At 70.4% G+C, this 227,112-nt stretch carries 198 protein-coding genes, 3 tRNA genes and 7 pseudogenes (1 of these 208 only partly in view); 111 read left to right on the forward strand and 97 right to left on the reverse strand.

Features of this window, described 5'->3' with window-relative positions; all coding sequences use genetic code 11:
• Positions 1-114: 114 nt before the first annotated feature.
• Positions 115-432, reverse strand: coding sequence for a cupin domain-containing protein (locus tag ACYVMZ_RS17530; RefSeq protein ID WP_461080561.1), 318 nt, complete (start codon positions 430-432; stop codon positions 115-117).
• Positions 433-490: 58 nt separating this feature from the next.
• Between ACYVMZ_RS17530 and ACYVMZ_RS17535 the strand changes: the two genes are divergently transcribed.
• The 5 genes from ACYVMZ_RS17535 (at position 491) to ACYVMZ_RS17555 (ending at position 4,299) form a co-directional block, all read left to right on the forward strand.
• Positions 491-868 (forward strand): phage holin family protein, encoded by a 378-nt coding sequence (locus ACYVMZ_RS17535; protein WP_461080563.1) that lies wholly within the window; start codon positions 491-493, stop codon positions 866-868.
• Positions 869-873: 5 nt separating this feature from the next.
• Positions 874-1,365, forward strand: coding sequence for a low molecular weight protein-tyrosine-phosphatase (locus ACYVMZ_RS17540; RefSeq protein ID WP_461080564.1), 492 nt, complete (start codon positions 874-876; stop codon positions 1,363-1,365).
• Positions 1,362-2,558, forward strand: coding sequence for a cystathionine gamma-lyase (locus tag ACYVMZ_RS17545; RefSeq protein ID WP_461080566.1), 1,197 nt, complete (start codon positions 1,362-1,364; stop codon positions 2,556-2,558). The genes ACYVMZ_RS17540 and ACYVMZ_RS17545 overlap by 4 nt, the downstream gene beginning before the upstream one ends.
• A gap of 275 nt (positions 2,559-2,833) precedes the next feature.
• Positions 2,834-3,739: a LysR family transcriptional regulator gene (locus ACYVMZ_RS17550; protein WP_461080568.1), complete on the forward strand. Its 906-nt coding sequence runs from the start codon at positions 2,834-2,836 to the stop codon at positions 3,737-3,739.
• 77 nt (positions 3,740-3,816) lie between these two features.
• Positions 3,817-4,299, forward strand: a complete 483-nt coding sequence (locus ACYVMZ_RS17555) for an NUDIX domain-containing protein (RefSeq protein ID WP_225099949.1) — start codon at positions 3,817-3,819, stop codon at positions 4,297-4,299.
• A 12-nt stretch (positions 4,300-4,311) separates the two neighbouring features.
• Here the strand turns inward: ACYVMZ_RS17555 and ACYVMZ_RS17560 are convergent, their stop codons facing one another.
• Positions 4,312-5,988: a globin domain-containing protein gene (locus tag ACYVMZ_RS17560; RefSeq protein ID WP_461080571.1), complete on the reverse strand. Its 1,677-nt coding sequence runs from the start codon at positions 5,986-5,988 to the stop codon at positions 4,312-4,314.
• A 414-nt stretch (positions 5,989-6,402) separates the two neighbouring features.
• On the reverse strand, positions 6,403-7,035 hold the full coding sequence (locus ACYVMZ_RS17565; protein WP_461080573.1) for an HAD family hydrolase: 633 nt from the start codon (positions 7,033-7,035) through the stop codon (positions 6,403-6,405).
• Positions 7,036-7,231: 196 nt separating this feature from the next.
• Between ACYVMZ_RS17565 and ACYVMZ_RS17570 the strand changes: the two genes are divergently transcribed.
• On the forward strand, positions 7,232-8,098 hold the full coding sequence (locus tag ACYVMZ_RS17570) for a GNAT family N-acetyltransferase (RefSeq protein WP_461080575.1): 867 nt from the start codon (positions 7,232-7,234) through the stop codon (positions 8,096-8,098).
• Positions 8,099-8,232: 134 nt separating this feature from the next.
• Here ACYVMZ_RS17570 and ACYVMZ_RS17575 read toward each other — a convergent pair whose 3' ends face one another.
• Both ACYVMZ_RS17575 and ACYVMZ_RS17580 read right to left on the reverse strand, forming a co-directional pair.
• Entirely contained in the window at positions 8,233-8,655 is a 423-nt protein-coding gene (locus tag ACYVMZ_RS17575; RefSeq protein WP_461080577.1) for a GlcG/HbpS family heme-binding protein, read from the reverse strand.
• Positions 8,656-8,786: 131 nt separating this feature from the next.
• Entirely contained in the window at positions 8,787-9,995 is a 1,209-nt protein-coding gene (locus tag ACYVMZ_RS17580; protein ID WP_461080579.1) for an MFS transporter, read from the reverse strand.
• Between the two features lie 141 nt (positions 9,996-10,136).
• Between ACYVMZ_RS17580 and ACYVMZ_RS17585 the strand changes: the two genes are divergently transcribed.
• Together ACYVMZ_RS17585 and ACYVMZ_RS17590 are read left to right on the forward strand one after the other, a co-directional pair.
• The gene (locus ACYVMZ_RS17585; protein WP_461080581.1) at positions 10,137-10,601 is read left to right on the forward strand and encodes a MarR family winged helix-turn-helix transcriptional regulator; all 465 of its coding nucleotides are present in this window, start codon (positions 10,137-10,139) and stop codon (positions 10,599-10,601) included.
• Positions 10,602-10,630: 29 nt separating this feature from the next.
• Complete coding sequence (locus ACYVMZ_RS17590; RefSeq protein ID WP_461080583.1) at positions 10,631-11,083, forward strand: GNAT family N-acetyltransferase; 453 nt, start codon at positions 10,631-10,633, stop codon at positions 11,081-11,083.
• A 53-nt stretch (positions 11,084-11,136) separates the two neighbouring features.
• Here ACYVMZ_RS17590 and ACYVMZ_RS17595 read toward each other — a convergent pair whose 3' ends face one another.
• Positions 11,137-12,522: a serine hydrolase domain-containing protein gene (locus ACYVMZ_RS17595; protein WP_461080585.1), complete on the reverse strand. Its 1,386-nt coding sequence runs from the start codon at positions 12,520-12,522 to the stop codon at positions 11,137-11,139.
• A gap of 59 nt (positions 12,523-12,581) precedes the next feature.
• The gene (dnaB, locus tag ACYVMZ_RS17600; RefSeq protein ID WP_461080587.1) at positions 12,582-14,060 is read right to left on the reverse strand and encodes a replicative DNA helicase; all 1,479 of its coding nucleotides are present in this window, start codon (positions 14,058-14,060) and stop codon (positions 12,582-12,584) included.
• Positions 14,061-14,519: 459 nt separating this feature from the next.
• On the opposite strand from dnaB, the gene ACYVMZ_RS17605 reads away from it, so the two are divergent.
• Positions 14,520-15,857 (forward strand): MATE family efflux transporter, encoded by a 1,338-nt coding sequence (locus ACYVMZ_RS17605; RefSeq protein ID WP_461080589.1) that lies wholly within the window; start codon positions 14,520-14,522, stop codon positions 15,855-15,857.
• A gap of 121 nt (positions 15,858-15,978) precedes the next feature.
• Here ACYVMZ_RS17605 and rplI read toward each other — a convergent pair whose 3' ends face one another.
• From rplI to rpsF, 4 genes are all read right to left on the reverse strand, one after another.
• On the reverse strand, positions 15,979-16,425 hold the full coding sequence (gene rplI / locus ACYVMZ_RS17610) for a 50S ribosomal protein L9 (protein WP_461080591.1): 447 nt from the start codon (positions 16,423-16,425) through the stop codon (positions 15,979-15,981).
• An 18-nt stretch (positions 16,426-16,443) separates the two neighbouring features.
• Positions 16,444-16,680 (reverse strand): 30S ribosomal protein S18, encoded by a 237-nt coding sequence (gene rpsR / locus ACYVMZ_RS17615; RefSeq protein ID WP_003949403.1) that lies wholly within the window; start codon positions 16,678-16,680, stop codon positions 16,444-16,446.
• A 45-nt stretch (positions 16,681-16,725) separates the two neighbouring features.
• Positions 16,726-17,304, reverse strand: coding sequence for a single-stranded DNA-binding protein (locus tag ACYVMZ_RS17620; RefSeq protein WP_461080593.1), 579 nt, complete (start codon positions 17,302-17,304; stop codon positions 16,726-16,728).
• Between the two features lie 78 nt (positions 17,305-17,382).
• On the reverse strand, positions 17,383-17,673 hold the full coding sequence (gene rpsF / locus ACYVMZ_RS17625) for a 30S ribosomal protein S6 (RefSeq protein WP_003991486.1): 291 nt from the start codon (positions 17,671-17,673) through the stop codon (positions 17,383-17,385).
• A 303-nt stretch (positions 17,674-17,976) separates the two neighbouring features.
• On the opposite strand from rpsF, the gene ACYVMZ_RS17630 reads away from it, so the two are divergent.
• From ACYVMZ_RS17630 to ACYVMZ_RS17640, 3 genes are all read left to right on the forward strand, one after another.
• Entirely contained in the window at positions 17,977-18,294 is a 318-nt protein-coding gene (locus ACYVMZ_RS17630) for a hypothetical protein (protein WP_461080595.1), read from the forward strand.
• Positions 18,295-18,470: 176 nt separating this feature from the next.
• Positions 18,471-19,592 (forward strand): peptidoglycan bridge formation glycyltransferase FemX, encoded by a 1,122-nt coding sequence (gene femX, locus ACYVMZ_RS17635; RefSeq protein ID WP_461080597.1) that lies wholly within the window; start codon positions 18,471-18,473, stop codon positions 19,590-19,592.
• Positions 19,593-19,687: 95 nt separating this feature from the next.
• Positions 19,688-20,719 carry an alanine racemase gene (locus tag ACYVMZ_RS17640; protein WP_461080599.1) on the forward strand — a complete coding sequence of 344 codons (1,032 nt, stop codon included), beginning with the start codon at positions 19,688-19,690 and terminating at the stop codon, positions 20,717-20,719.
• A gap of 110 nt (positions 20,720-20,829) precedes the next feature.
• On the opposite strand, the gene ACYVMZ_RS17645 is transcribed toward ACYVMZ_RS17640, so the two are convergent.
• Positions 20,830-22,338: a glycosyltransferase family 87 protein gene (locus tag ACYVMZ_RS17645; protein WP_461080601.1), complete on the reverse strand. Its 1,509-nt coding sequence runs from the start codon at positions 22,336-22,338 to the stop codon at positions 20,830-20,832.
• 129 nt (positions 22,339-22,467) lie between these two features.
• Positions 22,468-25,110, reverse strand: coding sequence for a transglycosylase domain-containing protein (locus ACYVMZ_RS17650; protein ID WP_461080603.1), 2,643 nt, complete (start codon positions 25,108-25,110; stop codon positions 22,468-22,470).
• Between the two features lie 412 nt (positions 25,111-25,522).
• On the opposite strand from ACYVMZ_RS17650, the gene ACYVMZ_RS17655 reads away from it, so the two are divergent.
• From ACYVMZ_RS17655 to ACYVMZ_RS17670, 4 genes are all read left to right on the forward strand, one after another.
• The gene (locus ACYVMZ_RS17655) at positions 25,523-26,197 is read left to right on the forward strand and encodes a PadR family transcriptional regulator (protein WP_461080605.1); all 675 of its coding nucleotides are present in this window, start codon (positions 25,523-25,525) and stop codon (positions 26,195-26,197) included.
• A gap of 44 nt (positions 26,198-26,241) precedes the next feature.
• Positions 26,242-27,324, forward strand: coding sequence for an inositol-3-phosphate synthase (locus tag ACYVMZ_RS17660; protein ID WP_461080607.1), 1,083 nt, complete (start codon positions 26,242-26,244; stop codon positions 27,322-27,324).
• A gap of 79 nt (positions 27,325-27,403) precedes the next feature.
• Positions 27,404-28,666, forward strand: coding sequence for an MFS transporter (locus ACYVMZ_RS17665; protein ID WP_461080609.1), 1,263 nt, complete (start codon positions 27,404-27,406; stop codon positions 28,664-28,666).
• A 342-nt stretch (positions 28,667-29,008) separates the two neighbouring features.
• Entirely contained in the window at positions 29,009-29,284 is a 276-nt protein-coding gene (locus ACYVMZ_RS17670; protein ID WP_461080611.1) for an LppU/SCO3897 family protein, read from the forward strand.
• Positions 29,285-29,417: 133 nt separating this feature from the next.
• Here the strand turns inward: ACYVMZ_RS17670 and ACYVMZ_RS17675 are convergent, their stop codons facing one another.
• A complete protein-coding gene (locus tag ACYVMZ_RS17675; protein WP_461080613.1) occupies positions 29,418-30,884 on the reverse strand; it encodes a CCA tRNA nucleotidyltransferase in 1,467 nt (488 codons plus the stop codon).
• 223 nt (positions 30,885-31,107) lie between these two features.
• Here ACYVMZ_RS17675 and ACYVMZ_RS17680 point away from each other — a divergent pair, with 223 nt between their 5' ends.
• The 7 genes from ACYVMZ_RS17680 to trxA all read left to right on the forward strand — a co-directional run bounded on the left by ACYVMZ_RS17680 (position 31,108) and on the right by trxA (position 40,811).
• On the forward strand, positions 31,108-33,498 hold the full coding sequence (locus ACYVMZ_RS17680) for a DUF6049 family protein (protein ID WP_461080615.1): 2,391 nt from the start codon (positions 31,108-31,110) through the stop codon (positions 33,496-33,498).
• 44 nt (positions 33,499-33,542) lie between these two features.
• Entirely contained in the window at positions 33,543-35,834 is a 2,292-nt protein-coding gene (gene murJ / locus ACYVMZ_RS17685) for a murein biosynthesis integral membrane protein MurJ (protein ID WP_461080617.1), read from the forward strand.
• Between the two features lie 139 nt (positions 35,835-35,973).
• Positions 35,974-37,668 carry a protein kinase family protein gene (locus ACYVMZ_RS17690; protein WP_461080619.1) on the forward strand — a complete coding sequence of 565 codons (1,695 nt, stop codon included), beginning with the start codon at positions 35,974-35,976 and terminating at the stop codon, positions 37,666-37,668.
• A gap of 27 nt (positions 37,669-37,695) precedes the next feature.
• Positions 37,696-38,421 carry an RNA polymerase sigma factor SigM gene (gene sigM / locus ACYVMZ_RS17695; RefSeq protein ID WP_461080621.1) on the forward strand — a complete coding sequence of 242 codons (726 nt, stop codon included), beginning with the start codon at positions 37,696-37,698 and terminating at the stop codon, positions 38,419-38,421.
• Positions 38,418-39,335 (forward strand): anti-sigma factor family protein, encoded by a 918-nt coding sequence (locus ACYVMZ_RS17700; protein WP_461080623.1) that lies wholly within the window; start codon positions 38,418-38,420, stop codon positions 39,333-39,335. Before sigM ends, ACYVMZ_RS17700 begins: the two co-directional genes overlap by 4 nt.
• A 134-nt stretch (positions 39,336-39,469) precedes the next feature.
• Positions 39,470-40,438 carry a thioredoxin-disulfide reductase gene (trxB, locus tag ACYVMZ_RS17705; RefSeq protein ID WP_461080625.1) on the forward strand — a complete coding sequence of 323 codons (969 nt, stop codon included), beginning with the start codon at positions 39,470-39,472 and terminating at the stop codon, positions 40,436-40,438.
• Between the two features lie 40 nt (positions 40,439-40,478).
• On the forward strand, positions 40,479-40,811 hold the full coding sequence (gene trxA / locus ACYVMZ_RS17710) for a thioredoxin (RefSeq protein WP_381019405.1): 333 nt from the start codon (positions 40,479-40,481) through the stop codon (positions 40,809-40,811).
• Positions 40,812-40,925: 114 nt separating this feature from the next.
• Here the strand turns inward: trxA and ACYVMZ_RS17715 are convergent, their stop codons facing one another.
• The 9 genes from ACYVMZ_RS17715 to rpmH all read right to left on the reverse strand — a co-directional run bounded on the left by ACYVMZ_RS17715 (position 40,926) and on the right by rpmH (position 47,902).
• On the reverse strand, positions 40,926-41,543 hold the full coding sequence (locus ACYVMZ_RS17715; RefSeq protein ID WP_461080627.1) for a GNAT family N-acetyltransferase: 618 nt from the start codon (positions 41,541-41,543) through the stop codon (positions 40,926-40,928).
• Between the two features lie 327 nt (positions 41,544-41,870).
• Positions 41,871-42,971, reverse strand: a complete 1,101-nt coding sequence (locus tag ACYVMZ_RS17720) for a ParB/RepB/Spo0J family partition protein (protein ID WP_461080629.1) — start codon at positions 42,969-42,971, stop codon at positions 41,871-41,873.
• Positions 42,968-44,044 (reverse strand): ParA family protein, encoded by a 1,077-nt coding sequence (locus tag ACYVMZ_RS17725; RefSeq protein ID WP_461080631.1) that lies wholly within the window; start codon positions 44,042-44,044, stop codon positions 42,968-42,970. Before ACYVMZ_RS17725 ends, ACYVMZ_RS17720 begins: the two co-directional genes overlap by 4 nt.
• 317 nt (positions 44,045-44,361) lie before the next feature.
• Positions 44,362-45,078, reverse strand: a complete 717-nt coding sequence (gene rsmG, locus ACYVMZ_RS17730; RefSeq protein ID WP_461080633.1) for a 16S rRNA (guanine(527)-N(7))-methyltransferase RsmG — start codon at positions 45,076-45,078, stop codon at positions 44,362-44,364.
• A 122-nt stretch (positions 45,079-45,200) separates the two neighbouring features.
• Positions 45,201-45,713: a Jag family protein gene (locus ACYVMZ_RS17735; protein ID WP_461080635.1), complete on the reverse strand. Its 513-nt coding sequence runs from the start codon at positions 45,711-45,713 to the stop codon at positions 45,201-45,203.
• 15 nt (positions 45,714-45,728) lie between these two features.
• The gene (gene yidC / locus ACYVMZ_RS17740) at positions 45,729-46,997 is read right to left on the reverse strand and encodes a membrane protein insertase YidC (RefSeq protein ID WP_461080637.1); all 1,269 of its coding nucleotides are present in this window, start codon (positions 46,995-46,997) and stop codon (positions 45,729-45,731) included.
• A 3-nt stretch (positions 46,998-47,000) separates the two neighbouring features.
• On the reverse strand, positions 47,001-47,375 hold the full coding sequence (gene yidD, locus ACYVMZ_RS17745) for a membrane protein insertion efficiency factor YidD (protein ID WP_461080639.1): 375 nt from the start codon (positions 47,373-47,375) through the stop codon (positions 47,001-47,003).
• A complete protein-coding gene (gene rnpA, locus ACYVMZ_RS17750; RefSeq protein ID WP_461080641.1) occupies positions 47,372-47,743 on the reverse strand; it encodes a ribonuclease P protein component in 372 nt (123 codons plus the stop codon). Before rnpA ends, yidD begins: the two co-directional genes overlap by 4 nt.
• Positions 47,744-47,764: 21 nt before the next feature.
• On the reverse strand, positions 47,765-47,902 hold the full coding sequence (rpmH, locus tag ACYVMZ_RS17755) for a 50S ribosomal protein L34 (protein ID WP_003956500.1): 138 nt from the start codon (positions 47,900-47,902) through the stop codon (positions 47,765-47,767).
• 376 nt (positions 47,903-48,278) lie between these two features.
• Between rpmH and dnaA the strand changes: the two genes are divergently transcribed.
• From dnaA to ACYVMZ_RS17800, 9 genes are all read left to right on the forward strand, one after another.
• Positions 48,279-50,267: a chromosomal replication initiator protein DnaA gene (dnaA, locus tag ACYVMZ_RS17760; protein ID WP_461080643.1), complete on the forward strand. Its 1,989-nt coding sequence runs from the start codon at positions 48,279-48,281 to the stop codon at positions 50,265-50,267.
• 906 nt (positions 50,268-51,173) lie between these two features.
• A complete protein-coding gene (gene dnaN / locus ACYVMZ_RS17765) occupies positions 51,174-52,304 on the forward strand; it encodes a DNA polymerase III subunit beta (protein WP_461080645.1) in 1,131 nt (376 codons plus the stop codon).
• Positions 52,305-52,503: 199 nt separating this feature from the next.
• Positions 52,504-53,379 carry a phosphogluconate dehydrogenase (NAD(+)-dependent, decarboxylating) gene (gene gnd / locus ACYVMZ_RS17770; RefSeq protein WP_461080647.1) on the forward strand — a complete coding sequence of 292 codons (876 nt, stop codon included), beginning with the start codon at positions 52,504-52,506 and terminating at the stop codon, positions 53,377-53,379.
• 30 nt (positions 53,380-53,409) lie between these two features.
• Entirely contained in the window at positions 53,410-54,531 is a 1,122-nt protein-coding gene (gene recF / locus ACYVMZ_RS17775; protein ID WP_461080649.1) for a DNA replication/repair protein RecF, read from the forward strand.
• Complete coding sequence (locus ACYVMZ_RS17780) at positions 54,528-55,172, forward strand: DciA family protein (protein WP_461080651.1); 645 nt, start codon at positions 54,528-54,530, stop codon at positions 55,170-55,172. Before recF ends, ACYVMZ_RS17780 begins: the two co-directional genes overlap by 4 nt.
• A 495-nt stretch (positions 55,173-55,667) precedes the next feature.
• A complete protein-coding gene (gene gyrB, locus ACYVMZ_RS17785) occupies positions 55,668-57,728 on the forward strand; it encodes a DNA topoisomerase (ATP-hydrolyzing) subunit B (protein ID WP_461080653.1) in 2,061 nt (686 codons plus the stop codon).
• A gap of 42 nt (positions 57,729-57,770) precedes the next feature.
• Positions 57,771-60,362, forward strand: coding sequence for a DNA gyrase subunit A (gene gyrA / locus ACYVMZ_RS17790; protein WP_461080655.1), 2,592 nt, complete (start codon positions 57,771-57,773; stop codon positions 60,360-60,362).
• A gap of 18 nt (positions 60,363-60,380) precedes the next feature.
• Positions 60,381-61,196: a DUF3566 domain-containing protein gene (locus tag ACYVMZ_RS17795; RefSeq protein ID WP_461080657.1), complete on the forward strand. Its 816-nt coding sequence runs from the start codon at positions 60,381-60,383 to the stop codon at positions 61,194-61,196.
• A gap of 123 nt (positions 61,197-61,319) precedes the next feature.
• A tRNA-Ile gene (locus tag ACYVMZ_RS17800) sits at positions 61,320-61,396 on the forward strand.
• Between the two features lie 49 nt (positions 61,397-61,445).
• Here ACYVMZ_RS17800 and ACYVMZ_RS17805 read toward each other — a convergent pair.
• Positions 61,446-61,572: pseudogene (locus ACYVMZ_RS17805) on the reverse strand (site-specific integrase); the annotation flags it as partial.
• Between the two features lie 297 nt (positions 61,573-61,869).
• Between ACYVMZ_RS17805 and ACYVMZ_RS17810 the strand changes: the two are divergent.
• The gene (locus tag ACYVMZ_RS17810) at positions 61,870-62,349 is read left to right on the forward strand and encodes a hypothetical protein (RefSeq protein ID WP_461080659.1); all 480 of its coding nucleotides are present in this window, start codon (positions 61,870-61,872) and stop codon (positions 62,347-62,349) included.
• Between the two features lie 322 nt (positions 62,350-62,671).
• The gene (locus tag ACYVMZ_RS17815) at positions 62,672-64,102 is read left to right on the forward strand and encodes a PA14 domain-containing protein (protein ID WP_461080661.1); all 1,431 of its coding nucleotides are present in this window, start codon (positions 62,672-62,674) and stop codon (positions 64,100-64,102) included.
• Between the two features lie 232 nt (positions 64,103-64,334).
• Here the strand turns inward: ACYVMZ_RS17815 and ACYVMZ_RS17820 are convergent, their stop codons facing one another.
• A complete protein-coding gene (locus ACYVMZ_RS17820) occupies positions 64,335-64,727 on the reverse strand; it encodes a DUF6344 domain-containing protein (protein WP_461080663.1) in 393 nt (130 codons plus the stop codon).
• A 338-nt stretch (positions 64,728-65,065) separates the two neighbouring features.
• On the opposite strand from ACYVMZ_RS17820, the gene ACYVMZ_RS17825 reads away from it, so the two are divergent.
• Together ACYVMZ_RS17825 and ACYVMZ_RS17830 are read left to right on the forward strand one after the other, a co-directional pair.
• Positions 65,066-65,194: a DLW-39 family protein gene (locus tag ACYVMZ_RS17825; protein WP_003999697.1), complete on the forward strand. Its 129-nt coding sequence runs from the start codon at positions 65,066-65,068 to the stop codon at positions 65,192-65,194.
• 247 nt (positions 65,195-65,441) lie between these two features.
• Positions 65,442-66,839: a hypothetical protein gene (locus ACYVMZ_RS17830; protein WP_461080665.1), complete on the forward strand. Its 1,398-nt coding sequence runs from the start codon at positions 65,442-65,444 to the stop codon at positions 66,837-66,839.
• 83 nt (positions 66,840-66,922) lie between these two features.
• Here the strand turns inward: ACYVMZ_RS17830 and ACYVMZ_RS17835 are convergent, their stop codons facing one another.
• Positions 66,923-68,809, reverse strand: a complete 1,887-nt coding sequence (locus tag ACYVMZ_RS17835) for a serine/threonine-protein kinase (protein ID WP_461080667.1) — start codon at positions 68,807-68,809, stop codon at positions 66,923-66,925.
• A gap of 204 nt (positions 68,810-69,013) precedes the next feature.
• Positions 69,014-69,562, reverse strand: a complete 549-nt coding sequence (locus tag ACYVMZ_RS17840; RefSeq protein WP_461080669.1) for a helix-turn-helix domain-containing protein — start codon at positions 69,560-69,562, stop codon at positions 69,014-69,016.
• 182 nt (positions 69,563-69,744) lie between these two features.
• Between ACYVMZ_RS17840 and ACYVMZ_RS17845 the strand changes: the two genes are divergently transcribed.
• Both ACYVMZ_RS17845 and ACYVMZ_RS17850 read left to right on the forward strand, forming a co-directional pair.
• A tRNA-Ala gene (locus tag ACYVMZ_RS17845) sits at positions 69,745-69,817 on the forward strand.
• A 740-nt stretch (positions 69,818-70,557) separates the two neighbouring features.
• Positions 70,558-70,711: pseudogene (locus ACYVMZ_RS17850) on the forward strand (FAD-dependent thymidylate synthase); the annotation flags it as partial.
• 133 nt (positions 70,712-70,844) lie between these two features.
• On the opposite strand, the gene ACYVMZ_RS17855 reads toward ACYVMZ_RS17850, so the two are convergent.
• Positions 70,845-72,749 carry an NAD-binding protein gene (locus tag ACYVMZ_RS17855; protein ID WP_461080931.1) on the reverse strand — a complete coding sequence of 635 codons (1,905 nt, stop codon included), beginning with the start codon at positions 72,747-72,749 and terminating at the stop codon, positions 70,845-70,847.
• Between the two features lie 416 nt (positions 72,750-73,165).
• On the opposite strand from ACYVMZ_RS17855, the gene ACYVMZ_RS17860 reads away from it, so the two are divergent.
• The 3 genes from ACYVMZ_RS17860 (at position 73,166) to ACYVMZ_RS17870 (ending at position 76,721) form a co-directional block, all read left to right on the forward strand.
• Positions 73,166-73,681 carry a hypothetical protein gene (locus tag ACYVMZ_RS17860; protein ID WP_461080671.1) on the forward strand — a complete coding sequence of 172 codons (516 nt, stop codon included), beginning with the start codon at positions 73,166-73,168 and terminating at the stop codon, positions 73,679-73,681.
• Positions 73,682-73,786: 105 nt separating this feature from the next.
• Positions 73,787-75,316 carry an SPFH domain-containing protein gene (locus tag ACYVMZ_RS17865; RefSeq protein WP_461080673.1) on the forward strand — a complete coding sequence of 510 codons (1,530 nt, stop codon included), beginning with the start codon at positions 73,787-73,789 and terminating at the stop codon, positions 75,314-75,316.
• 358 nt (positions 75,317-75,674) lie between these two features.
• On the forward strand, positions 75,675-76,721 hold the full coding sequence (locus ACYVMZ_RS17870; RefSeq protein ID WP_461080933.1) for a PucR family transcriptional regulator: 1,047 nt from the start codon (positions 75,675-75,677) through the stop codon (positions 76,719-76,721).
• A 635-nt stretch (positions 76,722-77,356) separates the two neighbouring features.
• Here the strand turns inward: ACYVMZ_RS17870 and ACYVMZ_RS17875 are convergent.
• A complete protein-coding gene (locus tag ACYVMZ_RS17875; RefSeq protein WP_461080675.1) occupies positions 77,357-79,645 on the reverse strand; it encodes a peptidoglycan recognition protein family protein in 2,289 nt (762 codons plus the stop codon).
• Between the two features lie 285 nt (positions 79,646-79,930).
• Between ACYVMZ_RS17875 and ACYVMZ_RS17880 the strand changes: the two genes are divergently transcribed.
• The gene (locus tag ACYVMZ_RS17880) at positions 79,931-80,269 is read left to right on the forward strand and encodes a hypothetical protein (protein ID WP_461080677.1); all 339 of its coding nucleotides are present in this window, start codon (positions 79,931-79,933) and stop codon (positions 80,267-80,269) included.
• Positions 80,270-80,402: 133 nt separating this feature from the next.
• Here ACYVMZ_RS17880 and ACYVMZ_RS17885 read toward each other — a convergent pair whose 3' ends face one another.
• The 7 genes and pseudogenes from ACYVMZ_RS17885 to ACYVMZ_RS17915 form a co-directional block, all read right to left on the reverse strand.
• Entirely contained in the window at positions 80,403-80,672 is a 270-nt protein-coding gene (locus tag ACYVMZ_RS17885; protein ID WP_461080935.1) for a hypothetical protein, read from the reverse strand.
• Positions 80,672-80,941 (reverse strand): annotated as a pseudogene (locus ACYVMZ_RS17890) (Na+/H+ antiporter NhaA); the annotation flags it as partial. The pseudogene ACYVMZ_RS17890 and the gene ACYVMZ_RS17885, both read right to left, overlap by 1 nt.
• A 207-nt stretch (positions 80,942-81,148) precedes the next feature.
• The gene (locus tag ACYVMZ_RS17895; protein ID WP_461080679.1) at positions 81,149-82,186 is read right to left on the reverse strand and encodes an SPFH domain-containing protein; all 1,038 of its coding nucleotides are present in this window, start codon (positions 82,184-82,186) and stop codon (positions 81,149-81,151) included.
• Between the two features lie 4 nt (positions 82,187-82,190).
• Positions 82,191-82,622 (reverse strand): NfeD family protein, encoded by a 432-nt coding sequence (locus ACYVMZ_RS17900; RefSeq protein WP_461080681.1) that lies wholly within the window; start codon positions 82,620-82,622, stop codon positions 82,191-82,193.
• Positions 82,623-83,268: 646 nt separating this feature from the next.
• Positions 83,269-84,807: an alanine/glycine:cation symporter family protein gene (locus tag ACYVMZ_RS17905; RefSeq protein WP_461080683.1), complete on the reverse strand. Its 1,539-nt coding sequence runs from the start codon at positions 84,805-84,807 to the stop codon at positions 83,269-83,271.
• Between the two features lie 368 nt (positions 84,808-85,175).
• Positions 85,176-87,017 carry a glycoside hydrolase family 15 protein gene (locus tag ACYVMZ_RS17910; RefSeq protein WP_461080685.1) on the reverse strand — a complete coding sequence of 614 codons (1,842 nt, stop codon included), beginning with the start codon at positions 87,015-87,017 and terminating at the stop codon, positions 85,176-85,178.
• A gap of 33 nt (positions 87,018-87,050) precedes the next feature.
• A complete protein-coding gene (locus ACYVMZ_RS17915) occupies positions 87,051-88,160 on the reverse strand; it encodes a PucR family transcriptional regulator (protein WP_461080687.1) in 1,110 nt (369 codons plus the stop codon).
• Positions 88,161-88,384: 224 nt separating this feature from the next.
• Here ACYVMZ_RS17915 and ACYVMZ_RS17920 point away from each other — a divergent pair, with 224 nt between their 5' ends.
• The 5 genes from ACYVMZ_RS17920 (at position 88,385) to ACYVMZ_RS17940 (ending at position 93,663) form a co-directional block, all read left to right on the forward strand.
• A complete protein-coding gene (locus tag ACYVMZ_RS17920; RefSeq protein ID WP_461080689.1) occupies positions 88,385-89,734 on the forward strand; it encodes an NfeD family protein in 1,350 nt (449 codons plus the stop codon).
• Complete coding sequence (locus ACYVMZ_RS17925; protein WP_461080691.1) at positions 89,731-90,519, forward strand: slipin family protein; 789 nt, start codon at positions 89,731-89,733, stop codon at positions 90,517-90,519. Before ACYVMZ_RS17920 ends, ACYVMZ_RS17925 begins: the two co-directional genes overlap by 4 nt.
• Positions 90,520-90,572: 53 nt before the next feature.
• Positions 90,573-90,998: a DUF3040 domain-containing protein gene (locus ACYVMZ_RS17930; protein ID WP_461080693.1), complete on the forward strand. Its 426-nt coding sequence runs from the start codon at positions 90,573-90,575 to the stop codon at positions 90,996-90,998.
• 67 nt (positions 90,999-91,065) lie between these two features.
• Positions 91,066-92,439, forward strand: a complete 1,374-nt coding sequence (gene nhaA / locus ACYVMZ_RS17935; protein ID WP_461080695.1) for a Na+/H+ antiporter NhaA — start codon at positions 91,066-91,068, stop codon at positions 92,437-92,439.
• Positions 92,440-92,532: 93 nt separating this feature from the next.
• Positions 92,533-93,663, forward strand: coding sequence for a site-2 protease family protein (locus ACYVMZ_RS17940; protein WP_461080697.1), 1,131 nt, complete (start codon positions 92,533-92,535; stop codon positions 93,661-93,663).
• Between the two features lie 113 nt (positions 93,664-93,776).
• On the opposite strand, the gene ACYVMZ_RS17945 is transcribed toward ACYVMZ_RS17940, so the two are convergent.
• The gene (locus ACYVMZ_RS17945; RefSeq protein ID WP_461080699.1) at positions 93,777-94,169 is read right to left on the reverse strand and encodes a DUF3662 domain-containing protein; all 393 of its coding nucleotides are present in this window, start codon (positions 94,167-94,169) and stop codon (positions 93,777-93,779) included.
• Positions 94,170-94,302: 133 nt separating this feature from the next.
• Between ACYVMZ_RS17945 and ACYVMZ_RS17950 the strand changes: the two genes are divergently transcribed.
• The 3 genes from ACYVMZ_RS17950 to ACYVMZ_RS17960 all read left to right on the forward strand — a co-directional run bounded on the left by ACYVMZ_RS17950 (position 94,303) and on the right by ACYVMZ_RS17960 (position 95,974).
• A complete protein-coding gene (locus tag ACYVMZ_RS17950) occupies positions 94,303-94,743 on the forward strand; it encodes an STAS domain-containing protein (protein ID WP_461080701.1) in 441 nt (146 codons plus the stop codon).
• A 123-nt stretch (positions 94,744-94,866) separates the two neighbouring features.
• Positions 94,867-95,286 (forward strand): ATP-binding protein, encoded by a 420-nt coding sequence (locus ACYVMZ_RS17955; RefSeq protein ID WP_461080703.1) that lies wholly within the window; start codon positions 94,867-94,869, stop codon positions 95,284-95,286.
• A 136-nt stretch (positions 95,287-95,422) separates the two neighbouring features.
• Entirely contained in the window at positions 95,423-95,974 is a 552-nt protein-coding gene (locus tag ACYVMZ_RS17960; RefSeq protein WP_461080705.1) for a VanZ family protein, read from the forward strand.
• Here the strand turns inward: ACYVMZ_RS17960 and ACYVMZ_RS17965 are convergent.
• The 6 genes from ACYVMZ_RS17965 to ACYVMZ_RS17990 form a co-directional block, all read right to left on the reverse strand.
• Positions 95,898-97,751, reverse strand: a complete 1,854-nt coding sequence (locus ACYVMZ_RS17965; RefSeq protein ID WP_461080707.1) for a PP2C family protein-serine/threonine phosphatase — start codon at positions 97,749-97,751, stop codon at positions 95,898-95,900. The two genes, ACYVMZ_RS17960 and ACYVMZ_RS17965, sit on opposite strands and share 77 nt — an antisense overlap.
• Positions 97,752-97,755: 4 nt before the next feature.
• Positions 97,756-98,817 carry a SpoIIE family protein phosphatase gene (locus ACYVMZ_RS17970; protein ID WP_461080709.1) on the reverse strand — a complete coding sequence of 354 codons (1,062 nt, stop codon included), beginning with the start codon at positions 98,815-98,817 and terminating at the stop codon, positions 97,756-97,758.
• Entirely contained in the window at positions 98,814-99,263 is a 450-nt protein-coding gene (locus tag ACYVMZ_RS17975; protein WP_461080710.1) for an ATP-binding protein, read from the reverse strand. Before ACYVMZ_RS17975 ends, ACYVMZ_RS17970 begins: the two co-directional genes overlap by 4 nt.
• Positions 99,260-99,673 (reverse strand): STAS domain-containing protein, encoded by a 414-nt coding sequence (locus ACYVMZ_RS17980; protein ID WP_461080712.1) that lies wholly within the window; start codon positions 99,671-99,673, stop codon positions 99,260-99,262. The genes ACYVMZ_RS17975 and ACYVMZ_RS17980 overlap by 4 nt, the downstream gene beginning before the upstream one ends.
• Positions 99,670-100,569: an STAS domain-containing protein gene (locus ACYVMZ_RS17985; RefSeq protein ID WP_461080714.1), complete on the reverse strand. Its 900-nt coding sequence runs from the start codon at positions 100,567-100,569 to the stop codon at positions 99,670-99,672. Before ACYVMZ_RS17985 ends, ACYVMZ_RS17980 begins: the two co-directional genes overlap by 4 nt.
• A 147-nt stretch (positions 100,570-100,716) precedes the next feature.
• Positions 100,717-101,877 (reverse strand): PP2C family protein-serine/threonine phosphatase, encoded by a 1,161-nt coding sequence (locus ACYVMZ_RS17990; RefSeq protein WP_461080716.1) that lies wholly within the window; start codon positions 101,875-101,877, stop codon positions 100,717-100,719.
• A 197-nt stretch (positions 101,878-102,074) separates the two neighbouring features.
• Here ACYVMZ_RS17990 and ACYVMZ_RS17995 point away from each other — a divergent pair, with 197 nt between their 5' ends.
• On the forward strand, positions 102,075-102,512 hold the full coding sequence (locus tag ACYVMZ_RS17995) for a MarR family winged helix-turn-helix transcriptional regulator (RefSeq protein WP_461080718.1): 438 nt from the start codon (positions 102,075-102,077) through the stop codon (positions 102,510-102,512).
• Between the two features lie 431 nt (positions 102,513-102,943).
• Here ACYVMZ_RS17995 and ACYVMZ_RS18000 read toward each other — a convergent pair whose 3' ends face one another.
• Complete coding sequence (locus tag ACYVMZ_RS18000; protein WP_461080720.1) at positions 102,944-103,363, reverse strand: CBS domain-containing protein; 420 nt, start codon at positions 103,361-103,363, stop codon at positions 102,944-102,946.
• Positions 103,364-103,521: 158 nt separating this feature from the next.
• Positions 103,522-106,539: a glycine--tRNA ligase gene (locus ACYVMZ_RS18005; RefSeq protein WP_461080721.1), complete on the reverse strand. Its 3,018-nt coding sequence runs from the start codon at positions 106,537-106,539 to the stop codon at positions 103,522-103,524.
• Between the two features lie 189 nt (positions 106,540-106,728).
• Here ACYVMZ_RS18005 and ACYVMZ_RS18010 point away from each other — a divergent pair.
• A pseudogene (locus ACYVMZ_RS18010) lies at positions 106,729-106,902 on the forward strand (esterase); the annotation flags it as partial.
• Between the two features lie 10 nt (positions 106,903-106,912).
• Here the strand turns inward: ACYVMZ_RS18010 and ACYVMZ_RS18015 are convergent.
• Both ACYVMZ_RS18015 and ACYVMZ_RS18020 read right to left on the reverse strand, forming a co-directional pair.
• Positions 106,913-107,284, reverse strand: coding sequence for an ArsR/SmtB family transcription factor (locus ACYVMZ_RS18015; protein WP_461080723.1), 372 nt, complete (start codon positions 107,282-107,284; stop codon positions 106,913-106,915).
• A gap of 239 nt (positions 107,285-107,523) precedes the next feature.
• Positions 107,524-108,222 carry a DUF5324 family protein gene (locus ACYVMZ_RS18020; protein ID WP_461080725.1) on the reverse strand — a complete coding sequence of 233 codons (699 nt, stop codon included), beginning with the start codon at positions 108,220-108,222 and terminating at the stop codon, positions 107,524-107,526.
• 364 nt (positions 108,223-108,586) lie between these two features.
• On the opposite strand from ACYVMZ_RS18020, the gene ACYVMZ_RS18025 reads away from it, so the two are divergent.
• Entirely contained in the window at positions 108,587-109,120 is a 534-nt protein-coding gene (locus ACYVMZ_RS18025; RefSeq protein ID WP_461080727.1) for a peptidylprolyl isomerase, read from the forward strand.
• Between the two features lie 146 nt (positions 109,121-109,266).
• A complete protein-coding gene (locus tag ACYVMZ_RS18030; protein ID WP_461080729.1) occupies positions 109,267-110,154 on the forward strand; it encodes a rhomboid family intramembrane serine protease in 888 nt (295 codons plus the stop codon).
• A gap of 259 nt (positions 110,155-110,413) precedes the next feature.
• Here the strand turns inward: ACYVMZ_RS18030 and crgA are convergent, their stop codons facing one another.
• Positions 110,414-110,668: a cell division protein CrgA gene (crgA, locus tag ACYVMZ_RS18035; RefSeq protein ID WP_461080731.1), complete on the reverse strand. Its 255-nt coding sequence runs from the start codon at positions 110,666-110,668 to the stop codon at positions 110,414-110,416.
• A 141-nt stretch (positions 110,669-110,809) separates the two neighbouring features.
• Between crgA and ACYVMZ_RS18040 the strand changes: the two genes are divergently transcribed.
• From ACYVMZ_RS18040 to ACYVMZ_RS18065, 6 genes are read left to right on the forward strand one after another with little or no spacing between them, the layout of a single operon-like run.
• The gene (locus tag ACYVMZ_RS18040) at positions 110,810-111,589 is read left to right on the forward strand and encodes a DUF881 domain-containing protein (protein ID WP_461080733.1); all 780 of its coding nucleotides are present in this window, start codon (positions 110,810-110,812) and stop codon (positions 111,587-111,589) included.
• Positions 111,590-111,613: 24 nt separating this feature from the next.
• Positions 111,614-112,300, forward strand: a complete 687-nt coding sequence (locus ACYVMZ_RS18045; RefSeq protein ID WP_461080937.1) for a class E sortase — start codon at positions 111,614-111,616, stop codon at positions 112,298-112,300.
• A 52-nt stretch (positions 112,301-112,352) separates the two neighbouring features.
• Positions 112,353-112,514, forward strand: a complete 162-nt coding sequence (locus ACYVMZ_RS18050) for a hypothetical protein (protein ID WP_461080735.1) — start codon at positions 112,353-112,355, stop codon at positions 112,512-112,514.
• Positions 112,511-113,149 carry an aminodeoxychorismate/anthranilate synthase component II gene (locus ACYVMZ_RS18055; protein WP_461080737.1) on the forward strand — a complete coding sequence of 213 codons (639 nt, stop codon included), beginning with the start codon at positions 112,511-112,513 and terminating at the stop codon, positions 113,147-113,149. Before ACYVMZ_RS18050 ends, ACYVMZ_RS18055 begins: the two co-directional genes overlap by 4 nt.
• Positions 113,146-114,225 (forward strand): class E sortase, encoded by a 1,080-nt coding sequence (locus ACYVMZ_RS18060; RefSeq protein WP_461080739.1) that lies wholly within the window; start codon positions 113,146-113,148, stop codon positions 114,223-114,225. The genes ACYVMZ_RS18055 and ACYVMZ_RS18060 overlap by 4 nt, the downstream gene beginning before the upstream one ends.
• A 13-nt stretch (positions 114,226-114,238) precedes the next feature.
• On the forward strand, positions 114,239-114,997 hold the full coding sequence (locus ACYVMZ_RS18065) for a class E sortase (RefSeq protein ID WP_461080741.1): 759 nt from the start codon (positions 114,239-114,241) through the stop codon (positions 114,995-114,997).
• Positions 114,998-115,077: 80 nt separating this feature from the next.
• Here the strand turns inward: ACYVMZ_RS18065 and pknB are convergent, their stop codons facing one another.
• The 6 genes from pknB to ACYVMZ_RS18095 form a co-directional block, all read right to left on the reverse strand.
• Positions 115,078-117,093: a Stk1 family PASTA domain-containing Ser/Thr kinase gene (pknB, locus tag ACYVMZ_RS18070; protein ID WP_461080743.1), complete on the reverse strand. Its 2,016-nt coding sequence runs from the start codon at positions 117,091-117,093 to the stop codon at positions 115,078-115,080.
• 169 nt (positions 117,094-117,262) lie between these two features.
• Positions 117,263-118,732 (reverse strand): peptidoglycan D,D-transpeptidase FtsI family protein, encoded by a 1,470-nt coding sequence (locus ACYVMZ_RS18075; RefSeq protein ID WP_461080745.1) that lies wholly within the window; start codon positions 118,730-118,732, stop codon positions 117,263-117,265.
• Positions 118,729-120,165 (reverse strand): FtsW/RodA/SpoVE family cell cycle protein, encoded by a 1,437-nt coding sequence (locus ACYVMZ_RS18080; protein ID WP_461080747.1) that lies wholly within the window; start codon positions 120,163-120,165, stop codon positions 118,729-118,731. The genes ACYVMZ_RS18075 and ACYVMZ_RS18080 overlap by 4 nt, the downstream gene beginning before the upstream one ends.
• 27 nt (positions 120,166-120,192) lie before the next feature.
• A complete protein-coding gene (locus ACYVMZ_RS18085; RefSeq protein WP_461080939.1) occupies positions 120,193-121,740 on the reverse strand; it encodes a Stp1/IreP family PP2C-type Ser/Thr phosphatase in 1,548 nt (515 codons plus the stop codon).
• Positions 121,741-121,880: 140 nt separating this feature from the next.
• Complete coding sequence (locus ACYVMZ_RS18090; RefSeq protein WP_461080749.1) at positions 121,881-122,390, reverse strand: FHA domain-containing protein FhaB/FipA; 510 nt, start codon at positions 122,388-122,390, stop codon at positions 121,881-121,883.
• A gap of 10 nt (positions 122,391-122,400) precedes the next feature.
• Positions 122,401-123,252 (reverse strand): FhaA domain-containing protein, encoded by an 852-nt coding sequence (locus ACYVMZ_RS18095; RefSeq protein ID WP_461080751.1) that lies wholly within the window; start codon positions 123,250-123,252, stop codon positions 122,401-122,403.
• Positions 123,253-123,670: 418 nt separating this feature from the next.
• Here ACYVMZ_RS18095 and ACYVMZ_RS18100 point away from each other — a divergent pair.
• Positions 123,671-123,754: transfer RNA gene (locus ACYVMZ_RS18100), tRNA-Leu, on the forward strand.
• Positions 123,755-124,450: 696 nt separating this feature from the next.
• Here the strand turns inward: ACYVMZ_RS18100 and ACYVMZ_RS18105 are convergent.
• Entirely contained in the window at positions 124,451-124,735 is a 285-nt protein-coding gene (locus tag ACYVMZ_RS18105; RefSeq protein ID WP_461080753.1) for a hypothetical protein, read from the reverse strand.
• A 200-nt stretch (positions 124,736-124,935) separates the two neighbouring features.
• On the opposite strand from ACYVMZ_RS18105, the gene ACYVMZ_RS18110 reads away from it, so the two are divergent.
• From ACYVMZ_RS18110 to ACYVMZ_RS18120, 3 genes are all read left to right on the forward strand, one after another.
• Entirely contained in the window at positions 124,936-126,123 is a 1,188-nt protein-coding gene (locus tag ACYVMZ_RS18110; protein WP_461080755.1) for an amidase domain-containing protein, read from the forward strand.
• A gap of 43 nt (positions 126,124-126,166) precedes the next feature.
• Complete coding sequence (locus tag ACYVMZ_RS18115; RefSeq protein WP_461080757.1) at positions 126,167-126,580, forward strand: hypothetical protein; 414 nt, start codon at positions 126,167-126,169, stop codon at positions 126,578-126,580.
• A gap of 627 nt (positions 126,581-127,207) precedes the next feature.
• Positions 127,208-128,788, forward strand: a complete 1,581-nt coding sequence (locus tag ACYVMZ_RS18120) for an alpha/beta hydrolase (RefSeq protein ID WP_461080759.1) — start codon at positions 127,208-127,210, stop codon at positions 128,786-128,788.
• A 129-nt stretch (positions 128,789-128,917) separates the two neighbouring features.
• On the opposite strand, the gene ACYVMZ_RS18125 is transcribed toward ACYVMZ_RS18120, so the two are convergent.
• Together ACYVMZ_RS18125 and ACYVMZ_RS18130 are read right to left on the reverse strand one after the other, a co-directional pair.
• The gene (locus ACYVMZ_RS18125) at positions 128,918-131,368 is read right to left on the reverse strand and encodes an FtsX-like permease family protein (RefSeq protein WP_461080761.1); all 2,451 of its coding nucleotides are present in this window, start codon (positions 131,366-131,368) and stop codon (positions 128,918-128,920) included.
• Positions 131,362-132,096, reverse strand: a complete 735-nt coding sequence (locus tag ACYVMZ_RS18130) for an ABC transporter ATP-binding protein (RefSeq protein WP_461080763.1) — start codon at positions 132,094-132,096, stop codon at positions 131,362-131,364. The genes ACYVMZ_RS18125 and ACYVMZ_RS18130 overlap by 7 nt, the downstream gene beginning before the upstream one ends.
• Positions 132,097-132,319: 223 nt before the next feature.
• On the opposite strand from ACYVMZ_RS18130, the gene ACYVMZ_RS18135 reads away from it, so the two are divergent.
• Both ACYVMZ_RS18135 and ACYVMZ_RS18140 read left to right on the forward strand, forming a co-directional pair.
• The gene (locus tag ACYVMZ_RS18135) at positions 132,320-133,606 is read left to right on the forward strand and encodes a sensor histidine kinase (RefSeq protein ID WP_461080941.1); all 1,287 of its coding nucleotides are present in this window, start codon (positions 132,320-132,322) and stop codon (positions 133,604-133,606) included.
• Positions 133,579-134,238 carry a response regulator transcription factor gene (locus tag ACYVMZ_RS18140; protein WP_461080943.1) on the forward strand — a complete coding sequence of 220 codons (660 nt, stop codon included), beginning with the start codon at positions 133,579-133,581 and terminating at the stop codon, positions 134,236-134,238. The genes ACYVMZ_RS18135 and ACYVMZ_RS18140 overlap by 28 nt, the downstream gene beginning before the upstream one ends.
• A 262-nt stretch (positions 134,239-134,500) precedes the next feature.
• Here ACYVMZ_RS18140 and ACYVMZ_RS18145 read toward each other — a convergent pair whose 3' ends face one another.
• Complete coding sequence (locus ACYVMZ_RS18145; protein WP_461080765.1) at positions 134,501-135,430, reverse strand: NAD-dependent epimerase/dehydratase family protein; 930 nt, start codon at positions 135,428-135,430, stop codon at positions 134,501-134,503.
• Entirely contained in the window at positions 135,427-136,527 is a 1,101-nt protein-coding gene (locus tag ACYVMZ_RS18150; protein ID WP_461080767.1) for a ScbA/BarX family gamma-butyrolactone biosynthesis protein, read from the reverse strand. Before ACYVMZ_RS18150 ends, ACYVMZ_RS18145 begins: the two co-directional genes overlap by 4 nt.
• Before the next feature lie 167 nt (positions 136,528-136,694).
• Between ACYVMZ_RS18150 and ACYVMZ_RS18155 the strand changes: the two genes are divergently transcribed.
• From ACYVMZ_RS18155 to ACYVMZ_RS18170, 4 genes are all read left to right on the forward strand, one after another.
• Positions 136,695-137,342, forward strand: a complete 648-nt coding sequence (locus ACYVMZ_RS18155; RefSeq protein WP_461080769.1) for a ScbR family autoregulator-binding transcription factor — start codon at positions 136,695-136,697, stop codon at positions 137,340-137,342.
• A gap of 74 nt (positions 137,343-137,416) precedes the next feature.
• Entirely contained in the window at positions 137,417-138,949 is a 1,533-nt protein-coding gene (locus tag ACYVMZ_RS18160) for a DUF2252 domain-containing protein (protein WP_461080945.1), read from the forward strand.
• 211 nt (positions 138,950-139,160) lie between these two features.
• Complete coding sequence (locus ACYVMZ_RS18165) at positions 139,161-139,955, forward strand: hypothetical protein (RefSeq protein WP_461080771.1); 795 nt, start codon at positions 139,161-139,163, stop codon at positions 139,953-139,955.
• A gap of 28 nt (positions 139,956-139,983) precedes the next feature.
• Positions 139,984-140,313: a rhodanese-like domain-containing protein gene (locus ACYVMZ_RS18170; RefSeq protein WP_461080947.1), complete on the forward strand. Its 330-nt coding sequence runs from the start codon at positions 139,984-139,986 to the stop codon at positions 140,311-140,313.
• A 27-nt stretch (positions 140,314-140,340) separates the two neighbouring features.
• Here ACYVMZ_RS18170 and ACYVMZ_RS18175 read toward each other — a convergent pair whose 3' ends face one another.
• From ACYVMZ_RS18175 to paaA, 6 genes are all read right to left on the reverse strand, one after another.
• Positions 140,341-141,480, reverse strand: coding sequence for an acyl-CoA dehydrogenase family protein (locus ACYVMZ_RS18175; protein ID WP_461080773.1), 1,140 nt, complete (start codon positions 141,478-141,480; stop codon positions 140,341-140,343).
• A gap of 202 nt (positions 141,481-141,682) precedes the next feature.
• A complete protein-coding gene (gene paaE / locus ACYVMZ_RS18180; RefSeq protein WP_461080774.1) occupies positions 141,683-142,741 on the reverse strand; it encodes a 1,2-phenylacetyl-CoA epoxidase subunit PaaE in 1,059 nt (352 codons plus the stop codon).
• Complete coding sequence (gene paaD / locus ACYVMZ_RS18185; RefSeq protein ID WP_461080775.1) at positions 142,741-143,277, reverse strand: 1,2-phenylacetyl-CoA epoxidase subunit PaaD; 537 nt, start codon at positions 143,275-143,277, stop codon at positions 142,741-142,743. Before paaD ends, paaE begins: the two co-directional genes overlap by 1 nt.
• Positions 143,271-144,002 carry a 1,2-phenylacetyl-CoA epoxidase subunit PaaC gene (gene paaC / locus ACYVMZ_RS18190; RefSeq protein WP_461080776.1) on the reverse strand — a complete coding sequence of 244 codons (732 nt, stop codon included), beginning with the start codon at positions 144,000-144,002 and terminating at the stop codon, positions 143,271-143,273. The genes paaD and paaC overlap by 7 nt, the downstream gene beginning before the upstream one ends.
• Entirely contained in the window at positions 143,999-144,286 is a 288-nt protein-coding gene (gene paaB, locus ACYVMZ_RS18195; protein WP_461080777.1) for a 1,2-phenylacetyl-CoA epoxidase subunit PaaB, read from the reverse strand. Before paaB ends, paaC begins: the two co-directional genes overlap by 4 nt.
• Positions 144,283-145,365 carry a 1,2-phenylacetyl-CoA epoxidase subunit PaaA gene (paaA, locus tag ACYVMZ_RS18200; RefSeq protein ID WP_461080778.1) on the reverse strand — a complete coding sequence of 361 codons (1,083 nt, stop codon included), beginning with the start codon at positions 145,363-145,365 and terminating at the stop codon, positions 144,283-144,285. Before paaA ends, paaB begins: the two co-directional genes overlap by 4 nt.
• 341 nt (positions 145,366-145,706) lie before the next feature.
• Between paaA and ACYVMZ_RS18205 the strand changes: the two genes are divergently transcribed.
• The 3 genes from ACYVMZ_RS18205 (at position 145,707) to ACYVMZ_RS18215 (ending at position 148,733) form a co-directional block, all read left to right on the forward strand.
• Positions 145,707-146,657, forward strand: coding sequence for a DUF5819 family protein (locus tag ACYVMZ_RS18205; RefSeq protein ID WP_461080779.1), 951 nt, complete (start codon positions 145,707-145,709; stop codon positions 146,655-146,657).
• A gap of 112 nt (positions 146,658-146,769) precedes the next feature.
• Positions 146,770-147,981, forward strand: coding sequence for an HTTM domain-containing protein (locus ACYVMZ_RS18210; protein WP_461080780.1), 1,212 nt, complete (start codon positions 146,770-146,772; stop codon positions 147,979-147,981).
• A complete protein-coding gene (locus ACYVMZ_RS18215; protein WP_461080781.1) occupies positions 147,978-148,733 on the forward strand; it encodes a TrmH family RNA methyltransferase in 756 nt (251 codons plus the stop codon). The genes ACYVMZ_RS18210 and ACYVMZ_RS18215 overlap by 4 nt, the downstream gene beginning before the upstream one ends.
• Here the strand turns inward: ACYVMZ_RS18215 and paaN are convergent.
• Complete coding sequence (gene paaN / locus ACYVMZ_RS18220) at positions 148,730-150,421, reverse strand: phenylacetic acid degradation protein PaaN (protein WP_461080782.1); 1,692 nt, start codon at positions 150,419-150,421, stop codon at positions 148,730-148,732. The two genes, ACYVMZ_RS18215 and paaN, sit on opposite strands and share 4 nt — an antisense overlap.
• A 160-nt stretch (positions 150,422-150,581) precedes the next feature.
• Here paaN and ACYVMZ_RS18225 point away from each other — a divergent pair, with 160 nt between their 5' ends.
• Together ACYVMZ_RS18225 and ACYVMZ_RS18230 are read left to right on the forward strand one after the other, a co-directional pair.
• Complete coding sequence (locus ACYVMZ_RS18225; protein WP_461080783.1) at positions 150,582-152,099, forward strand: 3-hydroxyacyl-CoA dehydrogenase; 1,518 nt, start codon at positions 150,582-150,584, stop codon at positions 152,097-152,099.
• A complete protein-coding gene (locus ACYVMZ_RS18230; RefSeq protein WP_461080784.1) occupies positions 152,096-152,686 on the forward strand; it encodes a TetR/AcrR family transcriptional regulator in 591 nt (196 codons plus the stop codon). The genes ACYVMZ_RS18225 and ACYVMZ_RS18230 overlap by 4 nt, the downstream gene beginning before the upstream one ends.
• Before the next feature lie 47 nt (positions 152,687-152,733).
• Here the strand turns inward: ACYVMZ_RS18230 and ACYVMZ_RS18235 are convergent, their stop codons facing one another.
• Entirely contained in the window at positions 152,734-153,219 is a 486-nt protein-coding gene (locus ACYVMZ_RS18235) for an Lrp/AsnC family transcriptional regulator (protein WP_461080786.1), read from the reverse strand.
• A 190-nt stretch (positions 153,220-153,409) separates the two neighbouring features.
• Here ACYVMZ_RS18235 and pdhA (ACYVMZ_RS18240) point away from each other — a divergent pair, with 190 nt between their 5' ends.
• From pdhA (ACYVMZ_RS18240) to ACYVMZ_RS18265, 6 genes are all read left to right on the forward strand, one after another.
• Positions 153,410-154,552: a pyruvate dehydrogenase (acetyl-transferring) E1 component subunit alpha gene (gene pdhA / locus ACYVMZ_RS18240; RefSeq protein ID WP_461080788.1), complete on the forward strand. Its 1,143-nt coding sequence runs from the start codon at positions 153,410-153,412 to the stop codon at positions 154,550-154,552.
• Complete coding sequence (locus ACYVMZ_RS18245; protein WP_461080790.1) at positions 154,549-155,553, forward strand: alpha-ketoacid dehydrogenase subunit beta; 1,005 nt, start codon at positions 154,549-154,551, stop codon at positions 155,551-155,553. Before pdhA (ACYVMZ_RS18240) ends, ACYVMZ_RS18245 begins: the two co-directional genes overlap by 4 nt.
• On the forward strand, positions 155,553-157,067 hold the full coding sequence (locus ACYVMZ_RS18250; protein WP_461080792.1) for a dihydrolipoamide acetyltransferase family protein: 1,515 nt from the start codon (positions 155,553-155,555) through the stop codon (positions 157,065-157,067). The genes ACYVMZ_RS18245 and ACYVMZ_RS18250 overlap by 1 nt, the downstream gene beginning before the upstream one ends.
• Positions 157,068-157,170: 103 nt before the next feature.
• Entirely contained in the window at positions 157,171-158,166 is a 996-nt protein-coding gene (locus ACYVMZ_RS18255) for an NTP transferase domain-containing protein (protein WP_461080794.1), read from the forward strand.
• Positions 158,163-159,575: a molybdopterin molybdotransferase MoeA gene (locus tag ACYVMZ_RS18260; protein WP_461080796.1), complete on the forward strand. Its 1,413-nt coding sequence runs from the start codon at positions 158,163-158,165 to the stop codon at positions 159,573-159,575. The genes ACYVMZ_RS18255 and ACYVMZ_RS18260 overlap by 4 nt, the downstream gene beginning before the upstream one ends.
• Complete coding sequence (locus ACYVMZ_RS18265; RefSeq protein WP_461080798.1) at positions 159,572-160,669, forward strand: potassium channel family protein; 1,098 nt, start codon at positions 159,572-159,574, stop codon at positions 160,667-160,669. Before ACYVMZ_RS18260 ends, ACYVMZ_RS18265 begins: the two co-directional genes overlap by 4 nt.
• 55 nt (positions 160,670-160,724) lie before the next feature.
• On the opposite strand, the gene ACYVMZ_RS18270 is transcribed toward ACYVMZ_RS18265, so the two are convergent.
• Positions 160,725-161,573 carry an ABC transporter permease gene (locus ACYVMZ_RS18270; RefSeq protein ID WP_461080800.1) on the reverse strand — a complete coding sequence of 283 codons (849 nt, stop codon included), beginning with the start codon at positions 161,571-161,573 and terminating at the stop codon, positions 160,725-160,727.
• Positions 161,570-162,586, reverse strand: a complete 1,017-nt coding sequence (locus ACYVMZ_RS18275) for an ATP-binding cassette domain-containing protein (protein WP_461080802.1) — start codon at positions 162,584-162,586, stop codon at positions 161,570-161,572. The genes ACYVMZ_RS18270 and ACYVMZ_RS18275 overlap by 4 nt, the downstream gene beginning before the upstream one ends.
• Positions 162,587-162,879: 293 nt before the next feature.
• On the opposite strand from ACYVMZ_RS18275, the gene ACYVMZ_RS18280 reads away from it, so the two are divergent.
• The gene (locus tag ACYVMZ_RS18280) at positions 162,880-163,905 is read left to right on the forward strand and encodes an NAD(P)H-quinone oxidoreductase (protein ID WP_461080804.1); all 1,026 of its coding nucleotides are present in this window, start codon (positions 162,880-162,882) and stop codon (positions 163,903-163,905) included.
• Here ACYVMZ_RS18280 and ACYVMZ_RS18285 read toward each other — a convergent pair.
• Positions 163,877-164,440 (reverse strand): hypothetical protein, encoded by a 564-nt coding sequence (locus ACYVMZ_RS18285; RefSeq protein ID WP_461080806.1) that lies wholly within the window; start codon positions 164,438-164,440, stop codon positions 163,877-163,879. The genes ACYVMZ_RS18280 and ACYVMZ_RS18285 overlap by 29 nt on opposite strands.
• A gap of 144 nt (positions 164,441-164,584) precedes the next feature.
• On the opposite strand from ACYVMZ_RS18285, the gene ACYVMZ_RS18290 reads away from it, so the two are divergent.
• Both ACYVMZ_RS18290 and ACYVMZ_RS18295 read left to right on the forward strand, forming a co-directional pair.
• A complete protein-coding gene (locus ACYVMZ_RS18290) occupies positions 164,585-165,160 on the forward strand; it encodes a PadR family transcriptional regulator (RefSeq protein ID WP_461080808.1) in 576 nt (191 codons plus the stop codon).
• 86 nt (positions 165,161-165,246) lie between these two features.
• On the forward strand, positions 165,247-165,789 hold the full coding sequence (locus tag ACYVMZ_RS18295) for a bacterial proteasome activator family protein (protein WP_461080810.1): 543 nt from the start codon (positions 165,247-165,249) through the stop codon (positions 165,787-165,789).
• A 128-nt stretch (positions 165,790-165,917) separates the two neighbouring features.
• On the opposite strand, the gene ACYVMZ_RS18300 is transcribed toward ACYVMZ_RS18295, so the two are convergent.
• Entirely contained in the window at positions 165,918-167,552 is a 1,635-nt protein-coding gene (locus tag ACYVMZ_RS18300; protein ID WP_461080812.1) for a protein kinase domain-containing protein, read from the reverse strand.
• 334 nt (positions 167,553-167,886) lie between these two features.
• Here ACYVMZ_RS18300 and ACYVMZ_RS18305 point away from each other — a divergent pair, with 334 nt between their 5' ends.
• From ACYVMZ_RS18305 to ACYVMZ_RS18320, 4 genes are all read left to right on the forward strand, one after another.
• The gene (locus ACYVMZ_RS18305) at positions 167,887-169,464 is read left to right on the forward strand and encodes a protein kinase domain-containing protein (RefSeq protein ID WP_461080814.1); all 1,578 of its coding nucleotides are present in this window, start codon (positions 167,887-167,889) and stop codon (positions 169,462-169,464) included.
• A gap of 496 nt (positions 169,465-169,960) precedes the next feature.
• A complete protein-coding gene (gene pdhA, locus ACYVMZ_RS18310) occupies positions 169,961-171,148 on the forward strand; it encodes a pyruvate dehydrogenase (acetyl-transferring) E1 component subunit alpha (protein WP_461080816.1) in 1,188 nt (395 codons plus the stop codon).
• Between the two features lie 2 nt (positions 171,149-171,150).
• Positions 171,151-172,131 (forward strand): alpha-ketoacid dehydrogenase subunit beta, encoded by a 981-nt coding sequence (locus tag ACYVMZ_RS18315; RefSeq protein WP_461080818.1) that lies wholly within the window; start codon positions 171,151-171,153, stop codon positions 172,129-172,131.
• Between the two features lie 10 nt (positions 172,132-172,141).
• Positions 172,142-173,593 carry a dihydrolipoamide acetyltransferase family protein gene (locus tag ACYVMZ_RS18320; protein WP_461080820.1) on the forward strand — a complete coding sequence of 484 codons (1,452 nt, stop codon included), beginning with the start codon at positions 172,142-172,144 and terminating at the stop codon, positions 173,591-173,593.
• A gap of 48 nt (positions 173,594-173,641) precedes the next feature.
• Here ACYVMZ_RS18320 and ACYVMZ_RS18325 read toward each other — a convergent pair whose 3' ends face one another.
• Positions 173,642-174,580, reverse strand: coding sequence for a D-alanyl-D-alanine carboxypeptidase family protein (locus ACYVMZ_RS18325; RefSeq protein ID WP_461080822.1), 939 nt, complete (start codon positions 174,578-174,580; stop codon positions 173,642-173,644).
• Positions 174,581-174,776: 196 nt separating this feature from the next.
• Positions 174,777-175,682, reverse strand: a complete 906-nt coding sequence (locus ACYVMZ_RS18330; RefSeq protein WP_461080824.1) for a D-alanyl-D-alanine carboxypeptidase family protein — start codon at positions 175,680-175,682, stop codon at positions 174,777-174,779.
• Positions 175,683-175,878: 196 nt separating this feature from the next.
• Between ACYVMZ_RS18330 and ACYVMZ_RS18335 the strand changes: the two genes are divergently transcribed.
• Both ACYVMZ_RS18335 and ACYVMZ_RS18340 read left to right on the forward strand, forming a co-directional pair.
• Complete coding sequence (locus ACYVMZ_RS18335) at positions 175,879-176,529, forward strand: GntR family transcriptional regulator (protein WP_461080826.1); 651 nt, start codon at positions 175,879-175,881, stop codon at positions 176,527-176,529.
• Positions 176,526-177,836: an MFS transporter gene (locus ACYVMZ_RS18340; RefSeq protein WP_461080828.1), complete on the forward strand. Its 1,311-nt coding sequence runs from the start codon at positions 176,526-176,528 to the stop codon at positions 177,834-177,836. The genes ACYVMZ_RS18335 and ACYVMZ_RS18340 overlap by 4 nt, the downstream gene beginning before the upstream one ends.
• Positions 177,837-177,905: 69 nt before the next feature.
• On the opposite strand, the gene ACYVMZ_RS18345 is transcribed toward ACYVMZ_RS18340, so the two are convergent.
• Positions 177,906-178,730 (reverse strand): maleylpyruvate isomerase family mycothiol-dependent enzyme, encoded by an 825-nt coding sequence (locus ACYVMZ_RS18345; protein ID WP_461080830.1) that lies wholly within the window; start codon positions 178,728-178,730, stop codon positions 177,906-177,908.
• A gap of 193 nt (positions 178,731-178,923) precedes the next feature.
• Between ACYVMZ_RS18345 and ACYVMZ_RS18350 the strand changes: the two genes are divergently transcribed.
• Positions 178,924-179,724 carry a carbon-nitrogen family hydrolase gene (locus ACYVMZ_RS18350; protein ID WP_461080832.1) on the forward strand — a complete coding sequence of 267 codons (801 nt, stop codon included), beginning with the start codon at positions 178,924-178,926 and terminating at the stop codon, positions 179,722-179,724.
• A gap of 141 nt (positions 179,725-179,865) precedes the next feature.
• Here the strand turns inward: ACYVMZ_RS18350 and ACYVMZ_RS18355 are convergent, their stop codons facing one another.
• Together ACYVMZ_RS18355 and ACYVMZ_RS18360 are read right to left on the reverse strand one after the other, a co-directional pair.
• Positions 179,866-180,357, reverse strand: a complete 492-nt coding sequence (locus tag ACYVMZ_RS18355) for an LURP-one-related/scramblase family protein (RefSeq protein WP_461080834.1) — start codon at positions 180,355-180,357, stop codon at positions 179,866-179,868.
• Entirely contained in the window at positions 180,354-181,358 is a 1,005-nt protein-coding gene (locus ACYVMZ_RS18360; protein WP_461080836.1) for a GlxA family transcriptional regulator, read from the reverse strand. Before ACYVMZ_RS18360 ends, ACYVMZ_RS18355 begins: the two co-directional genes overlap by 4 nt.
• Positions 181,359-181,411: 53 nt before the next feature.
• On the opposite strand from ACYVMZ_RS18360, the gene ACYVMZ_RS18365 reads away from it, so the two are divergent.
• Entirely contained in the window at positions 181,412-181,804 is a 393-nt protein-coding gene (locus ACYVMZ_RS18365) for a cupin domain-containing protein (protein WP_461080838.1), read from the forward strand.
• Between the two features lie 29 nt (positions 181,805-181,833).
• A complete protein-coding gene (locus ACYVMZ_RS18370) occupies positions 181,834-183,651 on the forward strand; it encodes an NHL domain-containing thioredoxin family protein (RefSeq protein WP_461080840.1) in 1,818 nt (605 codons plus the stop codon).
• Positions 183,652-183,663: 12 nt separating this feature from the next.
• On the opposite strand, the gene ACYVMZ_RS18375 is transcribed toward ACYVMZ_RS18370, so the two are convergent.
• The 4 genes from ACYVMZ_RS18375 to ACYVMZ_RS18390 all read right to left on the reverse strand — a co-directional run bounded on the left by ACYVMZ_RS18375 (position 183,664) and on the right by ACYVMZ_RS18390 (position 188,193).
• The gene (locus ACYVMZ_RS18375) at positions 183,664-183,915 is read right to left on the reverse strand and encodes a DUF6458 family protein (protein ID WP_461080842.1); all 252 of its coding nucleotides are present in this window, start codon (positions 183,913-183,915) and stop codon (positions 183,664-183,666) included.
• Positions 183,916-184,001: 86 nt separating this feature from the next.
• Positions 184,002-185,300 (reverse strand): M18 family aminopeptidase, encoded by a 1,299-nt coding sequence (locus tag ACYVMZ_RS18380; RefSeq protein WP_461080844.1) that lies wholly within the window; start codon positions 185,298-185,300, stop codon positions 184,002-184,004.
• 77 nt (positions 185,301-185,377) lie between these two features.
• Positions 185,378-187,204: an acyl-CoA dehydrogenase gene (locus ACYVMZ_RS18385; protein ID WP_461080846.1), complete on the reverse strand. Its 1,827-nt coding sequence runs from the start codon at positions 187,202-187,204 to the stop codon at positions 185,378-185,380.
• 158 nt (positions 187,205-187,362) lie between these two features.
• On the reverse strand, positions 187,363-188,193 hold the full coding sequence (locus ACYVMZ_RS18390; RefSeq protein WP_461080848.1) for an intradiol ring-cleavage dioxygenase: 831 nt from the start codon (positions 188,191-188,193) through the stop codon (positions 187,363-187,365).
• Positions 188,194-188,314: 121 nt separating this feature from the next.
• On the opposite strand from ACYVMZ_RS18390, the gene ACYVMZ_RS18395 reads away from it, so the two are divergent.
• Both ACYVMZ_RS18395 and ACYVMZ_RS18400 read left to right on the forward strand, forming a co-directional pair.
• On the forward strand, positions 188,315-188,779 hold the full coding sequence (locus ACYVMZ_RS18395) for an SseB family protein (protein ID WP_461080850.1): 465 nt from the start codon (positions 188,315-188,317) through the stop codon (positions 188,777-188,779).
• 170 nt (positions 188,780-188,949) lie between these two features.
• Positions 188,950-189,927, forward strand: coding sequence for a pirin family protein (locus ACYVMZ_RS18400; protein ID WP_461080852.1), 978 nt, complete (start codon positions 188,950-188,952; stop codon positions 189,925-189,927).
• 135 nt (positions 189,928-190,062) lie between these two features.
• Here ACYVMZ_RS18400 and ACYVMZ_RS18405 read toward each other — a convergent pair whose 3' ends face one another.
• Entirely contained in the window at positions 190,063-192,189 is a 2,127-nt protein-coding gene (locus tag ACYVMZ_RS18405; RefSeq protein ID WP_461080854.1) for a SpoIIE family protein phosphatase, read from the reverse strand.
• Positions 192,190-192,360: 171 nt separating this feature from the next.
• On the opposite strand from ACYVMZ_RS18405, the gene aspS reads away from it, so the two are divergent.
• Positions 192,361-194,124, forward strand: coding sequence for an aspartate--tRNA ligase (gene aspS / locus ACYVMZ_RS18410; RefSeq protein ID WP_461080856.1), 1,764 nt, complete (start codon positions 192,361-192,363; stop codon positions 194,122-194,124).
• Between the two features lie 69 nt (positions 194,125-194,193).
• On the opposite strand, the gene ACYVMZ_RS18415 is transcribed toward aspS, so the two are convergent.
• The 4 genes from ACYVMZ_RS18415 to ACYVMZ_RS18430 form a co-directional block, all read right to left on the reverse strand.
• Positions 194,194-195,237: an ABC transporter substrate-binding protein gene (locus tag ACYVMZ_RS18415; protein WP_461080858.1), complete on the reverse strand. Its 1,044-nt coding sequence runs from the start codon at positions 195,235-195,237 to the stop codon at positions 194,194-194,196.
• Between the two features lie 121 nt (positions 195,238-195,358).
• A complete protein-coding gene (locus ACYVMZ_RS18420; RefSeq protein WP_461080860.1) occupies positions 195,359-196,471 on the reverse strand; it encodes a FecCD family ABC transporter permease in 1,113 nt (370 codons plus the stop codon).
• Positions 196,468-197,472 (reverse strand): FecCD family ABC transporter permease, encoded by a 1,005-nt coding sequence (locus tag ACYVMZ_RS18425; protein ID WP_461080862.1) that lies wholly within the window; start codon positions 197,470-197,472, stop codon positions 196,468-196,470. Before ACYVMZ_RS18425 ends, ACYVMZ_RS18420 begins: the two co-directional genes overlap by 4 nt.
• Positions 197,473-197,579: 107 nt before the next feature.
• Complete coding sequence (locus ACYVMZ_RS18430; protein ID WP_461080864.1) at positions 197,580-197,945, reverse strand: PH domain-containing protein; 366 nt, start codon at positions 197,943-197,945, stop codon at positions 197,580-197,582.
• Positions 197,946-198,140: 195 nt separating this feature from the next.
• On the opposite strand from ACYVMZ_RS18430, the pseudogene ACYVMZ_RS18435 reads away from it, so the two are divergent.
• Positions 198,141-198,428: pseudogene (locus ACYVMZ_RS18435) on the forward strand (pectate lyase family protein); the annotation flags it as partial.
• A gap of 167 nt (positions 198,429-198,595) precedes the next feature.
• On the opposite strand, the gene metG reads toward ACYVMZ_RS18435, so the two are convergent.
• Positions 198,596-200,212 carry a methionine--tRNA ligase gene (metG, locus tag ACYVMZ_RS18440; protein ID WP_461080866.1) on the reverse strand — a complete coding sequence of 539 codons (1,617 nt, stop codon included), beginning with the start codon at positions 200,210-200,212 and terminating at the stop codon, positions 198,596-198,598.
• A 112-nt stretch (positions 200,213-200,324) separates the two neighbouring features.
• The gene (locus ACYVMZ_RS18445) at positions 200,325-202,226 is read right to left on the reverse strand and encodes a VWA domain-containing protein (protein ID WP_461080868.1); all 1,902 of its coding nucleotides are present in this window, start codon (positions 202,224-202,226) and stop codon (positions 200,325-200,327) included.
• Between the two features lie 392 nt (positions 202,227-202,618).
• Here ACYVMZ_RS18445 and ACYVMZ_RS18450 point away from each other — a divergent pair, with 392 nt between their 5' ends.
• Positions 202,619-204,712, forward strand: a complete 2,094-nt coding sequence (locus tag ACYVMZ_RS18450) for a PhoX family protein (protein ID WP_461080870.1) — start codon at positions 202,619-202,621, stop codon at positions 204,710-204,712.
• A gap of 97 nt (positions 204,713-204,809) precedes the next feature.
• Here the strand turns inward: ACYVMZ_RS18450 and ACYVMZ_RS18455 are convergent, their stop codons facing one another.
• Both ACYVMZ_RS18455 and ACYVMZ_RS18460 read right to left on the reverse strand, forming a co-directional pair.
• Positions 204,810-205,811 carry an endonuclease/exonuclease/phosphatase family protein gene (locus tag ACYVMZ_RS18455; RefSeq protein WP_461080872.1) on the reverse strand — a complete coding sequence of 334 codons (1,002 nt, stop codon included), beginning with the start codon at positions 205,809-205,811 and terminating at the stop codon, positions 204,810-204,812.
• A gap of 123 nt (positions 205,812-205,934) precedes the next feature.
• Entirely contained in the window at positions 205,935-206,720 is a 786-nt protein-coding gene (locus ACYVMZ_RS18460) for an alpha/beta fold hydrolase (RefSeq protein WP_461080874.1), read from the reverse strand.
• Between the two features lie 82 nt (positions 206,721-206,802).
• Between ACYVMZ_RS18460 and ACYVMZ_RS18465 the strand changes: the two genes are divergently transcribed.
• Together ACYVMZ_RS18465 and ACYVMZ_RS18470 are read left to right on the forward strand one after the other, a co-directional pair.
• Positions 206,803-208,173 carry an aminotransferase-like domain-containing protein gene (locus tag ACYVMZ_RS18465; RefSeq protein WP_461080876.1) on the forward strand — a complete coding sequence of 457 codons (1,371 nt, stop codon included), beginning with the start codon at positions 206,803-206,805 and terminating at the stop codon, positions 208,171-208,173.
• 87 nt (positions 208,174-208,260) lie between these two features.
• Positions 208,261-208,569: a hypothetical protein gene (locus tag ACYVMZ_RS18470; protein ID WP_461080878.1), complete on the forward strand. Its 309-nt coding sequence runs from the start codon at positions 208,261-208,263 to the stop codon at positions 208,567-208,569.
• 552 nt (positions 208,570-209,121) lie between these two features.
• Here ACYVMZ_RS18470 and ACYVMZ_RS18475 read toward each other — a convergent pair.
• Positions 209,122-209,391, reverse strand: coding sequence for a DUF397 domain-containing protein (locus tag ACYVMZ_RS18475; RefSeq protein WP_461080880.1), 270 nt, complete (start codon positions 209,389-209,391; stop codon positions 209,122-209,124).
• Entirely contained in the window at positions 209,351-210,199 is an 849-nt protein-coding gene (locus ACYVMZ_RS18480) for a helix-turn-helix domain-containing protein (RefSeq protein ID WP_461080882.1), read from the reverse strand. Before ACYVMZ_RS18480 ends, ACYVMZ_RS18475 begins: the two co-directional genes overlap by 41 nt.
• A gap of 86 nt (positions 210,200-210,285) precedes the next feature.
• Here ACYVMZ_RS18480 and ACYVMZ_RS18485 point away from each other — a divergent pair, with 86 nt between their 5' ends.
• Positions 210,286-210,723 (forward strand): ATP-binding protein, encoded by a 438-nt coding sequence (locus ACYVMZ_RS18485; RefSeq protein ID WP_461080884.1) that lies wholly within the window; start codon positions 210,286-210,288, stop codon positions 210,721-210,723.
• 6 nt (positions 210,724-210,729) lie between these two features.
• Here the strand turns inward: ACYVMZ_RS18485 and ACYVMZ_RS18490 are convergent, their stop codons facing one another.
• The 5 genes from ACYVMZ_RS18490 to ACYVMZ_RS18510 form a co-directional block, all read right to left on the reverse strand.
• Complete coding sequence (locus ACYVMZ_RS18490; protein WP_461080949.1) at positions 210,730-212,109, reverse strand: extracellular solute-binding protein; 1,380 nt, start codon at positions 212,107-212,109, stop codon at positions 210,730-210,732.
• A gap of 95 nt (positions 212,110-212,204) precedes the next feature.
• On the reverse strand, positions 212,205-214,940 hold the full coding sequence (locus tag ACYVMZ_RS18495; protein ID WP_461080886.1) for a caspase family protein: 2,736 nt from the start codon (positions 214,938-214,940) through the stop codon (positions 212,205-212,207).
• 4 nt (positions 214,941-214,944) lie between these two features.
• Positions 214,945-215,307, reverse strand: a complete 363-nt coding sequence (locus tag ACYVMZ_RS18500) for a hypothetical protein (protein WP_461080888.1) — start codon at positions 215,305-215,307, stop codon at positions 214,945-214,947.
• 74 nt (positions 215,308-215,381) lie between these two features.
• Positions 215,382-216,443, reverse strand: a complete 1,062-nt coding sequence (locus tag ACYVMZ_RS18505) for a hypothetical protein (RefSeq protein ID WP_461080890.1) — start codon at positions 216,441-216,443, stop codon at positions 215,382-215,384.
• Between the two features lie 64 nt (positions 216,444-216,507).
• On the reverse strand, positions 216,508-217,689 hold the full coding sequence (locus ACYVMZ_RS18510; protein WP_461080951.1) for a PP2C family protein-serine/threonine phosphatase: 1,182 nt from the start codon (positions 217,687-217,689) through the stop codon (positions 216,508-216,510).
• A gap of 204 nt (positions 217,690-217,893) precedes the next feature.
• Here ACYVMZ_RS18510 and ACYVMZ_RS18515 point away from each other — a divergent pair, with 204 nt between their 5' ends.
• From ACYVMZ_RS18515 to ACYVMZ_RS18540, 6 genes are all read left to right on the forward strand, one after another.
• Complete coding sequence (locus ACYVMZ_RS18515) at positions 217,894-218,334, forward strand: hypothetical protein (RefSeq protein ID WP_461080892.1); 441 nt, start codon at positions 217,894-217,896, stop codon at positions 218,332-218,334.
• Positions 218,335-218,407: 73 nt separating this feature from the next.
• Entirely contained in the window at positions 218,408-219,343 is a 936-nt protein-coding gene (locus tag ACYVMZ_RS18520) for a hypothetical protein (protein WP_461080894.1), read from the forward strand.
• Positions 219,344-219,572: 229 nt separating this feature from the next.
• Complete coding sequence (locus ACYVMZ_RS18525; protein WP_461080896.1) at positions 219,573-220,121, forward strand: DUF1062 domain-containing protein; 549 nt, start codon at positions 219,573-219,575, stop codon at positions 220,119-220,121.
• A gap of 1,017 nt (positions 220,122-221,138) precedes the next feature.
• Positions 221,139-221,483 carry a hypothetical protein gene (locus tag ACYVMZ_RS18530; protein ID WP_461080898.1) on the forward strand — a complete coding sequence of 115 codons (345 nt, stop codon included), beginning with the start codon at positions 221,139-221,141 and terminating at the stop codon, positions 221,481-221,483.
• Between the two features lie 76 nt (positions 221,484-221,559).
• Positions 221,560-222,258: an ABC transporter ATP-binding protein gene (locus ACYVMZ_RS18535; RefSeq protein WP_461080899.1), complete on the forward strand. Its 699-nt coding sequence runs from the start codon at positions 221,560-221,562 to the stop codon at positions 222,256-222,258.
• Complete coding sequence (locus ACYVMZ_RS18540; protein WP_461080901.1) at positions 222,255-224,441, forward strand: permease; 2,187 nt, start codon at positions 222,255-222,257, stop codon at positions 224,439-224,441. The genes ACYVMZ_RS18535 and ACYVMZ_RS18540 overlap by 4 nt, the downstream gene beginning before the upstream one ends.
• A gap of 358 nt (positions 224,442-224,799) precedes the next feature.
• On the opposite strand, the pseudogene ACYVMZ_RS18545 reads toward ACYVMZ_RS18540, so the two are convergent.
• Positions 224,800-224,988 (reverse strand): annotated as a pseudogene (locus ACYVMZ_RS18545) (Tn3 family transposase); the annotation flags it as partial.
• A gap of 8 nt (positions 224,989-224,996) precedes the next feature.
• Between ACYVMZ_RS18545 and ACYVMZ_RS18550 the strand changes: the two are divergent.
• The 4 genes and pseudogenes from ACYVMZ_RS18550 to ACYVMZ_RS18565 all read left to right on the forward strand — a co-directional run.
• Positions 224,997-225,428, forward strand: a pseudogene (locus ACYVMZ_RS18550) (tetratricopeptide repeat protein); the annotation flags it as partial.
• A gap of 162 nt (positions 225,429-225,590) precedes the next feature.
• The gene (locus tag ACYVMZ_RS18555) at positions 225,591-226,340 is read left to right on the forward strand and encodes a GAF and ANTAR domain-containing protein (protein WP_461080903.1); all 750 of its coding nucleotides are present in this window, start codon (positions 225,591-225,593) and stop codon (positions 226,338-226,340) included.
• 146 nt (positions 226,341-226,486) lie between these two features.
• Positions 226,487-226,909, forward strand: coding sequence for a hypothetical protein (locus ACYVMZ_RS18560; protein WP_461080905.1), 423 nt, complete (start codon positions 226,487-226,489; stop codon positions 226,907-226,909).
• Between the two features lie 14 nt (positions 226,910-226,923).
• Positions 226,924-227,112 carry the beginning of an ABC transporter ATP-binding protein gene (locus ACYVMZ_RS18565; RefSeq protein WP_461080907.1) on the forward strand. It continues 567 nt past the right edge of the window, so the window shows 189 of its 756 coding nt (coding positions 1-189); the start codon lies at positions 226,924-226,926; its stop codon lies off the right edge, out of view.

Raw genomic sequence — 227,112 nt, forward strand, 5'->3', positions numbered from 1 at the left:
GTGCGGTCAAGAGGGTGTCTAACTCGGTCGTCACAACCCGATGTTGGACACCCTCCCTGCGTCCGTGAAGCCCACAATCGGAACTACTCGTCTAGGGAACCCGGAGGCGGCGGCTCAGCTCTCGGGCGGAGAGAACACCACCAGGACCCTCAGGTCCTCGGTGATGTGGTGGAACTTGTGGGCGACACCCGCCGGTACGTACACCACGCTGCCCCGCGCCACCTGGGTCGTCTCCAGACCGACGGTGATCGACGCGCGGCCGCTGACGACGAAGTACACCTCGTCCTGGTTGTGGGGCTGCTGCGGATCGTGCTCGCCCGCGTTCAGGGCGTACAGGCCGACCGACATGTTCCGCTCCCGCAGGAACTGAAGGTACGCCCCCTCGTTGGCGGCGCGCTCCGCCTCCAGTTCGTCCAGCCGGAATGCCTTCATCGCCTCGTAGTCCCTGCCTCACTGCTGATGTCCGATCGCGTCTGCAACGATCAGACACATGAAGAATTTCCTAGTCAAGACGATCGCCAACGCGGGCGCCCTGGCGGTCGCCGTCTGGCTGCTCGACAAGATCACCCTGACCGGTGACAGCACAGGCAAGAAGGTCGGCACGCTGCTCGTCGTCGCGCTGATCTTCGGCCTGGTGAACTTCCTGGTCAAGCCGATCGTGAAGCTCCTGAGCCTCCCGCTGCTCATCCTGACGCTCGGCCTGTTCACCCTGGTGGTGAACGCGCTGATGCTGCTGCTCACCTCATGGGCGGCCGACAAGCTGGACCTGAGCTTCCACGTCGAGGGCTTCTGGACGGCCGTCGTGGGCGGCCTGATCATCTCGATCGTGTCCTGGGCCCTGCACGTCGTCCTGCCCGACGGGGACTGAACGCCATGACCTACCGCGTCTGCTTCGTCTGCACCGGGAACATCTGCCGTTCCCCGATGGCCGAGGCCGTCTTCCGCGCCCGCGTGACGGAGGCCGGGCTCGACGGCCTGGTCGAGGTCGACAGCGCCGGCACGGGCGGCTGGCACGAGGGCGAGGGCGCCGACCCGCGCACCGTGGCCGTCCTGGAGGAGAACGGCTACGCGATCGACCACACGGCCCGGCAGTTCCAGCCGTCCTGGTTCGCCCGCCTCGACCTCGTCATCGCCCTGGACGCGAGCCACCTCAAGGCCCTGCGCCGACTCGCGCCCACGGAAGCGGACGCGGCCAAGCTGCGGTTGCTGCGTTCCTACGATCCCGCCGCCGGCGACGACGTCGACGTACCGGACCCGTACTACGGCGGCAGGGACGGCTTCGAGGAGTGCCTCGAGATGGTGGAGGGGGCGAGCGCCGGTCTGCTCGCCGCGGTGCGCGAGGAAGTGGAGGGACGGGCGGCATGAGCGATTCCGCGACGGACGGCACCGGCGAGCACGCGGGCGGCCCCGAGCAGCACCTCGTAGGCGACGGGAGCGGTCTCGGCGATGGCACGCGCGCGGTGCGGGCCGGACTGCCCGAGCCGGTCAAGCACGAGCCGACCCTGCCGGGCCCCGTGTTCGCCGCCCACTTCCACCTGCCGGGCGACCCCACCGGCCCGTACACCTACGGCCGTGACGAGAACCCCACCTGGACACTGCTCGAGCGCGCCATCGGCGAGCTGGAGGCGCCCGGGCAGGACGGCGTCGAGACGCTGGTGTTCGCCTCCGGTATGGCCGCGATCTCCTCGGTGCTCTTCTCGCAGCTCCGGGCCGGGGACGCGGTCGTCCTGCCCAGCGACGGCTACCAGGCGCTGCCTCTGGTGCGCGCCCAGCTGGAGGCGTACGGCATCGAAGTGCGCACCGCGCCGACCGGCGGTGACGCCCAGCTCGACGTCCTCGACGGCGCGAAGCTGCTGTGGATCGAGACGCCGTCGAACCCCGGGCTCGACGTGTGCGACGTCCGGCGGCTCACCGAGGCGGCACACGCGCGTGGCGCCCTGGTAGCCGTCGACAACACCCTCGCCACCCCGCTCGGCCAGCGCCCGCTGGACCTCGGTGCCGACTTCTCGGTGGCCAGCGGCACCAAGCAGCTCACCGGGCACGGCGATCTCCTCCTGGGATACGTCACCGGCCGCGACGCCGAGGCCATGGCCGCCGTACGCCGCTGGCGCAAGATCGTGGGCGCGATCCCCGGGCCCATGGAGGCCTGGCTCGCGCACCGTTCCCTCGCCACGCTCCAGCTGCGTGTCGACCGGCAGTGTGCCAACGCGCTGGCGGTCGCTCGGGCGCTGCGGGACAGGCCGGAGGAGCTCGGGGTGCGTTACCCGGGCCTGATGAGCGACCCCTCCTACAAGATCGCCTCGCAGCAGATGCGGCGCTATGGGTGCGTGGTCTCCTTCACGCTGCCCACGCGCGCGCGTGCCGACCGTTTCCTTGAGGCCCTGCGGCTCGTGGACGACGCGACGAGCTTCGGTGGAGTGCGGTCCACGGCCGAGCGGCGCGGACGCTGGGGCGGGGACGCGGTGCCGGAGGGCTTCATCCGTTTCTCGGTCGGTGCTGAGGATCCCGAGGATCTGGTGGCGGATGTGCTGCGCGCACTGGACGCGTCGGCGGGCTGAAGCGCCTTGTGCGCGGCGGACCGCGTCACCTTTGCGCACGTGATCGCACTCGCCTGTGTGCCGTCCGGGTTCGGCTCCGCACAAGCGAACGGTCCGAGCCTCCCCCCTCGTGGCTCGGACCGTCCTCGGTTCCGCGCGCGAAGAACCGCGCGAACAAGGCTAGTTGACTCTCTGTCAGTGTCCAATCACAGTAGCGACAGAGACCTATCGACTTATTTATAGTTGTGCGCGCCCCAGGGGGCCGGGAGCGGGGCGCGACGAGGGGAGGGTGTGCTGTGGATCTGGCCTTGCTGCGCACGTTTGTGACCGTGCACCGGGCCGGCTCCTTCACCCGCGCCGCCGCGCTGCTCGGCCTCTCCCAGCCGGCCGTCACCTCCCAGATCCGCACACTGGAACGGCAGCTGGGCCGCCCCCTGTTCTTACGGCAGGCCCGCGGCGTGACCCCGACGACCATCGGCGACGAGCTCGCCCACAAGGCCGCACCGCATCTCGACGCCCTGGTGGAGATAGCCGAGACCGGGCTGGACGACGACTCCTCCTTACGGACGCTGCACCTCGCCGGGCCACCGGAGTTCACCGCCGAACGGGCGCTGCCCGCCCTGACAGAGCTGACCGGCGAGGACGGTCAGGGTTTCGCTCTGCGCGCCTCCTTCGGGAACGCCGAGGAGACGCTGGAAGGACTGGCCGCCGGGCACCATGATCTGGCCATCAGCACGGCCCGGCCGCGCGGCGCCCTTCTCACGGCGACCGCGCTCTGCGACGAGGAGCACGTCCTGGTCGCCGCTGCGCGCTGGGCCAAGCAGATCGCCGCCGGGGAGCTGGACCGCAACGCAGCACCCGCTCTGGAGCACGTCCCCGTCGTCGAGGTGCACGAGTCGCTGCCCTTCGTCTCCCGCTACTGGGCATCCGTCTTCGACTCCCGCCCGGCCGCCCCGGGCACCGTCATCGTCCCCGACCTGCGCGCGGTCCTCGCCTGTACGGTCGCGGGTGCGGGGCTGGCGGTGCTGCCCCGCTACCTGTGCGCGGACGCGCTGGAGCGGGGTGACGTCGTCGCCCTGCACGAGCCGACGGTGCCGCCACTGCGGACGTACTTCCTGGTGGTCCGCACCGGAACCCTGGCGATGCCGCACATCGCACGCGCCCACGAGTGGCTGCAGCGCGCGGCGGCCGACTGGTGCTGAGCGGGCATCACGCACCGGCCCCGACCGGTGACGTTTCGCGATGTTTCACGTGGAACCAGCCGGGCCACATTTCACCCATGACCGTCCGACCCGTGGTCAAGCGCACCGCCCGCGCCGTTCTGCTGGACGGTGACGACCTGATCCTGATCAAGCGCACCAAGCCCGGTGTGGATCCCTACTGGGTCACCCCCGGGGGCGGGGTCGAGCCGCGTGACTCGACTGTCGTCGACGCCCTGCACCGCGAGGTGTACGAGGAGCTCGGCGCGAAGATCACCGACGTGGTGCCCTGCTTCGTGGACACCGTGGAGCACATCGGCGAGGACGGTGGCGCGACCGGGGTGAAAGTGCAGCACTTCTTCGTCTGCCGCCTGGAGTCCATGGACCCGTCCCTGCGGCACGGCCCGGAGGTGGACGAGCCCGCCGGCGAGTATGAGATCGTGCGGGTGCCGTTCACCCGGGTCGGCATCGCCTCCGTGCACCTCGTCCCGCTGTCACTGCGGCACTACCTGGACGGCAACATCGAGGGCGTCCGCGCCATGCACGCCCCTGACCTGGGCTGATCGCCGCGCCGGTCAGTCGCGGGCCCCGACGAGTTCCTCCACCGAGTCGTGGCGTATCCGCTCCGACGGGATGCCGATGTCCCTCAGCGCGTGGACGCCGCTGCGGATCATGCCGGGCGGGCCCGAGAGGTAGGCGTCGAACTCGTTCCACGGGCCGTACGCGCGTATCGCGTCCGGCAGCTGCTGGTGCGCCTGCTCGTCGATGATGGCGCGGACCGAGAGCCACGGGTGGCGCTGCTGCAGCCGGAGCATGGTGTCGATGTCGTACAGGTCGTGGTCGGTACGGGCTCCGTAGAACACCTCGACCGGTCGCCGCTCCCCGTGCTCGGCGACGTCCTCGACCAGCGCCTTGATGGGGGCGATGCCGGTGCCGCCGCCCAGGCAGAGCAGTCCGCTGTCAGTGGTGTGGTCCACGGTCATGGAACCGGCCGGCGGGCCGAGCCGGAGGACGTCGCCGGGCCGGGCACGGTGCACCAGCGCGTTGGACACCCAGCCGGCCGGGACGGCCTTCACGTGGAACGACAGCAGCCCGTCCGAGCGGGGTGCCGAGGCGAAGGAGTAGTGCCGCCAGATCCGCGGCCACCAGGGCGTCTCCACGCTCGTGTACTGCCCGGCGAGGAAGGGATAGGGCTGGTCGGGGCGGACGGTGAGGACCGCGACGTCCGGGGTTCTCAGGTCGTGCGCGACGATCTCCGCGTACCACCAGGCCGGAGCGCGCAACTCGTCCGCGGCCGCCGCGTCGATCATGGTCTGCGAGATCGTGGTGTACGTCCGGACCCAGGCCGCCTCCATGTCCGCGTCCCAGACGTGGGAGGCGTACTTGCTGAGGGCGCCGATCAGGCATTCGCCGACGGCCGGGTAATGCTCCGCGCGGGTGCCGTACTTGCGGTGGCCCCGGCCGAGGTTCTGCAGGTAGTCGACGAGGACTTCCTTGTTGTCGATGTGCTCGGCCGCCGTGAGCAGCGCCTTGAGCAGCCGGTCCCGCTGGGTGTCCATGGCGGCCGGGAACAGCGACCGCAGGTCGGGATGGCGGACGAAGAGCAGCGCGTAGAAGTACGAGGTGACCTTGTCGGCCACGGGGGCGACCTCGGCCATGGTCCGGCGGATGAGGACGGCATCCGGAGACGCCTCCTCGTCCGGGGCCGAGACCGGAGCGGAGGCCGGCGCGGGATGCTGCGCAGGGACGTGGAGGCCGGCGGGAGGAACCGTGGCGGGGGCGAACGGTGGGACGGCCGGGCTGGCGGCTGGCGACGCGGGATCGGGGGCCTGGGTGCCCGACGAGGGCATGGGGGGCGGCGGGGCCGGGGCGCGCCGGGGCGCCACGGGAGGGGTGGCTTGCGGTGTGGTCACGGAGGCGGGGGCCGACAGCGCGGCAAGGGACCCGGGATCCGCGTCCGGCGTGCCGGTCCCCGACGGTGCGTGGTCCGCGCCGGGTACGGGCCGCGCGGCGCCGCCCGCCGGGGCAGGCAGCGCGGTCTCGGTCGTCGAGGCGGGACGTTCGGTGCCGCCCGTCGGCGCCTCCGTGTCGGCCGCGGGCCTGCCGACCGGCCGTATCGCGGCGGGGCGGCGCGCCTCGGATGTACCGGACTCATCGCCCGACGTCGGCGTCGGCTGCTTGCGCGGCGTGAACCAGCCGCTCCCGCCGCCGGAAGTGCCGTTGTCGGCCGACGTGGTGGTCGGAGCGTCCATGGTGTGCCTCGCCTCGAACATCTTTCGGTCGGTCTGCGCACTTCCTCGGTCGGAAGGTGCCTTCTTTCCCCCGCTGGCGGTGTGCTTTCCGCGTCCGGCGTCGTGGCCGATGCGGCCACATTCAACCCGTATTCCAGCTCCGTACGGACAAGTAAGGCGAGAGTGTGACATTGGCCGCAGTCCTCTCACCGAGCGTCCCACTCCGCAGGGACGCCCGGCCGCATAACCGGAAACGCGGGTCCTCGATCTCTCCGTCCCGTTAGGCTCATTGCCCTGGTCTCGGTCCACACGGGAAGTGTGCACCTCAATCCCCAACGCGAACCGGAGTCGACCATACCGGCCGCAGCCGCGCACACAAGTCCCCCCTTCCCCCTTCACGAATGAGGGAGCGGCGCGAACCATCGGTTCCGTCAATTACCGGGTGCCGGGCACCAATTCATAGGCTTCCCACAGATCCTTCCCCGTGTACGAGTGGGTCGCGAGCCCGGACAGATGGCGGCTCGCATTGACCGCGACGGAGATCGGTACCGCGGCGAACAGGTCCTTGTCCGAGAGTGAGCCGCCGTAGGCAACACAGTCGGCGCGGGTGACGCCGAACTCCGCGCACAGCCGGTCGGCGATCCGGACCTTGGCCGCCGCACTGAGAACTCCGGCCGGGTCCACGGGTGCCCTGAACGGCAGGGCCGGAAACCGGGAGCCGTACGCGGCATGCGCGCCCCAGTCGAGGAGCCGTTCCACGAAGAAGGACGGAGACAGCGACACAACGGCGCAGTAGTCACCCCGTCGCCTGAGCTCCGCCCATACATCGCGAATACGGGCCAGCCACGGGGCCGCCTCAAAGGCCGCCGCGACATGCGTCTCCGTGAGGTCCGCCCACAGCGCGCGCACCTGGTCCGCGTACTCCGGCGGACCTATCAGTCCCGACGAGACCGCCTGATCGAGCGCCACGGTCTCGGATTCCAGGCCGAGCTGCCGGGATATCTCCACCGGCGCGGAGGTGCCGTGCAACAACGTGCCGTCCAGATCGAAGAGATGAAGTCTCGCCATGCGCCCAGAGGCTAGTGGCAGGCACTCTCCTCCTCTCTCAAGGAGGCTTGGACACCCATTGTTCTTACGTGTTTCACGTGAAACGTCAGGTGCCCGCCCGCTTACGCTGTGCCGTTGTCCAGGGCTGGCCAAAAGCTCGCCTGTGTCTGCGGAAACAGGTGGACGCCGAGGGCCCCGGTCGGACAGCCTGACCTGCGTGCCGACTCCTTCCCTTGCCTCTCTGCCCATCCGCCGTCTGACCCTGCGCGATCTCACCGCCTGCGCCGACTTGTCCGAGGACCGGGGGTGGCCACGAGAGGAGCACAAGTGGGGCTTCCTCCTCACAGCCGGGAAGGGCTACGGCATCGACGATCCCGACGGCGGCCTCGTCAGCGCCTGCGCCGTCACCGAGTACGGACCCCAGGAGCGCCCCGCCCTCGCGGCCATCGGCATGGTCCTGGTCGCCGAACGGCATGCCCGCCAGGGCGTCGGACGCCGGCTGATGCGCCACATCGTCTCGGCGATGGGCACCACGCCCCTGACCCTGCACGCGACGCCGTACGGTCGGCCGCTCTACGAGGAGCTCGGCTTCAAGGTCACCGGCCGGGCGGAGATGGTGCTCGGGCACTTCACACCCGGCGGTCCGGAGCCCGAGGTGTTCACGCGCGCGGCGACGGCCGAGGACCTTGCCGCGATCCTCCGGATGGACGAGGAGGTGTTCGGCGCCGACCGCACGCACGTCATCACCCGGCTGCCCGCCTTCGCCGACCAGTTGCGTGTCGCCGAGGAGGACGGGCGGCTCATCGGATACGCCGCCGCCTGGCCCAACATGGACAACCAGGTCGTGGGCCCGCTGATCGCCCGCGACACCTCCACGGCGAAGGCGCTCATCGCCTCGCTCGCCGCCCATACGGACCGCCCGTTGCGCACCGATATCGACGTACGGCACGAAGAGCTGCTGGAGTGGGCGAAGGAGCGCGGTCTGGCGTCCGTCGCCTTCAACGCGGTCATGACGTACGGGATCACGGAGCTGCCTGGTGACTGGCGTCGGCGGTTCGCGCCGGTCACGGTCGCGGCGGGCTGACGCGCGCACCGATACGACGGCGCCGGTTCCCGAGACTGTCGGGAACCGGCGTTTCGCACGCAACAGGTGCTGTCACGCAACGGGTGCCGTCATGGAACGGATGCCGTCAACGGATGCCGTGTTGAACGTCGCCGTCAGGCGAGGGCCTTTACGGCCGTCGTGGCGAAGGCGTGGTCCTGCTCCGGCGTGCCGCCACCGACCCCGATCGCGCCGATCAGTCGACCGTCGCGGTGGACCGGCACGCCGCCCGCGATGAACAGCAGGGGCCGGTCCAGGGCGGTGGGCAGGGTGTGGAAGAGGCCGCCGGGCTGCACGGCGTCGACCAGGTCGGCAGTCGGTGCGTTCAACTGGAGGGCGGTGTACGCCTTGCGGGTGCTGGTCTCGCCGGAGATCAGGACGGCACGGTCGTCACGCCGGAAGGCCAGCAGATGGCCGCCCGCGTCCAGGACGGTGACGCTCACCGTGGCCCCGGAGGCCTCGGCGGCTCGGCGGGCCGCGGTCACGAGGACCTCGGCGTCCTGGATCGTCAGCGGGGCGACGGCGATGGAGGTGCTCATGAGGGGGTTCTCCTAGGGCTGTGCGGGTCGTGCTGGTCGGTACTGGTGCCAAGTGGTGCTGGTCGGTGCTGAGGGGCGCCGCGCCGGGGGACGTGGGGACGACCCTGGCCCCGCGTCCGTCCGGCCCTGCTTCAGTGCCGAACGGCGGCCTGCGGTTCGACGGCCACGGATCCCGCTACGACGGTGCTGGGGGCACCGTCGCGTCGCTCAAGGGCGGCCGAGAGGAAGGCGAGGAGCAGGGCGGCCGCGGCGAGTACGGCGCCGACCCAGTTCGGGGCGGTGTAGCCGAGGCCCGCCGCGATCACGAGGCCGCCGAGCCAGGCGGACAGCGCGTTGCCGAGGTTGAAGGCACCGATGTTCACGGCGGAGGCCAAGGTGGGGGCGCCGTGCGCCTGGTCGAGGACACGCTTCTGCAGCGGCGGGACGGTGGCGAAGCCCAGGGCGCCGATCAGCGCGATCGTGACGGCCGCGAGCAGCTTGTTGTGCGCGGTGAGCGTGAAGAGCGCGAGCACGACGGCCAGAGCGCTCAGGGAGACGTACAGCATGGGCATCAGGGCGCGGTCGGCGAACCGGCCGCCGACGAGGTTGCCGCCGACCATGCCGAGGCCGAAGAGGACCAGCAGCCAGGTGACGGAGCCGTCGGCGAAGCCGGCGACGTGGGTCATCATCGGCGCGATGTAGGTGATGGCCGCGAAGACGCCGCCGAAGCCGAGGACGGTCATCGCCATGGCGAGCAGGACCTGGACGTTCTTGAAGGCGGCCAGTTCGTGCCGCAGACGCACGCCCTCCGGCTTGGGCACCTCGGGGACGAGCTTGGCGATGCCGGCCAGGCCGACGACGCCGAGGGCCGCGACGATCCCGAAGGTGACGCGCCAGCCGACGGACTGCCCGACGAGCGTGCCCAGCGGGACGCCGACGACGTTGGCGACGGTCAGTCCGGTGAACATCATCGCGATGGCTCCGGCCTTCTTGTCCGGGGCGACCAGGTCGGCCGCGACCACGGAGCCGATGCCGAAGAAGGCGCCGTGCGCCAGCGAGGCGACCACCCGGCCGATCAGCATGACGGCGAAGGCGGGGGCGAGGGCGGAGAGCAGGTTGCCGGCGATGAACAGGCCCATGAGCAGCATCAGCATCCGCTTCCGGGACACCTTGGTCCCGAGCACGGTCATCAGCGGGGCGCCGAACACGACGCCGAGCGCATAGCCGGTCACCAGGAAGCCGGCCGTGGGGATGGAGACCCCGAAGTCGCCCGCGACCTCGGGCAGCAGGCCCATGATCACGAACTCGGTCGTTCCGATTCCGAAGGCCCCGATCGCGAGGGCCAGTAGCGCGAGAGGCATAAAGAGGTACACCTTCCTAGAAGATTGCAGGAGCGCTTTGCGTGCGTTCACAATAGTTGCAGACGCGGTAAAAATGCAATCGCAGACTATTGCGTGCCTGCTCTATCCTGGAGACAGCCGCCCGGGACGGAGGAAACGCCCATGACAGCGACGGACCCCGCGCTCACCGCCCTCGCCCAGGGCTGGTGCGCCCTCTCCCTGCTGCACGGGAGGATCGAGGCCCACATCGAGCGCTCACTGCAGTCCCAGCACGACCTGAGCGTGCGCGAGTACTCCCTGCTCGACGTGCTCAGTCGGCAGCACGACGGCGAGGGGGGCCATCTGCAGATGAAGCAGGTCGCCGACGCGGTCGTCCTCAGCCAGAGCGCCACCACGCGCCTGGTCACCCGTCTCGAGGACCGCGGGCTCCTGGAGCGCTACCTGTGCCCCACCGACCGCCGCGGCATCTACACGAACGTCACCGAGGCGGGCCTGAAGCTTCTGGAGGAGGCGCGGCCGACCAATGACACCGCGCTGCGGGAAGCCCTCGACGAGGCCGCCAAGAATCCCGAGCTGGCTCCGCTGGTCCGGGTCGTGGAGACGCTGAAGGCACCGGTACCCGCCTAGGCACCGGCCGCCGCGCGTAGGGTGCGGCCATGGGAGATCTTGAGATACGTGCCGCGGTCGACGACGACGTTCCCGCGATCGTCGGCCTACTCGCCGATGATCCGCTGGGCGCCCAGCGCGAGTCACCGGACGACCTCACCCCGTACCTGTCCGCGCTGGAGCGGTTCAGCGCCGATCCGAACCAGCACCTGGTCGTCGCGGTCCGCGAAGGCCGTGTCGTCGGCACGCTGCAGCTCACGATCGTCCCCGGGCTGTCCCGGCGCGGCGCCACCAGGTCGATCATCGAAGGCGTGCGCATTCACGCCGATGAGCGCGGCAGCGGCCTGGGAACACAGCTCATCGAGTGGGCGATCGACGAGTCCCGGCGCCAGGGCTGCCAGTTGGTGCAGCTGACGTCCGACACCACGCGCACCGACGCCCACCGCTTCTACGAGCGGCTCGGTTTCACAGCCTCGCACGTGGGCTTCAAGCTCCAGCTGTAAACAGGCGAGGGCCTCTGTTTCACGTGAAACAGAGGCCCAGCGCATTCCGCCGCCTAGCCGATCCCGCGCCATCCCTCGGGATCGACACCGCCCGGCACAGGAGCCCCCTCGTCGTACGGCTGGCGCGTGAACACGAACGATCCGAGGTCCAGATGGCTCACGGACCCGTCGGGCCGTCGTACGGCCTTCAGGGATTCTCCGGCGTAGTAGCCCTCCAGCCCCGTCCAGGTGCCGTCGCCATTCGGCCGGAACCGTGAACGACGCCCGTTGCCGGACAGCGGCTCCAGCGAGACGAGCCCGTCGGCCGTCAACCGCAGGGCGAAGGCGTGCGTTCCCCAGTACCACTGCCCCGCCAGCTCCAGCACCGACGGATCGACGTCACGCAGCGGCTGCCATGGGCTGGGGATGCGCGGTTCTGCCTCGGCGACGATACGGACGAGATCGGCGGCGACCGTGAACAGCGGCGGGCCCGAGGTGCAGTTGGCCAGGACGACCGCCGCCACGTCGTCCTCCACGGAGATCATCAGGCACGCGAGGAAGCCCGGCAGCGATCCCGTGTGCCCGACGAGGGCCCGTCCGTCCTGGTGCCGGATCTCCATGCCCAGGCAGTACGCGTAACCGCTCGCCACGTCCGCCATCTCCATAGCTGCCGCCGGCGTCCTCATCTCCCGCAGCGACTCGGCGCTCAGCACCCGCTCGTCGCCCTTGACCAGGAAGACAGCGAACCGCGCCAAGTCACCTGTGGTGGACCACAGTTGCCCTGCCGGTGCCATCCGCCCGAGATCCTCGGCGGGCTCCGGCAGCATCACGTCGGCCCACGGATGCACCGCCCAGCCGCCCGCATGCGGTGTCTGGGGCCGCACGCTCGTCCGTTCCAGGCCCAGGGGTTCGAGCACTTCACGCCGAAGGACCTCCTCCCACGGGGCGCCGCGCAGCTTCTCGATGAACGCGCCGAGCAGCGTGTAGCCCGGGTTGGAGTAGTGGAACCGCCGCCCGGCCGGATGCAGACGGGGCTGCTTGCCCAGGACGTCGGCGAGTTCGGGCCGCAGCGACCCTGGGCTCCGCTCCCACCACGGCCCGGGTGTCTCGGCTGCCAACCCTCCCGTGTGCGCGAGCAGTTCGGCGATGGTCGCCTCCCCCGCGCCGGTCCCCGGCAGATGCTTCTCCAGCGGATCCGCGAGGTCGAGCAGACCCTCGTCGCGCAGCCGCAGCACGAGTACGGCGGTGAAGGTCTTGGTGATCGAGCCGATGCGGTACTGCACGTTCTCGTCCGGTCCGTGTCCCTCGACCGAAGTCCGCGCGCCCGTCCACACGGACTCCCCACCACGCACGACGGTCGCGACGAGCGACGGCGCGCGCCCTTCGGCCTGGGCGACCGCGATGCGGTGCAGCAGCGCGCGACGGGTGCCGGGGAGCAGCTCTTCCTGAGGTGTCGTCATGGCCCCAGTCCACCCGTCCCGGCACCCCGCGTCGAGGGCATTTCTCCCAAGGCGCCGGATCAGGTCTGTGCCATGTCCACGAATCGCGAGTAGTGGCCCTGGAAGGCGACCGTGATCGTCGCCGTCGGGCCGTTTCGGTGCTTGGCCACGATCAGGTCGGCCTCGCCCGCGCGCGGCGACTCCTTCTCGTAGGCGTCCTCGCGGTGCAGCAGGATGACCATGTCGGCGTCCTGCTCGATGGAGCCGGACTCACGCAGGTCGGAGACCATCGGCTTCTTGTCCGTACGCTGCTCGGGGCCACGGTTGAGCTGGGACAGCGCGATGACCGGGATCTCCAGCTCCTTGGCGAGCAGCTTGAGGTTGCGGGACATGTCCGAGACCTCCTGCTGTCGGCTCTCGGCGCGCTTCGAACCACCGGACTGCATCAGCTGGAGGTAGTCGATGACGACCAGCTTCAGGTCGTTGCGCTGCTTGAGGCGGCGGCACTTGGCGCGGATCTCCATCATCGACAGGTTCGGGGAGTCGTCGATGTAGAGCGGGGCGGCCGACACGTCCGGCATCCGGCGGGCCAGCCGTGTCCAGTCCTCGTCGGTCATCGTGCCGGACCGCATGTGGTGCAGGGCGACCCGGGCCTCGGCGGACAGCAGACGCATCGCGATCTCATTGCGGCCCATCTCGAGGGAGAAGATGACGCTCGGCAGGTTGTGCTTGATCGACGCCGCCCGCGCGAAGTCCAGTGCGAGCGTCGACTTGCCCATCGCGGGACGCGCGGCGATGACGATCATCTGGCCCGGATGCAGGCCGTTGGTGAGCGAGTCGAAGTCTGTGAACCCCGTGGGCACCCCGGTCATCTCGCCGCTGCGTGAGCCGATCGCCTCGATCTCGTCGAGGGCGCCCTCCATGATGTCGCCGAGCGGGAGATAGTCCTCGCTGGTGCGCTGCTCGGTGACCGCGTAGATCTCCGCCTGGGCGCGGTTGACGATCTCGTCGACGTCGTCGTCGGCCGCGTATCCCATCTGCGTGATGCGCGTACCGGCCTCGACCAGACGGCGCAGGATGGCGCGCTCGTGAACGATCTCCGCGTAGTACGCCGCATTCGCCGCCGTCGGAACCGTCTGGACGAGCGTGTGCAGATACGCGGCCCCGCCGACCTTGTTGATCTCGCCGCGCTTGGTGAGCTCGGCGGCGATCGTGATGGGGTCGGCCGGCTCGCCCTTCGCGTAGACGTCGAGGATGGCCTGGTAGATCGTCTCGTGGGCCGGCTTGTAGAAGTCGTGGCCCTTGAGGATCTCGACGACGTCCGCGATGGCGTCCTTGGACAGCAGCATGCCGCCGAGGACGGACTGCTCGGCCTCGAGGTCCTGCGGCGGCACGCGCTCGAACGACGAGCCCGAGCCGTCCCACACTCCGTTGTCCCGGCCACGGTCGTGCTGCTCGTCGCGGCCACGGACCCCGTCGCCGCGTCGGCGGGAGGCGGGCAGACGATCACTGGGACCGCTGTCGGCCCACGGGTCGTCCAAGGGCTCGGAAATGCTCACCGAGCCACCTCCTCCCGTCCGCCGAGCGGACCTAGCCGTGCCCCTCATTTCTACGGCACGGCACTGACAACTGAGAGGCCCAACTCCGGTTACGGCGCGCCGGTTTTATGTCGATTTCAAAACCAGCGGACGGAGCGGGCGCCGGACCACCGTAGGCCCGTCGGCACCGTCAGCCAATCTGGTTATCCACAGGCCATGTGGACGACGGCCCAGATGCTGTGGAGAACTCCGCGAATCCTGTGCACGACCCGGTGGACAGGCCTGTGAACAAGCCCTCGAACCGTCCAGCGAAGACCCTCTGACCTGCGGCTTTACCGTCCACCGGCTGTGCAGAAGAAAAACTTCCCCAGTCAGGCCAAGATCGCTGCGAACCGTACACAGGAGTGCACACCACAGGACATGCAGTAAGGGTCACTAATGCTTTGCATCTCTTACCTGTGGACGATTAGATTGGTGCACATGACACAGGCCCCCGCGCGCCCCCGAGCCGCCCGGCGACAGCACGACCGAGAGATCGTCGCGCTGGCCGTCCCGGCCTTCGGCGCCCTCGTCGCCGAGCCCCTCTTCGTCATGGCCGACAGTGCGATCGTCGGCCATCTCGGCACGGCCCAGCTCGCCGGACTCGGCGTCGCCTCGGCCCTCCTGATGACAGCCGTCAGCGTGTTCGTCTTCCTCGCCTATGCCACCACGGGGGCCGTCGCCCGACGCGTCGGCGCGGGCGAACTGCCGGCCGCCATCCGCCAGGGCATGGACGGCATCTGGCTGGCACTGCTGCTCGGCGCCGCTGTCATCGCCGTCGTCCTGCCCACGGCGCCGGCCCTCGTGGACCTCTTCGGCGCCTCGGACACGGCAGCCCCGTATGCGACCACCTATCTGCGGATCTCCTCACTCGGCATACCGGCCATGCTGGTCGTCCTCGCCGCGACCGGTGTCCTGCGTGGATTGCAGGACACGAAGACGCCGCTCTACGTCGCCGTCGCCGGTTTCGTGGCCAACGCCGCTCTCAACGCCGCACTCGTCTACGGCGCGGACCTCGGCATCGCGGGCTCTGCCTGGGGCACCGTCATCGCACAGTGCGGCATGGCCGCTGCTTATCTCGTGGTCGTCCTGCGCGGGGCACGCAAGCACGGTGCCTCGCTGCGGCCCGACGCCGCCGGGATCAAGGCTTCCGCGCAGGCCGGTGTGCCTCTGCTGGTACGTACCCTCTCGCTGCGGGCGATCCTGATGATCGCCACGGCCGTCGCGGCCCGCCTGGGCGACGCCGACATCGCAGCGCACCAGATCATCCTGTCCCTGTGGAGCCTGCTCGCCTTCGCCCTCGACGCCATAGCCATCGCGGGCCAGGCCATCATCGGACGCTACCTCGGCGCGGGAGACACCCAGGGCGCCCGTGACGTGTGTCGTCGCATGGTCGAGTGGGGCATCGCGGTCGGACTCCTCCTGGGTCTGCTGGTGTTGCTCACCCGTCCGGCGTTCCTGCCTCTGTTCACCAGCGACTCGGCGGTCAAGAACACGGCACTGCCCGCTCTGGTGATCGTGGCGATCTCGCAGCCGATCTCCGGTGTCGTCTTCGTCCTGGACGGGGTCCTGATGGGCGCGGGCGACGGACCGTATCTGGCATGGGCGATGCTGCTCACCCTGGCGGTGTTCACCCCGGTCGCCCTGCTCGTCCCCGCCCTCGGCGGCGGACTCACCGCGCTCTGGGCCGCCATGACGCTGATGATGACCGTGCGGATGCTGACCCTGTGGCTGCGCACCCGCTCGGGCCGCTGGCTCGTTACGGGCGCGACGCGCTGACCGTTTCACGTGAAACCCCGCGTTTCCCCGTTTCACGTGAAACCAGCAGAAGCGGAAGCAAGCGGAAGGGGCCGCCCCCTGAAGGGTGCGGCCCCTCTCACTGCTTCAGCGAGCGCAACGCTCAGGCAGCGACAACCTCGATGTTGACCTTGGCGGCAACCTCGGGGTGCAGACGCACGGACGTCTCGTGAGCGCCCAGCGTCTTGATCGGCGCGGCGACCTCGATGCGGCGCTTGTCGACCTCGGGGCCACCGGCAGCCTTGATCGCCGAGGCGATGTCGGCCGGGGTGACGGAACCGAAGAGACGACCGGCGTCGCCGGCGCGGACGGCCAGGCGGACCTTGACGCCCTCGAGCTGGGCCTTCACCTGGTTGGCCTGCTCGATGGTCTGGATCTCGTGGATCTTGCGAGCACGACGGATCTGCTCGACGTCCTTCTCGCCACCCTTGGTCCAGCGGATCGCGAACTTCCGCGGGATCAGGTAGTTGCGAGCGTAACCGTCCTTGACGTCGACGACGTCGCCCGCGGCGCCGAGGCCGGAGACCTCGTGGGTGAGGATGATCTTCATGAGTGGGTCACCCTTCCCTTAGCGCGCAGTGGAGGTGTAGGGCAGCAGCGCCATCTCACGGCTGTTCTTGACGGCCGTGGCGACGTCACGCTGGTGCTGCGTGCAGTTGCCGGTCACGCGGCGGGCACGGATCTTGCCGCGGTCGGAAATGAACTTCCGCAGCATGTTCGTGTCCTTGTAGTCCACGTACGTGACCTTGTCCTTGCAGAAAGCGCAGACCTTCTTCTTAGGCTTGCGCACAGGCGGCTTCGCCATGGTGTTTCTCCTGTGTGATCAAGAAGTTGGGATGCGAACCCGCCCTTAGAAGGGGGGCTCGTCCGAGTAGCCGCCGCCGCTGCCGCCGGAGCCACCGCCCCAGCCGCCGCCACCGCCCTGCTGGCCACCGGCGGGAGCGCCGGTCGCCCACGGGTCGTCGGCAGGAGCGCCGCCGCCCTGCTGACCGCCGCCGGGGCCGCCGCCCCAGCCGCCGCCGGCCTGGCCGCCACCGCCGCCGTAACCGCCCTGGCCACCGCGGCCGGTGGTCTTGGTGACCTTGGCCGTGGCGTTGCGCAGGCTGGGGCCGACTTCCTCGACGTCCAGCTCGTAGACCGTGCGCTTGACGCCCTCACGGTCCTCGTAGGACCGCTGCTTCAGCCGGCCCTGCACGATGACGCGCATGCCTCGCTGGAGCGACTCGGCGACGTTCTCCGCCGCCTGGCGCCAGACCGAGCAGGTCAGGAACAGGCTCTCGCCGTCCTTCCACTCGTTCGTCTGGCGGTCGAAGGTGCGGGGAGTGGACGCGACACGGAACTTCGCGACGGCCGCACCGGAGGGGGTGAAGCGCAGCTCGGGGTCGTCGACAAGATTGCCGATGACCGTGATGACGGTCTCGCCTGCCATGGGGGAACCTCTCGGCGGGTTTGCTGCTGGCTGCTTGGTGCTGCTACTCGAATCCCGGGATCAGCTGAGCGGAAGAGCTCAGTGGGTCTCGGGACGGAGGACCTTGGTCCGGAGGACCGACTCGTTCAGGTTCATCTGGCGGTCGAGCTCCTTGACGACCGCAGGCTCGGCCTGCAGGTCGATGACCGAGTAGATGCCCTCGGGCTTCTTCTTGATCTCGTACGCGAGACGACGACGGCCCCAGGTGTCGACCTTCTCGACCTTTCCGCCACCGTCACGGACGACAGAAAGGAAGTTCTCGATCAACGGAGAGACAGCGCGCTCCTCGACGTCGGGGTCGAGGATGACCATCACCTCGTAGTGACGCATGTGGAACCCACCTCCTTTGGACTCAGCGGCCACGGTCGTTCCGTGGCAGGAGGGTTGTGATGCGTACGCAACAGTGCCTGTCAGTAAAGCAGCCGCCACTGACAATCGGGGTCGGGCGGCGGTTTCCCCAGGTCGGCCGGATGGATCCTGATCCCTCTGGCTCTGCCTGGGCAGACACCGGTGCAGACGGTACAGAGTACCCGCACAGCGGCTTCCGGTTGAAATCCAGCCGCGGAGGCCGCCAATCTGTACACATCGGGTGTGTATGGCGCTCGATGCGCCGCTTTTCGCAGGAGGTGCCCTATGGCACAGGCAATGCGACCCAACACCGCCGGAGGCCTTTTCGCCACGGACGGCAAGCCCCACCCCCTCCAGGACGTGCTGCTCGCGGTGACCCTGGTGCTGGGGATCACGTCGTTCATCACGGCGCTCGTCAGCGACGGCCTGCACCTGCTCAGCTCCTGGACCGGCCTGGTGGGCCTCCTCACCGGCGCGTACGGCCAGTGGATCTCGGTGACGACCCGCGAACGCTTCTTCCTGATCCTCGGCCTCGGGGCGGCAGGGGTCGGCTTCTTCCTCGGCATGGCGCACGGCGGCCTCTTCGGTGGGCTCTTCGACTGACGCCGCGGACACCGCTTCAACTCCTCGACGAACACCTCCAGACGCCCCGACCGCCCACCGGCCGGGGCGAAGGTTCCGTACGCCCAACCGGGGCGCGCACAAGGCGCAGTAGGCTTCGGCGCTAGAGCCGGAGCCCCTGTACCCATGGGGACACACCAGCCCGAGGAGCGCCCCGAATGAGCCTGACCCTGAGGACCATCAGTCGAGAGCAGCATCTGGCCTACATCCAGAGCCTGCCGTCGGCGAGCCACATGCAGGTCCCGGCCTGGGCGGATGTGAAGGCGGAGTGGCGCTCGGAGAACCTCGGCTGGTTCGATGACAGGACCGGCGAGCTGGTCGGCGCGGGTCTGGTCCTCTACCGGCAGCTGCCCAAGATCAAGCGCTACCTCGCCTATCTGCCCGAGGGCCCGGTCATCAACTGGTTCGCGCCGAATCTGCAGGACTGGATCGAGCCGATGCTGGCGCACCTGAAGCAGCAGGGCGCCTTCTCGGTGAAGATGGGCCCGCCGGTCGTCATCCGGCGCTGGGAGGCCGCGTCCATCAAGAAGGGCATCCAGGACCCGGACGTGAAGCGGCTGCGCGACATCGAGGCGGACTTCATCGAGCCGCGTGCCTTCGAGGTCGCCGACAAGCTGCGCCGCATGGGCTGGCAGCAGGGCGAGGACGGGGGCGCCGGCTTCGGTGACGTCCAGCCTCGCTACGTCTTCCAGGTGCCGCTGGCCAACCGCTCCCTGGAAGAAGTCCACAAGAACTTCAACCAGCTGTGGCGCCGCAACATCAAGAAAGCCGAGAAGGCCGGCGTCGAGGTCGTCCAGGGCGGCTACGACGACCTGCCCGAGTGGCAGCGGCTGTACGAGATCACCGCCGTGCGCGACCACTTCCGGCCCCGCCCGCTGTCTTACTTCCAGCGCATGTGGACGGCCCTCAACACCGAGGACCCCAACCGCATGCGGCTGTACTTCGCCCGCCACAACGGCGTGAACCTGTCCGCGGCGACGATGCTGATCGTCGGCGGGCACGTCTGGTACTCCTACGGTGCTTCCGACAACATCGGCCGTGAGGTCCGGCCCTCGAACGCGATGCAGTGGCGGATGCTGCGCGACGCCTACGCGCTGGGCGCCACCGTCTACGACCTGCGGGGCATCTCCGACTCGCTGGACGAGTCCGACCACCTCTTCGGCCTGATCCAGTTCAAGGTCGGCACCGGCGGTCAGGCCGCCGAGTACCTCGGCGAGTGGGACTTCCCGCTGAACAAGCTCCTGCACAAGGCGCTCGACATCTACATGTCGCGCCGCTGACCTCGCCTTCCGCGCTCCAGCAGCTCGACCAACTGCTTCAATCGCTCCCATACCTCTGATACACCGCAGCCACGAGAAAGGTTCCAGGTCCGGCCATGGCGCTCACGCTCTACGTCGACACCGCGCGCTGGCGGGCGCACCACAAGCACGTGCAGGACCAGTTCCCGGGGCTCGTCCCGGTCTGCAAGGGCAACGGCTACGGCTTCGGGCACGAGCGGCTGGCCGAGGAGGCCACGCGGCTGGGTGCGGACATCCTCGCCGTCGGCACGACGTACGAGGCCGCGCGGATCAAGGACTTCTTCGGCGGTGACCTGCTGGTCCTGACGCCGTACCGGCGCGGCGAGGAGCCCGTGCCGCTGCCCGACCGCGTCGTTCGCTCGGTGTCCTCGGTCGACGGCGTGTACGGCCTCGTCGGTGCCCGTGTGGTCATCGAGGTGATGTCCTCGATGAAGCGCCACGGCATCAGCGAGCAGGACCTGCCCCAGCTGCACGCCGCCATAGAGAACGTCCGCCTGGAGGGCTTCGCCATCCACCTGCCGCTGGACCGCACCGACGGCTCCGACGCCGTCGAGGAGGTCATCGGCTGGATGGACCGGCTGCGCGCGGCCCGCCTGCCGCTGCACACGATGTTCGTCAGCCACCTCAAGGCCGAGGAACTCGCCCGACTGCAGCAGCAGTTCCCGCAGACCCGGTTTCGGGCCCGCATCGGCACGCGGCTGTGGCTGGGGGACCACGAGGCCACCGAGTACCGCGGCGCGGTCCTGGACGTCACGCGCGTCTCCAAGGGCGACCGCTTCGGCTACCGGCAGCAGAAGGCGGCCTCCGACGGCTTCCTGGTGGTCGTGGCGGGCGGCACGTCGCACGGGGTGGGCCTGGAGGCCCCGAAGGCGATGCACGGCGTCATGCCGCGCGCCAAGGGCGTCGCGCGCGCCGGCCTCGCCACGGTCAACCGGAACCTTTCTCCGTTCGTCTGGGGCGGCAAGCAGCGCTGGTTCGCCGAACCGCCGCACATGCAGGTCTCGATCCTCTTCGTGCCCGCGGACGCGCCGGAGCCGAAGGTCGGCGAGGAACTGGTGGCCCACCTGCGGCACACCACCACGCAGTTCGACCGTCTCGTCGACCGCTGAGCGACGCGGGACAGCCGTAAGGCCGTACACGGGTCCCGTGTACGGCCTTACGCATGCTCCTCACACGACACGGTCTGCGAGTCGCTCACTCTGAGCAAATAAATCGCCACTCAGAGCGTCCCTCCCGGAGCGCCTTTCCTGCCCCATTCGACTTCAGGTCCCTCGAAGTAGGCCGCATGCCGCGGGGGATGGGCGGCTGGGCCGAGGACGAAGACGTCCTCCGCGCCGTCGAGCACGCCCCCCGAGGGATCGTCGTCGCCGGACCGGCGCACCGGGTCCCGCTCAGGCATGAGGATGTCGCGCACGACCACGGCGCACAGGTACAGCGTGCCCAGCAGGTGCAGCCCGATGGCCCAGTGGTAGCCGTCGGTGGGCAGGCCCTTGTGGGCGTCTCCGCTGGTCGTGTACGCGAGGTACATCCAGATGCCCAGGAAGTACGCCACCTCGCACGCCTGCCAGATCAGGAAGTCCCGCCACTTCGGACGGGCCAGCGCGGCCAGCGGCACGAGCCACAGGACGTACTGCGGGGAGTACACCTTGTTGGTGACGATGAAGGCGGCGACGATCAGGAAGGCGAGCTGGGCGAAGCGCGGGCGGCGCGGAGCGGTCAGTGTGAGGGCCGCGATGCCCGCGCAGCACAGCAGCATCAGCAGCGTGGCGAGCGTGTTGACGGTGTCGGTGCTCAGGGGGTTCGTCGAGTTCTGGGCCATGATCAGCCAGAAGGACCCGAAGTCGACGCCTCGTTCCTGGCTGAACGTGTAGAACTTCGACCAGCCCTCGAAGGCGAAGAGCATCACCGGCCCGTTCACCACCAGCCAGGCGACCACCGCGCCGCCCAGAGCCGTCCCGTACTCCCGCCACCTGCCCGCGCGCCAGCACAGCACGAACAGCGGGCCCAGCAGGAAGACGGGATAGAGCTTGGCGGCCGTGGCGAGCCCCAGCAGGACTCCGAAGGCGAGGGAGCGGCCCCGTGACCACATCAGCATCGCGGCGGCCGTCAGAGCGACCGCCAGCAGGTCCCAGTTGATGGTCGCGGTCAGCGCGAAGGCGGGCGCCAGGGCGACCAGCAGACCGTCCCAGGGACGCCGGGTGTGGGTGCGGGTCACACAGACGGCGATGACGGCCGCGCACACCATGAGCATCCCGGCGTTGACCATCCAGTACCACTGCTCCTGGTCCTGGATGCTGCCGCTGCCCGGCGTGAGCCAGGAGGCGACCTCCATGAATACACCGGTCAGCACCGGATATTCGAGGTACTGCATGTCGCCGGGGAGCTTGTCGAAGTACGGCACGAGCCCGTCGGCGAAACCGCGCCCCTGGTAGAGGTGCGGGATGTCCGAGTAGCAGGCGTGCGTGTACTGCGAGCTGGCACCGAAGAACCAGGCGCCGTTGTAGCAGGGCGCCTTCTGGACCAACCCGAGAGCGAACATGCCGATCGCCACGAGCGCGATCACCCGCACGGGGCTCCACCAGGACGTCCCGAGCAGGGCACGCCGTCCGACAGGGCCGCCGATCAGCTCACTGCCGGCCGCGGCGACCTCGTCCTCCTTGGTCGGCCGCACCTGGTCCGGCTCGTGGGCGCTCGCTTGCGTCGATTCTGCACTGGGCATGCCGCACATCCTGCCGTACGCACCTAGGAATACGCCGAGGGCCGCCACACTCGAGTGAGTGCGGCGGCCCTCGGTCCGCGTTTCACGTGAAACACCGACATGTTTCACGTGAAACACCCATGCCGGGCGATAGCGCGGCTAACCGGCTGGGCCTCCGAAGAGACCTCCACCGTTGCCGTTCCCTCTGGTGTTCCCAGGGTCACCCGATTCCGTGGGCGTCGGCGAGGACGTCACGCCCCCATCCGTGCCACCCGTGTCCGTGCCGCCGTCGACGTTGCACTGGAAACCGAAGCAGGTCTCGCTGGGCGTGGGCGCCGACGGAGTGACAGGCGTCTCGCTGGGCGTCTCGCTCGGCGTCTCGGACGGGGTCTGGGTCGGCGTCTCGGTGACGGTCGGAGTCGGCGACGGTGCACCCACCTCGTGCTGGATCTCACCGATTTTCTCGGCCTCCGGGAAGCCGGGGTCGGGCTCCCCCTTCAGCGCGGCCTTCATGTACTCGGTCCACACCTGGGTGGGGGTGTCACCACCGTGGATGGACTCCTCACCCGCCGTGCCGTTCATGGAGAGCAGCTTGGCGCTGTTGGGATCCTCACGGAACATCGCGACCGAGGTCGACAGCTGCTGGGTGTAGCCGACGAACCAGGCGGACTTGTTCTCGTCGGTGGTACCGGTCTTGCCGGCCGCCGTACGGCCCAGGGCCAGCGCGTTCTTACCCGTACCGTTCTGGATCACGTTCTCGAGGACGTCTGTGACGTTGTTCGCCACGATCTCGGGCATCGCCTGCTTGACCCTCGGCTTGGTGAAGCCGGGGACCTCCTGGCCGCCGTACTTGACGGCGGTCACCGAGTACGGGTCGGCCTGCTTCCCGGACGCCGCGAACGTCGCGTAGGCGTCGGCCATGCGGATGGCGCTGGGGGTCGAGACACCGAGGGCGAAGGAAGGATTGAGCTCCTGGTTCATGCTCTGGTCCAGGATGCCGGCCGCCTTGGCCATGTCACGCACCCTGGCCATCCCCACGTCCACGCCGAGCTGCACGAACGGCGTGTTGACGGACTGCTCCATCGCCTTGCGCAGGGTGATGTAGCCCCACGGGTAGTCACTCTCGTTCTGCTGCCGGAAGACCGAGTTGTCCTTGCGGAGGTAATAGGTGCCGTCCGGCTTCCTGACCTTCAGGTTGTCGTTGCCGTTGTACTTGCTCAGCGGTGAGACGCCGACACCGTCACTCCGGTACGTGCCGTGCTCCATCGCGGCCGCGAGCACGAACGGCTTCCACGTCGAACCGACGGGGACACCCGAGGTGTCCGCGTTGTTGTTGAAGTGGCCCTTCTCGTAGCCCGCGCCGCCGTAGAGCGCGACGATCGCACCGTCCTTGGGCCTCACCGACGCCGCGCCGAACTGGACGTGCTTGTCCTTCTCGCGCTTCTCCGGGTTGAGCTTCTCCTTCTCGATCTTCTGGACGGCCTTGGCGAGCGCCTCGACCTTGTCCCTCTCGAAGGTCGTGTAGATCTGGTAGCCGCCCTGGTCGAACTGCGCCTCCGTGATGTCGGAGTGGTTCAGGACGTACTTCTTGGCCGTGTCGACCAGGTAGCTGATCTGGCCGGTCATGCCCTTGATGGCCTTGCGGCCCTGGGGCATGGGGTACTTCTTGATCGCCTCCTGGTACTGGGCGTCCGAGAGGTGCTTGTCATTGTGCATCTGCTCGAGGATCCAGCTCCAGCGCTCCTCGGAACGCTTGCGGTTGGCCTCCCGCTTCGCCGCGGGGTCGAGGTTCTCGTTGCCCGCGGGGTCGTAGTACGTCGGGCCCTTGAGCAGGGCGGCCAGGAAGGCGCACTCACTCGCTTTGAGGTCCTCCGCGTTCTTGCCGTAGTAGGTCTGGGCGGCGGCCTGGATGCCGTAGGCACCGCGCCCGTAGTAGGAGGTGTTCAGGTAGCCCTGGAGGATCTCGCTCTTGGTGAGCTTCGTTCCCACCTTGATGGAGATGAACATCTCCTTGAACTTCCGGGAGATCGTCTGCTCCTGGCTCAGGTAGGTGTTCTTGACGAACTGCTGGGTGATCGTCGAGCCACCCTGCGTGTCAGCGCCCCGCGCCATGTTGGCCAGCGCCCGGGCGATGCCCATGGGGTCGACGCCCGAGTCCTTGTAGAAGGTCTTGTTCTCGGCAGAGATGACCGCCCACTGCATGGCCTTGGGGATCCGGTCGAGCGTGACGTTCTGCCGGTTCTGGCCGCTGCCCGTGGCGACCATCTGAGTGCCGTCTTCCCAGTAGTAGACGTTGTTCTGCGACCGGGCGGCGGCGTTCTCCTCATTGGGGACGCCCACCATGGCGTACCCGATGCCCGCGACGGCGACGAGACTGCCGAAGAAGCCGATGCACAGGCCGGAGACGAGCTTCCAGGAGGGCACCCAGCGGCGCCAGCCGTACTTGCCGGCGCGCGGGTAGTCGATGATCCGCTTCTTGGCGGGAGCGGCGGCCCGCCCCCTGCCCCGGCCGGGCCCGTTCGGACCGCCGGGGGCGCCACGCCGGCCTCCGCGGCCCGGCTCGGCCGCTCTGCGGCGGCCGCCCCCGTTTCTCTGGGCCGCGCGCCGTGCCTCGGCGCGGCCTCCGTACGGGCGCTCCTCACCTCCCGGGCCGTAAGAGTCCGACCCATAGGAGTCGGACGGAGACCCGGTGGCGCCTCGCGGTGCCGCACGGCGACCGGAGGACGAGCCGGACTGGCCGCGTCGGGCCGCGGCACGTCCGCCTCCCTGCGGCTGCGGCGGTTTGCGACGGTGCTCGCTCATCGAACGACTACTCCTCGGGCAGGCGCACCCTTGCGCGCCTGGAAACGGCGGCTGGTTTCCGGTCCCCCCGAAGTACGGATGCGGCCGGTTCCCCATTCACCGGTCCCGCATGAGCCCGTACTGCACCGAAGACGACGACGCCCACAGACGTCACTCGGTTCCCGGTGGTGTGCATGGCGCACAGACTACGCACCGTCAAAACCTGCCGAGTCCAGAACTTCGCACCAAATCAGGCAACTTGCTTCCGACGAATCGGTGATGTGATCCCGTTCACCACCCTCCCTCTTGTCGCATCCGGAAGGCCGTTCTATCGTCGTGATGTATCGAGTCGATACATCAGCTCGACACATCGGTTCGAGACAGAGCCAGCACAGGCCCGTCACGGCGTGACCGCGGCAGAGAGGAGGCGACGATGAGCCGGCGTTCCGGGATCCTCGAGTTCGCCGTACTCGGCCTGCTCCGCGAATCTCCGATGCACGGCTATGAGCTGCGCAAACGCCTCAACACGTCACTGGGAGTGTTCCGGGCGTTCAGCTACGGGACGCTTTACCCCTGCCTCAAGACGCTGGTCGCCAACGGCTGGTTGATCGAGGAGCCGGGGAACGACTCCGAGCCCGCTCCCCTCACGGGACGCCGCGCCAAGATCGTCTACCGATTGACGGCGGAGGGTAAGGAGCACTTCGAACAGTTGCTCTCGCAGACGGGGCCCGACGCGTACGAGGACGAGCACTTCGCCGCGCGTTTCGCCTTCTTCGGGCAGACGTCGCGCGATGTACGCATGCGCGTGCTGGAGGGCCGCCGCAGCCGGCTGGAGGAGCGCCTGGAGAAGATGCGCGCCTCCCTGGCCCGCACCCGGGAGCGCCTCGACGACTACACGCTTGAGCTCCAGCGCCACGGGATGGAGTCCGTGGAGCGCGAAGTGCGCTGGCTGAACGAGCTGATCGAGAGCGAGCGGGCCGGGCGGGACCTTCGGGGTTCCGCCACCGGGGGGCCCGCTCAGCAGGACACCACATCTGGAGCGTCGGGCGGCCTGCCCCGGTCCGGGGACGAGCCCCGGCCGGATACGCCCGACGACACCGCCACGTGAGGTCCGCCTCAGGGCCTCACTCGTACACACAGGGAGCAACCGGAATGGGTTCGGTTCGCGTAGCCATCGTCGGCGTGGGCAACTGCGCCGCATCGCTGGTACAGGGAGTCGAGTACTACAAGGACGCCGACCCGGCGTCCAAGGTGCCGGGCCTGATGCACGTCCAGTTCGGCGACTACCACGTCCGCGACATCGAGTTCGTCGCCGCCTTCGACGTGGACGCCAAGAAGGTCGGCCTCGACCTCGCGGACGCCATCGGCGCCTCGGAGAACAACACCATCAAGATCTGCGACGTTCCCACCACCGGTGTGACGGTCCAGCGCGGCCACACCCTCGACGGTCTTGGCAAGTACTACCGGGAGACCATCGAGGAGTCCGCCGAGGAGCCGGTCGACGTCGTCCAGGTTCTCAAGGACAAGCAGGTCGACGTCCTCGTCTGCTACCTGCCGGTCGGTTCCGAGGACGCGGCGAAGTTCTACGCCCAGTGCGCCATCGACGCCAAGGTTGCCTTCGTCAACGCCCTGCCGGTCTTCATCGCCGGCACCAAGGAGTGGGCGGACAAGTTCACCGAGGCGGGCGTGCCGATCGTCGGCGACGACATCAAGTCCCAGGTCGGCGCCACCATCACGCACCGCGTCATGGCGAAGCTGTTCGAGGACCGGGGCGTCATCCTGGACCGCACGATGCAGCTGAACGTCGGCGGCAACATGGACTTCAAGAACATGCTCGAGCGCGACCGCCTGGAGTCGAAGAAGATCTCCAAGACGCAGGCCGTCACCTCCCAGATCCCCGACCGGGACATGGGCGAGAAGAACGTCCACATCGGCCCGTCCGACTACGTCGCCTGGCTGGACGACCGCAAGTGGGCCTACGTCCGCCTCGAAGGCCGCGCCTTCGGTGACGTCCCGCTGAACCTGGAGTACAAGCTCGAGGTCTGGGACTCCCCGAACTCCGCCGGCGTCATCATCGACGCGCTGCGCGCCGCGAAGATCGCCAAGGACCGCGGCATCGGCGGCCCGGTGCTGTCCGCGTCCTCGTACTTCATGAAGTCCCCGCCGGTCCAGTACTTCGACGACGTGGCCCGCGAGAACGTCGAGAAGTTCATTCGCGGTGAGGCCGAGCGCTAAACGCGCTGGTGTTGTGGGCTGTTGAGGGGCCCCTGGGTCGTGCGCCCGGGGGCCCTCCCCATATGTGAGGCTGTGCCCCATGGCCGTCGTCCGTGACCTGCGTGTCCTGCTGCGCTTCCAGGGATTCAGGCGCCTGCTCGCCGTACGCCTGCTCTCCCAGGGCGCCGACGGGGTCTACCAGGTCGCCCTCGCCGCCTACGTGGTCTTCTCACCGGAGAGGCAGACCTCGGCCGCGGCGATCGCCTCCGCGATGGCGGTGCTGCTGCTCCCGTACTCCCTCGTGGGCCCCTTCGCCGGCGTCCTGCTGGACCGCTGGCGCCGCCGCCAGGTCCTGCTGTACGGCAGTCTGCTGCGCGCTGTGCTGGCGTCGGCGACGGCCCTGCTGATCCTCGGCCGCGCCCCGGACTGGCTCTTCTACGCCTCGGCGCTGTGCGTGACCGCCGTCAACCGTTTCGTCCTCTCGGGCCTGTCCGCAGCCCTGCCGCGCGTGGTCGACACCGAGCGCCTGGTCATCGCCAACTCCCTTTCCCCGACCGCCGGAACGCTCGCCGCCACGGCGGGCGGCGGCCTGGCCTTCGTCGTCCGTCTGGTGGTCGCGGACTCGGACGCCGCGGTGGTCCTCGTGGGGGCCGCCCTCTACCTGTGCGCGGGACTGGCAACGCTGCGCATGGCACGGGACCTGCTGGGACCCGACCGCGAGTTGGTGCGGCCACACCTGACGGCGGCGCTGGCCGGCACCGTACGCGACTTGGTGGCGGGTGTACGCCACATCGCCGCGCCACCGCGCCGGCAGGCCGCCTGGGCACTCGCGGCGATGTCGCTGATGCGGTTCTGCTACGGCGCCCTGCTGGTCATGCTGCTGATGCTCTGCCGGTACGCCCTGACCGCGACCACGGACGAGGGGCTGGCCCTGCTGGGACTGGCGTTGGGCATCTCCGGTGCCGGCTTCTTCGCGGCGGCGGTGGCGACGCCCTGGGCGGCCGGGCGTTTCGGGCCCGTCCGTTGGATCGTCGTGTGCGCCGCGGCCGCCGCGGTGCTGGAGCCCGCCCTCGGTCTGCCGTTCGCCACCGTGCCCCTGCTGGTCGCGGCCTTCGTCCTGGGGCTGACCACCCAGGGAGCGAAGATCGCCACGGACACCATCGTCCAGTCCTACGTCGAGGACGGCTTCCGCGGCCGGATCTTCTCCGTCTACGACGTCCTGTTCAACATCGCTTTCGTCGGGGCCGCCGCGGTGGCCGCCCTGATGCTGCCGCCGGACGGCCGATCGGCGCCGCTGGTGGTCACGATCGCCGTCATCTATGGCGCAGTTGCTGCATCTATGGCCCGGTATGGACACCGGTGAGTGTCACATCAATGCCACAGAGTCACACCTGCCTCCTGCGTTGTCAGTGAGGGCCGATAACTTACGTGGGTCTTATACGCGACTTAATTCGCGTCACTCACGCATGCTTCTTAGGGGGACCCCCAAGTGACCACTCCGCCGCCCCAGGGCAACCCGTTCGCGCAGGGCCAGCAGCCCGCCGGTTAGCCCCAGGCTCCGTACCCGCCGCAGGGCGGCTTCCCCCAGCAGCCCGGCCAGCCCGGCTTCCCGCAGCAGGGCGCCGCTCCGTACACCCCGGTTCCGCCGCGGCAGCCCAAGCGTGGCATCAAGCAGTACCTGCGCATAGCGAGCATCGTCCTGGCCGTGATCGCCGTCGCGGGCGGCTGGTACCTCAACCGCGACGCCGAGGACGCCAAGAAGCTCGCGGTCGGCGACTGCCTCTACAAGGGGACTTCGAACAACCCGGAGGTCGTGCAGGTCGACTGCGGCGACACGAAGGCCACCCACAAGGTGCTGAAGAAGGCGGACGGCTCCACGGTTCCCCAGCTCACCTGCCAGAGCGTCACCGGCACGACGGCGACGCTGACCTGGGAAGAGACCGGCGACTCCTTCACCCTGTGCCTGGGGGACAACAAATAGTCCACGCACTGCACGGAAGGGGTGATGTTTCACGTGAAACATCACCCCTTCCGCCGCGCTTCCGTGCTCATGGGAAGGGGCGCCATGTTTCACGTGAAACATGGCGCCCCTTCCGCGCCTCTTCCCGACGGTCTCAGCCTTGCTCGGCCCACCACGCCTTGAGCGCCGCCACCGCCGCGTCGTGGTCCATCGGCCCGTTCTCCAGGCGCAGCTCGAGCATGTGCTTGTAGGCACGGCCCACGGCCGGCCCGGGCTTGATGCCGAGAATCGCCATGATCTCGTTGCCGTCGAGGTCCGGGCGGATGGCGTCCAGTTCCTCCTGCTCCTGGAGCTTGGCGATCCGCTCCTCCAGGCCGTCGTAGGCACGGGACAGCGCCGCCGCCTTGCGCCTGTTGCGCGTGGTGCAGTCCGAGCGGGTCAGCTTGTGGAGGCGGTCGAGGAGCGGGCCTGCGTCCCGGACGTACCGGCGGACCGCGGAATCCGTCCACTCTCCCGTGCCGTAGCCGTGGAAGCGCAGGTGAAGTTCGACCAGACGTGAGACGTCCTTCACCAGCTCGTTGGAGTACTTGAGCGCAGACATGCGCTTCTTGGTCATCTTCGCTCCGACCACCTCATGATGGTGGAACGAGACCCGGCCGTCCTTCTCGAAGCGGCGCGTGCGCGGCTTGCCGATGTCGTGCAGCAGGGCGGCCAGGCGGAGGGTCAGGTCGGGGCCGTCGTCCTCCAGGGCCATCGCCTGCTCCAGGACGATCAGTGTGTGCTCGTAGACGTCCTTGTGCCGGTGGTGTTCGTCGCTCTCCAGGCGCAGAGCCGGCAGCTCCGGGAGGATGTGATCGGCGAGGCCGGTGTCGACCAGCAGTGCCAGGCCCTTCCGCGGGAACGGGGACAGGATCAGCTTGTTCAGCTCGTCCCGCACCCGCTCGGCGGAGACGATCTCGATGCGTCCCGCCATCTCCTTCATGGCCGTGACGACCTCGGGGGCCACCTCGAAGTCCAACTGTGCCGCGAAGCGCGCGGCCCGCATCATCCGCAGCGGATCGTCGGAGAAGGACTCCTCGGGCGTGCCCGGGGTGCGCAGCAGCCGCGCTGCGAGGTCCTCGAGCCCGCCGTGCGGATCGATGAACTCCTTCTCCGGGAGCGCGACGGCCATCGCGTTCACCGTGAAGTCACGACGGACGAGATCCTCCTCGATCGAGTCGCCGTAGGACACCTCCGGCTTGCGGGAGGTTCGGTCGTACGCCTCCGACCGGTAGGTGGTCACCTCGATCTGAAACCGTCGATCGGCGTCTCCGACGCGGGCCTCCTTCTGGGCGCCGACCGTGCCGAAGGCGATCCCCACCTCCCAGACCGCGTCCGCCCACGGGCGCACGATCTTGAGCACGTCCTGGGGGCGTGCGTCGGTCGTGAAGTCCAGGTCGTTGCCGAGCCGGCCCAGCAGTGCGTCCCGGACCGAGCCGCCGACCAGGGCGAGCGAGAACCCGGCCTCCCGGAAGCGGCGGGCGAGGTCGTCGGCGACAGGCGCGACCCGCAGCAGTTCGCTCACCGCGCGGTGCTGCACCTGGCTCAGGGCACTGGGGGTTACTTCGTTGGCGTTCGGCACAACAGAAGAGGGTACGTGGCCCGGACGACCCCATGCGCCTCCATAAAACGTGCACAGAAGGAGGCCGGAGGCTCTCCTCTTCATACGTGCACATACGGGACAGGCGGCCGCCGATCTTCGATCTTGTGGACCGGTCCCCGGCACTTCCCGTCAGCGCGCATCGTTACCATGCGTGGACGCACATTCCGACGACCACTGACGACGACGAGGGACGGGCGAGCGCGTGGCCGAGGCGGCAGACTTCCAGGGGACGAGTGCCTCACCTGCCCGCCGGTGGCTGCGGCGTACCGGAGCCCTGCTCGCCGGGGTGCCCCTGCTGGCCGGCCTCCTCCAGTTCCCCGCCGCCCCTTCCGCGGACGCCGCCGGGCAGGACTCCGCGCAGGCCGCCGGCAGGGCGGGCTCGGTGGCCGTCGCCGTCGACTCGCTCACCCCCAGCGCCCCCACCGACGGGGACACCGTGACCGTGTCCGGCACGGTGACCAACAAGGGCAAGCAGACGGTCACCGACGCCCACGTCGGCCTGCGCGTGGGGCCCCCGTTGGACACCCGCTCGGCCATCGACGCGATCGCCAAGGACGGCGACGACGTCCAGGGCACCGTCGGCCCCGAGGTCGGCGACAAGTACACCGAGAAGTTCTCCAAGCTCACTCCGGGCGTCGCCGAGCCCTTCAGCATCTCCGTCCCGGTCGACGAGCTGGACCTCGGTCAGGACGGCGTCTACCAGTTCGCCGTCTCGCTGTCCGGGCAGACCTCCGCGCAGCCGTGGGAGCAGGTCCTCGGCATCCAGCGGACGTTCCTGCCGTGGCAGCCCGAGGAGGCCGACACCAGGACGAATACGACGTTTCTGTGGCCGCTCGTCTCCACCGTCCACATGACAGCGGAGACGGGTTCGAACGAGCAGCAGACTCCGGTCTTCCTCAACGACGATCTCGCGAAGGAGATCTCCCCCGGCGGCCGTCTGGACCAGATGGTGTCGCTGGGCAAGGATCTCGACGTCACGTGGGTGATCGACCCGGACCTGCTGGCGTCGGTCGACGCGATGGCGAACAGCTACCGGGTCCAGCGCGAGGGCGGCACTCCCGTCACCGGCACGCACGAGGCCGTCGCCAAGCGGTGGCTCGCCGAGCTTCAGCGTGCAGTGACGGACAAGGAGGTCGTCGCGCTGCCCTTCTCCGACCCGGATCTGGCTTCGCTCGCCCACAACGGCACGAGCGTCACCGGCTCGCTGAACCACCTCAAGGAGGCCACCGACGTCGCCTCCGACACGGTCGACGCGATCCTCCACGTGAAACCGAGCACGGACTTCGCCTGGCCCGTGGACGGCGCGATCGACCCGTCGATCGTGAAGGTCGCCACCTCGGCGGGCGCCGACAAGGTGATCGCCCGCAGCGACAGCCTGCAGGAGACCGGCAGCCTGCCGTACACGCCCTCCTCGGCCCGCCCGATCGGCGGCGGCACCACGGCGGTCGTCGCGGACGCCCGGCTGTCCACCGCGTTCCAGGGTGACCTGACGAGGGCTTCCTCGTCCACGCTCGCGGTGCAGCGGTTCCTGGCCCAGAGTCTCACGCTCAACCGTCAGACCGACCGGCAGCGCAGCATCGTCGTCGCGCCACAGCGCATGCCTTCCGTGAGCCAGGCCCAGGCAATGGCCGAGGCGCTCACGATCCTCCAGGGCGGCACCTGGTCCCAGTTCCAGGAGCTGACGGCAGCCGCCAAGGCCAAGCCGGACCCGGGCGCCGCCACGAGCGTTCCGCCGTCCTCCTCGTACCCCCCCTCGCTGCGTCGGCAGGAGCTGCCGCGGTCGGCGTTCGCCGACATCGCGGAGACCCAGGGCAAGCTCGACAACTTCAAGGTGATCCTCAGCGAACCGTCCCGGGTGGTGACCCCGTTCGGGCGGGCCATGAACCGGGAGATGTCCACGTCGTGGCGCGGCCGGACCACCGAGGCGGGCGGCTACCGGGGCGACGTCGAGTCGTACCTCGACGGACTCATCAAGGGGGTCCGGCTGATCGAGAAGTCGGAGACCAAGCTCTCCGGCCGCAGCGCCACGATCCCCGTGACCGTCCAGAACAACCTGGTGCAGGGCGTCGAGCACCTGGTGCTGCGGCTCAGCTCGACGAACCCCACGCGCCTCAAGATCGGCGGCGCCGACTACGAGGAGCAGCCCGTCACCGTCTCCGGCGGCCACAGCCAGTCGGTGAAGTTCACCACGTCCGCCAACGCCAACGGCCGGGCGACCGTCGTCGCCCAGCTGTACACGGAGGACGGCCGCAAGTACGGCGAGCCCGTCACCTTCGACGTGAAGGTCACCGAGATCACGGCCACGGTGATGCTGGTCATCGGCGGCGGTGTCCTGCTGCTCGTCCTCGCTGGTTTCCGGATGTACACGCAGCGCAAGCGCGCGGCCGCCCGGGAAGCCGAGGAGGACGGCGTCGTCGAGGCGGGCGAGGACGCCGACGGCCCGCAGAACCCGAACACCTCCGCGGTACGTCTCCAGAAGGAGTCCGAGGCCGGCTCACGGGCAGACGAGCCGCAGCAGCCGAGTGACCCGGCCCCGGACACCCCAGCGGAAAGCACCGGCCCGTCCGGCACGGGTGAGAGAGTGGACCGTTGAGGATGTCGTGGCCGGTGGGCCCGGGACGATGAGGTGGGGTAACCATGAACGCGCCGTACGACGGTGACCGCGGCCGGGCCGCGGGCAGCTCGGGCTACCCCGAGTCTGGCCAGCCCGAGGGGCCGCCCGAGCACGGCCAGGTGCCGCCGCAGCCGCCCGCGGACATGTACCTCCAGGACGCCTACGCCCAGGACCCCTACCAGGCACAGGACCTCGCCGCCCAGGACCCGGTCGCCGAGGCGCTCTACGACCGCGCCGCGCACCCCCCGCCGCCTCCGGGCGCATACCAGCCGCAGCAGCCGCTGTACGCCCAGCCGCCCCAGTCTCCGTACGCCCCCGACCCGCGCGTGTGGGCCCAGACCCCGGCGCCCGAGCCCGAGGGCCCGACGCAGCACCTGCCGTACGGCGACGACCCTCGGACGACCCAGTTCGTGGGCGTGGACGACCTGGTCAGCCAGGCCGGCGAGCAGCGCCCCGAGCACGACGCCTTCGCACATCTCTTCCGGGACCAGCAGCACAGCGGGTTCGCCGACCAGCAGCACAACGGATTCTCCGACCAGCAGCCGGGCGGCGACCGTGCGATGTACGAGCAGTCCACATCGGTGCCCGCCCCCTCGCCGGAGCCGGGCCAGTACGCGGGAGCCACGCCCGCGGCTGCCACCGCCGAGGCCTCGCGGCCGGAGCCCGCACCCGCCCCGAAGAAGGGCGGCCGCGCCGGCGGCCTGCTGAAGTCGAGCGCCGTGATGGCGGCCGGCACCATGGTGTCCCGGCTGACCGGCTTCATCCGCTCCGCCATGATCGTCTCGGCGCTGGGCGTCGGCCTCCTCGGCGACACCTTCCAGGTGGCCTACCAGCTGCCGACCATGATCTACATCCTGACCGTCGGCGGCGGCCTCAACTCCGTCTTCGTGCCGCAGCTCGTACGCGCCATGAAGGAGGACGAGGACGGCGGCGAGGCATACGCCAACCGCCTGCTGACCCTCGTGATGGTGGCCTTGGCCGCCCTGACCGCGCTCGCCTGGTTCGGCGCGCCGCTTCTGGTCCGCGCCCTGTCGAACCCCGTGGCCAGCGACCCGCAGGCCAACGAGGTCGCCATCACCTTCACCCGCTACTTCCTGCCCTCGATCTTCTTCATGGGCATCCATGTGGTGATGGGCCAGATCCTCAACGCGCGCGGCAAGTTCGGCGCGATGATGTGGACCCCGGTGCTGAACAACATCGTCATCATCGTGACGCTGGCGATGTTCCTCTGGGTCTACGGCACCTCAGCCGATTCCGGCATGACGGTCACGAACATCCCGCCGGAGGGCCAGCGGCTCCTCGGCGTCGGTGTTCTGCTCGGCCTGGTCGTCCAGGCGCTGGCGATGATTCCGTACCTGCGCGAGACCGGGTTCCGGCTGCGGCTGCGCTTCGACTGGAAGGGCCAGGGCCTCGGCAAGGCCGCCAAGCTCGCCAAGTGGACGATCCTGTTCGTCCTGGCCAACCAGGCGGGTGCGCTCGTGGTCACCCAGCTGTCGACCGCCTCCGGCATCGACTCCGGCGTCGAGGGAACCGGCTTCGCCGCCTATGCCAACGCCCAGCTGATCTGGGGCCTGCCGCAGGCCATCATCACCGTCTCGCTGATGGCCGCCCTGCTGCCCCGTATCTCGCGCTCGGCGGCCGAGGAGGACGCCGGCGCCGTCCGTGAGGACATTTCCCAGGGCCTGCGCACCACGGCCGTCGCGATCGTGCCGATCGCCTTCGGGTTCGTCGCGCTCGGCATCCCGATGTGCACGCTGATCTTCGGCTCCTCGGGCACCAGCGAGGCCACCAACATGGGCTACATGCTGATGGCCTTCGGTCTCGGCCTGATCCCGTACTCCGTGCAGTACGTCGTCCTGCGCGCCTTCTACGCCTACGAGGACACGCGCACCCCCTTCTACAACACGGTCATCGTGGCCGCCGTCAACGCGGGTGCCTCGGCCGTCTGCTACCTCGTGATCCCGGCCCGGTGGGCCGTGGTCGGCATGGCCGCCTCGTACGGCCTGGCCTACGCGATCGGTGTCGGGGTGGCCTGGCGTCGGCTGCGCAAGCGGCTGAGCGGGGACCTGGACGGCGCCCGTGTGCTGCGGACATACGCCCGGCTGTGCATCGCGTCGGTGCCGGCCACTCTGCTCAGCGGCGCCGCCTGCTACGGCATCGGCCACACGCTCGGTCAGGGCGTCGCCGGCTCGTTCGCCGCGCTCCTGGCCGGCGGGGCCGTGCTGCTCGGGGTCTTCTTCGTCGCCGCCCGCCGCATGCACATCGAGGAGCTCAACTCGCTGGTCGGCATGGTTCGCGGACGCCTGGGACGCTGAGGCAGGGGGTAGGCGCACAACCATCGTCAGCCACCGCGTGTCGTGCATAGCGGCGGACTGTGGGCACAATTGGTTTCGGCGTCGGACGGCGCGCACGGGTGTCGGACGGCGCGCAACGGATGGGGAGGCAGGAACGACGGTGGCGGAACGGAGCACGGCTGCCGTCGACGTGGCAGACAACAGCGGCGAGACGTCGCTGACCGCACAGGCGGACCAGTCCACGGCCGACGGGGTGGCCAACAACCGGGAGCGGGACACGGACAGCGACGAGGCACAGGAGAGCACCCGGACCGACGGATCCGGAAAGGCCTCGCCTCCCGAACTGCACAGCGGCCACAAGCTCGCCAGACGCTACCGCCTCGAGGAGTGCGTCACCCGTCTGGACGGCTTCAGCAGCTGGCGGGCCGTCGACGAGAAGCTCCGTCGCGCCGTCGGCGTCCACATCCTGCCCGCGGACCACACACGGGCCCGCTCGGTCCTGGCCGCCGCCCGTTCCTCCGCCCTGCTCGGCGACCCCCGCTTCGTCCAGGTTCTGGACGCCGTCGAGGAGAACGACCTCGTCTACGTCGTCCACGAGTGGCTTCCCGACGCCACCGAGCTGACCACGCTCCTCGCCTCCGGACCGCTGGAGGTGTACGACGCCTACCAGATGGTCAGCCAGATCTCCGCCGCCATGGCCGCCGCTCACCGCGAAGGCCTCGCCCATCTGCGCCTGAACCCCAACGCCGTCCTGCGCACCTCGACCGGCCAGTGGCGCATCCGCGGCCTCGCCGTGAACGCCGCGCTGCGCGGCATCAAATCCGACACCCCGCAGCGCACCGACACGGAGGCCATCGGCGCCCTGCTGTACGCGGCGCTCACGCAGCGCTGGCCGTACGAGAGCGACGCCTACGGCCTGTCCGGCCTCCCCAAGGACATCGGCCTCATCCCGCCCGACCAGGTACGGGCCGGCGTCCACCGCGGCCTGTCCGAGCTCGCCATGCGCGCGCTCGTCAACGACGGCGCCACCGCCTCCCGCCACGAGTCGCCCTGCACCACGCCGGAGGAGCTGGTGAAGGCGATCGGCGAGATGCCCCGCATCCGCCCGCCGGAGCCCGCCTTCAACGCCCCGCCCGAGTACCAGCGCACGACGTACCAGCAGGGCACGTACGGCCGCTCGACGCCCCACCCGGGGGCCACGCAGCCGGTCCCGCCCCCTCCGCCCCCGCTTCAGAGCCGCACCGGCAAGGCGTTGAAGTGGGCCGTCTCCGCTCTGCTGATCGCCGCGCTGGGCCTGGGCAGCTGGCAGCTGGCGGACGCGCTCATGGAGCAGGGCGGCAAGACCGACGACCCCAAGCAGACGCAGAAGACGGACGGGTCCGACAAGAGCCCGAAGAAGCCGGTCAGTAAGCCGATCGCCATCGAAGGTGCCCGCGACTTCGACCCGCTCGGCGCCGACGGATCCGAGAATCCCGAGGACATAGACAAGGCCTACGACAGCACTCCCGGCAGCTACTGGGAGACGAGCTTCTACACGAGCGCCGACTTCGGCCGGCTGAAGTCGGGCGTCGGCGTCATTCTCGACCTGGGCAAGGTCCAGCAGGTCGGAAAGGTGACCGTGTCGTTCATGGGGGACACCTCCGTGGAACTCCGCGCGGCCAGCGGGGACGCGGGTGTGGAACCACAGTCCCTCGAGAGCTTCACCAAGGTCGCCGAAGGCTCCGGTACGACCGTGGCGCTCAAGCCCGGCGAGTCGCTCAAGACCCGGTACGTCCTCGTCTGGCTGACCAAGCTGCCCCTGACGGAGGACGGCAATTACCGCGGCCGGGTCGTGGACATCAAGGTGACCAGCTGAGGCCTCTGCCTCGAGGGAGGGGATCCGATGGCGGACGTCGCCGGATATGACGGAGTGAGCGATCAGGATCTGCTCGCCCGCCATGTTGAAGGCGACCCGGACGCCTTCGGCGAGCTCGTGCGGCGGCACCGGGACCGGCTCTGGGCCGTAGCCCTGCGCACGCTCGGGGACCGCGAGGAGGCCGCTGACGCCGTTCAGGACGCCCTCGTGTCCGCCTACCGGGCCGCCCACACCTTCCGCGGGCACGCGGCCGTCACGACGTGGCTGCACCGCATCACGGTGAACGCCTGCCTGGACCGTGCCCGCAAGGCGGCGTCCCGCAAGACCGCGCCCGTCGACGACGCCGAGCGTCTCGAGCAGCTGCTGGAGCCGCACGAGTCGGCATCGGCGCCCGCCGAGCGCAAGGATCTGCACCGGCAGCTCATCGAAGCCCTGGGCACCTTGCCGGCCGATCAGCGAGCGGCGCTCGTCCTGGTGGACATGCAGGGCTACCCCGTCGCCGAGGCCGCCCGCATCCTCGACGTGCCCACAGGCACCGTGAAGAGCCGGTGCGCCCGGGGCAGAGCCAGACTCCTGCCGCTGCTGACCCATCTTCGGCCGGAAAGCAGCAGCCAGAGCAAGAAACCGGGCGGGGAGCGGAACCGGACGCAGGGGACATCCGTCCCACCCGCAGCGGGACCGAGTCGAGCGGACCCGCCGGACACAGGACCAAGCGACTCAGCTGCAGTGAAGGGCGGAGGTGGGCGAGCGTGACGTCGACGACAGACATGGCCGGGCACCCGGACGTCGCCGAGATCTCCGACCTCGCCGAGGGCCTCCTCCCGCCGTCGCGCACCACGGACATACGGCAGCATCTGGAGCAGTGCGAGCTGTGTGCGGACGTGTATGCGTCCCTGGAGGAAATCCGAGGACTGCTCGGTACGCTGCCCGGTCCGGCGCGCATGCCCGCCGATGTCGCGGGCCGCATCGACGCCGCGCTCGCCGCTGAGGCCCTGCTTCAGGCCACCGCGCCCGAATCCACGGACGCCCGGGGCGTGGACGCGTCCCGTTCCGGCGAGGACGAGGGTGCGCATGTTTCACGTGAAACACCGGCACCGACGGACCGTCCCGCCGGTCGTCCCCGGTCCTCCACCACCGGCCCCGGCCGTAAAGGCCGCAGTCGAGACGGGCGCCGGAGGATCGCTGTTCTGGGTGCCGTGTTCACCGCCGCCGCACTGGGGCTCGGCTCCGTACTGCTGGCGTCGTTCAATGACGGCCAGCCGTCGGGCAACACAGCGCGGGAACAGCAGTCCGCCTCCGCAGACACCTTCTCCGAGGGCAAGCTGGAGAAGCAGGTCGCCGATCTCCTCGCCGAGAACCGCAGCGCGGGCGACGGCTCTCGAACGCCGGACTTCGACGTGGAGTCCGGCCCCAGCGCCAACAGCCCGAAGGTGCTCAAGCAGGCCACGGTCCCGGAGTGCGTCCGAGAGGGCATCGGCCGCAACGACGCAGCGCTCGCCGCGGAGGAAGGCACTTACAAGGGGAAGGAAGCACTGCTCGTGGTGCTTCCCGACGCCTCCGATGCCACCCGGGTGACCGCCTACATCGTCGAGGCGACCTGTGTGGATCACCCGTCGTCCACGACCACGGCCAAGGTCCTGCTGGAGCATTCCTACACGCACCGCTGAGCCCCCACGTCTCGTCTCCGTGTGCCCGGACACAGCGGGAATGCGCGCCCCTTAGGATCCGTTGGGTGGGGTGAGAGTTCCGAGAGAAGCTCCCACCGGTCGTACGACGCAGTCCAGAGACGAGGAATCAAGCCGTGAGCGACGTCCGTAACGTGATCATCATCGGCTCCGGGCCCGCCGGCTACACGGCGGCGCTCTACACCGCGCGCGCGTCGCTGAAGCCACTGGTGTTCGAGGGCGCCGTCACCGCCGGTGGCGCGCTGATGAACACCACCGAGGTGGAGAACTTCCCGGGCTTCCAGGACGGCATCATGGGCCCCGAGCTCATGGACAACATGCGCGCCCAGGCGGAGCGCTTCGGAGCCGAGCTCGTGCCGGACGACGTCGTCTCCGTCGACCTGACGGGCGAGATCAAGACCGTCACGGACACCGCGGGTACGGTCCACCGGGCCAAGGCCGTCATCGTCGCCACCGGCTCGCAGCACCGCAAGCTCGGCCTGCCCAACGAGGACGCCCTCTCCGGCCGCGGTGTCTCCTGGTGCGCCACCTGCGACGGCTTCTTCTTCAAGGACCAGGACATCGCCGTGATCGGTGGCGGTGACACCGCGATGGAGGAGGCGACCTTCCTCTCGCGCTTCGCCAAGTCCGTGACCGTCGTCCACCGCCGTGACACCCTGCGCGCCTCCAAGGCGATGCAGGAGCGTGCCTTCGCCGACCCGAAGATCTCGTTCGTCTGGGACAGCGAGGTCGCCGAGATCCAGGGCGACCAGAAGCTCTCGGGTCTGAAGCTGCGCAACGTCAAGACCGGCGAGCTCTCGGATCTTCCGGTGACCGGTCTGTTCATCGCGATCGGCCACGACCCGCGCACCGAGCTCTTCAAGGGCCAGCTGGAGCTGGACGAGGAGGGCTACCTGAAGGTCGACGCGCCCTCGACGCGTACGAGCCTCAAGGGTGTCTTCGGCGCCGGTGACGTGGTCGACCACACCTACCGCCAGGCGATCACGGCGGCCGGCACCGGTTGCGCCGCCGCCCTCGACGCCGAGCGCTTCCTCGCCGCTCTCGCCGACGAGGAGAAGGCCGAGCCCGAGAAGACCTCTGTCTGACCCCCATCCGCCCCACGCACAACCAGTTAAGGAGCCCGCCGTGGCCGGCACCCTGAAGAATGTGACCGACGACTCCTTCGAGCAGGACGTCCTCAAGAGCGACAAGCCCGTCCTGGTGGACTTCTGGGCCGCCTGGTGCGGTCCGTGCCGTCAGATCGCGCCGTCCCTTGAGGCGATCGCCGCCGAGTACGGCGACAAGATCGAGGTCGTCAAGCTCAACATCGACGAGAACCCGGGTACGGCCGCCAAGTACGGCGTGATGTCCATCCCGACCCTGAACGTGTACCAGCGTGGTGAGGTCGCCAAGACCATCGTCGGTGCGAAGCCCAAGGCCGCGATCGTGCGCGACCTTGAGGAGTTCATCGCCGACTGATCGGCTGAGCCGTCGCACCGACGGCGGATGTTTCACGTGAAACACGAATGGGTCAGCCCCGACGGGCTGGCCCATTCGCATGAGCGCAATCTTCCTCAGAGGGCGCAGCGCGGGTTACAGAGGGCGCAGCGCGGGTTCCTTCTGTACGGCGCCCAGCAGTCGGTCCAGCGCCATCTCCACGTCTTCCTTCCAGGACAGCGTCGTCCTCAGCTCCAGCCTCAGCCGCGGGTAGGTGGCGTGCTGCCGGACCGTCTTGAAGCCGACCGCCAGAAGATGGTCGGCGGGCAGCACGCAGGCGGGCTCTTTCCAGCGGGCGTCACCGAACGCCTCGATCGCCTTGAAGCCGCGTCGCAGCAGATCCTTGGCGACTGTCTGGACCATCACGCGGCCCAGCCCCTGGCCCTGGTAACCCGGCACGATGAAGGCGGTCATCAGCTGCACCGCGTCGGGTGAGACGGGGCTCGTGGGAAACGCCGTGGAGCGGGGGACGTAGGCGGGAGGGGCGTAGAGCACGAAGCCCACCGGCACGTCGTCCACGTAGACGACCCGCCCGCAGGATCCCCAGTCCAGCAGGACAGCGGAAATCCAGGCTTCCTTCTCCAGAGCAGGCGTGCCCGCCTTTACCGCGGCCTCGCCGCTGACTGGGTCCAACTCCCAGAAGACACACGAGCGACAGCGCTTGGGAAGGTCCTGAAGGTTGTCCAGCGTGAGCGGTACGAGCCGACGCCCCATGAAGGCTGTTCCTCGCTTCCTTCGCCCGCTGCATCGCGGGCGGCTGTCAGAGCGCTCCGTTCCTTGAGCAGGCTGCCGATGAACCCACCGATCGCGCCCAGCCCCAAGCCCGCGCTCACCAGTCCGGTGCGGCTCATCGTTCGCATGGGCTCCCTGCCTCCCTCTCCGAGGTACTGCCGGTGGATGCGCCATACCCCTCACGCATCGTATCCACGATGCGATTCCATCGATACCGGCAAAAAGCAAAGGGCGAGCCGTGTTCCGGTACACACCGGACACGGCCCGCCCCGCCGGCTCTACGGCGACACCACGCCGTACGCCGAAGGATCAGGACTCGGTGTCCTCGGAATCGTCCTCCAGAAGGCTCTTCTGCAGGACCGGCCCCTCGCCGGGAGCGAGGGTGCTGAGGATCCGCTCCAGATCCTCCATGGAGGCGAACTCGACGGTGATCTTGCCCTTCTTCTGGCCCAGGTCGACCTTCACCCGCGTCTCGAAGCGATCCGAGAGCCGCGTGGCGAGGTCGGACAGCGCCGGGGAGACCAGGGCACCTGCCCGAGGTCCCTTCGGACGCTGCTTCTTCTGCGGCCGCGACCCCATCAGAGTCACGATTTCCTCGACGGCCCGCACCGAGAGTCCCTCGGCCACGATCCGGTGTGCCAGCCGGTCCTGCTCCTCCGAGTCCTCGACGGACAGCAGCGCCCGCGCGTGACCGGCGGAGAGCACCCCGGCGGCCACCCGACGCTGCACCGCCGGCGAGAGCTTCAGCAGACGCAGAGTGTTGGAGACCTGCGGGCGAGACCGGCCGATGCGATCCGCCAATTGATCGTGCGTGCAGTTGAAATCCCTCAGCAGCTGGTCGTAGGCGGCCGCCTCTTCCAACGGGTTCAGCTGGGCGCGATGCAGGTTCTCCAGGAGAGCGTCCAGAAGGAGCTTCTCGTCCTCCGTGGCCCGCACGATCGCCGGGATGGCCTCCAGACCCGCTTCACGGCAGGCCCGCCAACGACGCTCGCCCATGATGAGCTCGTAGCGCGCGGGACCCACCTGACGCACGACGACCGGCTGGAGGAGGCCGACCTCCTTGATGGAGGTGATGAGCTCCTGAAGCGCGTCCTCGTCGAAGACCTCACGCGGCTGCCGAGGGTTCGGTGTGATCGCGTCGAGAGGGATCTCTGCGAAGTGGGCACCGATGGGAGGCGCGGGGACGGCCGCGGCGCCGTTGGTCGGCGGTTCCTCTGTTTCACGTGAAACAGGCGGCAGCGTGGCCACCTTCGCCGCGGCCACACCACGGTCGTTCGGCAGCACCGGAACCGCTGCGGGAGACGTGGAGGCCGCAGCCCCCATGGCGGCCTGAGCCACCGTCTTCTCCGTCGGGGCAGCAGGGATCAGCGCGCCGAGACCACGGCCCAACCCCCTCCGTCGCTCGCTCACTGGATCCCCTCCACCATGCTCGGGTCGTTCTGTTGTGCGCCGATGTGGGCGTGTGTGGCGTCGTAGCTGACGCCGACGCCCTTCAGCGCGATCTCGCGTGCCGCTTCCAGATAGGAGAGAGCACCGCTCGATCCTGGATCGTAGGTCAGCACCGTCTGTCCATAGCTCGGTGCCTCGGAGATACGGACGGAGCGGGGAATGCTCGTCCGCAGTACCTCATCGCCGAAGTGGTTGCGCACCTCCTCCGCGACCTGGGACGCGAGCCGCGTCCGGCCGTCGTACATGGTGAGCAGGATGGTCGACACATGCAGGGCGGGGTTGAGGTGCCCCCGCACCAGGTCGACGTTGCGCAGCAGCTGGCCGAGGCCCTCCAGCGCGTAGTACTCGCACTGGATCGGGATCAGGACCTCCTGGCCCGCCACCAGCGCGTTGACCGTCAGCAGGCCGAGCGAGGGCGGGCAGTCGATGAGGATGTAGTCCAGCGGCTGCTCGTACGCCTGGATCGCCCGCTGCAGCCGGCTCTCCCGGGCCACCAGGGACACCAGCTCGATCTCCGCACCGGCGAGATCGATCGTGGCAGGTGCGCAGAAGAGGCCCTCAACATCGGGGACCGGCTGGACGACTTCCGCCAGCGGCTTGCTCTCGACCAACACGTCGTAGATGGACGGGACTTCGGCGTGATGGTCGATACCCAGCGCCGTGGACGCGTTGCCCTGAGGGTCGAGGTCGATCACCAGGACACGGGCGCCGTGCAGGGCCAGCGATGCGGCAAGGTTGACGGTCGTCGTCGTCTTGCCCACGCCCCCCTTCTGGTTGGCGACCACGATGACACGGGTCCGCTCGGGCCGTGGCAGGCCCTCACCGGCGCGGCCTAGAGCCTCCACCGCCAGTTGGGCAGCACGACCGATGGGAGTGTCGTCCATCGGAGGCGGTGTTTCACGTGAAACATCCGCCCCCATCGACTCGGTACGGGGACCGGGGACCGGATCGGTCATCGGTCCCGCGATGTTGGCGTCGGACCGCAAGGATTCACTCTCCTCGACTTCAGGCTCGCAATGAACAGAGCCTCCCATGTCTTCGGGGTCGTGAACCAGTGAGGCCTGGTGTTCTGTGGAGAAATCCACCTCTGTGGACAACTCCGTGCCCCCCACGGGGGACGCAGGGTCATTGGAGACTGGGCCCTCTCCGAGGGAACCGAGAGGCTTGCGGTCGCGGGGTTCGGCCGCAGCGCGGCCACGACTGATGATGCCGTGCAACAGTGAGCGACGTTTCACGTGAAACACGATGCATAGCGGTTTCAGCCGCGCCCGCGCGACACTCCGAGATGCATAGGTTTGGCAGCTTGTGTGGAGTACGGCTGGTCGTCAGGACGGATCAGCCAACGGCCACATCAACGACGACGGCGGGCCCGCCCCGTCCGTGCCGCCTTCGCCCGCTTGGCCGCGAAGCGCACCCCACCCGGGCTCTCCCCGACCTCCACCCGGACCACCGTGGACAGGGGGTCCACGATCCCCTCGCCCACGTGCAGGATCGAGGTCTCCACGGCACCGAGCTTGCTGAGCGCCGTGGCCGCGGCCTTGAGTTCCTCCTCGGCCGTGTCACCCTTCAGCGCGAGCATCTCCCCGTACGGCCGCAGCAGCGGAATGCCCCAGGTGGCGAGACGGTCGAGCGGGGCCACGGCCCGCGCGGTCACGACGTGCACCGGCGGGATCTTCCCCATGACCTCCTCGGCCCGGCCACGCACCACCGTCACATGGTCCAGGCCCAGCAGCTCCACGACCTCCGTCAGGAAGGTGGTGCGGCGCAGCAGCGGCTCCAGCAGCGTGATCTTCAGGTCCTCACGCACCAGTGCCAGCGGAATCCCGGGCAGGCCGGCACCGGAGCCCACATCGCATACCGTCACACCCTCGGGGACCACCTCCGAGAGCACCGCGCAGTTCAGCAGGTGCCGCTCCCACAGCCGGGGCACCTCGCGCGGGCCGATCAGACCACGCTGTACACCCGCCTCAGCGAGCAGCTCGGCATAGCGGACCGCGTCGGCGAGCCGTTCGCCGAACACCTCGCGGGCCTGCTCGGGCGCGGGGGGAAGCTCCGCTGCCTCCGTCACGGGGGACCGTCCTTCCGTACATCAGCGCACCGGGCGCCGACACCAGAACCACCAGAACTATCAGGCTGACAAAGTTCGGCCCCGCCTGCGCAACAGACGGGGCCGGGAAACGTACGGGCCGATCAGGCGGGAAGCACGACGACGAAGCGCTGCGGCTCCTCGCCCTCGGACTCGCTGCGCAGGCCCGCGGCCTTGACCGCGTCGTGCACGACCTTGCGCTCGAACGGCGTCATCGGCTTCAGCCGCACGGCCTCGCCGGTGCTCTTGACCTCGGCGGCGGCCTTGGCGCCCAGTTCCGACAGTTCGGTGCGCTTGCGGGCGCGGTACCCCGCGATGTCCAGCATCAGCCGGCTGCGGTCACCGGTCTCCCGATGCACGGCCAGGCGCGTGAGCTCCTGGAGGGCCTCCAGCACCTCACCGTCGCGGCCGACCAGCTTCTGCAGGTCGCGGCTGCCCGTGTCGCTGATGATCGACACGGAGGCGCGGTCGGCCTCGACGTCCATGTCGATGTCGCCGTCGAGGTCGGCGATGTCGAGCAGACCCTCGAGGTAGTCCGCCGCGATCTCGCCCTCCTGCTCCAGGCGGGTCAGGGTGTCTGCACCCTCGGCAGCGGCGGAGGTGGTGCCTTCCGTCACGGGATGGACTCCTTCTTACTTCTTGGACGGGGACTTGGGCCGCTGCGGACCCTTGCGCTGTCCGGACTGGGCCTTGCTGCGGGTAGCGGAGCCGGGCTTCGCGGTGCCCTTCTTGGCAGCGGCGGCGGAGTTGGCGTCCCCTGGCTCGTCGGACTTGGTCAGCGACGTCTTCTGCTCGGCCTCAGCTGCCGCCTTCGTGGCCTGGCGCTGGGCCTTGGTCTGCCGCTTGGGCTGCTGGCGCCTGGGGGCCGCGGCGGTCGGCGTGCCGTCCTCGGTCTGGGTGGCGACGGCGGTCTCGCTCTTGATCACGGTTCCGTCGGACTGGGCGGCCAGGCCCGCCTTGTTCAGACCGTTGATGAACTTGCGCTCGTACTCGTTGCGGTCGCGGCCCTTGGCGACGATGGCCTTGATGTAGACCCTGTCCCGGCGCCGGCTGACCTTGCCGCGGTGCGTGACGTGCTTGTACAGGCGGTCCAGGTAGGCGGACTGGGCCTTGGAACCCGGGGTCGGGTTGTTGTGGATGACGTACATCTGCTGGCCCATGGTCCACAGGTTGGTGGTCAGCCAGTAGACGAGGACACCGACCGGGAAGTTGATGCCGAAGACGGCGAAGATGATGGGGAAGACGTACATCAGCATCTTCTGCTGCTGCATGAACGGCGTCTTCACCGTCGTGTCGACGTTCTTCGTCATCAGCTGGCGCTGCGTGTAGAACTGCGACAGCGACATCAGGACGATCATGATCGCCGTGACGACCCGCACGTCGGTCAGCGAGGCCTGGAGCGCTTCGACCTTGGACGAGCTGTCCGTGAACTTCGCGGCCAGCGGGGCACCGAAGATGTGGGCCTTCTGCGCGCTCTCCAGCAGGCTCTTGTTGATCACGCCGATGGTGTCGTTCGACGCGATGCTGTTGAGCACGTGGTACAGAGCGAAGAAGAACGGGGACTGCGCCAGAATGGGAAGGCACGAGGAGAGCGGGTTGGTGCCCGTCTCCTTGTAGAGCTTCATCATCTCTTCGGACTGGCGCTGCTTGTCGTTCTTGTAGCGGTCCTGGATCTTCTTCATCTCGGGCTGCAGGGTCTGCATGGCCCGGGTCGCCTTGATCTGCTTCACGAAGAGCGGGATCAGGCAGATGCGGATCAGGATCACCAGGGACACGATGGACAGGCCCCAGGCCCAGCCGGTGTCAGCGCCGAAGAGCGCGCCGTACACCTTGTGGAACTGGACGATGACCCAGGAGACAGGTGTCGTGATGAAGCTGAAGAGGCTGGCAATCGTGTCCACTAATCATGCTCCTTGGGCATGGGACGAGGTCTCTGCGGCCGGGCTCGAAGGACTCGACGGACTCGTGGGAGAAGTCTGTCCCTCGGTGGCCGGTTCGCCGGCGGAGGGCCCGCCCTTGCGTGCGCGCCAGGCGTCACGCAGCATTTCGTGCCACCGCGGACGCTTGCGCGGGGGGACATGGTCCACACCGCCCGGCGACCACGGATTGCACCGCAGGATGCGCCAGGCCGTGAGCGCCGTGCCCTTGACCGCACCGTGCCGGTCGATGGCCGTGTAGCCGTAGTGGGAACACGACGGGTAGTACTTGCACACCGGCCCGAGCAGCGGACTGATCGTCCACTGGTACAGCTTGATCAGGGCCAGCAGTGGGTACTTCATCGCGCGCCCCCTCCCAGCAGCCGCTGCAGAGCGGCATCCAGGTCTCGGACCAGCTGTGCATGGTCGGCGTCACCCGCACCGGGCAGCGCTCGTACGACTACCAGGCTACCGGGGGGAAACAGGTCGACTCGGTCGCGCATCAGATGGCGAAGCCTGCGCTTCACCTTGTTGCGCACGACCGCGCCGCCCACGGCCTTGCTCACGACGAAACCCGCACGCGTCGGGGGAGCGCTCTCCCCAGGCGCATGCGGGTCCGTGGCACCGCTACGAAGATGGACGACGAGGGTCGGGCGACCAGCCCGGCGACCTCGTCGTACCGCGGTCGCGAAGTCCTCGCGCCGCCTCAGCCGGTTCTCGGTGGGCAGCACGACGTCATGACCTGACCGGGATCAGGCGGACAGACGGGCGCGACCCTTGCTACGGCGGGACGCGAGAATCGCGCGGCCGGCACGGGTGCGCATACGCAGCCGGAAGCCGTGGGTCTTCGCGCGACGACGGTTGTTCGGCTGGAAGGTGCGCTTGCTCACTCGGGGGCTCCAGAAGAAATCGGGGTTGGCGGGGTGCCGTCCTGGCTGTCACCGTGCGCCCACGAGTAGCTCGCGTTACGCCCGAGTGCACCGCTGACCGATCACTTTGACGCGATCTGTGCCCATCGGAGGCAGGCGGCAGCAGCCATCGACAACTCGACCTGGTTACGGTACGCGCGGCTGCGCCATCCGGTCAAACCAGGGGCCCCGGGGAGACACTATCCACAGCCTGGGGACAACAACTTGAACCGCACCCGTCGCCCTGACTACCGTGACTGGACTCCGATTCGTTCCCTTGTCCCCACCCACACCCGATTTACATCCCGACCCGTCCCCGAACCACACGTTCGAGTGGACCTGTGAGAGAGCGTGCCCTGTGGCTGACGTACCTGCCGATCTTGCCGCAGTGTGGCCACGCGTATTGGAGCAGCTTCTCGGCGAGGGCCGTGGCCAGGGTGTCGAGGCGAAGGACGAGCACTGGATCCGGCGCTGTCAGCCGCTCGCGCTGGTCGCCGACACGGCCCTGCTCGCCGTACCGAACGAATTCGCGAAGGGCGTGCTCGAGGGCCGCCTGGCCCCGATCGTCAGCGAGACGCTGAGCCGCGAGTGCGGCCGCCCGATCCGGATCGCGATCACCGTCGACGACTCCGCCGGCGAACCCCCGGCCCCGCCGGCGCCCCCCGCCCGCCCCCAGTCGCGCTACGACGAGCCCGAGCTCCCGTCCGCCGGCCAGGGCAGGGACGGCTACGACCAGGGCCGCGACGGATACGACGGATACGGCCGCCACCGCGCCGACCAGCACCCCGGCGGCGACCAGCTGCCCGGCCCGCGCGCGGATCAGCTCCCGACCGCCCGCCCCGCCTACCCGTCCGAGTACCAGCGCCCCGAGCCCGGCTCCTGGCCGCGCCCCCCGCAGGACGAGTACGGCTGGCAGCAGCAGCGGCTCGGCTTCCCGGAGCGGGACCCGTACGCCTCGCCGTCGCAGGACACGTACGGCTCGCAGGACGCGTACGGAGGACAGGACTCGTACGGCTCGCCGTCGCAGGACGCTTACGGGTCCCAGGAGACCTACGGTGCGAAGGACTCGTACGGCTCGCAGGACTACCGCCCGCAGGCCATGGAGCGCCCGTCGTACGACCAGGCGCGCTCCGACTACGAGACGTCACGCCCCGACTACGACCAGCGCGACCCCGTCCGCCGGGAGCTGCCGGATCCGCCGACCGGCTCCGGTCATGTGCACCGCGGCGGTCCGGTCGGGCCGAACCTGCCCACCACCGGCGCGCCGGGCCCGCTGGCCGCGCAGCCCGCGCCGGCGACCGGCCCCGGTGAGCCGACCGCGCGGCTGAACCCGAAGTACCTCTTCGACACGTTCGTCATCGGCGCGTCCAACCGCTTCGCGCACGCGGCCGCGGTCGCCGTCGCCGAGGCGCCCGCGAAGGCGTACAACCCCCTCTTCATCTACGGGGAGTCCGGGCTCGGCAAGACGCACCTGCTGCACGCGATCGGACACTACGCGCGGAGCCTGTACCCGGGCACGCGCGTGCGGTACGTGAGCTCGGAGGAGTTCACCAACGAGTTCATCAACTCCATCCGCGACGGCAAGGGCGACAGCTTCCGCAAGCGCTACCGCGAGATGGACATCCTGCTCGTCGACGACATCCAGTTCCTGGCGGACAAGGAGTCGACGCAGGAGGAGTTCTTCCACACCTTCAACACGCTCCACAACGCCAACAAGCAGATCGTGCTGTCCAGCGACCGGCCGCCCAAGCAGCTGGTCACGCTGGAGGACAGGTTGAGGAACCGTTTCGAATGGGGCCTCATCACCGACGTCCAGCCGCCCGAGCTGGAGACCCGCATCGCGATCCTGCGCAAGAAGGCGGTGCAGGAGCAGCTGAACGCGCCGCCGGAGGTGCTGGAGTTCATCGCCTCCCGGATCTCGCGGAACATCCGTGAGCTGGAGGGCGCGCTGATCCGGGTGACGGCGTTCGCTTCGCTGAACCGGCAGCCGGTGGACCTGGGCCTGACGGAGATCGTCCTCAAGGACCTGATCCCCGGTGGCGAGGACTCGGCCCCGGAGATCACGTCGACGGCGATCATGGGCGCGACCGCCGACTACTTCGGTCTCACGGTGGAGGACCTGTGCGGCACCTCGCGCGGGCGCGCGCTGGTGACCGCCCGGCAGATCGCCATGTACCTGTGCCGCGAGCTGACGGACCTGTCGCTGCCGAAGATCGGCGCGCTGTTCGGCGGCCGCGATCACACGACGGTGATGCACGCCGACCGCAAGATCCGCAATCTGATGGCCGAGCGGCGGTCCATCTACAACCAGGTCACCGAGCTGACCAACCGCATCAAGAACGGCTGACGGCCACCGTCATACGCCACTGAGGGCGCCTCCGGGAGTGATCCGGGGGCGCCCTTCGTCATGCCGGGAGACGCGCGGCTCGTCATGCGGGGAGACGCGCGGCGGCACACGCGCGTGCAACCCGCTGTTCGAATAGCTGCCGAGTTACGGCCACTCTCCACAGATTCGGCGACTTTTTCCCGTCCACATCCTGGGGACCGTGAAGTTGTCCCGATCCTGTCCACAGCAGAGGGTGTTGAGGAACCATCAGGCCAGCTCAGACCCATGTGGATTCGTGGATGAACGATCTCCACAGACTGTGGACAGCGCGTTGGTCCACAGCCTGTGCACCGAGTTGTCCACCGGCAACCCACAGGCTGGGGCCGGTTGTCCCCAGTGATCCCCGGCTTCTCCACATGCCTGTCCACTGTTCGGCAACGCGACGCGCCTTCTCACCGCGTCGAGTGAAAGGCGTCACACCAAGGTGCCGGGTTGGGCTGTGGGAAAGCCGGGTAAAACTGGGGACGGCGCTGGGGAGAACTCGCCCCGGCCTGTGCACGGGGTGTGCAGAACTTTCCGTTCTCCACAGCGACCCCTGGTTGTCCACGGCCGCCGCCCACAGGCCCCGTGGACAAAATCTCCGCGCTGAGCTGGGCAAACGTGGTTATCCACGGTATCCACAGGCCCTACTACTACGTCCGACTAGAGAGAGCGCGGAATTCGTTTCGAAGTGGGTCCTGTGCACAACTCACGCTCTCGTGCCCGGCTGCCCCTCGTCACGACTTGACCCCGAGCGGCACCTACTGTCAGTGCCGTGCGTCAGACTGGTCCCCGGTGTCCTTCCCTTCACAGGGGCCGGCGACACCGAGTCAGACGACGAAGGCGAAGCAGGGCGAGAACGCCGGCAACAGCAGGAGGCGGCTTACGGTGAAGATCCGGGTGGAACGCGACGTACTCGCGGAGGCAGTGGCCTGGGCGGCGCGCAGCCTCCCGGCCCGTCCGCCGGCGCCTGTCCTCGCCGGCCTGCTGCTGAAGGCCGAGGACGGCCAGCTGAGCCTGTCCAGCTTCGACTACGAGGTCTCCGCGCGTGTGTCCGTGGAGGCCGAGGTCGAGGAGGAGGGCACGGTCCTGGTCTCCGGCCGCCTGCTCGCGGACATCTCCCGCGCGCTCCCCAACCGTCCGGTGGAGATTTCCACAGACGGTGTACGGGCGACGGTGGTGTGCGGCTCCTCGCGGTTCACACTCCACACGCTGCCTGTGGAGGAGTACCCGGCGCTGCCGCAGATGCCGAACGCGACGGGCACGGTCCCGGGCGAGGTCTTCTCCTCCGCCGTGCAGCAGGTCGCCATCGCCGCCGGCCGTGACGACACGTTGCCCGTCCTCACCGGTGTCCGCATCGAGATCGAGGGCGACACGGTCACGCTGGCCTCCACCGACCGCTACCGCTTCGCGGTCCGCGAGTTCCTGTGGAAGCCGGAGAACCCGGAGGCCTCCGCGGTCGCCCTGGTGCCCGCCAAGACGCTTCTGGACACCGCCAAGTCGCTGGGCGCCGGGGACAGCGTGACGCTGGCGCTGTCCGGCTCGGGCGCCGGCGAGGGCCTGATCGGTTTCGAGGGCGCGGGCCGCCGCACGACCACGCGGCTGCTGGAGGGCGACCTCCCGAAGTACCGCACGCTGTTCCCGACGGAGTTCAACTCGATCGCCGTGATCGAGACCGCCCCCTTCGTGGAGGCCGTCAAGCGTGTGTCCCTGGTCGCCGAGCGCAACACCCCGGTGCGGCTCAGCTTCGAGCAGGGCGTGCTGATCCTGGAGGCCGGCTCCAGCGACGACGCACAGGCTGTGGAAAGGGTCGACGCCCAGCTGGAGGGCGACGACATCTCGATCGCCTTCAACCCGACGTTCCTGCTGGACGGCCTGAGCGCGATCGACTCCCCGGTGGCCCAGCTGTCCTTCACGACCTCCACGAAGCCGGCGCTGCTCAGCGGCAAGCCGGCGGTGGACGCCGAGGCGGACGAGGCCTACAAGTACCTGATCATGCCGGTGCGGCTGAGCGGCTGATCGGCTCGGCTCCGCTGACGGTTGTCCACAGGGTGAGGACGAAGCCGCAGGTGGGGGCGTGCGCATGAGCGCGTATGCCCACAGATGTGCGCGAGCGTCCGGGTTTAGGCTCGGACGCGAGTACGACGCCGTCCCGGCATGCGGATGCCGGGCGCGGACGTACCGCCACGCCACGTCGCACACCTAAGGAACACAACTGATGGAGCTCGGTCTCGTCGGCCTCGGCAAGATGGGCGGCAACATGCGCGAGCGGATCCGCCGCGCGGGCCACACCGTCATCGGATACGACCGCAACCCGGACCTCGCGGATGTCCACAGCCTCGGAGAGCTTGTGGGCAAGCTCTCCGGCCCTCGGGTGGTCTGGGTGATGGTCCCGGCCGGCGAGCCCACCCAGTCCACCATCGACGAGCTCGCCGAGCTGCTGGAGCCCGGTGACGTCGTCGTGGACGGCGGCAACTCGCGTTGGACGGACGACGAGCGGCACGCCGAGGAGCTGGCCGCCAAGGGCATCGGCTTCGTCGACTGCGGCGTCTCCGGTGGCGTGTGGGGCCTTGAGAACGGCTATGCGCTGATGTACGGCGGTGACGCCGGGAACGTCGCCAAGGTGCAGCCGATCTTCGACGCCCTCAAGCCGGAGGGCCCGTACGGCTCGGTGCACGCCGGCAAGGTCGGCGCGGGTCACTTCGCGAAGATGGTCCACAACGGCATCGAGTACGCGATGATGCAGGCCTACGCCGAGGGCTGGGAGCTGCTGGAGAAGGTCGACTCCGTCACCGACGTCCGGGAGGTCTTCCGCTCCTGGCAGGAGGGCACCGTCATCCGCTCCTGGCTGCTGGACCTCGCGGTGAACGCCCTGGACGAGGACGAGCACCTGGAGGGGCTCCGGGGTTATGCACAGGACTCCGGTGAGGGACGCTGGACTGTGGAGGCGGCGATCGACCACGCGGTGCCGCTGCCGGCGATCACCGCGTCGCTGTTCGCGCGGTTCGCCTCCCGCCAGGACGACTCGCCGCAGATGAAGATGATCGCGGCGCTGCGGAACCAGTTCGGCGGCCACGCGGTCGAGAAGAAGTAAGCGAGGGTTGGGGAGGTCGGCGAAACGACCATGCACGTCACGCATCTGTCGCTGGCCGACTTCCGTTCGTATCCCCGGGTCGAGGTCCCGCTCGACCCGGGGGTGACGGCCTTCGTCGGCCCGAACGGGCAGGGCAAGACGAACCTCGTCGAGGCGATCGGCTATCTCGCCACGCTCGGCAGCCACCGCGTCTCCTCCGACGCGCCCCTGGTCCGCATGGGCGCCGACCGGGCGATCATCCGGGCGCAGGTCAGGCAGGGCGACCGCCAGCAGCTCATCGAGCTGGAGCTGAACCCGGGCAGGGCCAACCGGGCCCGGATCAACAGGTCCTCGCAGGTCAGACCCCGGGACATCCTCGGCATCGTACGGACCGTGCTGTTCGCGCCGGAGGATCTCGCCCTGGTGAAGGGCGACCCGGGCGAGCGCCGCCGGTTCCTCGACGAACTGATCACCGCCCGCTCCCCGCGCATGGCCGGCGTCCGCTCCGACTACGACCGCGTCCTCAAGCAGCGCAACACCCTGCTCAAGTCGGCCGCGCTGGCCCGCCGGCACGGTGGCCGCACCATGGACCTGTCCACCCTCGACGTCTGGGACCAGCACCTCGCCCGCGCGGGCGCCGAGCTGCTCGCCCAGCGGCTCGACCTGATCGCCGCGATCCAGCCGCTGGCCGACAAGGCGTACGAGCAGCTGGCCCCCGGCGGCGGCCCGGTCGCGCTGGAGTACAAGCCGTCCGCACCCGGCGAGGCGCACACCCGTGAGGACCTCCACGAGCAGCTGATGGCCGCGCTCGCCGAGGCCCGCAAACAGGAGATCGAGCGGGGCGTCACCCTCGTCGGACCCCACCGGGACGACCTGCTCCTCAAGCTGGGCCAGATGCCCGCGAAGGGGTACGCCTCCCACGGCGAGTCCTGGTCCTACGCGCTGGCCCTGCGCCTGGCCTCGTACGACCTGCTGCGCGCCGAGGGCAACGAGCCGGTGCTCGTGCTCGACGACGTCTTCGCCGAGCTGGACACCCGGCGCCGCGAGCGCCTGGCCGAGCTGGTCGCGCCCGGCGAGCAGGTCCTGGTGACCGCCGCGGTCGACGACGACGTGCCGCATGTGCTGTCCGGGGCGCGGTTCGCCGTGGCCGAGGGGACGGTGGAGCGCGTATGAGCGAGAACACACCCGAGATTCCCTTCGGGCGCCCACCCGGGAACCCTGTCGAACGCGCACCAGGACCCCCACCAGAGCGCGCACCTGGGAGCACGCCCCGGAAAGCCCCGGCTGCATCCGGCGGCGCCCCGCAGAAGTCCCCCGAACCCTCCGGCGTCGACCTCGCGCGCGTGGCGCTGCGCGCGGCGAAGGAGGCGGCACGCGCGCGTGGCGATGCGGTACAGCAGAAGAAGCAGGCGCGGCGCGGCGGTCTGCGCTCCGGCGCGGGCGCCGACCGCCGCGACCCCATGGCGCTGGGCGCCGCGATCAACCGGCTCATCACCGAGCGCGGCTGGGAGGCCCCTGCCGCGGTGGGCGGGGTGATGGGACGCTGGCCGCAGATCGTCGGCGAGGACGTGGCCAAGCACTGCGTGCCGGAGAAGTACGACGAGGACGAGCGCGTCCTGAGTGTGCGCTGCGACTCCACGGCCTGGGCGACGAACCTGCGCCTGCTCGCGCCGACACTGGTCGCCCGCCTCAACGAGGACCTCGGGCACGGCACCGTACGGATGATCAAGGTCAACGGCCCCGGTGGCCCGGCCCGCCGCTACGGCCCGCTGCGCGCTCCCGGCAGCACCGGGCCCGGCGACACCTACGGCTGACACAAGCGTTCGAGGGTCGTCCGGGACCCCTATCGAGTCGTCCGGGGCCCGTATCGGGCCGTCCGGGACCTCTCTCCACAGCTGTGGACAACAGGTGACTGACATCACATCAGTGGGCGTCGGCAGTGGTTCGGAACCGCCGGCGCCCGTTTCGTCGTAGCACCGCACACGGTCGTGCATCGCGACCTGACTCCTAAGTAGCCAAGGGTTGACGGCCCGAAGCGCTGAGTGCCTCCGTGAGCCTCTTGGAGCCCCCATCCGCATATCGGGAGTCGGCCGAGGATGGTTCAGGGCGGCACATGCGGACTCAGGTACCGGCAAACCCCCATCACTGTCGGCGCTACCGGTAGACTGGAAGGCAATCCCGCCCCAATCGTGGGGACCGTCCGGGAAGAGCTGAGCAACGCTGATCAAGGCTTACCAACGCAACATGCCGCAGCCGCTCCGGCAACCCGCCGACGAGCCCGGCTCGTGCTGTGCCAGAAAGGGCGCTTCGTGGCCGATTCCGGCAACCCCAACGAGAACATCCCGTCCACCGACGCCGGCGCCAGCGGCGCGGTGATCTCGTCGAACGGCGAGGTCACCGCCTCGTACGACGCCAGTGCCATCACCGTCCTCGAGGGTCTGGACGCGGTCCGCAAGCGACCCGGTATGTACATCGGCTCCACCGGTGAGCGCGGCCTGCACCACCTCGTGCAGGAGGTCGTCGACAACTCCGTCGACGAGGCGCTGGCCGGGTACGCGGACACGATCGACGTGACGATCCTCGCCGACGGCGGCGTGCGCGTCACCGACAACGGCCGTGGCATCCCGGTGGACATCCACCCGGTCGAGAAGAAGCCGGCCGTCGAGGTCGTGCTGACCGTGCTGCACGCGGGCGGCAAGTTCGGCGGCGGCGGCTACGCGGTCTCCGGTGGTCTGCACGGTGTCGGTGTCTCCGTCGTGAACGCCCTGTCGACCAAGGTGTCCGTCGAGATCAAGCGCGACGGCTACCGCTGGACGCAGGACTACAAGATGGGCGTCCCCACCGCCCCGCTCGCCAAGCACGAGGCGGTCGAGGACTCCGGCACGACGGTCACGTTCTGGGCCGACCCGGACATCTTCGAGACGACGGAGTACTCCTTCGAGACGCTCTCGCGGCGTTTCCAGGAGATGGCGTTCCTCAACAAGGGGCTGCGGATCAACCTCACCGACGAGCGCGAGTCGGCGAAGGCCACGGCCGGGGCGGACGAGGCCGGCGAGGACGAGAAGCACGAGGTCAAGCACGTCTCGTACTACTACGAGGGCGGCATCGTCGACTTCGTGAAGTACCTCAACTCCCGCAAGGGAGACCTGGTGCACCCCACCGTCATCGACCTGGAGGCCGAGGACAGGGACAAGCACCTGTCCCTCGAGGTCGCGATGCAGTGGAACAGCGGCTACACCGAGGGCGTGTACTCCTTCGCCAACATCATCCACACCCACGAGGGCGGTACGCACGAAGAGGGCTTCCGCGCCGCGCTGACCTCGCTCATCAACAAGTACGCGCGCGACAAGAAGCTGCTGCGCGAGAAGGACGACAACCTCACGGGCGACGACATCCGCGAGGGTCTGACCGCGATCCTCTCGGTCAAGCTGAGCGAGCCCCAGTTCGAGGGCCAGACCAAGACCAAGCTGGGCAACACCGAGGTGAAGACCTTCGTCCAGAAGGTCGTCTACGAGCACCTCGCCGACTGGCTGGACCGCAACCCCAACGAGGCCGCGGACATCGTCCGCAAGGGCATCGCGGCGGCCACCGCGCGCGTGGCGGCCCGCAAGGCCCGCGACCTGACCCGCCGCAAGGGCCTGCTGGAGACCGCCTCGCTGCCGGGCAAGCTGGCCGACTGCCAGTCCAACGACCCGGCCAAGTGCGAGATCTTCATCGTCGAGGGTGACTCCGCCGGCGGCTCGGCCAAGTCCGGCCGCAACCCGCAGTACCAGGCGATCCTCCCGATCCGCGGCAAGATCCTCAACGTCGAGAAGGCGCGCATCGACCGCATCCTGCAGAACCAGGAGATCCAGGCGATGATCTCCGCGTTCGGCACGGGCGTGCACGAGGACTTCGACATCGAGAAGCTCCGCTATCACAAGATCATCCTGATGGCGGACGCCGACGTCGACGGCCAGCACATCAACACCCTGCTGCTGACCTTCCTGTTCCGCTTCATGCGGCCGCTGGTCGAGGCCGGGCACGTGTACCTCTCCCGCCCGCCGCTCTACAAGATCAAGTGGGGCAAGGACGACTTCGAGTACGCGTACTCCGACCGCGAGCGTGACGCCCTGATCGAGATGGGCCGCCAGGCCGGCAAGCGCATCCGGGACGACTCGGTCCAGCGCTTCAAGGGCCTCGGCGAGATGAACGCCGAGGAGCTGCGCATCACGACCATGGACCAGGAGCACCGCGTCCTCGGCCAGGTCACCCTCGACGACGCCGCCCAGGCCGACGACCTGTTCTCGGTCCTGATGGGCGAGGACGTCGAGGCCCGCCGCGCGTTCATCCAGCGCAACGCCAAGGACGTCCGCTTCCTCGACATCTGAGTCGGTCTCAGCTGACCGCACCAGGAAGGACCTTCACCAGCAATGACCGACGAGAACACTCCCGTCACGCCTGAGGACGACGGCCTGGCCCTGCGCGTCGAGCCCGTCGGGCTCGAGACGGAGATGCAGCGCTCCTACCTCGACTACGCGATGTCCGTCATCGTCTCGCGTGCGCTGCCGGACGTCCGCGACGGCCTCAAGCCCGTCCACCGCCGTGTGCTGTACGCGATGTACGACGGCGGCTACCGCCCCGAGCGCGGCTTCTACAAGTGCGCCCGCGTGGTCGGCGACGTCATGGGCAACTACCACCCGCACGGCGACTCCTCCATCTACGACGCCCTGGTCCGCCTCGCCCAGCCCTGGTCGATGCGCATGCCGCTCGTCGACTCCAACGGCAACTTCGGCTCCCCGGGCAACGACCCGGCGGCGGCGATGCGCTACACCGAGTGCAAGATGGCGCCGCTGTCGATGGAGATGGTCCGCGACATCGACGAGGAGACCGTCGACTTCACGGACAACTACGACGGCCGCTCCCAGGAGCCGACCGTCCTGCCGTCCCGGTTCCCGAACCTGCTGATCAACGGCTCGGCCGGTATCGCGGTCGGCATGGCGACCAACATCCCGCCGCACAACCTGCGCGAGGTCGCCTCCGGCGCCCAGTGGTATTTGGAGCACCCGGAGGCCTCGCACGAGGAGCTGCTGGACGCGCTCATCGAGCGCATCAAGGGCCCGGACTTCCCGACCGGCGCGCTCGTCGTGGGCCGCAAGGGCATCGAGGAGGCGTACCGCACGGGCCGCGGCTCCATCACCATGCGCGCGGTCGTCGAGGTCGAGGAGATCCAGGGCCGCCAGTGCCTGGTGGTCACGGAGCTGCCGTACCAGGTCAACCCCGACAACCTCGCGCAGAAGATCGCCGACCTGGTGAAGGACGGCAAGATCGGCGGCATCGCGGACGTCCGTGACGAGACGTCGTCCCGTACGGGCCAGCGTCTGGTCATCGTGCTCAAGCGGGACGCGGTCGCCAAGGTCGTCCTGAACAACCTCTACAAGCACACCGACCTGCAGACGAACTTCGGCGCCAACATGCTGGCGCTGGTCGACGGCGTGCCGAGGACGCTGTCGCTGGACGCGTTCATCCGCCACTGGGTGAACCACCAGATCGAGGTCATCGTCCGCCGTACGCGCTTCCGCCTGCGCAAGGCCGAGGAGCGCGCCCACATCCTGCGCGGTCTGCTGAAGGCCCTGGACGCCATCGACGAGGTCATCGCGCTGATCCGGCGCAGCGACACCGTCGAGATCGCGCGCGGCGGCCTGATGACCCTCCTGGAGATCGACGAGATCCAGGCCAACGCCATCCTCGAGATGCAGCTGCGCCGCCTGGCCGCCCTGGAGCGCCAGAAGATCGTCCAGGAGCACGACGAGCTCCAGGCGAAGATCACCGAGTACAACGAGATCCTGGCCTCCCCGATCCGCCAGCGCGGCATCGTCAGCGAGGAGCTGGCCGCGATCGTCGAGAAGTACGGCGACGACCGCAAGACCATGCTGGTGCCCTACGACGGCGACATGTCCATGGAGGACCTGATCGCCGAGGAGGACATCGTCGTCACGGTCACGCGCGGCGGCTACATCAAGCGCACCAAGACCGACGACTACCGGGCCCAGAAGCGCGGCGGCAAGGGCGTACGCGGCGCGAAGCTGAAGGAAGACGACATCGTCGACCACTTCTTCGTGTCCACCACGCACCACTGGCTGCTGTTCTTCACCAACAAGGGCCGCGTCTACCGTGTGAAGGCCTACGAGCTCCCCGACGCGGGCCGGGACGCGCGCGGGCAGCACGTCGCGAACCTGCTCGCCTTCCAGCCGGACGAGGCGATCGCCGAGATCCTCGCGATCCGCGACTACGAGGCGGTCCCGTACCTGGTCCTGGCGACCAAGGCGGGTCTGGTGAAGAAGACGCCACTGAAGGATTACGATTCGCCGCGCTCCGGCGGTGTCATCGCCATCAACCTCCGTGAGCGGGAGGACGGTTCCGACGACGAACTGATCGGAGCCGAACTCGTCTCGGCCGATGACGATCTGCTCCTGATCAGCAAGAAGGCGCAGTCGATCAGGTTCACCGCCTCGGACGAAACCCTGCGTCCCATGGGCCGTGCGACCTCGGGCGTCAAGGGCATGAGTTTCCGTGAGGGCGACGAGCTGCTCTCGATGAATGTTGTTCGACCCGGTACGTTCGTGTTCACTGCCACCGACGGTGGGTACGCGAAGCGGACCGCCGTCGACGAGTACCGCGTCCAGGGTCGCGGCGGCCTCGGCATCAAGGCCGCCAAGATCGTCGAGGACCGCGGTTCGCTCGTCGGCGCGCTGGTGGTCGAGGAGACCGACGAGATCCTCGCCATCACACTGTCTGGTGGTGTGATTCGTACGCGAGTCAACGAGATCAGGGAGACAGGCCGTGACACCATGGGCGTCCAACTGATCAATCTGGGCAAGCGCGATGCCGTGGTCGGCATCGCACGCAACGCCGAGGCGGGACGCGAGGCGGAGGAGGTCGACGGCGATGTGGCCGTCGACGAGACCGCCGAGGACATCGCGACCAGCGGCACGGACGAGGGTGAGGCGCCCTCGGCCGAGTAGGACGAGGAGTGAGTCAGCGTGAGCGGAGCCACGGGCGCCGGATCGGCCGGTACCTCAAGGGGTACGGAAACGGGCGGCGGCGGCCGTGGCTCCGCCGCGCAGGCGAGCGACCCGCACACGACCCAGCTGAAGGCGGTCAAGTCGCCCGCCGAGGACTCGTCCAAGTCGCCCGCGAGGGACTCGTCCTCTTCTGAGACTCATGGATCCCAGGGGGGAACTGTGACGGACACCCGAGGCCCGCACACCCAGCAGCCCACCGCTGGAGCGGGCCCGGCCGCTCCGGGCGCCCAGCCGCAGCCGGCGCCCCAGCAGGAGGCCGCCGCGCAGCCTGCCTCACCCCTGCCGGGGGAGCGGCAGCCGCAGCATTCCTCCGGGCCGTACCACCCGCCGCAGGCCTACCCGTCGCAGGCGGGCCCGGCCAGTGCCGTACGCCGCCCGCGCACGGGCGCGCGCACCATGCCCCGCGTCCGCAAGGCCCGCCTGCGCGTGGCGAAGGCCGACCCCTGGTCGGTGATGAAGGTCAGCTTCCTGCTCTCCATCGCGCTGGGCATCTGCACGATCGTCGCCTCGGCGGTGCTGTGGATGGTCATGGACGCCATGGGCGTCTTCTCGACCGTCGGCGGCACGATCTCCGAGGCGACCGGTTCGAGCGAGTCGAACGGCTTCGACCTCCAGGCGTTCCTGTCCCTCCCGAACGTCCTGCTCTTCACGACGATCATCGCGGTCATCGACGTCGTCCTGGCGACGGCCCTCGCGACGCTCGGCGCGTTCATCTACAACCTCTCGGCGGGCTTCGTCGGCGGCGTGGAGCTGACGCTGGCGGAGGACGAGTGACCGGGGCCGGTCAGGGTGATTCCGGGTCCCCTGACGGTCCCCCGACAATCGATTTTGGGACTGCCCGCCTCGTGCGCTAATCTTCAGGAGTCAGCGCGCGGGACACCCACCGCAGAGCGCGGCGGGGCTATAGCTCAGTTGGTTAGAGCGCATCCCTGATAAGGATGAGGCCACAGGTTCAAATCCTGTTAGCCCCACCAGCGAAAAAGACCCCCAACCGATCGTGGTTGGGGGTCTTTGGCATCTACGGAAAGCGAGCAGGGTGCCGCAGGTGTGCCGGGCGAGCCGGCACCGTGATGCGGCGGACACCGGCCCGCTTCACCAGGCGGTCGAAGGTGCGGGAGAAGCCCACCGGGTCGATCATGCCGCCGTGCTGCCTGCGTCCTCGTCCTGGTCCTCGGGCTCCGCCGCAGTGAGGTCCTGGGCCTGCGCTGGCCGGATGGGCCCTGATCACTCGAGCCAAAGCAGCTCCAGCCCAAAGCCGCTACGCCGACCTCAGCGCCGTCGTCGGCAGGCGCGACCACGGCAGGTCTAATCGCCCCCAGCCGGGTGCGCCGTCAGCGGAGCTGGGGAGAGTGGTGGGTTGGCGGATCGTCTGTGTCGCTGTTCGGCTGTCAGAGCTGGGCGCTACCTTGAGGCCCCACTAGCCGGCGACCACGGAAAGGAGCTGGCCATGGGTGCCAGCGGGTGGAACTACGTCACTGCTTACAGAGGAAGCATCGAGGCGACGCTGGAGGCCCTTCACGACGAGGTCTTTCAGGAGCTGTACGGCGACGGCGAGGAGTATGAGAGCCGTGAGGAGCTGTACGCCGACGAGGAATTCATGGGCGAAGAGGGCACTCATTCGATCTTGGACGTCCACCGCATAGTCGAGACGACCGAGCTCCCGCAGCAACGGGAAGCGGACTACTTCACGCTCCGCCCGCTGCCCACTGCCCGGCTTGTGCAGCACTTTGGCACGGATCGCCCAACCGTGCAGCAGTACGAAGACGCGATGGCTCGGGCCTATGAGGCCATGCGCACCAGACATCCCCTGGACCAGGACACGACCCTGCTTGGTGAAGACAGGATGCGCTGGACCGGCGTCTACGTAGTCCTCTACACCGACAGCCAGCCCACCCATGTCGGCTTCTTCGGTTCTTCCGGGGACTGAGACTCACACGCCAAGGTCGGACCGGCGCAGCACTGCCACTACTCAGGCCACGCCAGTCGGGTCTGCCCGGCGCATACGCGGTATGGGCAAGGGGGCGAGGCTTGTCAAGATCACATTCGGCGACCGACATCAGCGGCTGACACCAACAAGCGCGAACACCAGCGGTCTGTGTCGAACCTGAGCGGACGGTGCAGCGGTCCGGACGGTGGAAGACCGGACAGGCTCCGTATCCCTTCCACGTCAGCGGGCGCGCCGTGCAACCTTCCTCCCAGCTCACGGGTCTCCACGCTGTACGTCCGCCCGCACAGCGCGAAAGGTTCCCGTGCGCCAGAAGAGTCTCGTCGCCGCCCGGACCGGTGGTGCCATGTCCGCCGTCGTCCTCGGCAGCCTGTTGGTCGCCGCCCCGCCGGCGGCAGCCGCCGACGTCACCTGCTCGACCAACGTCTACAAGCGGACGTTCTACAAGAACGCCTCGTTCTCCGGCTCCCCGGTGCGGACCGACTGCGACAGCACCATCAGCCAGAGCTGGTCCGGCAGCCCGGTCTCCGGCGTGCCGTCGGACAACTTCGGTGTCCGCTGGTCGGTGACCCGCGACTTCGGCTCCGGCGGCCCCTTCACGTTCACCGCCTCCGCCACCGACGGTGTCCGCGTCTACCTGGACGGCGACCGCAAGATCGACCTGTGGAAGGGCACCGGTGACACCGCCCGCTCCACGAGCGTCAACCTCACCGTCCCCTCCGGCAGGCACACCCTCCGCGTCGATTACGTGAACTGGACCGGCGCAGCGAAGGTCGCGTACACGTACGCGCCCCGGACTTCGGCCACGTACGACAAGACGAAGCCACTCGCCCCCACCGGCGTGCAGACCGCCTACAACACCACGACCCGCAGGACGACCGTCTCCTGGTCCGCCAACAAGGAGATGGACCTGGCGAGTTACTCCCTCTACCGCCGGCCCGTCGGCTCCAGCACCTGGACGAAGGTCACCACGACCACCGCCCGAAGCCACACCGACCCCCTCGTGAACCCCGACGATCGCACGCCCTACTACTACGAGGTGCGCGCCAGGGACAAGGCGGGCAACACCTCGTCGGGCAGCACGGACACCATCGTCCGTCCCCTGCCCGTCGTCACCTCCCTGACCGGCACCTACGACAAGGCGACCGGCAACGTCACCCTGAAGTGGCCCCTCAACACCGAGCCGCACTTCGACCACTACACGGTGCTGAGCAACGACAAGGTGGACGGCTCCTACGTCTGGGTCCCGCTCGGCACCACCATGGGCAACACCTGGACCACCGGCCCCGTCACCGCCGACGGCAAGACCCGCCACTACCGCGTCCTCGTCACCAACGACGGCGGCACCACCACCTACAACCCGAGGTGGCTCGACGCCGACGCCACCAACGAGCTCTGGCTCGACATCCCCGACGGCATCGCCCCCGCCTACGCCCCCGATCTAACGCTGGGCTCCTGCGCGAGCGGCATCCGGGCGACGGCCACCGACAGCACGCCGCCCCCGATCAGAGACTTCACCGGCTTCGAGATCGAGCGCCGCGAGGCGGGGACGGACACCTGGTCGGTCGTCCTGCACCAGGGCTACGACCCACGCCTCGACCCCGCCACGGCCGCCGTCTGCGACCCGCTGCCCGCCGACGGGCGCACCCACGAGTATCGGGCCCGCACCTATGACGCGGCCGGGAACTACTCGCCGTACAGCGAGATCCGTGCCGTGACCATGCCGGCCGGCTGACGGGCACGGGGAACACGCGACCTCATCAAGGGGCCTTCGGCATGTGCCGGCTCGGCATTCCTGGTGGTGTAGGCACACTGAGTGCCTGGGGGTGGCGGAGGCAAGGCGAATGCCCGGCGGCTCTTTCGAGCTGCCGGGCCTTCGTGGTGAGGCGTGGTGCTGTACGCAAGTTCGCCAGGACGACAGGGGATCGGGACCACAGGGAACCAGGGGGCGTGCTCCCGGGCGGGGGCTAGCGCTGGAGGCGGGTGAACGGTTCCGTCGGGGACTTGTCGGTGTCGTCGGTGTCGTCGGTGTCGTCGGAGCAGTCGGCGGTGGCCGGCGCGGTCGTCGTGTCCGGGGCCGTGTCCGCGAGCGGGCGGTGGCGGCAGCTGGGGGACTTGCCGTGGGCCTCGGCGTGGATGCGCTGCTTCATCGTGGGGGGCAGGGCCCTGGCGCGGGACCAGGACCAGGGGGACATCGCCGGCACCGTGATCTGCGGGGTGCTCGTGCCGCTGTTGCGCGTGGTCTCGGTCTGCGGTACGGCCGCGGCGGCGGTCGTGGTGATGAGTCCGAGCGCCGTGCACAGCGCGAGGAAGGCGGTGACGACGGTGGTCCACAGCTTCATGACCTTGGTGCGGGCCATGGCCCCTCACTTTCGGGTTGGGCGATTTGCGTACTTTCCTCATGATGTGTATGAGGGTCGCGAAGTGGTGGACCGACGCCCGTGGCGCGTCGATGTTCAGATGAACACCACCCGGATGGGTGCAAGAGGGCCGAAAACGTGGAAAGACGGGAGGAGAGCGGACAATCGTCGCCCTCCGTGGAGATGTGATCACCCTCCGATCGGAGCGGTGCCCTCCGCTTCGATCGCGGTGTTCCGGACGCGAGTTGAGGGCCGACGCAGGTCACCGATCGATATCGATCGGTGTGTATAGTCGGGCGCCAGAGGTCCCCTACGTCAAGGAAAGACGAGGTCGCGCGGTGAAGAAGCTTCTCCTGGTCGCACTGGCCGCCATCGGCGGGCTCCTCGTGTACCGCCAGATCCAGGCGGATCGCGCCGAGCAGGATCTGTGGACGGAGGCGACTGACTCCGTGCCCACGGGTTCGTGAGTACCGACATCCGATTCTGAGCAGACCCCGGCCGCTCCGCGGTCGGGGTTTCGTGTTTTGTCAGCGTTGTCTTCGGGGCTCCTGTCGCTGCTGTTGTCCTGTTGTTGCCGGGGCTTTTGTCACCCGTTGTCTCTTCTCTTGCCACGGTCGTTGTCTGGGCTCTTGTCAGACTTGTGTGGGCCGGGGCGCGTATCGGTCCTGTGGATTGCGCGAAGGACGCGGATGGCGGGCGGTCCGGCGGGGCAGGATGGGCCACGGTTCCACGGTCCGGGGCAACGACGAGGGGTGGCGCGTGAGGGGACGGCGGTGTACGGCGTGGGGGCGCGCGAGGGTCTGGCGCGGTCGTCCGTCGGCGCCCGTGCGCCTCGGGGTCGTGGCGGTGGTGCTGAGTACGACGGCCGCTCTGCCGGGGCACGCTGTCGCCGGGGGAGCCCGCGCAGCGGCGGAGACGACGGGCCGGTACGCCTTCGCCGAGGACGCCCAGCGGATCAAGGGCGCGAGAGGCACCGCGGACGCCGTACTCCTGAACCCCGGCAAGACCTACAAGAGCTCCCTCCCGGGCAGCGGCAAGGTCTACTACCGCCTCGAACTCGACGGCACCTCGAACGCGTACGTCTCCGCCACCGCCGTCCCCGCCCCCGGCAGTACGGTCCGAGCGATCGACGGCGTGAGGGTGTCCGTCCAGAACGGCGACGGCCGCTCCTGCTCCCTCGACACCGCGAGCTTCGGTGCCGCCGACAGCCCGCACCCGGTCACGGCCTGGGGCATGCGGGAGATCTCCCCCACGCGGGCGCTGTGCCGGGAGGCCGGCACGTACTACGTGTCCGTCGAGCGCGCCGGTCCCGAGGACGAGGGTGTCCCGCGTGACCCGTGGGACCTGGAACTCGCCACCGTCTCGGAGCCGCGTCTGAGCAAGGCCGGTGCGACGAGCGCGCCCGAGGTGTGGAACTCCGCCTCGCCCCAGCACCTCGCGGGCGAGGCCCAACGCCGCCCGGGCGGTGCGGGATTCTCCAGCGCGGCCTTCCTCGGGCACGGCGTGTGGCGCGACGACATCCGGCCCGGCCAGACCCTCTTCTTCAAGGTGCCGGTCGACTGGGGCCAGCAGCTGTACGTCACCGCGGAACTGGGCAGCAGCTCGAACACCGCCGGCCGGGGCTCTGCCGCCAGTGCGTTGGACCTGGAGCTCTACAACCCCGCGCGAGGTCCCGCCGAGGACGTGCGCGTCGCCTACGACGGCGGTCAGAAGTCGGGCAGCCTCGCTCCTCTGCCGCCGGTCGACCACGCCAACCGTTACGCGGTCGCCGACCGGGTCAGCGCGATGCGGTTCGCCGGCTCCTACTACCTCGTCGCCCACCTCGCGGAGAAGGTGGCCGACAACTTCGGGGACGGGCCGGTCCCGCTGAAACTGCGCGTGCGGGTGAGCGGTGCGGCCCGGTCCGGGCCCGACTACGCCGGAGAGCCCGTGCCCCAGGACGTCTTCCGGGTCACGGAGCGGGACCGGGAGCTGGCCGCCGAGGGCACGTCCGCGGGCGGCGACACCGCGATGAAGGCGGTCGCCGTGGGCGGGATCGGTACCGGGAGTGTGCTGCTGGTGGGGCTCGGGGCGTGGGCGGTGGTGGCTCGGCGGAGGGCTGGGGCCGCGTAGACGGGGCCTCGTAGATGGGCCTCGTAAATGGGCCTCGTAAATGGGGGCCTCGTAGAGCGGACCGTTCCCTTTCAGGTGCGGGTTCAGATCCGGGTCAGGGCCCAGAAGCCCACGGCGTAGCAGGCGAGGGCCAGGAGGAGCACCGGGATCGCCACCTTGGCCGGAGGGCCGGTACGACGGCGGTGGCGCCGGTCTGCGCGGTGCCGCGTAATTCCCTGCGCCGCGATCCCCTGCGCCGCGATCCCCTGCGTCGCGATCCCCTGCGCCGAGATCCCTTGCCCCGAAAATCCCTGCGCCGACGGCGGAACCTGCGGGACCTGGGCGGTGTACGAAGCAGTAGAGGCGTCAGCGCGGTGCTGTGGCGCCGGGGTCATGGCCTGGTCGGGATACGGCGGCGAGGCCGGGTGCGCGTGCGGTCGGGGGGAAGACAGCGGATGAGTGGGGTCATTGGGGGAGACGTAGGCCGGCTGGTGCTGTGCGCTGTGGTGGGCGTGTGCCTGTGTCTGCGCCGGTGTCTGTGGCTCGTGTGGTGGAGCCTGGTGCGACTGCGGAGCGGGCGGAGGGGAGGAGGTGACCGTGGCCTGGGGAGGCGGCAGGTGGAAGCTTCCGGTGTCCGACATCGTGGGCGGCCGCACCGGGACGGACGGCGTTGGCGACGGGCCTGTGTCCTGACGCGGATCGGGTGGTACGACGCCTGCGCCCGAACCGGTCGGCGTGACCGCGGTGCCTGGCCGGTGGGATACGGAGCCGGTGCCGGACTCAGACTGTGGGGATGCCGGGCCGGGGCCGGGAACGGGCCCTTGGGAGACCGAGCCGGTGCCGGGGGCAGGCCCTTGGGGCGCCGAGCCGGTGCCGGAGAGAGGCCCTTGGGGCGCCGAGCCGGTGCCGGGGGCGGCACCCTGCCGGGAGGCCGGAGTGTCCGTACCCGACCGGGATGGACCGGCCTCGTTGCCGGTCCCAGAGAACTGCCCCTCGTCAGCCCCGAGATTCTCCCGCTCGTCAGCCCCGACGTTCCGCCTGCCCGACCGGGATGACGACCCCGCCCACACCCCGGAGGGGGTCCTCCTCGGATCCAGTCCCGACGCCGGTTTCAACGGGCCGTCGGGGCCGAACCCCGAGGGCAGCGGGCCGAGTTGGTCGAAGATCTCGATCAGCTCGTCGTCGGGGCCGGGCTCGGGGAGGAGTTCCGCGGCCGCGGAGAGTGCCTTGCGCGCCCCCGTGGCCGTGCGGAACCGAGCCTGCGGGTCCGGCTGCAGCAGTGTGGCCACGACCTGCCACAGCGGTTCGGGGATGCCCTTGGGCGCACCGGGCGTCCCGTGCTCGGCGAAGTACTGGACGAGCGCCTTGCTGTCCGGCTTGGCACCCTCCAGCAGGTACAGCGCGACCAGCCCCACGGCGAACAGGTCGGCGGGGAAGTCCGGTTCGGCGCCCATCAGTTGCTCGGGAGCGAGATAACCCGGCGTCCCCACCACGAGGTTGGTCTCCGTCAGCCTGGGCTCCCCGAGCCGCATGGCGATGCCGAAGTCGGACAGCCGCAGCCTCGGCCGGCCCGTACCGGTGGCTTCCAGCAGCACGTTGGCGGGTTTGACGTCACGGTGCACGACACCTTCCGCGTGCACCGCGGCGAGCCCCGCCAGGAGCTGGTCGAGCAGCGTGCAGACGAAGGCCGGCGGCAGGGGGCCGTAGTCGCCGACCAGGTGGACCAGCGAGCCGCCGGCGACCAGGTCCATGGTGAACAGGACCTTGTCGTCGTCGGCGGCCCAGCTGGTGGGAGCGAGCACATGGGGGTGGTCGATGCGCAGGGCCTGTTCGCGGACGAAGCGCAGCAGTGAGTGGGCGTCGCTCTGCAGCAGGACCTTGGCGGCCACGTAGCGGCGCCGGCGGTGGTCCCAGGCGCGCCAGACGGCGCCGACGCCGCCGCGTCCGATCGGGTCGGCCAGTTCGTACCGGCCGGCGAAGACCTCACCCATGGCTGTGCGTCGCTCCTCCCCCTGCTCTCGCCCCCCGCGCTCTCCCCCCTTGCTTCCCCCTCGACGAGCGATACGACTCCCCCTCACGCCGATCCGTCCTCGGTGCCGGACACGCCCCCACGTGTCCGCCCTCGGTCCGGCGGCGGCCCCTCGCGTCACGGCGCGCCCGGCTGCCGAACCCCCTTCGGTAGCCGGGCGGTGGGATCAGCTCTGGTGGGACTGGTAGTGGGCGACCGCGTCGGAGGTGCGGCCGGCGCCGTACACGCGGAGGAACTCGGCCAGTTCGGGATGGGTCGGGGCGAGGGTGTCCGCCGCCTCTATGATGTCGCCCGCGGCCGCCACCGAGCGCAGCAGCGACTGGATCTCACGGACCACCCGCTTGACCGTGGGTGCGCCCGAACTGCTCGTCGTCTGCGCGGTATTGCTGAGCACCGAGCCCCCCTGCGACTTCTTGATCTCCTCCATGCGCTCGGTGGCCTCGGCGGCGCTGACGCTGCCGTCCGCGACCTGCGCCGCGAGATCCTGGAGCAGCTGCACCCGCTGCACCACGGCCGGATTGCCGATCTTCGCCCGCTGGCCGCTCATCAGCTGCGACAGCATCGGTGCGGACAGTCCCAGTACCCCCGCCAGGCGAGCCTGGTTGAGACCAAGATCGTCGATGAGCCTACGGAAGAGCGCCCCCAACGGCTCCCCGTACCAGTTCCGCTGCAGTTCCCGCGCTCTTGCGGTGGCTTCCTGCTGTGCGGCGTCCATTGCGTCTCCCCATCGCTTCCCCAAGTACGGTGGTTCGCTGTAGCGAACCACGCCGAGCATCTTACGGAGAGTGGTCGGCGACGGGGACCCCCAATCTTTTTGCGGAATCCCGGGGGTGACCCGGTACTCTGGTCTCCGGCGCCCGCCGGGACATGGTTCTTCCGGGCGGACGTTCCCCTTCCGGGGCCTTAGCTCAGTTGGTAGAGCGCTGTCTTTGCATGGCAGATGTCAGGGGTTCGACTCCCCTAGGCTCCACTGCGACACAGCCCCTCTGACCTGCGGAAACGTAGGCCAGAGGGGCTGTTTGTGTTCAGAAGGGGTACTCCGTCCGCGAGGGAGAGGGTGGCACCGCACGCGAGATGGTCCAGCAGTGGGTCAATGACCTCTCGGCCGGCAGGCCGGCCCCGCACGGCCCGAAGGACCCGAAGCCGCGGACGAAGTACAAGCCGAAACGGTCGCTGACCAGCACGGCCTGCTCCACGCGTTCCTCCAGGCCGCGGTCGACGCCGGCCCCAGCTCCGGGCGACGAACCTGTGCGGCAGCACGCGTCTGCCATGCCTCGCCCAGTGAAGAGGCGAGGAAGAGATGGTCTTCCTCGTGCGGGAGGAATACACGTGGATCTACGAGTGCCTGGCCGAGGACGCGAAGGAGCTGGCCGATGCGCTGGCTGAGACGGGGCCCGATGAGGTGAGACCACGACTCTCCAGCCTCGTGACCTGCGTCGCCGTAACGGACGGCCTGCCTTCCGCATCCAGCGCGCCTGGAGGCGAGCTGGGACGAGGACGGGAAGCCGTACCTGGGCGCGGCCAGGACGGAGGAGAGCCGCAGGACCATCGTGATCATCCACAGGCTGGACCGGATGCTTCGCCGTGGGGCCGCGGGCAAGACGCCGGACGAGCTGATCTTCACCGGTCCTGAAGGGCGACCGCTGGGCCCGCGGTGGCGCGGACGGAGCGGCGCAGCAGGGCGGCGTCGCGGCTCCGCGCCACAGGTCGGACCGGCACGACCGCCCCTTCGAGCACACTCGATGGCCTTCTTCGTCAGCGCCCCATCTTCGTCTTCCGGCAGTTCACGCGACACCGCGTGTGCTGGTCCAAAAAGCGAGGAAGTGGCCGTTACCGGGAGCTTCAGCCGGTCTTCTACGCCCCGGCGTAGACCGCAAGATCGGCGGGAGAGCCGGATTCAGCAGGATGCAAGTGGGTCTTTTGTTCCGGCCCGACAGTGTTTGTGCAGGCAGGAAGATGACCGCAGCACTGCCCCGGTGATGTGGGTCGACGCCCCGCTAGGCGTCAGTGGTGCGCGCCCCCAGCCGTGTCTGCCGGCTGAGGAGTTCGGCCAGGCCCTGGCGCGTCGCGGCCAGTACCACGCGGTCTTCGGGCCGTAGGACGTAGCCGGGGTGCAGGTCCCATACGAGTCCGCCGGAACGGTCGGCGCCGTGGTGCGCCGGTGTGGCGGCGAGGTCCGGCAGCCGCTCGTCCGGCTCTGCCGTGTCCAGCGCCAGCACCCGCCACGCTCCGGGACGGAACGACTGGGCGATGGTGCGCCCCTCCAGCTGCGGATGCCCGGCGACACCGAGGGCGGCGAAGAGCAGCACGCGGCGTTCGACGGGTATGGCGCCGAGGATCTGGCGGCCCATCATGGCCCCGGCGAAGGCGGGGGCCGCGAGGCTGGAGACGCTGCGGCTGCGGGTGAGGGCGCGCGGGTGGGCGGTGCGCAGGGTGCGGTAGACGGCGGTGGCGAAGGCGTCGTCGTACAGCCGCAGGGCCACCCGCAGGTCCGGTGTGAGGGAGCGTGCGTACAGGGCGGCTTCCAGGTTGGTGGTGTCGTTGCTGGTGAGGGCGAGCAGGGAGTGCGCGCGGTGGATTTTGGCGGCCTCCAGCACGCCCTCCTGTGTGGCGTCCCCGAGGACGGTGGGGACGCGCAGGCGGCGGGCGAGCGGTATGCCGCGTGCTTCCGGGTCCTCTTCGACGCACACCACGGGGATGTCGAGTTCCCGCAGGCGGGCCAGCACCCGGGTGCCGACCTTGCCCAGGCCGAGCAGGACGACGTGGCCGGACAGGCCGCGGGGTGGTCGGCGCAGCGCGGAGGCGGTGCGGAAGGTGCCGAGCGCCTCCAGGACGGCCGCGAGCAGTACGGGCATGAGCAGCAGGCCGGCCAGTCCGGTGAGGAGTTGCAGCACCTGACGTGCGGTGGGCTCGTCGAGCGCCGGGTCGCCGATCGCGAAGAGGTCGAGCAGCGTGAGGTAGGCGGCGTGCAGCGGGTGGTCGCCGGTGGTCAGCCAGGTCGCGACGGCCACGCCCAGGACGCAGGCAACGAGCCCGGCCAGTGACCAGCGCAGTCGGCGCGAGAACAGGGAGCCCAGCGGCAGTCCGCGCCGTGCGAGCCGTCGCGGTGCGGAACCGGGGGCGGTGTGTGTGACGGCTTCGAGGACCACGGTGCCGCGGCCGGTGGCGGCGGCGACCGTGTCGTCGTCCGGGAGCAGGATGGGTGCTTCCCGGCCGCTGGCGTCGGATCCTTCAGCGCCCGCCGGGTCGTTGGTGGTCGATGACAGCAGGGCGAGGGTGCACAGGCCCGGATCGGCGACCTGGCGGTGGCCGGGCGGAGTGCGTTCCACGGCACGCAGCAGCAGCCCGTCGGCCTGGACGACTTTGCTGGTGCCCGCGACGGCGGTGGCCGCGAGCGCGGGCGCCGCGGTGTCCGCATCCGACAGGACGGTGGTGGAGGTGTCCAGGGCCTCGGGGTCCAGGCCGGGGACGGCGAGGGCGGCGGCCTGGTCGAGGAGTTCCTCCAGGTGCTGGCCGAGCTTGCGGTTGTAGAGCCGGATGACCAGGCGCAACCGGGGGTTGAGGCGGCGGGCGGCCAGCGCGGCGTGGATATTGGTCTCGTCGTCGTCATGCACGAGCGCCAGCGCGGCGGCCTCGCGCACGCCCGCCTCGGCCAGGGCGGCTTCGTCGAGTACGGCGGCCTCGACGATGTGAGGCGCGCTGGTGGTGCCGGAGTTGGCCGAGTCCTCCGTGCGGTTCATGGCGGCCTGTATGCGGCCGAGCAGCGCTGCGGCGCGCGTCCGTCCATGGGTGGTGCCGTGTTGCCGCGAGGGCGGTACGACGAGAGTGACCCGCTCCCGGTACACCGTGGTGAGCTCGGCGGCCAGCCGCTCGGCGAGCGCGTCGTCACCGCACACGATCATGTGCCCCGGACGCGGACGCGGCACGGCACGCGCGGGCTGGGGAAAGGTGATCACGTCGTACGGCACCCCCGGCTCAGGTGGGGGAGAAGCCGCGCAGGGGCGTGTACCACCCCATGGACCACTCTGAAGACCATCAAGAGCACCACGTCCGGAACCCCCGTTCGGCGAAAGCTTCTCCGCCTTCTTCCGTCAAGATCGCCGACCAGGCTTCCCGGCACACCGCTCGGAACGGTACAGGCTTCTGACGCTGCGTCACAGCGCGTTGACAGGCCCACGGGCCGCTGACCGCCGGACTGTGCGGAGCACGGCATTAAATCCGCGTAAAGATTGCCGGAATCAGGCAATGTCCTGGCCGGTATCCGCGTGTGACGATGCGTGCAACGACGGGGGAAGGCAAGGAGAGGCGGTGTGCGCGGATGGCCTGGTTTCTGGGGCTCGGCATTGCGGGGGTCGTCCTCCTTGCCTTGTCGTTCGTTCTTGACGGCGTGCTCGAGGGACTGCTCGACGGTGTCGCCGTTCTGGACGGCATCGTCGACGGGCTGCTGTCGCTGCCGGTGATCGCCGGGTTCCTGGCCATGTTCGGTTTCTCCGGGGCGATCGCCATGGGAACCACCGGTCTGGGCCCACTGGGGGCGACGGTGATCGGGGTGCCGGCCGGTGTCCTCACCGGCTGGTTCGCCTACCGCCTCAGCCGGGCTCTGATGCACGACTCCTCAGGCGCGGTTCCGCGTGACGACGACCTGATCGGCGCGTCCGGCTCGGTCGTGACCGCGATCCCCGCCGACGGCTACGGCGAGGTGCTCGTGCACCTGGCCGGGCAGCCGGTGAAGCTCTCGGCGAAGTGCCCGGTCGCCATGGCCCGGGGAGCCGAGATCTGGGTCGAACAGGCGCTGTCGCAGTCCGCGGCGTCCGTCCGTCCGGTCGAACGCTGACCCGGCGGAGCCGCCCACCTCTTCCGGCACTGGCCCAGCCGTGCCGTTTTCATCCACACACCCTTACCGAATGCCGTCCTCAGGGAGGGCTGAGGGGACAACACCATGAGTTCTGTTGCCATCGCGGTGGGAGGAGTCGTCGTACTCCTCGTGCTGATCGCGCTGGTCGTCGTCAGCCGGTACAAGGTCGCCGGGCCGAGCGAGGCGTTCATCGTCACCGGGCGGCGCGGCAAGAAGGCCACCGATCCGGAGACCGGCCGGGTGTTCACCGACAACAGCGGGCAGAAGGTCGTGGTCGGCGGCGGCGTGTTCGTCGTGCCGTTCGTCCAGCAGAAGTTCACTCTCGACCTGTCCTCCCGGCACATCCCGGTCGCGGTGCGCGGCGCGGTCACGCTGCGCGGCGTCAAGGCCAACCTGGAGGGCGTCGCGATCGTCAAGGTCGGCGGCACCGAGGATGCCATCCGGGCGGCGGCCCAGCGGTTCCTGATGCAGCAGGACGGCATCGTCGGCTTCACCCAGGAAGTGCTGTCGGGTGCGCTGCGCGCCATCGTGGGCCGGATGGCGGTGGAGGACATCATCCGCGACCGCGCGGCCTTCGCGGGCCAGGTGGCGGAGGAGGCCGAGGCGAGCCTGTCCGGGCAGGGCCTGGTGCTGGACGCCTTCCAGATCCAGGACATCACCACCGAGGGCTCCTACCTGGAGGACCTGGGCCGTCCCGAGGCGGCCCGCGCCAAGCAGGAGGCGGACATCGCCGAAGCCGAGGCGCGCCGGGCCGCCGAACAGGCCCGCCTCAAGGCCGAGGAAGAGATAGCGGTCGCGCAGCGGACGCTCTATCTGAAGCAGGCCGAGATCAAGGCCGAGACCGACCAGGCCGCCGCACGCGCCAACGCGGCCGGACCGCTGGCCGATGCGGCCCGGCAGCAGGAGATCCTCGCCGAGCAGGAGAAGGTCGCCGAGCGGCAGGCCGCCCTGACCGACCGCCAGCTCGACACCCAGGTCCGCAAGCCGGCCGACGCCCAGCGGTACGCCGCCGAGCAGGAGGCCGAGGCCAGGCGGGTGGCCCGGGTCAAGCAGGCCGAGGCCGAGCGGCTGGCGGAGATCGCGGCCGCGCAGGCGGAGGCGGAGCGGTCCCGGCTGACGGGTGAAGGCGAGAAGCAGCGCCGTAGCGCGCTGGCTGAGGCGGAGGCCATCGAGGGCCTGAAGCAGGGTGAGGCCGAGCGGTCCCGGCGTGCGGCGATCGCGGAGGCGGTCCGGCTGGAGGGCGAGGCCGAGGCCGCGGCGATCGGTGCCAAGGGAGCGGCCGAGGCCGAGGCGATGGAGAAGAAGGCCGATGCCTTCGCCCAGTACGGGGACGCCGCTGTGCTGCAGATGCTCGTCCAGGTGCTGCCGCAGGTCGTGGCCAAGGCGTCCGAACCGCTCAGCGCCGTCGACAAGATGACCGTCATCTCCACCGATGGCGCGAGCCAGCTGTCGCGCACCGTCGCCGACAACGTGGCCCAGGGCATGGAACTGCTCAGCTCCACCACCGGCGTCGACCTCGCAGAGCTGCTCAAGAGCATCACCCGGCGCGACGGCGGAGCCCATCCCACGACCACGACGGCCGCCGAGGCCAACGGAAAGATCCAGATCGGCTGAGACACATCGGCTGGGACACATCGGCTGGGACGTCGGCTGAGAGACACAACGACCAGTCAGCACAGGGGCCCGCGCGGCGTCGAGCCGCCGGGCCCCGAACTGGGCCATCGCGGCAGACAGCGCTGCCGATGGCTCAGAGCACTCGCCGTGTCGTGTGCCGGATGCGGTACCGGCGCCGCCGCCGTCGGGGTGGCCGCGCTCGTCGACTCCCGCCGTATCGGGCGTGCCGTGCCACCCATGCGTTCGGTGAGGTCCTAAGCGGAGGCGGCCGCGCGGGTCTGCCACTCTGGTCGGCTGTGCGCAGCGAAGGCGCTGGTGGAGCATCGCAATCAAGGAGGAACGTGTGACGCGGTCAGCCATGCCCGACGAGTACTTGGAGGGCTATGCCGGGATCCTGGCCGACGTCTGCGCCACGGGCCGCCGCCTGACCCGGGAGGAGCTGGAATCCCTGCGCGCCCGGGGAGAACGCGCCGCGGAAGCCGGCCTGGGACTGCGTCTTCTCGTCCGCCGGCATCTGTCCGCGGCCCGGGAGCTCTCCCCCACCCTGTCACCTGCAGCTACCGACCGTGTACTGGCCGCCGTGGAGCAGGCGGTGGACGCCTTCGCTGAAGGATACGAACGGTCCCAGAAACTCGCGGTGCGGCAGGAAGAAGCCGCGCGACGGGAGTTCATCGACGATCTCCTCTACGGCCGCAGTGATCTGGGCCGCCTGGCCGAGCGGGCCGAACGCTTCGGCCTGCTCCTCTCCCGCGCCCACGCGGTCGCCGTCGCCCAAGGCGCCACGCCGGTCGACGACACCCACCCGGCGACCCGGCAGGTGGAGAGCGCCCTGGTCGCCCGGTTCGGAGAGCGCCGCATACTGCTCACCACCAAGGACGGCCGCCTGGTCTGTATCGCGCCCGGTGATCAGGACGATGTGCTCGCGTTCTTCGCCAAGCAGGCACACGCGGCCACCGACGGCGGCCGGGTCGCCCTCGGCCGCGCCCATTCCGGAGCCGGCGGGGTCGTCCACTCCTACGAGGAGGCCCTCAACGCCCTCGATCTGGCTGACCGCCTGCACCTGGAGGAGCCCGTGCTGCGCTCCGCCGACCTGCTCGTCTACCCGGTCCTCACCCGCGACCGGCAGGCCATGGCCGACCTCGTACGCAGCGCCCTGGGTCCGCTCCAGGCGGCACGCGGTGGTGCCCAGCCCCTCCTGGACACCCTCACCGCGTACTTCGACTCCGGGTGCATCGCGGCCGAGGCGGCACGCCGCCTGCGCCTGAGCGTGCGGGCCCTGACCTACCGCCTGGAACGCATCCACAAGCTCACCGGCACCAACCCGGCCGACCCCGTCCACCGCTACACCCTGCAGACCGCCGTCATCGGCGCCCGGCTGCTGGGCTGGCCAGGCAACGAGGTCTGACCACGCTCGCCAAACAGGACAGGGAAGCCGAGGCCTCCCAGGATCACCGCCGCGGTGATGGGCAGGGTGACCCCGATGCTCTCGCCGTAGCCGTAGCGGAAGCGCAGTGGCGGCTTCGGTGAGCCCGCCGGCGTCAAGTGCCCATCGAGATCCCGGCCGCTCCCCTACCCGCGGGTCGTGCCCACTGAGCTTGCTCCGTGCGATGCCGGCACGCCGCTGCGTGCTTGCCCAGGCAGCCGTACATGCCGATGCCCGTGTCGACAGGAAGCGTTCGTCGAGTACGGCGGCGAGGTCTTCGAGTGCGGCGGCGAGCACCGACGCCGCGAGCCGGATACCCGCGTGTTCCGACCGCCGCGCCTGCTCGGCCAGGGCGGCGGCGTAGCCGATCGTCCGGGCCGGCGAGGTGTCGCCGGGGCCGTCGTGGAAGTAATAGGACTCGGGGTACTGGGTGAAGTCCACACAGACCCGGTCGATCTCGCAGGCGAGTCCAGCCTGCCGTGTCACCAGTCCACCCGGGCCGTCACCACCGCTGGACCTCGGAGCTCACCCTGGATGCACCCTGCTCCGGGACAGTCGTCACCGTCCCGGAGCGGGGTGGCACGGAGAATGGAGGCCCCCGTTCCCGTGCGAGGCAGCTACTTCAGGTACACGATCCCGTCCGTCGTGATGGCGGGACGTCCCGACGTGCCGACGACCACGATCTTGACCGTGTGCTTGGCGCTGGAGGACCAGGTCTTGGTCCAGATGGCGTCCCGGTACTTGGTCGTCGAGGACTTCAGGTCGACCGTGGCCGTCTTCGTACCGTCGACGTACACATGGGCCTGGCCGGAGGTGGAGGCCCGGGACACCACCCAGGCGACCGATCGGCCGGTGAAGGTCCAGGTAAGGGAGGCGTTCTTGGACGAGCTGGAGTACGACTTGCCGCCCAGGTAACTGGTGGAGGACTTGGTCGTCCACGTGCCCGACTTGACGGCCGACGTCTCCTGCAGGATGACCGGGGTGCGGGAGACCGTCGCCGAACCGGTGTTGCCCGCCTGGTCGTGCGCGGTCATGGACCAGCCGGTAGCCGTGCCTGACTTGGCGGTGCGGTTCGCGCTGGTGGTCGTGGGGCCGTACGTCGCCGTGGTCGGCGCGGTCAGCCTGACCTCCTTCAGTGCCGCGTTGTCGGAGGCCTTCCAGCTCAACTTTACGGGGACGCCGGTGGTGTTCACCGTTCCGGTCCGCAGGGCCAGGTTCGGCTTGGTGGTGAACGTCGGGGCCGTGGTCTCCGCGGCGACCGTGACGGCCGCGGACGTGGTGGTGCTGCCCGACTGGTGCGTGGCGCGCACCTGTACCTGATGGGTGCCTGCCGCCAACGTCGCCTTCGCCGAGGTGGCGCTGCCCGCGACCGTGGCCGCGGTCTTGCCGTCGACGAGGAGCTCGTGCTCCGAGATCAGCGACGACGGCGTGGTGGCCGTCCAGTTCACCGTGATCCCGGCCTTGGTGTAGTACGTCGTGCCGGACAGGCCGGCTCCGGTGACGGACTTGATCCCCAGACCGGTGACTGGACCTGAGGCCCAGCTGCGGACCGTGGCCAGCTTGGCGTAGAGCTGGTCGCCGGGGCACTGGGTGTTGTAGCCGTCGCGGTGGCCGTGGATGGTCGGGAAGCTCAGCTGGGCGCCCTTGGCCCAGGTCTTGCCGAAGTAGTTGCGGCCGCTGTCCCCTGCGGTGAGGGTCGTGGTGCCGTTCGGGCTCACGCCGTACTGGCCGAGCTTCCAGGCGGCGATCTTGGCCACCGACACGAGAGCGGCGTCACCCGGGGTGACGTCCGTATAGGTGCCGAGGATCGAGATGCCGGTGGTCTCGGAGTTGAAGCCGTAGGCGTGGGCGCCCATCACCGGCAGGTCCACGCCGCCCTTGCGGCCCTCGTAGACGGTGCCGCACTTGTCGACGAGGAAGTTGTAGCCGATGTCCTTCCAGCCCAGTTGCCTGACGTGGTACGCGTAGATCCCCCGGACGACGGCAGGAGCGTCGGCGCAGGTGTAGTCATTGGACTCGGCGGTGTGGTGGACCACGACCGCCTTGACCTTCCCGCCCGGCAAGTAGCTCGGTTCTTCGGGGCTGATGGACTCGTCCGCACCCCATGCGGCACGCGACGTGATCGTCGGGCGCGGCGCGGTGGACGGCGGGGCCGTGGGTCCGGTGGCGCTCGGACTCGTGGACGGCGAAGACGATGAGGTCGTGGGCGACGGGGTCGTGGGCGAGGCCGGTGGCTCGCTCGAAGACGCCGGGGCCGTCGGGGTCTGGGACTCGGTGGGGTCGGCGGTGGCATCCTCACTCGCGGAGGCGTCCGTGGACGGTGGCTCGCTCGTCTCCGCGTCACTGGCTCCCACTGACGGTGTCTCATCCGGAGAAACATCAGCGCGGAAGGCCGCCGGTTCCATGCCGCCCGCCGTGCCCTTGCCGGGGTCGACCATGTCCAGGCGCAACCCGGCGGGCAGGGCGCCGGATGTCTTTCCGCCCGCGGTCACGCGGACTTCCACGCCGTCCGACGGCCCTACCCAAGCGGGTTCGGTGCCGCCGCGCCGGGCGGCACTGTCGCCCTGTCCGCTGTCGCTGTCCAGCCGAAGCCAGTTGGACCACTGCCTGGATCCCACGGCCCGGGTGCGCGCCTCGATGGTCCCCGTGACGCGAGCCGAGGGGTCGGTCCAGGTGACGCCGAGCATGCTGAACGGCTCGGTGTCCTGCTGGGCCAGAACGGCACGGGTGCCCTGGTCGGCGGCCTTCAGCGGGACCGTACGGGCATGGGTCTTCACCGGGCGGGGTTTGCCGTCGCTGCGGGAGCTGTCCGCCGGTTGGCCGTCGCCGACATGAATGACGAGTGCTCCAGTAAGCCCGGCCGTGGCCAGGGCAGCCGCACCCCAAAGATATCGAGGTCTACCCATATCGGATCCGTGACGTCCTTCGATGAGAAAGCGAGAACAGGTGGAGCGCCACGCCGACAGGCAAAGCGACCGCATGGGAGACTCTCGGCGCCGGTCATGGGTTGTGCGACCGATCCGTGAATTTCTGGTGTCCTCCTCACTGTTGACGGACCAACACCTGCGGATCTTTCCGAACTGGAGAAGTCGAGGCCCTCTCCAACCGTACGGAGACTCCACGATGTGGGTGAACATGGGAGAACAGGGACGGCTCGCTCACTACCGAACTCACCGCGGGCCCCATCCCTCGTGGAGGCTACGCGGACCGGCTTCGAGCAGTTCGTCGAGCTCAAGCAACGTCCCTCGGGCGGCTACTCCTACATGCTGCCGCTGAAGGCCAATGGCTCCTCTGACGAGATGGGAAGCGAGACGGCGGCTATGAGCGGACCCTGGCAGGGAAGAGAGCGAGCACGCGGAGCCATGTTGGCCCTGGCAGTGTGCGCTGTCACTTCGGTGATCACTCTTGTATGGGTCGAGCACCGGACGCTTTTGCTCTGGGTCCTTCTGATCATTGTGGTGCTGGCGATCCAGCAGCTGTTCCAGGGCTTGCGGGAAGCCAGACGTCCACCCACCGAAGGCAGGGACTAGGTGTGCTGTTCGGCCAGGCTGCCACCGCACGCTGTCCCTTGTGCTTTGATCGCGAAGGTACGCCGGGGTGACCTCGGCGTGCACCAGCGATGGGCTTCCGGTACCCGCATCGTCATCTTTGGCCGTGGGTGGCTTACGGGCGGGTTGCGGCTCGGTGAAACAGCTGGGCGGTGAGCACGCCGACGAGGAGCGCCCAGGCCAATGCGGAGACACCCGCATGGCCCCAGCCGAGCAGGACGATGGCCGCTGCCGCTGTGGCTTCCGCGGCCACGGCCTTGCGGTCTGCGGCGAAGGCCAACTCTTGGCGGGCACTGCCGGGATGGCGGAGTTCGCCGAGTGCGGCCTTGATGACCAGGACCGCGCTGACGATCACGGGCGCAAGCAGCGACGCGTCGGCGGCCATCAGCACGCCTGCTCGTCCTGCGGTTCTGCTGCCGTGAGGGTGGGGATGCCGCGTTGGTAGATGTCCGGGATGCCGTCGGCATCCGCGTCGAGGTTCTCCTCTTCGCACAGGCGCCGATGGATGGCGTTGCGGCGGCGCAGCAGCACCGCCGCGAGGGCGGCCGAGGCCAGGGAGCCAATGAGGACGACGGCCTTGACGTGCTCGCCGGTAACGGCGCCGGGGAAGGCGAGTTCCCCGATGAGCAGGGCGACCGTGAAGCCGATACCTGCCCAGTAGGGCTACGCGGGCCAGTCCTCGGGGAGTGTGCCGCTGCTGTTTGCCGACAGAACTCCGTGTTGCGGCGTGATGGTACGCCAGAGACCCTCTGCATCATGCGGCGTGAGGAAGTACGAGCACGTCGGCACACTGTCCAGTGGCATGCGATCCCACTCCGGCCCTGGTCTTCCGGCCCGGGGCTCGGCGCTTGTCACCCCTGGTCAGCGTGGGGGGTTGGACGGGATGGCATCGGAGGTGACGCGATCGGCCTTGGCTGCGTCGGCGAGGGCGGCGGCAGCGGCTTGCGCGGCCTGAGCCGTGTCGTTGGCGGCCTGGGCGGCCATGTCGTCCGAGGGCTTCTCGCGGGTGGCCGGCGACTGCGGCAGCACCTCACTGAAGGCGCGGGACACGCCCTGGAGCGCAGAGGTCATTTCGCTCGGGATCACCCAGAACGTGCTGCCCGAGCCTTGCGCGAGTTGGGGCAGCATCTGGAGGTACTGGTAGGCGAGCAGCTTGGGATCGGGGTCGTTGCGGTGCACGGCCTGGAACACCTCGTCGATGGCCCGGGACTGGCCCTCGGCCTGGAGGATCGCAGCGGTACGGTTACCCTCCGCGCGCAGGACAGCGGCCTGCTTGTCGCCCTCGGCGGTGAGGATCTGCGACTGGCGTTGCCCCTCGGCGGTGAGAATCGCGGCCCGCTTGTCCCGCTCGGCACGCATCTGCTTCTGCATCGCATCCTTGATGGACTGCGGAGGGTCGATGGCCTTGATCTCCACCCGGTTGACCCGCAGCCCCCACTTGCCGGTCGCCTCGTCCAGCACGCCGCGGAGCTGGCTGTTGATGGTATCCCGGGAGGTGAGGGTCTTTTCCAGGTCCATGGATCCCACGACGTTGCGCAAGGTGGTGACGGTGAGCTGCTCGACCGCCTGAAGGAAATTCGCGATCTCGTAGAACGCCGCTCGCGGGTCGGTGACCTGGAAGTACAGGACGGTGTCGATCTCGACGACCAGATTGTCCTCGGTGATGACCGGCTGCGGTTTGAAGGAGACGACCTGTTCCCGCAGGTCGATCAGCGGGTGAACGCGGTCAATGTAAGGGATGACAAGGTTGAGGCCGGGATTCAGGGTCCGGTGGTAGCGGCCGAGTCGCTCGACATTACGCGCGCGTGCCTGGGGAACGATACGGACCGCCCGCACCACGGTGAAAACCGCGATCAGCGCGACGATCAGGCCGGCGATGAGGAAAGCCGAGGTTTCCATGGTTTCAGTCCCTGGGGTAGACGATCGCGGTGGCGCCCTTGATCTCTATGACGTCGACGGTCTTTCCAGGAGGAATCACCAGCGTCTCGTCGTAGGCGCGAGCCGTCCACTCCTCACCGTCGATGCGGACCCTGCCGCCCAGGCCCGTCACCTCCGAGACGACTTGGGCGGCCCTGCCGACCAGTGCGTCTACACCGAATCGCTCCACCTGGGGCTGGAGCACATGGCGCAAGGCAATGGGGCGCACGAACAGCACGGTGACCGTGGCGACGATGGTGAACACCAAGAACTGGAAAGGCAGCGGCAGCCCGATCGCGGCGGACCCCGCCGTGACCAACGCCGCCGCACTCAGCATTCCGAGCGCAGCAGTAAGGGTGAAGATCTCCGCCACAGCCAACACGGCTGCGATGATCAACCAGATCAGCCATACATCCATTGCGTGCCTCTTCTCACCGCGGTGCGGATGCGGAAGGGCTTGACTCTGACCATTGGACCCCGATACGGGACAGTCGCGGTACCCCTGCGATAAGGAAACATTCGTACGGGGAAGATCACTCATTTCGCGCAGACAGTCGGTTTCGCAGCAGAGCGCGAAGAAGGCCGACGGCTACTAGTACGTATCCGGCTCCGCCGGATCGTCTGCGCACTCCATCCGTAGGAGCTGGGTCAGCAGGTCGGCACGCCGCAGCACCGGCTCGACCACGTCACACATGGCGCACACACCCGCCCCCGCAGAATGCATGCTCCCGATGACCCCCGCCCCGTGCAGCCGCGAGCACACAGGGAAGTCGTCGGCCCCGTGATGACGTACAGCCATCCCCAGTGCCTCCTCGCAGAACCTGGTGAGCGGGGATCTGGCCCACCAGGGCGGGCTTGCGGTGTCGGGCGCTCGACGGCTGAGGGCTGGCCGGGCCTGGTTCACCTGGCGCCCACGAGTGGAGACAGCCAGGTTCCCATGGGGACTGCCGCCCCGGCCCCCGGGACGACCCGCATCACCGCTCGTCACAGAGGAACGGGCCCGTGCTCACCAAGGCGCAAGGTGTGCACGGGCCCGTTCAGGAGCCGGGCCGCCGGGGGGACGGTCAGACGGTGGTCTTCGCCGACTCCTGGTCTTCGTCGTCCTCGGTGATCTCACCGGCGTCACGGGCCCGGACGAACTCCAGGAAGGAGTTGAGCTCGCGCTTGACGACCGGAGCGAGGAGGTACAGGCCGATGATGTTGATGACGGCCAGCATGAACAGCACCGCGTCGGCCATGTCGATCAGGGTCTGGAGCGTCAGGAGCGAGCCGGTGATCGCGAACAGCGTGTACACGACCTTGTAGGTCAGCTCGCTGGTCCTGCTGCGGCCGAAGAGGTACGACCACGCCTTGAGGCCGTAGTAGCCCCACGTCAGCACCGTGGAGAGGGCGAACAGCAGCACCGCGACGGTGAGGATGTACGGGAACCAGGGCAGGACCGTCTCGAAGGCGTCGGAGGTGATCGTGACGCCGCCGATGGAGTCGGGGTCCTTGCGGGCCTCACCCCAGCTGGCCGGGTTGGCGATGACGATGGTCAGGGCGGTCATCGTGCAGATGACGACGGTGTCGATGAACGGCTCCAGCAGGGCGACCAGGCCCTCGCTCGCGGGGTGCTTGGTCTTGACGGCGGAGTGGGCGATCGGGGCGGAGCCCAGACCGGCCTCGTTGGAGAACGCGGCCCGCTTGAAGCCGATGATCAGCGCACCGAGTATACCACCGGCGACACCCTCCGGGTTGAAGGCGCCCTCGATGATCGTGACGAACGCGTCCGGGACGGCGGTGACATTGACCAGGATGACGACCAGGCAGGCCGCGATGTAGATGCCGGCCATGGCGGGCACGAGCCTGCTGGTGACGTTGGCGATGGAACGGATGCCGCCGAGCAGCACGATGCCGACGAACGCGGCGACCAGGATGCCGAAGAACAGGGCTCCGGCGGAGGAGCCCAGCAGGCCGTCCTCGCCGCCGGTGACCGAGACCAGCTGCGCGTACGACTGGTTGACCTGGAAGAGGTTGCCGCCGAAGAGCCCGAAGAACAGGACCATGAAGGAGGCGAGGACCGCGAGGACCTTGCCGAGCTTCCTGCCGTTCGTGCCGAACCGGTCGGCCAGGCCCTTGGGCAGGTAGTGCATAGGGCCGCCGGACACGGTGCCGTCGGCGTGCACCTCGCGGTACTTCACGCCCAGCGTGACCTCGACGAACTTGGTGGCCATGCCGAGCAGGCCGCACAGGATCATCCAGAACGTGGCGCCGGGGCCGCCGATGGAGACGGCGACGGCCACACCGGCGATGTTGCCGAGGCCGACCGTGCCGGAGACGGCGGCGGTCAGCGCCTGGAAGTGGTTGACCTCGCCGGCCGACCCCTTCTCGTCGTACTTCCCCCTCACCACATCGACCGCGAGTCTGAACTTGCGGACCTGCACGAATCCGAACCAGCCGGTGAAGACCAGACCGGCTACGACGAGCCAGGCGACGATCAGCGGCAGCTCCGCTCCGCCGACGGAAACGGAGTAGAAGACGACCTCCATGAGCCACGTGGCTATGGGCTCGAAGAATCCGCTGACGGCTTCGTCGACGGACTGGGTGACGGAGTCGAGTGACACGGTGGCTACCTCGATGGCGCAGGACCGGAACACGGGTGAGTGTTGCCGGTTGATGTGCGGTTGGTGGGAGTGGACGCCGACGGCTGAACGCCGGCCCTGGGAAACGCGGTCCACGGACGCGGACCGTGATCGCCCCGAGCATGTTGCCGGTGCATGCCGACCACTCCGCAGTGCGGCGAGGAGTAGTACCACCTGCGGAGTTGCGTTGTTCTACCACGGCCTTTGCCAGATCATTAGTGACGCAGATCACATAACCATCGGTGACCATGGAAAGTGCCAGCGAGCGAGATCAAGCCGTTATTCGGAGACCGGGATACGTTCATCGGACACATGTCTGAGCCGATGCCAAGGCCCCCGGACCGCTGCCCTCACTGAAACCACGCGTGGGTGGAGAGCTCCGGGCGTACGCCGCGCTGGGTGCGGGCGAGGACGACGGCGCTGGACAGCAGCCCGACGTGGCTGAGTGCCTGGGGGAAGTTGCCGAGGAAGGAGCGGTCTGCGGGGTCGATCTGTTCGGCGAACAGGCCGAGCGGGCTGGCGTAGGAGCACAGCTTCTCGAACAGCTCCGAGGCTTCGTCGACGCGGCCCTGGCCCGCGAGGTTGTCCACGAGCCAGAAGCTGCACAGCAGGAAGGCGCCCTCGGGCTCCTGGAGGCCGTCGGGCGAGTCCTGCGGCAGGTAGCGGAACAGCAGGCCGTCGCCCGCGCCGAGGCGTTCGGTGATCGCCTGGGTGGTGGCGACCATGTGGGGGTGGTCGGCGGGGAGGACGCGTCTGAGGGGCAGGGCGAGCAGGGAGGCGTCCAGGCCGCCTCGTGCGCCGAGGTGTTCTGTGAAGGAGTGCGTGTGCTCGTCCCAGGCGTCGTGGATGATCCGTCCGGCGAGGCGGCGGGCCTCCACGGCCCACGTGGTGGCGTTGCCCGGAAGATTCAGGCGGGTGGCGAGTCGTGCGGCACGGTCGAGCGCCACCTGGCACATCGCTGCCGAGTACGTGAACGGGCGCCCGTGGGTGCGTACTTCCCAGATGCCGTGATCCGGTGTCCTCCAGGCAGTGCGGGCTTGTTCGGCCAGGCCGGCCAGTCGGTGCCACAGGCCGGTGCTCACGGGTCGGCCGGTGGCCGCCCACTGGAAGGCGCAGTCGAGGAGTTCGCCGTAGACGTCGTGCTGGAGCTGTTCCGCTGCGGCGTTTCCCCACCGTACGGGTGCGGAGCGGCGGTAGCCCTCCAGTTCTTCGTCGATCACTTCCGGCGGCGGTGGCCGGCCGTCCACGTCGTACAGCACGCGCAGTCGCCCCTCCCGCCAGGCGGCGGTCAGCGCCCAGTGGAGGAAGCCTCCGGCTTCGTCGGGGAGGCCGATGCGGCGCAGGGCGAAGACGGTATATGCAGCGTCGCGGATCCAGGCGTAGCGGTAGTCCCAGTTCCGGTCGCCTCCGATGCGTTCGGGCAGGGACGACGTCGGGGCGGCGACGATGGCGCCGTTCTCGACGTAGTCCAGAAGCTTCAGGGTGATGGCCGAGCGGCTCACCAGGTCCGCCCGGGGAGTGTCGCGAACCACCAGTGCTGACCAACGGCGCCACGCTCGTACGGTGTCGTCGACGTACGGGGAGACCGATCGTCCCCAGTCGGCGCCCCGTCGTTCACCCCAGCGCAGCCGGAACCAGAGGTCCTCGCCCTGGCTCAGGGGCAGGGTGCACCGGGGGCCGGGCAGTGGCCGGGAGGCGGTCAGGTGCAGCTTCAGGGCTTGCTGGGGGCACGTCAGTTGCCAGCCCGCGGCCTGACGCTCGGCGTGGGTTTCACCGCGCGGCCGTACCGCGACTCCCAGATCGACAGAGCCCTGTGTGACGCGCGCGTGCCGGACCAGCTCTCCTGTGCCGACGGGGGCGTCCACCTCCAACCGCGCACCTGGTTGCAGGAGGAACACATCGGTGATCTCGACGACTCCGGTGTCCGTACGCAGTTCTGTCACGAGGACGCCGGTGTCCTCGACGTAGTGCTGGCGGCTCAGCCGCAGTCCCTCCGGTGCCAGCAGGAAGGAACCGCCGCGGTGCCGGTCGAGCAGTGAGCAGAACAGGGGCGGAGCGTCGAACCGGGGGACGCACATGAAGCTGATGGCGCCGTCGCGGCCCACCAGGGCGCACCCCCGGCCGTCGCCGATCAGGCCGTGGTCCTCGATGGGCAGATACCCCTCATGCGGCGCCGACGACCACTCGTTCATGCGTGACCCTGTACCCACCGGGGGCGGACCGGATCACTCGGAGGGTTGCAGCGGGCGGGCCGGCCAGTCCAGGAGACGGGCGCCGAGCTGGGCGGTCTGCAGGATGTAGCGCTGGTCGGGATCGGTGGGGTCGTGGCCGGTGAGTTGCCGGATGCGCCCGAGCCGGTAGGTGACGGTGCGCACGCTCACCCCGAGTCGGCGGGCCGTGGTGGTGTTCAGGCAGCCGCTGGCGAAGAACGCGGTCAGGGTTTCCAGGAGTGTCCTGGGCCCGCCGCGTGCGCCTTCGAGGCCGCCCAGGACAGTGGCCACCAGGTCGGTGATGGCGGCGCGGTCCCTGCCGAGGACCTGGAACACCAGCAGGTCCGAGGCGTGCACGCACGAGGCGGTCAGGCCGAGCTGGGTGGCGAGGTCGAGGGTGCTGCGTGCCTCCTGGTAGGAACGGACGATGCCGCTGGGGCCCGGCCGGGGGCGGCTGACGGCGATCCCGCACCGCTCGTCGACGGCATGGCGCACCGCGCCGGCGAAGAAGTCCGTGACATCCGGTACCGCGCCGGGCGATACACACACGAGCAAGCTGTCCTTGGTGGTGATCAGCACGTCCTGGGTGCTGAACCGGGCCGTCAGCGCCTCTTCGACATACCGCGTGGTGTCGTCCCCCGCGCCGAAGGGCTTGCTCGCCCGGGCGACGGCGACACTGTGCGGCCCGACCAGTCGCAGCCCGAATCGTTCGGCGCGCTCGGCAAGGCGGCCCAGGCCGGTGCGGCCGTCGAGGAGGTCGTCGACGAACTCCCGCCGCATCGCCTCTTCGCCTCGGATGGCCGCGCGGTGGGCGGTTTCGTAGCCCTCGGTCAGTGCCACGGTCGCCTCGCCGATCGCCCTGATCAGAGCGGAACCGACCTCTCTGAGATCATCGGGCTCCAGGGACTGGCCGGCCCCCGACAGGTCTGTCCAGACCCGGCAGACCGAGGCCAGATACTCGGCGACCAGAAACCGCAGAGCCGTTCCACGGCCGGCCGCTGCGGCGGCGAGCTGCCGAAGCCCTTCAAGGTCCTCAACAGGCAGTCGCCGCTTGTCGAGACAGGTGCCGGCGAGCTGTGTCAGGTGGCGTTCCATGTCCGACGGCGGGGGTTTGCTCTCCCCCACGGTCGCGGCATGCGGTGCGCCGACTCCGGCAGTCGGCGCCACCGGAACCGGATCTTGGGAACGTCTTCCCGTCACCATGCCCCCATTTTGCCGAAGGACGGCAAAATGCGCGGGGTCGAGACGGCCGTGTCTGTGCCGGCTCGGCAGGCGTCCCGCTGATGCGCACGGGTAATCCCTGAGTAAAACGCCCTGTGGAGAACCATGCGAACAGGGGGTACCGAGCTGTGCCCCGAAGCCGCCTCACGTCGTCCGCCCGGAGGGTCATCCAGATCCTTCTGGTGACGTTGGGCTGCCTGCTCGCTGCCCCCGCGGTGAGTGCGGCGCAGTCGCCGACCGTGCTCGCCATGCGGATCGACGGCACCATCACCCCGGTCGTCGCCGACCACCTTCAGGAAGGACTGCGCGCCGCAGAGCGGGACGGGCACGAGGCGCTCCTGATCGAGACGGACACCCCGGGCGGGCTGCTCCAGTCGACCCGGGAGATCGTCAAGGACGTCCTCGCCTCCGACGTCCCGGTCATCGTGTACGTCACCCCCTCCGGAGCGCGGGCGGCTTCCGCAGGCGCTTACATCGCGCTGTCCGCGCACGTCGCCGCCATGGCGCCCGGCACGCACATCGGGGCCGGGACGCCGGTGACCGGGCAGGGCGAGGAGGCGAGCGAGAAGGTCGTCAACGACGCTGTCGCCTTCGCGGTCTCGATCGCCGAGCAGCGGGGGCGCAGCACGGACTTCGCCCGGGACATGGTCCGCGACGGCAGGGCCGTGTCCGACCGGGAGGCTGTGCGGATCGACGTCGTCGATCTTGTGGCGCCGTCCCGCGAGGCCCTGCTCACCGAGCTGGACGGCCGAAGTGTCACGGTCGGCCCGCAGGACGCGCAGCGCGACATCGTTCTGCACACGGCAGGGGCCCAGGTCGTGGACCACGAGCTCGGGTTCTTCGGGGAGCTGCGGCAGTGGCTGGCGAGCCCGGAGCTGGCGTATCTCTTCTTGTCGATCGGCACGCTGGCCGTCCTCTACGAACTGGCCAGCCCCGGCATGGGCTTCGCCGGCGCCATCGGCGTCGTCCTGCTCGTCCTCGGATTCGTCGCGCTGAGCGTGCTGCCCTTCAACGTCGGGGGACTGCTGCTCCTCGCCCTGGCCGCCGCTCTGTTCGTCGCGGAAGTGCTCACTCCAGGGGTCGGGATCTTCGCCGCCGGCGGAACCGTGTCCCTGCTGTTCGCCGGAGTGCTGCTGTTCCGCGGTGAGCTCGGCGTGGATCCCGCCGTGCTGTGGCCGACCGCCCTGGTGGTCGGAGGCGGCTCGCTGCTCGCCGGGCGGCTGGCCTGGCGCGCCCGGAAGGCACCGGCGACCACCGGGCACCAGGCGTTCGTGGGCCACGAGGCGGTCGTACGACGCGTCGAGGGCGGCACCGGTCAGGTGCTGCTGGAAGGGGCCTGGTGGACCGTCCGCGGGCGCGATGCCCCGGTCACCGAAGGGCAGCAGGTCCGCGTGGTCGACCACGACGGCCTGGAACTGATCGTCGAGCCCGCCGAGCCCGCAGAGGGCCGGGGGACCGAACAGGAGGACGGATCATGAGCTCAGCAGTGGTCGGCATGGTCATCGGCGCAGTCGTGGTGCTCCTGCTCCTGATGGCGGCCATCAAGATCGTTCCCGAGTATGAGCGCGGGGTGATCTTCCGCCTGGGCCGGATCATCGGAGCCAAGGGACCGGGCCTGTTCGTCATCATCCCCGTGGTCGACCGCATGGTCCGCGTCTCGCTGCGCACCATCACCATGGACATCCCGCCCCAGGACGTCATCACCAAGGACAACGTCACCGTGCGGGTCAACGCCGTCACCTACTTCAACGTCGTCGACCCCAACCGCTCCGTCGTGGCCATCGAGGACCACATCAAGGGAACCTCGCAGATCGCCCAGACGACGCTGCGCAGCATCCTCGGTCAGGTCGACCTGGACGAGCTGCTGATCAACCGGGACGAGATCAACCAGCGGCTGCAACGGATCATCGACGACGTCACCAACCCATGGGGAGTCAAGGTCACCCTGGTCGAGGTCAAGGACGTCGAGCTGCCCGAGGCCATGCGGCGCGCCATGGCCCGCCAGGCCGAGGCCGAGCGCGACCGGCGCGCCAAGGTCATCCACGCCAAGGGCGAGTTCGAGGCCGCCCAGACCCTCGCGGACGCCGCGCAACGGCTGGAGGGCCACCCCGCGGCCATGCACCTGCGCATCCTGTCGACCATGGCCGAGGTTTCCAGCGAGCGGAACTCCACCCTCATCTTCCCGCTCCCGATGGAGGTGCTGCGCCTCGTCGACATGCTCCGGCCTCCCGAAGCCGCGCAGAGCGGCCCCCGCACCGCGTAGACGAGACCCCGCCGGGGCCACCAGGGACTCAGGTGATCGGTATGAACCCCTCGATGGACGACCGGCGCATCCTCGCCGAGATGGAGCGACGCCTGGCCCGGGACGATCCCGAGCTGGTCGCGCTGATGGATGCGCTGAACCTCCAGTTCCCCGATGGCGATGAGCACACCGAGAGCCGGAGCGACGACGGGGGACCACACGACTGGCGCTGGAAGGCCATGGTGGTGTTCGCCCTAGTGCTGGTGGTGGGCCTGATCCTCACGGCGGTCTTCAGCAGATCGCCCTCGACCGATGGCAACCACGGACCGCCGAACGGCCGCGCGCCGGTCGTGTCCGTCCAAGGCAGGGGCTCCCGGCTCGGGCGAGCACCGCGCCGACGACCGGCCACCAGGCATGAGCGACCATCCACCGACCTGTGGGCAGCCCGTTCCTTGCCACGGCCGCTCCCGACTGCACTGTCCTGGAGGTCGCGGAACTGATGGCCCGCACCCGCAGTCCCGTTCGAAGTACCCAGAGGCCGCACCAGGTCATCGAAAGGTCGGCTACATGCCCGGACGCAACCGCAGGAACCGCACTTTCCTCGGCCGTCTCCCGCTGCCGGAGCGGACGTTCGTGGCGGACGCCCTGCGCACCGAGACGGTCGGCGGCATGGTGCTGCTCGCTGCGGCCGCCGTGGCCCTGGTGTGGGCCAACACACCGTTGAGCAGCGCGTACGAGTCCATACGGGACTTCCACTTCGGCATCGGGACACTGGGCCTGGATCTCTCCGTGGCCCACTGGACGGCCGACGGACTGCTGGCCATCTTCTTCTTCGTCGCCGGTGCGGAACTCAAGCGTGAGCTGGTGGTCGGCGAGCTGCGTCACCCGGGAACTGCGGTGCTGCCCGTGATCGCGGCGGCCTGCGGCATGGCCGTACCGGCCCTGGTCTATGGGCTTGTCGCCACGAGCATGGGCGGAACGTGGAACGGCTGGGCCGTCCCCATGGCCACCGACATCGCCTTTGCCCTGGGCGTGCTCGCGGTGATCGGCACCCATCTGCCCTCGGCGCTGCGCGCCTTCCTGCTGACGCTCGCGGTGGTCGACGACCTGGGGGCCGTCGTCGTCATCGCCCTCGTCTACACCTCGACCATCCACCTTCCCGCGCTCATCGGCGCCGTACTCGGGCTCGGGTTGTTCTTCCACCTGCACGACCGACGGCGTGTGCACGGCTGGTACTGGTATCTGCCGCTCGCCCTGGTGATCTGGGGCCTGACGTACGCGAGCGGGATCCATGCCACCGTGGCCGGAGTCGCCATGGGACTGCTGCTGCGGGTGGCGAAGGACGGTGAGGAAGGCCGGCGTCCGGCCGAGCACATCGCGCACCTGATCCGCCCGGTCTCCGCCGGAGTGGCCGTCCCCCTGTTCGCGCTGTTCTCGGCCGGCGTCAGTGTCTCCGGCGACACGCTCGGGGATGTGGTCAGCAAACCCGAGCCGCTGGGCGTGGCACTCGGCCTGGCCGCCGGCAAGGTCCTGGGCGTCTTCGGCGGCTGCTACCTCGCCGTCCGCTTCACCAGGGCCAAACTCAACCAGGACCTCGCCTGGGCCGACGTGCTCGCGGTGGCCATGCTGGCCGGCATCGGCTTCACCGTCTCCCTGCTGATCGGCGAACTCGCCTATCCGAATCCCGCAGACCTCGAGCACATCAAGGCCGCCGTCCTCCTCGGCTCCCTGGCCTCCGCACTCGTGGCATGCGTGCTGCTCAGACTGCGGAACAACAAGTACCGGCGCCTGTACGAGGAGGAGAACCGCGACGAGAACGCCGACGGCATCCCCGACATCTACCAACAGGCCGACTCGACCTCACCGCGGCGCACCACAGACCCGCGGGCTCAACATCCGGACCGACACGGTCACAGCGGCGGCAGATCCGCCGACCCATGAACACTCGACGGGTGATCCGCCCGCACCCGGAAACGCCACACAAGGTGTCGGCTTCGGCGGAGGAACACCTGCCTCGGTCCGCAGGAGATGGCGATGAAAAGCTCGGTACGAATGGGACGCGTACTCGGGGTGCCGCTGCGCATCCACTGGACCGTACCCCTGCTCGTGATGCTCTTCGGATACAGCCTGGGCAGTCAGACCCTCCCGGCCAGGATTCCGGACCAGCCAGGCGCCACCTACACGATCGCCGGCCTGGCCGGGGCCCTGCTCCTCCTTGTGAGCCTGCTGGCACACGAGGCCGCCCACGCGGTGACGGCCCGCAGGAAGGGCATCCAGGTCCAGAGCATCACGCTCTGGGCCCTGGGCGGAATGACCCAGATGGGCAAGCCGCGTACGGCTGGCGCGGCCTTTCTGGTCGCCGTGAGCGGGCCGTTCGCCAGTCTGGTCGTCGGTGCGGTGGCGCTCGGGGCGGGCATCGGGCTGGACACGTCGTCCGGCTGGGCCGTGCCCGCAGCCGTCCTGCTCTGGCTCGGTTGGGTGAACCTGGTCGTCGCTGTTTTCAACCTGCTGCCGGCCGCTCCGCTCGATGGGGGACGGGTGGTGCAGGCACTGACCTGGTGGCGTACAGGAGACCAGGACCGCGCCGAGCGCGCGGCCGCACGCGCAGGCCAGGTCCTCGGCATCCTGCTGATCGGCGTCGGGTGGATCGCCGTGCTGCGCGGAGCCCTGAGCGGACTGTGGCTGGCGGTCATCGGCTTCTTCGTCATGGTCATCGCCAGCGCGGAACACAGGAGCGCCAGGCTCGCCCCCGCCCTGCGCGGACTGCGGGCGGCCGATGCCATGTCGAGTCCCGTGGAGACCTGCCAGGACTGGCTGACCGTACAACGCTGCGTCGATGACGTGGCCGTGCGGACCCACCACTCCACCCTCGCCCTGATCGACTTCGAGGGACGCCCCAGCGGCCTGCTCCACCTCCCGCAGCTCGCCAAGGTCCCCGCCTCGCAGAGGGAGACCCTGCGCGTACGGGACGTGGCGATCCCATGGGCGCGGTGCACCACCTGTGCCCCGGACGACCTGCTGGTGGAGGTGCTCGAAAAGCTCACGCCGGAACGCGGCCTGCCCATCGTCGTCACCGACGGGCAGCAGCCGGCCGGCATCATCACCGCGCACGACATCTCCCGGATCGTCCAGCGCCACACACTTCGCGGAACGGAGAGCCCGTAAAGACCGAGCCCGTAAAGACCGAGCCCGTAAAGACCGAGCCCGTAAAGACCGACGATCGTCCGTCACGTCAGGAACGGTTGCAGTATGAGCCAATGGCACTGCGCCGCTCGGCACTAGTTCGGATTTCGCCTCTCGATGGGTGCGATGTGGCTGCGAATACGGAAGCGGCCGACACCCGCGTCGTCGGCCGGTGACAGGGAAACTGCCACCGGACCGGCGAAGATGTATCCCTGTTCTGCGGCGTGACGGCGGATTTGGGCCTCGAGGTGCCCTGTCACCTGTGCGCTGCCGTCGGTCAATTGCCGGTGGGATTCGGGCGGAAGCTCGACGACGAAGGTGTTGGGTACCAAAGTGCGCCGACGGTCCAGGATCAAGGCGTGGTCGTCGCACTCGCGGCGGAGTATTCCCACCACCTCTGCGTTCTTTCTCGCGGGACGGATCAGCGACTCCAACAAGGAGTTGGACCATCGCTCCACAGCGTGTTCCAGGCCGGCGAGGAATCTCATCCTGCTCCCTTGCCCGGCGAAATGCGGGGCACACGCACCCGTACGGGTACCGATTCAGCTGGTCGCGACGGGCGCCGGCGCACAGGGGGGGCGGCCCTGACGGCCCTCCGTACGATGGCTGGATGGAGGCGCGATGTCCACGCAGATCCACCGCCTGACCATCACCGAGCTTGCCGGCTGTGACGACTGCGCGGTCCTGCGGGTCAGTGGCGAACTCGACCAGAGCTGCGAAGAGTTGTTCCTGCGCACGCTCGGCGCCCGAGTCGACGCCGGGCATCGGTATCTCGTGCTGGACGTGACGGCCCTCGTCTTCTGTGACTCACGGGGGCTCAACTGCCTGTTGGCCATCCGCTGGCTGCTGAGGCGTCGGAAGGGTGAGCTTGTTCTGGCTGGGGCGGGGCGTCGCTTGAGGGAGCTGCTGGTACAGACGGGCAGCGCTGAGTTGCTGCCCGTCCGGCCAACGGTCGGCCAGGCACTGCTGGACCTGCCTGCGGCGCATCGCCCCGTGTGGCCTCCCGAGTCGCACAGTGAGGGTGCCCGTGATCTCCGCGACCCTCCACAGCCACCGCCCTGATTGGCGATCACCGGCACGGGGCATGACGACGGGGCAGGACCGGCCGCGCAAGACATGCCGCGGCCCCGGCGAGCGGCCAGGCCGCAGATGCGCCGGGTGTCCCAGGAGGGGAAGTGATTCGCCATGCGTACGCATCGGCGTACCCATCGGCGTTCCGTACGAGTGGAGTACCTGCTGCCCGACGAGGACGCGTCGGCGGGTCGGGCACGGAGGCTGACGGCGAGGTTTCTCGCCCGGTCCCGGCACCGGATGGCGCGGGTCGATGCCGAGCACATCGATGACGCGTCGCTCATCGTGTCCGAGCTGGTCACCAACGCCACCCGGCATGGCCGCAGCGCCTGCCGCCTGCGCCTGCAGGTGTCCGACGAACGGGTGACCGTCGAGGTCTACGACGACAACCCGGACCAGCCCCAGGTGCGGCCGTTGACCGCCGAGGGCGAAGGCGGGCGGGGCCTGGCCATGGTGCGGTGTCTGGCACAACGGTTCGACGTGGCTCCGGTCAGCGGGGGCGGCAAGAGAGTGCGCGCGATCCTGGCCATCTGACGCCGCGCAGGCGTCGGACCAGGCGGTGGAGTCGAACGGGCCGGTGCCCGGCTGCGGTGTGCGGCGCGGCGGCATTCCCCGCCGGTTCGCGGGTAACCGCCCTGGAACGCAGGGAAGCCGCAGACTGGAGGACCGTATGGCCCGCACAGCCGCACGTCCGCGTGCCGTGGCACGCCTGCGTACTGCCAAGTCCGACGGATCCGGCAAGTCCAAGCGCGGGTCGGGACCGGCCCGGCGCGCGCGACGCCCCCTGCCCTTGCCCGTTCGCCTGATGGTGATGCTGTGCGCCTTCGCGTTCATGGTGGCGTTCGCCGTCGTACTGGCCCGCCTGACCCTGGAGCCCTCGCCTGCCTCGGAGTCGCTGACCCACACCAACATGCGTCCGGGGCGCTCGCTGCGGGCCTACCTGGACCAGCCCGAACTGCGGGATGCCGTCAAGCAGATCGGCGGCAACCTCCTGCTGGGCATGCCCTTCGGCCTTCTGGTGCCGCTGCTCGCCCCGCGCACGCGTGGCATCCTTCAGGTGATCCTTCTGACCGCGACTGTGATGCTGCTGGTGGAGTTCGCACAGGGCGCGCTGGTCACCGGGCGGGCCTTCGACGTCGACGACGTCATCCTGAACACGACCGGCGCCCTGGTGGGCTACCTTCTGCTGGGGCGGCGGCTGAGCCGTGCGGTGCACAGCTGATGCGAACGCTGCGCCGCTCCGCCCACGTCGATGAGGCGGGCGTGTTCGGCGACGTGGGCGTGGTGTGGCACAGCAGCAGGCAGACGTCGTCGTCGCGTTCGGAGTCGTACAGCACAGGCTTGAGCAACGACTCGGCCGCCACGTCGAGATCATGCTCCAGCTCCGTCGTGCTCAGCGTGGCCAGGGTCCGCGCAAGACGGTCTATCCCGGGGTCGATGCCCATGGCCCGGCGCTCGACCAGGCCGTCGGTGTACAGGGCGAGTGTCGAGCCGGGCGGCAGGTGCAGGGTGTGGTCCTGGTATGCGTACGGCAGCGGGACGCCCAGCATGATTCCCGGTTTGGCGTCCAGGACGCGGACTGTGCCGTCGGGTGCCCGCAGCACGCCGGGCGGGTGCCCGGCGGCCGCCCAGACGACGGTGGGATCGCCGGGCTGGAAGCGGGCGATGATCGCGGTTGCGTACAGGTCGGGTTGCTGGTGGCGGAGCAGCTCGTGCAGGCGGGTGAGGATCTGGCCGGGGCTGTCGCCCTCGACGGCGTAGGCGCGCAGCGCCGTACGGAGCTGTCCCATCACAATGGCGGCGCGCAGGCCGTGCCCGGTGACGTCACCTATGACGGCGAGCAGGCTGCCGTCGGGCTGGGGGAAGGCGTCGTACCAGTCGCCGCCGATGTTGAGTCCGCGGGTGGCGGGCAGGTAGCGGGCGGCCAGGAGCAGGCCCTCGGTGGTGGGCAGGTCGGTGAGCTGGGCGCGCTGCAGGGCTTCGGCGATGGTGCGGTGCTGTTCGTAGCGGCGGGCGTTGTCGAGGGCGATGCCGGTGCGGCGGGCGAGTTCGACCAGCATGACGGAGGTGTCGGGGGCGAATCGGGGGCCGGGAGCGGCCAGCGTGAGTACGCCCAGGGTGTGGCGGGCCGTGAGGGGGATGGACAGCAGTGCCTGTCCGGGAGCCAGGGCGGAGGGTGGCAGGTCGTCGACGCCCGGCAGCCCGCCGGGGTGGGCGGCGGCGTGCTGGGGACGGCCACTGCGCGCGGCGGCGACCGCGGAGGCCGGGCGCCGACCGTTGCGGGGGGTCGCCGCCTCGTCGTCGAAGAGCCAGACGTCGACGTGGCGCGCGTACTCGGGGACGAGGAGGTCGGGCAGCCGGCGCAGGATGTCCTCGTGGTCCAGGGAGGCGGTCAGGGCGGCGCTGGCGTCGGCCAGGAAGGTCAGCAGGCGCCGCGCGTTCTCCGCGTCGGCCCGGGCGGCCCGTTCGGCGTCGAGGAGTTCACGCTGGACAGCCGCTGCGGCCTCCAGCTCGGCGTGGAGTGCCACAACGCCCTGGTTCGTCTGGTGCAGCTCCTCACGGTGGAAGCTGACCAGTTCACTCCTTTCCTCCAGCCTGTCCAGCACTGCTGCGGTGTCCTCGTCCGCCGCCAGGAGGGCCTCGGGGAGTGCTGTCTCGTGCAGGCCGGCCGGGCCGGGGCCGCAGCGGGGGCGCACGGGCTCGGGACAGGCGAGGGTGAGGTGCCACGGCGCCTCGTCATGTGGAGGGCTGGCTGGGCGCACGGCGACCTTCAGGTGCCCGTGCGTATGGGGGCCGGTGGCTTGGGGCGTGCTGAGGAGCAGTTCCCATGTGCCACCTCGGTCGAGGCACTGCCGCAGGTGTGCGGTGAGGGCGGTCAGGAAGCGTGCGCGCTCGAGCAGGGGCGCCTCGGCGTCCTCCGCGAGGCGGGCCAGGACGGTACGGGCGCGGGCCGCGTCGGCAGGCGAGCCGATCGTCCGGACTTCGGGGGTGGCGGTCATGGGCTCAGGTCCGGTTGTCGAGGGCCAGTACGGCCACGCTGGTGTCGTCGCGTACGGGACGGGCGTCGCTGCCGGCGTCCCTGAGGATGGCCGCTGCCACGACCGCGGGGTCGTGGGCGAGGAGCAGGGCGTCGTGCGGTGGCGTCCAGCGGCTGGGCAGTCCGTCGCTGTGCAGGACGAGCACGCTGTCTCGCCGCCACGGTGCCGACTGGACCGGGACGGTCGCCGGGAAGGCGGCGCCGACGATACCGGGATGGGAGACGAGGGGTTTCCAGGTGCCGGCGGTGTGCAGCCGGGCGCCGACGTTGCCGACACCGGCGAAGCAGAGATGCTCCGTGTCCGAGTCCAGCTGGGCCACCGCGACGGCGGCTCCCCGGGTGGGGCGCAGGGCCGTGTGCAGGCGCCGCAGGATCTCGGCGGGCGGCAGATGGGCTGCCCGGCGCAGTTCTTCGACCGCGGCGGTGGAGGCGTGTGCGGCCTTGGCGCCGTGTCCGAGCCCGTCGGCGAGCATCAGGGTCAGCCGCGTGCCGGAACGCACCCGGCTCCAGGCGTCACCGGAGTCGTTCGCCCCGAACAGGGGAACGTTGATTCCACCTGTTCGGGGGCGCGACGGGAACTGGTCCGGCGGCGCCTGCCGGGAGGCGGGCTCGTGGTTGATGCGGGCTATCGCGACCGTTCCGCGTCCGGGCGCACTGTGCAGGTCGAAGTCGTTGGATATGCGCAGGCAGGTTCCCAGGCCCGCGCCCAGCGAGGAGGCGGCGGTGCTGCAGCCGTCACGCAGGGCCGACGCCACGTCGGTGATGCCCGGGCCATGGTCGAGCGAGAGAAGCTGGACCGAGGACCTGCGGGTGACGCTGGCGGCATGCGTGCGCTCGACGAGGTTGATCACGATACGGCCGCCGCCGGCGTGCTTGAGGAGGTTGGTGGCCAGCTCGGTGGCCACCAGCGCGGCAATCGCGGTGCGGTCGGGATCGAGCCCGGCGTGAGCGGAGGCCGACTCGGCCGCCACCAGGACATCCCGTACCCGGGTCGGGTCGTGGACCGGGATGTCCCACACCCGGCTCATCCGACCTCCGCCCGGGGAGCGGGCATCGCGGAAACCCAGGCGACCACGGTGACCGTGGTGCCCTGACCGGGGCGGCTGTCGACGGCGAACTCATGGACCAGCCGTTTGGCCCCGCTCAGACCCAGGCCGAGCCCGCCCCCGGTGGTGTACCCGTCGGTCATCGCCTGTTCGATGTCCCGGATACCGGGGCCGGCATCGATGAACGACAGTTGCAGCCCACGGGTCTGCCGGTTGCTCAGGGGGGTCATGCGCATATGCCCACCACCGCCGTGGACGAGGGTGTTGCGGGCCAGTTCGCTGGCCGCGGTGATCAGCTTGGTCTGCTGGACCAGGCCGAATCCGAGCTCGGCCGCGGCCTGGCGTACTCGCTGCCGTACCCAGGCCAGGTCCGCGTCCGAGCCGATGGGCAGGGTCGTCGCGGCGGCGTCGCGGGAGGCCTGCGTCACGTAACCTCCTCCGCGCCTACGCATGGGGTGGCCGACGTGGAGTCGGTGAGCAGTTCCATCGCGCGTTCGACGTCCAGCGCGGTGAGCAGCCCGGGCAGGGTGAGCCCCAGCTCGACCAGCGTGATGGCCACGGCCGGCCGCATACCGGCCAGCACGGTCCGGGCGGCCAGCAGCCGGGCGCTGGAGGCGATCTCGGCCAGGATCCGTCCCAGAAAGGAGTCGACGATGTCCACACCGGAGATGTCGATCACCACGCCGGTCACTGTGCTGCCGGCGATGCGGTGGGTGATGTCCTGCTGAAGCCGCTCGGCCATCCCGTCGTGCAACTCGCCCTGCAGGGTGACCAGCAGGGTGTCGCCCAGGGACAGGACCGGCACATGGGCTGCGGGGCCGGAGGGTGGGCCGTTCATTTCAGGCTCGCGCGGGCAGCCGGGCGCGGGGAGACCACGATGCCCTGCTGCCCCAGTGCGTAAGCCAGGGCATCGGCCAGACCGGCGCGCGTGAGCACGGTTCCGAGGTCGATGCCGAGGTGGACGATGGTCTGCGCGATCGCGGGCCGGATGCCGGAGACGATGCACTCCGCGCCCATCAGCCGGGCCGCGGCCACGGTCTTCATCAGATGCTGGGCGACCAGGGAGTCCACTGTGGGGACGCCGGTGATGTCGAGGATGGCGTACCGGGCCCGCTGGGCGACGATCGCGTCCAGCAGGCTCTCCATGACCACCTGGCTGCGGGCGCTGTCCAGCGTGCCGATCAGCGGCACGGCGACCACGCCGTCCCACAGGTTGATCACCGGGGTGGCCACTTCCATCAACTGCTGACGCTGCCGTTCGATCAGTTCCTCGCCCTCACTGAGGGCCGTCTCCATCACCACCAGGCGCAGGCTGCCCATCAGCACGGCCAGGGCCAGCAGGCACTGCTGGACGTCCGCGCCGGACGGATCCGCGAACTCACGGCGCAGCAGCTCCGCCGCAGGGTCACGCAGGGCGGCGACCTCGTCGGCGATCTGGGCCGGGGTGGACCCCCTGCGGCCCCGGGCAACCGCCATCCGCCCGAGCTGCTCACGCACCGTCTGGAAACCGGGTGCGGTGATGTCCTCCAGCCGACCGGAAGCGGCGACCGCGGCCAGAGCGTCCACGACGGCTTTGCCCGCCTCCACCGCCTCGTCCCGGGATACGGTGAACACACTCCGGAACAGCGTGGCATCGGCCCACCGCTGCGCGATCTGCTCCCGGCGCCTCTCGAGGAAGTCGCCCACCTGCCGCGCCGCCGAGTCCGAGGCCACTACCTGTTCCGACACCCGCATGCTCTCCTCTGGACAGGGCCGCATGGCGACCGTACGGCAGGCGATCATTCCGATTATTGCCGCATGACAAACATTAGCGTCTGGGGTGTGGCGCAAACAACACGCGATGGTCAGATCCTGGGCGGACCCGCATGGCGGCCGCAGCGGTCACCGTCCGCGCCAGTCCAGGCACACCACGAGGGCATCGTCATCCGGGACGGCCCTGCCGCGGTGGCCGGTCAGCTCCCGCAGGATCGCCCGCGGGACCTCAGCCGCCGGAAGGAGCCGGGTGGACATGATCGCCCGCGCCAGGGCGGCGTCCCCATACGCCTCACCCTTCGGAGAGGCGACGGCGTAGACCCCGTCGCTGACGAAAAGAAGCCGGTCTCCGGGCTCGACGTGGAACTCCTGCGCGACGTAGTCGGTCTCCTCGAACATGCCCAGGGGCAGCTGGGCCTCGAACGTCACGCGCTCCACCGTCCCGTCCCTCAGGCGCAGCAACTGCGGGGAGCCGGCGTCCACCACCCGGGCCCGCCCGGTGGCCAGATCGAAGTCGAACATGAGCACCGACAGGTGACAGCGCCCCCGGTAGTGGGCGTAGACCGCCTGGTCGGCCAGGGCCGCCTGGTCGGCGATGGGGATGCCGGCCCGGCGCGCGTTGCGCAGGGCGTTGAGGGCCAGGTTCGTCAGCAGGGATGCCTCGGTGCCCTCGCCCATGCCGTTGGTGACGTACAGCGTCAGCCGGTCGGCCGTCGCGGACCAGTCGAAATTGTCGCCGAAGATCGCGTACGCGGGCTCCAGCTGAGCGCCCAGCTCGTACTCCGGACGCGAGCAGGAACGGCCCGGAAGCAGTTGCCACTGCATCTCCGCGGCCAGGGTCAGCCGGTCCCTGCGCCGCGCCTGCAGGTACAGGTCCGTGTCCCGCTCGGCCACGATCACCTCGTGGCCGAGCACTTCGGCGATCTCCGCCAGCTCCGTCAGGCAGCCGTGTACGTGCTCCCCGCCCGGCAGGGTCACCGACAGGACGCCGAGCCGGTCTCCGCGCACGGTGACCGGCAGGTGCACGCGCACCTGTCCGCCGGACAGCTCTTCGACGAACGGCTCCTGTGCGCCGAAGGCGCGGCCGGCCGGGCTGTTGTGCACCGACACCGGCTCCAGGGTGTGCGGCAGCACGGACACCGGCTGCAGCACTGTCAGGCCGTAGTCGGCCATGAAGAGCTCGACGGACTCCGCCGCGTACTGCTCCTTGAGTACGCGACGGACAGCGTCGAGCAACTCGTGCGGTGCCGCTGTACGCAAAGCACGTTCAGCGGCCACAAATCTGTTCACGATGGTAAACACCAATCCTTTGCCGGGCGCTCGCAGACCTTGTAGACGCGACGAAGGGCACGATCTGGCTGCGCCGGTCGACCCATCCATCCCTTGCCGGCCCGCGCGCCTAGTACGCTGACGGCCATCCCTGTGCCTGCGAGAGTGTGACTGTGACTTCCTTCCGCCCCCGCCCCGAGCCAGACGAAGTCGCGCGCGTGACCTCCACGGCCGCGGAGCTGCTGGAAGTCCTGTGGGGCCGTGCCTCCACCGCTCCCGCCTCCGCGTCCCAGCTGCGCGTGCTGTTCATCCTCGAACACCACCAGGGCATCAACCTGCGTACTCTCGCCGACCGCCTCGCCTCCACTCCGCCGTCGACCAGCCGGCTGTGCGACCGACTGCAGGCGGCCGGCTTCGTCGAGCGTGTGGTCAGCCCGGCCGACAGGCGTGAGGTGCGCTTGTACCTCAGCGGTCGAGGCCACGCCTTCCTTGCCGATCTGCGCGCGCGCAGGGAGAGAGAACTCCAGGTGGTCCTCGACCAGATGCCCGCCGCCGAGCGGGCCGCGCTGCTGCGGGGGCTGGAGGCGTTCTGCGACACGGCGGCGGCACGGATACACGACGACGCCCAGGCGTCCGGTAGCAGCCAGACCGCCTGAGCGGTCTGCCGCGGCGCCGGGCTCGCCGCCACCGTTCGATGCCGGTGATCGGCGAACGGAGAAGCCTCCGCCCACCGGAACATTCCAGCTCCCTCCCCGTGCACGTCCGACAGCGCTACTTCGGTGCCTCGCGGCTATAGTTGTCGAACGGCAACTGTCTGCTCGGTTTCTGTCTTCCCACCCGGTTACCCCCCGTTGTCGCGACATGCGCAGACTGTGGGTCATGTCTCGGAGAAGACCGAGCGCGATCGGTTCTTGTTGCGGGGACGCGGCGCCCGTGACCTGGGAGTTGACTTTTCACCCGGGCCGGGGAGCCACCCGAGCCGGGGAGCCTGAGGGTCGTCTGTCGGCCTCGGCCGCTCCAGCAGCCGTACACAGGTGGGCGCGGGGGCACCGCAGCCGGCGCCCCCGCGTGTGATGGCGGACTGTGTTCAGGCCGTGGCGTAAACCCGCTCCGTGAATTCGGCGATCTGCTCGTCGCTGAGGTGCCGGGCGATGTCGGCCTCGCTGATCATGCCGACCAGCTTCTTGTTCTCGATCACCGGGAGCCGCTTGATCCGGTGCCGCTCCATCGTGTCGAGCACCTCCCTGACGTCGGCGTTGACGTCGATCCACTGCGGGGTGCCCTGACACAGCTCCGCGCACTGCGTCTCGGCGGGGTTGCGCCCGTCGGCGACGCACTTCACCACGATGTCGCGGTCGGTGACGATGCCGCACATCCTGCCGTCGTCCTCGCAGACAGGAAGTGCGCCGACCTGCAGTCGCTTCATCAGCTCGGCGGCGCGAGTGAGTGTTTCCGTCTTGTTGATGCACTCGACGCCTCGGTGCATGATCTGCCCGGCAACCGGCATGAGTCCTCCTGATGGGACGGGTTTTTTGGACCCCCCTTTGGGCCTCGTAGGGCGCTTCCACGCTATTCCTGCGCACTCCGCGGCCCTGTGTCCTGCTACGCCGGTTGGGTGAGGGGCTTTTGCGGCAGACGTCGGGCCGGATCGCAGGGCGGTCCGGACTACAGGGCACTCCAGTCCAGCGTGGTGCGCGCCAGCCCGGCCACGTCGTCCAGCAGGGCCAGCCGGGCCGCGCGGATCGCGGGCTCGGGGTCCATCACCAGCACCTCGTCGAAGAAGGTGTTGATCGCGGCGACCAGCGGGGCGGAGGCCTCGATCAGCGCGGCGAGGTCGTCCTCGCGGCCGTGCAGGGCCCGGCGGACGGCTTCGGCGCTCTCGGCGAGGCGCAGCTCGGCGGGTGCGGTCAGCAGGGACCGGTCCACCTCCTCGGCTCCGCCGTCCGGGGCGTCCGGGCCCTGCGAGGGGAGGATGCGCACCACCCTCTGGAGCGCGGCGGTGAGCGCCTCGAACGCCTCGGTGCCGACGTGGCGCTCCAGCGTGGCCAGGGTGCGGTCGCCGTGGGCGGGGCGGTCGCCCCACACCAGGACGGCCTGGACGAGGCGGTGCTCGTGCCCCGCGTCCGTGAGCTGTATCTCGTAGCGACGGGTGATCAGCTCGGCGGCCTCCGTGAGCCGCTCGGCGGGTACCTCGACGCCCTGGGCGGCATAGCGTTCGGCCGCCGCGCGCAGCCCGTCGCCCACCCGGATCCCGGCCGTCGCGGGCACGCTCCGCAGGACGTTGAGCAGACCGATGGCGGCCCGGCGCACGCCGTACGGATCGGAGCTGCCGGTCGGTACGGCGCCGATCAGGAACATGCCCGTCACCAGGTCGAACCGGTCGGCGAGCGACAGCACGGCGCCCGCGTCACTGGTGGGCAGGGCACCGCCGGCGGAGCGCGGCAGCTCCATCTCGGCCAGGGCGCGAGCGACCTCGGCGGACTCGCCGCCGTGGCGGGCGTACTCCTCGGCCATCACTCCGGCCAGGCCGGAGAACTCGACCACCATCTGCGACGCCAGGTCGAACTTCGCCAGCCGGCCGGCGCGGCGCACCACGGCGAGCGCGTCCTCCGAGAGCCCGGCACGTCCGGCCAGGTCGAGGGCGAGGGCGGCGATGCGGTCGGCGCGGTCGGCGACCGTGCCGAGCCGGTCCTCGAAGGTCAGCTTGTCCAGGCGGCGGCGGAACTCCTCGGGCGACACCTTCAGATCGGCGCGCCAGAAGAAGGCGGCGTCCTCGTAACGGGCCCGCAGCACCGCCTCGTTGCCCGACCGCACCACGTCGTCGTCGCAGGTGCCGTTGGCGAAGGTGACGAAGTTCGGCGTGAGACGGCCGCTGCCGTCCAGCACCGGCAGATAGCGCTGGTGCTTGCGCATCACGGTGGTCAGAACGCTCGCGGGCAGCTCGAGGTAGCGCTCGTCGAAGGACCCCCGGACCGGGTGCGGGTACTCCACGATGTCGGTGATCTCGTCGATCAGCCCTGCCTCGCCGGCCACGTCGATGTACCCGCCGACCTCGGCCGCCGACTCCTGGGCACCGCGCACCACCGCGGCACGCCGCCCCTCCCGGTCCAACAGGATGCCGTGCATGCGGAGGAAGTGGGCGTAGCCCTCGGCGGACGTCACCTGGACGACCGGGTCGGGGGCGGTGCGGTGGACCTGCGTGGTGCTGCCCGACGCGAGCGCGGAGACGGCGACGGGCAGCGGGGTGCGGCCGAGCAGGGCGAGCAGCCAGCGTACGGGCCGGGAGAACGACAGCGCCGGGTCGTTCCACCGCATGTTGCGGGCGGAGCGCAGCCCGGACACGACCTCGGCCAGCAGCTCGCTGAGCACCCCCACCGCCGTGCGGCCCGGTTCGTCACGGGTGACCGCGACGTAGTCGACCCCGCCGACGTCGAGGATTTGCACGTCCGCCGGGTCGACACCGTGGCCGCGGGCGAAACCCAGCAGCGCGGGCGTGGGGGCGCCGTCGCGGTAGGCGGCGGCGGCCTTCGGGCCGCGCACGGTCCGGGCGGTGTCCGGCTCGCGCGGCTCCACACCCTCGACCGTGACCACGATGCGGCGCGGCGTGGCCATCGCGGTGACCGGGCCGTGCCGCAGCCGGGTGGCGGCCAGCTTGGCCGTGATCGCCTCGCGCACCGCGTCGGCGGCGGCGCGGACATCGGCGTACGGCAGTTCCTCCACGCCGATCTCGAACAGCAGCGTCTCGGTGCCGGACACCGTGGGCAGGGTGGCCCGCACGGCCGGTGCCGGGGCGGCCGCCACCCCCAGCGGATGCTCCTGGGCGGCGCGGCGCCGCGCCCACAGCTTGGCCGACTCGTGGGTGAGGCCGCGCATCAGGGAGAACGCCTTGGCGCGCTCCGTGGTGCTGATCGCGCCGCGCGCGTCGAGCACGTTGAAGGTGTGGCTGCACTTGAGCACGTACGTGTAGGCCGGTACGGGCAGTTCCAGGTCCAGCATGCGCCGGGCCTCGGCCGCGTACGCCTCGAAGAGCCCGTGGTTGGTGTCGACGTCGGCGTCGTCGAGGTAGTAGCGGCTCATCTCGTACTCGTTCTGCCCGAACACCTCGCCGTAGGTGATGCCCGGCGCGTAGACGATGTCCTTGAAGTGGGACACGCCCTGGAGGTTCATCAGGATGCGTTCGAGGCCGTAGGTGATCTCCACCGACACCGGGGACAGGGTGACCCCGCCGACCTGCTGGAAGTAGGTGAACTGGGTGATTTCCATGCCGTCCAGCCACACCTCCCAGCCCAGGCCCCAGGCGCCGAGCGCGGGGGAGGCCCAGTTGTCCTCCACGAAGCGCACGTCGTGCGCGCCCAGGTCGATGCCGAGCGCCTGGAGACTGCCCAGGTACAGCTCCTGCGGGTTGCCCGGGTCGGGCTTGAGGATCACCTGGAACTGGGTGTGGGTCTGCAGCCGGTTCGGGTTCTCGCCGTAGCGCGAGTCGTCCGGCCGTACGCTCGGCTCCACGTAGGCCACGCTCCACGGCTCGGGACCGAGCACCCGGAGCGCCGTGGACGGGTTGGCGGTACCGGCCCCCACCTCCGTGTTCAACGGCTGCGTGATCATGCAGCCGTTGTCGCTCCAGTACTTCTGCAGGACGAGGATGGCGTCCTGCATGGTCAACGCCGCATGGCCGTTCTTCATGGTGATCGAATCGCCTGTTTCCCGAGTCGGTTCGGCAGGGAGGCCGCGTGTCCGGGCGTGGACCGCGACCCCTGAGGGGTGGTCATGATGTCACAGCGCCAACCACCCCTGAGCTGCTGCTCTTTGGCCATCGCCGCAGCGAGCCGATCGGGATCGGTCCCCCGGCGCGGCGGGGTGCCGGACCACGACGACGGCCGCGGCGAACTGCTGGCCGCGGCGCCCGGCGAGAACACGTCCGACGGGGTGGTCTGGGTCCTGCCCGCGGCCACCACCGGGGTCGTGACCGACGGCTCCTGGTCGTACGGCGGCGGCTCGCTCGGCGCGCCGGGCACCGACGCGCGGTTCGGCGCGGCGACCGACGAGTGCGCCCAGGTCAGGGAGCCAGGCGCGGGGCGTCGACGCCGCCGATGCCCCGGCCCAGGTCCTCGAGAAGCCGGCTGATGCGCTCCTCGTCACGGCGGTAGTGGGTCCACTTGCCGACCCGGGTGGAGCGCACCAGGCCCGCACGTTCGAGCGTGGCCATGTACGCGGAGACGGTGGACTGCGCGAGGCCGGTCTTGGCCTGGATGTGGCTCACACACACGCCCACGGCACGCGGGTCGGTGACGGCCGGGTCGACGGGGAAGTGCTCCTCGGGCTCCCGCAGCCACTGGAGCACCTGGAGCCGCACAGGGTTGGCGAGCGCCTTGAGGGGGTCGAGCAACGTTGTGAGGTCGTCGGTCGCAGGCCTGTCCTGTGTCGTCATGGGCTGGCCTTCCGGGACGTACGCATGGCCGGTTCTGATTCATCGAGGATAGGCGATGCGTACGGTCCAGCCGCCTGCGCGTGACGAGGGTTTCACGTAAAACAGAACCGGCGTTTCGTGTGACACGGAGCGAGCGTTTCAGGTCCCGGCCGGGCCGCCGACGCGCTGCTCGTGAGACGACACGGCGGGGCGGAAGACCTCAAGTCTCCCGCCCCGCCGTGCAGTTGGACCACCCAGCGTCAGGGACGCTCGTCGCGATCGGCGGCCTCCTCGGCCTCCTTCGCCTGGACCTCGGGGTCGAGCACGGACTGCCCGCTGCCGTCCACGGAGGTCAGCCGGCCAGACTCGGGAACCTCCGTCGCCGCGGGCGGCTCCACCAGCCAGTCCGGGTTGGCCTGCTTGTCCCACCACTTCCAGGCGGCGAAGGCACCGCCGGCGACGACGCCCACCACCACCAGCATCCTCGCGGCCCGGCCGGCCTTCGCCCGCCGCTCCTGCTTGCGGAGCAGCTTCTGGATCTCCTTCGGTGTGATCTGGCCGCGCAGCGCGGCCAGCACGGCCGCACTCCGTGCGGCGGCCTCGTCCCTGACGGGCCCTGCCGCGGTCACCGCCTGCTCGATCCTCGGCCGGGAGTACTCCGCCGCCTGCCGGGCGGCCTTGCGGGCACGCTCGGCGGCTTCGTGGGCGGCCTGGTCGACCTTCGGCGGCACATGCGACCGGGCCTGTTCCAGATACGGCTGCACACGGGCGCCGTACTGGACACGGGCCTGCCCGGCCGCCTGCGTCACCCGGGGCGCTAGCCGTACGCGTGCCTCGTGTGCGTAGTGCGCGGCCCTGTCCTTGGCCGTGTCGGCGTAGGGCGCCACCACTTCCGCGGCGTGCAGCACGCTGTCCTTCGCCGAACCGGTCGCGGCGCGCACGCTGTCGATGCGGGTCACGGGTTCCTCCTCCTCGGTGGCGTACGGTATTTCGACTTTCCACCCTTTTACGGATCATGCCTGCTGGGGCACTTCCAGGCATGTGCGGGCGAGCATCCGGGTCACGGGAGCCGACTCCGGGCCATCTCCGACCAAAAGCCGATCAAGAGCCGATCGCGTGCAAGAGCGGATGAACAAGGGGGCAACGGGAGCTTGTCGTCGACAATGCCACGGATCGTCGCTCAGCGCTCCCGCCCCGGGGCTACTCGACCGGTTTTCCGCAACCTCCAGTCCCCCTTTTGTGCCGGTGAACCGACGGCGGGCGACGCGGAGCGCGGACCGTGCGAGGATCAGGGGGTCACGGAAAGACAACGGAAGGCAGATCGTGGCTGAGCAGCTCTACGCCACCCTGAAGACCAACCACGGCGACATCGAGGTCCGGCTCTTCCCGAACCACGCGCCGATCACGGTCAAGAACTTCGTCGAGCTCGCCAAGGGCGAGCGGGAGTGGACCAACCCGGCGACCGGTCAGAAGTCCACGGACAAGCTCTACGACGGCACGGTCTTCCACCGGGTGATCAGCGGATTCATGATCCAGGGCGGTGACCCGCTGGGCAACGGCACCGGCGGTCCCGGCTACCAGTTCGAGGACGAGTTCCACCCGGACCTGCGCTTCGACAAGCCCTACCTGCTGGCGATGGCCAACGCTGGCCCGGGCACCAACGGCTCGCAGTTCTTCATCACCGTCGCCCCGACGGCGTGGCTGAACCGCAAGCACACCATCTTCGGCGAGGTCATCGACGCGGCCAGCCAGAAGGTCGTGGACTCCATCGCGAGCGCCCAGACCAACCCGCGCACCGACCGCCCGCTCAACGACGTCGTCATCGAGACGGTCGAGATCGAGACCCGCGAGGGCTGAGCGGACGACCGGCGAGGACCGAGCGACGACTCGCCAGGGCCGAGCACGAAAGCCCCCAGAGGGAACCAAACGCCCCGCTCATCCGTAAGGATGGGCGGGGCGGGGCTTTCTCGCCGCCTCTTTCCCACCTTGGCTGAGGGGATCTCATGGACGACCAGGCTGCGGGCAGCCCGCAGGACGCCCACAGCGTCCCGTGCTGCTACCGCCACCCGGACCGGGAGACCGGCATCCGCTGCACCCGCTGCGAGCGCCCGATCTGCCCCGAGTGCATGGTCAACGCCTCGGTCGGCTTCCAGTGCCCCGACTGCGTCCGCAGCGGCTCCGGCACCGGACACGCGCCCGGCGCCTCCCGGCCCCGCACGATCGCCGGCGGCACGATCGCCGCCGACCCCCACCTGATCACCAAGATCCTGCTCGGCATCAACCTCGCGGTGTTCATCGCCGGCCGGGCCTGGCCGTCCCTCCTGGACCACCTGGTCCTGGTCGGCGCATGGCCCCCGGCACCGTTCGTCGCCACCGAGGGTGTCGCCGGGGGCGAGTGGTACCGCCTGGTCACCTCGATGTTCGCGCACGAGGCCATCTGGCACATCGCCTTCAACATGCTCAGCCTCTGGTGGCTCGGCGGCCCCCTCGAAGAGGCCCTCGGCCGGGTCCGCTATCTCACGCTCTACCTCGTCTCGGGCCTGGCGGGCAGCGCACTGACGTATCTGCTCGCCGCCCCGAGCACCGCCTCGCTCGGCGCCTCCGGCGCGATCTTCGGTCTCTTCGGCGCGATCGGCGTGCTGATGCGCCGGCGCAATTACGACATGCGGCCGATCATCGCCCTTCTGGTGATCAACCTGATCATCACCTTCGGCTGGAGCAACATCGCCTGGCAGGCCCACATCGGCGGCCTCGTCGCCGGCGTCGTGACCGGCTACGCCATGGTCCACGCCCCGCGCGAGCGGCGGGCACTGATCCAGTACGGCACCTGCGCCGTGGTCCTGGCCGTGGTCGTCCTCATCACCCTGCTGAGGACGGCCGAGCTCTCCTGAGCGGCACGGTTGTCCACAGCGTGTGCCGGATCTTGTGCACGCTGTGCGGGAACATGTGTGCCCCCTGTCACCGACCCGCATTTGCGCAGGTCAGGCAGGGGGCGAACGTGTTTTCGACCACTGGTACTTCCGTCATACCGGCGTCAACGCCCGACGGGTTATCCACAGATCGTCGTTTCTTTTCCCCATCATGTGGAAACGGCTGTGGATAACTCAGTGGATAGCCCTGGGCAGAGGTGCGTTCACCGGGAGGTGACCGCTACTTCCACTGCGTCGAGACACCGAATCCGGCGGCGATGAAGCCGAAGCCCACCACGATGTTCCAGTTGCCCAGAGCGTCGATGGGCAGCGAGCCGTCGGTGACGTAGAACACGACGATCCAGACCAGGCCGATGAGGAACAGGGCCAGCATCACGGGCGCGACCCAGCTGCGGCTGGTCAGCTTCAGCGCGGTTGCCTGCTTCGCCGGGGGCGGCGTGTAGTCGGCCTTCTTGCGGATACGTGACTTCGGCACGAGGGTCTCTCCTGTCGATGCGCTGCGTGACCGCGCAGGGAACTGGGTCGGGCTCGGGGCAGCGTACAAGGGGACTCTGAGTGCTCCCCCGGGCGTCCGTTAGCGTAGTGCTTCCGTGGCGCCGAAGGAGATAAGGGTACGTTGAGCAATTCTGCCGACTCCCCCGGGACGGGATCCAGTCCTGCCCCCACGCGCCGTGTGAGGCCCGTGCGGATCCTCACCGTGGGCGTCTTCGCCCTCGCGGGACTCCTGTTCTTCACCAGCTTCAACACCGCCAAGGGCACCAACATCCGCACGGACACCTCCTTGCTGAAGCTGTCCGACCTCATCCACGAGCGCAGCCAGAAGAACGGTGAGCTGGAGGAGTCCAACGCGGCGCTGCGCGAGGACGTCGAGACGCTCGCCGAGCGGGACGACGGCAGCACCAAGGCGGAGGACGACAAACTCGCGGACCTGGAGAAGCGCGCGGGTACGCAGCAGCTGAAGGGCGAGGCGATCACGGTCACGCTCAACGACGCCCCACCCGACGCCACCGCCAAGCTCCCCGGCTACCCCGAGCCGCAGCCGGACTACCTCGTCATCCACCAGCAGGACCTCCAGGCCGTCGTGAACGCGCTGTGGCAGGGCGGCGCCAAGGGCATCAAGGTCATGGACCAGCGGCTGATCTCCACCAGCGCGGTGCGCTGCGTGGGCAACACCCTGATCCTCCAGGGCCGCGTCTACTCACCGCCGTACAAGATCACGGCGGTCGGCGACCCGGAGAAGCTGAAGAAGGCGCTCACGGCGTCCCCGGCGATCCAGAACTACATGGTCTACGTCAACGTCTACGGGCTCGGCTGGAAAGTCGAGGACAACGGGACGGTGACGCTGCCCGGCTACTCCGGCACAGTGGATCTGCACTACGCGAAGCCTGTGGAGTAGCTGCCGCCGGGGGGCACCGTGTCGCTGCGCGTGATCGTCAGGACCGTCAGCGAGCTGTGCGTCACCGCCGGGACCGTGATCGTGCTCTTCGTCGTCTACGTGCTGTTCTGGACCGGCGTGCGGGCCGACGCCGTCATGGACGACCAGATCGACCAGCTGCGCGAGCAGTGGGCGAAGGAGAACCCACGGCCCGCACCCACCGGCGCCGCCCCCGCGAGCCCGCCGAAACCCGCGCCCTACGCGCAGGGCAGGCCCTTCGCGATCATGCACATTCCGCGTCTTGGTTTCACGTGGAACAAGCCCGTTCTCGAAGGCACCTCCACCGGCACCCTGAAAAAGGGCCTCGGCCACTACGCGCACACCGCGCAGCTCGGCCAGAAGGGAAACTTCGCCGTCGCCGGCCACCGGCGCACCCACGGCGACCCCTTCAAGGACTTCCCCAGGCTCAGGCGGGGGGACGCGGTGGTGCTGACCGACGGCACGACCTGGTTCACGTACCGGATCGACAAGGGCCCGTACAAAACCGTGCCCTCGGACATCGAGGTGATCGACCCTGTGCCACGTAAGTCGGGGTATACGCGTCAGGGCCGCTATCTGACCCTGACGACCTGCGAACCGGAATGGGGGCACAGCCACCGGCTGATCGTCTGGGCGCACCTGGACTCCACCCAGCCTGTGGAGGCCGGGAAACCTCAGGCGCTACGCCGTTAGTCTGTTGACGTACGGCGTGAGTCGGGTGCCGTGGTACGACGGAAGGGACGGCATGTACAGCTGGATGTGGCGGCATCTGCCGGGGAACGGATGGGCGAAGGCACTCATCTCACTCGTGCTGATCCTCGCCGTGGTCTACATCCTCTTCCAGTACGTCTTCCCCTGGGCCGAGCCGCTGCTGCCCTTCAACGATGTGACGGTGGACAACCAGTGAGCGCGCGCATTCTCGTCGTCGACAACTACGACAGCTTCGTCTTCAACCTGGTCCAGTACCTGTACCAGCTGGGCGCCGAGTGCCAGGTGCTGCGCAACGACGAGGTGTCGACCGCGCACGCCCAGGACGGTTTCGACGGCGTGCTGCTGTCCCCCGGCCCCGGGACTCCCGAGGAGGCGGGCGTCTGCGTCGACATGGTCCGCCACTGCGCGTCGACCGGCGTCCCCGTCTTCGGCGTGTGCCTCGGCATGCAGTCGATGCAGGTGGCGTACGGCGGTGTCGTGGACCGGGCGCCGGAGCTGCTGCACGGCAAGACCTCGCTGGTCGAGCACGAGGGCAAGGGCGTCTTCGCGGGCCTGCCCTCCCCCTTCACGGCGACCCGCTACCACTCCCTGGCCGCCGAGCCGGCCACCGTACCGGCCGAGCTGGAGGTCACGGCCCGCACGCACGACGGCATCATCATGGGCCTGAGGCACCGTGAACTGCGCGTCGAGGGCGTGCAGTTCCATCCCGAGTCGGTGCTGACCGAGCACGGGCACCGGATGCTGGCCAACTGGCTGGTGGAGTGCGGGGACCAGGGCGCGGTGGCGAGGTCGGCGGGGCTCGCCCCGGTGGTGGGCAGGGCCACGGCGTGACCGCGCTGCGCCCCGAGCGCGAGTCCGGCACCTCGTACGGGCAGCAGGAGCCGTACGGGGCGCAGGGCGCGTTCGAGGACTGGTCGTCGCCGGGGGCCGGGGCGTACGGGGCGGTGCCCGGGGAGTCCTACGGCCAGGAGCCGCTCGAGACGCCGTACGAGTCCCCCATCGACGAGGAGACGGTGGCGCTGCGGATACCGGATCCGCCGCCGTCCGTATCCGCCGGGTCCGCCGCGGCGGCCCGGCCCGCCCCCGGTGGCCGGGCGGCCCGCAGGAAGGCCGCCAAACGGCGCCACAGGCGGCACTCGGGCTCGCGGCACGCCGCGGAGGCCGCCGAGGACACGGGCACCCCTCAGGCGCCGCTGTCGCGTCTGGAGGCGCGTCGGCAGGCGCGGGCGCGCAGGCCGAGCCCGGCCGTGGTCGCCAGCCGGGCGATCGGTGAGGTGTTCATCACCACCGGCGTGCTGATGCTGCTGTTCGTCAGCTACCAGCTGTGGTGGACGAACATCCGGGCGCACGCGCAGGCGGACAGGGAGACGAGCAGCCTCCAGGACGACTGGGCCAGCGGCAAACGCAACCCGGGTGCCTTCGAGCCGGGGCAGGGCTTCGCCATCCTGCACATCCCGAAGCTGGACGTGGTCGTGCCGATCGCCGAGGGCACCAACAACAAGAAGGTGCTCGACCGGGGCATGGTCGGCCACTACGCCGACGGCGCGCTCAAGACGGCGATGCCGGACGACAAGACCGGCAACTTCGGGCTCGCGGGGCACCGCAATACGCACGGCGAGCCGTTCCGGTACATCAACCGGCTCCAGCCGGGCGACCCCATCGTCGTCGAGACGCAGGACACGTACTTCGTCTACAAGATGGCGTCGATCCTGCCGGTGACCTCGCCGAGCAACGTCAGCGTCCTCGACCCGATCCCGAAGGGCTCCGGCTTCACCGCGCCCGGGCGCTACATCACGCTCACCACGTGCACGCCGGAGTTCACCAGCAAGTACCGGATGATCGTCTGGGGCAAGATGGTCGAGGAACGGCCGCGCAGCAAGGGCAAGCCGGATGCGCTCGTCAGTTAAGGGCAGAGGAAACGTGGCAGCGACCGCCGACGAAACCGCAGACAACACCGACACGTCCGCGTCCCCGCCGCCCGGCGCACGCCGCCGCGGCACCGGCCGGATCGCGATGGCGGTCAGCGTCTTCGGGGAACTCCTCATCACCGGGGGACTGGTCCTCGGCCTGTTCGTCGTCTACTCGCTGTGGTGGACGAACGTCATCGCGGACCGCGCGGCGGACCAGCAGGCCGACAAGGTCCGTGACAACTGGACCCACGAGTCCGACGGCGGCGGCCCCGTCTCCTTCGACAGCAAGGACGGCATCGGCTTCCTGCACGTGCCCGCGATGAGCAGGGACGAGATCCTCGTCGAGAAGGGCACGTCGATGAAGGTTCTCAACGACGGCGTCGCCGGCTACTACACCGACCCCGTCAAGGCGACCCTGCCGACGTCGGACAAGAAGGGCAACTTCTCCCTCGCGGCCCACCGCGACGGCCACGGCGCCAAGTTCCACAACATCGACAAGATCAAGAAGGGCGACCCGATCGTCTTCGAGACGAAGGACAAGTGGTACGTCTACAAGACCTACGCCATCCTTCCCGAGACCTCGAAGTACAACGTCCAGGTCCTGTCGAAGATCCCGGAGGAGTCCGGCAAGAAGAAGGCCGGCCACTACATCACGCTGACGACGTGCACGCCGGTGTACACGAGCCGGTACCGGTACATCGTGTGGGGCGAGCTGGAGCGGGTGGAGAAGGTGGACGAGGAGCGTACGCCGCCCAAGGAGCTGCGCTGACCACAGGGTGGGCGTGACAGGGCCCCGGCACCCTGAGGGGGTGCCGGGGCCCTTGTCGTACGGAGGCCTGTGAGTCGGGCTCAGTCGTCCTCGCTGCGGCCACCGGTGAGGCCGCCGAAGAGGCCGCCGTTGTCGCCGCCTCCGTTGTTGTTGCCGTTGCCGCCGCCGGCGGTCGTCAGCGTGATCGTCTGGCCGCCCGGGTTGTCGACCTCGGTGCCCGGCTGCGGGTCCTGCTGGGTCACCACCGCGTTGTCGTCCTGGGGACCGGAGACCTGGATGTTGGTGAACCCCTGCTGCTGCAGGATCTGCCTGGCCTGCGCCAGGGGCCGCAGCCGGACCTCCGGCACCTGCGCCTTCTGCTGCTTGGCCTTGCCGATCTTGATGTCGACCGACGAGCCCTTGTCCACCTGGGTGTTGGCCGACGGCGTCGTCGAGATGACCTTGCCGACCTGGTTCGGGTCGTCGACCTCCACCTCGGTGCAGTTGCCGACCAGTTCGTTGGCCGTCATCTGGGCCTTGGCCTCGTCACAGGACTTGTTGACGACGTCGGGAACGGTGGACTTCGCGGCCTCCTTGGCGACCGTGAGGGTGATCGTGCTGCCCTTCTCCTGATCCGTGTCGCCCTCCGGGTCCTGGGAGATGACGACACCCGGGGTCCGGTCGGACACCTCCGTCTTCTGCTCGACCTGGAAACCCTTGTCCTCGAGCACGGACTTCGCCTTCTCGTAGGTCAGGCCTGTGACGTCCGGCACGGTCACCTTCGGCGCCCCGGTGGACACGACCAGGTTGACCGTGGACTGCTTCTTGACGCTGGTGCCCGGCGTCGGATCCTGCGAGCAGACCTTGCCCTTGCTCTGGTTCTCGCAGGGCTTTCGTTCGATCTGCAGCTTCAGGTCGGCGTTGGTCGCCAGCGTCTGGGCCTTCTTCTCGGTCTCGCCCACGAAGGGGGGCGTCGCGACGGTGTCGTTGCTCGCGCCGCCGGTGCCACTGACCACCCACCGCCCGATCAGAATCGCACCGACGAGCACCAGGACGCCCGCCAGGACCAGCAGCACCGTCGAGGTGTTCGACTTGCGTTGCTGCTGGCGGCGCCGGTCGGGGCGGTCGTCGTAGCCGAAGCCGCCGTCGTCCGGGTTCATGGGCGGCAGCATCGACGTGGTGCCCGCGCCGGAGTCCGCGCGCAGGGCCGTCGTCGGCTGGTCGTCGGGGTAGCCGCCGTAGCCGACCGAGCCCATGGCCGCCGTCGCCGCGACCGGCTGGCCGTCGAGGCAGGCCTCGATGTCGGCGCGCATCTCGTCGGCGGACTGGTAGCGGTAGTCGGGGTCCTTGACCAGCGCCTTGAGGACGATCGCGTCCATCTCCGGCGTGATCTCGGGGTCGAAGACGCTCGGCGCCTGCGGTTCCTCCCGCACGTGCTGGTAGGCGACCGCGACCGGGGAGTCCCCGACGAAGGGCGGGCGCACGGTGAGCAACTCGTAGAGCAGGCAGCCCGTGGAGTACAGGTCGGACCGGGCGTCGACCTGCTCGCCCTTGGCCTGCTCCGGCGACAGGTACTGGGCGGTGCCGATGACCGCCGCCGTCTGCGTCATCGTCATGCCGGCGTCGCCCATGGCGCGGGCGATGCCGAAGTCCATCACCTTGACCTGGCCGTTGCGCGTCAGCATGACGTTGGCCGGCTTGATGTCGCGGTGGACGATGCCGTTGCGGTGGGCGTACTCCAGGCCCTGGAGGATGCCGATGGTCATCTCCATGGCGCGCTCCGGCAGCAGCTTGCGGCCGGAGTGCAGCAGCTCACGCAGCGTGGAGCCGTCGACGTACTCCATGACGATGTACGGGATCGAGACCCCGTCGATGTAGTCCTCGCCCGTGTCGTAGACCGCGACGATCGCGGGATGGTTGAGCGAGGCGGCCGACTGGGCCTCCCGGCGGAACCGGGCCTGGAAGGACGGGTCGCGCGCGAGGTCCGCGCGCAGCGTCTTCACCGCCACGGTGCGGCCGAGACGGGTGTCATGCGCGAGGTATACCTCCGCCATGCCACCACGGCCGAGCACCTGGCCCAGCTCGTACCGGCCGCCGAGGCGACGCGGCTCTTCCATAGCTACCTACCAGCCCTCTCCGTCGGTCCCGACCGGCACGCTTGTACGGTCGGAGGCTGCCGTCCGGGCCTACCGTACCCGGCTCGCTTTGTGTGACCTGGCCAAGCCCGTCACCCGATACAGGACCGGTATCGCAACGTGCACGGATGTGAAGCAGACGTGAGCAGGGTCACTGCTTGCTCTTGACGACCGCCTCCATCACGTCCCTCGCGATCGGCGCCGCGAGGCCGCCGCCGGAGATGTCGTCGCGGTTGGCGTTCTCGTCCTCGATCACGACCGCCACGGCGACCGGCGCCTCGTTGCCGGTCTTGGCGTACGAGATGAACCAGGCGTACGGGTTCTCGCTGTTGTCGACACCGTGCTGGGCGGTACCGGTCTTGCCGCCCACCGTGACGCCGGGGATCTGCGCCCGCGTGCCCGTGCCCTTGTCGACGACGGTCTCCATCATCGACTGCAGGATCTGCGCGTGCTCCGGCGTCAGCGGCCGGCTCAGCTCCTCCGGCTCGGTCTTCTCGATGGGGTCGAGGCCGCGGGACTGGAGTTCGTCGACCATGTACGGCTTCATCAGCTTGCCGTCGTTGGCGACGGCCGAGGCGACCATGGCCATCTGCAGCGGGGTTGTGGCGGTCTCGAACTGGCCGATGGAGCTCAGCGCGGTCTGCGGGCGGTCCATCTCCTCGGGGAAGGTGGAGGCGCTGGCGCGCACCGGCGTGAACTGCTCCTCGTTGAAGCCGAACTTCTTCGCCGTCTCCAGCATCTTGTCCTTGCCGAGGTCGGAACCGACCTTGCCGAAGACGGTGTTGCAGGACACCCGCAGCGCCTCGCGCAGGGTGGCGTTCTCGCAGGGCAGGTCGCCCTCGTTCTTCAGCTCGGTCGTGGTGTCCGGCATGGTCCACGGCAGCGGCGAGTCGGTCTTCTGGTCCGCGTCCGTGTACAGGCCGTGCTCCAGGGCGGCGGCCGCGGTGACCACCTTGAAGGTGGAGCCCGGCGGGTAGGTCTCGCGCAGCGCCCGGTTGAGCATCGGGTCGTCGGGGTTGTTCTTCTTCTGCAGCTTCTGCCAGGCCTTGGCGTCGGACTCGCCGTCACCGGCGATCGTCGACGGGTCGTAGGACGGGTACGACGCCAGCGCCAGGATCTTGCCGGTGGACGGCTCCAGGGCCACCACCGCGCCCTTGCCGCCCTGCCGCTTCAGGCCGTTGTACGCGGCCTTCTGCGCGGCGGCGTCGAGGGTGGTGACGACGTTGCCGCCCTCCTTCTTCTTGCCCGTGAGCATGTCGAGCGTGTTGCGGAAGAAGAGCCGGTCGTCGTTGCCGGTGAGGATGCCGTCCTCGATGGACTCCAGCTGGTTGGCGCCGTAGGCCTGCGAGACGAAGCCGGTGACGGGCGCCCACATGGCGCCGTTCTTGTAGGTGCGCTTGTACTTGAAGTCGCCCGAGGTGGTGGCGTAGCCGGTGATCGGGTCGCCGCCGACGATGATGTCGCCGCGCGGTGAGGCGTAGCGCTCGATGGCGACGCGGCGGTTGTGCTCGTCGGTGCGCAGCTCGTCCGCCTTCACGTACTGCAGCCAGTTGTCACGGATGAGCAGGGTGAGGATCAGCAGGCCACAGAAGATCGCGATCCGGCGCAGGGGCTTGTTCACGGTCGGACCACCTGGGTCATCTCGGCGTCGGGGTTGCTGGCGGGGGCGGGCGCCGGGCGGCGGGCGGTGTCGCTGATCCTGAGCAGGATGCCGATCAGCGCCCAGTTGGCGATGACGGAGGAACCGCCGTATGCCAGGAACGGCATCGTCATACCGGTCAGCGGGATGAGGCCCATCACACCGCCGGCGACGACGAACACCTGCAGCGCGAAGGCGCCGGACAGGCCGATGGCGAGCAGCTTGCCGAACGGGTCGCGGGCGGCGAGGGACGTGCGCACGCCGCGCTCCACGATCAGCGCGTACAGCAGCAGCAGGGCCATGACGCCGGCCAGGCCCAGTTCCTCGCCGAAGGTGGCGAGGATGAAGTCGGAGTTGGCGGCGAACCGGATCAGGTCGGAGTGGCCCTGGCCCCAGCCGGTGCCGAGGGTGCCGCCGGAGCCGAACGCCCACAGGGCCTGCATGGCCTGCTCGGAGTGGCCGCCGACGCCCTGGCGGGAGAGCGTGTACTCCTTCATCGGGTCGAGCCAGGCCTGGACGCGCTGCTGGACGTGCGGTTCGAAGCTGGCCACACCGACGGCGCCGGCGGCGGACATCAGCAGGCCGAAGACGATCCAGCTGGTCCGCTCGGTGGCGACGTACAGCATGATCACGAACATGCCGAAGAACAGCAGCGAGGTACCGAGGTCGGTCTCGAAGACCAGGATGAGGATCGAGATCGCCCACACGACGACGATCGGGCCGAGGTCGCGGCCGCGCGGCAGGTACAGGCCCATGAAGCGGCGGCTGGCGAGCGCGAGCGCGTCCCGCTTGACCATGAGGTAACCGGCGAAGAACACCGCGAGGACGATCTTCGCGAACTCACCGGGCTGGATGGAGAATCCGGCGACCGAGATCCAGATCTTGGCGCCGTAGAGGTTCTTGCCGAGGCCCGGCACCAGCGGCAGCAGCAGCAGGAACAGCGCACCGATCATGGAGATGTAGGTGTAGCGCTGCAGGACGCGATGGTCCTTGAGGAAGATCAGCACCACGATGAACAGTGCGATGCCCATCGCCGTGTACAGCAGCTGCCGGGGCGCGGCCGTGCCCGCCTGGTCGATCTGCTGGAGCAGCCTGGACTGGTCGAGCCGCCAGATGGCGACGAGCCCGAGCCCGTTCAGCAGCGTGGCCAGCGGCAGCATCAGCGGGTCCGCGTACGGCGCGAACTTGCGTACGACCAGATGGCCGACGCCGGCCAGCAGGCCGAGGCCCAGACCGTAGCTCAGCAGCCCGGACGGCACCTCGTCGTTGATGGCCAGCCCGACGTTGGCGTAGGCGAACACCGGGATGACGACGGCGAACACCAGCAGGGCGAGTTCGGTGTTGCGCCGGCTCGGCGCTCCGATCGCGCCGATCGTGGACGTGTGGTGCGTCGGCGAGTTGGTAGTACTGCTCATCGTGTGACGGGGCCTCTCACGGCTTGCCTACTGCTTACCGCACAGCGAGACGACCTTCTGCTCCTTCTCCGAGAGGCTGGGGCCGGGGCTGGGAGTGGGTGCGGTCGTGGACGGGGACGGGGACTTGCCGGGCGCCGACGGTGAACCCGACGGGTTCGGGGTCGGCGTGGCCTTGGACGTGAACGAGGCGGGAGTGGTTCCCGTGGTGCCTCCGGCCTCGCCCTGGCCCGTCCCGGCGTTCGTCTCGCTCTGTGCGGCGCGCCGCTGCGCCTCCTTCTTGCACGCGGAGGCCTGCACCGACAGTTCCTCGATCTTCTTCTGGGCGCCCTTGAGGTCGCCCTCGGCGATCGTCGCCTTGACCAGCTTCTGCTGGTAGGGCGGCAGGTACTTGAGTTCGATCTCGGGGTGGTCCTTCTCCACCTCCGACAGCGACACCCAGGCCAGGTCCTGGCTGATGCCCCGGTACAGCGCGACGTGCTCGCCCTTGGCGCCGACGTAGTACTGGGTCTGCGTCCAGCGCCAGCCGCCGTACAGGCCGCCGCCGATGACGGCGAGCGCGAGCAGGCCGTAGGCGGATCTCTTCAGCCACCTGCGGCTCTTCTTCGGTTTGACGAAGTCGTCGTCGCCGTAGCCGAAGCCGGCCGCCGGGATGTAGCCGGTGGTGTCGCCGCTGCCGGGCGGGCCGAACTCGCCGCCACCGCCGCCCTGCCCGTGCCCCTGGCGGCCGAGGCCGGAGGCGCGGCCGGCGGGGGTCTGCATGATGCCGTTGTCGTGCAGCTGGTGCTGGTTCTCGGCGACGGCGCCGACCACGACCGGGGTGTCGGACAGCTGCCCGGCGAGGGTGTCGCCGGTGTCGAGGTCCAGGACGTCGGCGACGATGACGGTGATGTTGTCCGGGCCGCCGCCGCGCAGCGCCAGCTCGATGAGGTTCTGGACGGTCTCCTGCGGGCCCTGGTAGCTGGCGAGGGTGTCCTCCAGGGTCTGGTGGGACACCACCCCGGACAGGCCGTCGGAGCAGATCAGGTAGCGGTCACCGGCGCGGACCTCGCGGATGGACAGGTCGGGCTCGACGTGGTCGCCGCTGCCCAGGGCACGCATGAGGAGCGAGCGCTGCGGGTGGGTCGTGGCCTCTTCCTCGGTGATGCGGCCCTCGTCGACCAGGCGCTGCACCCACGTGTGGTCCTGGGTGATCTGGGTCAGGACACCGTCCCGGAGGAGGTACGCGCGGGAGTCGCCGACGTGCACGAGGCCGAGGCGCTGGCCGGTCCACAGCAGCGCGGTCAGCGTGGTCCCCATGCCCTCCAGCTGGGGGTCCTCCTCGACCATGGCGCGCAGCTGGTCGTTGGCGCGCTGCACTGCGGTGCCGAGCGAGGTGAGGATGTCGGAGCCGGGGATGTCGTCGTCGAGCGCCACGATCGTGGAGATGGCCTCGGAGGAGGCGACCTCGCCGGCCGCGGCGCCGCCCATGCCGTCGGCGATGGCGAGCAGGCGCGGGCCGGCGTAACCGGAGTCCTCGTTGCCCTCCCGGATCATGCCCTTGTGCGATCCGGCGGCGAAGCGCAGTGACAGACTCATGCGCACCTCGCCCGTCGGCTCCGGGTACAGCCGGTCGTGTCGAGCCACACTGCCCACCCTCCGGTCGGGAGCGCGCCGGGGTCCTGGGTCCGGACCGCCGCTGCGTGCTCGCTCCGCTCGCGCTCACTCATGATGTAGCACTACTTCCGCAGCTCGATGACGGTCTTGCCGATGCGGATCGGCGCGCCCAGCGGAATCGGTGTGGGGGTCGTCAGCCGGGTCCGGTCCAGGTACGTGCCGTTGGTGGAGCCCAGGTCCTCGACGATCCACTGGCCGTCGCGGTCCGGGTAGATCCTGGCATGGCGGCTGGAGGCGTAGTCGTCGTCCAGCACGATCGTCGAGTCGTGTGCCCGGCCCAGGGTGATGGTCTGGCCCTGCAGCGCGACGGTGGTGCCGGTGAGGGTGCCCTCGGTGACGACGAGTTTGGTGGGCGCGTTACGGCGCTGGCGCCCGCCCGCGGGCTGCTGGCGCTGCTGCGGGGGCGCCTGGCGGGCGGCCTGCGGAGCGCGCGCGGCCTCCCGTCGCGCGCCGCGCTGGGTGACGCGCGTACCGAACAGGTCGCTCCGGATGACCTGCACGGCCACGATCACGAACAGCCACAGTACGGCCAGGAACCCCAGCCGCATGACCGTGAGGGTCAGCTCTGACATTGCCCCCGCTTCACCCTTCGGCTTGCCTATAGATAACGGTGGTGCTGCCCACGACGATCCGCGAGCCGTCGCGGAGCGTAGCGCGGGTGGTGTGCTGCCCGTCCACCACGATGCCGTTGGTGGATCCGAGATCCTGGATCGTCGAGGGCGTTCCGGTCCGGATCTCGCAGTGCCGGCGGGAGACGCCGGGGTCGTCGATCCGCACGTCGGCGTCGGTGCTGCGGCCCAGCACCAGCGTCGGGCGGGAGATCTGATGGCGGGTGCCGTTGATCTCGATCCAGTGGCGGGCGCGGCCGGCCGGCGCGGCGCCGGGGCGCGGGGCCGCGGCGGGCTGCGGGTAGCCGTATCCGCCGGGGCGGCCGCCGGGCGGCGGGGCGGCCGGCATGGGCGGGGCACCCGCGGGGGCGGCGGCCGGCGGATAACCGTAGCCACCGGGCCGTCCCGCGGGCGGGGCGGCGGGGCCGGCGGGGGCCGCGGCCTGGCTGGTGGAGGAGGCGAGCGTACGGCTGCGCACCCGGTACAGGCCGGTGTCGAGGTCGTCCGCCTTCTCCAGGTGCACCTTGATGGGGCCCATGAAGGTGTAGCGCTGCTGCTTGGCGTAGTCGCGCACCATGCCTGCGAGCTCGTCGCCGAGCTGTCCGGAGTACGGGCTGAGCCGCTCGAAGTCGGGGGCGCTCAGCTCGACGATGAAGTCGTTGGGTACGACCGTGCGGTCCCGGTTCCAGATGGTCGCGTTGTTGTCGCACTCCCGCTGGAGTGCTCCGGCGATCTCCACGGGCTGCACCTCGGACTTGAACACCTTGGCGAAGGTGCCGTTGACCAGACCTTCGAGACGCTGCTCGAACTTCTTCAGGACTCCCATGGGGCACCTCCTCCGTCGCTGCCGTCCTGTCGTACTGCCCTGCGTACTGCTTACTGCTTACCTGGTACCGCTGGTACTGCTTACTGATCGTATCCACGCGCCGGTCAATCGGGTGGTTCCCCCGGCGCTCCCCTTCGAACTCCCTGCGCGCGTGCTTCTGCCAAGGATCGTAGAGGCGGTCGCAAACCAGTGTCCCGCACCTGACTGTGGACCCCGACCGGCTCCTGGGGCGACGGGGGGTACCGGTACGAGGTTGATACGTGACAACGCACGTGTTGATACGTGTGCGGACGTGTGGGCGCTCGGCCGGTGGGCGGTGGGGACAAGGGATGTGAACCCACCCCGGCCAGCGTGCTAATGTTCTCGGTGTCGGAAGGCGCCAGCCCCCAAGGGGGAAGGGCCCGAGGACACACCCAATGCGCGGGTGGCGGAATAGGCAGACGCGCTGGATTCAGGTTCCAGTGCCCGCAAGGGCGTGGGGGTTCAACTCCCCCCTCGCGCACAGAGGAGCACCGACGAAAGTGCTCTAGCTGCACCGACGGAATGGGCGGCATCGCGATGGCGATGCCGCCCATTCCTGTTGCTGCGGTGTGATGTCTGTCTCTGGGCGCGGTGTAGCGGAGCGTCGGTGGCTGGGGCCGTCGGCGGTCCGCGTTCGTGTTGTGGATCTTTGCTCGGCAGCTCTCGGGGCGTGCCCTATGTGAGGAAGGTCTCAGCGCTGGGTGATGTGGCCCTTGGGGGTCCGAGTGCCCAGGGGCTTGGTCTTGCGGCGGCCGGGAGGCCGTCCGTGGGGCCGTTCGCCGCCCAGGGCGATGGCACTGGAGGCGGTCCCTGGCGAAGCCGTTGATGCCTTCGACGCTGTTGCGGAGCCGGAAGTAGACCCGTTGCCAGGCTTCGGAGCCGTACTGGAGGGGCTGCCAGAGGGTGGCGCCGGCTTCCGGGGGGACGGTGACGGCGCGCTGGGCGCAGCACGTCGGTGAGCCGACCGGGTTCGGGGTCGGGTCGACGAGGGGCAGGTGGATGCCTCGGCCGGGCGTGTAGGGCTTGAGAGGGCACTGCGTGCGGTTGGCCTCGGCCGGGCACATCGCGCGGCGGTGGCCTTCGGCGTCGGGGCGTTGCTTTGGCATGAACAGGTGGTTCGCGCGGGCGCGGATGCGGTCGGTCCAGGTCTGCTTGTCGATCTTCTGTAGCCCATGGCTCAGATGGGGAGCTGGAAGTTCTCCGGCTTCTGGCCGTTGTAGGCGCGGTCACCGGCCAGGTAACTGCGGGGGGAGCGGTCGTCGACGTGCTGGAGGGCCTCGACGGCGATCTGGCCGGGGCGATGGCTTGGCTTGTCGACGGAGAAGGCCACGATCAGGGCGGGGACCACGTCGGGGTTCGCCGAGCCGTCGGGCAGTGGGGCGCCGTGGTGCTCGGGGTCGCGAGCGACGACGAGGGAGGCGTCGTAGCCGAAGAGGCGCTCCTTGATCCTCATGTTGGACACGCGCAGCAGGCGGCGCGCTTGCGGGCCAATGGCAGTACCGGGAGCCCCATCCGGTACCCGGACATCCGGGAACGCTTGTACGAAAAAGCCTCGCCGCCCGTGGCTGGAGGTGACAGGATCACCTCAACTGGCCCGCTTCGGGCCCGAGTTGGGGGACTTGTATGAGAAACGGGAGCTACAGACGTGCCACGGCACTGACCTTGGGTGCCACGCTGCTGGCCGCACTGCCGCCCGCCGCGACCGCGCATGCCACGGACAGCACAGCCGCCCAGGCCACGGCCGGGGCGGCCCGCATCGTGGATGCGGAGACCACCGATGACTTCGCCACCCTCGCGGATGCCGTCCTGACCAGACGGACCTCCGCGCTCCTGGACGGATCCCAGGCGACCCGCCGTGCCGGCGCGGCGCTGCCGCTGAAGGGCGACGTGCACGTCACCGGCAGGCTGGCCCGCGCGGAGGACGCCGCAACAGACGTCCTGCGTGACCGCAGGGCGCGGCTCGCCGCCCTGGACGAGGCGTACACGGCGGCCGAGACCGAGGTCGACGTGGACGAGGTCCAGGTGACCGGCGACCGGGCCACTGCCCAGGTCACCGAGACAACGATGCTCACGTACAAGAAGATCGAGGGCGACGAGCCACCGACCACCGGCTTCCAGGCGAGGCACGAGCTGACCTTCGTAGCAGCGCCGGACGGCACGTGGGAGCTGACCGGATTCACGCCCCTCGACGAGGAAGGGCCGGCCGCGGTCAACTCGGTCGTGGACACCACTGGGGAAAGCGGCTCCACGTCCACGGGCGTGGCGGAGGAACCGATCGACGAGGGTGGCGAGCCCGAAATCGACGGCCCCGCGCCCCAGGAGAGCCAGGCGGGCACCACCCAGCCCACCGTCCAGGCCCAGGCCAAGGTCAGCGCCACCGCGAGCTACGACTACACCGCCATGGCGAAGTACGCGGAGAAGTACTGGAAGAACTACAACCCCAGCTACCGCAAGTTCAACGACGTCGGGGGTGACTGCACCAACTTCATCAGCCAGGCGCTGCGGGCGGGCGGCTGGAAGAACGACACCGGCTGGTACAAGAGCTACAAGAACTGGTGGTACAACTCCTCGAACCAGACGACGTCCTGGATCAACGTCAACTACTGGGCGTCCTTCGCTCTGCACAGCGACCGGGCCTACAACCTGGACAACGTGTACAAGCTGGGGCTCGGGGACATCCTCCAGATGGACTTCAGCGGCAACCGGTCCAAGGACCACTCCATGATCACCACGTACAAGAGCGGCGGAGTGCCCTACCTCACCTACCATTCGACCAACACCTACCGGAAGTCGGTGAAAAGCCTTGTGGCGCAGTACCCGCGCGCGACGTATTACGCCTTCCGCACCTGACGGGAGCGGGTACCGCTCATGGCAGCGGCGCGTCGGGTTGCTCATGGCGGTGCTCTGCGCGGTCCTGCTCACCGCGTGCGGCGGCGGGGACGGCTCCGCGTCCGCGAAACCCGACCTGGCGGACCAGGACCGTTTCCTGCACGACTACGTACGGTTCCTCAACACATCGGACGAGGACGGGCTTGCCGGGTTGCTCGACGCCCATCCCCAAGGCTCCGAGGACGCCCGCGCCCGGATCAAGGCGTACGGCGGACAGGACTGGGACGTCCGCTGGACGCGCTCCTCCGACTTCGCGGGCGTATGGAAGGTCGACATCACCGGCACCGCAGGTGCCAAGCACCGACCGGTGCGCGTCACCGAGACCATCACCTGGGAGAAAGCACAGTGGGTCATGGCCCCACTCCCGGGTGTCGTACCGACCCCACCCGACGCGGCGGGGACCGAACCGCCCGGGTGAGCGCATCCGGGCCCGGCCGTTTCGGCCAAGAAAGTTCCGGATTTTGAGCAAGACAGCGAAAGTGCCTTCTGAACTGGGACGGCAGGGCTTCTCCGAGGCTTCTGTCGTTCCAGCAGGAAGGCACTTTCCGCGTTGACACCGCCGCTCATGATGACCGTGCCGATCGGCACCAACGGAGCGAAGCTGAGCGCCGCGGCCCCGGTGCACCAGAAGGCCACCAGGTCGTTCGCCCGTTTGCTCAGCCCGGGGTCGGACTTCACCTCCGCAGGGACCTCGTACCCGTCGGACCGGTCACAGAGGATCACGACTACCGACCGGAACGTCCCGCTTGGACGAGGCCTCTTGTCGAAGACGCCGGTGGAATCACATCTGGCACCGCAAGGAGGCGAAGAAATTCCTTGAACCGCGGATCACTTGGGGTCGTACACAACTCAACTTTGTGTCAGCGCGCCACTTGAGGTAGATGGCACAGAGCCAGTCGCGGTTGTCCGACTCCAGCACTATCCGCCCCAACTCCCCGTACCTCCACGGTGGGAGAAACACTGCCCCGTAGAGGGATCAATCCGCATTCCCGCGCGCGGCAGGGTGGGTGCGTCCCGTACGCATCGACCCAAGGACCCAACGCACGTGCGCAACAGTCGAATATCCCTCTTCCTGGCGGTCAGCGCCGTCACCACGCTGATCCCCGCACTGACCCCCGCCACGGCGTCCGCCGCGGAGAACCCCCTCCGCCCCTACCTCCAGCAGAAACCGGCCTGGCACCGCTGCGACACGGCGCTGCCCGCCTCCCTTCAGTGCGCCACGATCAAGGTGCCGCTCGACTACGGCAGACCGGGCGCCAAGAAGCTCGACCTCGCGATCTCCAGGATGAAGACGAGCACCAAGCAGGAACGGCGCGGTGTGCTTCTGCTCAACCCCGGTGGCCCGGGCGGGCCGGGCGTCGACATGCCGCAGTACATGGCCGGCGAGCTGCCGAAGTCCGTGAAGGACAAGTACGACCTCGTCGGCTTCGACCCGCGGGGCATCGGCCGGAGTTCCCCCGTCGGCTGTGGCCTGACGTCCGAGGAGCGGAACTGGGAACGGCCTTACAAGGCCGAGACGTTCACCAAGGACGTGAAGTGGGCCCGGACCGTCGCCGAGAAATGTGACAAAAGGCAGGGCGACAAGCTGCGCCACATCACCACCCGCAACACCGCCCGGGACATGGACGTCATCCGCGCCGTGCTCGGCGAGAAGAAGATCTCCTACCTCGGCTACTCCTACGGCACCTACCTCGGCGCCGTCTACACGCAGATGTTCCCGAAGCGCACCGACCGCTTCGTGCTGGACAGCGCCGTCGACCCGGCCCGGGTGTGGCGCGGGATGATCCAGGTCTGGGCGGAGGGCGCCGAGCCCGCCTTCACCCGATGGACCGAGTGGACCGCCGCGCGGCATGCCACCTACAAGCTGGGCCGGACTCCCGAGGCGGTCCGCAAGACCTTCTACGGTCTGGTCGCTCAGGCCGACCGCAAGCCGATCGATCTCGACGGCACGCTGCTGACCGGAGACGACATCCGCCACGGCCTTCGGGGCACGTTCTTCGGCGCGCGCGACGCCGCGGAAGCGGTCGCCGAGCTGAAGAAGGCCGCCGCCGGAGCCCGCCCGTCCGCCGACCGGGAGCTCAGGACGCCCGAGCCCCTTCCGCCGTCCTTCGGCCGGACCGTGCCCGAGGACAACGGCGACGCCGGCTTCTGGGCCGTCGTCTGCGCCGACACCCGCGCCTGGCCGCGCGATCCCGAGCGGTACCGCAAGGACGCGATCCGGGACAAGGCCAGGTACCCGCTGTACGGCGACTTCGCCTCGCACATCAAGCCGTGCGCCTTCTGGAAGAAGAACGGCAGCGAGCCCGCCACCAGGATCGGTAACAAGGTGCGCGCGCTCATCCTCCAGAACGAGTGGGATTCCCAGACGCCGCTGACCAGCGGCCAGGGCCTGCGCCGCGCCATGAAGGGCTCGAAGATGGTCACGGTCGCCGGAGGCGTAGGACACGGCATCTACGGCACCAGGTCGTGCGCCGACAAGACGGCCACCACCTACCTGGCCACCGGCAAGCTCCCCACGAAGGACATGACCTGCAAGGCCGCTCCGGCCGCGGACGAACGCAACGCCCCCAACCGGCTGCCGCTCCCGACACCCACGGGCATCCCGGGGATGGTCAGCCGTTTCTGATCGCCAGGAGTCCCTGGGAGGCCATCCGCCTGCGGGAGGCCGCCAGCCGGAGGAATGTTTCAAAGGTGTGGGCGCCGGTGCGTGGCCGGACGTGTGGGGCCGTACCGGGCGGTGGGCGCATCCGGGTGGTCACTCCCGTGTGCCCGCCAGTTCCACCGCCCGGCGGCGCAGGACGGCTGCGGCCGGGACGACGGACGCGGTCACGGCGAGCACCGCGCAGAGAGCCACGGACGTGCCGATGGCCGCCCACGGCAGTTCGATCGTGCTCCGCACCGACAGCAGGGCCAACGCGCCCCACATACCGGCCAGGTTGAGCCCGGCGACCATGAGTCCGAGCAGCGCGCCGACGGCGACCACCGTCAGGGCCTCGGCGCCCACCAGCCGCAGCACCTGCCCCCTGGTGGCCCCGGCCAGCCGCAGCACGGCCAGGTCGCGCACCCGGTCGGAGGTCGCCATGACCATGGTGTTGACCAGGGAGATGCCGGTGTAGAGCAGGGCGATGCCGAGGACCAGCAGGAAGCCGAGCCGGGTCGTCCGGTCGGTCTCGGGGTGGGTGGCCCGTATCCACTGGTCCTTGGTGAGCACCCGCCCGCCGGATGCGCGCACCGCCTCGCGCAGCACGGTGGCGACGGCCCGGGCGTCGGCCCCGCCCGTGAGGGCGACGTCGACGCGGTCGACGACGGCGCCGGGCGCGTTGCGCGGGGTGACGTAGACGCCGTTGTCGCCGGTGCCGGTGGTCATCACCGCGGCGATCCGCAGCGTGCGGGGCGTGCCGTCGCCGAGCCACACCCGCACCCGCTCGCCGACGGTGTGCCGCTCCCACTCCTCGTTGACGATGATCGAGTCGTCGTCCAGGTCGCTCACCTTCCCGGCGGCCAGTGGAAGTCGTGTGGTGGCCGCGAGTGCGTCCGGGGCGGCGGCGCGGGCCTCGGATCCGATGAGGGCGACGCCCTCCTCCAGCACGTGGACGGTGCTCGCGGCGGTCGCCGACACCTCGGTGCCGGGGACCGCGCGCAGTGCGCGCAGCGTGGCGCCGTCGAAGCCGGCCCCGCCCGCCGGGGTGACGACGAAGTGCGCGGTGGTCCGCTCGCGCGTCTCGGCCGTCTTGGCCTCGTGCAGGGTGGCGGTGGCGCCGAGCAGCGAGCCCGCGAGGGCGACCGTGACCAGGACGGGTGCCGCGACCGCGGCGGTACGGCGTACTCCGGCGGCCGCGTTCTCCCGCACCAGCACGCCGCCCGCGCCGGGCAGCCGGGCGGGCAGCCAGGCCAGCAGCCGGGTCAGCGGGCGCACGACGAGCGGCGCGAGCAGGGCTACCGCGGTGATCAGGAGCATCGGGCGGCTCACGTAGGTCTTGCGGTGCAGCAGGTCGCCGGGGTCGCGGACGAGGGCGAGGACCAGCGTCACCACGGTCGTCAGCAGCAGGGCCGTACCGAACAGCAGACGCCCCGGCGTCAGGGCGCCGCTGTCCGCCGACGCCTCGCGCAGCGCCTGGGCGGGGCCGGTGCGTCCGGCCCGCCAGGAGGCGGCGAGTGCGCCGCTCAGGGCGACGAGCAGGCCGGTCCAGAAGGCCAGGTGGTACGGCCAGGTGGCGGTGCCGAGGGTGAACCAGGCCGGTGCGAGACCGCCGTCGACCACCCACGCGGCCAGCCGCGGGGCGGCGTACGCGCCGAGCGCACAGCCCGCCGCCGAGGCGAGTACGCCGACCAGCAGCGCCTCGGCGAGGACCGTCCGCCGGAGCTGCCCGGGCGTCGCCCCGGCGGTGCGCAGCAGCCCGAACTCCCGGCGCCGCTGGGCGACCGCGAAGGCGAAGGTGGACGCCACCACGAACACCGACACGAAGGCGGTGACGCCACCGGCCGTGCCGAACAGGGCGTTCATCGCGGTCAGCGCCTCACGGTCCCGCTCGGGATCGGGGTCCGCCGCGCGGCGCGCGTCGCCCGTCAGTACCTCGGCGCTGCCGCGTACCACGTCCCGTACGGCCGCCGCGTCGGCGTCCACGGCCAACTGGAAGGTAGCGGGGGCGAGTCGGGCGGCGCGGGTGTCGGTGTAGAAGACGGCGTTCTCGAAGCCGCGGGAGGTGAGCGTGCCGACGACCCGTACGGTGCCGCGGTCGGTGCGGACGCGGTCGCCGGGCTTCGCCCAGGCGCCGGTGACGGTGACCTCGTCGGCCGTACGGGGCGCGCGTCCGCCGTCCAGGGTGTACGGGGCGAACGCGGCGGTGGACCACGGGTGGCCCACCAGGTCACCGGGCCCGCCCTCGGCCCGTACCGGGAACGACCGGTCCTCGACGACGGTGCCCAGTCGCCTGAGCTTCGTGACGGTCTCCGCTGGGACGGGGCGTGGGTGGGTGAGCTGCTGCTCCCGGTCGCCGGCCGGGGTCGGGACCCGCAGGGTGTCCGTGCCCCTGACCACGACCGGCGCGGCCGCGAACCGCTCGGGCCCGCGGTCGGGCGCGTCCAGCGAGGCGGCCAGCGTCAGGCCCATCACGGTGAGCAGCGCCACGCCCAGCGACAGCGCGACGAAACTGCCCGCGAAGGTGACCCGGCGGGCGCGCAGGGTGCCCAGGGCGACGCTCAGCACGGCACGGCCTCCAGCCCGGTCATGCGGGTGGCGATGGCGTCGGCGTCCGCCCCGGCCAGTTCGCCGTGCACACGTCCGTCGACGAGGAAGACCACACGGTCGGCGCAGGCGGCGGCCACCGGGTCGTGCGTGACCATGACGACCGTCTGGCCCTCGCGGTCGACCATGCCGCGCAGCAGCCCCAGCACCTCACGGCCGGTCCGCGAGTCCAGCGCCCCGGTCGGCTCGTCGCCGAACAGCACCTCGGGGCGGGTGATCAGGGCCCGGGCCAGCGTCACGCGCTGCTGCTGACCGCCGGACAGCTCCGCCGGACGGTGCCGGGCCCGCTCGGCGAGGCCGACCTGCCCGAGCACCTCGCGCACCCGGGCCCTGGGCACCCGCTTACCGGCCAGCCGCAGCGGCAGCGCCACGTTCTGCTCGGCGGTCAGCGACGGCAGCAGGTTGAACGCCTGGAAGACGAAGCCGACGCGCTCGCGGCGCAGCAGCGTCAGTCGCCGCTCGCTCAGCCCGGTCAGCTCGGTCCCGCCGACGGTGACCGACCCGGAGGTCGGCCGGTCCAGACCGGCGGCGCACTGCAACAGGGTCGACTTGCCGGAGCCCGAGGGGCCCATGACGGCGGTGAAGGTTCCCCGGGGGAAGGACAGGGTGACCTCGTCGAGCGCGATCACGGCCGCCTCGCCCGAGCCGTACCGTCTGCTGACCGCGCGCAATCGGATCGCGTCGTCCATGTGCCCCAACTCCCTTGGATGTCCTGGCCGCCACGGCCCCTTCGGCGACTCCAGGAGACCGCGCGGGCACGGCTCGGCGCAGTCCGGCAGGACCGAGACCTGGCGTGGGGCCAGGCATACCCCCGGACTCGCCCCGGGCCCATGGCCGGGGCCCGGGCGGGCTCCTACGGTGACCCCCATGCACCCGCTGATCCCCAGGCACCCTCACACCGTGTGGCAGGCCCTGCCCCGCCCCGGCTACCTGCTGTCGCCGTGGCCGTGGCGCTCGGCCGGATACCTGCTCAGCGGCGCGGTGACCGGCGCCGTCGCGCTCGCGGGGATCGTGACCACGGCGGCGGCCGGCGGCGTCCTCGCCGTCGTACTGGTCGGGCTGCCGCTGCTGCTCCTCACCGCCCTCGCGGGCATCCCCGTGGCCCGGGTCGAGCGGGGCAGGCTGCGGCTGGTCGACCGGGACCCGGCGTACGACCGGCACCGGCCGCCCGCCGCCCCGGGCCTGCGGGTCTGGCTCGCGACCCGGCTGCGGGAGCAGGTCACCTGGCGGGAGCTCGGCTTCGCCCTGCTGTTCGCGGGGCTGCTGTGGCCGGTCGACGCGCTCGCGCTCACCGTCGCCCTGCTCTTCCCGCTGGCCGTGGCCGTCACCCCGCTGCTGATGGCCACCGTCGGGGACGGCGACGAGGCGAAGGTGCTCAAGCTGTGGACGGTCACCACCTGGCCGGCCGCGTTCGCCGCCGCCGTCCTCGGACTGGTCCTGCTGGCCCTGGGCGCCTACCTCCTGGGCGCCTACCTCCTGGGCGTCGCGGCCGGCGCCCGCGCGGAACTGACCCGGCTGCTGATCGCCCCGCGCGAGGGCGACCTGAATGCCAGGGTGGTCGAACTGACCCGCTCCCGGGTGCGGTTGGTGGACGCCTTCGAGGCGGAACGGCGGCGCATCGAACGCGACCTGCACGACGGTGCCCAGCAGCGGCTGGTGGCCCTGACGATGCTGCTCGGCCTGGCCCGCCTGGACGCCCCGCCCGGCCCGCTCGCCGACCAGCTCGCCAGGGCCCACGAGGAGGCGGGCAGGGCGCTGGAGGAACTGCGCGAGCTCATCCACGGCATCCACCCCAAGGTCCTCGCCGACTACGGCCTCGAAGCCGCCGTCGCCGACGCCGCCGACCGCTCCGCCGTCCCCGTCGACGTCGACGTGGAACTGCCCGGACGGCTGCCGCAGGCCGTCGAGGCCGCCGCCTACTTCGTGGTCTGCGAGGCGCTCGCCAACGTCGCCCGGCACAGCGGGGCACACCGCGCCCAGGTCACCGGCGGGCACCGTGACGGGCGGCTGTTCCTCGAGGTCCGCGACGACGGCCGGGGCGGCGCCGAGGCCGGGGCGGGCAGCGGCCTGACCGGACTCGCCGACCGGGTGTCGGTGCTGGATGGCAGACTCTCCCTGTCCAGTCCGCCCGGCGGCCCGACCCTGTTGCGTGTGGAGATTCCTTGCGCCCCCTGCGAGTTGACCGAGCGCTCCGTGTAGTCCTGGCCGAGGACAGTGTGCTGCTGCGCGAGGGACTCATCGGGCTGCTGGGCCGCTGCGGGCACGAGGTCGTCGCGGCCGTCGGCGACGCCGAAGCCCTTCTCGCCGCCGTCGAGGACCACGCGCCCGACATCGTCGTGACGGACGTACGCATGCCCCCCGGCTTCCAGGACGAGGGCCTGCACGCGGCGGTACGGCTGCGCGAGCGGCGGCCCACCCTGCCCGTGCTGGTCCTCAGCCAGTACGTGCAGCGGACGTACGCCGCCGACCTGCTCGACTCCGGCGACGGAACCGGCGTCGGCTACCTGCTCAAGGACCGCGTCGGCCAGGTCGAGGAGTTCGTCGAGGCACTGTGCGAGGTCGCGGCCGGCGGCACGGTCGTCGACCCCGAGGTCGTACGGCAGTTGCTGCGCCGCCGCCGCGACCCGCTGGAGCGGCTCACCCCGCGCGAGCGGGAGGTGCTGGCGCTGGTCGCCGAGGGCAAGTCCAACAGCGCGATCGCCCGCGCACTCGTCGTCTCCGAGGCGGCCGTGGGCAAGCACATCGGCGGCATCCTCACCAAGCTGGACCTGCCGCCGGCGGACGAGACCCATCGCAGGGTGCTGGCGGTGCTGGCGTATTTGCGGGCGTGAGCCCGGGGTGACGTGACGTGTCCGTTCGGGGGGTGATGTGCCGCGTCGGTCCGGGAGGTGATCCGCCGCGTCGGTCCGGGAGGCGGTCTGCCGCGTCGGTCCGGGAGGCGGTCTGCCGCGCTGGTGGTCTGCCGCGCCCGTCCGGGAAGCGATCCGACGCGCTCACGACTGAACCGACCAGACGGTTTCTTTCCCCTGTCGGCCGCCCCTCTCGGCCGCCCCTCTCGGCCGGTCCTGACTGGCGTGGCTCGTCGACGCGTGCCTAGCGCTCTGCGGACCGCAGGAACGACCGGTACCAGGGTGCCGAGCGCGACAAGGCGACGGTGAACCCCTCGCCCGGAGCGCAGTCCAGGTCCTTCCAGAAACCGTCGTCCGCGAACCAGTGGTCGACGGTGAGCAGGGCCAGGTGATGCAGCGCCCGCGGTGACCCGGCGGCCCGCTCCCGGGCGGCGGCGACGTCCACCGCCACCCCACCGCCGGGATCCTCGACCTGCGCGCACACGGCCGCGAGCAGCTCCGAACACGGCACCGGATCAGGATGGTTGACGTGGTAGACGCCCGAGGTGTGCGCCGGGGACAGGGCGGCGGCCAGCACCGCCCGGCCCAGCGTCCCGACCTCGATCATCGACTGCAGCGCCGCGCACCCCGTCACGGTCGCCGACAGCTCGCGCAGCAGCCCCACGAGCCCCGGGATCACCCAGCGGTCGCCCACGCCGTACACCAGGTGCGGCCGCAGCACCAGGCCGCCCGCGTCGAGGACGTGCCGCTCGGCAGCCGCCCGGGTGCGGCTGGTGGCCGACGCCGGCGCGAGCGCCACCTCGCCGGGCCGTACGCCGTGGAAGGGGCCCCGGCCGTACACGGCGGCCGTACTCACGTACACGATCCGGCGCACACCGCTGCGCACCGCGTCCTCGACCAGGGCCCGCGTGCCCAAGTCGTTGACGGTCGCGGCGACTTCGGGGTCGCCGCCGATCTGCGAGGCGCAGTGGACGAGGACGTCCGTACCGGCACAACTGCCGCGCAGGGAACGCGGATCGGCGAGGTCGCCGTGGACGACCTCGTCACCGGTGCCCGGTGGTGGCGTGCGGCGGGACAGCGACCGTACGCGTACGGCGGGCTGCCCGCGTGCCGCCTGCGCGACCCGGCTGCCGATAAAGCCGCTCGCGCCCGTGACCAGGAGGTTCACCGTCACGAAGGGGACCGTACCGGGGCCGTCGGCGCGGAGGTGAGCGTGGCGGTGAACAGGGACTCGCCGTCCTGCCGCCCCGACACCCGGACGGTCACCTCCTCCTTGTCGAGCACCTCTGTCTCGAGCGTGCAGGGGGTGTGCAGTTCGGTGTACCGGCTGAACGAGACGGCCATCCGGCCGGGCAGGAAGGGCCGCCTGCCGGTCGCCGCGGTCGCGGCCTGGCGGGCCGCCTCGAACAGGACCATGCCCGGGACGTGGTCGTTGGGGCGGGGGAAGAGGACGGGGTGGCCGGTGTCGACGCGCAGCCGCCAGACGCCGGGGCGGTCGTCGGGCGCGAGTACGACGTCCTCGGCCCGGCTCCGGCCGGCCAGCTCGGGCGCCACACCCGGCAGCAGCGGCACGGGCCTGCCCACGGCGGCCAGCTGCCGGGCCCGCAGCCGCTGGTAGGCGAGCGGCGAGGTGCAGCCGGTGCTGCCGGTGCCGCGCGCGACGAGCCGGTCCGCCCGGCGGAACTCCATCGTCGTCCGCATGCTCTTCAGGCCGCGTCCCCGGTGTCGTATCTCGGAGCAGACGACGTCGACGGCGACCGGCTCGGCGGCCTCCGCGAGCAGCAGCGCGGCCGGGTCGACGGAGAGCTCCATGTCCCACATGACGAAGTGGGTGCCGAGCGGCACGCCGAACTCGGCGTGCGCGAGCACCATCGACGTCTGCCGCAACGTTTCTCCCACGACCATCGGATCCTGGTGGCGGTCGTCGACGGGACCGAAGAAGCTGTGGGCGGCCGGCCAGTGCGCGGTGACGAGGAAGCGGGTCTCGGAGAGCCGGCGCCACTGCGTGGGGAAGACGTCCGACTCGCTTGAACGGTGGGCGAGTTCCTTGGTCACCTTCGTCACCGTGGAGCCCTTGGCGTCCTCGGTGTCCCCGGTGTTCTTGGCGTCCTCGGTGTTCTTGGCGTCGCCGGTGTTCTTGACGTCCTCGCCGTCCTTGGTGTACTCGGCGAGCCCGGTGCCAACGCCCGCCTCACCGGCCGTGCTTGCCGGACCGCCCCGCTGTCCGGTCTGATCCTCCGTGGGTGCGCTTAAGGGACCTGTCTGCGGCATGGGGAACCCCCGGGATCGACAGCCTCGGCTCCGTTCGGCGTGGGACTAAGATACGAACAAGTCGGTTTCTTTTAAAGGTACATCGCTGTACATCGCCGGGAGACGAGTCCGCGCGCCCGCACGTCATGGCGACTTCATCACGATCCACGGAGATCAGGAGGCACCCGATGGCGCGACAGGAGCGCGCGATCCGCACCCGGCGGACCATCCTGGAGGCGGCTGCGGCCGTTTTCGATGAACGCGGCTACACCTCGGCGACCATCGGGGAGATCCTGCAACGGGCGGGCGTGACCAAGGGCGCCCTGTACTTCCACTTCGGCTCCAAGGAAGAGCTGGCGCTCGGCGTGTTCGAGGAACAGATGGCCATCGCCCTGCCGCCACAGGCCAGCAAACTCCAGGAGCTGGTCGACTCCGGCCTGGTGCTGGCCTGGCGGCTGCGCACCGAGCCGCTGGTGCGGGCCAGCGTCGGACTGGCTCTCGATCAGGGGGCCCTGGGGCTGGACCGCACCCCGGCGTTCCGCATGTGGATCGACCAGACCACGCTGACGCTGGCCGACGCCAAGGCACAGGGCGAACTGCTGCCGCACGTCGACGTGACGGAAACGGCGGAGCTGCTGGTCGCGAGCTTCTCGGGGGTACAGCTGCTGTCCCAGTTGCGCTGCCAGCGAGAGGACCTGGAGCGCCGGGTGGTCGTGCTGTTCGACCACCTGCTGCCCGGCATCGCCGTACCCGCTGTACTCGCCCGGCTGGACATCTCGGAGGGCCGGGCCGAACGGGTTCTGGCGGACAGCAGGCCCGAGCTGCTGGCGGGGTGAGTATCCACATTCCCGGAGTTGTCCACAGGGGCTGACGCGTTGTGGCCCGGCGGTTGTACGGTCGGCACGGGTTGATGTTCGTGCGTGGGCCGCATGCGTGGGTTTCATGCGTGGGCTTCGGGTGTGAGTCGGGGGAGGCGGTCGCGGTGACCGATGTCGGTGCCAGGACGGCGGAAGCAGGAGCGGCTGGGCAGTCGGTGGTGTCGGCCGGTGCCGGGCGGGCACGTCGGCTGCCCCGGGTGCCGGGCTTCGCCGAGTGGCCTGCCGAGGGCTCGCCCAAGGACGAGGGCAAGGCGCTGCGCAAACGGGTCCCGCGCCGGGCGCACGCCACGCTCGACCTGGACGCCGCCCGCCCCGACGCGGTGGCCGTCGTGGAGGAGTCCAACCGGGGCCGGCTCCCGGAGCTCACCCCGATACGGGTCGGCCGGATGGCGGCCACGCCGTTCACCTTCCTGCGCGGCGCGGCCGGCCTCATGGCGTACGACCTGGCCCGCACCCCCATGACCCGGATCCGGGCCCAGATCTGCGGCGACGCCCACGCGGCCAACTTCGGCCTGTACGGCGACGCGCGCGGCCGCCTGGTCATCGACCTGAACGACTTCGACGAGACGGTCCACGGCCCCTGGGAGTGGGACCTCAAGCGCCTGGCGGCCTCCCTGGTGCTCGCGGGCCGGGAGGCCGGCGCGGACGAGGACACCTGCCGCAGGGCGGCGTACGACGCGGTGGGCGCCTACCGCCGCACCATGCGTCTGCTCGCCAAGCTCCCCGTCCTGGACGCGTGGAACGCCATCGCCGACGAGGAGCTCGTCTCCCACACCGACGCCCACGACCTGCTCGGCACCCTGGAGCGGGTCTCGGAGAAGGCGCGCCACAACACCAGCGGGCGGTTCGCGGCCCGGTCGACCGAGGTGATCGAGGACGGCGGACGCCGCTTCGTCGACGCCCCGCCGGTGCTGCGGCGCGTCCCCGATGCGGAGGCCGCGGCGGTGGCGGCGTCCCTGGAGCAGTACCTGACCACGCTGCCGGAGGACCGCCTGCCGCTACTGGCCCGCCACGCGGTGCACGACGTGGCGTTCCGCGTCGTCGGCACGGGCAGCGTCGGCGCCCGGTCCTACGTGGTGCTCCTCCTGGACCACCGCGGTGAGCCGCTGGTGCTGCAGGTGAAGGAGGCCCGGGCCTCCGCGCTGGTGCCGCACCTGGTGACGGCCGGCTTCGAGGCGCCGCCGGCCGACCACGAGGGCCGCCGGGTCGTCCTCGGCCAGAAGCGCATGCAGGTCGTCAGCGACATCCTGCTGGGCTGGACGACGGTCGACGGCCGTCCCTTCCAGGTCCGCCAGTTCCGCAACCGCAAGGGCAGCGTCGACCCCGCGGCCCTCGCCGCCGACCAGATAGACGACTACGCCCGCATGACCGGCGCCCTCCTGGCCCGCGCCCACTCCCACAGCGCCGACCCCCGCCTCGTCGCCGGCTACTGCGGCAAGAACGAGGAGCTGGACGAGGCGATCGCCGCCTTCGCGGCCACGTACGCCGACCGCACGGAGGCGGACCACGCGGATCTGGTGGCGGCGGTCCGGGCGAGGCGGATCGCGGCGGAGCTGGGGGTGTGAGCTGGGGGTATGAGGGGGCGTCCGGGGTGCGGGTGAGGGGAGTGCGGGTGGGGGGCTGTGCAGTACGTCGATCCTGACGGGCGGGTCGGTGAGGTGTCGGGCGTCATCGGCCTCGGGCCGTGAGCGGGACGCGGCACCGTACCCTTCCCGCGCGGTCTGCCTGGCCCCTGCGCGAGCCGAGCGCAGTGCGCCCGTGGCCTACGCTGGTCGGGTGACGACCCCGGAAGCTGAGCAGTCCCGCCCGGAGGACCGGCTGGAGCAGGCCGTCCGGGCCGCCGAGCAGGCCCTGATCGAGTACGAGATCGCGGTGGAGACCTTCCGCGTGGAGGTCGAGAACTTCTCGCGGCTCCACGAGCAGAAGCTCGGCCCGATGTATGCCCGGCTCGAGGAGCTGGACGCGCAGATCGCCGAGGCCAAGGCCGCCCGCACCGGTGACCCCGAGGACGTCCGCACGGCCCAGGAGCTGCGGGCCCGCCTGGCGCCGATCCCCGGCGTCGAGGAGCTGCTGCACGGCTGGATGGGCGGCGACGGCCTGTTCCCGGAGGCCGCCGCCATGCTCACGGACCAGCCGGTCCGGCCACCGCAGCGGGTCCGCCCCAGCGAGGAGGCCCGCAAGCTCTACCGCGACCTGGCCCGCAAGGCCCACCCGGATCTCGCCCAGGAGGAGAAGGAACGTCGGCGGCGCGAGGAGTTCATCACCCGCGTCAACGCCGCCTACGCCCGCGGCGACGAGGCCGAGCTGCGGGAACTGGCCGAGGAGTGGGCCGCCGGACCGGAGCTGAAGCGGGGCCCGAGCCGCAGCGAGGAGCTCTACGCCCGCCTCGAATGGCTCGCCCGGCGCAAGGAACTGCTCACTCTGGTCGCGAAGGAACTGGAGGAGAGCGCCATCGGCTCGATGCTCCGGCTCGCCCCGGAGGACCCCGACGGCCTCCTGGACGACATCGCCCGGCAGCTGCTGGCCCAGATCACCGAGCGCGAGACGGAGCTGGCGGCGCTGCTCGGGTAGCGTCGGAGACATGAACTTCGGAGCTGGTGTGCCCACGGTCCAGGTCACGGACCTCAAGGACGGCGATTTCCTGCTGGACGTCCGCGAGGACGACGAGTGGCAGGCCGGTCATGCGGAAGGGGCGCTGCACATTCCCATCAGCGAGTTCGTGGCCCGCTACGGCGAGCTGACCGAGGCGGCCCCGCAGGACGGCCGGATCCACGTGATCTGCCGCTCCGGCGGCCGTTCGGCCCAGGTCACGATGTATTTGGTCCAGCAGGGCATCGACGCCGTGAACGTCGACGGCGGCATGCAGGTGTGGCAGGCCGCGGGCCGCCCGGTGGTGACCGACGAGGGCCGGGCGGGTCACGTCCTGTAAGGCCCCGGGCTCGCGCGGAGCAGGCGGTCAGCCCAGCGGGTGCGCCGCCAGCAGGTCGCCCAGTGCTTCCTCGTGCGCCGCCGCCGGGCCGAGCGACAGCTCCAGGTGCTTGGCCCAGGCGTGGTACCGGTGCAGCGGACAGTCCACGTCCGCGCCGAACCCGCCGTGCAGATGCTGCGCCGTCTGCACGACCCGCCGTACGCCCTCCGCCGCCCAGATCTTCGCCACGGCGACGTCCCCGGAGGCGGGCAGCGCGCCCGGTGCCCTGGAGCCGATCCGCCAGGCGGCCTGCCACAGCGTGGCCTCCATCGCGCGCAGGTCGATGTACCGGTCGGCGGCCTGCATCGCGACGGCCTGGAAGGTCGCGAGCGGGAAACCGAACTGCTCCCGCTTGCTCGTGTAGTCGCCGGTCATCCGCAGCACCCGCTCCCCGAGCCCGAGCGCCAGCGCACACGTACCGGTGGCCAGCAGATCGCGCAGCCACTCCCACGCCCCGTCCGCGTCGATCACGTCGCGGGCGTCGACCCGCACCGACTCCAGCCGCAGCTCCCCGAGCCGCTCCCCGCTGGTGGACACCTGCTCGGCCAGCACGACCCCGTCCCGGCCACGCGGCACCAGAGCGAGAACGATCCGGTCGGCCCCCGTGCGCGCGGGTACGACCGTGAAGTCCGCGTCGTACGCCCACGGCACCGCCGTCTGCACTCCGTCCAGCACCCACCCGTCGCCCTCACCGTCCTGCCGTGCGGTGACCGCGAGTTCGGCCGGGTCGTGGCCGGTACGGCCGTGCGCGGCGACGGTCAGCACGATCTCACCGCGCCCCACGCCCGCCAGCAGCGCGGACCTCAACTCCTCACTGCCATAGGCCTGTACGGCCGCCGCGGCGGCACTGCTCTCCAGCAGCGGCACCCGCGCCAGCACCTTCGCCGACTCGCGCAGCACCAGACACAGCGCGATCGCGTCCAGCCCCGCCCCGCCGTACCGCGCGTCCAGCAGCAGACTCAGCAGGTCCGCCTCGGCCAGCCTGGCCCACAGCGCACGGTCGAACTCGTCGGCGACGGCGCCCGTGACCAGGGTGGGACTGGGCACCGCGTCCGGCACGACTCCGGCGAACACGCCCCGCGCCGCCTCGGCCGCCGCCTGCTGCTCCTCGGTGAAGGTGAAGTCCACGGTCCCTGTCCCTTCGGCGGATCCCGTTGATCTGACGGGGCGTCAAGATAGAACAGGTTCTACGAGAAGGGAATGCTGGTCGCCGCCCATGGAGGGGAACGGGCCGCGGTACAGCCGGAGGCGGGCCGTGGAGCAGCCGGAGGCGGGCCGCGGTGCAGCCGGAGGCGGGCCGCGGGGAAATGGACCGCGGTGCAGCCGGAGTTCAGCGGTCGAAGTCCAGCTCCACCCGCTCCGTCACCGGATGCGACTGGCACGCCAGCACATACCCCGCCTCCGTCTCCTCCCGCTCCAGGGCGAAGTTGCGGTCCATGCGCACCTCGCCCGAGACCAGGAAGGCCCGGCAGGTCCCGCACACCCCGCCCTTGCAGGCGTAGGGCGCGTCGGGCCGGTTGCGCAGCACCGTCTCCAGCAGTGACTCGCCGTCCCGGACGGGCCAGGTCCCGCCGCGTCCGTCGAGCCGGGCGGTGACCGTGCTGTGCGCGGGGGCGGGTGCCGTCGAGGCGAGGGAGGGGCCGGCGTCCACGTGGAAGATCTCCTCATGGATGCGGGCCCGCGCCACGCCCAGCCCGCGCAGCGCCCGCTCGGCCTCCTGCACCAGCCCGTACGGCCCGCACAGGAACCACCCGTCCACCCGTTCCACCGGCACCATCGTCGGCAGCAGCCCCGTCAGCCGCTCCTGGTCGAGCCGACCGGACGGCAGCCCCGCCTGCTGTTCCTCCCGGGAGAGCACCGTGACCAGCTGCAACCGCTCCGGGTAGCGGTCCTTCAGGTCGGCGACCTCCTCCAGGAACATCGTCGAGGCGGACGTCCGGTCGCTGCGTATCAGGCAGAACCGGGCCCGGGGCTCGCGCGCCAGCAGTGTCGAGACGATCGACAGCACGGGGGTGATCCCGCTGCCGCCGACGATCGCGGCGTACAGACCGGGTGCGGGTTGCAGCGTGAAACGGCCGGCCGGGGTCATCACCTCCAGTTCGTCCCCGACGTTGATCTCCTTCAGCGCGTACGTCGAGAAGGCCCCGCCCTCGACCAGCCGGACGCCGACCCGCAGGGTGCTCGGTCCCTCGCCGTCCGGCGCCGGGGAGCAGATCGAGTACGTGCGCCGTATCTCCTGCCCGTCGGCCGTGCGCCGCAGGGCGAGGTGCTGGCCCGGGGCGTACCGGTACTCCTCCCGCAGCTCGGGGGGAACGGCGAGGGCGACCGCCACGGAGTCGTCGGTGAGCCGGTCGACCGCGGCCACCCGGAGCCGGTGGAAGCGCGCCATCACAACTCCTTGAAGTGGTCGAACGGTTCACGGCACGACAGGCAGCGGCGCAGCGCCTTGCAGGTGGTCGAGGAGAACCGGCTCAGCAGCTCGGTGTCGGCGGATCCGCAGTGCGGGCAGCGGACGGGGTCCTCCGGTGCGTGTGCGGCGCGCGTGCGGGTCGGGCCCAGCTCGACGGGGACCGGGCCGCCGCCCGGCTGCCGTACGCGCGGCGGCGCGATCCCGAAGTCGCGCAGCTTGCGGCGCCCTTCCTCGGTGATGTCGTCCGTCGACCAGGCGGGCGTGAGCACCGTGCGGACGCTGACCTCTCGCACGCCGTGCTCGCGCAGCACCCGCTCTATGTCCAGGGACATGGCCTCGATCGCCGGGCAGCCGGTGTACGTGGGGGTCAGCTCGACCTCCACCGCGTCCGTGCCGCGCACCCGCACCGCGCGCAGGACGCCCAGCTCGCGCAGGGTGAGCACGGGCAGTTCGGGGTCGGGCACCGAACCGGCGAGCTCCAGCAGTTCCGCCTCCAGCGGGGTGACCGTCACCATGACGCCCCCGGGTGGCTGCGGTGCAGGTGCTGCATCTCGGCGAGCATCCGCCCGAAGGGCTCGGTGTGCAGGCCCTGCCGTCCCGCCCCGGCCGACCACGCCCCCGACCTCGGCCCCTCGGGCACCGTCAGGGTGGCCCGGCGCAGCAGGTCACCGACCTGCTCCAGCCAGGCCGCCTCCATCGCCGCCCAGTCAACGTCGATCCCTTCCACCGGCTGGAACATCTCGCCGGTGTACCGCCACAGCGTGTCGCAGGCCTTCCGCATGCGGGTGTGGCTGAGATCGGTGCCGTCGCCGAGCCGCAGGGTCCACTGCTCGGCGTGGTCGCGGTGGTAGGCGACCTCCTTGACGGCCTTGGCCGCCAGCGGCGCGAACGGGCCGCCTCCCGCGGACAGTTCGGCGTACAGCAGGTGCTGGTAGGTGGAGAAGTACAGCTGGCGGGCGATGGTGTGCGCGAAGTCGCCGTTGGGCTGCTCCACCAGCTGGAGGTTGCGGAAGGCGCGTTCCTCGCGCAGATACGCCAGCTCGTCCTCGTCGCCGACCAGCGACAGCAGAAACCGGGCCTGGCCGAGCAGGTCCAGCGCGATGTTGGCGAGGGCGACCTCCTCCTCCAGGACGGGGGCGTGGCCGGCCCACTCGCCCAGGCGGTGGGAGAGCACCAGGGCGTCGTCGCCGAGGGAGAGGGCGGCTGCCGTGGGCACGGTCGTCGGCTGCGGTGCCGTCACAGGTGCTGCACCCCCTCCGGGATCTCGTAGAACGTCGGGTGCCGGTACGGCTTGTCGCCGGCCGGTTCGAAGAACGGGTCCTTCTCGTCGGGCGAGGACGCCGTGATGGCGGACGACGGCACCACCCAGATCGAGACGCCTTCACCGCGCCGGGTGTACAGGTCGCGCGCGTTGCGCAGGGCGAGTTCCGCGTCCGGCGCGTGCAGGCTGCCGGCGTGGGTGTGGGACAGGCCGCGGCGCGAGCGCACGAAGACCTCCCACAGGGGCCAGTCGGTGGTGCTCATGCCCGCGCCTCCTCGCGCTCGACGGCGTGTCCGCCCGGGTTCTCCCCGGTGTTCTCCCTGGTGTTCTCGCCGGTGTGCCCGGCAGTGTGCTTGGCGGCGTAGGCCGCGGCCGCCTCCCTCACCCAGGCGCCCTCCTCGTGGGCCCGCCTGCGCTGGGTCAGCCGCTGTTCGTTGCACGGCCCGTTGCCCTTGAGGACCTCCCAGAACTCCGTCCAGTCGATCGGGCCGAAGTCGTAGTGCCCCCGCTCCTCGTTCCACTTCAGCTCGGGGTCGGGGAGGGTCAGGCCCAGGGACTCGGCCTGCGGGACGCAGATGTCGACGAAGCGCTGGCGCAGCTCGTCGTTCGAGTGCCGCTTGATCTTCCAGGCCATCGACTGTGCCGAGTGCTGGGAGGCGTCGTCGGGCGGGCCGAACATCATCAGCGACGGCCACCACCAGCGGTTCACCGCGTCCTGCGCCATCGCGTGCTGCTCCGGTGTGCCGCGGCTGAGGGCGAGCAGCAACTCGTAGCCCTGGCGCTGGTGGAAGGACTCCTCCTTGCAGATGCGGACCATCGCGCGCGCGTACGGGCCGTACGAGCAGCGGCACAGCGGCACCTGGTTGGTGATCGCGGCGCCGTCCACCAGCCAGCCGATCGCGCCGACGTCCGCCCAGGTCAGCGTGGGGTAGTTGAAGATCGACGAGTACTTCTGACGGCCCGCGTGGAGCTTGTCGAGCAGTTCCTCACGGCTCGTGCCGAGGGTCTCGGCCGCGCCGTACAGATACAGGCCGTGCCCGGCCTCGTCCTGGACCTTGGCCATCAGGATGGCCTTGCGGCGCAGCGAGGGCGCGCGCGTGATCCAGTTGGCCTCCGGCTGCATGCCGATGATCTCGGAGTGGGCGTGCTGGGCGATCTGCCGGACGAGTGTCGCCCGGTAGGCGTCCGGCATCCAGTCGCGCGGCTCGATGCGCTCGTCGGCGGCCACGGCCGCGTCGAAGGCACGCTCGTACGCGGCGGTGTCACCGGCGGCGGTGTCGGTACCGCTCTGTGCGCCGTGCGCCTGGCTGCGGGCCGTCCCGTGCGCGGCTGCTGTCGCCATGAGTCCCCCTCGACCTGGGCTCTGCTGGAAGCACGCTCCCGACCGATCGTTCGGTTCGTGCGATTCCATGGTGAGACGGGCGCCGTAAGGTGTCAACCGCTGTGGATAACCTGCGGGGGTCCCTGTGGACAACGGGGACCGCCGCTTCCGCGCCGCCGTGAACGCCGTACGGTCGGCTACCGCGGTGTCCCGACGGCCAGCGGGGCCGGCGGAGGGGGCTGTGCCCGGCGGGCGGGTCTGAGTACCGTTCCCGTGCCGGCGCCGTGGGGCGGTGCGCAGGGGTGGGACGCCCTGCGGCCGGGCGGACGGAACGACGGACCGGTATCGGGAAACGGGGCGGAATGGACGCGTACGACAACGGCTCGAACGCCCGGCACGGGCCGGCCGAGCCGAACGGTCCGACGGACCCCTGGCGCTCCCTGCCCGATGCCGCATCGACCGACCGTGGCCTGCCCGGTGTGTCCGACGCCGCATCGACCTCGGACGGCCCCCAGCGGGTTCCCGACACCGTGGCCGCCGCTCCCACTGGGGACCCGGCCCTGCGTGCCCCCACACCCGAACCCCCCAGACCCGATCCACCTACACCAGATCCCCCCACACCAGATCCGCACGACCTCCCCCCGGCGCCACCGCCCGCCGACCCCCGCACCGGCGTAGCCGCCCTCTCCTTCCGGTACCGGATCGGCGCCGCGCTCGCGCTCGCGGTCGTGGCGGTCGGTGTCTGTGTGCATCTCGGGATGACGTTCCTGCACGTCGCGCCCGCGAACACGCTCACCAAGGAGCACGGCAAGGCGATCGACGAGTGGATCTACCCCGAGTTCGAGCAGAACTGGAAGCTCTTCGCGCCGAACCCGCTGCAGCAGAACATCGCCGTCCAGGTCCGTGCCGAGATCCGCGCGGCGGACGGCGGCATCCGGACCACCGGCTGGTACGACCTGTCCGCCCAGGACGGCCGGGCCATCGACGGCAACCCGCTGCCGAGCCACACCCAGCAGAACGAGCTGCGCCGCGCCTGGGACTTCTACGTCGCCACCCACGACGGCGACAACCGCCCGGCCGGCCTGCGCGGCGCGCTGTCGGAGACGTATCTGCGCCGGATCGCGGTGCTGCGCCTGGACCGTGAGGACGCGGCCGGACGCGGCGGTGTCGTCGAACGCGTCCAGTTCCGCTCCCGTACCACCAACGTGCCCCCGCCCGAGTGGAGCCGCGAACAGGTCAGCACCACACCGGTCTACCGCGAGCTGCCGTGGTGGTCGGTAGCGGATGCCGAGGCCGAGGGAGGCGTGCGGTGAAAGCCTTCGCCCCGACGGAGACGGCCCCGACGGAGACGGCCCCGACGGAGACGGCCCCGACGGAGACGGCCCCGAGGGAGACGGCCCCGAGGGAGACGGATGGAGGTGCGCGGTGAACCGCTTCGCCCTGTGCCTCTCCCGCGGCATCGCCCGCGTCACCGAGTCCGCCCTCGGCCCCTACCAGACCGCCGTGGTCCGCATCGGCTTCGCCGCGACCTGGCTGCTGTTCCTGCTGCGCGAGCTTCCCCACCGCCAGGAGCTGTACGGCCCCGACGGCCCGTGGAGCTGGGACCTGGCCGAGCAGCTGATCCGCTCCAACGGGGCCTTCACCGCCCTGATGTGGTCGGACGGCCGGATCTGGTTCGAGGCCTGCTACGCGTTCGCGATCCTCGCCGGCGCGCTGCTCGTGCTGGGCTGGCGCACCCGCACGATGTCGGTGCTGTTCATGGTCGGCGTGCTGTCGCTGCAGAACCGCAGCGTCTTCATGGGGGACGGCGGCGACAACGTCCTGCACCTGATGTCGATCTACCTGGTGTTCACGCGCTGCGGCCAGGTGTGGTCGCTGGACGCGCGGCGGGCCCGGCTCGCACGGGCGGCACGCGCGCGTGGGGAGCGGGTTTTGGACCGGGTGGGCCCGGCGCTGTGGGGTGTGCTCGGGTTCGTGCTGGTCGCGGTGACCCTGGCGGGCCGGCTCGACGGTGACCGGCTCATACCGGCGATCCTGTGGGGCGTCTGGCTGGCGCAGGCCCTGTGGTGGGTGGTCGCCCGCCGCGCGAGGACCGCCCAGCCGCGCATCCTGCTCGACGTCGTCGCCAACATCCTCCACAACGGCGCCCTGTTCGTGATCATGGCCGAGGCGTGCCTGATCTACGCCACGGCCGGCTGGTACAAGATCCAGGGCTCCCGCTGGCAGGACGGCACCGCGGTCTACTACCCGCTGCACCTGGAGTACTTCTCGCCCTGGCCCGCCCTCGCCGACCTGCTGTCCGCCAGCGGCACGATGGTGATGCTCGTGACGTACGGGACGGTCCTCGTGCAGGTCGCCTTCCCGTTCACACTGTTCAACCGGCGGGTCAAGAACGTCCTGCTGGCCGCGATGATGACCGAGCACGCCGTGATCGCCGTCGTCCTGGGCCTGCCGTTCTTCTCCCTGGCCATGATCGCGGCGGACGCGGTGTTCCTGCCGACGTCCTTCCTGCGCCGGCTGGGCGGCTGGGCGGCACGCACGCGTGGACGGCTGGTTCGGCGCGGCGGGCGTACGGCGATCCCCGAGCGGCACGTCCAGGAGAGCCCCGAACCCACGCACGTAGGCTTCAGGGCATGACCGACCCCGTGACCGCCTGGCACCGGCTCGCCGGCAGCACCGTCCTGCTCGACGGCTTCCACGCCCTCAAGCACGCCGTGCGCTTCCGAGCCGAGGTCCCGGTGGCGGTCACCACCGACCGGGGCGCCGCGCTCGCCCTGGCCGATGAGCTGGCCCCGGACGTACGGGACACCCTGGACGGGCTTCTGACGCAGGTCCCGGAGGCGACCTACAGGTCCTTCGTCCCGCGCCCGCATCCCACCGCCGTGGCCGCCCTGGCCGTACGGCCCTCCCGTGCGGCCAACCTGGAGAAGCTGGCGCACGCCCCGCGCACCGCGCCCGTCGTGGTCCTCGACAACCCGCGCAACCTGGGCAACGCGGGGGCCGTGATCCGGCTGGCCGCCGGCTTCGGGGCGACCGGCGTGGTCACCACCGGCACGCTCGACCCCTGGCACCCCACGGTCGTGCGCGGCGGGGCCGGGCTGCACTTCGCGACCGCCGTGGAGCGGCTGGGCGTCGACGAGCTGCCGCCGGGGCCGGTGTTCGCCCTCGACCCGGACGGTGAGGACATCCGCGGCCTGAAGCTGCCGGACGACGCGCTGCTCGCCTTCGGCTCGGAACGCAGCGGACTGTCCCGCGAGCTACGCGCGCGTGCCGACCATCTGGTGGCGCTGCCGATGCGCCCCCAGGTCTCCAGCTACAACCTCGCGACCAGCGTGGCCATGACGCTGTACCACTGGAGCGCCACCGGGGGCGCGGCGCGCGTGCCTTAGGCCTCCCGGCGCACCTCGACCACCCGGAAGCGGTTGGCCACGAACGCGCCGTCACACAGCGCCGCGTTGGCCGCCGGGTTGCCGCCCGAGCCGTGGAAGTCGGAGAAGGCGGCCGTCTGGTTGACGTACACCCCGCCGGTGAGGTTGAACGACAGCTGGGCGGCCTCCTCCAGGCACACCTCCTGGACGGCCTGCTCGACCTCCGCGTCGGTCGTGTAGGCACCGACCGTCATCGCGCCCTTCTCGCGGATGGTGCGCCGCAGCAGTTCCACGGCGTCCGCGGCCGAGTCCACGGCGACGGCGAACGACACCGGCCCGAAGCACTCGCTCATGTAGGCGGCCTCGGCGTCCGGCTTGGCGCCGTCCAGCTTCACGATCACCGGCGTACGGACCACCGCGCCCGGGAAGTCGGGGTTGCTGATCTCGCGGGAGGCGAGGGCCACTTCGCCGAGCCCCGCCGCGGCCTCCAGGCGGGCCTTGACGTCCGGGTTGACGATGGCGCCGAGCAGGGCGTTCGCGCGCGCGTCGTCGCCCAGGAGACCGCCCACCGCCTTCGCGAGATCGGCGACCACCTCGTCGTACGACTTGGGTCCCTGGTCCGTGGTGATGCCCTCGCGCGGGATGAGCAGGTTCTGCGGGGTGGTGCACATCTGGCCGCTGTACAGCGACAGGGAGAAGGCCAGGTTGGACAGCATCCCCTTGTAGTCGTCGGTCGACTCCACGATCACCGTGTTGACGCCGGCCTTCTCCGTGTAGACCTCGGCCTGGCGGGCGTTGGTCTCCAGCCACTCGCCGAACGTCGTCGAGCCGGTGTAGTCGATGATCCTGATCTCCGGGCGCACGGCCAGGGTCTTCGCGATGCCCTCGCCGGGGCGCTCAGCGGTCAGAGCGACCAGGTTCGGGTCGAAGCCGGCCTCGGCGAGCACCTGGCGGGCGACCTGGACGGTGAGCGCGAGCGGCAGCACCGCGCGCGGGTGGGGCTTGACCAGGACCGCGTTGCCGGTGGCGAGGGAGGCGAACAGGCCCGGGTAGCCGTTCCACGTCGGGAAGGTGTTGCAGCCGATCACCAGGCCGATCCCGCGCGGGACGGGCGTGAACTGCTTGGTGAGCGCCAGCGGGTCGCGCTTGCCCTGCGGCTTGGTCCACTCGGCGGTGTCGGGCGTGCGGACCTGCTCCACGTACGCGTACGCCACCGCCTCCAGGCCGCGGTCCTGGGCGTGCGGGCCGCCCGCCTGGAACGCCATCATGAACGCCTGGCCGGAGGTGTGCATGACCGCGTGCGCGAACTCGTGCGTCCGGTCGCTGATCCGCTTGAGGATCTCCAGGCAGACCACCGCGCGCATCTCCGCGCCCGCGTCCCGCCAGGCCCGCTGCCCGGCCTTCATGGCGGGCAGCAGCACGTCGATGTCCGCGTGCGGGTAGGTCACGCCCAGCTCGATGCCGTACGGCGAGACCTCGCCGCCCACCCAGTCGTCCGTGCCGGGCTGGCCGAGGTCGAGGCGGGTGCCGAGCAGGGCGTCGAAGGCGGCCTTGCCCGCCGCCGCGTCCAGGCTGCCGTCCTCCCCGTAGGCCTTGGGGTGCTCGGGGTGCGGGGACCAGTACGCGCGCGTGCGGATCGCTTCCAGCGCCTGATCGAGGGTGGGCCGGTGCTTGGCGATCAGATCGTGCGCGGTGAGTTCGGCGGCCATGCGGGACCAACTCCTCGTCTCAAGAACTCTTCGTCGAGCTCATGACCTGGACAGAAACATGGGCGGGAACGAGCGGTCAGAGTTAGAGTAACCGAACGATCGGTCGGTTCAAGGGGGTCCGCCGCATCTGTGGAAAACCCCGTGCGGGAGGATCGCGCACATGACAGCACTCGACCTCAGCAGCCCCGTGGCCGTCGTCGGCACCGGCACCATGGGCCAGGGCATCGCCCAGGTCGCGCTGGTCGCGGGCCACCCCGTACGGCTGTACGACGCCGTCCCCGGCCGCGCTCGGGAAGCGGCCGACGCGATCGGCGCCCGCCTCGACCGGCTCGTCGAGAAGGAACGGCTCACCGGCGCCGACCGGGACGCCGCGCGGGCCCGGCTGGTGCCCGCCGAGAGCCTCGCCGAGCTCGCGGACTGCGCCCTGGTCGTCGAGGCGGTCCTGGAGCGGCTGGACGTGAAACAGGACCTGTTCCGCGAACTGGAGGGCATCGTCGCCGACGACTGCCTGCTCGCCACCAACACCTCGTCCCTGTCCGTCACCGCCATCGGCGGCGCCCTGCGCGCCCCGGGCCGTCTCGTCGGCCTGCACTTCTTCAACCCCGCGCCGCTGATGCCGCTCGTCGAGGTCGTCTCCGGGTTCGCCACCGACGTCACCTCGGCCACGCGCGCGTACGAGACCGCCCGCGCCTGGGGCAAGACCCCGGTCGCCTGCGCCGACACCCCCGGCTTCATCGTCAACCGCATCGCCCGGCCCTTCTACGCCGAGGCCTTCGCCGTCTACGAGTCCCAGGGCGCCGACCCGGCCACCATCGACGCGGTCCTGCGCGAGTCCGGCGGTTTCAAGATGGGCGCCTTCGAGCTGACCGACCTCATCGGGCAGGACGTCAACGAGTCCGTCACGCACTCGGTGTGGCAGTCCTTCTTCCAGGACGTGCGCTTCACCCCGTCCCTCGCCCAGCGGCGCCTGGTCGAGTCCGGCCGGCTCGGCCGCAAGACCGGGCAGGGCTGGTACGGCTACCGGGATGGCGCCGAGCGCCCCGAGCCGCACACCGCGGAGCGGCAGCAGCCGCCCGCGTACGTCGTCGCCGAGGGCGACCTGGGCCCGGCCTCGGAACTCCTGCCGCTGATCCGCGAGGCGGGCATCCAGGTGCGCGAGGAGGACGAGGACAACGGCACCCGCCTGGTGCTGCCCGGCGGCGGCCAGCTGGTCCTCGCCGACGGTCAGACCTCCGTGGAGTTCCGGGACGTCGTCCACTTCGACCTCGCCCTCGACTACCGCAGGGCCACCCGCATCGCCCTGTCCGCCTCCCAGGACACCTCCGCGCAGACGCTCGCCGAGGCCACCGGCCTCTTCCAGGCGCTCGGCAAGAAGGTCAGCGTCATCGGGGACGTTCCCGGAATGATCGTCGCCCGCACGGTCGCGCGGATCGTCGACCTCGCTCACGATGCCGTCGCCAAGGGCGTGGCCACCGAGGAGGACGTCGACACCGCGATGCGCCTGGGCGTCAACTACCCCCTGGGCCCCTTCGAATGGAGCCGCCGGCTCGGCCGCGACTGGGCCTACGCGCTCCTCGACGAGCTCCACCTGCGCGACCCCTGCGGACGCTACGCGCCGTCCCTCGCGCTGTACCGCCACGCGCACGCCTCCGACAAGCGGGAGGGCACCGTCTCATGACCACCGCCAAGCGCGACACGTACACCCCGGAGACGCTGCTGTCCGTCGCCGTGCGGGTCTTCAACGAGCGCGGCTACGACGGCACCTCCATGGAGCACCTCTCCAAGGCGGCCGGCATCTCCAAGTCGTCGATCTACCACCATGTGGCGGGCAAGGAGGAGCTGTTGCGCCGTGCCGTGAGCCGGGCGCTGGACGGCCTCTTCGGGATCCTCGACGAGGAGCACGCGCGCGTGGGGCGGGCCGCCGAGCGGCTGGAGTACGTCGTACGGCGCATGGTCGAGGTCCTCATCGCCGAACTGCCGTACGTGACCCTGCTGCTGCGGGTGCGCGGCAACACGGACACCGAGCGGTGGGCGCTGGAACGGCGCCGGGAGTTCGACCACCGGGTGGCCGAGCTGCTGAAGGCGGCGGCGGCCGACGGGGACGTGCGCGGCGACATAGAGTCCCGGCTCGTCACCCGGCTGGTGTTCGGGATGATCAACTCCATCGTGGAGTGGTACCGGCCGGACGGGCGCGGCATGGGCGAGCGTGAAGTGGCCGACGCGGTGGTGCAGTTGGCGTTCGGAGGGCTCCGCAAAGACGCCTGAGGGCTCAGAGCTCCGAACAGAATGGGCGCCCATTCTGTTCGGAGCTCTTACCCCTGCGGCTCCAGGTCCTCCTCCTCGAACACCAGCAGCGTGCGCGTACTGAGCACCTCGGGGATCGCCTGGAGTCGCGTCAGCACCAGCTCCCGCAGCGCGCGGTTGTCGGACGTGTGCACCAGCAGCAGCACGTCGAAGTCCCCGCCCACCAGGGCGATGTGGGACGCGCCGGGCAACTGCCTGAGCTGTTCGCGCACCGTGCGCCAGGAGTTCTGGACGATCTTCAGGGTGATGTACGCCGACGTGCCTTGGCCCGCCCGCTCGTGGTCGACACGGGCGCCGAAGCCCCGGATGACGCCGTCCTCGACGAGCCGGTTGATCCGCGCGTAGGCGTTCGCGCGGGAGACGTGGACCCGCTCGGCGACCGACCGTATCGAGGCGCGGCCGTCCGCCTGGAGCATGCGCAGGATGTCCTGGTCGATGGCGTCCAGGGGGCGGGGCGGCGGCAGAGCGGCGCTGTCCTGAGTGCTCTCGGCCATTTGTTCAGATGCCACCTGCCCCCGCCTCCCTAGCATGGACGTACTGCGTCCATCTCAGGCTGTGGAGAACCGTTTGTCCACAGCCTGAGGGCACCCGTAGCCAAAATGTGCCGGCGACCGAACAATCGGTAGGTGAGGCGCGTCACAGACGCCGCGCCTTACGAAGCCGCTCCCACGAGGAGGTGCCGTCATGACGGTCATGGAGCAGCGTGGCGCGTATCGGCCCACGCCGCCGCCCGCCTGGCAGCCCCGTACCGACCCCGCGCCGCTGCTGCCCGACCCGGAGCCGTACCGCGTCCTCGGCACCGAGGCGGCGGCGAAGGCCGACCCGGAGCTGCTGCGGACGCTGTACGCCCAGCTGGTGCGCGGCCGCCGGTACAACGCGCAGGCCACCGCCCTCACCAAGCAGGGCCGGCTCGCCGTCTACCCCTCCAGCACCGGGCAGGAGGCCTGCGAGGTCGCCGCCGCGCTGGTGCTGAAGGAGCAGGACTGGCTCTTCCCCAGCTACCGCGACACGCTCGCCGTCGTGGCCCGCGGCGTGGACCCCGTGGAGGCTCTCACCCTCCTGCGCGGCGACTGGCACACCGGCTACGACCCCTACGAGCACCGCGTGGCGCCCCTGTGCACCCCGCTCGCCACCCAGCTGCCGCACGCGGTGGGCCTCGCGCACGCCGCCCGCCTGAAGGGCGACGACGTGGTCGCGCTGGCCATGGTCGGCGACGGCGGCTCCAGCGAGGGCGACTTCCACGAGGCGCTGAACTTCGCCGCCGTGTGGCAGGCCCCGGTCGTCTTCCTCGTCCAGAACAACGGCTTCGCGATCTCCGTCCCGCTCGCCAAGCAGACCGCGGCCCCGTCGCTGGCCCACAAGGCCGTCGGCTACGGCATGCCCGGCCGCCTGGTCGACGGCAACGACGCCGCCGCCGTGCACGAGGTCCTCAGCGATGCCGTACGGCACGCGCGCGCGGGCGGTGGCCCCACCCTCGTCGAGGCGATCACCTACCGCGTCGACGCGCACACCAACGCCGACGACGCGACCCGCTACCGCGGCGACGCCGAGGTCGAGACCTGGCGCCGGCACGACCCGATCCTGCTGCTGGAGCGGGAGCTGACCGAGCGCGGCCTGATCGACGAGGCCGGCATCGAGGCGGCCCGCCAGGACGCCGAGACCATGGCCGCGACACTGCGCGAGCGCATGAACCAGGACCCGGCGCTCGACCCCATGGACCTCTTCGCCCACGTGTACGCCGAGCCCACCGCTCAACTGCGCGAGCAGCGGGAGCAGTTGCGGGCGGAGCTGGAGGCCGAGGCCGAGTCGGAAGGGGCGCACCGATGACCACCGTCGCCGTCAGGCCGGCCACCATGGCGCAGGCCCTCACGCGCGCGCTGCGCGACGCCATGGCCGCCGACCCTAACGTCCACGTCCTGGGCGAGGACGTCGGCACCCTCGGCGGCGTCTTCCGGGTCACCGACGGACTCGCCAAGGAGTTCGGCGAGGACCGCTGCACGGACACACCGCTGGCGGAGGCGGGCATCCTCGGCACCGCCGTGGGCATGGCGATGTACGGGCTGCGCCCGGTCGTGGAGATGCAGTTCGACGCCTTCGCCTACCCGGCGTTCGAGCAGCTCATCTCGCACGTGTCCCGCATGCGCAACCGCACGCGCGGCGCGATGCCCCTGCCGATCACGATCCGCGTCCCCTACGGCGGCGGCATCGGTGGCGTCGAGCACCACAGCGACTCCTCCGAGGCGTACTACATGGCGACTCCGGGGCTCCATGTCGTCACGCCCGCCACCGTCGCCGACGCCTACGGGCTGCTGCGCGCCGCCATCGCCTCCGACGACCCGGTGGTCTTCCTGGAGCCGAAGCGGCTGTACTGGTCGAAGGACTCCTGGAACCCCGAGGAGCCGACGCCCGTTGAACCGATGGGCCGCGCGGTGGTGCGGCGCTCAGGCCGGAGCGCCACGCTCATCACGTACGGGCCGTCCGTACCCGTCTGCATGGAGGCGGCCGAGGCGGCCCGGGCCGAGGGCTGGGACCTCGAAGTCGTCGATCTGCGCTCGCTGGTGCCGTTCGACGACGAGACGGTGTGCGCCTCGGTGCGGCGGACGGGACGCGCGGTCGTCGTCCACGAGTCGGGCTCCTTCGGGGGCCCGGGCGGGGAGATCGCGGCCCGGGTCACGGAGCGCTGCTTCCACTATCTGGAGGCGCCGGTGCTGCGTGTGGCCGGGTTCGACATCCCGTATCCGCCGCCGATGCTGGAGCGCCACCACCTGCCCGGCGTGGACCGGATCCTGGACGCCGTGGGGCGCCTGCAATGGGAGGCCGAGAGCTGATGGCACAGGTGTTGGAGTTCAAGCTCCCCGACCTTGGCGAGGGGCTCACCGAGGCGGAGATCGTGCGCTGGCTGGTGCAGGTCGGCGACGTCGTCGCCGTCGACCAGCCGGTCGTCGAGGTCGAGACGGCCAAGGCGATGGTGGAGGTGCCCTGCCCCTACGGCGGCGTGGTCACGGCCCGCTTCGGCGAGGAGGGCCAGGAACTGCCCGTCGGCGCGCCGCTGCTGACGGTGGCGGTGGGGGAGACGGCGGCCGGCGCTCCGGCCGGGGGCTCGAGCAGCCGGGCGACGCATGCCCAAGGATCGAACGCCGAGCTGCCGGACACCGAGGGCTCGGGCAACGTCCTGGTCGGGTACGGCACCTCGGAAGCCCCGGCGCGCCGCAGGAGGGTGCGGCCGGGACGGCCGGAGTCCGCCGCTGCCGCGACGGCCGGGGCGGTGAACGGGCGGGCGGACTCCGCTGCCACGACGCAGGACAAGGCTCCGGCGTCCGAGAAGGTTCCGGCGTTCGACAAGGCTCCGGCGTCCAAGGAGACGGACGGGCAGGTCCGTGCCCCCGAGACCACGGACGGCCCCGTTCCCGTGATCTCCCCCCTGGTGCGCAGGCTCGCCCGGGAGAACGGCCTCGACCTGCGGGAACTGACCGGCTCCGGGCCCGACGGGCTGATCCTGCGGGCGGATGTGGAGTACGCGCTGCGGGCCGCGGCCGCGCGGGGGAGTACGGCCGCCCAGCCGTCCCCGCGGCCCTCCGCCGAGCCGCACACGCGCGTGGCACCGGCGCCGGCACCGGCCGCCGCACACCAGGCCCCCGCCGCCGCGACCGCCGGAGGCGTCCGCACGCCCCTCAAGGGCGTCCGCGGGGCCGTCGCCGACAAGCTCTCCCGCAGCCGCCGCGAGATACCGGACGCGACCTGCTGGGTGGACGCCGACGCGACGGAGCTGATGCGGACGCGGGCGGCGATGAACGCGGCCGGCGGGCCGAAGATCTCCCTGATCGCCCTGCTGGCCCGGATCTGCACCGCCGCGCTCGCCCGCTTCCCCGACCTCAACTCCACCGTCGACACGGAGGCCAGGGAGGTCGTCCGGTTCGACCAGGTGCACCTCGGCTTCGCCGCGCAGACCGACCGGGGGCTCGTCGTACCCGTCGTACGGGACGCGCACGCCCGGGACGCCGAGTCGCTGACCGCGGAGTTCGCCCGGCTGACCGAGGCGGCCCGGGCCGGGACGCTGACGCCCGCGGAACTGACGGGCGGGACGTTCACGCTGAACAACTACGGGGTCTTCGGCGTCGACGGCTCCACCCCGATCCTCAACCACCCCGAGGCGGCCATGCTCGGCGTCGGCCGCATCGTCCCCAAGCCCTGGGTGCACGAGGGCGAGCTGGCGGTGCGGCAGGTCGTCCAGCTCTCGCTCACCTTCGACCACCGCGTGTGCGACGGCGGCGTGGCGGGCGGCTTCCTGCGCTATGTCGCCGACTGCGTGGAACAGCCGGCGGTGCTGCTGCGGACACTGTGACGGGTGATCGGCCCGGCCTCATCCTTGATCGGCCAGGCCTCATCCTTGATCGGCCCGGCTCCCCCGCGTTCCCTGTGATTCCGGTGGCCCGCATACTCGGGGGGTGACCTCGTACGAGCCGACGGGCGCTGCCGGCCCGACCACCGGCCGGCCGCCGGGCGACAGCTCCGCCGCGTACGACGCCGTCGTGCTCGCCGGTGGTGCCGCGCGGCGGCTCGGCGGTGTGGATAAGCCCGGTGTGCGCGTGGGCGGGCGGGCGCTGCTCGACCGGGTGCTCGCCGCGTGCGCCGACGCCCGGACCACCGTTGTCGTCGCCGAGCCGCGGCCGACGGCACGGCCCGTGAGCTGGGCGCGCGAGGACCCGCCCGGCGGCGGACCGCTCGCCGCGCTCGACGCCGGGCTGCGATCCACCACGGAGGACCACGTGGTGGTGCTCTCGGCCGACCTGCCGTTCCTGGACGAACGGACCGTCAGCCGACTGGTGACCGCGCTGCGGGGCGCGGCGGCCGACGGAGTGCTGCTGACCGACCCCGGCGGCCGGGACCAGCCGCTCGTCGCCGCCTACCGCGCACCGCGCCTGCGCCGGCTGCTCGCGCACATCGGCGCTGAACACGGCGGCCTGACCGGTCTCCCCCTGAGGCTCCTGACCGCACAGCTGGACCTCACCCGCATCTCCGACCCCGTCGCGTCCTTCGACTGCGACACCTGGGACGACATCGCCACCGCCCGGTCACGCATCAGGGAGCATGGGCACGTGTTGGATGAATGGATTTCCGCAGCCAAGGACGAACTGGGCATCGACCTCGACGTCGACACCGGCGTCCTGCTCGACCTCGCCCGCGACGCCGCCCACAGTGTGGCCCGGCCCGCGGCGCCGCTGACCACCTTCCTCGTCGGCTACGCGGCCGCCCGGGCCGGCGGCGGACCGGAGGCCGTAGCGGAGGCCGCCCGCAAAGCCGCCGCCCTCGCCCTGCGCTGGGCGGAGGAGGACACCCCCGAGGCCAAGCCAGCCGACACGCCAAGCAGCCCGGAGCCCACCGACGCCCAACCCGACGTCGCTCCCGACGCCACGCCCGACACCCGCCCGGACGCCCGATGACCGCCGCCCGCTCCACCCGCCCCGGCGAGACCGCCGTGACCCCCGGGCACCCGGAGGACACGGATGACCTCGACGTCGAGGAGGCGCTCGCGCTCGTGAAGGAAGCCAACGGCCCCACCCCCGGCGGCGACCACGCGTCCGTACCCCCTCCGAAGCGCGAGGGCGGCACCGGCACCCCACACGGCACCGACCGCCGCCACCAGGCCACCCCCTGGCCCGAGGCCCGGACCATCGCCGAACGCGCCGCCCGCGCCGGCATCCGGGCCGCCCGCCCCACTCCCGTCTCCGCACCCCTCGACTCCGCCCTCGGTCTCACCCTGGCCGCACCCCTCACCGCCCTCACCGACCTGCCCTCCTTCGACACCTCGGCGATGGACGGCTGGGCGGTCGCCGGCCCCGGCCCCTGGGACGTGCGCGGCGACGGCGTCCTGGCCGGAGACGCCGGGCACGAGCCGCTCACCGACGGCGAGGCCGTCCGCATCGCCACCGGCGCCCGGATCCCCCCGGACACCACCGCCGTGCTCCGCAGCGAGCACGGCCGTACCGATGACAAGGGCCGCCTGCACGCGACCCGGGAGGTCGTGCCCGGCCAGGACATCCGCCCCCGGGGCCAGGAGTGCCGCAGCGGTGACCAGCTGGTGCCCGCCGGCACCCTCGTGACCCCGGCCGTGCTGGGGCTCGCCGCGGCCGCCGGGTACGACGCCCTCACCGCCGTCCCCCGCCCCCGGGCCGACGTCCTCGTGCTCGGCGACGAGCTGCTCACCGAGGGCCTGCCGCACGACGGCCTGATCCGGGACGCGCTCGGCCCGATGCTGCCGCCCTGGCTGCGGGCGCTCGGCGCCGAGGTCACCGCCGTGCGCCGGATCGGTGACGACGCCGACGCGCTGCACCAGGCCATCACGACGTCCGGCGCCGACGTCATCGTCACCACCGGCGGTACCGCCGCGGGCCCGGTCGACCACGTCCACCCCACTCTGTGCCGCATCGGCGCCGAACTCCTCGTGGACGGCGTCAAGGTGCGCCCCGGCCACCCCATGCTGCTGGCCCGCACCAAGGAGAACCAGCACCTGGTCGGCCTGCCCGGCAACCCGCTGGCCGCCGTCTCCGGCCTGCTCACGCTCGCCGAACCCCTGCTGCGGACCCTCGCGGCCCGCCCTGCGCCGGAGCCGTACACGCTGCCGCTGAGGGACGCGGTGCACGGGCACCCGTACGACACCCGGCTCGTCCCCGTCGTCCTGCGCGGCGACCGGGCCGTGCCGCTGCACTACAACGGTCCGGCCATGCTGCGCGGCATCGCGGCGGCCGACGCCCTCGCTGTCGTACCGCCGGGCGGTGCGCAGCCGGGACAGGAGACGGAACTGATCGATCTGCCCTGGGCATCCGGGGGAATCGGGGTGTGTTTCACGTGAAACTTCCGGGCCAGGACGCGATCGCCCGCCAGCCGGACGAACACCTTGTGCCGCACCGGGTGAAGCTGCCGCGACAGATCGTGGAGCACCCGTTCCGCCAGGTCGCCAAACGGCTGTCCATGGCCCTGGTGGTCCTGCTGGTGACCGCGTTCATCGTCTACGCCGACCACGACGGCTACAAGGACAACAACGGCGACGGCGTCGGACTCCTCGACGCCTTCTACTATGCGACCGTCACGCTCTCCACCACCGGGTACGGCGACATCACCCCGGCCAGCGACACCGCCCGGCTGGTCAACATCTTCGTCATCACGCCCCTGCGCGTGCTGTTCCTGATCATCCTGGTCGGTACGACCCTGGAGGCCCTCACGGAGCGCACCCGTGAGGAATGGCGCCTGAACCGCTGGAGGTCCACGTTGCGCGATCACACCGTCGTCATCGGCTTCGGGACGAAGGGCCGGTCGGCGATCCACACCGTGTGTGCGGCGGGGTTGAAGAAGGAGCAGGTCGTGGTGGTCGACCCCAGTTCGAAGGTGATCGACGCGGCGACCGCCGACGGCTATGCGGGCATCGTCGGGGACGCCACCCGCAGCGACGTCCTCAGGCGGGCCGAGGTGCACAAGGCGCGGCAGATCATCGTGGCGACCCAGCGCGACGACACGGCCGTCCTGGTGACGCTGACGGCCCGGCAGCTCAACCGCGGGGCGAAGATCGTGGCCGCCGTGCGTGAGGAGGAGAACGCGCCGCTGCTGAGGCAGTCCGGCGCCGACGTGGTCATCACCAGCGCCAGCGCGGCCGGCCGGCTGCTCGGCCTGTCCGTGCTCAGCCCCGCCGCCGGCATGGTGTTGGAGGACCTCATCCAGCAGGGCAGCGGGCTCGACATCGTCGAGCGGCCCGTCGTCAAGGCCGAGGTGGGCAGGACGCCGCGCGAGATCGACGACCTGGTCATCAGCGTCATACGAGGTCACCGGGTGCTCGGCTACGACGATCCGGCCGCCGGGAAGCTGCAGTTGACGGACCGGCTCATCACGATCGTGCGGGCGACGCCGGGCACGCGGGTCACGCCCGACATGCGCCCGCTTCCCCGCGACTGACCGGGTCTCAAGGACCCGGAACGCACTGACCGGGGCTCGAGGACCCGGAACGGGCCTACTTGCGGTTGTACAGCCGCATCGTGATCGGCCCGAAGACCAGCACGAACAGCCCGGCCCAGCCCAGCGACCAGGCGATCTCCTCCGTGGGCCAGTCGCCCGCCATCAGTCCGCGCACCGCCGACGACAGGTGGGTGATGGGGCTGTTGTTGACGAACGCCTGCAGCCAGCCCGGCATGGTCTTCGGGTCCACGAAGACGTTGGACAGGAAGGTGAGCGGGAAGATCACCATCATGCTGACGCCCATCACCGACTTCTCGGTGCGCAGCATCAGCCCGAACATCGTCCAGATCCACGAAAACGCGAACGAGAAGACCACCAGCAGCACGATCCCGGCGAGCACACCGCCCACGCCGCCGTCCGGGCGGTAGCCGAGGATCAGGCCGACGGTGAGCATCACGACGGACGCGATGGTGTAGCGCAGGGCATCGCCCAGCAGGTAGCCGACCATGGTCGACGGCCGCCAGATGGGCAGGGAGCGGAACCGGTCGAAGACGCCCTTCTCGATGTCCGTGTTGACCGAGACGCCGGTGTACATCGTGATCATCACGACCGACATCACCAGGATGCCGGGCAGCAGGAACTGGATGTACTCCTTCGGCGACCCGGCCAGCGCGCCCCCGAACAGGTACGTGTACATCAGCACCATCATGATCGGGAACGCCGTGACGTCGAAGAGCTGCTCCGGCACGTGCTTGATCTTGAGGACGGCCCGCCAGCCGAAGGTCAGCGAGGTCGACCACGCGCTGGGCCGCGGCGGCCGTTCCTTGGCGATGAGCAGCGCGGCGAGCGATTCGGTGCTGACCGGGGCGAGTTCCTTGCTCTCGGTGGGCGTCGCGGTGCTCATGCCGCCACCTCGTCCTTCGTGTCGCGGGCGTCCTGGGAGTCGTGCGTGTCGTGTCCGGTGAGGGCGAGGAACACCTCGTCCAGGCTGGGCTGGCCCAGCGAGAAGTTGTCGACGGTGATGCCGGCGCCGGCCAGTTCGTTCAGCGCGCGGGCGGCCTGCTCGGCCGCGGTGTCGTTGCTCGCCGCCGTACCGAGGCGGGCGGTCAGGGCCACCGGGTCGGGCTCGGGCTGGACGTCGGCGTCGAGGGCCCGGCGCAGCAGGTCGGCCGCGAGGGGCCGCTGGTCCGCGTCGCGCAGTCGCAGGTGGACGGACCCGGCGCCGACGGACGCCTTCAGTTCGCCCTTGGTGCCCTCGGCGATCACCTTGCCGCGGTCGATGACGGCGATCCGGGACGCCAGCTGGTCGGCCTCGTCCAGGTACTGCGTGGTCAGCAGCACGGTCGTGCCCTGGGCGACCACGGCCCGCACGATGTCCCACACCTGGTTGCGGCTGCGCGGGTCCAGGCCGGTCGTCGGCTCGTCCAGGAAGAGCAGGTCGGGGGTGTTGAGGATGGACGCGGCGATGTCGATACGGCGCCGCATGCCGCCCGAGTAGTGCTTGACCTGCTTCCCGGCCGCCTCCGAGAGCCTGAAGGCCTCCAGGAGCTGTGCGGCGCGGTCCCGGGCGGCCTTCTTGTGGTGACCGAGGAGCCGGGCCAGCAGGACCAGGTTCTCGGTGCCGGTGAGGTCCTCGTCGACGGACGCGTACTGACCGGTGAGGCTCACCCGGCCGCGCACCCGGTCGGCCTCGCGGACGACGTCGTGCCCGAAGACATGGGCTTCACCGCCGTCCGGCCGCAGGAGCGTGGCGAGCATCTTCACGGTGGTCGTCTTTCCGGCGCCGTTCGGGCCGAGGACGCCGTACACCGTGCCGGCCGGCACGGTGAGGTCGACTCCGTCGACGGCCCGGGTCTCGCCGAACGTCTTCACCAGGCCCGCGGTCTCGATCGCCGGGCCGGACGTCTGCGTGCTCATGCTTCGGGTCCTTCCGCTGCTTGGGCTACGCATGGGGAGACTCTTACGGTGACGCAAACTCATCGGTCCCGCACAGGGATTTCCCGGGGGATCGGCCCAAGGACCGAGGAGCCCCGGCCCAAGGACCGAGGAGTCCCGGCCCGGGGACCGAGGAGCCTCGGCCCAAGGACCGAGGAACCCCGGCCCAAGGACCGAGGAACCCCGGCCCAAGGACCGAGGCAGGGACCGAGGCGGGAAGCGGTCCGGCCTGGGGCGCGGAATCCGCCCGGGGCGCGAGGGGTAGCGTCCCCTCCATGCATGCGATCACGATTCCCGAACCTGGTGGGCCCGAGGCACTGGTCTGGGACGAGGTCCCCGATCCCGTGCCCGGCGAGGGCGAGGTCCTGGTCGAGGTGGCGGCCGGCGCCGTCAACCGGGCCGACATCCTGCAGCGGCAGGGCTTCTACGACCCGCCGCCCGGCGCGTCCCCGTACCCCGGCCTGGAGTGCTCCGGGCGGATCACCGCGCTCGGCACCGGCGTGTCCGGCTGGGCCGTCGGCGACGAGGTGTGCGCGCTGCTCTCCGGCGGCGGCTACGCCGAACAGGTCGTCGTCCCGGCCGGGCAACTGCTGCCCGTCCCCAAGGGCGTCGGCGTCCAGCAGGCCGCGGCGCTGCCGGAGGTGGTCTGCACGGTCTGGTCGAACGTCTTCATGATCGCTCACCTGCGCCCCGGCGAGACCCTGCTCGTGCACGGCGGCTCCAGCGGCATCGGCACGATGGCGATCCAGCTCGCCAAGGCCGTCGGCGCGAAGGTCGCCGTCACGGCCGGCACCCGGGAGAAGCTGGACCACTGCGCCCGACTGGGCGCCGACATCCTGATCAACTACCGCGAGCAGGACTTCGTCGAGGAGGTCAAGAAGGCCACCGACGGCGCGGGCGCCGACGTCATCCTCGACATCATGGGCGCCAAGTACCTGGAACCCAACGTCCGGGCGCTCGCCGTCAACGGCCGGCTCGCGATCATCGGCATGCAGGGCGGCGTCAAGGGCGAACTGAACATCGGCGCCCTCCTCGCCAAGCGCGCGGCCATCAGCGCGACCACCCTGCGGGCCCGGCCCGTCGAGGAGAAGGCGGCCATCGTCGCGGCCGTACGGGAACACGTCTGGCCCCTGGTCGACGGCGGTCACGTACGCCCCGTCGTCGACCGCGAGATCCCGATGCCCGACGCGGCGGCCGCCCACCGGATCGTCGAGGAGAGCGGCCACGTGGGGAAGGTGCTGCTCATCACGCCGGGTACGGCCAGGACAGGCCCTAGGCGCGCCGCAGCCGCAGCGCGATGAAGGCTAGCCCCAGGCCGAGCCCGATGAGGACCAGCCCGCTGCCCAGCGGCAGGATCCGCAGCACGGGCTCGACCGTGCCTCCGGCGACCTGCTGGGCGGAGGCCGATCCGGAGGGCGCCGGGTCGGTCTCCCCCGGCGCCTGGGGCACGGCGGCATCGTCACCGGCGTCCGCGTCCCGCGCCGGAACCTCACGGCCGTCGTGGTCCCTGTACCAATACCCGTCCCTGTCCCTGTCCCTGTCCCCGTCCCTGCCCCGCTCGTCCCGCAGGCGGCCCGGCTCGTCCTCGGCCTCCGCCCGCCGACCCGGGCGCTCCCGCCCCTCACCCGGCCGGCTCCCCGCCCGGGACGGCTCGGCGGAGACGGAGAGGGAGGCGGACGAGGAAGGCGGAGCGATCGGCGCGGCGACCGCGTCCGGCGGACCTTCGACGCCGTACGCCACCACACCGCCCCCGAACATCCCCCCTGCGAGCACACCCACCCCCAGGACGACGCTGACCAGTGCCGTCGCTCGCAGCATGCGCAGCCATGGAGTCACGATCGTGACCCCCTCCCGGTGCCCGGCTCGGCCGGCTGGGCCGACCGGCAAGATCGGTCGGATGGACGCCATCAGATTCACATTCGCCCGCCATTCCGGCATTCCGGATTCGGCCGATGGGTCGAATCGCTGCACAATCCGGTTATGTCGATACGTCACGGGCTGCTGGCGCTCCTGGCAGGCGGCCCCCGCTACGGTTCGCGGCTGCGCACCGAGTTCGAGGCCCGCACCGGCGGGACCTGGCCGCTGAACATCGGGCAGGTCTATACGACTCTCGGCCGCCTGGAACGGGACGGGATGGTCGTCCAGGACGGCGTGGACGACGCCGGGCGGATGCTGTACGCGCTCACCGACGCGGGCCGGGCCGAGCTGCGCGCCTGGTACGCGCGGCCCGTGGAGCGGGCCAGCCCGTCTCGCGACGAGCTGGCCATCAAGCTGGTGCTGGCGGTCGGCGCGGACGGTGTCGACGTAAGGGAGGTCGTCGAGGCGCAGCGCCGGCATGTCACGCATGCCCTGCACGACCACGTGCGGCGGCGGGCCGAGGCACTGGCCCGGGCGCCGGAGCACCCGGAGCAGATGGCCCGGCTGCTCGTCCTGGAGCAGCTGGTCTTCCACGCCGAGGCCGAGGCCCGCTGGCTGGACCACTGTGAGGCCCGGCTGCTGCGCCTGACCCGTGACACGCGGCATCCGCGACATCCGGGAGGCAACCAGGAACCCTGACACCGGCGTCCTCGTCGTACACGGTGGATCAGCCTCCCCCGGGGGCACCACGCAGGAGAGGCGGACGGGTGCGAGAGAATGGCGACATGGAGATGCCGAGGAACGAAAGGTCGTCGGAGAACCCGCAGATCCTGGTCGTGGGCCAGGACGGCATGGCGCTCAGCGGCGGCAACGGAGACGAGGACTCCCACGAGACCCCGGTCACGGAACAGGTGGAGCAGCCCGCCAAGGTCATGCGGATCGGCAGCATGATCAAGCAGCTGCTCGAAGAGGTGCGCGCGGCTCCCCTGGACGAGGCCAGCCGGGTACGGCTCAAGGAGATCCACGCCAGCTCGGTCAAGGAGCTGGAGGACGGTCTGGCGCCGGAGCTGGTCGAGGAGCTGGAGCGGCTCTCCCTGCCCTTCACGGACGACGCGACCCCGAGCGATGCCGAACTGCGGATCGCCCAGGCCCAGTTGGTGGGCTGGCTGGAGGGCCTCTTCCACGGCATCCAGACGACCCTGTTCGCCCAGCAGATGGCGGCGCGCGCCCAGCTGGAACAGATGCGCCGCGCCCTCCCGCCGGGCCTCGGCCAGGACGGTCATGACGACCGGGGCCCGAGCGGCCGTTCGGGCGGTCCGTACCTGTAGAACGGACTTCACCCGGAACGCACTTCATCCGGAAGGGACTTGACCCGGAACGGACTTCACACGCAAGGGCCCGGCGGCCGAAACCGCCGGGCCCTTCCTCTGGACCGGGTGACCCGGGTGACCGGGTGTCAGGACGGCGGGTTGCCCGTCGAGACCCTGAGCTCTATCTCCGGCATGTCCTGCGGGTCGACGTCCGTGCCGGCGGAGGGGAACTGCTCCATGACGGCGCCCTCGCCGTACGTGTTCTCGTCGACGTTCGTGACCTTCATCGTCCAGCCGGCGGCCTGGAAGCACGCCTTGACCGACTTGATGTACTTGAACTTGAAGCTCGGGATCTGGATCTTGTCGGGGTCGTCGTACGACTCCTGAGGCTCGGTGCACTCGGTCGTCTTGATCGTCTTCGCCGTGTCCGGCCCGCGGTACCCGGGCTTCTTGGACGCCGACGCCGACGCCGAGGCGCTGGCACCGCCGCCGCCCGTGTTGTCGTCACTGCTGCCACCGTTCAGCGTCAGCGCCGCGACCAGCCCGCCGACCGCCACCAGGGACACCACGATCGAGCCGATGATCACCAGCTTGTTGCTCTTGCCGCCCGAGCCGCCGGCCACGGTCTGGGGCGTGAGGTTGTACGGCGGGGTCGACGGGCCCGGCTGCGGGGAGTAGGCGGCAGGCGTGGGCGTCTGGTAGCCGCCCTGCTGCGGATAGCCGTACGCCGGAGACGGGGCCGGGGTGCCGTACGGGTTCGGGGCCGGGACCGGCTGGTACGGCGTCTGGACGTTGCCCGTGGGCGCCGGGGTCGCCTGGTCGACCGGCGGGAAGACGGCGGAGCCGACGCCCGCGCCGCTCGGGGTCTGCGCGCCGGGGACGATGCTCGGCGGGGCCGGCTGGAAGGAGGACGCCACACGCAGGCACTCGCCGCGCATGGCCTCGGCGCTCGGGAAACGCTCGTTCGGGTTCTTCTTCAGCGCACGGGCGATCAGCGCGTCCACGGCCGGCGGCAGGGAGCGGTTGACCGAGGACGGAACCGGCGGCTCCTCCTGCACGTGCGCGTACGCGATGGCCAGCGGCGAGTCCGCGTCGAACGGCAGCCGCCCGGTGACCAGCTGGAACAGCATGATGCCGACGGAGTAGAGATCGGACCGCGCGTCCACCCCCCGGCCGAGCGCCTGCTCCGGCGAGAGGTACTGCGGGGTGCCGACCACCATGCCGGTCTGCGTCATCGACGTCACACCGGACTGCATGGCGCGCGCGATGCCGAAGTCCATGACCTTGACCACACCGCGCTTGGTCATCATCACGTTGCCCGGCTTGATGTCCCGGTGGACCAGCCCCATCTCGTGGCTGATCTCCAAGGCGGCCAGCACGTCCGCGGTGATCTTCAGCGCCTTGTCGGCGGGCATCGCGCCGTAGTGCCGTACGTCCTCGTCGAGCACCGAGCCGAGCGGGCGGCCCTCGATGTACTCCATGACGATGTACGGCGTCGTCATCCCGTCAAGATCGTCTTCGCCTGTGTCGAAGACCGAGACGATGTTGGTGTGCGTGAGCTTGGCCACCGCCTGGGCCTCGCGGCGGAACCGCTCACGGAAGGCCTGCTCCCGGCCCAGATCGGTGTGCAGTGTCTTGATCGCGACCTGTCGGTCGAGCACGGAGTCGTACGCGAGGTGCACCGAGGCCATGCCGCCCTGGCCGAGCAGGTCCCGCAGCTGATACCGCCCGCCGGCGAGCGCCCGCCCCGTGTACTGGCCCTGTGCGCCGTCCTGGCTCATCTTCAGCGTCCCCCGTAGCCTTTCCGGCGCCGACAATTAGCTTTGATCCAAAGAGCTATTCCCGGCCAAGTCTGCCCCAGGGCACTGACACGTCAAGCCAGGTGCCCGTTCCGTGACCGTACGCGAAAGAAGCGTCGCGGAAGCGTTACAGGGGTCGTACGGCCGGTACACAGAATTTGCACGACGGTGCGTGCACAGGGTTGGATTGCCGGTCCGTCTCGTGCCGGTCCTGGCACCCGTTGCGGACCGGAGGCTTGCGCGGAGGCTGTAGCGTGGCCGACGGAGACCGTAACAACACCGCGCGCACCGCGGGCAGAAACGACGGCGAGGACTGATGGCACAGCAGCAGCGCGCTCAGGGCCCGTCCGACCCCGAGGCGACTGGCGGCGGCATGTCGGACGCGCCGGAGTCCTGGGGTAACGGCGGGCTGGTCGGGGACGGCCGGTACCGGCTGACCCACAGACTCGGCCGGGGCGGCATGGCCGAGGTGTTCGCCGCCGAGGACGTGCGCCTCGGGCGGACCGTCGCCGTCAAGCTGCTCCGTTCCGACCTCGCCGAGGACCCGGTGTCCAAGGCCCGCTTCACGCGCGAGGCCCAGTCGGTCGCGGGCCTCAACCACCACGCGATCGTCGCCGTGTACGACTCCGGCGAGGACGTCGTCGGCGGCCAGTCCGTGCCCTACATCGTCATGGAGCTGGTCGAGGGCCGCACGATCCGCGACCTGTTGCTGAACGCCGAGGCGCCGGGCCCCGAGCAGGCCCTGATCATCGTCTCGGGCGTCCTGGAGGCGCTCGCCTATTCGCACCAGCACGGCATCGTGCACCGGGACATCAAGCCGGCCAACGTCATCATCACCAACAACGGCGCCGTGAAGGTGATGGACTTCGGCATCGCCCGCGCCCTGCACGGGGCGTCGACAACGATGACGCAGACCGGCATGGTCATGGGCACCCCGCAGTACCTCTCCCCGGAGCAGGCGCTCGGCAAGGCCGTCGACCACCGCTCCGACCTGTACGCGACGGGCTGCCTGCTCTACGAACTCCTCGCGCTGCGCCCGCCGTTCACCGGCGAGACCCCGCTGTCGGTGGTCTACCAGCACGTCCAGGACATCCCGACGCCGCCGTCCGAGGCCTCCGACGCCTGCCCTCCCGAGCTCGACGGCCTCGTCATGCGCTCCCTCGCCAAGGAGCCGGACGACCGTTTCCAGACGGCCGAGGAGATGCGCGGGCTGGTCCAGTACGCGCTGCAGATGCTGTACGACCAGGGCGGCCACACCGGCACCTGGAACACCGGCCCGGTGGACACGCACGACGGCCGGCACACCCCGGCGGCGGGCCTCGCCGGCACGGCCGTGCTGCCGCACCCCGGCGGTGACGCCTCCGGCACCACGCAGATCCCGCAGCCGATCATGCCCGCCGGGTACGGCGGCGGCGACGACGGCGGCTTCGAGGGACGCGGCAACCGGGGCAGCGGCCGCGGCAAGCTGTGGATCCTCGCGGTGCTGGCGGTGATCGCCATCGCCGCGGGTGTCGCCCTGGCCGTCAAGGGCAGCGGCGGAGACGGCCGCGGACCCGGCACCACCCAGTCGCCGACCACCTCGCAGACCACCGAGAACAAGTCGCCCAGCGAGTCGCCGAGCGACGAGGTGACGGACGAGCCGACCGACACGGCCACCGACGACGGCACGGGCGCGGGCACGGGCGGCTCGAACTGGACGCCGTCCTACACGCCGTCCTACACGCCGTCGCAGACGGCGTCGGAGGAGCCGAGCGCCACGCCGTCGGAGACGGTGACCGAGGAGCCCACCGAGGCGCCGACGGGCCAGCAGCCCACGGATCCGCAGACCCCGACGGACCCGACGGGCGGGGTGGTCGGAGACCCGACGGGCGGCTCCGGCGGCGAGGGATCCTGACCCGGCGCACCGAGAACAGCGGCCACGCACGCGTGCGGCCCGGAAGCGGGCCGCACGTTCGCGTGTACACGGCTGTACGCCACTTCGCGTGTACACGGCTGTACGCCACTTCGCGTGTACGCGGCTGTACGTCGCGCAGCATCCAGAGGTTGTTGCGGCGGACGAAGAAACAGGGCCGTACGGGTGGCCACGAACTCTTCCCGTGTCCGGGGCCGCCGGGATACCGTGCCGTTGCTCCGGCCTCCTGCAAGGCTGTGACCAGCGGCCCTTCCAGTCCTACCCGATTTACTTGGAAATCCAAGCAAAATCGCAGGTCAGAAGGGGTTTCACAGATATGTGGCGCACTGGGTAACGTGACTTTTGCAGGGCGCTCGCCGGGGCACCTGTCACGCCTGTTCCCGGCCGAGTGGCACCCACCCCGTGCCCGGTGGTCGGATCAGGTGAGCCGCACTGGCCTACCGGCAACCCCGGGGGCCGGACCGACGGAGGAGCACACGTGACCGTGGAGAGCACTGCCGCGCGCACACCGCGACGCAGCGCCGGAAGCAAGGCCGGCACCACCGGCACCAAGCGCACCACCCGCACGACCGCCAAGAAGAGCGCCGACCCCGAACTCGTCCAGCTGCTGACGCCCGAGGGCAAGCGCGTCAAGAACGCCGAGTACGACAAGTACGTCTCCGGCATCACCCCCGACGAGTTGCGCGGCCTGTACCGCGACATGGTGCTCACCCGTCGTTTCGACGCCGAGGCCACCTCCCTGCAGCGCCAGGGCGAGCTGGGCCTGTGGGCCTCGCTGCTCGGCCAGGAGGCCGCCCAGATCGGCTCCGGCCGGGCCCTGCGCGACGACGACTACGTCTTCCCGACCTACCGCGAACACGGCGTCGCCTGGTGCCGCGGGGTGAATCCGACCAACCTGCTCGGCATGTTCCGCGGCGTGAACAACGGCGGATGGGACCCGAACGGCAACAACTTCCACCTCTACACGATCGTCATCGGCTCCCAGACCCTGCACGCCACCGGCTACGCGATGGGCATCGCCAAGGACGGCGCGGACTCGGCGGTCATCGCCTACTTCGGCGACGGCGCCTCCAGCCAGGGCGACGTCGCCGAGGCGTTCACCTTCTCCGCGGTCTACAACGCCCCGGTCGTGTTCTTCTGCCAGAACAACCAGTGGGCCATCTCCGAGCCGACCGAGAAGCAGTCCCGCGTGCCGCTGTACCAGCGCGCGCAGGGCTTCGGCTTCCCGGGCGTACGCGTCGACGGCAACGACGTCCTCGCGTGCCTGGCCGTCACGAAGTGGGCGCTGGAGCGGGCCCGCGGCGGCGAGGGCCCGACGCTGATCGAGGCGTTCACGTACCGCATGGGCGCCCACACCACCTCCGACGACCCCACCCGGTACCGCCACGACGACGAGCGGGCGGCCTGGGAGGCGAAGGACCCGATCCTGCGCCTTCGCCGCTATCTGGAGGCCTCAAACCACGCGGACGAGGGATTCTTCGCGGAACTGGAGACCGAGTCCGAGGCGTTGGGCAGGCGAGTGCGCGAGGCGGTCCGTGCCATGCCGGACCCGGACCACTTCGCCATCTTCGAGAACGTGTACGCGGACGGCCACGCCCTCGTCGACGAGGAGCGCGCCCAGTTCGCGGCGTACCAGGCATCGTTCGCCGAAGCAGAGGGGGTCTGACCATGGCAGCGGAGAAGATGGCTCTGGCCAAGGCGATCAACGAGTCGCTGCGCCGCGCCCTGGAGTCCGACCCCAAGGTCCTCATCATGGGCGAGGACGTCGGCAAGCTCGGCGGCGTCTTCCGCGTGACGGACGGCCTGCAGAAGGACTTCGGCGAGAGCCGCGTCATCGACACCCCGCTCGCCGAGTCGGGCATCGTCGGTACCGCGATCGGACTGGCCCTGCGCGGCTACCGCCCGGTCGTGGAGATCCAGTTCGACGGCTTCGTGTTCCCGGCGTACGACCAGATCGTCACGCAGCTGGCGAAGATGCACGCGCGGTCGCTGGGCAAGGTGAAGCTGCCGGTCGTCGTGCGTATCCCCTACGGCGGTGGCATCGGCGCGGTGGAGCACCACTCGGAGTCACCGGAGGCGCTGTTCGCGCACGTGGCGGGCCTGAAGATCGTGAGCCCCTCCAACGCGTCGGACGCGTACTGGATGATGCAGCAGGCCATCCAGAGCGACGACCCGGTGATCTTCTTCGAGCCCAAGCGCCGCTACTGGGACAAGGCCGAGGTCAACACCGAGGCGATCCCCGGTCCCCTGCACAAGGCCGGTGTGGTGCGTGAGGGCACGGACCTGACCCTCGCCGCCTACGGACCGATGGTCAAGCTCTGCCAGGAGGTCGCGGACGCGGCCGCCGAGGAGGGCAGGTCCCTCGAAGTCCTGGACCTGCGCTCGGTGTCTCCTTTGGACTTCGACTCGATCCAGGCGTCGGTGGAGAAGACGCGCCGTTTGGTGATCGTGCACGAGGCGCCGGTGTTCTTCGGGTCGGGTGCGGAGATCGCGGCGCGGATCACGGAGCGCTGCTTCTACCACCTGGAGGCCCCGGTGCTGCGCGTGGGCGGGTACCACGCGCCGTATCCGCCGGCCCGCCTGGAGGAGTCCTACCTTCCGGATCTGGACCGGGTGCTGGATGCCGTCGACCGCTCGCTGGCGTACTGAGGAGGGGAGCGTGACGACGATGACGCAGGCGTCCGTGCGTGAGTTCAAGATGCCCGATGTGGGCGAGGGGCTCACCGAGGCGGAGATCCTCAAGTGGTATGTCCAGCCCGGCGACACGGTGACCGACGGCCAGGTGGTGTGCGAGGTCGAGACGGCCAAGGCGGCCGTCGAGCTGCCCATTCCGTACGACGGGGTGGTGCGTGAGCTGCACTTCCCCGAGGGCACGACGGTGGATGTGGGCACGCCGATCATCGCGATCGATGTGTCGGGCGGAGCTCCCGCCGAGGCCGAGGCACCGGCGCAGACCCCGGCCGAGCCGCAGAAGGAGGAGCCGAAGGCGGAGAGCACGGCTCGCCAGCCGGTCCTGGTCGGCTACGGCGTGGCCACCTCCGCCACCCGCCGCCGCCCGCGCAAGGGGCCTCAGGCCCCCGTCGCCGGGGCCTCGGCAGCGATCCAGACCGAGCTGAACGGTCACGGCACGGCTCCCGCCGCCACGACCGCCACCCCTCCCGCCGCCACCGCCACCGCACCCGCCGCCCCCACGCCGCGCCCGCTGGCCAAGCCGCCGGTGCGCAAGCTGGCCAAGGATCTGGGCGTCGACCTGGCGACGGTGACCCCGACCGGCCCGGACGGCATCATCACGCGCGAGGACGTCCACGCGGCGGCGGCCCCGCCGCAGGCTCCCGAGCGTGAGGTGGAGCTCCCGGCCGCTCCCGCCACTCCGGTTGCCGCTGCGCCGGCCCCGGTGTCGTACGACACGGTCCGCGAGACGCGTATCCCGGTGAAGGGCGTCCGCAAGGCGACGGCGGCGGCGATGGTCGGCTCGGCGTTCACGGCACCGCATGTGACGGAGTTCGTGACGGTCGATGTGACGCGCACGATGAAGCTGGTCGAGGAGCTGAAGCAGGACAAGGAGTTCGCGGGCCTGCGCGTCAACCCGCTGCTGCTCATCGCCAAGGCCCTGCTGGTCGCGGTCAAGCGGAACCCGGACATCAACGCGTCCTGGGACGAGGCGGCTCAGGAGATCGTGGTCAAGCACTACGTGAACCTGGGTATCGCGGCGGCGACCCCGCGGGGTCTGATCGTGCCGAACATCAAGGACGCCCACGCCAAGACGCTGCCGCAACTGGCCGAGTCGCTGGGTGAGTTGGTGTCCACGGCGCGGGAGGGCAAGACGTCCCCGGCGGCGATGCAGGGCGGCACGATCACCATCACGAACGTGGGTGTGTTCGGGGTGGACACCGGGACGCCGATCCTCAACCCCGGCGAGTCCGCGATCCTCGCGGTGGGCGCGATCAAGCTCCAGCCGTGGGTGCACAAGGGCAAGGTGAAGCCGCGTCAGGTCACCACACTCGCGCTCTCCTTCGACCACCGCCTGGTGGATGGCGAGCTGGGCTCGAAGGTGCTGGCGGATGTCGCGGCGATCCTGGAGCAGCCCAAGCGGCTGATCACCTGGGCGTGACATGAGAGAGGCCCACCGCCCGTACGCGGTGGGCCTCTGCGGCTGCTGTCAGTCCCGCTGGGCGCCCGACGGCAGCGTGCGCAGCTGCATCGTGCTCGCCGAGCTGCTGCCGAAGGCGTAGTCCATCAGCTTGGCGGCGTCCGTGAAGCGGTACTGGTCGTTGAGGAGCACGCCGATGACCGTCTTGCCGTCCCGGGTGCCGGAGAAGACGAGGCAGGGGCCGGCGGCCGTGTTGGTGCCGGTCTTCACTCCGGTCGCGCCGCTGTAGGAGCCCAGCAGCTTGTTGGTGTTGTACCAGGTGTAGGTGCGGGTGCCGCCGGTGCTCGTCGTCGCGTACTGGACCGTCTTCTGCTTCTTGACGATGCCGGCGAACGTCGAGTACTTCATCGCGCTGCGGGTGAGCTTGGCGAGGTCGCGCGGCGTCGTGTAGTTCGTGTTCTGCGTCGAGTTGCCGTCGAACGAGTCGAAGTGCGTGTTCGTCAGGCCGAGGGCGTCGGCCTTGGCGTTCATCTTGCTGATGAACGACTTCGTGCGCGCCGAGACCGTCGTACCGGTGCCGAACGTGTCCGCGAGGGCCATCGCGGCGTCGCAGCCGGACGGCAGCATCATCGCGTGCAGCAGCTGACGGACGGTGACCTTGTCGCCGGTCTTCAGGTCCGCCGTGCTCGCGCCCTTGGCGGTGACGTAGTCCCGGTAGGCCTGCTTGATGGTGACCTTCCGGTCGAGGTTGACGTCGGGGATGCTCAGCACCACGCGGGCCGTCATGATCTTGGTGGTGCTCGCCATGGGCCGCTTGGTGTCGGCGTACTTGCTGTAGAGCGTGGAGCCCGTCGCGCTGTTGAGCATGAACGCGCCCTTGGCGCTGACCGAGGGCGCGGTCGCCGCCTGTGCGGGCGTCGCCAGGGCGCCGCCCGCCACGAGCGCGCCGGTGGTGGCGATGACGGCTGCGGCTCGGCGGACACGTACGCCCTTGATGCCGGTTATCACTATGAACGCTCCGAATGTGCGCAATGCCTGGAAGGCGCCTGCGAATGGCCGGGGGGAGGCGCACAGGAGACTCACGACGAGCGCGAAGGGTTGTACGGCGGACGCGAGGAAAAGAGGAAAAAGGAGAAAAGGAGGAGGGCCGGCCGCTGTCGGGCGGCCGGCCCCTCGTGTGCGTCCGTGTGTGCGTCCGTGGACGTCAGCCCAGCTTGGTGAAGCCGTAGTTCAGCAGCTTCTTCGCGTCCGAGGTACGCGTGTCCTTGCTGGTGGAGGCGAGGACGGTACCGATGACCGTCTTGCCGCCCCGGGTCGCGGCGAAGACCAGGCAGAACTTGGCCTCCGGGCCGGAGCCCGTCTTCACGCCGATCGCGCCGGTGTAGGTGCCGAGCAGCGGGTTGGTGTTCTCCCACGGCGCCATCGTCCGGGTGCCGCCGCTCTTGGTGGTCGTCTTGGCCGTGTACTTCTTGGTCTTGACGATCGTGCGGAACGTGGCGTTCTTCATCGCGTTGCTGGCGAGCTTCGTCAGGTCGCGCGGCGTGGAGTAGTTGGCCCCGCGGCCGATGCCGTCGAACGAGTCGAAGTGCGTGTTCTTCAGACCCAGGTTCTTGGCCGTGGTGTTCATCTTGCCGATGAACGACTTCACGCGCGCCGCCCGCGTCGTGCCGGTGCCGAACTTGTCGGCGAGCGCGTATGCGGCGTCGCAGCCGGACGGCAGCATCAGGCCGTACAGCAGCTGGCGGACGGTGACCTTGTCGCCGACGATCAGCTTGGCGTTCGAGGCCCAGTTGTTGTCGACGATGTAGTCGCTGTACGCCTTCTGGATGGTGACCTTGGCGTCGAGGTTGAGGTTCGGCTGGGAGAGCACCACCTTCGCGGTCATGATCTTGGTCGTGGAACCGGTGGAGAGCCGGGTGTCCGCGGCCTTGGTGTACAGCGTCTTGGCGTTCGCGTTGTTCATCACGTAGCCGCCCTTGGCGGTGATCGTGGGCGCGGCGGCGGCCGACGCGGGCGCAGCGGAGAGGGCTCCGGTCGCGAGCACGGCGCCGGTGGTCACGGCGACGCCGACGGCTCTGCGGATGCGAATGCCCTGGATGCCGGTTTTCAAGTGAGATACCCCGATTGCGTCGTTTTCCCCTGGTGTGCGGCCGAGTTGAGGTCGAGCAGGCGTGAAAGCCGATAGGGCCGCACATGTGTGACACGTAAGTAGCACAGAAGGTTGTGTGGCCGCTGAGGCGGGGTGCGGCGGGTCCGCATCGTGGACGCATGCATCCATGCGTACCTGTTGTATCTATGATGTCGGCATGACCCTCGCCGTGAAGCAGCCGCCCGCCGCCGACCGTGTCTACACCCACGTCAAGCAGGGTGTTCTGCACCGTCGTTACGAGGGCGGCACCCTGCTCACCGAGGGGGAGCTCGCCGAGGCCGTGGGGGTGTCGCGCACGCCGGTGCGCGAGGCGCTGCTGCGGCTGGAGGTCGAGGGACTCATCAAGCTCTACCCGAAGAAGGGCGCGCTCGTTCTGCCCGTCTCCGCGCAGGAGATCGCCGACGTCGTCGAGACCCGGTTGCTCGTCGAGGAACACGCGGCGCGCAAGGCCGTACCCGCGCCCCCTGGACTCGTCGAGCGCCTCGAGGAGCTGCTGGCCCGGCAGAAGGAGCAGGCCGCCGCCGGAGACCTGGCCGCGGCCGCCGTCACCGACCGCTGCTTCCACGCCGAGATCGTCCGCAGCGGAGGCAACGAGATCCTCTCCCGGCTCTACGACCAGCTGCGCGACCGCCAGCTGCGCATGGGCGTCGCCGTCATGCACTCCCACCCCGACCGGATCGCCAAGACCCTCGTCGAGCACGAGGAGATCCTCGAAGCGCTGCGCTCCGGCGACGCGGAGGCGGCCGTCGGGGTCGTGCACCGGCACGTCAGCTGGTTCTCGCACCTGGCCCGTGGGGAGGTCCGATGAGCTCCTCGGCCGCACGGGCTGTGGCTCTGCCGGGCGATCCGCCGGGCGGGCGGCGCGCCATCGCCGTCTGGGGCATCGGCGTCTCGGTCTACTTCGTCGCCGTCATCTTCCGTACGTCGCTGGGGGTGGCCGGCCTCGACGCCGCCGACCGCTTCCATGTGAACGCCTCTGCCCTGTCGACCTTCTCGATCCTCCAGCTGCTGGTCTACGCGGGCATGCAGATACCCGTCGGCCTGCTCGTGGACCGGCTCGGCACGAAGAAGGTGCTGGGCATCGGGGTCGTGCTGTTCACGGCCGGGCAGCTCGGGTTCGCGTTCTCGCCCTCGTACGGCATGGCGCTCGCCTCGCGGGCGCTGCTCGGGTGCGGTGACGCGATGACGTTCATCAGCGTGCTGCGGCTGGGCGGCCGGTGGTTCCCGGCCCGGCGCGGGCCGCTCGTCGCGCAGCTCGCCGGGCTGGTCGGCATGGCGGGCAACCTGGTCTCCACCCTCGTCCTGGCCCGGCTGCTGCACGGCATCGGCTGGACGGCCGCGTTCGCGGGCAGCGCGCTCGCGGGTGTCGTGGTGCTCGTGCTGGTGCTGCTGTTCCTGAAGGACCACCCCGAGGGCCACGAACCGGAGCCCTTCCCGCACCAGGGCGCCGCGTACGTACGCCGCCAGATCGCGGCGGCCTGGCGCGAGCCGGGGACACGGCTCGGGCTGTGGGTGCACTTCACCACCCAGTTCCCGGCGATGGTGTTCCTGCTCCTGTGGGGCTTGCCGTTCCTGGTCGAGGCGCAGGGCCTGTCCCGGGCCACGGCCGGGGAACTCCTCACGCTCGTCGTGCTGTCGAACATGGTCGTCGGCCTGGTCTACGGCCAGCTCGTCGCCCGCCACCACGAAGCCCGGCTGCCGCTCGCCCTGGGCACGGTGGGAACGACCGCGCTGCTGTGGGCGGCCACGCTGTTCTACCCCGCCGACCGCGCGCCGATGTGGCTGCTGCTCGTGCTGTGCGCGGTGCTGGGCGCCTGCGGCCCGGCCTCGATGATCGGCTTCGACTTCGCCCGCCCGGCCAATCCGCCGGAGCGGCAGGGGACGGCCTCCGGCATCACGAACATGGGCGGGTTCGTCGCCTCGATGACCACGCTGTTCGCGGTCGGGGTGCTGCTGGACGCGACGGGCGACGACTACACCGTCGCCTTCTCGGCCGTGTTCGTGCTGCAGGCGCTGGGCGTGAGCCAGATCCTGCGGTTGCGGAGGCGGGCGGCTCGGCGGGAGCGGGAGCGGTCGGTGGCCAGCCGGGTGGAGACGGTGCACGTGCCTGCGTGACCAACGCCCCGTGCCGGGCCGGGCGGCGCTGGGGGCTGACGCCCCCAGACCCTGCTCCGGCTCGAACGGTCAGGGCGTCACCGCGAAGTTCCGCAGGATCGCCGCCGTCAGGTCCGGGTCGCCCTCCGCCTTCACCCGGTCCGCCACCGCCTCCGGGCTCACCCGGCCGCAGGCCAGGCGGACGTACGTCTCCCAGTCGAGGGTGAGGGTGGCGGCGGGGCCGAGCGCGGGGGCCGTTTCCACGGTGCCGCGGCCCTGGATGTCGACGCGGACCGTGCGCAGGAACTCGACGGGGCCGTGGACGTCGAAGACGACCGCCGAGCTGCGGGGGGCGTTGGCGAGATCGGCCACGACGCGGGGCAGTTCGGCGAGCAGCACGTCACGGGTGACGTGCGCGCCCGGGGAGTCGAGGTTGCCGGGGCGGCCCAGGGCCGTGCGCAGGTCCTGCTCGTGCACCCACACGTCGAACGCGTGCCGGCGCATGGACTCCTCCAGCGTCAGCTCGGTGCCGAGCGGGCCGCGCACCTTCGCGCCCGGGTCGCGGCTGTCGTTCCGCAGCTGGCGGTTGCGGCGGATGATCATGTACTCCAGCTCGGACGTCATCTCCGGCGCCGTGTGGTGGCGGCGGACGTCGACCTGCATCTCCATGTAGCGCTGGTGGTCGTTGGTGACGTGGAACAGGTCGCGCGGGAGCGTGTGGATCGGGCGCGGGTCGCCGAGCATCTCGGAGTCCAGGCCGATGACGTGGGAGACGATGTCGCGCACCGACCAGCCCGGGCATGGTGTCCGGCGGTTCCAGTCTGCCTCCACAAGCGGCTGGACCAGCTCGGATATCGCCTCGATGGAGTGAGTCCAGGCGTCGGCGTAGGGCTGGAGGGTGGGATGCAGACTCACGGAACGGGACCCCTCGGCGGTCGGTACACGGGCAGGTTGTGGCGGCGTTGCCAGTGGGAGGTGGCTGCTGTCGGCGGGTGTCTTGCACGCTAAGTTACGCTGCTGTCAGGCACCCCGGCAGTGCTTTCGTGTGACGATCGTAGGCCCGTGTGGACGCCCTTGTGGACGGCTCGAATGCCAGGACGGTGGTAGTGTGCGCGCTTCTCTGCTCCAGATCGCCGTAGACGAGGGCGAATCGGTCGAATCGCGTCGGCGGCGGGTCGCCGCGCTGGTACGGGCTCAGGCGGGGGCCGCCGATCTGGTCGTCCTGCCGGAGCTGTGGACCACGGGCGCCTTCGCGTACGAGGAGTTCGGGCGCGAGGCCGAGCCGCTCGAGGGGCCGACGTACGAGGCGATGGCGAAGGCCGCGAGCGACGCGGGCGTGTGGCTGCACGCCGGCTCGATCCCGGAACGGGACCCCGACGGGCCGCTGTACAACACGTCTCTCGTCTTCACTCCCTCCGGCGACCTGGCCGCGGTCTACCGCAAGATCCACCGTTTCGGCTTCGACAAGGGCGAGGCCGTGCTGATGGGCGCGGGCGAGGACCTCGTGACGGTGCGTCTGCCGTCGATGACCCTCGGCGTGGCGACCTGTTACGACCTCCGTTTCCCCGAACTCTTCCGCGGTCTCGTCGACGCCGGTGCCGAGACCCTGGTGGTGCCGGCGGGCTGGCCGGAGCGCCGCCGGTCGCACTGGACGCTGCTGGCTCAGGCGCGGGCGGTGGAGAACCAGGCGTTCGTGCTCGCCTGTGGAACGGCCGGGACGCACGCGGGAGTTCCGCAGGCCGGTCACTCGATCGTGGTGGATCCGTGGGGCGAGGTGCTGGCCCAGGCCGGCGCCGGCGAGGAGGTCCTCACGGTGGAGTTCGACCCGGGCAGGGTGGCGGCGACGCGGGAGCAGTTCCCGGCGCTGAAGGACCGGGTGCTGGGGCTGGAACCCCCTCGGCGCCAGTAACGGCCCCAGGCCCGGTCAGGCCGCTCAGGCCCGCTCAGGCCCGCTCAGGCCGACGGTCTGGGGCAGCTCGCCCCGGACCGTCCCTGGTCCTCGGTCCTCCCTGGTCCTCGGTCCTCCCTGCTCCTCAGTCCTCCCTGCTCCTCAGTCCTCCCGCTCCTTCTCCGCCAGATGGACCACGCACACCGCCAGCGCGACCAGCAGCGCCGGGTCCGCGTCGTCGCGGACGACGTCGATGCCGTAGGTGTCCCGGAGGGTCAGCCAGCGGCGGGAGACCACGGCGAGGAGTTCGCCGTCGTACTCGATGGCGAACTCGCGGTCGAGGATCTTGCCGCTGACGTCCAGTTCGGTGCCGTCGGCCAGGGTGACGCGGTAGTGGTTGCGCAGCAGTGACAGGCGTTTGCGCCGGATCGTCGCCAGGGGCTCGCCGCCGCGCTGGATGACCATCGTGTCCCGCAGGGCGAGCATCTTCTGGTGGATGTCGATCAGGACGCGGCCCTGGACGTCCTTCAGCTCCCAGGTGTCCCGCAGGCGCAGTGCCTTGCCGTCGACGAGGAAGACCTTGTTGCCGCGGTCGTCCTGGATCCAGTAGTCGTCGCCGAAGCCGAGGAGCCGGTCGTACACGAGGAATCTCATGTCATCAGCGCTTCCCCGGGCGCCGGTCCGAAACGCCGGCGGTAGGCCGACGGGCTGAGTCCGGTCTCGCGGCGCAGCCGGGCCCGGAGGTTGGCCGCCGTGCCGAGGCCGCAGCGGGCGGCGACGACGTCCAGGCGTTCCTCGCCGCGTTCGATGAGGCGGCAGGCCAGCGCCACGCGCTCGGCCGTCAGCCAGGCCAGCGGCGTCGTGCCGAGCTGGGCGCGGAAACGGCGGTGGAGCGTGGCCGGGGAGACCGCCGCGCGCGCCGCCAGGTCCGCCACCGTCAGCGGCTCGCCCAGCCGCTCCTGCGCCCAGGCCAGCAGGGGCGCGAGCGACTCGTCGGGTACGTCGGGCACCGGACGCTCCACGAACTGCCGCTGTCCGCCGTCCCGGTGCGCGGCGAAGACGAGCCTTCGGGAGACGGCGTTGGCCAGCTCGGCGCCGTGGTCGCGGCGCCAGAGGTGCAGGCCCAGGTCGAGCGCGGCCGAGCTGCCGGCGGCGGTGAGGATGTCGCCCTCGTCGACGAACAGGACGTCGGGCTCCAGCAGGACCTTGGGGTGCAGGTCGCGGAAGGCGTCCGCCCACATCCAGTGGGTGGTGGCCCGGCGGCCGTCCAGCAGCCCCGCCTCGGCGAGCGCGAAGCTGCCGGTGCAGAAGCTCACGACGCGGGCGCCACGCGCGTGCGTGCGCCGAATCGCGTCCAGGACGGCGGCACCGCGCGGTACGACGTTGTCCGGCCGGCCGGGCACCACGAGGGTGTCGGCTTCGTCGACGGCCTCCAGGCCGGGCACGCCGGTCAGGGTGAAGAACCCGTGGTTCATCCGCACCTGGGGCGTCGGCGTGCACAGCGTCACCTCGTACAGCGGTGCCGGGAGCCCCAGTTCGGGGCGCGGCAGCCCGAACAGTTCGGTCGCGACACCCACCTCGAAGGGGTTCGTGCCCTCGTCGACGATGACGGCCACCCGGTGCGCGGGCCGTGGCTGAGAGGATCCTTGCGGCATGTGCGATTTCTAGCACTCGTGCCGCCGTCGGGGAACCGCCGAGGATGACGGACATGACCAGCGAACCCATCTCCCTGACCGCCGCCCTCGCGTCCTTCACCGACCGGTGGAGCCCTCGCATCGTCACCGCCGTCAACGACTACGACGTCCGGATCGCCAAGGTCGAGGGCGAGCACCTCTGGCACGCGCACGACCACACCGACGAGTTCTTCCTCGTGCTGGAGGGCGAACTGCACATCGCCCTGCGCGAGCCGGACGGCGAGCGCACGGTCGTCCTGCCGAAGGGCTCGGTCTTCACGGTCCCGCGCGGCACCGAGCACAAGCCGTACGCCCCCGTCCCCACCGCGCTCCTCCTCTTCGAGCCCAGCGGCACCCTCACCGTCGGCGACCGCCACGACGACGTGCCGGACCACGTGGACGCGACGACGGGGCACGCGCTGGGGTGACTGTCAGTGCCGGATGACACCCTGGACGCATGAACCACTCCGCACCCCGACGCGCCCGCGTCCGCGCCCCCGAGCTGACCGGCAAGGGCGGCTGGCTCAACACGGGCGGGAAGCAGTACACCCTCGCCGACCTGCGGGGACGCATCGTCGTCCTGGACTTCTGGACCTTCTGCTGCATCAACTGCCTGCACGTCCTGGACGAGCTGCGCGAGCTGGAGGACAAGCACCGGGAGACGGTGGTCGTCATCGGGGTGCACTCGCCGAAGTTCGTGCACGAGGCGGAGCACCAGGCGGTGGTCGACGCCGTGGAGCGGTACGGGGTGGAGCATCCGGTGCTCGACGATCCCGAGCTCGCGACCTGGAAGCAGTACGCCGTGCGCGCGTGGCCGACGCTCGTCGTGATCGACCCCGAGGGGTACGTCGTCGCCCAGCACGCCGGTGAGGGGCATGTGCACGCCATCGAGCGCCTGGTGAGGGAGCTGGAGGCCGAGCACGAGGCGAAGGGCACGCTGCGGCGCGGCGACGGGCCGTACGTGCCGCCGGAGCCGGAGCCGACGGCGCTGCGCTTCCCGGGGAAGGCCGTCCTGTTGCCGTCCGGGAACTTCTTGGTCAGCGATACGACCCGGCACCAGCTGGTGGAGCTGGCGGCGGACGGGGAGACGGTGGTGCGGCGGATCGGGTCCGGGGCGCGCGGGTTCGCCGACGGGCCGTCCGACGCCGCCACGTTCAACGAGCCGCAGGGGCTCGCCCTCGGCGACGACGGCTCGGTCGTCGTCGCCGACACCGTGAACCACGCCCTGCGGCGGCTGGACCTCACCACCGGCGAGGTCACCACCCTCGCCGGCACGGGCCGGCAGTGGATGCAGGGCGGCCCCACCTCCGGTCCGGGACGCGAGGTGGACCTCTCCTCCCCCTGGGACGTCGCCTGGTGGCAGGGCAGGGTGTGGATCGCCATGGCCGGCGTCCACCAGCTGTGGGCGTACGACCCGGCCGACGGGAGTGTCTGCGTCACCGCGGGGACCACCAATGAGGGGCTCGTCGACGGTCCGGGCGCCGAGGCGTGGTTCGCCCAGCCGTCCGGGCTCGCCGCCACCCCCGAGCGGCTCTGGCTCGCCGACTCCGAGACCTCCGCGCTGCGTTGGGTCGACCCCGACGGCTCGGTCCACACGGCCGTCGGCACCGGCCTGTTCGACTTCGGCCACCGCGACGGCGCCGCCGAACAGGCCCTCTTCCAGCACCCCTTGGGCGTCACGGCCCTGCCCGACGGTTCCGTCGCCGTCTGCGACACCTACAACCACGCCCTGCGCCGCTACGACCCGGCGACCGGCGAGGTGACCACCCTGGCCACCGACCTGCGCGAACCCAGCGACGCCGTCCTGGCCGGCGACGACATCGTGGTCGTCGAGTCGGCCCGGCACCGGCTGACCCGCCTGCGCCTGCCGGAGGAGACGGTCAAGGTCGCCGCCGTCGCCCACCGCACCCGGCGCGCCGCCACGGAAGTCGCCCCCGGACGGCTCCGGTTGGACGTCGTCTTCCAGGCCCCGCCCGGCCAGAAGCTCGACACTCGCTACGGCCCCTCGACCCGCCTCCTTGTCTCGTCCACCCCACCCGACCTGCTGCTCAACGGCGAGGGCGCGGGAACCGACCTGTCCCGCGCCCTCGAACTCAACCCCGCTGTCGAAGAAGGTGTCCTGCATGTTTCGGCCATGGCCGCGTCCTGCGACGACGACCCGGCCAACGAGTACCCCGCCTGTCACGTCCACCAGCAGGACTGGGGCGTGCCCGTCCGCCTCACCGAGGAAGGGACGGACCGCCTGCCCCTGATCCTGGCCGGCCTGGACGCGTGAGCCGGGGGTGTGTCACACGCCGTATCCGTCGCTGTAGCCGTCCCTGCGGTGGTGGTGCGCGTGATCGTCGACGACCGGAGTCGTGGGCGGCATCACCACGCGCCGCCGCCGGGCGATGCTGCTGAACGTCGTGACGCCGATCAGTCCGACGATCATCAGGATGATGCCGACGAGGTCGAGGTTGACCCCTTGCATGTCCCAGTCGGTCGCGAACGTGAGGATGGCTCCCACGGCGATGAGGATGATGCATCCGCCGAGGCCCATGTGTGTCGCCTCCCTGTACGGTCCGGTCGTTCCGGTCCGCACTCCGGGTACCCCCATGGCCAAAGCCCATGCGGGGGCGGCCGGTTCTACCCTTCCAGGAACGCCACCAGGGCGCGTGCCAGCAGGAACGGGTCGTCGGCGCCGCACAGTTCGCGTGCGCTGTGCATCGACAGGATCGCCACGCCGATGTCGACGGTCATGATGCCGTGCCGGGCGGCGGTGATCGGGCCGATCGTGGTGCCGCAGGGCATGGAGTTGTTGGAGACGAAGGACTGGAAGGGGACGTCCGCCTTCTCGCAGGCGGCGGCGAAGGCCGCGCGGCCCGAACCGTCCGTCGCGTAGCGGTTGTTGACGTTGACCTTGAGGATGGGGCCGCCGTTGACGCGCGGGTGGTGCGTGGGGTCGTGCCGTTCCGCGTAGTTGGGGTGGACCGCGTGGCCGGTGTCGGAGGACAGGCAGACCGTGCCCGCGAAGGCCCGGGCCCGGTCCTCGTACGATCCTCCGCGCGCGAACACCGACCGCTCCAGCACGGTGCCGAGCAGCGGGCCGTCCGCGCCCGTGTCCGACTGGGAGCCGTTCTCCTCGTGGTCGAAGGCGGCGAGGACGGGGATGTACGGCAGAGCGCCGCCGCTCTGGGACACCGCCGCGAGCGCGGCCGTACCGGAGTGCACGGACAGCAGGTTGTCCATGCGCGGCCCGGCCACCAGTTCGCTGTCGCGGCCCAGGTAGGCCGGCGGTTCCACGGAGTGGACCATCAGGTCCCAGCCGGTGACCTCGCCCGCCGGGATGCCGGCCGTCTCCTCCAGGAAGGCGATCAGATCGCCGTCGCGCACGTCGTCGCCCAGACCCCAGACCGGCTGCATGTGCCGCTGCTTGTCGAGCTTGAGGCCCTCCGAGGTGACCGAGCGGTCCAGGTGGATGGCGAGTTGCGGGACCCGCAGGAGCGGGCGGTCGACGTCGACCAGGCGCGTGGAGCCGTCGCGCAGGGTCAGGCGGCCCGCGAGCCCGAGGTCGCGGTCCAGCCAGGAGTTGAGCAGCGGGCCGCCGTAGATCTCCACGGCCACCTGGCGCCAGCCGTGCGCCCCGTTGTCGGGCCGCGGCTTGACCCGCAGGTTGGGGGAGTCGGTGTGGGCGCCGACGATCCGGAACGGCGTGTGGGGCGCGGCGCCCTCGGGGACGTACCAGGCGATGATCGCGCCGCCGCGCAGCACGTACTTGCCGCCGGTCGTCCCGTCCCAGGCGTCCGTCTCCGCGACCTGGCGGAAGCCGGCCTTCTCCAGCCGTTCGGCGGCGTTCGCCACGGCGTGGTACGGCGTCGGGCTCGCCGCCAGGAAGGTCATGAGGTCGTCGGTGTGGCCGCGGTCGAAGCGGATGCCTGTGGTCATGGGTTCACCTTAACGACGGACGAGGGCCCGCTCCCGTCCGATGGGGAGTGGGCCCTCGTCAGAGGACATAGGTGGAACTAGAACGCGGCCTCGTCCAGCTCCATCAGGTCCAGGTCGGCGCCCTCGGCCACCTTGCGGGCCAGGGTGACGCCCGGCAGGACGTTGGCCGCGAAGAACTTCGCCGCCGCGATCTTGCCGGTGTAGAAGGCCTTGTCCTTGGCGGAGGCCGTCTGAAGCTTCTCGGCGGCGACCGCGGCGCCCTTGAGGAGCAGGTAGCCGACGATCACGTCACCGGAGGCCATCAGCAGGTGGGTGGTGTTCAGGCCCACCTTGTAGATGTTCTTGACGTCCTGCTCGGTGGCCGCGAGGTCGGTGAGCATCAGGCCGACGATGGCCTCCAGCTCGACGGCGGCCTTGGCCAGGTGCTCGCGGGCGGACGCCAGCTCCTCGCCGCCCGTGCCCAGCGCCAGGAACTTCTTGATGTCCTCGGCGAGGGAGTTCAGCGCGGCGCCCTGGTTGCGGACGATCTTCCGGAAGAAGAAGTCCTGGCCCTGGATCGCCGTGGTGCCCTCGTACAGGGTGTCGATCTTGGAGTCCCGGATGTACTGCTCGACCGGGTACTCCTGGAGGAAGCCGGAGCCGCCGAAGGTCTGCAGCGACTGGGCCAGCTGCTCGTAGGCCTTCTCGGAGCCGTAGCCCTTGACGATCGGCAGGAGCAGGTCGTTGAGCGCGTGCTCGGTGGAGGCGTCCTCGCCGTTCGCCTCCTTGACCTGGATGGCGTCCTGGACGGAGGCGGTGTACATCACCAGGGCGCGCATGCCCTCCGCGTACGCCTTCTGCGTCATCAGCGAGCGGCGCACGTCCGGGTGGTGGGTGATGGTGACCTTGGGCGCGGTCTTGTCCATGAAGTTCGCCAGGTCCGGGCCCTGGACGCGCTCCTTGGCGTACTCCAGCGCGTTGAGGTAGCCCGTCGACAGCGTGGAGATCGCCTTCGTGCCGACCATCATGCGGGCGAACTCGATGATGCGGAACATCTGGCGGATGCCGTCGTGCTTGTCACCGATCAGCCAGCCCTTGGCGGGGTGCTTGTCGCCGAACGTCATCTCGCAGGTGTTGGAGACCTTCAGGCCCATCTTGTGCTCGACGTTCGTGGCGTAGACGCCGTTGCGCTCACCCAGCTCGCCGGTCTCGAAGTCGAAGAGGTACTTCGGTACGAGGAAGAGGGACAGGCCCTTGGTGCCGGGGCCGGCGCCCTCGGGACGGGCGAGCACGTAGTGGAGGATGTTCTCCGACATGTCGTGCTCACCGGACGTGATGAACCGCTTCACGCCCTCGATGTGCCAGGAGCCGTCCTCCTGCTGGACCGCCTTCGTGCGGCCGGCGCCCACGTCCGAGCCGGCGTCCGGCTCGGTGAGCACCATCGTGGAGCCCCACTGCTTCTCGACGGCGATCTTCGCGATGTGCTTCTGGACCTCGTTGCCCTCCTCGAAGAGGATGCCGGCGAAGGCCGGGCCGGAGGAGTACATCCACACGGCCGGGTTGGCTCCGAGGATGAGTTCGGCGTAGGCCCAGATCAGGGAACGGGGAGCGGTGGTGCCGCCGATCTCCTCGGGCAGGCCGAGGCGCCAGTACTCGGAGTCCATGAAGGCCTGGTAGCTCTTCTTGAAGGACTCGGGGATCGGGGCGGTGTTCGTCTCGGGGTCGAAGACCGGAGGGTTGCGGTCGGCGTCCGCGAAGGACTCGGCCAGCTCGTTCTCCGCGAGCCGCGTCAGCTCCTCGAGGATGCTTTTCGCGGTCTCGACGTCCATCTCCTCGAACGGGCCGGTGCCGTACAGCTTGTCCCGCCCGAGTACTTCGAAGAGGTTGAACTCGATGTCGCGGAGATTCGACTTGTAGTGCCCCATGGCGACGGCTCCGTAGAGAGAGATCGGCGAGGCACTGACTCCTCGCACCTAGTTCACGTACCAACAAGTAGCTCCGATGATGCTACCCGTCGGTAATAAGAAGCAACCCCGATCCCGTTCATCTGTGACAGGTCACACCGGAACGTCACGCCGGCACGTCACACCGGAACTGTCAGTGTCGCGGTGTAACCCTCCGTGACACTGCCCGTCACCGTCGCCAGCTGCTGGTCGTATCCGTCGCTGAAGATGTTGTCCGACTCCAGGGACAGCTGACCGAGGTTCGTCACGCTCTGGCGGTAGCCGTCCGTGGCGTAGACCGTGTCGCAGACGTCCTTCGGCAGCGCGAGCTGGGAGGTGTTCGTGAGGGACGTGGCGGCGGTGGCGTCGGCCAGGCTGCCGTACACCTCGAAGTGGATGTGGGGCCAGCGGCCCTGGTAGCAGGCCGGGAAGATGCTCTTGAAGGTGACCTGGCCCTGGTCGTCGGTCTCCTGGACGCCCCGCAGGTAGTTCTCGTCCGTGACGCCCTCGGAGTACAGGGAGTACCTGCCCTCCCGGTCGCAGTGCCAGATGTAGACGGCGGCGCCCTTCTTCGGTGTGCCGCAGCCGGAGGCCGCGTCCACCACCGTGAGCGTGAGGGTCAGGGGCACGCCCTCGGCGGTGCCGCCCGCGGAGTCCCCGAAGCTCTTCGTGATGTCGCCGCGGACGACACCGCTCTCCTTCAGGACGTTCACGCCGTTCGAGCCGTCGCCGGGGAAGGGGCCGGCGGTCTCGTCCGGGATCTGAGCGCACTGGGCGGACGGGGAGGCGGCGGAGGAGGACGTGGCGGGGGAGGTGGACGTGGCCGTGTCGTCCTGGGAGGTGCACCCCACCAGGGGGACCAGGCTCGCTCCCGCCATCAGCCGGATCATCCGGCGGCGGGCGAGGACGGGAAGGTCGTGGGAGAGGCCTCTGTCGTGCTCGTGCGGGCTCTCGTCGTGTCGTCCGTTCATGGCATCGACGCTATGAGCGGCAGCTGTGGCAATCCAGAGCGGCAGCTGTCGAGTCGCTGTCGGTTTCCCGGGCCTGCCGTACCGGCCCGCCCGCCCGGCCGCCCTCGGTACGCTTGCGCGCATGTACGGCTACGACCAGACCGCGGGCCCGCAGCAGCAGTACGCCCCTCCGCAGCAGCCGATGTCCGGCGGGTACGGGCAGCAGCCGCCGCTGTACCCCGAGCCGTCCCCGCCCTCGCTCGCGGACGCGGTCCGGGCCTTCACGACGGGGCAGATGTCCGCGGAGGACTTCCAGCAGGTCTTCGCGACCTCGAAGGTCTACTGCCCGCGCGGTGACAACCCCGGCTTCCTCGCCCTGCACAACACCCAGCAGCCGGTGATCCCGATGTTCACCTCGCTGAAGGAGCTGCGCCGGTACGCGGGCAAGGAGTCGAAGTACTTCGTGATCACCGGGGCCGAGGTGATCGACCTGCTGCCGACCGGCTACGGCTTCGTCCTCGACATGGAGGGCGAGCACCGGATCGTGTTCGACGCGAAGGCCGTGGAGCAGATGGTGGAATTCGCGATGCGGCGCATGTATGGCTGACGGTGCATGGATGGCTGACGGCGTATGGATGGGTGACGGCGCCTAGTCGGCTGATCAGTGCCGACGCCCAGGCGGAGCCCGGAGGGAATGCCCTCCGGGCTTTCTCTGTTGAGGCTGGCAGAAAGTTCAACGCTCAACTAAACTGGGCGTTACACCGAGGAGGTACCGACATGCCCGCAGTGACCGTCGAGAACCCGCTGACGCTGCCCCGCGTGACCGCTCCCGCCGACGCCGTGGCACGTCCCGTGCTCGCCGTCACGACCGCGCCGAGCGGGTTCGAGGGCGAGGGCTTCCCGGTGCGCCGGGCGTTCGCGGGGATCAACCACCGCCACCTCGACCCGTTCATCATGATGGACCAGATGGGCGAGGTGGAGTACGCGCCGGGCGAGCCCAAGGGCACCCCCTGGCACCCCCACCGCGGCTTCGAGACCGTCACGTACATCATCGACGGGATCTTCGACCACCAGGACTCCAACGGCGGTGGCGGCACCATCACCAACGGCGACACCCAGTGGATGACCGCGGGCGCGGGCCTGCTCCACATCGAGGCGCCGCCGGAGCACCTGGTCATGTCCGGCGGGCTCTTCCACGGCCTGCAGCTGTGGGTGAACCTCCCGGCCCGGGACAAGATGATGGCCCCGCGCTACCAGGACATCCGCAGCGGTTCCGTCCAGCTGCTCACCTCCCCCGACGGCGGTGCGCTGCTGCGGGTCATCGCCGGTGAGCTGGACGGCCACGAGGGCCCCGGCATCACGCACACGCCGATCACGATGATCCACGCGACGCTGGCGCCGGGCGCGGAGATCACCCTGCCGTGGCGTGAGGACTTCAACGGCCTGGCGTACGTGCTCGCCGGGCGCGGCTCCGTCGGTACGGAACGCCGGCCGGTGCACATGGGGCAGACCGCCGTCTTCGGCGCCGGCTCCGCGCTGACCGTCCGCGCGGACGAGCGGCAGGAGTCCCGGTCGCCGGACCTGGAGGTCGTCCTGCTCGGCGGACAGCCGATCCGCGAGCCGATGGCCCACTACGGCCCGTTCGTCATGAACACCAAGGAAGAACTCATGCAGGCCTTCGAGGACTTCCAGAAGGGACGGCTGGGGACGATCCCGGCAGTGCACGGGATGTCCGAGGCGGGGCCCCAGGCCTGACGGGCCCACAACTGACGTGGCGTCACTCGGGCGGGCCGTCCTGACGGGACGGTCCGCCCGTCGCGTGGTCGGGTGGAAGCGTGCACCTGCTTCCCGACCCCGTCCGGCGTCTCGCCTCCTGGTGTGCCGGTGTGCTTACAGGGCCCCCGACCCGTCGACCGACTCGTAGAGCTCGAACCATGTGCTCTTGCCCTCGCCGCGTGGGTCAACGCCCCAGGCGTGCGCCAGGAGTTCGATCAGCATCAGGCCGCGGCCGGAGGAGGCCAGTTCCCCGGGTCTGCGCTTGTGCGGCAGGTCGTCGCTGGCGTCGGTGACCTCGATCCGCATCCGTCGTTCGCCCGTCTCGCCGGTGACCTCCGCGACGAGCAGCGCGTCGGTGTCGGTGTGGACGAGGACGTTGGTGAGTGTCTCGGACAGCAGCAGCACCGCCGAGTCCACCTGGTCCTTCGAGGCCCAGTCGTGCAGCAGTTCGCGCAGCTGCTGACGGGCCACCGCGATCCGCTCGGGCTCGGCCTGCGCGACCGTGAGCATGGTGCGGCGCACGGGCGGCCGTACGGCGAGCGTGTCGCCGCAGCCGCAGCCCTCGCCCTCCCGGCACAGCAGCAGCATGGCGATGTCGTCCTCGCGCCGGTCGGCCAGCGGGCCGGTGGTGTGGTGCGAGGACGGGCCGTGCACCGCCTGCACCAGGGCGTCGGCGAGCTCCTCCAGGTCGCCCCGGTGGCTTTCGAGGATGCTCCGGACGCGCTGCCAGCCGGTCTCCAGATCGTGCCCGCCGGTCTCGATGAGGCCGTCCGTGCAGATCAGCATGGTCTCGCCGGGTTCCAGGACGAGCCGGGTGGTGGGGTAGTCGGCGTCCGGGTCGATGCCCAGCGGCAGGCCGCCCGCCGTGGGACGTGAGAGCACCGTCCCGTCCGCCATGCGGATCGCCGGGTCGGGGTGCCCGGCGCGGGCCACCTCCAGGACGCCGCCCACCGGGTCGACCTCCACGTACAGGCAGGTCGCGAAGCGCAGCTCGGCCGGGTCGGCGTCGTTGACGCCGTGCAGGAAGCGGGAGGCGCGGGAGAGCACGGCGTCGGGCCGGTGACCCTCGGAGGCGTACGCGCGCAGGGCGATGCGCAGCTGGCCCATCAGCCCGGCCGCCCGCACGTCATGGCCCTGGACGTCGCCGATGACCAGTGCGAACCGGCCGCTGGGCAGCGGGATCACGTCGTACCAGTCGCCGCCGACCTGCAGGCCGCCGCCGGTGGGGACGTAGCGGGCGGCGAGGCTCATGCCGGGTATGCGCTGCCGGCCGAGCTGCGGAAGCATCGTGCGCTGCAGCCCGTCGGTCAGCTCCCGCTCGCTCTCGGCGACGCCCGCCCGGGACAGGGCCTGCGCCAGCATCCGCGCCACCGTCGTCAGCACCGACCGCTCGTCCGGCGTGAACGCCACCGGGTACGCGAAGGCCGCCATCCACGCGCCCATCGTCCGGCCGGCCACGATCAGCGGCAGGAACGCCCAGGAGCGGCGGCCGAAGCGCTCGGCGAGCGGCCAGGTCAGCGGATAGCGGGCCCTGTACTGCTCGGGGGAGGAGAGATAGACCGCCCGGCCGGTGCGGACGACCTCGGCGGCGGGGTAGTCGGTGTCCAGCGCCATGTGCGAGAACGGGCTCTCGGCGCCGTCCTCGTGCCCGTGGTGGCCGATGATCGTCAGCCGGTCGCCCTCCACGCCGAACACCGCGAGCCCGTCCGGGGAGAACCCCGGCATCGACAGGTTGGCCGCGACCCGCAGCACCTCCTGCGTGGAGCGCGCCTCGGCCAGCGCCCGGCCCGCGTCCAGCAGGAACGCCTCCCGCGAGCGCCGCCAGTCGCCCGTGACGGCGCTGCGCCCGGCGGGGGTGCCGGGCGCCGGTTCGGTGACCTCCTGAAGGGTGCCGATGAGCTCGTACGCCTTCCGGACACGGTCGAAGGACGGTTTCGAGCGGCTGCGCACCACGCGGATCACCCGGCCCCGCTCGTCCATGATCCGGACCCGGACCTCGGCGAGGGTGCCCTCGGCGGCGGCGAGCTGGATCACCCCGGTGATCTCGTTCCAGTCGACCGGGTGCAGGCGGGACCGCACCTGGGCCTCGGTCAGGCTGACCTGCTCGGCGGGCAGCCCGAGCAGCCGTGCGGCCTCGGCGTCGACCGTGACCAGCCCGGTGGCGGTGTCCCACTGCCACAGACCGGTCGCGAGGGCGGCGAGGACCTCCCCCACGGCGGGCAAGGGCTCACCAGTGCGCATTGCCCCACTTTACGAAGAGGTGATCGAACACTGCCACCGAAAGCCGTATGTGCGCCCGCCCACTTATAGGTGGGAGTCGATCTTGAGGTGCCCGGTACGCTGGGGGGAGTTTCACGTGAAACAACTGCACGGGAAACGAGCCCCCGATCCGCGAAGACTGGATGAACGACGATGCATCGGTACAGGTCCCATACCTGCGGCGAGCTCCGCGCCTCTGACGTCGGCACCGACGTCCGGCTGAGTGGCTGGCTGCACAATCGGCGCGACCTGGGCGGCATCCTCTTCATCGATCTGCGCGACCACTACGGCATCACGCAGCTCGTCGCCCGTCCGGGCACCGCGGCGTACGAGGCGCTGGACAAGCTCTCCAAGGAGACCGTCGTACGGGTCGACGGCAAGGTCGTCTCCCGTGGCGCGGAGAACATCAACCCCGAGCTGCCCACCGGTGAGATCGAGATCGAGGTCTCCGAGGTCGAGGTGCTCGGCGAGGCCGCCCCGCTGCCCTTCACGATCAACACCGAGGACGGGGTCAACGAGGAGCGGCGCCTGGAGTACCGCTTCCTGGACCTGCGCCGCGAGCGCATGCACCGCAACATCATGCTGCGCACGCAGGTCATCTCGACGATCCGCCAGAAGATGGCGGCGATGGGCTTCAACGAGCTGGCCACCCCGATCCTGACGGCGACCTCCCCCGAGGGCGCCCGCGACTTCGTGGTCCCCTCCCGCCTGCACCCGGGCAAGTTCTACGCCCTCCCCCAGGCCCCGCAGCAGTTCAAGCAGCTGCTGATGATCTCCGGCTTCGACCGCTACTTCCAGATCGCGCCCTGCTTCCGCGACGAGGACGCCCGCGCCGACCGCTCGCCGGGCGAGTTCTACCAGCTCGACGTCGAGATGAGCTTCGTCGAGCAGGAGGACGTCTTCCAGCCGATCGAGAAGCTGATGACGGAGATCTTCGAGGAGTTCGGCGGCGGCCGGCACGTCACCTCGCCGTTCCCGCGGATCCCGTTCCGCGAGGCGATCCTGAAGTACGGCTCCGACAAGCCGGACCTGCGCGCCAAGCTGGAGCTCGTCGACCTCACCGACGTCTTCGAGGGCTCGGAGTTCAAGGCGTTCGCGGGCAAGCACGTGCGCGCGCTGCCGGTGCCGGACGTGTCGTCGCAGCCCCGGAAGTTCTTCGACCAGCTCGGCGACTACGCCGTCTCCCAGGGCGCCAAGGGCCTGGCGTGGGTGCGCGTGGCCGAGGACGGGTCCCTGTCCGGCCCGATCGCGAAGTTCCTCACCGAGGAGAACGTCGCCGAGCTGACCAAGCGCCTGTCCCTGGCCCCCGGTCACGCCGTGTTCTTCGGCGCGGGCGAGTTCGACGAGGTCTCCAAGATCATGGGGGCGGTGCGGGTCGAGGCCGCCAAGCGCGCCGGGCACTTCGAGGAGAACGTCTTCCGGTTCTGCTGGATCGTCGACTTCCCGATGTACGAGAAGGACGAGGAAACCGGGAAGATCGACTTCTCGCACAACCCGTTCTCGATGCCGCAGGGCGGCATGGAGGCCCTGGAGACCCAGGACCCGCTGGACATCCTGGCCTGGCAGTACGACATCGTCTGCAACGGCGTCGAGCTGTCCTCCGGCGCGATCCGGAACCACGAGCCGGACATCATGCTCAAGGCCTTCGAGATCGCCGGGTACGACCGGGAGACCACCGAGCGCGAGTTCGCCGGCATGCTGCGGGCCTTCCGCTTCGGCGCCCCGCCGCACGGCGGCATCGCCCCCGGCGTCGACCGCATCGTGATGCTGCTCGCCGACGAGCCCAACATCCGCGAGACCATCGCCTTCCCGCTCAACGGCAACGCCCAGGACCTGATGATGGGCGCGCCGACGGAGCTGGACGAGGCGCGGCTGAAGGAGCTGCACCTGTCGGTGCGCAAGCCGCAGCCGAAGTAGGGCTGAAAGCGACAGTGGCCCGGAACCGACGCCGGTTCCGGGCCACTGTCGTACGCGGGGCCGCTTCGGTTACTCGGTGAGGTGGCGGTCCAGGTCGGCGACGACCTCCTCGGCCGCCATCACGCCGAGGCCGAGGTACCAGGTCTCGTCCGGGACGTCGTGCGCGTGGCCGGACTTGACCGCCTTCAGGTTCTTCCACAGCGGGTTGCCCTGCGCCTTGGCCTTGTCGGTGGCCTCGGGGTCGCCGTAGACGCCGGTGAAGATGTAGTCGGCGTCGGCCTGGTCGATGTTCTCGGCGCTGACCTCGGTGGCGAGGTCGTCGATGTCCTGGTTCTTCGGGCGCGGGATGCCGGCGTCCTTGAGGATCGTGCCGATGAACGAGGCGTTGGCGTAGAGGCGGATCACGCCGTCCGGCAGGAAGCGGACCATCGAGACGGTCGGCTTGTCCGCGCCGAGCTTCTTGTCCAGGGCGTCGATCTTCTCGTCGTACGCGGCGAGTTTCGCCTTGGCTTCGGCGGTCTTGTCCAGCGCGGCGGCGTTGAGGAGGTAGTTCTCCTTCCAGGTGAAGCCGGGGCGCAGGGAGAAGACGGTCGGAGCGATCTGCGACAGCTCGTCGTACTTGTCGGCGGCGCGCAGCTGGCTGCCGAGGATCAGGTCGGGCTTGAGCGCGGCGATGGCCTCGAGGTTGAGGTTATTGATGGTGCCGACGTTCTTGGGGCTGCCCGCCTCCTTCTTCAGGTACGAGGGCAGTTCGGGGGAGCCCTCGGTGGGGGCGAGGCCGACCGGCTTGATGCCGAGGGACACGACGTTGTCGAGCTCGCCGACGTCCAGGACGACGACCCGCTTGGGCTGGGCCTTGATCTCCGTCTCGCCCATGGCGTGCTCGATGGTGCGCGGCCACTCGCCGGGCTTCGCGTCGGTGCCCATGGCGGCGGTCTTCTTCGCCGCGTCCGCGAACTCCTCGCCGCCCTGGGCGACCTCCTTCTTCCCCCCGGACCCGGCGGATGCCTTGCCGGACGGGTCCTCGCCACCGGAGGAACCGCCGCACGCCGTCAGGGAGAGCGCGGCGGCGAGAGCGAGAGCGACGGCGGTGGTGCCGCGGCGGACGGACATGGAAGACTCCTGTCACCTCGATGAACTTAGGCAAGCCTTACTTTATGTGAATCCTCCGTTCCGGACGTATCCGGACGATGTGGTTCCGGTCACTCCGGATCCGATACGGCGGCGGCCCCGCTCAGGGCTTCACAGCGACCGCCCGTCCCCGGACGATCAGCCACATCAGATACGGCGCACCCACGACGGCGGTGAACACGCCGACCGGCAGCTCCAGCGGGGACAGCAGTCGACGCGCCAGCAGGTCGGCGGCCACGACGATGAACGCGCCCGTCAGCGCCGAGCACACCAGCGGAATGTGCGGGGCGCGGGTGAGCCGGCGGGCGATCTGCGGGGCGAGCAGCGCCACGAAGTCCACCGGGCCCGCCGCGCCGGTGGCCGCGGACGCGAGCACGACCCCGAGCGCGCTGAGCCCGAGCCGCGTCCGGCCGAGCCGGACCCCGAGGGCGACGGCCGTGTCGTCGCCGAAGTCCGCGCCGCGCTGGGCGCGGGCCGCCCACACCAGGAAGAACGCGAGCAGCAGCAGGATCGTGGCGAGCGGCGCGGCCTGGTCGTAGCCGCGGCCGTTGAGGGAGCCGGTGAGCCACACCTTGGCCTGCTGGGCGACGAGGTAGTCGCCCTTGGTCACGAACAGCCGGGTCAGCGAGGCCAGCGCCACGGAGATGCCGATGCCGACCAGCACGAAACGGGAGGCGTGCAGGCCACCCCGCCAGGCGAGCAGGTAGACGAGCAGAGCGGCGGCGAGCCCGCCGGCCACGGACACGTACGGCAGAACCGCGTACGAGGTGACGCCGAAGGTCATCGCGGCGACCGTGGCCGCGCCCGCGCCGTGCGTCACGCCGATGACGTCGGGGCTGGCGAGCGGGTTGCGGGCCACGGTCTGGATCAGCCCGCCCGCGACGCCGAAGGCGGCGCCCACCAGCAGACCGGTCACCAGGCGCGGCAGCCGCAGGGTGCCCACCACCAGTTCGTCGGGGCTGGGCAGCCCGAGCAGTACGCGGACGACCTCGCCCGGCGGGACGTACGACTCGCCCACGCACAGCGAGGCGACGACGGCGAGGGCGAGCAGGCTGGCGAGTACGACGGCCACGGCGGTGGCCCGCCGGTGCACCAGCAGGCTGCACCGGCCGGCGCGCAGCACGCCGTACCCGGCGGGACGCAGCCCTCGGCGAGGCGTGGTCCGGGACGGGACCGGGCCGGTGCCGGGTCCGGTGGTCTGAGCGAGCCGGGTCATGCGGCGGGCACCGCCTTCCTTCGCACCAGCGCGACCAGGACCGGCACACCGGCCAGTGCGGTCATGACGGCCACCGGCACCTCCGAGGGGCGTACGACGATCCGGCCGAGGACGTCCGCCAGCAGCACCATCACCGGCCCGAGCAGGGCGGCCAGCGGCAGCAGCCAGCGGTGCGCGGGGCCGACCAGGGCGCGGGCGATGTGCGGGACGGCGAGCCCGATGAAGGCGATGGGGCCCGCGGCGGCGACCGCGGCACCGGTCAGCAGGGTCGCGCTCACCGCGCCGGTCGCCCGCAGCAGCGGCACGTTGCGGCCGAGCCCGCGGGCGGTGTCGTCACCGAGGGCCAGCGCGTCGAGCCCCCGGGCGAGGGCGAACGCCAGCACCAGCCCGACAGCCAGGAACGGCAGGATCTGCCCGGCGATCGAGACGTCCCGTCCGCTGATCGACCCGACGTCCCAGAACCGGAACTCGTCCAGGGCCCGGGCGTTCGTGGTCAGGACGCCGGAGACGACCGAGGCGAGGAAGGCGTTCATGGCCGCACCCGCGAGGGCCAGCTTGACGGGCGAGGCGCCGCCGCGCCCGCTGCCGGCGACGGCGTAGATGGCGACCGCCGCCAGCCCCGCGCCCGCGAACGCGTACCAGACGTACCCGCTGAGCGTGTGCACTCCGAAGAAGGTGAGGGCGCACACGACACCCACCGAGGCGCCCTGGCTGATGCCGAGGATGCCGGGTTCGGCGATGGGGTTGCGGGTGATGCCCTGGAGAATCGTTCCGGCAACGGCGAGGGCGGCGCCCACCAGCACCCCGATGACCGTTCGCGGCACCCGCAGCGACCGCACGACCTGCGCGTTCTCGCTCGCACCGCCGTGCAGCAGGGCGTCGAGGACCTCGGTCGGCGCGATCGCACGGCTGCCGACCGCGAGGCTGAGCAGCACGGCCAGCAGCAACAGGACAAGGGCGGCGGCCGTCCAGCCGATCCGCCGGCGTGTGACTGCTGACATGCACCTTCCCCGCACGAAACAAGCCATGGCGCGATTCAGCCAAGGCTTGCCTAAGCGTACGCGGTGACGGCACAGGCCGGACCGGCGGCGGCCCGTCGGGACAGGGCCTAGCGGGCGACGAACTGCGTCAGGATGGCCTGGACCTCGTAGATGTCGACGCCCTTGGTGAACGTCTTCTCGATGGGCGTCTGGGAGCCGGAGAGCCAGATCTTCAGCTCGGCGTCGAGGTCGAAGTGGCCGGCGGTCTCCACCGAGAAGTGCGTGATGCTGCGGTACGGGACGGAGTGGTACTCCACCTTCTTGCCGGTCAGGCCCTGCTTGTCGATCAGGATCAGACGCCGGTCGGTGAACAGGATGGTGTCGCGGATCAGCAGGTACGCGGCGTGTACCTGCTCCCCGTGGCCGAGCAGACGCGCGTAGTCCCGCTGGGCCTTGTCCGGGTCGACGGTGTGGGCGTTGCCGAACAGTGCCATGGAAGGTCTCCCTGAGTTGTCGTCTGGCGCGCGGACGCGCGATGGACGCGCGACCTTGGGAGACGCCCCTCACACGATCCGGGTTCCATGACCGGCAACCTTTCCGGACACCGCGGCCACTGATGATCCGGAAGCCCTCTTCACCGGGGCTTCACACGAACCGCGTGCTTCAGCGAACCACGTAAGGACTCATCCGTGGCCTCTGCCTCCCACCGCCGCTCCCTTCGCAAGCGTCGTGCCCTCGTCGTCTCCGCCGCCGTCGTGGCGGCCGGGGTCGGTGCCGTGTCGTTTGTGATGAACGCGAACGCCGGCGGTGCCGACCTGTATCACCAGACGCTGCCCGCCAAGGACGGCTGGGCGGCCTCCGGACCGGGCACGACCGGCGGCGCCAAGGCCGACTCCGCGCACACCTTCACCGTCAGCACCCGCGCGCAGCTGGTGAAGGCGCTGGGCTCCGCCTCCGACACCACACCGCGCATCATCACTGGACGCCGGCCCTGACCGCCGGGCTCCAGACGTCTGCGAAGAACCTGCCGGCGGAGCTGGCGACGACGACCGGGGCCGGGGTCCTCTCCTAGGCCGCCCGGCCGGTATGCGCGAGGGCCCGGGACTGTGAGTCCCGGGCCCTCGTTCGTCGATGTGTCCGTGCGCTACGCGCTCGGCTTCTCCTCCAGGCGCGGGAAGAGCACCGCGCCCTTGGTGACCGTCGAGCCGGCGGGCAGCTTGCCCCAGCCGCCGGCCTCCTGGACCCGCTGGTCCGCGAGGGCGCCGAGGGAGGCTTCCGCGCCAAGGGAGTCCCAGAGCTTCTGGGAGGTCTCCGGCATGACCGGGTTGAGGAGGACCGCGACCGCGCGGAGCGACTCGGCCGCCGTGTAGAGGATCGTCGCCAGGCGGGCCTTGCCCTCGTCGCTCGTGTCCTTCGCGACCTTCCAGGGCTCCTGCTCGGTGATGTAGCCGTTGACCTGCTTGACGAAGTCGAAGACCGCCAGGATGCCGCCCTGGAAGTCCAGCTCCTCGCCGATCTTCCGGTCGGCCTCCGCGACCGCCTTGGCCAGGCCGTCGTGGATCGCCTTCTCGGCCTCGCCGTCGGCCGCGGACGCGGGCAGCTCACCGCCGAAGTACTTGCCGACCATGGCCGCGACCCGGGAGGCCAGGTTGCCGTAGTCGTTCGCCAGCTCGCTGGTGTAGCGGGCGGAGAAGTCCTCCCAGGAGAAGGAGCCGTCCTGGCCGAAGGCGATCGCGCGCAGGAAGTACCAGCGGTACGCGTCCACGCCGAAGTGCGAGGTCAGGTCCTGCGGCTTGATGCCCGTCAGGTTGGACTTGCTCATCTTCTCGCCGCCGACCATCAGCCAGCCGTTCGCGGCGATCTTGCCGGGCAGCGGGAGGCCCTGCGCCATCAGCATCGCCGGCCAGATGATCGCGTGGAAGCGGAGGATGTCCTTGCCGACGAGGTGGACGTTCGCCGGGAACGTCGACTCGAACTTCTCCGGGCTCTCGTTGTAGCCGACCGCCGTGGCGTAGTTCAGCAGGGCGTCGATCCAGACGTAGATGACGTGCTTGTCGTCCCACGGGACCGGGATGCCCCAGTCGAACGTGGAGCGGGAGATGGAGAGGTCCTGCAGGCCCTGGCGTACGAAGTTCACGACCTCGTTGCGCGCGGACTCGGGCTGGATGAAGCCCGGGTTGGCCTCGTAGTGGGCGAGCAGCTTGTCGGTGTACTCGCTCAGCTTGAAGAAGTAGTTCTCCTCCTTGAGGATCTCCACCGGCTTCTTGTGCACCGGGCACAGCTTCTGGCCCGCGTACTCGCCCTCGCCGTCGAGCAGCTCGCCGGGGAGCTTGTACTCCTCGCAGCCCACGCAGTAAGGGCCCTCGTAGCCGCCCTTGTAGATCTCTCCCTTGTCGTAGAGATCCTGGACGAACTCCTGCACACGGTCCGTGTGCCGCTTCTGCGTCGTGCGGATGAAGTCGTCGTTCGCGATGTTCAGGTGCTCCCAGAGGGGCTTCCAGGCCTCCTCCACGAGCTTGTCGCACCACTCCTGCGGGGACACCCCGTTGGCGTCGGCGGTGCGCATGATCTTCTGACCGTGCTCGTCCGTGCCGGTGAGGTACCACACCTTCTCGCCACGCTGACGGTGCCAGCGCGTGAGCACGTCGCCTGCGACGGTCGTGTAGGCGTGGCCCAGGTGAGGAGCGTCGTTGACGTAATAAATGGGGGTGGAGACGTAGAACGCCTTTCCACCCTGCTTCTCGGATCCAGTGGCCGCCATGGTCGAAATCCTACTGGCCCGGTGAAGATCGACTCACACGCGTTTCGGGGGGTGGACGAGGCCCGGGGCGGTGTCCACCCCACCTTCTGTCCACCCCCCTGGGGTGGCGGGCTTACGGGCGCCAGTTCGCCAGTACGGCCTCGTAGAGCTCCTTGTCCGTCAGCTCGCGCGGGGTTTCGCCGGCCAGGAAGTGGGCCGTGTTGGGGGTCTTGAGCTTGCGGAGGTAGTCGAAGGCCTTGTTCTCAGGGTCGCCGAAGGCGACGAAGGAGAAGAAGACCGAGGGGTGGTTCTTCGCGGCGTCGGTGAGGGCCTGGGTGGCGGGGGTCTTGGCGTCGGGGGCGCCGTCCGTCTGGAAGATCACCAGGGCGGGGGTGCCGGCCGGGTCCGCCGTGGTCCTGGTGTGGTGGGTGATCACTTCCTCGACCGCCGCGTGGTAGCTCGTACGGCCCATGCGGCCGAGGGAGGCGTGCAGGGTGTCGATCTTGTTCTCGTGGTCGGTGAGGGTGAGCTCGCCAGTGCCGTCGAGTTCGGTGGAGAAGAAGACGACGTGGACCGCGGCCTCCGGGTCGAGGTGGGCGGCGAGGGCGAGGGTCTGCTCGGCGAGGGCCTGGGCGGAGCCGTCCTTGTAGTACGGGCGCATGGAGGCGGAGCGGTCGAGGACGAGGTAGACCTTGGCGCGGGTACCGGTGAGGTTGTTCTTCTTCAGGGCGGTGCCGGCGGCCTGGTAGGCGGTGGCCAGGCCCGGGGCGCGGGACTTCACGTGGGCGAGGGAGGTGGCGGGCTCGCCGTCCTCGGCTGCGCCTTCGGCCGGGGAGGTGTTCCCATCCGCACCACCGGTGCGGCTTTCGTGGTCGGGTGCGGGCGGCCCCTGCGGGGCGGGCTCGCCGTCGGCGGCTGCGGCTTGGGGGCCGGGGGCGGCTGCCGCCGCGATCGGCTCCGGGGCCGTGGTCTTTTCCGGCTCCGGCTCGGGCTTCGGCTCGGGTTCGGGTGCCGGCTCGGGGGTCTCTTCGGCCTTCGGTTCCGGCTGCTCGGGTGCCTCGGGCTCCGTCACGGGCTTGTCCTCGGCGACCGGCTCGGGCTTCGGCTCGGGTTCGGGTGCCGGCTCGGGGGTCTCTTCGGCCTTCGGTTCCGGCTGCTCGGGTGCCTCGGCCTCTGTCACGGGCTTGTCCTCGGCGACCGGCTCGGGCTCCGGGGACTCCGCAACCGGCTCGGCCTCGGGCTGCGGGGCCGGGGCCGGGGCCGTCACCGGCTCGGGGGCCGGCTCCTCGACTGCTGTCGGCTTCTCCACGGCGACCGGCTCGGGCTCCGGCTCGGGTTCGGGTGCCGGTTCGGGGGTCTCTTCGGCCTTCGGTTCCGGCTGCTCGGGTGCCTCGGGCTCCGTCACGGGCTTGTCCTCGGCGACCGGCTCGGGCTCGGGCTCCGGGGACTCCGCAACCGGCTCGGCCTCGGGCTGCGGGGCCGGGGCCGTCACCGGCTCGGGGGCCGGCTCCTCGACTGCTGTCGGCTTCTCCACGGCGACCGGCTCGGGCTCCGGCTCACGTTCCGCGACGGTCGGCTCCTCGGTCGTGGGCTCGGCAGCCGTGGGCTCCTCGATCGTGGGCTTCACGGCCGTCGGCTCCTCGATCGTGGGCTTCACGGTCGTGGGCTCCGCAGCCGTCGGCTCCGCAGCCGTCGGCTTCTCCTCCGCCACCCGGTCCCGCTCCTCCGACCGCGTCGGCCTGGGGACCGTCACCTTGTCGAAGGCCGCGGCGACGAGCTCGTGCTCCTCGCGGGTGGCGGGGCGGGGTTCGGGGACGTGGGTCGTGGGCGCGGGCTCCGGCTCGGTGGACGGGGACGGGAGCTTCGGTTCAGGAGTGGTCGCCGTGCCGCCCGCAGCGGCCCCCGCCCCCGGCGAGGACGCCGCCTCCCGGGAAGTGGCCGTCTCCCGCGAAGCCGTCGCGTCTCGTGAAACCGACGCATCCCGCGAAACCGCCGCGTCCCGCGAAGCGGTCGCCTCCTGGGAAGACGTCGTCATCTGCGAAGACGGCGTCTCCTGTGCGGTGCGCTCCGCTGCCGCACCCTCCGGCTCGGTGGTCCGTGCTTTGCGTGACCGGCCGAACGCGTTCCGCAGGAGAGTGAGAATGCCCATTAGCGCAACCCTTCGCGTGAGTTGAAGCCCGTCAATCCCTGGCCAGGACGGACACGTAAGGTTAGCGGCCCCCGCTGGTGATCTTGGGCAGGGTCGGGGGTGGAGGGCCCTTCCTGTCAAGGGCGGCATTCGGTCGGCGGGCAGGGCGCCGGTGCCGGTCGGGGTAAGTTCCTTACGGCCGCCGCAGATTCACTCGGCGTTCACCCGGGCGCCCGGCTGCCGCACATATGTGCCCCTACGGTCACGCTGACACCAAGGGCACCCAAGGAGAGATCTCAGTGCGCAAGCTGCTGCCGTTGATCGGAACGCCGTCCGGATCGCATCCCGGCGGCCGTTCCGCCATGACCTGTCGTTTCCGGTGTGGTGACGCCTGCTTCCACGAGGTGCCCAACACCAGCTCCAACGAGTACGTCGGCGACGTCATCGCCGGAGCCCTCAGCCGCCGGTCGATGATGCGGGCCGCCGCCGTCGTCACCGTGGCGGCGGCGGGTGCCGGTGCGGCGGGTGTCGCGGGCGCCCCGCGGGCCGGTGCGGCGACCCCGGCCGCGGCCGGTACGGCCGGTACGGCCGGTGCGGCGTACGGGAAGCAGAGCGGTGCGCGCGGGCTGCGCTTCAGCCCGGTCGCGCCCAACACCACCGACGCCGTCGTCGTACCGGACGGCTACCAGCAGAACGTCGTCATCCGCTGGGGCGAGCCCATTCTGCGCGGTGCGCCCGCCTTCGACCCGGAGAAGCAGACCGCCAAGGCGCAGGCCGGGCAGTTCGGGTACAACTGCGACTTCCTCGCCCTGCTTCCGCTGCCCGGTGAGCGGGGCCGGCAGCTGCTCGTCGCGAACCACGAGTACACCGACGAGGTGCTCATGTTCCGCGGGTACGACGCCGCGAACCCGACCCGTGAGCAGGTCGAGATCGCGTGGGCGGCGCACGGGCTGTCCGCCGTCGTGGTGGAGGAGGACCGGAAGACCGGGAAGCTGACCGCCGTTCCGCGGCACCACCTCAACCGGCGCGTGACCGCCACCACCGAGTTCCGGCTCACCGGCCCGGTCGCCGGGTCCGACCTGGTCAAGACCTCCGCCGACCCGACCGGCACCAAGGTCCTCGGCACCCTCAACAACTGCTCCGGCGGTACGACCCCGTGGGGCACGACCCTGCACGGCGAGGAGAACTTCAACCAGTACTTCGCCAACGGCAGCCGGGCCACCGACAAGCGGTACGGCATCGGCACCGGCGCCACCGAGCGCAAGTGGGAGCGGTTCGACAAGCGGTTCGACCTCGCCCAGGAGCCGAACGAGGTGCACCGCTTCGGGTACGTCGTCGAGTTCGACCCGTACGACCCGACCTCCACGCCCCGTAAGCACACCGCGCTCGGCCGCTTCAAGCACGAGGCGGCGACCGTGCGGCTCACGCACGACGGCCGCCCGGTCGTGTACTCCGGTGACGACGAGCGGTTCGACTACTTCTACAAGTTCGTCAGCAGCAAGCGGATGAAGAAGGGCAGCTCCCGCGCGGTCCGCGAGTACAACATGACCCTCCTCGACGAGGGCACGCTGTACGTCGCCAAGCTGACCGGTGACTCCCCGGCCATCGAGATCGACGGGACCGGGAAGCTGCCGGCCGACGGTGAGTTCGACGGCAGCGGTCAGTGGATCCCGCTGGCGACCGCCACCGCGAAGGGTGCCGTCTCGCACGTGGAGGGCATGACCGCCGAGGAGGTGTTCGTCTTCACGCGGCTCGCCGGTGACAAGGTGGGCGCCACGAAGATGGACCGGCCCGAGGACATCGAGCCGTCGCCGGTCACCGGCAAGGTGTACGTCGCCCTCACCAACAACAGCAACCGCGGTGTCGGTACGAACGCCAAGGCGGACGAGGCCAACCCGCGCAACGCCAACAAGCACGGGCACGTGCTGGAGCTCACCGAGCGCTGGAACCGGCCGGAGAGCACCAGGTTCGCCTGGTCGCTCTTCCTGGTCGCCGGTGACCCGAAGGACCCGTCGACCTACTTCGCGGGCTTCCCGAAGGACAAGGTCAGCCCGATCTCCTGCCCGGACAACGTGGCCTTCGACCCGTACGGCAACCTGTGGATCTCCACCGACGGCGCCCAGCTCGGCTCCCACGACGGCCTCTTCGGCGTGGCCACGCGGGGTGCGCGGCGCGGTGAGCTGAAGCAGTTCCTGACCGTGCCGAACGGCGCGGAGACCTGCGGTCCGATCATCCAGGACCGGCGGGTGCTGGTCGCCGTGCAGCACCCGGGGGAGATCGACGGGGCGTCGGTGGAGAAGCCGGCGAGCACGTGGCCCGACGGGCCGGGGAAGATCGTGCGGCCGGCCGTTGTCGCGGTGTGGCGTGCGGACGGCCGCGACATCGGTGTGTGACGGGCAGCGGGCCGTACGTGACGGGCAGGCCGTACGTAGGGGCGAGAAGTAGGCCGTACGGATGTCCGGGGGCGCCCACGAGCTGGGCGCCTCCGCCTCATGTGCCCTGGTGGAGCGTGAGGTCGACGACCACCGCCCGGTGGTCCGTGTCCGCCAGGTCCAGGAAGCGGGCCCGGTGGGCGGAGAAGTGCTCCGAGACCAGTACGTGGTCGATCTGGGCGCCGAAGGCCGGGGCGGTCCGGGACGGCCATGTGGGGGTCCGGTCCGCGCCCGTCAGGCGGGCGGCGTCGGTGAGTCCCGTGTCCAGGATGCGGCGGAAGGCCGCGTGGTCCTGGGAGGCGTTGAAGTCACCGGCCAGGACGGTCGGGGTCGTGCGGTCCGCCGCGGCGACGTCCCGCAGCGCGTCCAGTTCGTCGCGCCAGAGGTCCACCTGGCGGGGCAGCGGCGGCATGGGATGCGCGAGCTGGAGTCGTACGGCGTGTCCGCGTACGTCGGCGACGGCGCCGGGCATGCCCATGGTGGCGCGGATGCCGTCGGTGGGGTCGAGGGGGAAGCGGCTGAGGATGACGGAGCCCTCGGAGCCGCCGCCGGCCACGGCCTGCCGGTGCGGGTAGGCGTCCGCCAGGTCACGCTTGAGTGCCGCGTCGCAGGTGTACTCGCACTCCTGCACGAACACGAGGTCCGGCCGTTCGCGGCGGACGGCGGACACCAGCGCGCTCGTGCCCTGGCCGAACTCGACGTTCGAGGTCAGTACGCGCAGCCCGGCGACGGGGCGTCCGGCGGGGTCACCGGTCTTGCCGTACGGGTCCATGAACCAGGCCAGCAGTCCCAGCAGGGCGACGCCCCACACCGCCCCGGTCCACCACCGGGCGAGCAGGGTGCACAGCAGCCCGGCGCCCGTCGGCACGAGCAGCCAGGGCAGGAAGGCGAGCAGTTGCGGTACGGGCGTGACGCCGTCGCTGTCGGCGACCCGGAACCCGACCACCACGCTCACCCCGGCGAACAGCAGCCCGGCGCACCAGGCACCGAACAGCCGCCCGCCACGGCGGTACGGCACTTCCTCGTCGGTGCGCGTCCAGTCGGCAGCCGCAGTGTCCACGTCCCGGCCTTCCGCTCGCGGGTGGGATGCCCCGAATCCTCCCTCAAAGACGGGGAGCGCGGGAGAGAAGTTGCTCACGGCGGCCCTGTGGCCCTGCGCGCCCGCCCCCGGCCGTGATCCGTCCTACTCCATGCGCGCCAGGAACTCACCCAGCGCCTTGTTGAACTCCACCGGCTTCTCCAGGTTCGGCATGTGGGCCGCGCCCTCGATCACATGGAGGGTGGAGTCGGGCAGGGCCGCGTCCATGGCCCGCGCGTCGGAGACGGGGGTGTAGGTGTCGTCGGCGCCCACGACGACCAGGGCCGGGACCGTGACCCGGGTCAGCAGGGTGCGGTAGTCGGGACGGCCGGCGCGGGCGCACAGGGCCGCCGCTGCGCCCTCGGGGGGTGTGGCCGTCATCATGCGGTGCACATGGGCCTTGACCTCGGCGTCCGCGGACGGGGCGACCATCTTCTCCAGGACCTCGTCTGCGTAGCCGCGCATGCCCTCGCGCAGGAGGCGGTCGGCCATGGCGTTGCGGGCGCGTACGCCCTCCCGGGTCTCCGGCGCCGGGAAGGTGTCCGCGAGGACCAGGCCGCGGATCCGGTCGGGGAACTGCCGGTAGCAGTCCATCGCGATCTGGCCGCCCATGGACAGCCCGGCGAGCACGAACGTCTCCACCTTCAGCTCGTCCAGCAGCGCCACGACGTCACGGGCGAAGTCGGCGAAGTCCGTGACGCCGGGGGTCGTCGGGGAGGCGCCGTAGCCGCGCAGGTCGGGGGCGATCACGCGGCGGGTCGCCGAGAAGGCCGCGAGCTGGGGAGCCCACATGGTGCGGTCGAAGGGGTGGCCGTGGACGAGGACGAGAGGGACAAGGGGAAGTCCGGAGACATCGGTGCCTTTGTCCTCGTATGCGAGGAAGGGTGCCATGGCCATGACCCTAGGTCCGCCCAACTCCTCGGTGCAATAAGATCTTTGCCCTCGGTGCAATCCAGCGGGAGGGGGGACGGGAATGGACGACTACCGGCGCATCGCCGACCGGATCGCCGCCGACATCACCGCCGGGCGGCTGAGGCCCGGCCAACGGCTGCCGCCGCAGCGGGCGTTCGCGCGCCGCCACGGGATCGCGGCCTCCACGGCCGGGCGCGCGTACGGCGAACTCGTGCGGCGCGGGCTGGTCGTCGGGGAGGTCGGGCGCGGCACTTTCGTACGGGCCACCCCGCCCGGGCCCGTGGGGCGGGCGCTCGCCGAGCCGGTGCCGGGCGGCGGGGCGGGGGAGGCCACATTCCCCGTCAACCTGGAGCTCAACTACCCCTCCGTGCCCGGCCAGTCAGAAATCCTCGCGTCCGCCCTCGCGCCCCTGCTCCGCACCGACGTCCTGACCGAGGCCCTGCGCCCCGCGCCCGCCACCGGCACCGCACCCGCCCGGGAGGCCACGGCCGCCCTCCTGGCCACCCCCGGCTGGCGCCCCGACCCGGGCCGGCTGCTCTTCACCGGCAACGCCCGCCAGGCCGTCGCCGCCGCGCTCGCCTCCCTGGTCCGGCCGGGCGGGCGCGTCGGCGTGGAGCCGCTGACGTACCCGCTGGTCAAGGAGATCGCCGCCCGGCTGGGCCTGCGTCTCGTCCCGCTGGCCGTCGACGAGGACGGCCTGCGCCCCGAGTCCGTCGCCGCCGCCCACCGCACGGCACCCCTGTCCGCCCTGTACGTGCAGCCGACACTCCACAACCCGACGTCCGTGACGACGACCACCGAACGCCTACGCCAACTGGCCGACATCGCCACCGACTTGAGCATCCCCGTCGTCGAGGACCGCATCTGGTCCTTCCTCGCCCACCCGGAGACCTGCCCACCGGAAGGCCCCTTCGCCGCCCACGCCCCCACGCTCACCCACCTCGTCGACGGCCTGTCCAAACGCGTCGCCCCCGGGCTCACCGTCGGCTTCCTCGTCGTACCGCCGCACCGGGTCGACGCCGTGGCCGCCGCCGTGCGGTCCGGCGGCTGGAGCGCGGGGCGGTTCGCGCTGGAGGCGGCCGTGCGCTGGATCGAGGACGGCACGGTGGGGCGCCTCGTCGCCGCCAAGCGGGCGGACGCGGCCCGACGGCAGCGGATCCTCGCCGAGGAGCTCGCGGGGTTCACCGTACGGTCCGATCCGCACGCCTACTTCGCCTGGTGGGAGCTGCCCGCGCCCTGGCGCGCGGACACCTTCACCGCGGCGGCGGCGGCGCAGGGCATCGCGGTCACCCCCGGTTCTGCCTTCGCGGTCGACCCGAGCCGCACGCCGGACGCGGTCAGGCTCGGGCTCGCGTCGGCGCCGGAGCCGGATCTGCGGCGGGCGCTGCGGACGCTGGCCGGGGTCGTACGCGGGGGCCGTGGCGGCCGGTGAGAGACCCGGGGCCGTCGTGGTCGGCCCCGTGCCAGCGATGGTTGAGTGAGCCCCGGCCGACAAGCACCGCACTCCGGAGGTGTCCCAATGATCGATTCCGGCAGCCCCGAGCGCATTCGGGAGTTCAGCCCGGCCCAGTACATCGCCCCTTACCTGCTACTCGTCATCGCCAACGCCGGGGTGCGGAAAGTGTCGGCAGACGACCGGCCCGTGCTGTTATGGGTGTTCGCGGCCATCACCGCGCTCGGCGTCGCTTCCACTGTGGTACGCCTGCGGCGCATGTGGAACACGCACCAGCGTCACCCTCTGCCCGGGTGGACGCGGTTCCTCGGCGCTCTCCTCGCCTTGTACGGCTTGTACGTCGTCTACTGCCTCTTCGACGGGACCGTCAGCTGACCCACCTGGTGGGGGACAGGTCAAGCGGGGCGCCCGAGCAGGTCAGCCCCACAGGTGGCCCGGACACCCGGGTGCAGGTCCGGGATACCGGAGCCCTCTGCCGCCTACGAGCGCGGCCAGGCGGCCGGGACACTCGGCGACATCCCTACCGCCACCGGCACCGCCCCGGAGAGCCACACCCGACAGCAGGGCCGTGTACACAGGCTCCGCCCGCTGTTTCCGCGTCAGGCCGCTTTCGACCCGCAGCCGCTGCACCCGGCGCCCGGCGGTCTTCGGGTCGTCGCGCTCCCCGCTACCCAACTCCCCCTGCGGACCTTGCCGTTCGGATTCGACAGCCCCTAGGTTAAACCGGGAATTAACCCCGTTTAACCCGTCGCTTGTTGCGAGGTCGCCGTGCTGGAACGCACCCGTACCACCGAGCGTTGTGCCAGAGGCTTCGCCGCCGCCGTCATCGCCGTCGCGACCTTGTTGCTGGCGGCCAACGCGGGCCCGGCGAGAGCGGTGGAGCAGGCCCCGGCCGTGAGCAGCGTGGCGGAGGCGGCAGGACGCTAGTTACCGGGCGGCGAGGTGGCCGACGAAGGCGACGTACGCCTCCGGCGAGAGCGTGAGGATGCCGACCTCGGGGTTCTTGGAGTCGCGGACGGCGACACCGGGGCCGAGGTCGGCGACCTCGACGCAATCGCCCCCTGTGTTGCCGCTGTACGACGACTTACGCCATGCGGCGCCGCCGAGGGGAGCACACTCGACGCAATCGCCGCCGTTGCTGCTGCTGTAGCTCGACTTACGCCACGTCGCGCTCCTCAGCTGTTGGCTGGTCTCCATAGCGCTCCTCCATCACGTGGGCGATCAGGTCTGCCGAGTCCCGTACCGAGAGCGCGGCAGCTCGCAATTGATCGTAATGGAGCCAGCCCTCGCTGACACTGTCCGGATTGGCCGTCATGTGTCCCTGGACGAAGTCATCGGTGTAGACGATGTCCGGGTCGTCGTCGAGGCGCAGGAGGTTGAAGGCGCCCGGCAGGCCTGGGTGTTCCCCCACCGAGAACGGCAGCACCTGGATCTTCACGCGCCGTTGGTTCCGGAAACTCAGCAGGTGCGCCAGCTGGTTTCGCATCACCTCCCGGCCTCCGATGGGCCGGTACAGCACCGCCTCGTCCAGCACCACCCACACCACGGGCGGCTTCTCCTTGCCCAGGACGCGCTGCCGTTCCATGCGCGCCGCGACCAGCTCGTCGAGGTTCTCCGGTTGGGACGCGCCCAGCACGGCCCGCGCGTACTGCTCCGTCTGCAGAAGCCCGTACACCACCTGCGGCTGAAACGTGGCGATGTACGTCGCCCTCGCCTCCATCTCCGCATACGGCTGAAACCACGTCGGCAGTTGGGACCGCAACACCAGCCCGACCAGCCTCGAAAAACACCCGTCCGTCATCAGCGCCGCATCCGCCCGCTCCGCGAACTCCCTGGTCGGCACCTTGTGCGCGGTCTCGATCTGGCCGACCAACGAGCCGGTGCAGAAGATGCATTCGCCCAGCTCCTGCTGGGACATCCCCGCGCTCTCCCGGTACCGGCGGAGTTCGGAACCGAAGTAGTCCAACGGCGAGGCGGTGGGGTCGAGTTTGCGGATGTTGGGCATGGAGCGGTCACCCCCTGGTCAGAACGCGGCACCGCGTTCATTTCGGCTTGTGGCCGAGAGTAACCAAGCGACTCCACGCTGGTGGCATGAATCACGTAACTGAGCGGCAGGGGCCAGGACTTGGCACCAGGTATGGCGTCGGCTTCACCCTCGGTGAGCACTCCGCCCGGCATCTGCGCCGCGTCCTCCGGGTGTATCTCACCGCCTGGGAGATGGCCGGCCTCTTCGACGCCGCCGCCCTCGCCCTCACCGAGCTGGTCGCCAACGTCGTGCGTCACACCTCGGACCGGCGTGGCGCCGTGCTGATCCTGCGGCGGCCGGACGGGCAGGGGCTGCGGGTCGAGGTCACCGACACCAACCCGTGCCCGCCGCTGTCCACAGCTGTGGACGAGCTCGCCGAGGACGGACGCGGAATGCTGATCGTCGAAGCCGTCACCGATCGGTGGGGGTGGGAGCCCCTGACCGACCGGACCGGCAAGACCGTCTGGTTCGAGTGCGATGTGGAGACGGGCGCTGGAGCGTGACCGGGCTCAGTCGGGCAGTGCCCCGCGCAGCGCCTCGTCCAGGCTCCTCGCCAGCTCCGCGTCGCCCGGCGGGCTGTCGGTGAACAGGGCTCCCAGCCGGGCGGTGAACGTCTGCGTGAACGCGCCGTACAGCGGGGTGCGGGGGCGGTGGACGGCCTGCTGGAGGGCGGGGAGCAGGATGTTCTCGGCGTAGGCGGGGCGGCCCGTGTCCTTGTCACGGGGCATGGTGTCGGCGCTCTCGCCGGTGGGTGAGGCCGAGGGGCCCGGGGCGGCCACCGTGCAGCGCAGGCCGTCGTCCCGGTAGGCCGAGGTGCGGGTCGCCGCGAAGCCCGCGTCCAGCAGGCAGCGTTCGCTCTCCCGGCCGGTGAGGAACTCGATCAGCTCGGTCGCCTTGCCCGCCCGCTGCGAGGCGCCCGTCACCGCGAGGTTCTGCCCTCCGAGCACCGCACGGCCCGGCAGCGGGGCCACGTCGAGCTGCCGCTCGGTGAACGTGCGGTACAGGGTGCGGTAGGCGTACGGCCAGTGCCGCAGGAACGCGGTGCGCCCGGCCGCGAAGTCGCTCAGGGAGGCTTCCTCGTCGGAGGTGACGGCGTTCTGCAGCGTGTACGGCTTGTCGGTGCGCAGGCGCAGCTCCGCGACGCCCGCCGTCAGTTCCTCGACGGTGGCGGTGTAGTGGCCGTCGTCGTCGACGAGCGCGAAGTCCTCCACCGCGGACGCGAACGCCTCGACGGCGTTGACCGTACGGCCCTCGTAGGCGGCCAGCTGGGTGGTCCAGCCCTTGTCGTACGGGGCCTTGGGCCGGTGCTCGTTCAGGGTGTCGACGAGCGCACGGACCGCCTGCCAGCCGGTGGCGCCGCTCAGGTCGGGCCGCTCCACGCCCGCCTGCTCCAGCAGGTCGCGCCGGTAGTAGAGGAGCCCCACGTCGCTGTTGAACGGCACCGCGTACACCCGGCCGTCCCACCAGGCCGTGCCGGCCACCGGCTCGATGATGTCGGGGTCGATCAGCCTCTCGGGCAGCGGGCGGATCAGGCGGGCGGCGGCGAACTCCGGGACCCAGGTCACGTCCAGGTTGACGACGTCGTACTCGGCGCTGCCGGACTGCAGGGCGCCGAGCAGCTGGCTGCGCTGTTCGTCGGCGCTGCCGGGCAGTTCCACCAGGCGGGCGCGGTAGCCGGAGTTCTCCTTCTGCTGGCGGGTGTTCCAGGCGTCGATGAGCTGTCGTCGGACGCCGTTGCGGCCGGTGACGTCCCGGCCGCTGGCGACCACGATGACGCCCTCCACGTCACCGCCGGAGGCCGACGCGCCCGGCCCGGCGCCGTCGCCCTGTCCGCCGGTGCAGGCGGCCACCATCAGCAGGGCCAGGAGCACGGCGAGCCGTCGGGCCATGAGTCCTCCCCGGTTGCGGTGCGCGCGACGGCCCTCACCGGTTCCGGTGCGCGCCACCCCGTCGTGCAGGGCCGCCGCGTCGAGCCGTCGCCCCATCAGTCCTCCCCCGTCCCGGTGCGCGCCACCTCGTCGCGCAGGGCCGCGGCGAGGTCGTCGCCGGCGTCCAAACAGCGGCCGCCGCTCGCGTCGGAGATGCGGCGGTCCGGGCGGCCCCGGTCGCAGCCGCCGCTCTCCAGCGACACCATGGTCACCGGCACCCGCGCCGCCCGTGCCCGGGCCAGGACGTCGTCGAGGCGGGCGCCGGTCAGCCGGCCGGCGTCCTCGTCGTCGGTGATGTGGACGATCAGCTGGGGCCGCCGGTCTCCGCCGCGGCTGTCCAGCTCGTCGAGCGCGGCGAGCAGCGCGGCGTGCGGGTCGGCCTCGGCGTCCCGGACGCGGGCCCGGCGGTCGATGGTCGTCTCGGCCTCGTTGCGCCGGTGGGAGCCGAAGGGCAGCAGGGTCTCGTACGACCGTCCCGTCGTGCCCGCCACCGCCCACACCGCGTACTCGTCCCGGCCGCCGAGCCCGCCCAGCGACTGCTTCAGCAGGCCCGGGCCGCCGCTCGGGCCCGCCCACTGCCTGGCCATCGAGCCGGAGCTGTCGAGCAGGAACAGCACCCGGCCGGGCCCGCGTGCGCCCTGGTACGCGTCGAGCGCGGCCTCCATCTCGTCCCGGCCGGCGGACTCGTCCAGCGGGGTGGGCGCGCGCAGCACCCCCTCGGCGACGTGCTTCCCGTCCAGCAGGGGCCGGCTGCCGCCGGTGGGGGAGCGGAAGCCGTCCCGTGCGAACACCGCGCGGCCTCCCTCGCCGCCGAGCCAGCCGCGGAAGTCGTCGGCCGCGTCGTCGCGGGCGGTCCCGTCGCGGTCGGCGCCCAGCCAGCGGACCCGCACGAACAGCGGCTCCAGCCCGGGGACGTCCTTGGGGTACTGGGCGAGGCGCGGGCTGCGGGTGGTGCGGTCGCAGCCGACGCCACTGCGCATCAGGAACTCGGGGACGAGGGCGGCGGTGCGGTCGTCCACGGCGTCGACGTCGGGCAGGGAGCACAGCAGGTCCCCGGCGGTCGGCGCGGGCGCTCCCGGCGGGGCCACCAGGCGTTCGAGGCGGGCCGTGTCGCGCAGCCCGGGGCCGTACAGGCCGATGCTCGCGAGCAGTGCCGCGTCCGTGAACTCCGGGTCGGGGCGGCGCACTTCGGCGTCCTCGTCCCGGTCGAGCAGGGCGTCGATCATCTCGTTGAGGGTGCGGCCGGTGCGTGCGTACAGGTCCTCGACGGCGAGGTCCTGCGGGACGGCCAGCACGACCGGGGAGTAGGCGAGCGGTTCCTCCGCCGGCTTGAGCCGGGCGACGGCGTCGGTGTCCTGCCCGTCGACGACCCGGGCGACATCGGCGCGGGAGGCGGGGATCCAGATGTCCGGCTGCGGGCCGATGTCCCGCTGCGGGTTGGTCTCGTCGTGGGGTTCCTGCCAGGCGACGGTCTGCTTGCGCAGCGCGGTGACCACGTCGGAGGAGCCCGCGCTGTAGACGGTGATGCCGGTGCGGCGGCAGCCGTCGCCGGTGGTGTTCCCGTCCGACGTCAGGTAGGCGTCGGCGGCGGCGCGGACCGTCGGCTCCAGGTCGGGGTCGGTCAGCACGCGCAGCTCCAGCGGCGGGGCACAGGTGGCGGGGCCGCCGGTGCGGGTGGCCAGGCCGTACGAGCCGACGGCCAGGGCGGCGACGACCAGCGGGAGGACGACCCGGTTCACGGTCCGGTGGCGAGGGCGCCGGCCCGCCCGCAGCAGGCCGGGCAGCCGGGAGAGGCTGAACCAGGCGGCCGCCGGGCGCAGGACGCCCAGCAACACGGCAAGGACCCGGCGCAACCGGGCCTCCCGCTCCTCCTCCTGTTCCTGGTCCTGTTCCTGGCCCTGTTCCTGTTCCTGCTCCTTGTCCTGTTCCTTGTCCTGTTCCTGGTCCTGTTCCTGTTCCTGTTCCTGTTCCTGTTCCTGCTCGTCCTCCTGCTCGCGCTCCTGCTGCTCCTGCTGGTTTTCCTGCCGCTCGTCCGGCGCCGGCCGTACCGCCCGTGCCCACAGCAGCACGTCCTCCTTGGTCTCGGCGCGGCTCTGCGGCTCCCACGGCTCGCCGCGCACCGTGCGATACCGCCGGTGGTCCATCCGCTCCCACAGCCGGTCCGCGAGGTCCCGGAACCCCAGGTCGGCCTCGTCCGCCTCCCGCAGGAGGTGGAGGAGTTCGGCGGTGAACGGGGTCGGCGTCCTCGGATCGCCCGCGTCGATGCGGTGGTTGGCCTGCACGCTCATCAGCAGCAGCACGCGCCGCTTGTCGCGGAAGGTCTCCCACAGCCAGGCCGCGTTGCCCGCGAAGCAGCAGTCCAGGATCACCACGATCCGCCGGGCCGGGCTGGTCGCGAGGACCGTCAGGACGGTGGTGAACATCTCCGCGCCGGGGAACACCGCGTGCCCGCCCGCGACCACGCTCGCGTTGCGCATCTGCAGGAACAGCTCGTCGCCCGCGCTGGGGATGGCGCCGTGCCCGGCGAAGTACAACAGCAGCAGGCCCTCGGCCTCTGCGGCGACCGTGCGCAGCGCCCGCCCGAAGTCGTCCTGCGAGGGCGAGCGCAACTCCCTGATGTCGCGCTCGTCGAACACCCCGCCGTGCGGCAGCACCTCGCGCAGCCGGGTCACGTTGTGCTTGACGGCCGGCAGGTCGCCGGGCACCCCGTGCGGCGGCTCCGTGAGGTCGTACTCGGACACACCGACCAGCAGCGCCCGGTTCACCAGCCCGCGCGGGTCGAAACGGTCCACCGGCCTACCTGTCGTCGAGCGGCACCGGATCGACCTGCCCCTCGGGCGGTTCCCCGTCCTCCACCTCGCGACGGTTCTCCCGCCAGGCCTGTACGGCCGCCTTCACCTGGTCCAGCAGATCCCGGAAGGCGACCGAGGCGGCTCCTCCGACCAGCGCCACGACGATCTCCATGCCGATGCCCATCGGGGCGCCGGTCTCCTCGTCCGTCCCGCGCCGCTCGTCGATCCGCAACCGCCCCGCGCGCACCAGCTCGTCGAGCGGTTTCTCCCGCTCCAGCCACTTGCGCAGCGCTCCGATGTCACTCTCGCTCGCGGTTCCGTCCAGCCGCACGCGAATGCCCTGGTTGGCCACGCCTTTGTCGGCCACTCCATCCCCCTCAGCCATAACTCACCATCATGGCATCGCTGTTGCCTCAGGGGGAGGGTCCGGCAGCGGGCGGCTCAGCCCTGCGTCTGCAACTGCCGCAGCTGCCGCTGGACGTGGTCCAGTGCCCCTTCGCGCCGCCCGGGCACCCGGCTTCTCAACTCCGCGAGGGCGGGCCCCAGTTCACGGGCCTGCGCGGGGTCGCGGATCTGCCCCCACTGGTGGTGGGCCCGGTCCACGGCCGCCTCGACGGCGGGCGCGTCCGCCGCCTGCCCGGCGTTCAGCCGTGCCCCGGCCACCGCCAGCCACGTCCGGCAGCTGCGTACCGCGTCCCCCGCGAACATCGCCAGATCGGCCCGGACCTCCGCCCAGTGCAGCGCCTCCTGCGACCCGGGCCCGTGCGCCCGTACGGCGGCCTGCTCGTGGCGCGCGGCGAGCGCGTCGGCGTCGGCGTGGCGGCCGGCCCGGACGGCGGCGGCGATGTCGGCGTGCGGGTCGCCGCTGCCCGGCCCCGCGGCCGCCAGCACCAGGTCCGCGCCCGAGCTCTCGGGCGCGATGCGGGCCAGCGCCTGCTGATGCAGCTGCTCCAGCGGTGGCCGGTACCCGCTGCGCAGGATCGTCGCGACCGCCCGCATGTACGCGGGGACGGCCACCGCCCGCCGCGACGGCGGCGGTGCGACGCGACCGTAGACGGCGTTGCCGCGGCCGGTGTCGAGCGGGTGGGAGCGCAGCCACTGCCAGGTCTCCGTGTCCGCGTGCAGGTCGAGGACCAGCGTCGTCGTACCGCCGGGCCGCAGCCGCAGCTCCTCCCGGAACCAGTGCCAGGGGAAGGCCGTGTAGCGGACCGTCGACGGGGTCGTGCGGGCCATCGCCAGGTGGGGCAGGTGCTGGCGGCGGTCGAGCTGGAGCTGGCCGGTGACGTACACGGTGAGCGGGCCGGGGGCCGTCGCGGCGGCGCGCAGCCGGGTCAGGACGGCCTGCGGCTCCAGCGGGTCGGCGAGTTCGACGACGTTCGCGGTGTCCGTGCCGGACAGCACGGCGGGCGGGACGGCCGCGAGGACGGGGAGCACGGAGGCGGCGTCCACAAGGCGCCCCTTGCCCAGTGGCGAGGCCGCCACCAGCAGTACGGTTCCGGGCATGGTCCCCTCCCCCTGTCGATCACGTACGGCAGCACGGTAACCGCTGCGGCTGCAAAGGAGGACCTCAGTACTGCAAACCTCCCCGTTCGTGGCGTTCGCCCGCCGCCCGTCCCGCCCACGGCACGACGTCCTGGCCGAGCGGCCCTCCCGTGCGCCGTACGGCGAACACCGTGGTGTCGTCCCCCAGGCGACCGCCGCAGTGCCGCAGCGTGCCGTCCCGTACGAAGGCGACCAGCCGCGCCGGTTCGGCCAGGCGCGGGTCCTGGGCGACGGCCCGGGCCACCTCCTCCGCGAGCCGGTAGAACTCCCCGTCGCCGTCCCGCGCCTCGGTCACCCCGTCGGTGCACAGCAGCAGCGTCTCGGACGCGGCGAGGGGCAGCCGCCGCACCGGAGGCGGGCCGCCGCCCAGCTCTCCGAAACCGAGGGGGAGTCCGCCGCCGGCCGGCAGGGCACGGACGCCGGACGGGCCGACGGCCAGCGGCGGCTCGTGGCCGAAGACCACGGCGTCCACCGCGCCGGGCGCGTCCTCGGAGAAGCCGATGAGGACGGCGGTGGCGAAGCGGTCGTCGTCGATGGGGGTCCCTTGGGGGAGGCCGAGGGCCGTGGTGTGGGCGCGGTGGCGCAGCATCCGGGTCTCCAGCCGGTCGGCGACCGTCGCCAGGTCCCGCTCGTGGTAGGCGGCCTCGCGGAACGTGCCGAGCAGCGCGGCCGCCGTCTCCACCGCGCCGAGCCCCTTGCCCTGCACGTCACCGACGAGGACGCGGGTGCCGTGCGGGCCGGGCTGGATGTCATAGAAGTCGCCACCGACCCGGGCCTGGGCGTCGGCGGTGAGGTAGACGCCCGCGTGGTCGAGGCCGCCCCAGCCCGGCGGCAGCGGGCGCAGCACGGTGCGGCGGATCGTCTCGGTGACGTCCCGCATGTGCAGCGCGCGGCGCTCACCGCGCACCCGGACCCAGCAGGCGAGGGTGGCGAGGGCGCCGCCGATGGCGACGAGGACGAAGTCGGCCGGCCCGGACCGGTACTCGTACGGCCAGACGCTGTCCACGGCGACGTAGGTGACGACCGCGAGCAGCGCGAACACGGCCGTGCCCCACACCCCGCAGATCGCCGCGGCGATGCCGGGCACCAGCACCACCCAGGTGATCATCCGGAAGTCGCCGGCGGTGTTCAGGTCGATCGACGGGATCGCGGCGAGCAGCAGCAGCGGCGGCAGCCAGGCCACGCTGCGGCCGCCCAGCCGCAGCATCTGGTGCCGGTCCGCGACGTCCCGCCGGCCGGCCCGGGGGTACCGGTCGCGCAGGCCGTGCCCCCCGCTGCCGTGGCTCACGGCCCCAGCGAAACACGGGGCCGCGCGGGCCGCATCCGGTCGCGGGAGTCGGCTCGGCCGACTTGCCAGCGGCCTGCCGCAGGTGTGCCCTGGTAGCGGGGGCGCAGAGAGAGGAGTGCTCTCATGGCTCACGCGGCACCCGCGCCCGGCGGGACGCGCAGGCGGCCCCGTACGCCCGACGTCTTCAGCGAGCGGGTCCACACGGCCGCGAAGTGGGCGGTACCCGTCGTCCTGGGGCTCCTGTTCGGCTACTGGGTGGCGGCCAACCGGCGCGACGGCGGTCCCATCACCGGCTGGAACGTCCTGTTCGGCTTCCTGACGGCGTTCGCGTTCATGGTGCTGTACATCGCCGTACGGGCGGTGGCCTCGCGCCTGACGCGCGAAACGCGCGCACTGCTGTGGTCCGCCTTCGCCGGCTGCGCGATCGGCTTCCTGTACGAACAGGGCGGCGCGACGGTACTGGCGTCGATCGTGCTGGGGCTGGTGATCGCGGCGGCCTTCTTCGCCGTGCTCTTCTACCGCTACTACACCCACGAGGACGCGCAGGGCCGCCGCATCGAGTGAGGGAGGTCGGCGCGTACGCCCATTCGCAGCACCGCGGCTCGCGTGCCCACGCCCCGGCGCCTTGCCTGGAAGGGTGCCCGTACGCCTCCGCACCGCCCTGTCGGCCGTCCTGATCGCCCTGGCCTGCCTGCTCGTGCCGTTCGCCACGCTCGCGGCCTGGGCGGTGTACGGGCTGGCCGACACCGGCCGGTACGTCACGACGATGGCGCCGCTGGCCGCCGACCCGGACGTGCGCGAGGCGGTCGTGGACGGCGTCGGCGCCGGAATCCTGAACGAGGTCGGCGACGAACTCGGCCACGGGGCCGAAGCCCGGCACCTGCGCGGTGTGGTCGGCCCGTTCGTGCACGACGCCGTGCGCTCGTTCACCCACACCGAGGCGTTCCGCACGGCATGGGACGCGGCGAACCAGGCCGTCCACGACGCCGTGCTGCGCGCCCTGCGCGACGACCGGCCCGGCGCCCGCCCCGTCACCGTCGACCTGGCCCCCGTCGCCGCCCGGGTCAAACACCGGCTCGCCCAGGACCACGCGCCGCTGGCCCACCGCATCCCCATCGAGCACACCGAGGTCACCGTCCTCCCCGCGCAGGACGTGGCCGGGCTCCGGAAGGGCTACCACGTGCTGGACACCGCAGCGTTCTGGCTGCCGCTCGCCGCCGTCGCCTTCGCCGTCGCCGGAATCGCCGTCGCCGCCTGCCGCCGCCGCGCGCTCACCGCCGTCGGCCTCGGCACGGCCCTGGGCGGCGCCCTCCTCGTCCTCGCCGTGGCCATCGGCCGCCGCCTCACCCTCGCCGACCTGCCCGACGCGGCCCACCGCCCGGCCGCGGCCGCGGTCTACGACGCCCTCACGGCCACCCTGCGCACGGCATCCTGGCTCCTGCTCGCACTCGGCCTGACGGTCGCCTGCACCGCCTGGCTCACGGGCCGTTACGGCCCTGTCGTACGACGCCGGCGAGCATGCGCGGGGCCCACCACGGATCCGGCCCGGGAGCCGAGGCGGGCCGGAGCCTGACGGTGTGCTGCGCAGGGGCTCGCGGCCTCCGGGAGGCCTCGGCGCTGATGGAAAAACAGTGGAGCGGCGCCGCTGTGCGCCATTACCGTGCTGCCGAACCAAGTCGTCTGGTCAAGGACGTGCCGTTGTACACCCTGTGAGACCTCCCGAGCGCTGATCTGTCGCGCGTCGCGCATGTGCGCCGCGCTCCTTTCTGCTGCGGACTTCTCACTGAAACCGGTGTACTTCTGTGCTCGAAAACTGGGTGGTCGTGCCCACCTGCCTGCCGCTCGTTGTCCGCCGTTGCCACGCGTGCGCGTCCGAGCGCTTCCGGGCAAGCGGCAAATTCCGCGTCAACGCACACCACAAGCTCATCGACGCCTGGATCCTCGCGCTCTGTACCGCTTGCGGGGAAACCGCGAAGCTCACGGCCCTGGAGCGGATGAATGTGCGCTCCGTACGACCTGAGCTGCTGGACCGGCTGCATGACAACGACCCTGGCCTGACAGCCGAGCTGCTCCAGGATCCGGTTGTGCGGCGCCGTAATCGCATCGCCCTCGACTGGGACAACGCCTGGCGCCTCGACACCGGCGGATCGGATCACCTGGACCGCGAGGTGATCGACGTCTCGGTCCGCTTTGCGGCGCGGATCCCTGTCCGGCCGGTGCGACTGATCGCTGAAGGGTGCGGTCTTTCGCGGGGCGAGGTCGAAAGACTGATCACGGAGGGGAAACTCGTCTCGGCAGTCCGGCTGAGCGGCAAGCTCTCCGGCGACTTCACCTTCACGCTCAAGCGCTGAGCCCTCCCCGGGATCACGGCCGCACCGCCTGCTCGACCTGTCCAGGGTTCGGGGAGACGGGGCGGGAGTGTCGGAACCCGACCCGCCGGGGGCCTGCGGTCCCCGACGGAGGGGTGTGCCGTCCTGCTGATCTTCTCGCTGAAGATCTTGTCCCTCGGAATGCCGTGCTTACTCAGCGCGTCCAGTTGTGAGTCGAGTTCCTGCCCGAGGGCCGAGCACCTCGCGTACCCGATGCGGATGTCCGCGCTCGGCAGGTCCGGGTCGGTCGGCGCCGGCGGCGGGGTGCCCGGCCGCCACGGCCGGCCCGGACTGTCCGCCGGGGTCGGTACCCGCAGTGCCTTCTTCAGCCGGGGGACCAACGTGAAGCGGCGGGTGTGGTAGGCGGACGCGACCGCGCCGCCGCGCGAGCGGCAGGGCGAGCCCGGCTGAGCGTCACACTTCGGACGGGTGTGCCGTTCGACGTCATTTGCGTCCAACCGGGTGGCCGGGAAGGCTGCTGAGGGCCCGTCATGGGCCCGGCTTGTTGCAACAGGGGTTCGACGGACCGTTGTCGATCTCGCTCCGGCAAAGGACCGTGTCCGACGGCGGATTTCGGCGTCGACGCGCTTGGTCAGTAGCACGTCGTCCTGCGTGCAGAAGCCAGCACCCCAATCCAGGTGGTGCCGTGGTCTCCCGCCCGGATGACGAGAGCATCGACTTCTCGGCATGCCCGGTCGACAGTCCGGCCGCCGCTGTGGAGCTCCAGGCTGAGCTTCGGTGTCGGTTCTCCAAGGTGACGATCGCGGAGAAGCCTGGTGGACAGCCTCGATCACCAGCGTGGCGCCGCGCATCGCGTGCTCACCTCCAGCCACCGCGGACCGCAACCAGCCATCTGGTGCCGGACTGCTGGGTTCCACAGCGTGACTTGGCCATACTTCGTGATCTTGTTGTGGAGAACCTTTGACCTATGCATGATCAATTGGTGATCTCGGGCGGCACAAGAGCCGCACCGGTTAACTAAAGGGGAGGGAAACACTCATGCGCAGGATCAAGGCGATAGCCGGCATAGCGCTGGCCATCGGCATCGCGGTGCCGACCACCAGCGCCATGGCGGTCAGCGCCACCGGCGGCGGCGTCACTGCCACCAGCCCGTGGAACAGCGACAGCGGGCTCATCTCCGTCTACGACGGCAGCAACGACGGCGACCCGGGCAAGGCCCTGTACTACCGGCAGGACAGCGCCGGTACCGAACGCACGCTGTGGAACCACAGCGGCTACAGAACCCGCGTGATCTCGGGTGACGGCTCGAAGGTCATCAAGTTCAAGGCGTGCGACGAAAACAACTGGGAGGAGGACGACTGCTCGGGTTGGGTCGCCCCGTAACCTGACCTCACCGCAACACTGCCCGGCGGCACCCGTTTCCTCTTCAGCTTTCCTTCTTCAAGAATACGGACGTGCTGTGACCCCCACACCGCCGCTGGGCGATGGCCTTCGGGTAAAGGGCTTGACCTATCAGGTAGAAGACCGCGTACTCCTCAACAATGTCGACCTCACCGTGGCTCCAGGGGAGTCCGTGGCCATCACCGGGCCCAGCGGGTCAGGCAAGTCCACACTTCTGATGTGCGTACTCGGCCTGATCAAACCCGACTCCGGCACGATCACCGCTGGAGGGCACCGTCTGACCGGTCTGTTGCCCGGCGCCCTGGCCAAGGCCCGCCGCAAACACCTCGGCATTGTCTTCCAGTTCGGCGAGTTGCTCCCCGAACTGACGCCCGTGGAAAACGTCGCACTGCCCATGCTCCTGGACGGCTCCGACCACCATCAGGCCTACGCGGCCGCCATCCGGCTCCTGGACGAACTCGATGTTCCCCACGGCACCACCCCCACGGGGATGCTCTCCGGCGGAGAACGCCAGCGGACCGCAGTGGCCCGGGCCCTGATCGCGCAGCCGCCAGTGCTGCTGGCGGATGAACCAACCGGCGCACTCGACCCCAAAGCGCGTGAGAATGTGGCCGACCAGCTTTTCCGAATCTGCCGTGAACGCAACTGCGCGCTCCTGGTCGTCACCCATGACCCCTCCATCGCCGAGCGCGCCACGCATGCGTTTCAGTTGCAGGAGAGCAGTCTCGTCCCCGCCCACCGAGGAACACACGCGTGATCGGCTCGCACCCCGCCCAGACCCGCCGCCCGGGCCGACTGTGGATCCAGCTCCTCAGAGTCGGTCTGGCCGCGGCACGAACGACGCCCGGCACGCGACTGCGCTTTTGGGCATTGATGGCGGCCTCGGCCGCCATGGCCCTGACGGCCCTGGCGTTTGTCACCACCACCGCCACGTTCGACGGGCGCACCCAGCGCGACACTGCCCGCGGCCCCATCGTGACCGGCACCGCCCAGCAAGCCACCGCCCTGTGGAAGGAAGCCTTCGACTCCTTCGGTACTTCACCACACGGCGTCATCTACATCGAGCCGCTCGCCCCCAAGAGCCCTCCACCGCCAGGGCTTTCCCGCTGGCCCCGCCCCGGCGAAGCCTTCCTCTCTCCCGAGCTGGCCCGGGCAGCTGAGGACTACGACAGCATTGACCGTTACGGCCACTACGCCGGAACCATCAACCCGCAGGGGCTGAGATCGCCCTCCGAGCGTATGGCCTATGTTCGCCCGGCCCACCCGCCGGCTGACCCCGCAGCAGAGTCCTGGCAGTACATCACCGGCTTCGGCCAACTCTTCCCGATGAACCAGGACACCTATCCCCACACGGCGGTCCAAACCGGCGGTGCTATCGCCGTCCTGATGGCCGTACCAGCCCTGGCACTGCTGGTCGTAGCCACCCGCGTCGGATCGGCGACCCGTGACCGCCGAAGCCAGCTCATCAACGCCCTGGGCGCCTCATGGGCCCACCGAGCCGTGATCAACGTCGGAGAGGCCTTCGTACCGGCCGCTGCCGGAACCCTGGTGGCTCTCATCCCGGCCGCACTGCTGCTTGCCACCGACGTCCGCCTACCCCTCACCGGCTACATCATCGACACAACCGACACGCGCCGGGCGTGGCCCGAACTGGCCGGCGCACTCGCCGTATCCCTGATCCTGACACTGCTGCTGGTCGTGATCCTGCACCGGGTGCAACGCTCCAAGACGGCCACCCGGCCAAGCACCTCCACTTCGCGTCTGCCCAAATGGCGCCTGGCCCTGTGTGTGGTCGGCGTCCTGGCGATCGCCTTCAGCCAGTACGCTCCCAAGGGCCCGGACATGGCGATCTTCCTGGCCGGCACCGTCCTGATGTGGGCCACGCTGCCCTCAGTGATCGCCCAGCTCTCCATCGCCAACGGCAAACGCATCGCCGCCAGCGGCTACCGCAACGGAAATCCCGGCCGACTCATCGCAGGCCGCTGGACCGCAGCCCACCCGGGCGTCCTGGTGCGCCTCTCCGTGGTCTTCATCATCGGCATCGGCCTCATCAGCCACCTTCAGGTCTGGAACAGCCGACTGGGAGACAGCGCCGCCGCCGCACAGCGGATCACCCAACGCGTCGGCGACACCCTTTACACCGTCCACAGCAGCACCCTCACCTCCGGCGCCGTCAAGAACTTCTCACGCAACCTTCCCGACGGATCGCACCTCCTGGTCGCGACCACCCACCCTGAAGGCGACCACCCTCGCATCGACCTGGCGGGATCCTGCCCCGACCTGAAGTCCCTGCGCCTGCCCTGCCCGGCCACCGCACAGCAGGTCACCACGCGCGATCCCCGGCTGGAAGAACTGGCCCGCCCTTACGCAGGCAACCTCACCGTCCGTGCCGTCAACGGCGACTTGCCCGTCAGTCAGATCAACGGGTCCCTCATCGTCACCACCGATGAACCCGGACACCGTGCCGACATCGAAAAAGCCGCCTACGCTGCCCACCCCGGCATCAACGTCAACACCCCCGGAGAAACCTGGGTGATCGGCGCCCAACAGAAGAACAATCTCAACAACTGGCTCTTCCTCTTCGGCGGAACCGGCCTGGCACTGCTGCTCGTGGCGGGGCTGATCAGCGCCGCCGCAGAGTTCGTACGCATCAGAGCAGGACTGGCACCACTGACCGTTCTGACCGGCAACAACCAGGTTTTTCGTACGATCGCCCTGTGGTACCTGACGGTGCCGCTGCTCATCGCGACCGCCCTCGCGACCTTCATCACCAACTGGCACTCACTGTTCTTCGTCATCTCCCTGCGGGAGGGCAGATTCTCCTTTCCGGTCCTGGCCACCGCAGCCATCGGTTTCTCCCTGGCCGCCGTGGCCATCGGCCTCCTCTCAGCGCATTCCGCCCGACGCGCCGCACCATTCTGGAGACCAAAAGCGGACTGAGTGGGCTGCCTGGGATGTCCGGGGTCCGTATACAGGTGGTCTTGTTTCGGGGGTCTGCGGAGTGGGGGCTGTCGCCACCAGGCGTGGTCGTGCTCCGCATACGGTGCACGATCGAGGCGGAGTGAGGCCGTTCCTCATCTGGTGAACTGGAGCTGCCCGGAACGAAGTGAAGGCGGTGGCCGAACCGCTGCTCCCGCTCACCCGCAACACCGCTGGCGACTTCATCACCGGGATGGACAACACCACCCGCTACAGCGTCGGGGACCGCCCCCGACGCGACGCGGACCGCACGCACCCCGGACGCCCTGGGCGGGCGTACGGCCCCGCCCAGGCATCCGGGGGATTGTCCCACCTGCAAGCCCTCGCGGATCTTCCGGCGTATCTCGGCATCGGCGAGATAGTCGCAGATGAACGCCGTACGCACCGCCCGCCCCAGTTCCTCGATCGCCCGGTACGTGGGGTGCTTGGGACCGCCGCAGGTGAAGCGCCGCAGCGCCTGCTCGGCCTCCGCCGTCCCCAGAACTGCCAATTGATGCCTGCCTAGCATGAGTTGCGCGAGCCCTGCGGATGCACGCGGCCAAGCGCGCCACCCTCTACAGCAGCCAGGTCGCCGTCGAACTGGCCGACGTCCTGCACCGCGGGGGCAGGTCCGAGGAGGCGGCCGCCCTGCTGCACGGGGTGCTCGGGGACCTCTCGCCCGAGCGCGGCGCGGTGCACGCCGCCGCCGCGCACCGGCTGCTCGGCATCATCGCCGAGGACGCCCGGCGGACCGAGGAGGCCGAGGAGCACTACGTACGGGCCCTGAGCCTGCTGGAGCGGGCGGGCGCCGCCGGTGACCTCGCCGACCTGTGCCGCCTGCTGGGCGATCTGCTGCGCCGCACCGGCCGGGTGGAGGCCGCGCTGGACGCGTACCGGACGGGGCTGGGCCACCGTACGGCCCCCGGCACGACCACTCTCGGGCCCGCACCCGCACAGCCTCCACTGTGAAGGACACCCGGTGAAGGCCCTGGGACCAGGGGTTTCGCGCTGCGGGCGACGGGTAGTCGGGGCTCCTCCGGACGGGCGGCGTGCACTGGCCGAACCCCGTGTCCAGCGGGCCCGCTCCGGGGAGTCCGTCGAAGGTGAAGGCCGCCGTAAGTGAAGGAGGCGGTGACCGTGCGGCCCAGGGACGACTCCAACGGCATCCCGGACGCCGACGGGGCACGGGCCGCCGAGGTGATCACCGAGGGCGTGCGGGGCGCGGCCCCCGAGGACATCCCGGGGCGGCTGTGCGCGGTGGCGGTCGAGCTGCTGCCGGTGACCGGTGCGAGCGTGTCGCTGCGCAGCGACGGCATGCCCCTCCAGCTCAGCGCGAGCAGCGAGCGGGCCGCGCACCTGGCGCAGATCCAGGCCACGCTGGGCGACGGACCGTGCCGGCTCGCCCTGCAGACCGGCGCGCCCGTGCTCGCCTGCGACCTGACGGCGGGCCGTGACGTCCACCGCTGGCCGGTCTTCGCGCAGCAGGCGACGGCCGCGGGCGTGGCGGCGGTGTACGTGATGCCGCTGGGCACCGACTCGGTGTGCGTGGGCACCCTCGACCTGTACCGCGACACCCCCGGCGAGCTGACCGACCGGCAGATGCACGTAGCCCTGCTCGTGGCCGGTGTGATGACGGTGGCGCTGATGGCACTGCCGCACGGGGAGGAGCACGAGACGCCGGGCGGCGAACCCTGGCTGAGCGGTCTGGGCGCGGACCACGACGAGGTCCACCAGGCGGTCGGCATGATCATGGCACAGCTCGGGGTGGGCGCCGACGAGGCACTCGCCCGGCTGCGCGGCGACGCCTTCGCGGGGGGCCGCACGGCCCTCGACGTGGCACGCGAGGTGGTCGCGCACCGGAAGCGGTTCGAGCGGGACTAGCAGGGACCGGGGTCTCCTGCCGCTGGGGCCCATGGAGGGCTCCCGCTTGACGTGGACACTACTGCCCCTTCATGATCACCAAGCACTTCGAAACTTTGTTCACAGCCCCTCCCCGATCGGGACAAGGGCCCCACCATGGAGCGCTCATGAGCCTCACCCGTGCCCGCATACGTCGTGCCGGCGTCACCACCCTGCTCGCCGCACTGGCGGTCGGTGCGGTCGCCACCACCGCGTCCGCCGCGACGTGGAGCACCTCGAACCGTTACCTCAGATCCGCGGTGTCCGGCGACGAGACCAGCACCTGGTACGCGGTCGGCAACAACACGCAGTACATCACGCAGAACCTGTGCGTGACCCGCTACGGCGGACGCATCGCCTACGACTTCAAGAAGTCGGTCACCGGCTTCGACGAGTGGGTCGCCTGGCGTGACTGGTCGTGCGACAACGACCCCTACACCAAGAGCTACACCGGCGAGGGCAACGGCTACTACTACGCGAAGGTCGCCTCCACCCCCTCGGGCGGCGTGGTCGACGAGCTCAACCTCAAGATCTACCGCGTCACCTCCTGACAAGGAACCCCTTCATGGCACCCGTTCTCTCCTGCCGCGGTGTGGTCAAGACGTACGGTAAGCGCACCGTGCTGGACGGCGTGTCCCTGAGCGTGGAGGCCGGTCAGGTGACCGGCCTCCTCGGCCTCAACGGGGCAGGCAAGACCACCCTCATGCGCATCGCCACCGGTCTCGTCGCCCCCACCGCGGGCAAGGTGCGTGTC

This window comes from Streptomyces deserti (assembly GCF_054782695.1).

What these genes read in the sequence shown, in the direction of transcription:
- ACYVMZ_RS18160 (WP_461080945.1), top strand. Translation starts at nt 137,417, where the DNA reads ATGTTCGTGCGTGGGCCGCATGCGTGGGTTTCATGCGTGGGCTTCGGG.
- paaB (WP_461080777.1), bottom strand. Translation starts at nt 144,286, where the DNA reads ATGAGCACCACCGACTGGCCCCTGTGGGAGGTCTTCGTGCGCTCGCGC.
- ACYVMZ_RS18130 (WP_461080763.1), bottom strand. Translation starts at nt 132,096, where the DNA reads ATGGACGACGCGATCCGATTGCGCGCGGTCAGCAGACGGTACGGCTCG.
- ACYVMZ_RS18390 (WP_461080848.1), bottom strand. Translation starts at nt 188,193, where the DNA reads ATGAACGGACGACACGACGAGAGCCCGCACGAGCACGACAGAGGCCTC.
- ACYVMZ_RS17900 (WP_461080681.1), bottom strand. Translation starts at nt 82,622, where the DNA reads ATGGATGTATGGCTGATCTGGTTGATCATCGCAGCCGTGTTGGCTGTG.
- ACYVMZ_RS17955 (WP_461080703.1), top strand. Translation starts at nt 94,867, where the DNA reads ATGCGTACGCATCGGCGTACCCATCGGCGTTCCGTACGAGTGGAGTAC.
- ACYVMZ_RS17980 (WP_461080712.1), bottom strand. Translation starts at nt 99,673, where the DNA reads ATGAACGGCCCACCCTCCGGCCCCGCAGCCCATGTGCCGGTCCTGTCC.
- aspS (WP_461080856.1), top strand. Translation starts at nt 192,361, where the DNA reads ATGCATCGGTACAGGTCCCATACCTGCGGCGAGCTCCGCGCCTCTGAC.
- gnd (WP_461080647.1), top strand. Translation starts at nt 52,504, where the DNA reads ATGGAGCTCGGTCTCGTCGGCCTCGGCAAGATGGGCGGCAACATGCGC.
- ACYVMZ_RS18335 (WP_461080826.1), top strand. Translation starts at nt 175,879, where the DNA reads ATGACCCTCGCCGTGAAGCAGCCGCCCGCCGCCGACCGTGTCTACACC.
- ACYVMZ_RS17885 (WP_461080935.1), bottom strand. Translation starts at nt 80,672, where the DNA reads ATGGCCGCCGACGCGTCGCTGCTTGCGCCCGTGATCGTCAGCGCGGTC.
- ACYVMZ_RS17660 (WP_461080607.1), top strand. Translation starts at nt 26,242, where the DNA reads ATGGGTTCGGTTCGCGTAGCCATCGTCGGCGTGGGCAACTGCGCCGCA.
- ACYVMZ_RS17655 (WP_461080605.1), top strand. Translation starts at nt 25,523, where the DNA reads ATGAGCCGGCGTTCCGGGATCCTCGAGTTCGCCGTACTCGGCCTGCTC.
- rpsR (WP_003949403.1), bottom strand. Translation starts at nt 16,680, where the DNA reads ATGGCGAAGCCGCCTGTGCGCAAGCCTAAGAAGAAGGTCTGCGCTTTC.
- ACYVMZ_RS18415 (WP_461080858.1), bottom strand. Translation starts at nt 195,237, where the DNA reads ATGTCCGTCCGCCGCGGCACCACCGCCGTCGCTCTCGCTCTCGCCGCC.
- ACYVMZ_RS18430 (WP_461080864.1), bottom strand. Translation starts at nt 197,945, where the DNA reads ATGGCACTGTTCGGCAACGCCCACACCGTCGACCCGGACAAGGCCCAG.
- ACYVMZ_RS17605 (WP_461080589.1), top strand. Translation starts at nt 14,520, where the DNA reads ATGACACAGGCCCCCGCGCGCCCCCGAGCCGCCCGGCGACAGCACGAC.
- ACYVMZ_RS18280 (WP_461080804.1), top strand. Translation starts at nt 162,880, where the DNA reads ATGCATGCGATCACGATTCCCGAACCTGGTGGGCCCGAGGCACTGGTC.
- ACYVMZ_RS17645 (WP_461080601.1), bottom strand. Translation starts at nt 22,338, where the DNA reads ATGTGCGGCATGCCCAGTGCAGAATCGACGCAAGCGAGCGCCCACGAG.
- ACYVMZ_RS18530 (WP_461080898.1), top strand. Translation starts at nt 221,139, where the DNA reads ATGCGCAGGATCAAGGCGATAGCCGGCATAGCGCTGGCCATCGGCATC.
- ACYVMZ_RS17530 (WP_461080561.1), bottom strand. Translation starts at nt 432, where the DNA reads ATGAAGGCATTCCGGCTGGACGAACTGGAGGCGGAGCGCGCCGCCAAC.
- ACYVMZ_RS17585 (WP_461080581.1), top strand. Translation starts at nt 10,137, where the DNA reads ATGACAGCGACGGACCCCGCGCTCACCGCCCTCGCCCAGGGCTGGTGC.
- metG (WP_461080866.1), bottom strand. Translation starts at nt 200,212, where the DNA reads ATGGCGGCCACTGGATCCGAGAAGCAGGGTGGAAAGGCGTTCTACGTC.
- ACYVMZ_RS17940 (WP_461080697.1), top strand. Translation starts at nt 92,533, where the DNA reads ATGAAAAGCTCGGTACGAATGGGACGCGTACTCGGGGTGCCGCTGCGC.
- ACYVMZ_RS18270 (WP_461080800.1), bottom strand. Translation starts at nt 161,573, where the DNA reads ATGAGCACCGCGACGCCCACCGAGAGCAAGGAACTCGCCCCGGTCAGC.
- ACYVMZ_RS18380 (WP_461080844.1), bottom strand. Translation starts at nt 185,300, where the DNA reads ATGACCACAGGCATCCGCTTCGACCGCGGCCACACCGACGACCTCATG.
- pdhA (WP_461080788.1), top strand. Translation starts at nt 153,410, where the DNA reads ATGACGGTCATGGAGCAGCGTGGCGCGTATCGGCCCACGCCGCCGCCC.
- ACYVMZ_RS18205 (WP_461080779.1), top strand. Translation starts at nt 145,707, where the DNA reads ATGGACGCGTACGACAACGGCTCGAACGCCCGGCACGGGCCGGCCGAG.
- murJ (WP_461080617.1), top strand. Translation starts at nt 33,543, where the DNA reads ATGAACGCGCCGTACGACGGTGACCGCGGCCGGGCCGCGGGCAGCTCG.
- ACYVMZ_RS18085 (WP_461080939.1), bottom strand. Translation starts at nt 121,740, where the DNA reads ATGAGTCTGTCACTGCGCTTCGCCGCCGGATCGCACAAGGGCATGATC.
- ACYVMZ_RS17715 (WP_461080627.1), bottom strand. Translation starts at nt 41,543, where the DNA reads ATGGGGCGTCGGCTCGTACCGCTCACGCTGGACAACCTTCAGGACCTT.
- sigM (WP_461080621.1), top strand. Translation starts at nt 37,696, where the DNA reads ATGGCGGACGTCGCCGGATATGACGGAGTGAGCGATCAGGATCTGCTC.
- ACYVMZ_RS18355 (WP_461080834.1), bottom strand. Translation starts at nt 180,357, where the DNA reads ATGAGATTCCTCGTGTACGACCGGCTCCTCGGCTTCGGCGACGACTAC.
- ACYVMZ_RS18490 (WP_461080949.1), bottom strand. Translation starts at nt 212,109, where the DNA reads ATGGCCCGACGGCTCGCCGTGCTCCTGGCCCTGCTGATGGTGGCCGCC.
- ACYVMZ_RS18305 (WP_461080814.1), top strand. Translation starts at nt 167,887, where the DNA reads ATGGCACAGCAGCAGCGCGCTCAGGGCCCGTCCGACCCCGAGGCGACT.
- gyrA (WP_461080655.1), top strand. Translation starts at nt 57,771, where the DNA reads ATGACCGACGAGAACACTCCCGTCACGCCTGAGGACGACGGCCTGGCC.
- pknB (WP_461080743.1), bottom strand. Translation starts at nt 117,093, where the DNA reads ATGGAAGAGCCGCGTCGCCTCGGCGGCCGGTACGAGCTGGGCCAGGTG.
- ACYVMZ_RS18315 (WP_461080818.1), top strand. Translation starts at nt 171,151, where the DNA reads ATGGCAGCGGAGAAGATGGCTCTGGCCAAGGCGATCAACGAGTCGCTG.
- ACYVMZ_RS17930 (WP_461080693.1), top strand. Translation starts at nt 90,573, where the DNA reads ATGGACGACCGGCGCATCCTCGCCGAGATGGAGCGACGCCTGGCCCGG.
- ACYVMZ_RS18095 (WP_461080751.1), bottom strand. Translation starts at nt 123,252, where the DNA reads ATGGGAGTCCTGAAGAAGTTCGAGCAGCGTCTCGAAGGTCTGGTCAAC.
- ACYVMZ_RS18560 (WP_461080905.1), top strand. Translation starts at nt 226,487, where the DNA reads ATGAGCCTCACCCGTGCCCGCATACGTCGTGCCGGCGTCACCACCCTG.
- ACYVMZ_RS18260 (WP_461080796.1), top strand. Translation starts at nt 158,163, where the DNA reads ATGACCGCCGCCCGCTCCACCCGCCCCGGCGAGACCGCCGTGACCCCC.
- ACYVMZ_RS17535 (WP_461080563.1), top strand. Translation starts at nt 491, where the DNA reads ATGAAGAATTTCCTAGTCAAGACGATCGCCAACGCGGGCGCCCTGGCG.
- ACYVMZ_RS17895 (WP_461080679.1), bottom strand. Translation starts at nt 82,186, where the DNA reads ATGGAAACCTCGGCTTTCCTCATCGCCGGCCTGATCGTCGCGCTGATC.
- yidD (WP_461080639.1), bottom strand. Translation starts at nt 47,375, where the DNA reads ATGAAGTACCCACTGCTGGCCCTGATCAAGCTGTACCAGTGGACGATC.
- ACYVMZ_RS17665 (WP_461080609.1), top strand. Translation starts at nt 27,404, where the DNA reads ATGGCCGTCGTCCGTGACCTGCGTGTCCTGCTGCGCTTCCAGGGATTC.
- ACYVMZ_RS17630 (WP_461080595.1), top strand. Translation starts at nt 17,977, where the DNA reads ATGGCACAGGCAATGCGACCCAACACCGCCGGAGGCCTTTTCGCCACG.
- ACYVMZ_RS18080 (WP_461080747.1), bottom strand. Translation starts at nt 120,165, where the DNA reads ATGAGCAGTACTACCAACTCGCCGACGCACCACACGTCCACGATCGGC.
- ACYVMZ_RS18090 (WP_461080749.1), bottom strand. Translation starts at nt 122,390, where the DNA reads ATGTCAGAGCTGACCCTCACGGTCATGCGGCTGGGGTTCCTGGCCGTA.
- ACYVMZ_RS18405 (WP_461080854.1), bottom strand. Translation starts at nt 192,189, where the DNA reads ATGCGCACTGGTGAGCCCTTGCCCGCCGTGGGGGAGGTCCTCGCCGCC.
- paaA (WP_461080778.1), bottom strand. Translation starts at nt 145,365, where the DNA reads ATGGCGACAGCAGCCGCGCACGGGACGGCCCGCAGCCAGGCGCACGGC.
- rpsF (WP_003991486.1), bottom strand. Translation starts at nt 17,673, where the DNA reads ATGCGTCACTACGAGGTGATGGTCATCCTCGACCCCGACGTCGAGGAG.
- ACYVMZ_RS18400 (WP_461080852.1), top strand. Translation starts at nt 188,950, where the DNA reads ATGCCCGCAGTGACCGTCGAGAACCCGCTGACGCTGCCCCGCGTGACC.
- ACYVMZ_RS17945 (WP_461080699.1), bottom strand. Translation starts at nt 94,169, where the DNA reads ATGAGATTCCTCGCCGGCCTGGAACACGCTGTGGAGCGATGGTCCAAC.
- ACYVMZ_RS18115 (WP_461080757.1), top strand. Translation starts at nt 126,167, where the DNA reads ATGGCGGTGCTCTGCGCGGTCCTGCTCACCGCGTGCGGCGGCGGGGAC.
- ACYVMZ_RS18370 (WP_461080840.1), top strand. Translation starts at nt 181,834, where the DNA reads ATGAACCACTCCGCACCCCGACGCGCCCGCGTCCGCGCCCCCGAGCTG.
- ACYVMZ_RS17580 (WP_461080579.1), bottom strand. Translation starts at nt 9,995, where the DNA reads ATGCCTCTCGCGCTACTGGCCCTCGCGATCGGGGCCTTCGGAATCGGA.
- ACYVMZ_RS18000 (WP_461080720.1), bottom strand. Translation starts at nt 103,363, where the DNA reads ATGCCGGTTGCCGGGCAGATCATGCACCGAGGCGTCGAGTGCATCAAC.
- ACYVMZ_RS18420 (WP_461080860.1), bottom strand. Translation starts at nt 196,471, where the DNA reads ATGACCCGGCTCGCTCAGACCACCGGACCCGGCACCGGCCCGGTCCCG.
- ACYVMZ_RS17575 (WP_461080577.1), bottom strand. Translation starts at nt 8,655, where the DNA reads ATGAGCACCTCCATCGCCGTCGCCCCGCTGACGATCCAGGACGCCGAG.
- ACYVMZ_RS17650 (WP_461080603.1), bottom strand. Translation starts at nt 25,110, where the DNA reads ATGAGCGAGCACCGTCGCAAACCGCCGCAGCCGCAGGGAGGCGGACGT.
- ACYVMZ_RS18475 (WP_461080880.1), bottom strand. Translation starts at nt 209,391, where the DNA reads ATGGAGACCAGCCAACAGCTGAGGAGCGCGACGTGGCGTAAGTCGAGC.
- ACYVMZ_RS17780 (WP_461080651.1), top strand. Translation starts at nt 54,528, where the DNA reads ATGAGCGAGAACACACCCGAGATTCCCTTCGGGCGCCCACCCGGGAAC.
- paaE (WP_461080774.1), bottom strand. Translation starts at nt 142,741, where the DNA reads ATGGCGCGCTTCCACCGGCTCCGGGTGGCCGCGGTCGACCGGCTCACC.
- rplI (WP_461080591.1), bottom strand. Translation starts at nt 16,425, where the DNA reads ATGAAGATCATCCTCACCCACGAGGTCTCCGGCCTCGGCGCCGCGGGC.
- ACYVMZ_RS18150 (WP_461080767.1), bottom strand. Translation starts at nt 136,527, where the DNA reads ATGCCGCAGACAGGTCCCTTAAGCGCACCCACGGAGGATCAGACCGGA.
- ACYVMZ_RS17725 (WP_461080631.1), bottom strand. Translation starts at nt 44,044, where the DNA reads ATGGGAGGCTCTGTTCATTGCGAGCCTGAAGTCGAGGAGAGTGAATCC.
- ACYVMZ_RS18460 (WP_461080874.1), bottom strand. Translation starts at nt 206,720, where the DNA reads ATGGCACCCTTCCTCGCATACGAGGACAAAGGCACCGATGTCTCCGGA.
- ACYVMZ_RS17555 (WP_225099949.1), top strand. Translation starts at nt 3,817, where the DNA reads ATGACCGTCCGACCCGTGGTCAAGCGCACCGCCCGCGCCGTTCTGCTG.
- ACYVMZ_RS18465 (WP_461080876.1), top strand. Translation starts at nt 206,803, where the DNA reads ATGGACGACTACCGGCGCATCGCCGACCGGATCGCCGCCGACATCACC.
- ACYVMZ_RS18250 (WP_461080792.1), top strand. Translation starts at nt 155,553, where the DNA reads ATGGCACAGGTGTTGGAGTTCAAGCTCCCCGACCTTGGCGAGGGGCTC.
- ACYVMZ_RS17875 (WP_461080675.1), bottom strand. Translation starts at nt 79,645, where the DNA reads ATGGGTAGACCTCGATATCTTTGGGGTGCGGCTGCCCTGGCCACGGCC.
- ACYVMZ_RS17560 (WP_461080571.1), bottom strand. Translation starts at nt 5,988, where the DNA reads ATGGACGCTCCGACCACCACGTCGGCCGACAACGGCACTTCCGGCGGC.
- ACYVMZ_RS18515 (WP_461080892.1), top strand. Translation starts at nt 217,894, where the DNA reads ATGGCTCACGCGGCACCCGCGCCCGGCGGGACGCGCAGGCGGCCCCGT.
- ACYVMZ_RS17545 (WP_461080566.1), top strand. Translation starts at nt 1,362, where the DNA reads ATGAGCGATTCCGCGACGGACGGCACCGGCGAGCACGCGGGCGGCCCC.
- ACYVMZ_RS18155 (WP_461080769.1), top strand. Translation starts at nt 136,695, where the DNA reads ATGGCGCGACAGGAGCGCGCGATCCGCACCCGGCGGACCATCCTGGAG.
- ACYVMZ_RS18030 (WP_461080729.1), top strand. Translation starts at nt 109,267, where the DNA reads ATGGACGACCAGGCTGCGGGCAGCCCGCAGGACGCCCACAGCGTCCCG.
- ACYVMZ_RS17565 (WP_461080573.1), bottom strand. Translation starts at nt 7,035, where the DNA reads ATGGCGAGACTTCATCTCTTCGATCTGGACGGCACGTTGTTGCACGGC.
- ACYVMZ_RS18015 (WP_461080723.1), bottom strand. Translation starts at nt 107,284, where the DNA reads ATGACGACACAGGACAGGCCTGCGACCGACGACCTCACAACGTTGCTC.
- ACYVMZ_RS17870 (WP_461080933.1), top strand. Translation starts at nt 75,675, where the DNA reads ATGCCCGACGAGTACTTGGAGGGCTATGCCGGGATCCTGGCCGACGTC.
- ACYVMZ_RS18225 (WP_461080783.1), top strand. Translation starts at nt 150,582, where the DNA reads ATGACAGCACTCGACCTCAGCAGCCCCGTGGCCGTCGTCGGCACCGGC.
- ACYVMZ_RS18385 (WP_461080846.1), bottom strand. Translation starts at nt 187,204, where the DNA reads ATGGGGCACTACAAGTCGAATCTCCGCGACATCGAGTTCAACCTCTTC.
- ACYVMZ_RS18275 (WP_461080802.1), bottom strand. Translation starts at nt 162,586, where the DNA reads ATGAGCACGCAGACGTCCGGCCCGGCGATCGAGACCGCGGGCCTGGTG.
- ACYVMZ_RS17860 (WP_461080671.1), top strand. Translation starts at nt 73,166, where the DNA reads ATGGCCTGGTTTCTGGGGCTCGGCATTGCGGGGGTCGTCCTCCTTGCC.
- recF (WP_461080649.1), top strand. Translation starts at nt 53,410, where the DNA reads ATGCACGTCACGCATCTGTCGCTGGCCGACTTCCGTTCGTATCCCCGG.
- ACYVMZ_RS17590 (WP_461080583.1), top strand. Translation starts at nt 10,631, where the DNA reads ATGGGAGATCTTGAGATACGTGCCGCGGTCGACGACGACGTTCCCGCG.
- ACYVMZ_RS17925 (WP_461080691.1), top strand. Translation starts at nt 89,731, where the DNA reads ATGAGCTCAGCAGTGGTCGGCATGGTCATCGGCGCAGTCGTGGTGCTC.
- ACYVMZ_RS17910 (WP_461080685.1), bottom strand. Translation starts at nt 87,017, where the DNA reads ATGAACGAGTGGTCGTCGGCGCCGCATGAGGGGTATCTGCCCATCGAG.
- ACYVMZ_RS17840 (WP_461080669.1), bottom strand. Translation starts at nt 69,562, where the DNA reads ATGGACGCCGCACAGCAGGAAGCCACCGCAAGAGCGCGGGAACTGCAG.
- ACYVMZ_RS18445 (WP_461080868.1), bottom strand. Translation starts at nt 202,226, where the DNA reads ATGACGACGTCTTCCCAGGAGGCGACCGCTTCGCGGGACGCGGCGGTT.
- ACYVMZ_RS18235 (WP_461080786.1), bottom strand. Translation starts at nt 153,219, where the DNA reads ATGGCCGAGAGCACTCAGGACAGCGCCGCTCTGCCGCCGCCCCGCCCC.
- ACYVMZ_RS17985 (WP_461080714.1), bottom strand. Translation starts at nt 100,569, where the DNA reads ATGCGGGTGTCGGAACAGGTAGTGGCCTCGGACTCGGCGGCGCGGCAG.
- ACYVMZ_RS18480 (WP_461080882.1), bottom strand. Translation starts at nt 210,199, where the DNA reads ATGCCCAACATCCGCAAACTCGACCCCACCGCCTCGCCGTTGGACTAC.
- paaN (WP_461080782.1), bottom strand. Translation starts at nt 150,421, where the DNA reads ATGGCCGCCGAACTCACCGCGCACGATCTGATCGCCAAGCACCGGCCC.
- ACYVMZ_RS17970 (WP_461080709.1), bottom strand. Translation starts at nt 98,817, where the DNA reads ATGAGCCGGGTGTGGGACATCCCGGTCCACGACCCGACCCGGGTACGG.
- ACYVMZ_RS18425 (WP_461080862.1), bottom strand. Translation starts at nt 197,472, where the DNA reads ATGTCAGCAGTCACACGCCGGCGGATCGGCTGGACGGCCGCCGCCCTT.
- ACYVMZ_RS18300 (WP_461080812.1), bottom strand. Translation starts at nt 167,552, where the DNA reads ATGAGCCAGGACGGCGCACAGGGCCAGTACACGGGGCGGGCGCTCGCC.
- ACYVMZ_RS18340 (WP_461080828.1), top strand. Translation starts at nt 176,526, where the DNA reads ATGAGCTCCTCGGCCGCACGGGCTGTGGCTCTGCCGGGCGATCCGCCG.
- ACYVMZ_RS18295 (WP_461080810.1), top strand. Translation starts at nt 165,247, where the DNA reads ATGGAGATGCCGAGGAACGAAAGGTCGTCGGAGAACCCGCAGATCCTG.
- ACYVMZ_RS17595 (WP_461080585.1), bottom strand. Translation starts at nt 12,522, where the DNA reads ATGACGACACCTCAGGAAGAGCTGCTCCCCGGCACCCGTCGCGCGCTG.
- ACYVMZ_RS18395 (WP_461080850.1), top strand. Translation starts at nt 188,315, where the DNA reads ATGTACGGCTACGACCAGACCGCGGGCCCGCAGCAGCAGTACGCCCCT.
- ACYVMZ_RS18230 (WP_461080784.1), top strand. Translation starts at nt 152,096, where the DNA reads ATGACCACCGCCAAGCGCGACACGTACACCCCGGAGACGCTGCTGTCC.
- ACYVMZ_RS18375 (WP_461080842.1), bottom strand. Translation starts at nt 183,915, where the DNA reads ATGGGCCTCGGCGGATGCATCATCCTCATCGCCGTGGGAGCCATCCTC.
- ACYVMZ_RS18050 (WP_461080735.1), top strand. Translation starts at nt 112,353, where the DNA reads ATGTACAGCTGGATGTGGCGGCATCTGCCGGGGAACGGATGGGCGAAG.
- ACYVMZ_RS17855 (WP_461080931.1), bottom strand. Translation starts at nt 72,749, where the DNA reads ATGATCGTGTGCGGTGACGACGCGCTCGCCGAGCGGCTGGCCGCCGAG.
- nhaA (WP_461080695.1), top strand. Translation starts at nt 91,066, where the DNA reads ATGCCCGGACGCAACCGCAGGAACCGCACTTTCCTCGGCCGTCTCCCG.
- ACYVMZ_RS18290 (WP_461080808.1), top strand. Translation starts at nt 164,585, where the DNA reads ATGTCGATACGTCACGGGCTGCTGGCGCTCCTGGCAGGCGGCCCCCGC.
- ACYVMZ_RS17830 (WP_461080665.1), top strand. Translation starts at nt 65,442, where the DNA reads ATGGGCCACGGTTCCACGGTCCGGGGCAACGACGAGGGGTGGCGCGTG.
- paaD (WP_461080775.1), bottom strand. Translation starts at nt 143,277, where the DNA reads ATGGTGACGGTCACCCCGCTGGAGGCGGAACTGCTGGAGCTCGCCGGT.
- ACYVMZ_RS18005 (WP_461080721.1), bottom strand. Translation starts at nt 106,539, where the DNA reads ATGAAGAACGGCCATGCGGCGTTGACCATGCAGGACGCCATCCTCGTC.
- ACYVMZ_RS18365 (WP_461080838.1), top strand. Translation starts at nt 181,412, where the DNA reads ATGACCAGCGAACCCATCTCCCTGACCGCCGCCCTCGCGTCCTTCACC.
- ACYVMZ_RS18485 (WP_461080884.1), top strand. Translation starts at nt 210,286, where the DNA reads ATGAATCACGTAACTGAGCGGCAGGGGCCAGGACTTGGCACCAGGTAT.
- ACYVMZ_RS17835 (WP_461080667.1), bottom strand. Translation starts at nt 68,809, where the DNA reads ATGGGTGAGGTCTTCGCCGGCCGGTACGAACTGGCCGACCCGATCGGA.
- ACYVMZ_RS18245 (WP_461080790.1), top strand. Translation starts at nt 154,549, where the DNA reads ATGACCACCGTCGCCGTCAGGCCGGCCACCATGGCGCAGGCCCTCACG.
- ACYVMZ_RS17950 (WP_461080701.1), top strand. Translation starts at nt 94,303, where the DNA reads ATGTCCACGCAGATCCACCGCCTGACCATCACCGAGCTTGCCGGCTGT.
- ACYVMZ_RS18510 (WP_461080951.1), bottom strand. Translation starts at nt 217,689, where the DNA reads ATGCTGCGGCTGGGCGGCCGCAGCGTGGCCTGGCTGCCGCCGCTGCTG.
- ACYVMZ_RS17820 (WP_461080663.1), bottom strand. Translation starts at nt 64,727, where the DNA reads ATGGCCCGCACCAAGGTCATGAAGCTGTGGACCACCGTCGTCACCGCC.
- ACYVMZ_RS17865 (WP_461080673.1), top strand. Translation starts at nt 73,787, where the DNA reads ATGAGTTCTGTTGCCATCGCGGTGGGAGGAGTCGTCGTACTCCTCGTG.
- ACYVMZ_RS17540 (WP_461080564.1), top strand. Translation starts at nt 874, where the DNA reads ATGACCTACCGCGTCTGCTTCGTCTGCACCGGGAACATCTGCCGTTCC.
- ACYVMZ_RS17965 (WP_461080707.1), bottom strand. Translation starts at nt 97,751, where the DNA reads ATGACCGCCACCCCCGAAGTCCGGACGATCGGCTCGCCTGCCGACGCG.
- ACYVMZ_RS18470 (WP_461080878.1), top strand. Translation starts at nt 208,261, where the DNA reads ATGATCGATTCCGGCAGCCCCGAGCGCATTCGGGAGTTCAGCCCGGCC.
- femX (WP_461080597.1), top strand. Translation starts at nt 18,471, where the DNA reads ATGAGCCTGACCCTGAGGACCATCAGTCGAGAGCAGCATCTGGCCTAC.
- ACYVMZ_RS18505 (WP_461080890.1), bottom strand. Translation starts at nt 216,443, where the DNA reads ATGCCCGGAACCGTACTGCTGGTGGCGGCCTCGCCACTGGGCAAGGGG.
- ACYVMZ_RS17640 (WP_461080599.1), top strand. Translation starts at nt 19,688, where the DNA reads ATGGCGCTCACGCTCTACGTCGACACCGCGCGCTGGCGGGCGCACCAC.
- ACYVMZ_RS17810 (WP_461080659.1), top strand. Translation starts at nt 61,870, where the DNA reads ATGGGTGCCAGCGGGTGGAACTACGTCACTGCTTACAGAGGAAGCATC.
- ACYVMZ_RS18360 (WP_461080836.1), bottom strand. Translation starts at nt 181,358, where the DNA reads ATGCCGCAAGGATCCTCTCAGCCACGGCCCGCGCACCGGGTGGCCGTC.
- ACYVMZ_RS18215 (WP_461080781.1), top strand. Translation starts at nt 147,978, where the DNA reads ATGACCGACCCCGTGACCGCCTGGCACCGGCTCGCCGGCAGCACCGTC.
- ACYVMZ_RS17620 (WP_461080593.1), bottom strand. Translation starts at nt 17,304, where the DNA reads ATGGCAGGCGAGACCGTCATCACGGTCATCGGCAATCTTGTCGACGAC.
- ACYVMZ_RS17960 (WP_461080705.1), top strand. Translation starts at nt 95,423, where the DNA reads ATGGCCCGCACAGCCGCACGTCCGCGTGCCGTGGCACGCCTGCGTACT.